Raw genomic sequence first — 230,686 nt, 5'->3', positions numbered from 1 at the left:
GGTGACGGATCAGCAGGGCAAGAGCACCTGCGGCGATGTGCGCTGTGGGATGGCCGTGGGTGATCGCGGATGCCTGTGCGGCGTGTTCGTATGCTTCTTCGGGGGTCCACGACGGCACGAGTCCGAACGGGGCGCTGCGCATCACGGTTCCGCAGCCCTTGCTCTGGTTCGTGGCATCAGGAATGACTTCGACCGAGGCGTTTTCGGGCATGGCCTGCAGGGCGGCCATGATTGTCAGCCCGGGAGCTCGTTGAGCGAACAGCCAGGGCTCCTGCAACACAGGCGAGCTATGCCGACGGGAGAGCGCTGCGGTGGCTGGGGTGGTGGTGGTTTGGGTCACGTGCCAGTCGCGGTAGGCATCCACCATGAGTGAGCGTACCGAGACATCACCGGTGCGGCGGGTGAGTGCGTCTGCGGTGAACAACGTCATTTGGGTGTCGTCACTGACCGCGCCGAGGGGCGCGCCCGGGTGGGCCAGGAATTCGCGCACACCTGCAGGGCCGACACGAGCGGTGATCGAATCCAGCGTGGAGAACTCAACCGGGTATCCCAACGCGTCGCCGACTGCGCCGCCGATGAGGCAGCCCTGAATTCGGTCAGCGAGGCTCACCTGAAGCGGTCTCGTCACTTCGTTCCCGCGAGCGGCGAGCTGCCTAGCCGCGTCGAGCAGCACGTCGACGTCACGGGCACACCCGCGAGCGAACGAGAGTGCATCCGCTACCTCCCACACTTCCGCGTGCGGGCCTTCGCCCTCACGAGCGTGGATCAGAAAGCTCATTCCGCTCTCAGAGCGCACCACAGGGCGCGGATCCGACAATGCAAACTTCCGCTCGAATGCGTCGCCCCAGTGAGTGACAGCGAGCCGCCAGAGGAATGCCTTGACCCCCATCGATTGTGAAAACGAACCAATCGCAACCTCGCGTCCGCCAATTTTCTCGCTGAGCCGGAGCCGGTAGAAGCCGAATGAGGCAGTAAGAATTCGACGATCGGCGATGGACACCGACACATCGTTGTCGACGACCGACAGGGTGCAACCGGGGAGATACGTGACGATTCGCTCGGCAGCTTCGAGGAACAGCGCCAATTCCCGGGCGACAAGGTCCCTTCCACGCTCACGACCGACGATCGGATCCAACCACTTGTCGACGTTGACCCGGCCGCTCATCTTCTTCTCAACATCGACGACAATTCCGCTGAAGAGGCGAGTAACGCTCTCGTTCCACGGGTCATCAAGACTCATCTGGAAACCTCACGCAGGGCTATCTGCCAGACGCCGTTCGTGTCTTGATATTTGCTCACGACTTCAAACGTAGTCCCGCGTTGGAAGAGCACCTCTGCTTCGGGTCGATACGCCGAGATTCGTGAGACGTCCACCCCTGACTGTGCTTCGATGGTTACCATGATCTCGCCCGTGAAATTCTTGGCGGTCAGCGGCGACGTCGAGGAGCTCATGAATGCGGGGTCTGACCAAGGCTTTCCCACTTCGAACTGCTCAAGGAGCCCCGTTCGCAGTTCCATGCCACGAAACGAAGTTCCCGGCACAGGTGGGAGTTTCGCCAAGGCGTTTGTCGTCGCAGTGATGTGTGCTTCGAGGGTGGCCCTTGAGGACCCGGTGGGGATATCTCGGAGGAACTTGTTCATCTCGTCGTAGGCGTTCGTCGTGTAGTGGTACGCACCCAGAACATCTTCTTTCGACAACGTCGGATACCGAGCGGAAACCGCCGCCGCCCATTCGTCGCGTACGTTCTCGGGAATTTCATCCTTCGCGTCCCGATACTTCGCATCAATGTCCGCCAGATCGGGCAGGAGAGGCGTGGTTGCGTCGGCACCGACAGGCGGTGCTTCCAAATCCGTATGGGCAGGCACATGCGCAGGAGTGCCGTCGCTACCGCCGCCATCGGTCCCCGCTCCCGATGAGCCGTCTTCGTTTGACCCGTCGAGAAGAGAGGAATCTGCCTCAAGCTTGTCGAGGTCGGCATCAAGGTCTGCCTCGAGCTTGTCGAAGCCAGCGTCAAGGTTGGCGTCTAGTTCGTCAAATTTGGCATCAATGTCATCTGTGATCTTGTCGAACTCGACCTCGGTGTCGTGCTTGAGCTTGTCGAAGTCGGCATCCAGTTCGTTCTTGAATTCGTCGAACTTTGCATCGAAGTCATCGGTGTGAATGTCAGTGGAAGGCCGACCGGTCGCAGCGCCGGTTCCAGTGTCGGCATGCGGGGCAGGAGTCGGGTCGTGTGGTGTCGGCGTTGCGTCGTGCCCGTTTGCTGGCGGTGCTTCCAGGTCGGGTCGAGAACTCGGTGCGGCGTCGCCGGGCGTTGGCGTTGCTTCGTGCCCGCTGGCGGACGGCGCATCAACCTCGGGGCGGGAGGCCGGTGCGGCATCGCCCGGAGTTGGCATTCCTTCGTGCCCGCTGACGGACGGCGCATCAACCTCGGGTCGGGAGCTCGGTGCGGCGTCACTGGGAGCCGGAATGCCTTCATGCCCCTGAACCATCGGCGTTTCGACGTCTGGCCTGGGGGCCGGGCCGGCATCACCGGCTGAGGGCGCAGGCCCGCTGCCTTCCGTGCGCGGAGCGTCGATGTCGACAGCGTGTGCTGGTCCGCCACTTGGGGATGACGAGCCTGCGGCAGCTCCGGCGACAGTGGGGCCGTCGACGATGTTGAGGTGTGCCGGGGCGCCCGGTGTGGCTGCGGCAGGAGCGCCGCCGATCGTGGTGGGGATGCGGTTGTTGGTGGGGTTCAAGCCGGAACGAACGGGATTTCCAGCCGCTGGTGCACTCGGCACTGGTCGGCCACCACGGCCAGAACGGGTGATAGCGCCGCCGGCGACACCCCCGGCTCCGCCCATCACCGTGCCGAGCACGATCGCTTGTGCGTCGAATTTGCCTGTGTTCATGAATGAGCCCGCGGCGCCAGAGGCTCCACCACCAGCCGCATTCGCAAGACCCTGAACTGCCAGGTTATCGGCGCGACGGCCAAACCGGCTGGCAATACCGATTGTGACTCCACCGCCGACAAGTCCGGCGGCCCCGGCGGTGAGCACGTTGGTGCCCAAGCCGTTGAACCCGGCCTCGGTGCCCGCGGCGGCGATGGTGCCTGAGGCGAGGTCGCGGCCGACCGGGTTTGCGGCAATACGCACGGCGATTGCGCCGATGCGGGCCTGCACGGCGAAGAAACGGGCAGCGATGCGCGCCGCGGTCGCCGAGACCTTGCCGATCAGAGATACGATACGGGCGGCAACGATCGCGATGCGGGCTGCGAGAGCTGCAGCGCCCACGGCTGCAGCGCCACCGAACGTGAAGAGCGACAACACGGCGCTGATGCCGATCGTCGCCGCGATCTCAACGCCGAGTTGGCCAATCATCTTCCACGTCTCAGCGTGGGCGGTCTGAACAACCGCGGCGTAATCGGTGCAGTCCTTCGACAGGTCGCGCGTCTCTGTGGAAAGCGCGCGAATATCGGAGGCCAATTCTGAGACGTGACGTTGGATGCCGGCGAGCTCGGCCGACGTGCCCGATGTCAGTGGCTGATCGGCACGGTCGATTTGTGTGGCGAGTGATGTCAAGTCGTCGGCAATAACCGACCAGGCTGAGCTTGCGTTTGAGAGCTTGCCAACGTCGGCGTTGGGGAACGCATTGCCGACAAAATCTTTGAGGAACTCCCAGATCACAGGGTCTGGAGTGGCGTTCGGATCTCCTCCGAATGCCGATGGTGGCACGCCGAAACCTGCGTTGACAGTGGGAGTGCGCACGGTGAATCCGGCTGGGGCGGCCGGGATTCCGGCAGCGGAAAGCTCGGCCTGCCGGTGCATCTGACCGGTCTGCATGACCCCGATATCGAGAGAGCGCAGCTTGCCCGCCGCGGCGCGGATCGCGCCAATGATTGTGCTGGCGTTGGCGTCGTAGCCCTGCGCCCAGCCCTCACCGCCCGGGTCGTCACCCGCCATGCTGGCAAAACCGGTCAACGATCCGAACGCACTCGTCGCGATGCGCACCGCGGAGCTTGAACACCCGTCGAGGAGGTCGGCCGCAGTCACATAGTCATACGGGTCAACACGAACAGCCACTTCTAACCTGCCCAAGCCGACGACGCGCGTGTTTGCGCCGCCTCATAGTTTGTTGCTGCCGCGGCGACCCAGGTTTGCAGATCGACTGCACCTTCGCGCATGACAGTTGCACCAGCCGACCACACCGTCACCTTGTGCATGAACTCCAGCGACGCAGCGCCGCCCCAGGCCGCGGTCGCCTGTTGCGACGCGCCCTCGGCGTGGAGCTGAAGCGTCTGGCAAAACTGTGCAAGATCGGCCAATGATCGTTCAAGATCGCGCAGGGCCGCGGTGTCATGCCGCTGGACGCTCACGATGCCGACCGCCCAGAGCCGGTGCGGATGTCGCCACCCGCAATGCTCGATGTGCGCGATTGTGCGTTGAGTTGCGACTCCACAATCTCGTAACTCGACTCAGCGGTGTGCAACCGCGTGGCGATGTCGGCCAGGGCCGCCCGTGTCATGCCGGCACTCTGCAACCAGGAGGTCCAGCCGCCGCTGAATGCCTCGGACGCCTCGCCCTCCCAGGAATTGCCGACCACGCCGTTCACCGCAGCCGTCACCTGGGAAACGTGCGCGTCAAACTCGGCCAACGCGGCCGTTATCGACGCTGCGGAATACCCGAGCGACGGCGTACTGACTCTGAACTGTGACATGGCCCCTCTTCCATCATCGTTCAATCACGCAGCACCGATGGGTGGTGCGGATGCATGCTTCAGGCACCGGTGGTGCGTTGAAACACGGCGCGACTGGCTACGCGCGGAAGGTGTTGGCGATGTTGCTCTCGGACTCTTCGTAGGCCATTGCAGCCTTGGACAGCTGGTCAGAGATACCGTTCAGTGATTCTTTGAGCTGGAGACCTGCGGCATCCCACTGCTCGTACAGCTCGTTGAAGCTCTGCGACGCCGCTCCACCCCAGTCGCCAGAGATCAGGCCGCTGACGAGTGACTTCAGGTTTGAGAGCTGCGACTCGATCGACTGTGCCCCCGAAGCAAGCTGGTTGGCGACGCCCGAGAGTGACTCAGATGTAACTGTGATTTCTGCCATGATTTTATGACCTCCGCGTAGATAAGAATCGCGCCCCCCAGCGAGGCGATCAGCCTTACTCCTATTTGTAACGCATCAGTTGGGTGCAGCGCAAAAGGGGGGTAGTTATCTACTCGTTTGTCTTCGGAAGATATTTCTCGTAGTTCTTCGGAACGTCGATGACGACAGGGATGCCACGGCGCTCCGCTTCGTTCACGAGCACCTGGGTTGCCGCCTGAAATGTGGGCTCGTACATACCCTGGCCCCAGACTCCCTTGAAACCGGTGAGCTTGTAGTTCGTGTCGATGGCGCGCGGAACCCCACCCTGTGTCGACATTCGAGAGAGTATTGCATCGGAATCGACGACGTTGACGTCAACGTACATCGTCGAGTCGGTTCCCTGGAGCTGGGCCAGCACCGAAACAGCGAGAGAGAATGCACGCGGAGTCAAGGAGTGGTCGTGAACCTTGACCGAGGTCACTTCGTGCCAGGGGAGGAGCCCGACGCGGGGAAGTGCGATGCCGGCGTCGGACACGGCGACGGCGAGTCCGTCATCGGCAGCCCATCGTCTCATCGCGCCGCGGGCGAATGACAGGGCCACTGCGACGCCACCGCCCAGAACAAGAAGAATGAACGCGTAGAGCATCCACCCGGCCTGAGCCATGACGCAGAGCACTAAGGCCACAATGCACACAGCGCCGAGTATCGCGGCGAGGCGGTAGTTGCTTCGGGCGTACTTCGTGCCGAGGCCCGGAGCGTAGCGAGCGACGTAGGCATTGTGGAGGTCTGGTGGGTTCGATTCCATAGCGGCGGCTCCTAAAGCACGTCGATTGAGACTGATCCGAGCCAGAGACGATCGCCCGGTTCGAGCGAAGCAGCAGTTCCCTCGTTGAGGGCCTGGACGAGGCCGCTACGCTCGATCGACGTGCCGTTTGCCGACCCGAGGTCGGTCACAGTCGGGGGGCTGACCCGTGCGTCGACAATGACGTGAGCACGCGAGACCTGGCGGGTGTCGTCGGGAACAACGACACCCGTGAAGCCTGTCGGTACCGAAACTCCGGTTGGTTTGCGGCCAAGAATGATGCCGCCGCTCAGCTCAACGATCTGGCCAGAGGTAAAGCGCACAGCGTGCGCGATCGGTGCGGACGGGGTCCCCGGCGCGGCGTGAGCAGTCGGAGTGGCAGGGGCCGCCGGCGCGGGTACAGCAGGCGGGACTGCACGGGCAGGCTGAGCGATCGGAGCAGCGGAAATCGGTGGCAATGGCACCGGCGCGGGAGCCGGTGCGGTGCGGTGCGGCAGGCCGGTGCTCTGCTTCGCCGGTTGGGTGATTCCCCCAAAAGGCGGCGGAACAGCCGGGGCCTTGAACGCCGGAGCCTGGACGACAAGCTGCCCGCATGCGGAGCAGAACATGCTGTTTGGCTTCACGGCGGCGTCGCAGAATGGGCATTGAGCAGTCATGCACTCTCACCCCATTCGCAGACAACTGTTTGACGAGTACCCATCGTACTTCATGCCTCAGCGGCGCAGATCTGGAACCTGAACGGGTAGGTACTCGCCTTGGATGTACAGCGCACCACCGCCGGCAGGGCGGCGCCCAACCAGATAACGCGGGATCTGACCGCCAAAGACCTGGGTGCCGAGAATCGTTGTGCCCGGTGAGAGGAGCAGGCCGTGCAGCGCCTTCTTTGCTTCGGAATACGGCCCACTGAAGATTGAGGATGCGGCGCCGGCGCCGATCGAAACACAGTAGACCGAGTGCCCCTTTGCCGCAGTGAGCGCGCGTTCCAGCGCCGAGTCACGCCAGTGCTCGGCATCATCGACGATGATCGTCAACGTTGTATCGCGGGGTTCTAATGCCGCAGCGATCGTGTCGGCCGTCGATGACGCGTTCAATACGGGCACACCGTGTGACGCTGCCACCTCAGTCAGTGCTGAGTCGCCCGTGGCGACGACAACGACAGGGGCTGATGACCAGGCGAGCTGGTGCGCAATGAGGGCGAGGGTGCTCGACTTGCCTGTGCGTGGATCGCCAACGACGACGAACCCACCCGCGGTTGGCCAGTCGAGGGTGACCCGGGAAAGCGTGTCACCACCGATGCCAACGACGGGGTGTTCTGGCATGCCGGCGACGAGCACGGGAAGCGCAAACGATTCGGAGAGCGCGAACGATGTGGGCAGAGGGTCGACGCGCACCGGTCGAGGCAACTCGGCGAGTTGCGGGAACGAGGCGAAGTGCGCTGAAACGTGCTCGACAACCCCGCGCACGATCGCGTTCTGTGCCTCGCCGCTTGTGTCAGCGCTGAGCACTGCGATCTGAGCTTCGGTGCCGTCGGAGCCGAACAGCACGCGGCCGGCCGGCATCTCGGGCGCAAGTTCGCGAATCATGATTCCCGCGGCGCGGTAATCGTTCACATCGCGCATGCGCAGCGCGTAATGGGTGTCGATGAACGCCGAAATCTTGTCGGCCGAAACACTTCGATCTGCGGTGACAACCACACGGATGCCGGCCGCGGCCCCCTCACGCAATAGTCGCATGACCTGCTCCCGAATGACCACCATCTCATCGGCGGAGAGCGACGATGACAGTCGTTCCCAGCCATCGACGACGAAAAGCGCGTAGGGGAGTGCCTCGCGCGGGTCGGCGTTGCGGCGTTGCTCGCCGATGCTGCCGACTCCAGCTTGTGAGAGCACCGCCTGGCGTCGTCGAAGCTCGGCGACGAGCGTGGAGACGAGCCGCGGCATCCGTCCCTGGTCAAGTGGGGTGACCACAGCTCCAGTGTGCGGAGCGTCGGCCAGCGCGAGCAGGGCTCCGGTTCCATAGTCAGCGATGTAGAGGTGAAGGTCGGCCGGAGTAAACCGCTGCACTGCCTGGGCGAGCATGGTGCGCAGAACCGTTGTGCGCCCTGAGAGGGCTCCACCGAAGAAGAGCAGGTGTGAGTCGTCGTGGACGCTCCAGGTGAGCGGGCGTTGCGTCTGAGCAGCAGGCACGTCTTCAAGCCCGATCAGCAGCGCTCCGTCCGGAGCGGCGTCTGCGTCGAAACGATCGAGGGTGAGCACATCAGGCAGCGGCATCAACCACGGCGAGGGGCTGCGCGGGATTCCGGCGTGCGCGGCTGCTGCAGCAATCAGGCCGACAAGCGCACGGAGATCAGTGTCGTCTTGGTCGGGGCGGTGGGTAGGGGCATTGGCTGCCGACGGGTAGCGCGGGGGCAGCCCCGTCGTGTTCCAATCGAGCGCCGCACGCGGCGGAAGCACTCGTGCGACTCGCTGATGTCCGGCGCGCAAGTTTGCCACGCGAGCGGTCTGAAACGGCATCGGCGCGGCATCGAGACCAACACGCACGAATCCGCGGCCAGGGTTGGACGAGCTGATCAGTGCGGCATCCGGCGTGCCGATGACGTCGCCGGAGTCAGCACGGTCGGTCACCCGAAGCGCGATGCGTAGGTTGAGGTTTGACTGCATTTCAGGAGTGACGACACCCGACGGACGCTGGGTGGCCAGCACCAAGTTGACGCCGAGCGAGCGGCCGACGCGCGCGATGCGCACGAGCCCGGTGATGAAATCGGGAAGCTCGGTCTTCAGCTCGGCGAACTCGTCGACGACGATCATCAAACGGGCGAGCCCGAGTCGAGCTGCGGCATCTGGATCTTTCGCCCATGCCGCGTCGACGTCTTTGGCCCCGATCTCATCACGAAGTACGCGCTCGCGGCGTTTGAGTTCGGCGTCGAGCGAGGCGAGCGCACGCTCGGTCTCGCGCGCGTCGAGGTTAGTCACGGTGCCGACGGTGTGCGGCAGACGCGCGCAATCGGCGAATGCAGCGCCACCCTTGTAGTCGATCAACACGAAGTTGAGCGCGTCGGGACGGTTGGCCAGGGCGAGCGACACGACGAACGTCTGCAAGAACTCCGATTTGCCCGAACCCGTGGTTCCCGCAACCAGCGCGTGAGGGCCGTCGCTGGCGATGTCGATCGCGAATTCGCCGTCGGAGCCGGCGCCCACCACAACATAGCTCTGCCGGGGCGCGACAGCCCACTGCTCGACGATCGGCCGCACATCGTCAAGATCAATGCCGAGCAGTTCGGTGAAGCGCACCGAGCCAGGCAGCGTTGCGTCGTCACCGACACCACTGACGTGGTCGATCGGGCAGAGGGCCCGTGCGACGGTCTCGGCGTATCGTGTGGTGACTGAATCTAGTAGCACCGTCGAGTGGTAGACGGATGCCGACTCGATGCGTCCCAACGTGGGGTCTGCGGCATCCGCTGTGACAACGGTGACGCACTCTTCAGGGAGGCGGCTGCGGTCGGAGTCGATCGCGATCACATGGATGCCGTATGCGGCGCCGCGCTCGAGAATCGCGACCATGCCGGGAAGCATGCGATAGCGCCTGGCGCCATCGATCACGATGACGAGGTGCTGGTCGTAGGTGAGCGCTCTCGTGCCTGCCGCGCGCATCCTCGACTCAAGCAGAGTTCCGGCTTCACGCAGGCGCTCGCGACGAGTGAGGTCGGTGTTGCCGATCAACGCGACAACGTTCTCACCGAACTGCGTGTGGGGCAGCCACTGGGTCCACGCCCATTCCTCACTCTGCTCCTTGTCGCAGAGCACCATGAGCTGCAGGTCGCGCGGCGAACGAAGCGTGGCGAGCGAGCACAGCATCGCCCGCACGAGGCCCTGAGCAACGTCGGCTGGGCCGGCAATTCCGGCCGGGCCCGCGACAAGGTCGATTCCAACGGGGGCCGGTGAGACTCCGGCCCGGCGCGGCTGGGAACGGTCTTTCGCGGCCCCGCCTTCGAAAGCCACTTCGAGTGGGACGTCTGCGGTACCGACCCGCAGTTGCAGGGCATCGTCATCGCCGCGGCGGCGCTCCCAGAGCCGCGAGAGCGGCCGGGTGGCAATGTCGCGAATGACGAGCGGATCGAGCTGGCGATACCACTGGTCGAGGCGCTGTTCACGCACGAGTTCAATGATGCGTGTGCGAGCGTGGTTGATCTCGTCAATCCAGTCGGCCTCGGTGCGCTGCCCTTTTCGCTTCGCCAACTTCTTGTTTGTCAAGAACGAGCCGACAACCATGATTGGCGAGGCTGCAGCCATGAGCAGCATGACCGGTCGCTGAAAGAGGACTGCCATCGTCACACCGAGAATGATCGGGATGATTGCCGACAGCCACGGCAGCGGCGACGAATCAAGCTCTTGAGGTTTGTCACCCGGCAGTGACACGATCGGAGTCACGGCGGCAGAACGGATGCGGGATGGCCGGTTGAACGCACGATTACCGGGTTCGGAGCGCGCGACATCCGCATCCGCCGGCGGGGCGACCCCGATGCGCACAATGCTGCTGCCAATCTGCACGATGTCGGCCGGGACGACCTGAACGACGCCGACAATCGGTTCGCCGTTCACCGTGAGAGCGGTCGCGGCGGAGACGTCGGCCGGGGCACCGCTGGCGGAGTCAGCGGGAGTGAACGTTGCGGTGAGCGGGATCGCGCGGCCGGTGTCCGGATCGATGCCTCCGCTCAGCACGACAGTGACGTGGCGCGCATTCAGAAACGGGTCTGCGACACAGATGTCAGCGCCGTGTGCACGACCGATTGTGAGAGGCCGGCCGATGTCAAGTGCAATCTGCTCGCCGGCGAACGGGCCTCCAACGAACTCAAGCCTTGTCTGACCGGCAGCCAACTCCCGGTTCTCAGAAGACGGAACGACAGCGCCGCTCACGATTCCGGAATCGACGAGGCGTTCGTTGCCATTCGAACCGGCAAGAATCGCTGCCGGATGAAGTTCGAGCGTGTCGGCGACCTCAGAGATCGTTGTCGACTCATCGATCTTGAGTAGCCATGACTGCGTGTCGGCGGGCGAGGCAGGATTCTGGACGGTCAGGCGCAGGCTCATCGGTACTCCTCGGTGGTACGGGAAAGCGGGGAAGGGGAAAGTCGGGATCGTGCTGGCGCGAAAGGCCGCATCAGGGGTGCGTGCCGATAGTGAGCGAGAGGCTGCTGAGGTGGGCAAGCCCGGTGCTGCCGCCTGCGCCGGTTTCGTCCTCAACCGGAACGCGAGGGGCGACGAGCAGGGGAGCAGAGGTCGACGTGGCGGCACTGCTGAGCCCGGGGAGTGGCAGGGGAACCCCCGTTGTCACAACTGTGATGCTGCCCGACGCCTGTGCACCGTTCGAGCTGACGATGTGGAAGCTGAATTGGTCGACATCAGCCCCCGGCGCTGGCGTGTAGATCGCGGTGAGGGCGTCGGTGCAGCTGACCGTGCCGAATGCTGCGTTGCCGCATCCGAGAAGCACATCGTCATCAGTGTCGTTCCAGGTGAATTCGGAGAGATCGATCGTGATCGGTTGGCTCTTGTCGCGCTCGCGCACCACATGGAGCGCACCGACCGGCGGGTGCTGTGCCGTGTCTGAGTCTGACCGTGTCGTCGTGGCGTTGACGGCGTGTGCGACGACGTGTGCGACGACGTCGACGGGCTCTGAATGCTGGCCGACATCGTCGATGAGCTGAAGTGTCACCGTTGCTGCTCCGGTGAATTCTGGCGCAGTGCGCAACACGAGGTGTGTTCCGGAGACCGCGGCGAGACCGGCGCGCTTCGGCGACAGGCTGACCACTCGCACAGTGGCCGTTCCGGCTGTACACAACGTGCAGGTGAGGCCGAGATCGACGAACGGTAGGAGAAGCAACGACCCTTGTGGCACCGGATAGCCATAGTCGATGCCGGCGAGAAGTGGCGCGTCCGGCGCAGCAAGCGTCACGCGGTAGCTTATGTCGGCGACGACAGCTCCGTTCGCCTGTGCAACGGTCAGGGTGTGTGCTCCCCAGTCGGCGTCGAAGGCGGATGCCGCAAGTTTGATCGTCGTGGGGTCGCAGGTGACATCAACACCTGGCCAGGTCGATGCAGCATTCTGCACCGCAGCGCAGTCGGCAATGGCCCAGCCGGCGGCAGGACTGATCTCTGCCTCTCCGAGGTAGGGAACCGAGATGTCGGCGCCGCTCGATGCCGGTTGTTCAGAGGACGGTGTGTCGTGTGCCGCGGCACGCACTGCAACGTCGGCTCGTGCTGGGCTCGCACCGAAGAGAAGAATCACGGCAACACAGAGGCTACCGAGAGGCGTGACCATGCCATGGGTCGATAGCTGTCGCGAAATGGCTCTCCAGTGTGAAGGGCGGCTCGGAGGCCGATGCGTGATTATGACTATGCTAATCAGAATGCTGACGCCGCACGCGCAGTGAACGCCGTGCCGTCAGTTTCACGTCGTGTACTGGTCGGATACTTTTCGTTTTCAGATCGCGTATCGATCTTTTCGTTCTCGTTCCTTTTTCGTGAGGCCACATCGCGTGACTACCAACTCTCCGAGTCTCGGCTCGGCCAGCCCCGCCGCTCTGATCATCCCGGGGACTCGGGGCGCGCATGACGCAGTCCCGCCGATAGTGCAGTCCCCCAGCATTCTGCCCGTTGAAGCGACGGCACTCGGCTACGAGATTGGGCGCACCACTCTGCCGGCGATGCAGCCGAGTGCAGTGAAGCGCACACTGGAAGCGGGAAGCGACGTGCTGCCCGAACTCGATGAGGCGCCGACCGCAAAGCGCTCGGTTCTGCTGCACCCGGCATTTTTGCTGTCGGTCGGGCTCACACTTCTTTCAATTGGTGGCCTCGTGGCGTGGCTCATCATCAATCTGAACAGCAGCGCAGCCGCCGCGTCATCGGTCACGGTCGCAGCGACTTCCGGCAACGTGAGGGTCAGCTGGAGTGGCCCCAACGTGCCGTATGAGCTATTTGTGATCGACGGACCAGCCGGCGAGGTTCTCGACGTTTCGCAGCTGGTCAGCGGCCGAGAAGCATGGATTCCGCGTTCAGCCTTGATCGTTGACGACGGCTCGTGCTTTGTTGTGAGGCCTGCCGAACGGGCCGCAGCCGCAGTCTCGCTTGAGAAGGCGACGCTCGATGCGCAAGGCGCCTCAAGTGCGTGCGTGGCGGATTAGACGACGTGTCTCGATTGATGCCGCGCGTGCTGCTTGCTGCAGCGGGCATACTGCTTCTCAGCGGCTGCACGAAGGCTGCACCGGCTGAACCGATTCCCCAGCCGACGCATCTTGATCTGTCCTCTATCGACGTGGCACAGACCGATCGCAACGGAATCGAGTTCCTCACCGGTGGCGACGCCCTGCAGGTCAGTGTGCGTGAGGTGCGCGCATCGCCGGGTGTGGTGATGCGGTTGGCGTTCACAACATATCCGAATGCCGAGAGTGGCATCCCCGGTGGCACGATGAGTGTCGACTACTCGGGGACGTCTGGTGCCTACACCGCACAGATCACCGAAGGAGAGAGCCGTATCGACGTGGTCGTCGTGAACGGAGACGCCTACCTTCGAGCCGACCCGGCGACTGCCACGGCGCGTGGCCTCGCTCCCGACGGGTTCAGTTGCCGTGCGACGAGTGACGTGATCCTCGACGAATGGCGCGCCGTGCTCGACCCGGCGCTACTCATTGAAACGCTGACCGGCGCGTCGGGGCTCTCGACGGGGCCGGCAATCGATGGTGACCCTGACACCGTCAACGTCATAATCGATGCAGGAGAAGGCCCAGCTGGTGCATTCGTTGTCTCGGCCGAGGCGCTGCCACTTCCGCTACGGATGACCGTCGGTGATCAAGCGTCAGTTGCCGACATCACATTCACGAACTGGGGTGTTGTCGTGCCAGTTGCGGTACCCGGCGGGATCACTGACGCCTGCAAATAGTGGTGGCCCCTGCGGGAAGACCGCGCGTGCTACCAGCCCGCGATGCCGACGCAGGCAGTGCCGAGACGGTGCAGGCCCGCTGTGGGGTCGGTGAATGCACGCCAGACACCGGCGGCGTCGCCCGAACGCGCAGCCGCGTCCATCTCATCGAGCGTGCGAGACGCACCTGCCGCCCACGCGATGTAATCGGCGTTTTCGATTCCGAACGAGCCTTCTGCGGCAATTTCACGCACGGGGGCAATGAGTGAGACGACAAGCGGAAGTACCTTCGCGTCGCCTTGGCTCTCAAGCGCACGCTGCATGAGTGCGACGACAGGTTCGGCAAGTCGGGTGCAGCGGTCAGTGAGTGCTTCGGACAGGAGATCCCCCTCGGTTGGTGCGTTGTGCGTGATGGTGTTGCGCGACGGTCGCCAGGGCCGGAATGAGCCCAGCTGGAGTTAGCCGAGCAGGAGCCGGCCGAGCTGGTCGGCCGAGTGCACGACAGCAGTCGCTGCCGCGGCCTCCGCCGGCGAGCCGTAGCCCCACTCGACCAGGATCGCCGGAACATTGTTCGCGGCGGCGCCCTCGGCGTCGTAGCTGCGATCGCCCACCATGACGGGAGCGCTCAGATCGGCACCGGACGCGGCGAGACGGGTCAGGGCTTCCTTCACGATGTCTGCCTTAGCGCTGCGCACCTCGTCTTCGGAGGCGCCGACGATCACGGTGAAGTACTTGGCCAGATCGAAGTGCGTGAGAATGCGCACGGCATTCGCCTCGGGCTTGCTGGTCGCCAAGGCGAGGGGGATGCCGGCGGCGTGAATGCGCTCGAGCAGGCCCGCGACCCCGGGGTAGACGGCGGTGTCAAGCGACGCTTCGCCGGCATAGTGCGCGCGGTACACGAGCAGAGCCTCGTTCGCTTCCTCGGCGGTCATCCCGGCATATTCGCGGAACGCTGCGATAAGAGGAGGTCCGACGTAGGCCATCAGCTCCGACAGCGGGGGAACCGGACGGCCCAGAAGTTTGAACGTCTGAGCGAGTGAGGCGGTGATACCCGGGGCGGAATCCGTGATGGTTCCGTCGAGGTCAAAGAGGATGGCACTCCAGGTGCGGGTCAAAGTCGGATTCACTCGCATCATCCTAGGTGGCCAGTCTGGGAAATGACGTGATGGCGCGCCTGAAACGCCTCGTCGTGCGCGGCTCGCCCGCAGACAAGGTGACCCGGGTTGTGATTGTGCCGTTGGTCGAGCGTGTCGAGACCTCGTGCGTCGATGTCGGGCGGTGGTGACCGGATCTCGACGGGCTCGATCAGCGGTGGGGGTGGCTCGATCAGCGATAGGAGTGGTCCATCCCGTTGGTCGAGCGTGTCGAGACCTCGTGCGTCGATGTCGGGTTGCGGGCTCTCGACGCTCTTAGCCTCAATCCACCGGTCGACTTTGAGCGTGAGGGATTTTCCGATTTCACGTTGAGTTGAGCTGTTTTTGGGGGCTGGGCATGGCTTCGCGTCGGCCTCGCTGCCGGTGATGTTCCACGTTGTCCTTGCGCCGTTTGGCTGGGTGGTCAGATGGATGCGGGTCCGGGTGGTCCGCAGGCTGCCGCGAATGCGGCGGTCCAGTGTTTCTCCCAGGGCCAGTCCTTCGGCAGGTGTAGAACGAGTCGGCGGGCCGAGGTTGAGATTCGGGCGGGAACGCTGATGAGTTTGCGGCGGATCGTGCCGCTGCGCGCTTTCCCGAGATCGGTGCCGGTGAGAGCACCAATGGCGCGGGCGAGATTGAAAGCGATGCAGGCCAGGATCAGCCAGGCGGCGTTTGCGGCGAACTTTCCCGAGGGCAGGTGTGCCAGCGCGGAGTCTTTCAGGTCTGCGTTGACTTGTTCGATGATCGCGTGAGCGCGATGGGTTTTGTCGGCGGTGACGGTGTCCAGGGTGCTGGTGGTGAAGAACGCGTGGAAACGGTGCGTGTCAAACAGGGTCGGCTGCGAGAGGTCTTTCTTGTTCAGTTCGGGGATGCGCCGCACGACCAGTCGTCCCTCGATGCGGTCCGCTTTCTTCTTCGAACCGAACGCGATAAATGGTACTTCGGCGACTTCCGCGGACGACACCCAGGTTCCGGTCTGTTCGTCGCGGATCGCGTCGGTGTACTCGATGCTCGTCCAGGCGCCCTCGCCGATCGTGCCGATCGTTTTCTTCACCGCCGGATCCATCCGGGCCGTGATCGAGACTTTCGCGCCTGCCCGCCCGGCGGCGGCCACGACGGTGTGGGCGTAGAACGCCGAGTCCGCCCGCAGCAGCACCGTCCCGGTGGCGCCGTTTCCGCGGAGCCGGGTCACGTTCGCGAGGAGGTCGGCGACGAATTTCCCGGCGCCGCGCACCGAGTTCGCGGCGCCCTTGCGCAGCCGTGAGCCGACGATGATCGGCGCACTGGTTTCGGTGCTGAGGATGCCCAGCAGGGCGTTCAGGCCGCGCACTCCGGAGTAGCCGTAACCGGAGCCCTGCTTCTGGTAGCCGTGGACTTCCTTGATGGTGTCGTCGATGTCGACGAGCGCGTACTCGTCAACGCCGGCCGCGATCGGGGCCGTCTCGGCCAGGCGGCGCAGCCAACGGGACGCGACAGCATCCAGCTGCCGGATGTGCCCGAACGTGAATGCGCGCAGAAACGACCCCAGGGTCGAGGGCGCGTAGGCGCCAGTGAAGAGTTTCTTCATTCCACCGTGACGAAGCAACGCCATATCGTCGATGCAGTCGGCGCCGGCGACCATCCCGGCCACCAGCGCAGTGACCTTCAACCCCGCGTTCGCGCCGAAGTACCCCGGCAAGGTGAGGTGCGTATCGGCCAGGTTGCCGAGCCCTGTTTTCACGGCCAACGCCATCGCCGGGACGAGCCCTGCCGTCGACACGAGATTCGTTTCGTCGAAGGATGCTGAAACCGCCGCGGAGGTGTGAGAAAGTTGCATCTACGAGATGCCTTCCTTTTCGGTGAAACAGAACTCTAGACAAGCTCTATTTTCGCTGATCAGTTAGGCATTCTCGGTTTAACGCGCCGCCAAACCCTCAACTCGAGCGGTGGATCGAGGCTTAGTCGATGAAGGCCATGGTGTTGACCACGTCGCGCAGTGGCGCGTCGAGTAGCCCGACCATTGTGGTGGTGGTCGGGGCTGACATGATGCGTACCGTGTAGTGGTCTGTGCTGAAGAGGTAGCCGATTCCGGCTACGGGTTCGGTGGCACCGGGTGGGGCGACGATGAATCGGGTGGCGATGCCGGTGCCGACCCCCGGGACCTGAACCGTTTCGATGTGCGGTTGCATGCTGACGGGGATGTCGCCGAGGAGCACCTGCAGCGGGTCGGCGGGCGCGTCGGGCCGGTTCTCGGCGTACCGGGCGACGACGGATTCAGACCAGTCTTCGAGGGTTGCGAAATTCTCGGTCGGGAAGACCACGGGCACTTCGGCCCAGAGCCGGTCGTCGGCTTCACATGTGATGTTCATGCTGCCTTCCAGGCGAATGTGCTGACGATGGCGTCGGTGAGGAGGAACATCTGGTCGAGGAGCGGCAGGTCGCCCTCGCCGTGCGGATGCACGGCCACTGCGGTGAATTGCAGGGCATGGGTGCGGGCGCCGGCGGGGAACGGAGTGAGGTAGGCGACGGTGCGTTGCCCGACGGTGGCGGTGCCGAGCGACACGTCGGAGCGGCTTTCCCAGCGTACGAAGCGTTCGTCGTCGTGGAGGGCGGTGGCTCCCTTGGTGCGGATCAGGTCGACGACGTGCTGGTCGAGGCTGCCGCCGGTCGGGGACGTGCGCACCGACGCGGTGATGGTCAGCGGCAGCACGAGGTCGTCGGTCCAGGCCTCGGTGTGCATGTAGATTTTCTCGGTGTTCGCGGTGCGCAGTCCGGTGAATGCGCGCCCGGTCAGGGCACGCAGTTGCGCATTGAGGTCGGGGCGGTGTTCATCACGCAGGCGGCGGGCCGCCTGGTCGAGGAGCTTCTTCTCGGATGCCGGCGTCGCGTCATGCTCGGTCCATCCGTTCGGGAGCATGATCGTGAACTCGGGAACCGCGTTCGGGTCTGCGCCGAGAAGTTCGGCGCGCAGGCTATTCATTGCTAGGGCCCCCCATCGACTCCGGGGCGAGGGTTACGTGAACGGCCGACAGAAACTTGTCGGCCGCTTTGGTGTTCGTCCAGCCGTCGAGGAGCGCTTTCGGTGCGGCATCGCGTCCACCGCAGACGAGTTCCAGTGCTGACCCTTCTGCGGATGCGGTGATGCTGGCGACGTATTCGTGTCCAAACGAAAGCCAGGTGATGCCGCTGAGGAACCCGATTTTGCGGGTGCTGGCGGCCGTCGCCACCACGGTGTATTTGCCGGTCTCGGCCGTTCGTTGCACGGCTGCGTAGAGCGCATCCGGTGAAATGGAAAAGCCTATTGTCTTGGTTCTTGGCGCGTACATTAGCTCTCTTTAGAGGTGGGGGGCTTCAGGGGCGTCGATCGAGTTGATGCGCGGTTTCAGGGGGGCGTCAGAGCAACGCCACGGCGCCAGGTTGCCGAGGCCTCGGGTGAGGGCGTCGGATTGGTCGTTCGTGCTGATCACCCCTGCTGTGGCGAGGAGCTTAAGCGCGGTTGCCAAGTCTTTTTTGATCTTGTCTTGTTCCTCTTTGGGGAGGCGGGCGATTGCGGCAGTCACAGCCGAGTGGCTTCTGAGCGTGAAGGCGAGTTCGCCTCGTTCGCGGGCGCGGCCCCGGGCAATCATCATGACCGTGGCGGCCCGGCAGACGTGGGTGATCAGGAGGAACAACAGGGCATACAGCCAGGCTCTTTCAGGCAGGTAGTCGGAAGCGCCAATATAACCGCCCCAGGCCGAGGCGGCGAAGGCGAAGAGGGTGGCGGCAACCATCAGCCTCAGGTCGTTGACGGCTGGTCGGCGGCCGCGGGCGGCCCGCACCCATTCCCAGATGCGGAAGAAGATCTGCCCGATGGTCAGGGTTGCCGCCCACTTGAGCAGCGTATTCGGGTCGTCGTTCACTTCCTCGCCGGCGAGGCGGAGGATTACGGCGATCAGGAGTGGTGCAAAGTACATCACGACGATGAACAGCCCGGCCCCGGTCCACCGTCCGTTGCGCCAGCGTGAAACCCTCACGCTGTCGAGCTCCGCCACGACGATGTCAAGCATCGCCGTGATTTGCGGATAGGAATCGTAGGCGTGTCGTTCGAGTTTCCGCCAGGAGAACTCTCCGGGAGTCGCCTCGACACTTCGGGCGTAGTCGGTCGCTGTCATTGTGGATGGCGGGTGTTCGTCGAGTGCGTTCATTTGGGTTGCCTCGAGCGTGGTTCGCGATACCAACGCCACGATGCCAGGTCGCCGGGGGGCTGGCGGAGGGCGTCGGTTTGATCGTTCGTGCTGATGACCCCTGCGGTGGCGAGGGTCTCGAGTGCGGTTGCCAGGTCGTTCTTGATTGCGTCTCTCTCTTCTTCGGGGAGGCGGCCGATTGCGGCGTTCACGGCGGATTCGGCGCTGAGGGTGAAGATCAGTTCGCCGCGGTCGTGGGCGCGTCCGCGGCGAGCCATCATGATCGTCGAGGTCAGGCAGGCGAACGTCATCAGAAGGAACAAAATGAAGTACAGCCATACGCCTACGGGGTGGTACGTGTCAACGAACATGTAAGCGGCCCAGGCGGTGGTGGCGGCGAAGAAGGTGTTGATGTACGTCAGTAGCGACTCGACAAGGGCGGCGGGTTCGCCGCCGTGGGCCGCGTGTACCCATTCCTTGATGCGGAAGATGATTTGCCAGACTGCGATGGCCCCGGCCCAGGCGAGGATCACATTCGGGGCCGCGTGCACTTGTGAGCCGACGAGGAGGATGCCGGCGGTGATCATTGGGCCGATGTAGTACAGACATAGAAATGGGAGCATCACCAGGCCACCCACAATGCCGATCAGGCGAGGAGTCTTCTTCCTGCCGTCCAGATCGGTTCCGAGGGCGTCGAGCAGCGGCGGGATCTGCGGGTAGGAATCGTAAGCGTGTCGTTCGAGTTTCCGCCAGGAGAACTCTCCGGGTGTCTTCTCGACACTTTGGGCGTAGTCGGTCGCTGTCATGCCTGTTGTAGAACCTTCCGGGGGACGTGCGAAACAGCGGAATCGAGGTAGCCGATGATCGCCGGAAGCGCCGGCAGCACCCAAATTGACGCATCCATGTTGAACGCGGCGGCGCGACGCCCATTCGGGGCGGGGACGAGGCCCAGACTGGCCGCGTAGGCGGGATCAGGCTGGCCACTTGCGTTGAGTCCGGGGGTCTGCTCATCGTCGACGTTCAGGGTGACGCTCACATCTGCTCCTCAGATCAGCGCGCACCCCGAAGCGAGATGGCGCTCTCGACGGGAGCATTCAGTACCTCCCCCGATGGTCAGAGTGCGATGCGCTTTTACCGAACCCTGTGTCTTTATCCTTGCAGTTCGGGCCCGGTTGAGGGTCAAAGGGCGCACTGCTATTTACGACCTTGATCAGGCTTTTAGGTAAAACCCCAAAAGATTCCCCCACATTGGGGGGGCGGTAGCGAGCTCGGCCGGACGGCGCGCGAAATGCCTAGAACAGCTTCGTTTGCGTGTCGTCCAGGCCGCGCATGGCGTCATAGTCGAGCAGCAGGCAGCGGATGCCACGGTCCTCGGCGAGCTTTCTGGCCTGCGGTTTGATCTCCTGGGCGGCGAAAACACCCTTGACCGGCGCAATGTGCGGGTCGCGGTTCATCAGTTCGAGGTAGCGCGTGAGCTGCTCGACGCCGTCGATGTCACCGCGGCGCTTCAGCTCGACGGCCACCGAGGCGCCGCTGGCGTCCTGCGCGAGGATGTCGACGGGCCCGATCGCCGTCATGTATTCCCGGCGCACGAGCGTGTGCCCGTCGCCGAGCAGGTGGATGTGCTCGGCGAGCAGCTTCTGCAGCTGGGCCTCGACGCCGTCCTTGATCAGGCCGGGGTCGATGCCGAGTTCATGCGCCGAATCGTGCAGCACCTCGTAGATGTTCACGGTGAGCTCGTCGGCGGTCTTCGCGTGGGTGACCTTCCAGATGGCGGTGATGCCGGCATCCGTTTGGTCATCTTCCAGCTCGACCTCGGCCAGTGTGCACGGCGGGCTCATCCAGTTGAGCGGCTTGTACGAGCCGCCGTCGGAGTGGATCAGCAGACTGCCGTCGGCCTTGAGCATGAGCACACGGGTGGCCAGAGGCAGGTGCGCGTTGAGGCGCCCTGCATAGTCGACGGAACACTGGGCTACTACGAGACGCATCCGACGAGCTTAACCGCTCAGAGTGTGCGTTCGCGCACAGCCGGGGCGGCCAGGCCGGCCAGCACCATCAGCGCCAGAATCAGGAAGAGCGCATTCAGGATGCCGAAGGCCTCCCCGAGTAGGCCGAGCACGGGCGGGCCCACCAAAAACGCGCTGTAACCGATGATCGCCACGGCGCTCACCCGGGCGGCCGCGTGCTTGGGGTCGTCGGCGGCGGCGGACATGCCCACGGGGAAGCCGAGCGAGGCGCCGATGCCCCAGAGCACCGTGCCGAGGTAGAGCATCCAGGCGGCCGGGGCGAGGATGAAGAGCAGCAACCCGCCGACACCCATGAGCGCGCAGGCGCGCAGCACGGGAACGCGGCCGAAGCGATCGATGATGGGCCCGCCGAGCACCCGCCCGGCGGTCATGGCGACGGCGAAGACACCGAAGACGATGGCGCCGTCGGTCTTGCTCATGCCGTGTCCGTCGACGGAGGCCAGGGCGATCCAGTCGTTGGCCGAGCCCTCCGCAAACGACATGCCGAGCATGACGACGCCGATCAGCAGAAGTCGCAGGTCGGACCAGACCGCGAGGCCCTCACGCAGGCGGGCGCGCCAGGCGAGAGCGGGCGCATCCGTCACATCGCCGAGTTCGCTACGCAACGGAACGAACCGCACCGCGACGATCGCCGTGGTGAGAATGAGCGCGGCCATGCCGATGAGGTGCCAGGCCACAGGAACGCCCAGGGCGGATGCGCCGGCCCCGATGAGCGCGCCGATCACGGTGCCGAAGCTGAAGCAGGCGTGCATGAACGGCATAAGGGTCTTGCCGATTTCACGTTCGACCGCCGCGCCCTCGATGTTCATCATGACGTCGAGCGAGCCCATGCCGAAGCCGACGAAGGCCAGGGCGATGAACGCGCCGGGGAACGAGGGCACCAGCGTGGACGTCACGCCCAGGCCGACCAGGCCGATGGCCGAGATGCAGACGCTGGTGAGCATGGCGCGGCGGGCGCCGAGGCGGGCGAACATCCCGGTGGCGGCGATGAGGCCGATCACACTGCCGGCCGAGAGGCCGAAGATCAAGATGCCGACCTCGGCGGTGCTCAGCTGCAGGTTGTCGCGCACGGCCGGCACGCGAGAGACCCAGCTGGCAATGCACAGCCCGCTGAGCAGGAAAATTGCGTAGATGGCATTGCGCCAGCGGAGGAGTTCGGGCGGCGTGCCGCGGGTAGAGCCAGGAGGGGCGGCCGCGCTTGAGGAGGCGGCGACGCTTTCTGTGGTGTTGGCGCGGGGCCGCGCGGGCTGGGTTCCGCCTGCGGTGGGCGGGGGCATGGCACTGCCAGAAGGGGATGACGGCTGTGGCATGGCGAAGGATCCTGAAGCATGAAAAGTATCGAATCGATTCGATCGAATCGATTCGACTAAGCTATCCGACAACTCACCCCGGCCGCAAGGACACCGATGACTCACGACGCGAATTCCCGTCCAACGCTGGCTGCCGTGGCGCGGCTCGCCGGAGTCTCGCCCTCGACGGCCTCGTTGGCATTCAGCGGCTCCGGCCCGGTGTCTGGCGCGACCCGCAAGCGGGTGCTGGCCGCGGCCGCAGAGCTCGACTATGCCGGACCGGATCCCCGGGCGCAGTCACTGCGCCGGGGCCGCTCGGGCATCGTCGGAGTGATCGTCGAAGAACGTGTGAGCGAGGCGTTTCGGGATCCGATTATGCTCGCCATGCTCGACGGCATCGCGGACGGAATCGGCCCGCTCGGCGCCGGTCTGCTTCTGCTCACCGACACCGGAGACGGGGCAGTGAGCATCGAAAGTGCTCCCGTCGACGCCGTCGTGCTCTTTGGCTGTAGCCCGCGGCTCGGGCACGCCGTCGCCGTGCTCACTCAGCGTGGCATTCCGATCGTGGTCATCGAGGGGGATGCCGGAGCGGGCGTGCTGCAAATCTTGCTCGACAACCGCGAGGCCACCCGCGCCTCGGCGGAACACTTGTTCGCGCTTGGGCACCGCACGGTGAGCATGGTGACGCTGCCGATCGACGAACGGCGCACGCGCGGCCGAGTCACCATCGAGCGCGAGCAAGGCATCCCGGCGGGAACCGCCGCGGACCGCCTGGCTGGCGCGCGCGATGTATTCCCCGAGCTGCATGCAGTAAGTGCCGCCGCCAGTTCCATCGAAGAGGGCTTGGCCGCCGGCCGCATGTTGCTGCACGACCCGGCCCGTCGTCCGAGCGCAATCATCGCCCAGAGCGACCTTCTCGCGGCCGGTGTCATCCGCGCGGCCGAAGAGCTCGGCCTGGCCGTTCCCGCCGACCTGAGCGTCGTCGGTTTCGATGGTGTGCGCGTCGACGGCTTGGCGCCCTATGACCTCACGACACTCGTGCAGCCGGCCGTGGCGAAGGGCCAGGCGGCGGGTGAAGCGGTGCTGCGGATGCTGGCCGGCGAGACCCCGGCCTCCGTTCGCTTCACGAGCGTATTCCACCGCGGGAATACGACGGCGGCGCCGCGGGCCTGACAGATCGCCGGCCCGACCTATCGCCGGCCCGACCTGCGACCGCGGGCCTGACACGTTGCCGGGGGCAGTAGTTCCGCGCGCCAGAGCCCGATTCCCACCGCTCTTCCCCACGCGCGCCGTGCATCTGCACCCCGTCACTTCGTCTCTGCACTGTCCCGCGATTCGGATATCCCGAGCGTTTGCGGCGTGTCGCACCCGGGTTCCGCGGCGTGTCGCGCCATCTTCCGAATCGCGGGACAGAAGTCGGCGGGAGGAGGCGTGCGGGAGGAGGCGGACTGGCAGGAGGAGGCGTGCGGGAGGAGACGGACTGGCAGGAGGAGGCGGGCCGACAGGAGGAGGCGTGCAGGGGAGGCGTGCAGGAGGAGGCGTGCGGGAGGAGGCGGACTGGCGGGCGGAGGCGTGCGGGCGCAGGGCGAGGAGGATCAGCGCAGCTGCGCGAACTCCTCGGCCTTACGAATCGGGCCGGCCACCAGAATGGTGTCGGTCTCCTGCAAGATCGTGTCGGCATCCGCATTCGCCCAGGCGCCGTTTTCGCGTCGCACCGAGGTGACCGTGATGCCGTAGCTTGCCCGCACGCCGGTGTCGCCGAGCCTGCGGCCAATGACCACGCTGTTCGGGCTGGTCTTGACGATTGCATAGTCCCGGTCGATCTCGATGAAGTCCATGGCCGCGCCACGCACGAGGTGGGCAACCCGCTTTCCCATTGACGTCTCGGGGTAGACGACGTGGCCGACCCCCAACTGCTCGAGAATCAGGCCGTGCTGATCGTCGAGGGCCTTGGCCCAGACCACGGGGACCTCGAACCGCAGCAGGAGCGATGCGGTCAGGATGCTGGCCTTGATGTCACTGCCGATCGCCACGACCACCCGGTCGAACTCGTGCACCGCAAGCTGGCGGAGGGCTTCCTCTTTGGTGGAGTCGGCACGCACGACCTGCGTGAGCAGTCCGTTATGGGCCTGCACGATCTCTTCACTCGAGTCGATGCCGAGCACCTCGGTGCCGTAGTCCATCAGCTCCAGCGCCAGAGCGCTGCCGAATCGGCCGAGCCCGATCACCGCGACCGAATCGGCTTCGGCGATGCGGCGGGTGGAGTCGCGGGGCGAAAACGATAATCTAACCAACGGCCGGCCTTTCCTTGGGATATTCGTAGAGGATCTTGCGCTCGGCGAGGGCGATGGCACTGCCGAGGGTGAGTGGGCCGAGACGTCCGATGAACATTAAGAGGATGAGAACGATCTGCCCGACGGGGGGAAGCCCGGCGGTGATACCGGTCGAGAGACCCACCGTGCCGAAGGCGGAGGTGGCCTCGAAAAGTAGCACATCCAGGCTGAGGTCGGTGACCAAGATGAGCACGATCGTTCCGGTCATGACGGCGCCCACCGAGAGCAGTACGACAGTGATCGCCTGGCGGTGCACGGCACGGGAGAGTCGCTTGTGAAAGATGTTCACGGCGCCATGGCCACGCAGCTCGGTGATCATGATGAACAAGAGCACGGCGAAGGTCGTGAGCTTGATGCCTCCGGCGGTGCCGGCCGGACCACCGCCGATGAACATGAGCACATCCATGCCGAGCAGTGACGCCGTGTTCATCTGGCCAATATCGATGCTGTTGAAACCCGCGGTTCGGGTCTGCACCGACTGAAAGAATCCGGCCAGGATCTTGCCTCCCGCATCCAATGGCCCCAGCGTTGCCGGGTTGTTCCACTCGATCGCGGTGATATAGACGGTTCCGGCCACCAGCAACACGGCGGTTCCGGTGAGCACGAGCTTGGTGTTCAGATTCCAGCGCAGTGGTGAGCGGATCTGCTTGCGCAACTGCATGATGACGGGAAACCCGAGGCCACCGAGAATAATCGCCAGACAGATGGGTAAGGAGATCAACGGGTCGGTGGCGAAGCCCGTGATGCTGTCGCTGAAGAGGGAGAAGCCGGCGTTGTTGAATGCGGAGATGCCGTGGAAGAGGCCCAGCCACGCCGACTCGGCCAGGCTGTGACCGTAACCCAGCCAGAACCGCAGACCGAGCAGAATCGCGACGCCGCCCTCGATCACGACGGTGATGATCAAGATGCCGCGCAGCAGGCCACGCATATCCTCGATGCCGACCGTCTTCGTCTCGACCGCGGTCGTCAATCGCGAGCTCAGGGTGAGTTTGCGCACGAGCACCAGACCGAACACCGCCGCGAAGAACATGATCCCCAGGCCGCCCACCTGGATGAGCAGGAGGATCACGAGGTGCCCGAACGGAGTGAAGGCGGTTGCCGTGTCAACGACTGTCAAGCCGGTCACGCACACGGCCGACGTTGCGGTGAACAGTGCCTCAAGGAATGTCGCTCCGGCCGGCCCGACCGTCGCGATCGGCAACATGAGCAGGAGGGTCCCGATGAGGATCGCTGAGGCGAATCCGCTCACGATCGCCTGCGCCGGCTTGAGCCGCACGCCGCGCCGGAGTGCATGACGACGGATGGGGTTGACGCGCACGGGGGTCCGTTTCGCGGTGCGCCCAGCGCCCCGAGTGCGGGGGCCGATGCCGGGAATGCTCACGCGACAACACTAAGGCCATCTGTGACCTCGGTTACCCCGTGCCTGTGACCAGCCAGGCGGATCCGCGAGCGCGCAGGCCCAGCGTCACCGCCCGCGCACCCAGATAGCCGAACGCGAAAGCTGCCATCAGCAGGGCCAGCCCGGCCGCACCGGGAGGAGCACGGAACAGCACGGCCAGCGCGAACGGCACGAATGCAGCGACGTTGACCAGGCCCGTCAGCGCCAGATAGCGCGCGTCACCGGCCCCGATCAGAACGCCGTCGAGCACGAAGACCACTCCGCCGAGGGGAACCGAGAGACCCAGAATGATCAGGGTCGGCGGGAGGAGTTGGGCGACATCCGTTGCGTTCGTGAAGAGCGTGCCGAGAACTCCGCTGACGGCGATCAGCGCCAGGCCGAGAACCGCTCCGCAGGCGATTCCCCACTCGAGGCATCGGCGCAGCACCGCACGCACGCTGACCACATCATTGGCTCCGAGCCCGCGGCCGACGAGTGCTTGAGCGGCGATGGCGAAGGCGTCGAGGGCGAAGGCGAGCGTCGCGAACAGGGTCATCGCGATTTGGAACGCGGCCAACTCGGGCGAACCCAGGCGGGTCGCCACGAAGACGGCCAGCAGCATCGCCGCGCGCAAGCTCACCGTGCGCAGGAACAGCCAGCCGCCGGATGCCGCTCCCCGCAGCATCCCGGAGCGGTGCGGGCGCAGAGGCGCACCGGTGCGCCGCGCATGCCGCACGATCACGACGATGTAGACGGCGACCATGGCCCACTGCGCGACGACCGTGCCGACGGCTGATCCGACGATGCCGAGTCCGAGTCCGTAGATGAACCACAAGTTGAGCAGAATGTTCGCGCCGAAGCCGAATCCGGCCACGTAAAGAGGAGTGCGGGTATCTTGCAGGCCCCGTAACAGGCCTGTCGCCGCGAAGACCAGCAACATTGCGGGCAAGCCGAACATCGAGATGCCGAGGTAGCTGCTGGCTGCCGCGGTGACCTCCGCACTGGCGCCGAACGCCCCGGCCAGAACCGGGGTCGCAAACCAGCCGGCGACCGCGAGCACGACGCCGAGGCCGAGCGCAAGCCAGAGGCCGTCGATGCCGACCGAGACCGCGCGGCGGCGGTCGCCGGCGCCCAACCAGCGGGCCACGGCCGGGGTCGTGCTGTAGGCCAGAAAGACCATCAGTCCGATGATCGTCTGCAGCACCGCGCTGGCCAGGCCGAGGCCGGCGAGCGGAATCTCGCCGAGATGGCCGACCATGGCCGAATCGGCCAGCAGGAAGAGGGGCTCGGCGATCAACGCGCCCAGAGCGGGAACGGCGAGCCGCAGGATCTCATGATCCAGGGGGGCGCGGCGAAGAATACTGATGCGTCGAGTCTAGTTTCGGGGCGGTGTGGTCACGGTCAGAGACCCGACGGGCTGTCACTGCTGCTGCTGCTGCGGGGGCAAAAACGCAGTCGGCCACCGCTCAGCGCGAGTATGAGAGCGCCCGCGAGTCGTTTGCGTCGACGATTTCCTTGCCCAGCGGCATCAGCGCGATGGGCACCATCTTGAAGTTCGCGATGCCGAGCGGGATGCCGATGATGGTGATGCACAACGCAATGCCGCTCACGATGTGCTCGATCGCAATCCAGATCCCGGCCACGAGCACCCAGATGACATTGCCGAGGAACGAGAAAACGCCCGCATCCGGCTTGCTGACAACGCGGCGGCCGAACGGCCAGAGTGCGTAGACGCCGATGCGGAAGGAGGCGATTCCGAACGGAATCGTCACAATCAGGATGCAGCAGATGATTCCGGCGAGCAGGTAGCTCAGAAACAGCCAGAAGCCCGAAAGCACCAGCCAAATGACATTCAGGACGGTGTTCATGATGATGCAATCCAAGCACACAGGCGGGTGAATCGGGCGGGGGTATGCCGTGAATCCCGTTGTGAGATGCGACGAAACGTGGTTGCCCGGAGGTCGGGCGCTCGGACGGGTCTGTGGCCGGACCCGTGGTCGGGCCCGCGGCCGGACCTGTGATCGCTGAGAGCGAGGGAGCGCGAACGTTGTCGGCCGATTGAGTTCGCCCACTATGGTGAACCCGGGGGGCGAAGACGGTCGTGCCTTGAGAAGGGGATGATCTTGACTACTTGTACGCACTGCGGCGCCAACGATCAAACGGGTAAGTTCTGTACCGCGTGCGGGAAGGCACGGCTTGACCCTGCCGTTGCGCCGCTTCCTCCGGCTCCGCCCGCGTCGGCTCCGCTGCCTCCGGCTCCGCCCGCGTCGGCTCCGCTGCCTCCGGCACCGCCCGCGTCGGTGTCGCTCCCTCCGGCACCTCCGGCACCTCCGGCTCCGCCGGCCTCGCCGTCGCAGCCCTTCGCACAGCAGGCGCCCGCGCAGCCCGCCTACCTCCAGCTCGGTCAGCCCGGCGGCGCTGGTGCACCCGGTGGGCCAACGGCGACGCCGATGTCGCCACAAGCGCGCAAGCGTGTGCTGCTCATCTCGGCAGTCCTGGGCGGCGCGGTCGTGCTTCTCGGCGGCGCAGCGATCGCACTGTCGGTGATCAACCAGTCGGCATTCAGCCCGGAAAAGAAGGTTGAAAACTATCTGTCCCGTGTGGTCGCCGGCGACGCGGCCGGGGCGATGGCGCTGGGCGAGATCAACGCGCCGAACTCCGCGCGGGCACTGCTGACGAACAAGGTGCTGAGCGGCGCCGAAGATCGCATCACGGGATTCACGATCACCGATGTCGCCGTAGCCGACAAGCAGGCATCCGTCGCCGTCGAGATCGATCAAAATGGCTCCAAGTATCCGATGAACTACACGCTCACCCTGACCGGGCGCAGCGCGGTCGTCTTCGACGAGTGGACTCTCGACACGGTCAATTTGCCGACGATCAGCGTCGACGTACCGTCATCGCTGGCCGAGGTGCAGGTGAACGGGGTCGATTTGGCGGCGAAGGTATTTGGCAGTAGCCGGGGAGTGGTAACGCTTCCGGTCTTCCCGGGCACCTACACAATCGGTGCCGCCGACGACCTGAAATGGGTGACGGTTAAGCCCGAAATCGTCGAGGCCAACTTCGCGAACAACATCTTTTCGTCGGCGACTCTGACGGTTGCACCCACCGATGCCCTGACTGCCACGGTTCAGGAGCATACGGATGCATGGCTCGCGAGCTGCGTCGCTGCGACGATTCTGAAACCGGCGGGCTGCCCGTTCTCCGCCTACGCGTGGTCCACGTCAGTCACGGGGATCTCATGGACACTCGACGTGAAGCCCGTGATCAAGCTCGTGAACACGAATGGCTCCGACGAATTTCGCTTCTCGAACATCGAATGGGGTGTGGCCACTGCTCGCTACACGGCCGGAGTCTTCAACCCGTCACCGGAAACGTCCACGCAAGAGTTCAGCTTCAGCGGAGTAGTCGACCTGTCCGGACCTGAGCCGACGATCACATTCGACTCCGATTCCCACTACTACGACGAGTAGCAACCACAAGAAGAACGCGTGAGCCCACCCACCGCATAGGGTGGGTTCATGACTGACGCTTCCCTCGCATCCGGTATCGACAGGGCGGAACTCGACACCGCCATCCGCCCGCACGACGACCTGTTCCGCCACGTCAACGGCAAATGGATTGAACGCAGCGACATTCCGGCTGACAAGGCCAGATGGGGCTCGTTCTATCTGCTCGCCGAGGGCGCCGAGAAGGCGGTACAAGAGATCATTCTTGAGGCGCAGTCGGCGCCGGCCGGCACCGAGGAACGCAAGTTCGGCGACCTCTACGCCAGCTTCATCGACGAGGACCGCATCGAGCAGCTCGGCGCGACGCCGCTCGCCGCCGACCTGGCGACCGTCGACGGCATCCGTTCGATTCCCGACTTTCTCAGCACGCTTGGACGTCTTGAGCGTTCCGGCGTGCCCGGTGCGTTCGGGCTCTACGTCGACAACGACCCGGGGGATCCCGAGCGCTACTTGATCTTCGTGACGCAGAGCGGGCTCGGCCTGCCCGACGAGTCCTACTACCGCGACGAGAAGTTCGCCTCGGTGCGGGACGCCTACCGCGAGTTTCTGACGACGATGTTCGGTCTGGCCGGGTTCACGGATGCCGCCGAGCACGCCGACCGGGTGTTCGATCTCGAAACGACGTTGGCCGGCTATCACTGGGACAACGTCGCCACGCGCGACAGCGAGAAAACCTACAACTTGCGCACCTGGGACCAGGTGTCGGCGCTCGCTGCCGGCGCCGACCTCGACCTCTGGCTGACCGGGCTCGACGCCCCGGCCGGTGCGTTCGCGGAGGTGGTCGTGCGGGAGCCGAGCTTCATCAGCGGGCTCGCCGAAACCCTCACCGAGCCCCGTCTCGAGGGATGGAAAGATTGGTTGCGCTGGCAGATTATCCGGGCATCCGCGGCCTATCTGTCGAGTGATTTCGTCGCGGCAAACTTCGACTTCTACGGTCGCACCCTCACCGGAACCCCGCAGATTCGCGACCGGTGGAAGCGGGGCGTCTCGCTCGTCGAGGGCGCGCTCGGTGAAGCCGTCGGCCGGATCTACGTGGAGCGTCACTTCAAGCCGTCCGCGAAGGAGAGCATGGATGTGCTCGTCGGCTACCTGGTCGAGGCCTACCGCGAGAGCATTACGAACCTCGACTGGATGACTGCCGAGACCCGGGAACGTGCCCTCGACAAGCTCGACAAGTTCACGCCCAAGATCGGCTTCCCGGTGAAGTGGCGTGACTACAGCACCCTGTCGATCGACGCCGGTGACCTGATCGCGAACGTGCGGGCGACGAGTGAGTTCGAGTTCCAGCGCGAGCTGGGCAAGATCGGCAAGCCGCTCGACCGCGACGAGTGGTTCATGACCCCGCAGACCATCAACGCGTACTACAACCCGGGTTTCAACGAGATCGTCTTCCCGGCCGCGATTCTGCAGGCTCCGTTCTTCGACGAGGGCCGGGATGCCGCGGCCAACTATGGCGCCATCGGTGCCGTGATCGGGCACGAGATTGGCCACGGCTTCGATGACCAGGGGTCAAAATACGACGGCGACGGGCGCCTCACCGACTGGTGGACCGAGGCCGACCGGGCCGCGTTCGAGGAGCGCACGAGCTCGCTGATCGCCCAGTTCGACGCCCTCGCCCCCCAGCAGGTGCCGGATCACCACGTGAACGGCGCGCTCACGATCGGCGAGAATATTGGCGACCTCGGTGGGCTCTCCATCGCGTGGAAGGCCTACCTGCTCTCGCTGAAGGGCGACGAGCCGCCGGTGATTGACGGGTTCACTGCCGCCGAACGCTTCTTCTTGTCGTGGGCCCAGGCCTGGCAGATGAAGGCGCGTGATGAGGAAGTCATCCGTCTGCTGGCGATCGACCCCCACTCGCCGAATGAATTCCGCTGCAATCAGATCGTCTCGAACATCGACGCGTACTACGAGGCGTTTGGTGTCACGCCGGATGACGCGCTCTGGCTCGACCCGGAGGCTCGCGTCACCATCTGGTAGTTCCTCTCTCTCTCTCTCTCTCTCTCTCCGCGAGAGTGCAGTTGTTGGGGTTCTGAGCCCGCTGAGAACCCAACAACTGCACTCTCGCGGGATGTGACGTGGTGCGGCATCACGAAGCTCTGCAGAGATCGGACGATTGTCAGAGCCTTGAAGTAGTCTGATCGAGGGAAATCCCGCTCCATTAATCGAAGGACTGCCGACATGGCTACGCCAGCCCAGGAATCCGACCGCCGTTCTCGGCATTCGGCCGAGCGACGGGGTAAGCACGGCGGTGCCGAAAGCCACGAGAAGTTCTCCCGCGGGTTCCACTCGCTCGGTGAACTGGCCCTGAACGGCGTGCAGGTATCTGCCCGTGCCGTCGATCTCGTGTCGGGGCGTGAACTGTTCTCGGTCGACGACCACGTCGTCATGCCGACGGCTGGCATCGGCACGGTGCTGCTGTTGATCGAGGTTGCCGCGAAGCTGCGCGACGCCGATTTTGGTATGTACACCCTGCTCGATCGCACCGCCGACGACTCGGTCGCCGGCACCGGCGTGTGGCAGCACCTGCAGGCGCCGTCGCTGCCGGTCGCCGACCTGGCCGCACTCGTCGGCGCCACCAATGACAATCTGGCCACGAACGTGCTCATTCGGGCGGTGGGACTCGATGCGGTGCGTGCCCGCGTCGACCAGCTCGGCCTGACCCGCTCGGCCCTGCTCGATCTGGTGCGCGATCAGCGCGGCCCCGATGACGCCCCCCAGTTCTCGCTCGGCTGCGCCAAAGAACTCACCTGGCTGTTCACCGCCCTGGCGCGTGGCGAGATCGTGGATGCCGACGTGAGCGAGCGCGTGCTCGGCTGGCTGTCACTCAACTCCGACCAGTCGATGGTGGCCAGTGCGTTTGGCCTGGATCCGCACGCTCACCGCTTCGCCGACCACGGTCTGCTGCTGGTGAACAAGACCGGTTCGGATTCTGGAGTGCGCAGCGAGGTCGGCATCCTGCGGGGGCCCCGGGCGGGCGTCACCTACTCGGTGTCGATGTCATTTGCCGACACCGGCATCATCGCGCGGCTGGCCGTGCTCGACGGCATGCGCCAGGTCGGCCTCGACCTTCTGGAGTACGTGCACTAGCTCGGGTGCGGCACCGGGTCTCGACCGGCGGGGTGCGGCCCAGGGTCTCGACGGGCTCGACCAACGGGGTGGTCCCGGGTCTCGACGGGCTCGACCAACGGGGTGGTCCCGGGTCTCGACGGGCTCGACCAACGGGGTGGTCCCGGGTCTCGACGGGCTCGACCAACGGGGTGGCCCCGGGTCTCGACGGGCTCGACCAACGAACGCTGGTCGAGCTTGTCGAGACCCCGTGACGGGTCTCGAGATCGGCATCGACGGGCCTGACCAGGTGCGACTGAGCGGCGAATCTAGTCGATCAGGCCGAGGGCAGCGAGGTTCTGCAGCACTTCGGCGCCCGCCGGCGGGCAACGGGAGAGGTCCGCGGAGTTGGCCCAGTGCAGCGCGCTGACCTCGGCCGACGCTTCGGGCGCGGCATCCGTTTCGGCGCCGAAGACGACCATGCGCACCAGACGCCCGTCGGGTTCGCCGTGCGCCTGCACCGCAACGGTGAAGAGCTCGGTGAGCTCGTCGGGGTCGAGGCGCAGCATGACCTCTTCGAATGCCTCACGCGCCGCGGCCTGCACGGGCGTCTCGCCCGGGTCGATCTTGCCGCCGGGCATGAAAAAGACATCGCGCCCGCGAGCCGTCACCATCAGCACCCGGCGGTCGCGCACGAGGGCGATGGCCGCCACCAGAATGTCGGGAAGTGCGGGAGAACTCATCCGTCTATTCAAGCGGATGCCGCGGCGTGATTCGTGTCCCCGGATTCGGATCCCCGAGCAACACGCCGCGCGCCCCAGCGTGACGCGCCGGGAAACCGGGGAATGTCCGAATCCGGGGACAGATACGGGCTGTCCGTCGGTCCCATTCAGGTTGGCTAAAATAGGTCATCACCCATTTCCGGGCTTTCGCCCGACCTCGACCATTGGAGCCACCGTGGCCGCACCGTCCCGCCTCGATTCCGTCATTGCCCTCGCCCGCCACCGCGGGTTCGTCTTCCAGGCGGGTGAAATCTACGGCGGATCGCGTTCCGCTTGGGACTACGGACCTCTCGGCGTCGAGCTCAAGGAGAACATCAAGAAGCAGTGGTGGCGCTTCATGGTGCAGTCCCGCGACGACGTCGTGGGCCTCGACTCGTCGGTTATCCTGCCGCGTAAGGTCTGGGAAGCATCCGGCCACGTCGAGGTTTTCAGCGACCCACTCGTCGAGTGCACCAGCTGTCACAAGCGTTTTCGCGCCGACCACCTGATCGAGGAATTCGAAGAGAAGAAGGGCCGCGCTCCCGAGAACGGCCTCGACGACCTGCCCTGCCCGAACTGCGGAAACCGTCACATTTGGACCGAGCCGCGCGCGTTCTCGGGCCTGCTCAAGACCTTCCTCGGCCCGGTCGACGACGAGGCCGGCATGCACTACCTGCGCCCCGAGACCGCGCAGGGCATCTTCGTGAACTTCGCCAACGTGCTGCAGGCCTCGCGCCAAAAGCCGCCGTTCGGCATCGGCCAGATCGGCAAGAGCTTCCGCAACGAGATCACACCGGGAAACTTCATCTTCCGCACCCGTGAGTTCGAACAGATGGAGATGGAGTTCTTCGTCGAGCCCGGCACGGATGAGACGTGGCAGGAATACTGGATGGAACAGCGCATGAGCTGGTACACCGGCCTCGGCATCAAGCCCGAGAACCTGCGCTTCTTCGAGCACCCCGCCGAGAAGCTCTCCCATTACTCCAAGCGCACCGTCGACATCGAGTACCGCTTCGGCTTCCCCGGCAGTGAGTTCGGCGAACTCGAGGGCATCGCCAACCGCACCGACTTCGACTTGAAGACGCACGCCGAGGCATCCGGCAAGGACCTCTCGTACTTCGACCAGACCAAGAACGAGCGCTGGATCCCGTATGTGATCGAGCCGGCAGCCGGTCTGACCCGCTCGCTGATGGCGTTCCTCGTCGACGCGTTCGACGAAGAAGAAGTGCCGAACGCGAAGGGTGGCGTCGACAAGCGCACCGTGCTGCGCCTCGACCCGCGCCTGGCCCCGGTCAAGGTCGCGATCCTGCCGCTGTCGCGGAACGAAGCACTCTCGCCGATGGCTCGTGAGCTCGCCGCCAGCCTGCGCGAATCGTGGAACGTCGACTTCGATGACGCCGGTGCGATCGGCCGTCGGTACCGCCGCCAGGACGAGATCGGCACCCCGTTCTGTGTGACGGTCGACTTCGACTCGCTCGAAGACCAGGCCGTGACCGTGCGCGATCGCGACACCATGAAGCAGGAGCGCGTGCCGCTGGCCGGCCTCTACGCCTTCCTGGCGGAGCGCCTGCGCGGCGCCTAACGCGCCGACCCGCGCCCACCCGCGCCGACCCGCGCCTCACGCGCCCGACCCGCGCCGAGTGTCCCCGTTCCTGCCCAGAATCTCCGCTGTAACGGGGTCACTCGGCAGAAACGGCGACTCTCGGTGTGATGTGTGCGCCCTCAGTCGTGACATCCGCTTCTCGACCAGCGAGTCGTGGTGCGGGCTATCGGCCGGTCAAAAAGTCGAACGCGGCAGGGGCGTAGACGGCCAGCACGGCTAGCGTGATCGTGACCGGGAGCATGATGGCCAAAGCGAGCAGCCAACGGCGTCGCACACTCCAGACGTGTGCCGGCTCCACCGTCTCGGCGGGCGGTGCGGTGTCGGTGGGAATCGGCGGGTCGCTGGGCCGACGAGCTGTCGGTCTCTCGTTCGTCATCTGGGAATTCCTGTCGAGTGATTCTGGCGACGTCGTCACCGGTGTATTCGAGTGTGGCCTGTGGCGAGGATCGTTGTCCAATTCAGACCCCTGCGTTCCATAAAACGGATACCGCCCCACAAACAGTGGGGCGGCATCCGTTTTCAGCGTGCGAGCGAAAGCGTGCGATTTAGACCAGCAGCGTGCGGTCGTCGAGAACCGCGCCCTTGATCTTCTCGAACTCGGCGAGCAGATCCTTGACGGTCAGCGTGCGCTTCTGGGCCTCGTCGGCGTCGAAGATGATGTGACCGTCGTGCATCATGATGAGCCGGTTGCCCACGCGCAGCGCCTGTTCCATGTTGTGCGTGACCATCAGCGTCGTCAGACGATCTTTCTCGACGATGTTCTTGGTCAGGCGCGTGACCAGCTCGGCTCGCTGGGGATCGAGCGCGGCGGTGTGCTCGTCGAGCAGCAGGATGCGCGGCTGCGTGAAGGTGGCCATGAGCAGAGAGAGCGCCTGGCGTTGGCCGCCGGAGAGCAGGCCGACCTTCGCCTTGAGGCGCTTCTCGAGACCCAGCTCAAGCGCCAGCAGTTCCTCGGCGAAGAGCGCGCGACGCTTCTTGGTCACGGCCTGGGAGAGACCCCGCGGGGCGCCGCGACGCAGTGCGATGGCCAGGTTCTGCTCGATCGTGAGGTCGGGCGACGTGCCGGCCATCGGATCCTGGAACACTCGGCCGATGTAGGTAGCGCGGCCGTAGTCGCGCAGCTTGCTGACGTTCTTGCCGGCGATCGAGATCGTTCCGGTCTCGGGAGTGAGCTTTCCGGCAATGGCGTTCAGCAGTGTTGACTTGCCTGCACCGTTGCTGCCGATCACCGTGACGAAATCGCCGGGTGCCAGGTGCAGCGAGACGTTGTTCAGGGCGATGCGTTCGTTGACCGTGCCCGGGAAGAACGTCTTGGTGATGTGTTCGATTCTCAGCATGTCGACTAACCTGCCTTCACTATGGTGCGGGAGGTGAGTTGCCGCAGGGTCGGAACCTTCTTCAGGAACCCCCAGCGCGGCAGCAAGAGCGCGGCCACGACGAGCACCGCCGAGATGAGCTTCATGTCGTTCGGGTTCAGGCCCGCGCCCAAGGCGAGGAAAATCACCACGCGGTAGATGATGGCGCCCAGAATCACCGCGGTCGTCGCAATGAAGATCGTGCGGCTGCCGAAGACGGCCTGGCCGACGATCACCGAGGCGAGACCGATCAGGATCAGGCCGATGCCCATTCCGACGTCGGCGAAGCCCTGGTACTGCGCGATGAGGCCACCGCAGAGGGCGACGAGGCCGTTCGAGATCGCGAGCGTCAGAATCGTGGTGCGATCCGTGTTGACGCCAAAGCTGCGGATCATCTGCGCGTTGTTGCCTGTGGCTTGAATCGACAGGCCCAGGTCGGTGTGCAGGAACCAGTCGATGATCAGCTTGATCACCACGGCGATGCCGGCGAAGATCAGGATGCTCGAGATCGAGCCCATCAGCCCTGCGTCACGCAGCGGGGTGAACAGGGTTTCCTCCCGCAGAAGCGGGAGATTCGATTTACCCATGATCCGCAGGTTGATCGAATACAGCGCGATCATCGTGAGGATGCCGGCCAGCAGGCCGTCGATCTTCCCCTTCGTATAGAGCAGGCCCGTGACGACCCCCGCGATCGCTCCGGCCGCTGCCCCCGCGAGGGTGGCCCAGATGGCCGGAACGCCGTCAATGATGAGTTTGGCTGCGACGGCCGCCCCGGTGGTGAAGCTTCCGTCGACCGTGAGGTCGGGAAAGTTGAGCACCTTGAACGTCAAATAGACGCCCAGGGCCATCGTCGCGTAAAGCAGGCCCAGTTCGACCGCCGCAGTCATAGTTCAATCCTTCTTCAGTGACGTAACCGAGATCGCCGGTTAGCCGACGGTCTGGTCGGCCGCATCGAGCACGGATGCCGGGATGGTGACGCCCATGCGCTCTGCCGCGCCCTTGTTGATGATCAGAGAGATCTTCTCGAGGGTCTCGACGGGCATGGTTGCCGGGTCGGCACCTTCCTTGAGAACACGGATCGCCATGAGACCGGTCTGGTAGCCCAGGTCGGAGTAGTCGATGCCGTAGGTGGCGAGAGCGCCGCTCTCGACCTGTCCGCCTTCGGCACCGAACAGCGGAATGCCCTTGGCCTCAGAAACCTGAATCAGAGCGGAGATGCCCTCGGTGACCTTGTTGTCGGTCGGGATGTAGAACGCGTCAACGTCGCCGAGCGACTCGGCAACCTGGCTGACCTCGCCGGCGACCGTGACCGTGGCTTCCTTGATGGTCAGGCCGAGTTCCTTCGCCGCGTCCTTGGCCATGGTGACCTGAACGTCCGAGTTGACTTCACCCGAGCTGTAGATGATGCCGACGGTCTTGGCATCGGGCAGTACATCCTTGATCAGCTGCAGCTGGTCCTTGACCGGGTTGAGGTCACTGGTGCCGGTGACGTTTGCGCCAGGGGCCTCCCACGAGTCAACGAGGCCGGCCTCCTTGGGTTCGGTCACTGCCGTGAACAGGATCGGGATGTCGGTGATGGTCTGGGCTGCGGCCTGCGCGGTCGGAGTGGCGATTGCGAGCACGAGGTCGACCTTGTCGGCGGCGAACTTCGCGGCGATCGTGCTGGCGGTCGCCTGGTCGCCCTGCGCGTTCTGGTCGTCGAAGGTGACGTCGGTGCCCTCGACGTAGCCGGCGTCGGCGAAAGCCTTTTTGAAGCCGTCGCGTGCGGCATCCAGCGCCGGGTGAGCCACGATCTGGGTGATACCGATCGTGATCATCTTCGAGTCCGAGCCCTTGTCGGCATCCGACGAAGCGGCGCTTGCGCAGCCGGAGAGGGCGAGGGCGCCTGCGGCGAGCAGGCCGAGCGCGGACAGAGTTTTGGTGCGGTTCATGGTGCGGATTCTCCTTTGAATGCTGTGCCAGGGTGATGCAAAACGAGCCCGACGGTGGGACCGTTCGTCTGAGCAGTCCCGCTTCCGATCGGACGCGATACTGACAAGTTTTACAGAGGCGAAGACCCTCTATTGACCAGGGCTGCCACTCGCGAGCGACGCGGCTGCGGCGAGAAAGCGATCATTCGCCTCAATTGACCCGGTCGAGACGCGAATCCCTTCGCCCGGAAACGCCCGGCCCAGGATGCCCTGCTCAATCAATGCCGCGTTCACACGATCGGTGTCGTCGCCGGTGCGCAGCCAGACGAAGTTGGCGTGCGAGTCGGCGACGGTCCAACCCTGGGCGCGCAAGCCCGCAAGCACTCGGGTGCGTTCGTCAACCAGGATGTCGACGCGCAGGTTGAGTTCGTGCTCGGCATCGAGCGAGGCCACACCGGCGCGCTGGGCAAGGTCGGAGACCCCGAACGGCACCGAGACGCGGCGCAGGTTGGCCGCGACGGATGCCGGCGCAATGGCGTAGCCCAAGCGCAGGCCGGCCAGGCCGTAGGCCTTCGAGAAGGTGTGCAGCACGGCCACGTTCGGGTACTGCTTGAAGAAGTCGAGGCCGATGGCCGAGTCGGGGTCGCGGTTGAAGTGCACGTAGGCCTCGTCGATGACGACGAGCACGTTCTCGGGCACGCGGGCCAGGAAGTCGTGCATTTCGGCGGTGGTGACCGTGGCACCGGTGGGGTTGTTCGGGTTGCAGACAAAAATCAGGCGTGTGCGGGCCGTGATGGCTGCGGCCATCGCGGGGAGGTCGTGACGGTCGCCATCCGTCAGCGGTACGGGAATCGGGGTGGCGCCGGCGACCTGGACCAGAATCGGGTAGGCCTCGAACGAACGCCAAGCGAAAATGACCTCGTCGCCTGCGCCGGCGCTGGCGTGAATGAGCTGGGAGGCAACCTCGACCGAACCGGCGCCGAACGCCAGGTTCTCGGCATCGATGTCGTAGCGGGCGGCCAGGCGTTCGGTGAGCTCGGGTGCCGACATGCTCGGGTAGAGGTGGATGGTCGATAACGCTTCGGCGATAACCGTCACGACGGACGGCAGCGGAGCGAAGGGGTTCTCGTTGCTGGACAGCTTGACGGCTCCGCTGTCGCCGGGAGCGACGCCTTGCTTGTAGGCGGGAAGTTTCGAGATCGCGTCACGCTGAAAAACCATGCTGTGTGCCCTTAGTGTGTGGTGCGCCGCACTCGGTGGGGAGTGCGCTGGGGGATGCGCCACAACACGAATGTCAGCGGCGACAGTGTTGCCGATGCTAGCGAGACTGACAGGGGCGAGCAACTTGTTACTTTATGACACCACATGCTGTACCGTTTGCAGCAGCAAAGCCCCGAGAATCCTGACAGATTGTAAGGCCAATGAGTCCTCAGCGCGTCGATGCCCTCGACTATTCCATCGTGAAGCTTTACACCGACGAGCCCGGCATCAGCGTGGTCGAGGCCGCCAAGCGGCTGGGCGTCGCGCGGCCCACCGTGCAGGCCAGGCTCAACCGTATGCATGAAACCGGGGTCATTACTCGGTTTGAGCCGACGCTTGATGCGGCAGCCCTCGGCTTTCCGGTAACGGCGATCTGTCATGTGGAGATCGATCAGGATCTCGGGCATGCCACAGCCCTGGAGTGGTTGCAGCAGATTCCCGAGATTCTGGACATGTATACGACCTCGGGTGACAGCGACATCGTGCTGCGCATCGTCGCCCGATCGAACCGCGATCTGCAGCGCGTGTTCGACACCATGATGCGCACCAAGGTCGTCAAACGCACCCGCAGCTCGATTGTGCTCACGACCCAGTTCGAGAACCGCATCCTGCCGGTCTTCGAAGTAGCGGCGGCCGACAGCGCCTCTGCGGCATCCGCCCCGGCCAAGCGCCCACTCCGGTAGGGCCCAGCGGGCGGATGCCGCGCCGAGAAGCCGCCCAGGGGATCCTGCAAGAATGGGAAGCGTGAAACTCAGCGCCTTCGCCGATGTGTGCCTGCGCACACTGATGCTGCTCGGTTCCCGCCCTGATCAACTGATCACCACCCGGGAGATTGCCGAGCAGATCGGCGTGCCCTACAACCATGTGGCCAAGGCTGTTCTCGAGTTGCGCAATCGCCAGGCCATCGAGGTGACCCGCGGTCGGTACGGCGGGTCGCAGATCAGCGCCCGGGGGCTCCAGCTCGCGGTGGGCACGTTGATGCGCGACCTCGATGTGCGCGATGACGTTGTCGACTGCGTCTCCGAGACCGGAGTCGCCTGCCCCCTAATTGCCCAGTGCACACTGCGCGGTGCGCTGCGCCGTGCTCGTGAAGCGTTCTACGCCGAGCTCGATCTGCTGCGCATCGAAGACCTCACCGGCCCGGCGTCCCGGCGCCTGCTGCCGTTTCCCGTTCTGCGCTGACACGCCGCGGAACCGTCGATTTGCACTTAACTTCTACGCGGCGTAGAACTTAGGTATTCAATCTTGCATAACAGATACAAGATATGCACCGCCTCTTCGCTAAGGAGCCACCCCATGCTGTCTGAGAAGTCCCGTCCGGTCATTGAGGCCACTCTGCCGATCATCGGTGAGCGCATCTCGCACATCACCCCGAAGTTCTATTCGCGGATGTTTGCGGCTCGACCGGAGCTTCTGGACGGACTCTTCTCCCGCGCCAATCAGAACAACGGCACGCAGCAGCAGGCCCTGGCAGGTTCCATCGCGGCCTTCGCCACTCACCTGGTCAACAACCCCGGCACGCTGCCGGAAGCCGTGCTCGCCCGCATCGCCCACAAGCACACCTCCCTCGGCATCGCTCCTGAGCAGTACCAGATTGTGTATGAGCACCTCTTCGCCGCGATCGTCGATGACCTGGGCGAGGCGGTCACCCCCGCCGTCGCCGAGGCATGGACCGAGGTTTATTGGCTGATGGCCGACGCACTGATCAAGATTGAGAAGGGCCTCTACGCCCAGCAGGCTAACGACAAAATCTGGACTGACTGGACGCTGGTCTCGAAGACCATCGCCGGAGTCGGCTCGATCACCTTCCGTTTCGCCCCCGCCGATGAGACTGCCGTCACCGTTGCCAAGCCCGGCCAGTTCGTCTCGGTGCGCGTTCCGCTTCTCGACGGCATCCGTCAGTGCCGGCAGTACACCCTGAGCGACGCGGTCACCTCGACCACCGAGCGTGTGATCACAACGAAGTTCGACGAGGGCGGCGAGGTCTCGCCCTTCATGCACCAAAACCTCAACGTGGGCGACACGGTTGAACTCTCCAACCCGTACGGCGATCTGACCATCGACACCTCGGGTGCTCCAATCGTGCTCGCCACCGCCGGCATCGGCTGCACCCCGAGCGCGTCGGCACTGGCGAACTTGGCCGCTGTCGGATCCGACCGGCAAGTGCTGGTGCTGCACGCTGAGGCGACCGAGGATGCCTGGGCGTTGAAGGAGCAGATGCGCGAATCCATCGCGGCGCTGCCCAATGCGGATTTGAAACTCTGGCTCGAAGACATCACCGCCAAGGCCGACGATACCGAGGCAACCGAAGGCTACATGTCGCTTGCCGGCCTGGACCTGCCCGCCGACGCTCGCCTCTACCTCTGCGGTCCGCTGGCATTCATGCGTGCCGTGCGCTCGCAGGCCATCGACGCCGGCATTCCGGCCACGCACATTCACTATGAGGTGTTCGGCCCCGACCTCTGGCTCGCGGCCTAAACCGCATCTGAAGGCACGACAGGCCCGGCCCCTCCGCGGGCCGGGCCTGTCGGCATTTCGCTGCCGCTCGGGCTCAGGCGTGCGGAATTCCCACGATCATGCCGCCGTCGACGACGAACTCGGCACCGGTGGAGTAGCTGCTGTCATCGCTGGCCAAAAACAGCACCATCTTCGAGACCTCTTCGGGGGCGCCGCCGCGTGCGAGCGGAATCTGGAACTGCGCAGCGTCGTAGGCCTTGGTCATCTCGGTCTCGATGAAGCCGGGGTGCACGCTGTTGACTCGGATGCCGTACTGGCCGAGATCGAGCGCGACCGACTTGGTGAGGCCCCGAACGGCGAACTTGGAGGCCACATAGGCATGCAGGCCGGCGCTGCCGCGGAGGCCTTCAACGGACGAGATGTTGATGATGGATCCGCCGGGACCCGCGGCGACGAGGGCCGGCGTGGCTGCCTGGATGCCGTTGAAGACACCGGTCAGGTTGATGTCGAGCGTCTTCTGCCAGAGTTCGAGCGGGAACGTCGTGATGGGGGCGCCATTGGCGATGCCGGCGTTGTTCACCAGAACAGTGAGGCTGCCAAAGTGCGCGACCGTGAACTCGACGGCGGCCTTCCAGTCGTCCGGCTTCGTGACATCCAAGTGGATGTACGCGGCCGCGTCGCCCAGTTCGGCGGCGAGGGCCTCACCCTCCGCGTCGAGCAGATCACCAAGCACGACGCGTGCTCCTTCGGCGACGAATGCGCGGGCGTGCGTGGCGCCCATTCCGCGGGCTCCTCCGCTGATGAGTGCGACCTTGTTGTCGAGACGTCCCATGGTTTTCTCCTGTTCAGTCGGCGAGCGAACGGGGGTTCCCGCCGCTTCGTCGTGCTTCATTCGCCGCGGGATCTTCCGCGGACGGGGGTGTGGCGACGCCTGTCCACCAGGCGGCCAGAGAATTGACGGTGACTTCGGTGAAGAGCGCGCGCGACCCCAGATCCGGCACGGTCAGCCAGGCGGCGATCGCGCCCACGATGCCATGCGCGGAGTACGCGGCATAGCCGGTCGCGAGCAGTGCGGGCGAAAGCCCCGCGGGGGAGGCGGGAAGGAACTCTGGATGGTGCCCCAGGTAGTCGGCGAGCGTGTCTTCGAAATGTTCGGTGAGAAGCGGCCACAGCGGCAGGCCTGAACTGCGACTGAGGCCCGATCGGTAGATGGCCGCGTGAGCCTCGACGTGGTCGGCGATCCAGTCGAGGGTGGTGAGCACCACGTCACGCGGAGTGACGCCGGCGCGCTCGGTTGCCACGGCAAAAGTGGCCTTGCTGGCGGCAAGCTCAGCGTGCAGCACAGCAACCAGCAAGGCGTGGGGCGATTCGGCGTGTGTGTAGAAGGTTGCTCGGTTGATCCCCGCGGCTCGAGTGACATCCGAAACCGTGATGCTCGAGATATCGCGCTCGGTGGCGAGGGTCAGAATGGCCTCGCGCAGCGCGACCTGGGTGCGTTCCCGACGGGGATCCATGCCATTCCTTTTCGGAGCGAACCCCCGGTGTGGGGTCTCCCCCCACGTTACGCCGCCACTGTCACTTTGGCAACACCTGTTGCTTAGATGGCGTTAGCGAACGGCTTCCCATTCGCTGCGCAGTAGAGCGTAGATCGCCAGATCGCCCCACTCGCCCTTCAAAATCTCGCTCTCTCTGAAATATGCCTCTTGGCGCATACCTAATCTCTGGCACAAGGCGACGGATGCCGTGTTGTGCGGATCCAGTCGCGCAAGCACGCGATGGGCGCCAATGTGCGCGAAGGCCAGTTCGAGGAGGGCGCGAGCGGCTTCTGTGGCGTAGCCCTTGCGCTGGTAGTCGGGATGGAAGACCCAACCGATCTCAATTTGCGCGAGCTCACCGCTCTCGAGAACGACGGTGAGGTCGCCGATGACAGGGCCACGCACGCCATCATTGACACCCGCGTCGTTCTGGCTTTCGTCAGTCTGACGTTCGTCGGTCTGGTGTTCGTCGCTGCGGCCGTCGCCGTCGCCGTGTTCGCCATGTAACTCGACCGCGAGAATGAGTGCGTCGCGGTCGTTTTCGAGCCGAGTGAAACCGGCGCGCGTCAGTGTGTGCTCGCGCGACTCATCGAGGTCGCGCACAGGCCAGGGGAGATAGCGCACGACCTCGGCATCCGACTGGTAGGCGAACACGTCGTCGACGTCGGCGTCGGTGAGGGGACGCAACATCAGGCGATCGGTGCGCAGGGGGTATGCGTCAAACGGAAGGGTGGTGAGTCCGGCAGGCGTCGTCACGGTGAACCTCTCCACCGTCGAGGTCGGCTTTCGGCGGTCGGGGCCAGCCTACGACGTGCGGTGGTGCCAGAACAGGCAACTCTGCGTCAGGGCGTGCGCGCCGATGGGCCCGACGCATCCGCTCGCTCGACTTTGAGGCCGAAGAGTGCCTCAAGGCCGTCGAAGTAGGCGTCGTGCTCGCCGCTGCGGGCGAGCTCGCGCGAACGCAACATGGGCGTGTGCAGCAGCACACCGACCAGGTGCCGCAGCGCGGCTTCGGTCTGTGCGCTGTGCTCGTTCCGGCTGCGCACGCGCTCGATCTCTGCCTCGAGGATGTCGAAGACGTGCGAGCGCAGGGCCACGACGGCGGGCGCCAGGCTCTGTTCGGTCGACACTGCGGTGAAGTCACGAGCCGCCTGGGAAACCAACTCGCGGGCCTCGCTCGTGGCATTCAGCGCCTCGAGTGGCGCGTGGATGCGAATGGTCTCGAGGTCAAGCAGCGCCACGCCGGCGAGCTGTGTCACATCGGGGTCGACATTGCGCGGCATGCCCAGGTCGATGATGAGCTGGTGGAAAGTGGTTTCGGCCGGCGCCGGCGACGGCGCGATCGGGCACAGCTTGAGCGGCTGCGCGTCCGCGGCTGCTGCATCTTGGCCCAGCGCGTGACGTCCGGTGCCCAGGAGCGCGGCATCCACGACGAAGTGGTCGGCAGTCGTGCAGGTGATGATCAGGTCGGCCCGGGCCGCCTCGCGAGCCAGGTCGGCTTCGACCACCGCGGCGATGCCGTGTGACTCGGCGAATTTCACGGCCCGACCCGATGGCGAGTACACCCGCACATTCTCGGCGCCACGGTCGCGCAGGGCGGCCAGGGTGGCGCCGGCGTAGCGTCCGGTGCCGAGCAAGAGCACGCGGCTGGCGGCCCAGTCGCTCACCCGACTCGATGCGAGTTCGAGCGAGAGGCGCACGAGCGAGCGACCGGCGGTTCCGAGGCCGGTCTGATTTTTCACCCCGCGAGAGGTCTGCGATGCCCGTTGAAAGAGACGTTCGAGTTCGGGGCTCGTCGTGCCGTCACTGCGGGCCTGCTCGAGCGACCGGCGCACCTGACCGGCAATCTCGCCTTCGCCGACGACGACGGACTCGAGTCCACTCGACACGGCGAACAGGTGGTGAGGCACGCCGTTGCCATGAACGAGTTGCAGGGTGTCGCGCAGTGTTTCGGCGGCGACATCGCTCGTTGCGCTCAATGCGTCGATGGCGGCATGAATGGCGGGCATCGGTGAAACGCCGAAGGGCTCGTCGAGATCGAGATAGGCCTCGAACCGGTTGCAGGTCGCGACGACAATCGCCCCGCTGAGAGCGCTGTGGCACGCCGTGATCTGCTGCGCGGCGGCGGCGGAGGCCAAGGAAAGCTTTTCGAGCACATCGAAGTGTGAGTTCTTGTGGCTCGCGGAGAGACAAATCAACACTGCCTGATTCTACGTCGCGTAGTAGCAGAACCTTAATCGACGACGAGGTCAGGGAAATTTGACACAATCGAGAGCGTGAACCTCGACGCGCAACATCCCCTGTCCAGCGGCTTGACCGCCAACTCCCGCCTGGTGCGGGCCTACCAGGGCGTCAGGCCCGACGCGACACCGGTCTGGTTTATGCGCCAGGCCGGCCGATCGCTTCCCGAATATCGCGAACTGCGCGTCGGGACCGACATGCTTGACGCCTGCCTTGACCCGGCCATGACCAGCGAAATCACGCTGCAGCCCGTGCGTCGCCACGGCGTTGACGCCGGAATCTTCTTCAGCGATATCGTCGTGCCCTTGAAGCTCGTCGGCGTCGACGTCACGATCGTGGCGGGCAAGGGCCCGGTTCTCGGCACCGCGGTGCGCACGGGAACGGATGTCGCGGCGCTGACCGCGCTCGACCCCGCGGTTCTTGACACGGCATTGGCCCCCATCGCCGACGCCGTCGCCCGCACGGTCGCCGAACTCGGCTCCACCCCGCTGATCGGGTTCGCCGGAGCCCCGTTCACTCTGGCCGCCTACCTGGTTGAGGGTGGGCCGTCGAAGGACCACATTCACGCCCGCACGCTCATGCACGCCGACCCCGAAGCTTGGGCCGCGCTGATGGCCTGGACCGCTGACGTCACCGGTCGCTTCCTGCGCGCCCAGGTGCTCGCGGGTGCCAGCGCCGCACAGCTCTTCGACTCGTGGGCCGGCGCCCTGTCGCTCGAGGACTACACGCGGTACGTCGCCCCGGCATCCGCTGCCGCGATCGCCCCGGTGCAGGATCTCGGCTACGTCGATCGATCGCGCGATGCCGCGGCCGACCCGGTCGAGGTCCGTCGACACGTGCCGATCGTGCACTTCGGCGTGGGCACCGGTGAGCTGCTGGGCGCCATGCGCGACATCGGCGCGGATGTCGTCGGTGTCGATTACCGCATTCCACTCGATGAGGCCAACCGGCGCCTCGGCGGTACGACGCCGCTGCAAGGCAACCTCGACCCGGCACTGCTGAACGCGCCCTGGCCGGTGCTCGAAGCGGAGGTGCGCACTGTGCTAGAGCGCGGCGCATCCGCCCCAGCACACGTGTTCAACCTCGGTCACGGCGTGCCGCCCGAGACCGACCCGGCCGTGCTCACCCGTGTCGTCGAACTCGTGCACGAGCTGAGCGCGCGCACCGATGCTCACACCGACCCGCAGGCACGTGCCTCGGCAGGGGAGCGCGCGTGAGCGATAGCCGCCTGAGTGGCAGCACGGCGCGCACCGATCTGCGCACCGGCCCGCGCGATGTCGTCGTGATCGGCGGCGGTGTTGCCGGCCTCGTGGCCGCCCGGGAATGCGCGCGCATCGGACTGCGTGTGACGCTTCTTGAGGCCGCGGATGCCGTCGGTGGCGCCGTTGCCTCGCACACCGTCGGTGGGCTCACGCTCGACAGCGGCGCCGAGAGTTTCGCCGTGCGTGCGGGGGCTGTCGCCGATTTCGTGGCCAGCCTCGGCCTGACCGAACAGATCGTCATGCCGAACTCGGCGGGGGCGTGGCTCTGCCTGCCCGGCGAAGGGCGCGAAGCGGGAGCCGCGGTGAGTGTGCCGTTGCCGCGCGGAGGAGTGCTCGGCATCCCGTCGTCTCCGCTCGCCGCCGACGTGCGCGCCGTGATCGGCTGGGGCGGCGCCTGGCGCGCGTACCTCGACCGATTGATGCCCGTGCTGAAGATCGGGCGCGAACACAACCTGGGCGAACTCGTGCAGAAGCGCATGGGACGCCGCGTGCTCGAGCGACTCGTCGATCCCGTTGCAGCCGGCGTCTATTCGGCGCCCGCGACCGACCTGGAGGTCGACGTCGTCGCCCCGGGGTTGAACTCGGCGCTCACCACGACGGGTTCACTCTCGGGCGCTGTGCTGGCTCTGATTGGAAACAAGCCGGCCGGTTCCGCCGGTTCTGCCGTCGGTGGGCTCCGCGGCGGCATGTCGACGATGGTCACCGCGCTCGTGGCCGAGCTCGCGCACTATGGCGTCGAATCCGTGACGGATGCCCGAGTGCAGGCTCTCGAACGCAGCGGCACCGACGAGGAACCTACGTGGACGGTTACGATCGCGCCGCCTGCCGCCCAGCCGCCTGCCGCCCAGCCGCCTACCGCCCAGCCGCCTACCGCCCAGCTCGTGGATGACGCGGACCTGCTCTCGACGCTGACCGCTCGTTTCGTGATCGTCGCCACTTCGAACAGACCGGCGCTCGACCTGGTCGCGCCGCTCAGCGACGAGCTCGCCACACTCACCGAGTTGGACTGGCCCGAGCCGACGGCCGTCGAACTCGCCACTGTCGTGATCGACGCGCCCTCACTCGACGCGCACCAGCGGGGCACCGGGGTTCTCGTTGCCGCCGCTACGCCTGGAATCAGCGCGAAGGCCCTCACCCATGTCAGTGCCAAATGGGACTGGGTGGCCGAGGCCGCCGGCCCCGGCCGACATGTTCTCCGGCTCTCGTACGGACGAGCCGGCGAGCCGGGCTCGACCGAAATCTTGAGCGACGCCGAGTTCCAAGCGCTCGCACTGCACGACGCCGCACGCATTCTGGGCGTTCCCCTCGAGAAGGCAGCCGTGGTTGGCTTCGCCCGTACCCCCTGGCACGGCGCACTGTCGCCGGCGACGATCGGCGCCCGCGAACGAGTGCACGCGGTGCGTGAGGTGCTCGCCGACGTCGAGGGACTCGAGCTGACCGGGGCCTGGCTCTCGGGGGTCGGCCTGGCCGCCGTCATTCCGGACGCGCTCGCCGCAGCTGGTCGCATCCGTCATGCGGCGCTCGGAATGCCGAGCACCGAGTGAGTGAACAATCCGGAGGTGGAATACGTTCGACGCGCCCGGGCCTGTGGTTGGCGATCGTGATCATCGCCGAGCTGGCGGGCATCGTCTGGGTGCCGCTGTCGGGCGCTCCGGCGGGGGGCAACGGCGTCATCATCGGCGTCATTTTGCTGATCTTGCTCTGGCCGATTCGTCGGGGTCACCGGTGGGCCTGGCAGGTTTTCGTGACGCTGCAGTGTGTGGTGCTCGCCTTGGTGCCGGTCTTCATTATTCTGGTTCTCGTGATCCCGGGTGGCGAGCTGTTCATTGACTGGGGAACGATCGTGACCTCGATCGTCGCACTCACTGCGATCACCGCCCCGGCTCTGCGCCCCGCACGCGCAGATCCAGTGCCCTAACACGCGCCGGTCTGGTACTGCATGTGCCAACCCGGAAGGGGGAGGGCTACTCTGGTGAAACGTGAACCTGACGGAATGGAGTCACAATGCGGGGAAAGCTTCTCTTTATCACCGGCGGGCTCGTCGGCTACGTGCTCGGCGCACGCGCCGGCCGCAAACGCTACGACCAGATTGCCTCTGCGGCGAATGAGCTGTGGAACGCCAAGCCTGTACAGCGCCGCGTGACGATCGTGCGCGACTTCACGCTTGAGGCCATCGGCGATCTGCCCGTCACACTGTTCAGCGTCGGCAAGAAGGCCGTGCAATCCGCCACGAACAAGAAGAAGGCAACGGCAAAGTCCCCGTCAGCCTCGGCCACGCAGAGCCCTTCGGTGACAGCGACGAAGTCAGACGCCACGAAGTCTGCCGCCGCGAAGTCAGACTCCGCGAAGTCAGACTCCGCGAAGTCAGACGCCGCGAAGTCAGCCTCGACGAAGTCGGCTGCGGCGAAGTCCACATCCGCCACGAAGCCTGCTGCCAGCACGTCGGCCCGCACGGCGAAGCCGGCCGCCGCCGCGGGCGATAGCCCCTCCACCTAACCGTCGTTGCATCGGGAAGGCATACCTGTGAGCACGAGTGGATTTAACCCGAAGGCCAAACGCAGCCTGTTCGTTCTGATCGGCGAACTGCCTGGCCATATCACCGACCTCATCAAGGCTGAACTGGCGGCGTTCCTCGCCGAGCTGAGCGGCAAAGCGAAGAACATGGGCCTGGGTATCGGCTTGTTCGTCGTCGCCGCAACGTTCGGATTCTTCGCACTGGGCGTGTTCATCGCCCTCGCGGTGATCGCCCTTGCGCTGGTGTTGCCGCTCTGGCTGTCGGCCCTGATTGTCGCCGTGGCTTTGCTGCTCATCGCCGCGATTCTGGTTCTGATCGGCGTCGGACGGCTGAAGGCCGCGACGGCCACAGACCCGAACGGCATGGCCGCAAGCATCCGTCACGATGTCGACGCATTCAAGGGGGTTGGCGATTATGGCCACTGATCGATCGATCAACGAAAGCACGCCGACCACGGATGTGACGCGGCGCGCAGCACACGCTGCCTCCGACCCCACGGCGAAGGCAGCGGAGCAGCCGACCCCGCCACCCAAGAAGAGCCTGGCCGAGTTACGGGCCGACGCCACGCGGGCGCGCGGCGACCTGGCCAGCACCCTCGATGCCATCGAGAAGAAGCTCAACCTTCCACACCAGATCAAGATCAGGGTTCGGCGGGTGCGCTATGGCCTGCGCACACTGGGCGAGGACAATCCGATCGCCGTGGTCGGAATCGCCGTGACCGCTGCAACGGTCGTGGGGACCGCTGTCTGGTTGGGAGTGAAGGCCGTGCAGCGTCGCTGATCCCCGGCGCTTCAGCCTGACCGCGGCGCTCGCTTTTGGTGCTGGCGGAAAAGCGAGGGAGACTGGGGGAATGACTCACCCGGCTGCCGGAGAGGCAGTAACCAGCGCCCACACTCTTCACTCCACCGATGCTCCAGACCAGGAATCACCGCACGGATTCACCCTTTTCGCTGTGCTGCGGAAAGATCCGGCGAACCCCGACGACCTCGACGGCCGTGACGTACCCCATGCCGTCAACGAGCTTGACGATGTGATTGCCCTGGTCGAGGCCGAGGGCGTCTCGGTGCGTGGCTTCTACGACGTGTCAGGCCTGCGCGCCGACGCCGATGTGATGATCTGGACTCATGCCGACGAGGCCGAGACCCTGCAGTGGGCTCACCGCGAGCTGCGTCGCACGCGCCTGCTCAAGAGCCTGCTGCCCACCTGGAACGCCATGGGCGTGCACCGTGACGCCGAGTTCAACAAAAGCCACGTGCCCGGGTTCCTCCGCGGCGTGGCCGCCAAGAACTGGATGACGGTCTACCCGTTCGTGCGCAGCTATGAGTGGTACCTGCTGCCCGAGGCCGAGCGCAGTCGCATGCTTGCCGACCACGGCCGCAAGGGTGCGGCTTTTCGCGGCGCGATCGCGAACACCGTCTCGGCCTTCGCCCTCGGCGACTACGAATGGCTCCTGCCGATCGAATCCGACGAACTCACCGAACTCGTCGATCTCATGCGCGAATTGCGCGCGACGGATGCGCGGCGTCACGTGCGCGAGGAGGTTCCGTTCTACACGGGCCGTCGCGTCACACTCGCCGAACTTGTGGAGGTGTTGCAGTAATGACCGAGTACGACGCAATTCTGTTGGCCGGCTTCGGCGGCCCAGAAGGCCAGGACGATGTGATTCCGTTCCTCCGCAATGTCACGCGTGGTCGGGGCATTCCGGAGGAGCGCCTCGAGGAAGTCGCCCACCACTACCGTCACTTCGGCGGAGTGAGCCCGATCAATAACCAGAACCGAGCGCTGAAGGCCGCCCTCGAGGCCGAGCTGTCCTTTCGCGGCATCGACCTGCCGGTGCTGTGGGGCAACCGCAACTGGGATCCCTACCTGGCCGACACCATTCGGGAAGCCCACGCGGCGGGCCACAACCGTCTGATCGCGATCGCGACGAGCGCCTACAGCTCCTACTCGAGCTGCCGCCAATACCGTGAAGATTTCGCTCAAGCCCTCGCGGACACCGGCCTCGAGGGCGAAGTGCACATCGACAAGGTGCGTCAGTTCTTCGACCACCCCGGCTTTGTGCTGCCGTTCATCGAGGGCGTCACGCAGGGGCTGGCGGATGTCACCACGAGTGTTCCCGGCATCGACCTCGCCACTGAGGCGCTGGTGTTGTTCGCCACCCACTCGATCCCGTCGGAAGACGCCGCCAAGAGCGGTCCGGCCGAGCGTGGCTTCGGGGCGGGCGGCGCCTATGAGGCACAGCACCTCGCGGTAGCAGAGGTCGTGATGGCCGCGGCGACCCCGGTTGTCGAGTCGGGCGAGACACCAACGCCCGTCGACATTCCCTGGCAGCTGGTCTACCAGTCTCGGTCCGGCCCGCCCAGCATGCCGTGGCTGGAACCTGACATCAACGATGTGATCGCCGAACTGCCAGCCCGAGGCATCCGTGCGGTGGTGATCGTGCCACTGGGCTTCGTGAGCGACCACATGGAGGTGCTCTGGGATCTCGACACCGAGGCGATGGAAACGGCCGCCGAAAACGGTGTGCACGCCGTGCGCGTGCCGACTCCCGGCACCAACCCGGCGTACGTCAGCGGCCTCGTCGACCTCGTCATGGAACGTGTCGGCGACGTGCCCGTCGAGGAGCGCCCCGCCCTGACCGAGCTCGGACCCTGGTACGACATCTGTCGGCCCGGGTGTTGTGAGAATGTGCGCCTGGGCTTCAAGCCGGCGCTGGCAGGAATGGCACCATGAGCACGGCGAAGACTCCGACAGTGATTCGTGTGGGAACGCGGGGGAGTGCCCTGGCGATCGCTCAGAGCACGGCGATTGCGAACCGCATCGGTGCCGCAGCGGGCGCGCCGATCGAAATCGTCACGATCACGACACACGGCGACACCTCGCGCGAGTCGCTGTCGAGCCTCGGCGGCACGGGCGTCTTCGCCAGCGCCCTGCGTGAATCGCTGCTGGCCGATGAGTGCGATGTTCTGGTTCACTCCCTGAAAGATCTGCCCACGGCTGCCCACCCCGGCCTCGTGATCGGTGCCACTCCGAAACGTGCCGATGCCCGCGATGTGCTCTGCGCGCGCGACGGAATGACGCTCGAGGCTCTCCCGGCGGGCTCCACAGTCGGCACGGGTTCGCCGCGTCGGGTCGCTCAGCTGCGTGCGCTGCGGCCCGACCTGCAGGTCGTCGACATCCGTGGCAACGTTGACACGCGGCTCGCCTTCGTCAGCGACGGTGAGCTCGATGCAATCGTGCTGTCCGCGGCCGGCCTCGGTCGTCTCGGCCGTCTTGACGCCGTCGCCACCGAGTTCCTCGAGTTGTCGAACTGGCCGACGGCTCCCGGCCAGGGTGCCCTGGCGGTTGAGGTGCGGGAGGGTCGTCTCGACCGAGCCCTGGCCGCTGCGCTTGCCAGTATCAATCACGTCACGACCCAGGCCACGACGGCCGCTGAACGCCTGGTTCTGGCCGGGCTCGAGGCTGGATGTTCGGCACCCGTCGGCGCCTCGGCCGTCGTCGACGATGGGCTGCTCTTTCTCACCGCTACGGTCTACAGCGCCGACGGCACCGCGCAGCTCACGAGCTCGCACGCGGCGACGCCCGAGTCCACCGCGCCGGCTGATTTGCATGAGGCCGCCCGCGATGTGGCGCAGCGTGTCGTCGCCGAGCTTCTGGCCGCGGGGGCAGGGAAGCTCGCCCGGATGGAAGGCGCAGTATGACGTACGAACGCCACGACACCGGCCAGATCGAAGTCAAGCCGCTGGCCGGCTGGACGGTCCTCGTTCCGCGCGGCGGCCCCTGGGGCGATCAGGTCTCGGCGAAGCTCCGGGCCAAGGGCGCCCAACCGATCGTTGCAGCCATGATCAACTTCGCGCAGACCGACGACGCCGAGACACTTGATGCCGCTCTGACCCGTCTGGCCGCCGGCGAATTCGATTGGATGACCGTCACCAGCGCCACCACCGTCGACGTGCTGACCTCCCACCGTGCAGTGGTGCCACCCACGACGCGCGTCGCCGCCGTGGGCGAGACCACGGCCGCCGCACTCACCGCAGCCGGTTACCAGGTCGACATCGTTCCGTCGGAGGACAACACGGCCCGCGGACTGCTGGCCGAGTGGGAGGCCGCGACCCACGGTGAGATTCCACTGCGCGTGCTCACCCTGCGCTCCGAGATCGCCAAGCCACTGCTCACCGAGGGACTGCGTCGCATCGGCCACGAGGTGGAGTCTGTCGTCGCCTACCGCACCATTGGGGTGCCGGTCAGCGAAAAAGTCGCCACCGATGTCGCGGCCGGGCTCGTGCAGGCCATCCTCGTCACCTCCGGCAGCGTGGCGCAGCAGGTGCAACAGCAGCTCGGCCCGATTCCCGAGGGTACGCTCATTGCCTGCATCGGCCCGCAGACGGCGAAGGATGCGGCGGCTGTGGGCCTCCGCGTCGACGTGATCGCCGACGAACGCACGGCGGAGAGCCTCATTGATGCCCTCGTGCGAGTTGCGCTCGGCTCCTGATCGTTTCTGTGAGCTGCGTGCAGGTGCGGGACGTAGGCTGAACGGGTGAATAACCCTCTCATTCGCCCCCGTCGACTGCGCGCCACGCCGGCCCTGCGACGACTCGCCACCGAGACCCGACTGCACCCGGGCGATTTGGTCTTGCCTCTCTTTGTGCGTGAGGGAACCGCCCAGGCGCTACCGATCGCGTCGATGCCGGGCGTGATGCAGCACAGCCTCGACAGCGCCAGACGCGCCGTCGTCGAGGCTGCCGAAGCCGGAGTATCCGGGGTGATGCTCTTCGGTGTTCCCGAAAAGCGTGACGCGATCGGATCCGGCGCCACTGATCCTGACGGCATCTTGAACGTGGCCACGCGTGTTCTCGCCGCCGAGGTGGGCGATGCGCTCGTGGTGCAGACCGACCTCTGCCTCGACGAATTCACCGATCACGGCCACTGTGGGGTGCTCGGCTCCGACGGCCGCGTCGACAACGACGCCACGGTGAAGCGGTACACCGAGATGGCTCTCGTGCAAGCGGGATCCGGGTCGCAGGTACTCGGGCTCAGCGGCATGATGGACGGTCAGGTCGCCGCGGTGCGTGAGGCCCTCGACGACGACGGCTATTCAGACACCGCAGTGCTGGCCTACTCGGCGAAATATGCCTCCGCGTTCTACGGACCGTTCCGCGACGCCGTCGAGTCGACGCTGGACGGCGACCGCCGCAGCTACCAGCTCGACCCCGCGAATCGTCGGGAGGGCGTGCGTGAGGCACTGCTCGACATTGCTGAGGGGGCGGATGTCGTCATGGTCAAGCCGGCCGGCAGCTATCTTGACGTGCTCGCCGACGTCGCAGCCCTCAGCGATATTCCAGTTTGGGCATATCAAGTCTCCGGCGAGTATTCCATGATCGAGGCCGCCGCCGCCCAGGGCTGGATCGACCGCCGTCGCGCGGTCGAAGAGTCGGTCCTGTCGATCAAACGTGCCGGAGCGGACGTCGTGCTGAGCTACTGGGCCGTCGAACTTGCCACCTGGATCAACGAGAAAGAAGCACGATGAACAGCCACAACGACGAGCTCTTTGCGCGCGCCCAGCGATCAATTCCCGGAGGGGTGAACTCGCCCGTCCGAGCGTTTCGCTCGGTCGGGGGCACCCCGCTGTTCCTCGTTTCGGCGCAGGGGCCGTACGTCACCGATGCCGACGGGCGCGAGTATGTCGACCTGGTCTGCTCGTGGGGTCCGGCGATTCTCGGCCACGCGCATCCGGATGTCGTCAGTGCCGTACAGCAGGCCGCCGCGCGGGGACTCTCTTTCGGCGCTTCGACGCCGGCCGAGACCGAGCTCGCCGAGCTCGTCACCGGCCGTGTCGGAGCCGTGCAGAAACTACGTCTCGTCTCGACCGGCACCGAGGCGACGATGACGGCCATCCGACTCGCCCGCGGTTTCACCGGGCGCGACCTGCTGATCAAGTTCGCCGGCCACTACCACGGGCACTCCGATGGGCTCCTCGCCGAGGCCGGATCGGGTCTCGCCACGCTGGCGATGCCCGGATCAGCGGGGGTGACCGCGGCCACCGCCGCCCAGACCCTCGTGCTGCCCTACAACGATCTGGACGCTGTGCGCGCGGCCTTCGCGGCGCATCCGGGCCGTATCGCCGCCGTCATCACCGAGGCCGCGGCGGCCAATATGGGCGTTGTCGCGCCCGACCCGGGCTTCAACGCCGCCCTCGCCGCCGTCGTGCACGACGAGGGTGCGCTGCTCATCCTCGATGAGGTTCTCACCGGATTCCGGGTCGGCGCGGCCGGCTATTGGGGTCTCGAGAATGCCGCCGAGGTGCACTACACCCCCGACCTTCTGACGTTCGGCAAGGTAATTGGTGGCGGGCTGCCGGTGGCCGCGCTCGGCGGCCGCGCCGACGTCATGGACTTTCTCGCTCCGGCCGGTCCGGTCTATCAAGCCGGCACGCTGTCCGGCAACCCGGTCGCCGTCGCCGCCGGAATCGCCACGTTGCGCGCGGCCGACGACACGGTCTACGAGCGCCTTGACGCCACATCCGTGATCATCTCCGAGGCCGTCACGGCTGCTCTTGCCGCGCAGGGGGTCGAACACCGCGTGCAGCGGGCCGGCAACCTGTTCAGCTTTGTCTTCGGGGCGGATGCCGCGGCGAATGCCCCGCGCGACTACGAGGCGGTCAAGCGCCAGGAGGGGTACCGGTACGCCCCGTTCTTTCACGCCATGCAGCAGGGTGGAGTGTCGCTACCGCCGTCGGTCTTCGAATCCTGGTTCGTCTCGGCTGCCCACGACGACACCGCGATCAGCCGCATCCTCGACGCGCTCCCCGCGGCGTCGCGTGCAGCCGCGGCGGCCGTTCCCGCCGGGTAGTTGGCGGGGTCCTGAGCAAACCACCGACGCAGGAGTTACCTCTTTGTGAGTTTCGGACACGGCAATTGTCGAGGTGACCGGGCAGACTAGAACCATGACCTCCCTGCGTGTGCATCCCGACCGGCTCGAGATCCATCTGTCGCGCGCCGAAAAGACGATGTCACTGCGTCGGGACGGCATCGTGGTGCAGCGTGAGAACATTCGTTCGGTCACGATCACCGACGATCCGTGGATCTGGATTCGGGGCATCCGTGCCCCCGGCCTCGAGGTTCCGCTGGTAATCGCAACCGGAACCTGGAAGTTTCATGGCGGCAAAGACTTCATCGCCATCAAGAGCAAACGGCAGGCCGTGGTAATTGACCTTGTCGGGGAAGAGTTTGCCCGCATCATCATCACCACTCAGCACGCTCCCGACTTGATCACCTCGCTCAAGTTGCAGGATGTGATGGTCGTCGATGAGGCAGACTCGTCGACGCCGGCCGCGCCCGCCGTCTCGGGCGACGCCCCCGCCGAGACCGCGGACGCGGACGAGTCCGGTGACGCGGACGAGACTGGGACCGGCGACGCGAACGCGGCCGCGTCTCGCGAGTAGTCGCCCTCAGCCGAAAATCACGAGCAGAAAGCCGATCAACGGGAACGTGCCCTGCACGAGTGCGGCACGCAGATAATGCCGACCCGTCGATACCAGCACGAGTGCCGCGAGAACCATTGATCCCGTCGCGAAGAGCACGAGCGCCGCGCCGGCATCTGATTGGCTGGTCATTATGAGCAGCAGGCCCAGGGCCGCCCCGGCCGCGAGGAACAGATTATAAAATCCCTGGTTGTAGGCCATCGGCCGGGTGGTGTCTGCGGCCGCCTGATCGGCCACGCCGAAACGTTTCCAAGTGGCGGGATGCGTCCACCAGATGCTCTCCATCAGAAAGATGTAGACGTGCAGCGCGGCGGCGAGGGCGACGAACACTCCGGCGATGATGGCCATGCCTGCAGTGTACGGTGCTGGCCCAAACCGGGGTGGGTTCAGGGGTCGATCACGCTCGCGGGTGAGGCTCAGGCCCGCACGTCGACGACAGTGCGCCCATGCAGGGTGCCGGACAGGATGCGCGCGGCCGCATCCGGAGCCTCGGCTAGCGGAATCACTCGGGTCACACGGTCGAGCAGGTCGAGGTCGAGGTCGGTCCCGAGGCGCTGCCAGGCTTGCTCGCGGAGAGCGATCGGGGCGTCGACCGAATTGATCCCGGCCAGCACGACGGACCGCAGAATGAAGGGCATCACCGTGGCCGGGAGGTCGATGCCCTGGGCCATGCCGCACGCCGTCACGATACCGCCGTATTTGGTGTGCGCGATCGCGTTCGCGAGGGTCACACTGCCCACAGAGTCGACGACTGCGGCCCAGCGCTCGGACTGCAGCGGTTTGCCGGGCTCACGCAGCTCGGCCCGGTCGATGACGTCGACGGCTCCGAGGCCACGGAGGTAATCGCCGAACTCGCCGAGACGCCCGGTGAGCGCGTGCACCCGGTAGCCGCGGGCGGCCAGCAACACGATGGCCAGTGAGCCGACACCACCGGTGGCTCCCGTGACGAGCACAGGCCCGGATTCCGGGGTCACACCGTGGCGTTCGAGCGCGAGCACCGACAGCATGGCGGTGAAGCCCGCGGTTCCGATGGCGGCGGCCCGCTTGGCGCTGAGGGTCGACGGCAGTCGCACCAACGCCTCCCCGTCGACACGGGCTCGTTCGGCCAGCCCGCCGTGCAGGCTCTCGCCCAGCTTGGCGCCGTTCTGCAGCACGAGATCGCCCGGCATCCAGCGCGGGTCGCTGCTGTGCAGCACCGTTCCGACTAGGTCGATTCCTGCGATCAGAGGCCAGGCACGCACCACGCCGGGGCGCCCACCCAGGGCAAGGCCGTCCTTGAAGTTGATGCTCGAGTAGAGCAGCTCAATCGTGACGGCCGCACTTCCCAGAAAGTCATCGTCGACGAGTTGCAGTGTGGCGGTCTGCGCGCTGGTGCCGGCGGCATCCGTCGTCTTCTGCACCACGATTGCCCGGAACTGCATCGTCTCAGTCATGCTGCCAGCCTAGGCCCGGCGCGATCTGACGCACAGAACAACGGATGCCGGCGATCGCTGGGCGTCGACGCTGAACCAGCCCGTCGACGCTGAACCAGCCCGTCGACGCTGAACCAGCCCGTCGACGCTGAACCAGCCCGTCGACGCTGAACCAGCCCGGCGATCATCAGCCGGTCGAGGCGTAGCTCGCCAGCGCGTAGCCCGTCGGTGTGCAGCCCGCCCATCCCGCGAGTGAGCAGTTGTTGTTACTTCACGGCCGCTGAGACCCCAACAACTGCACTCTCGTGAGCGTGAGGAGCGTGAGGAGCGTGAGAGGGGCGAGGGGATTGAGGGGCGGGAGGGGCGGGGGCAAGGAGGCGAGGGGATTGAGGGGCGAAGGGGCTTGAGCGGCGAAGGGGCTTGAGCGGCGAAGGGCGAACGGGCGAACGGGCGAACGGGCGAACGGGCGAACGGGCGAACGGGCTTGAGCGGCGAAGGGCGAAGGGTGAAGGGCGAAGGAGGCGTGCCGCGGCATCCGTTGCGCGCGAAAGATCGACTAGGTGACGTCCTTCTTCCAGCTCGTGATGTAGCCGCCAAGGGTGGCAATGGTCGCATAGGCGACCAGCACCAGGCCACCCTGCCGCCAATCCAGCGACACAGCGGAGGCGCTCGTAATCGTGAGAATGCTCGCACCGACCAGCGAATCGGATGCCGCGCCCGGCAGAAACTGCCCGATTCCGGCCGTTACCGTCGTGAACGACGAGGCGAGGCGCAGCAGAGGCTCGACGAATTGGGTGAACGCGAGCACGATCACGATCGTGGCGACCTGGTTCGGCACGAGTGCACCCAGGCCCACACCGATGGTCGACCACAGCGCCATCGCGAGAACGGCCCGGCCGACGAGCGCCCAGATCGCGCTGTCGCCCAGCTGCGGGTCGATGCCGAATCCGTTCATGACGAGGGCGCCGATGCCCACCGAGGCTGCCAGGGCAACGACACCGTAGCCAGCGCCGACGAGGAACAGCGTGACCGATTTCGCGCCCAGCACACCGCCGCGGCGAGGGGTGGCGAGGAACGTCGGCGTGAGTGTCTGGTGGCGGAACTCGCCCGTCGTCGCCAGCGCGCCGATCAGCACGGGGAAGACGTAACCCACCGAGGTCGCGAAGCTGTAAATCAGGGCGGGCAAGGATGCCGGGGGCGGGGCCCCGCCGCCGCCCGCAGCCGCCGAGCCGATCGCACCGCTCTGGATGCCGCCGAACAGCGCGGACAGTCCGCCGGCGAGTAGGGCGATGTAGGCGAACAGCACGAGGGCCAGGATCCACCACATACGGGTGGTCAGAATCTTGGCGAACTCGGCGTTGACCGAGCGAAAGAACACGCTCACAGTGAGTCACCCCCACCGACGAGGGCGAGGAACGAATCTTCGAGGCCCGATTTCTGACGATTCAAATGACTGAGCTCCACTCCGGCGACGAATGCGAGATGGCCGATTCGGCCCGGGTCCCGATCGGCGACCAAAAGTCCAGTGCGCCCCACGATGAAGCTGAGTCCGGCCGCAGTCAGGGCAGCTATGAGCGCCTCGCGGTCGGGAGAATCCACGACGACCTGCGGGGCAACCTCGTTGTCGAGGCTCGACAGTGGGCCGCGGTGAACCAGATGGCCCTTCGCGATGATCACGACGTCATCGACGCTCTGTTGAACCTCAGAGAGCAGATGGGAGCTGACCAGAACCGTGCGACCCTCGGCGGCCATGGCGCGCAGGAAGCCGCGGATCCACTTGATGCCCTCCGGATCGAGGCCGTTGATCGGCTCATCGAGCACGAGCACGCCGGGGTCGCCGAGCAGCGCATAGGCCAGGCCCAGACGCTGCCGCATGCCGAGCGAGTAGCCACCGACGCGACGGGTGCCGTAGTCGGCAAGACCGACAAGACCCAGCACCTCGTCGACGCGCGCCCGGGGCAGGCCGGCGGCGATCTGATAGATCCGAAGGTGGTTCCTGGCGGTGCGCCCCGGGTGAAAGCTCGCTGCCTCGAGTGCCGCTCCCACCGTGGCGAGGGGCTGCGGCAGATCGCGATAGCGGATGCCGCCGAAGGTTGCGGTGCCGCTTGTCGGCGCGACCAGACCGAGCAGAATGCGCAGCGTCGTGGTTTTTCCAGCACCGTTCGGCCCCAGAAAACCGGTGACCCGGCCGGGTTCAACGGTGAAGGAGAGATCGTTGACCGCCGTGACCTGACCGAACCGTTTGGTGATGTTTCTGAACTCGATGACAGCGCCCGTCGGCATCCGCTTCCCCTCGATCGTTGCCCCTACTGTATTGCTGCCGGGCGGTTCAACGAGGGAGGCGGGGCGGGGCCGCCGGCTTTCGGATGCTCTACGCCCACAACGCGCGCAGCACCGACAGGCTGCGCGCATGGTCGTCGATTCCGCCGCCTTCGTGGCCGTTGAACGGCCAGACCACGATGTCCTTCGCGCTGGCATAGTTGTTGAACGCGCCGAAGACTGTCGACGGAGGACAGACCGGATCCATCAGGCCCGTCGAGAACCACGCGGGAGCGCTGGCCCGTTTGGCGAAGTTCACTCCGTCGAAATAGGCCAGCACGCTGTGCACCTGTGCGACCTCGTGGCGGTGCACGGCCAGGTAGCGGCCGATCTCTTTGTACGGATCCGCGTCGGTGAGCCCGAGAGCCCGAGGAAAATCGCAGAGGAACGGCACGTACGGGATCACCGCCGACAGGTCGGGCACGAGGCCGGCGGTGGCGAGGGCCAAACCTCCGCCCTGGCTGCCACCCATCACGGCGACGCGTGACGCGTCGACGACGTCGAGCGAGCGCACGGCCTCGACCGCACGCACGGCATCCGTGATCAGGCGGCGGTAATAGTAGGTCTCACGGGAGCCGATTCCGCGTGTCATGAAGCCCGCATGCTGCGGCCCGGATCCGACCGGATCCGGCGTGGCGCCGGTGCTCCACCTCGAACCCTGCCCCCGGGTGTCCATCTGAAAGTGTGCGAATCCGGCGGAGGACCAGAGCAGGTCTTCGAGGGCGTGCCCGCGTCCGCCACCGTAGCCCACGTACTGCACGACTGCCGGCAGCGGACCGGTAGCCCCGCGGGGAACCCGCAGCCAGGCGCTCACGGTCTGGCCGTCGTAGCCGGCGAACGTGACGTCGAAAACGTCGATTGTGCTCAGTCCCGAATCGACAGGGCTGACGGTGACGGCCAGGTCGAAGCCGCGAGTTGCGGCCAGGGTATCGGCCCAGAACACGTCGAAGTCGTCGGGGTCGACCTGATCGCTCTGGTAGTTGCGCAGCTCGTGCTCGGGCAGATCAACGTTCAATTTCGGTTCCTGTCGCGTCTCAGATGCCCCGCTGGCGGCGGCCAGAACAGACTACAACCCGGGACGTTCCCGAGACGTAACATGTGATCATGCCGAACCAATTGGCGAAAACAGACCCGAAACAGCGCGCCAAGATGTGGGCTGGAAACTCTCATTTCACGGTGAGTCGTGGCCTCGACACCTTCTACTTCGTCTTCGCCGGAGCGGCGGCGGTGTGGTTGGCCATTCTGGTCTTCAGCGAGAGCTTCTCGTTCGGCTGGGGCGTGCTGTGGTTCGCCGTGCTGTTTTGGATCATGGTGGCCTACCTCGTGCTGCCGCGGCTGCATCGCATCCTGACCCGGCTCTATGTACCCGACTATTTCATCGGACGCACCCGCACGAGCGATGGGCTGCTGGGGGACCCGGTCAACCTGGCCCTCACCGGCAGCGAGGAGCAGGTGCACCAGACGCTGCTCCGCGCCGGGTGGACCCGCGCCGACCCGGTCACTCTCGCGACGAGTTGGAAGATCGTGGCCTCGACGCTGACCAAGCGCAGTTATGACGAGGCACCGGTCAGCCCGCTGTTCCTGTTTGGACGGCAGCAGGATTTCGCCTACCAGCAGGAGGTGCGCGACAACCCCGCGAAGCGGCACCATGTGCGGTTCTGGCAGTGCCCCGACGGCTGGAAACTGCCCGGCGGTCACCGTGTCGACTGGATCGCGGCCGGCACGTTCGACCGCGCGGTCGGCTTCTCCCTCTTCACCCTGCAGATCACCCATAAGATCGATGCCAACATCGACATCGAGCGCGATCACATCGTCGCGAGTCTGTGCAGGGCGGAGCCGGTGGCCAGGCTGGTGTTGATTCGTGAGTTTTCGAGCGGCTACCACGCGCGCAACGGCGGGGGAGACAGCATCCAGACCGATGGCGACCTGCCGGTCATCGATCTGCGCGCCGTGACGCTCTCGTCCGGGGCGGATGCGCCGGCCGACAGCATCCGGCCGAACGATCAGCCCGCCGTCATCGACGTCATAGACCTGCCATGAAGCGGCCGTCAGCGATCTGGATCGGGCCTCTGCTCATGCTGGCGCGCTCGGTGTCAGGGATTGCAGCCATCGTCGTCATCCTGACGGAGTGGCAGAACTTCGCGCGGACGATCTCGATCGACCTCAACGGACAGTCGGAACAGGGTGGAGTCGCGGCCGACATTGCTCTGTGGATCTTCGTCGGGGTATACGCGGCCGGCCAACTGTTCTACATTGCGCTCGCCGGGTTCGTGTTCCTCGGTCAGAGCTGGGCCCGTAATGTGGCCATGGCCGTCGCGACTCTCAGCATCCTGTTCGCGTTTGGAAACTACCTGCTGAACGGTGCCGCAATCACCTTCAAGACCACCTTGCTCGGACTGACGCTTGACATTCTGATCCTGCTGACGCTGTCGAGTGCGCCGGCGCGCGAGTTCGCTCGCGGGAGAAAACTCATCCGTGTTACCGGCATCTAAGTCCGCGAGTGAGCAGTTGTTGGGCTCTCAGGCGGGCCGAGGCAACAACAACTGCTCACTCGCGGGGGATTTCGAGCGGGTTAGCGCGACGCGGATGTTCCGGCGTGCGCCGCGCAGGCCGGAGGCGAGGCCTCCACGCAGCCGGGGCACACCACGAGTTGCTCACGGCACGACAGGTCGCGGCAGTTGAGCATGTTTTTCGTGGGGTCGCCGCAGACCGTGCACCGCCCGATCACCGGGGTGTTGCGACCGAAGTCGACCGACATCCGCTGGTCGAATACGTAGAGTGAGCCGTCCCAGAGCCCGTCATCACCGAACGCCTCGCCGTAGCGCACGATGCCGCCGTCGAGTTGGTAGACCTCGCCGAAACCACGCGCCTTCATGAGCCCGCTGAGCACCTCGCAGCGGATGCCGCCGGTGCAGTAGGTCACGACCGGTTTGTCCTTGAGATGGTCGTATTTGCCGCTGTCGAGCTCAGCGACGAAATCCCGCGTTGTAGCGACATCGGGCACGATTGCGTCGGTGAACCGGCCGATCTCGGCCTCGAATGCGTTGCGTCCGTCGAAGAAAACCACCTCGTCTCCGCGCTCGGCCACGAGGTCATGCAGTTCGGCCGGGGCCAACTTGGTGCCGCCGCCGATGACGCCCTCGGAATCCACCCGCAATTCACCGGGCGCGCCGAAGCTCACGATCTCATCGCGAACCTTCACCACGAGTCGGGGAAAATCGAGGCTCAGGCCGGCCTCGTCGAGGCCCGTTCCTTCGCTCCACTTGAAGTCGATGTTCTTGAACGCCGGGTAGTCGCGCGTCTTGCGCACGTAACGTTTGAGTGCCGGCAGGTCGCCGCCGAGCGTGCCGTTCAGGCCATGCTCCGAGATCAGGATGCGGCCGCGCAAGCCCAGAGACTCACAGAGGTCGCGCTGCCACAGGCGCACGGCGTCGGAGTCGGCAAGGGGCGTGAAGACGTAGTAGAGCAGAATCTTGGGGATGGCCACCCGATCATTTTACGGATGACGGCTGGGCGAGCGCCCGGCACGGGACCGGGACAATCCGTCACCATCACCGATCGACGCAGGATATGCCTCCACATCACCAATCCTGCCGTTGTCGAGCATCCATGATGTTTTCAGGACACGACCGAGCCGTGAACCGTAGGCTGAGGGAGAAGAAGGAGGTCGACGATGACTGATGACCCACTGGCCCGGTTCAAGACGGTGCCACTGTTCACCCTGACGAGCACCGATTTCGTTGACGGTGGCCCGCTCGCGCTACCGCAATATGAAGCAGCGATGGGCGGCCAGGACCGATCGCCGCAACTCTCATGGTCGGGTTTTCCGAACGAGACGCGCAGTTTTGCGCTCACCTGTTACGACCCGGATGCGCCCACCGGCTCGGGCTTCTGGCACTGGGCCGTGTTTAACCTGCCGGCATCGACGACGCACCTCGATGCGGATGCCGGGGCTCCCGACAGCGCGCTGATGCCCGCCGGCGCGGTGACCCTGCCGAACGAGGCCCGGCTGAGTCACTACATCGGCTCGGGCCCACCGGCCATCACCGGCGTGCACCGCTACCAATACATCGTGCACGCGCTCGACCTGCCGACACTAGACCTGGATCCCCAATCGACGCCGGGGAAGCTCGGCTTCACCCTGTTCTTCCATACCCTCGCACGGGGAGTGCTGCAGGGAACCGCGAAGCAGCCGGACTGATTCGGCCACGACTCCCAGCCAGCCCGAGGGTTCTTCTCAGTGCGGGCACGGATGCGTGTTCTAAAATTGAGACAATGTCAGAAATGCTCAGGGTCCGTCGGCCCGCCCGCACCACTTTTCGTCAGTCGTCGTCCCTGCGCGGTCTTTCTCGGGTGCCCGTCTGGGTCTGGAAGGCCCTGATGATGCGCCTGACGCCGGCCGAGGTGCACAAGTTCAACGTTGAACCGATCGACACCGTCGACTACCACTTCGACATCGACTATGTCGGGGAGGGCATGCGCGACCAGCGCCTCGACGTGCTGGTGCCACACGGTTTCGACGAGCCGCTGCCGGTCTACATCTACTTTCACGGCGGCGGCTGGACCTCGGGCGACAAGGCGCCGCTGACCAAATACTGTGCGAGCCAGGCGCGCGACGGCATGGTCGTCGTCAACGTCAACTACCGCATGGCGACCGAGTACCTTCTGAAGGACATGCTCGACGATGGCAACTCGGTGCTCGACTGGGTGAAGCGCAACATCACCGCATTCGGCGGTGACGCGAGCCGAATCGTGCTGGGCGGCGACTCAGCCGGCGGGCACATTTCCGCACTGCTCGCCGCGGCCACCTTTGATTCCGACTTGGCCGCGCACTACGACATCCATCCTCACATTGAGCGCGATCATCTGCGTGGCCTCGTGCAGCACTGCAGCATGCCCGACTTCTCGGTGATCTTCGAGCGCGGCTTCATTCTGAGTCAGAACTTCATGCGGATGCTGCTGCCCGGCCGCGGCCGCGGGCAATCCCTCAAGAAGGCGTCCCGTTTTCTCAATCCCATCGAATGGCTGGACAAGGGCTTTCCTCCCGTATTCCTCACGACCTCCGAGCGTGATTTCTTCTACGAGGCCAACCTCAACTTTGTCGAGGCGCTGCGCCGCCGAGCACTTCCCGTCGACACGCTCATTTACTCGCGGGACCGCGTGAACACCAAGCACACCTGGCAGCAAGATGCCAAACACCCGGAATCGCAGGAGGTCTATCGGCGTCTGGGCGCGTTCGTGCGGAACGTTGCCGCCGTCGCGAGTGCGACCACCACGGCGGTTGGTATCGTCCAGGCCGACGATCTGAGCGCGCGCGCGGCCGGCCCGACCCGTCTGCCGCCTCAGATCCCGATGTTGAAAGCCCCGGCGGTCCCACTCTCGGCGCTCGCCGCTGCCTGACCGGCCCAGCTCACCTTCGGCCGGCGGCCGCCGAGAAAAGGTGTCGCACTTGACGGCCTGAACTGCTTGACTACGGACGTACAGCCTTTTTCGTTACCGCCGTTCGATACCACTCGGGGCCACCGGCGGCCAGAACGCCAGGGAGCCGCCAGATGAACGAGACACCGCAGGCCGATTCACTCGCTGAGCCGACGATCTACAAGGGGCTAGCCGGCGTTCGGGTTGACTTCACCGCAATTTCCAAGGTGAATCCCGACACGAACTCGCTGCTCTACCGCGGCTATGCGGTGCAAGATCTGGCCGCCCGCTGCAGTTTTGAAGAGGTCGCCTACCTGCTCTGGTACGGGGAGCTTCCGACCGAAGATGAGCTTGCCGCATTCGAAGACCGGGAGCGATCGCTGCGCCACCTGGACCACGTTGTGAAGCGTGTGATCGACGAATTGCCGACGACGGCGCATCCGATGGATGTTTTGCGCACCGCGGTCAGCGTGATTGGCGCGCGCGACGCGGATGCTGCGGATGACTCGCCCGCCGGTAATCTCGACAAGGGCATGCGCCTCTACGCGCAGCTTCCGGCTATCGTCGCCTACGATCAGCGCCGCCGCCACGGACTCGAGCTCGTCGAGCCGCGTGACGACCTCAGCTATTCGGCGAACTTTCTGCACATGAGCTTCGGTGACGTGCCAGACCTCGCGGTGGTCGACGCGTTCGACGTGTCGATGATTCTCTACGCCGAGCACTCGTTCAACGCCTCGACCTTCACCGCGCGTGTGATCACTTCGACACTCTCCGACCTCTATTCGGCCGTCACCGGAGCGATCGGTGCGCTGAAAGGGCCGCTGCACGGCGGCGCGAACGAGGCCGTCATGCACACCTTCGATGAGATTCGCACGGCGGACCGGGTGAGCGGATGGCTCGACGATGCTCTCGCGAACAAACGCAAGATCATGGGTTTCGGGCACCGGGTCTACAAGAACGGGGACTCGCGCGTGCCGACAATGCGAGCGGCGATGGAGGCCATGCTCGCGCACTACGAGCGGCCGGATTTGCTTGAACTCTATCTGGCGCTCGAGCAGGATATGGGTGAGCGCAAGAACATCATGCCAAACCTTGACTACCCGGCGGGGCCGGCCTATCACGTGATGGGTTTTGACACCGAGACGTTCACTCCGCTCTTCGTCGCCAGCCGCATCGTTGGCTGGACGGCACACATCATGGAACAGCGCGCGGCCAACGCCTTGATCCGCCCGCTGTCGGTCTACAACGGGGCGCCGGAGCGTGTGGTTCCGCAGTAGTCCCTGCTTGCTGTGAAGCCGGCGAGAATTTCAGAACGTGACGGGCTATAAATACCGATAGATTGGCCGGATGGGTCAGCAGCCGGCGCGGTCGTCAGGGCGTCTTGCGTTGACCCGGAAACTTGACGCGCGCTCTGACTCTGAGCTGGTTGAGCTCGTTCGCAGGGGCAACGCCGAAGCCTTCGGCGTGCTCTGGCAGAGGCACGCGGGACCGGGCGCGGCGGTGGCACGCGGGTACACGGGCTCACAGGACCCTGAGGATCTCGTGGCTGAGGCGTTCACCAAGATCTTGCAGGCGATTCAGTCCGGCAGGGGACCGACGACGGCATTTCGGGCCTATCTGTTCACCACGATTCGCAACGTGTCGGCCGGGTGGGGGCGATCGTCGAAAGAGGCTTCAACCGACGAGCTCGATGAGCTGGCTGACCCGACGACGGTGGAGGACGAGTCGCTCGCGTCCCTTGACCGCAGCCTGACGGTCAGCGCGTTTCGTTCTCTGCCGACGCGGTGGCAGGAGGCTCTCTGGTACAGCGAGGTGGAAGGAATGACCGCTCAGCAGATCGCGCCGCTACTGGGCATGAAGGCCAATGCCATCTCAGCCCTCACTTTTCGGGCCCGGGAAGGCTTGCGTCAGGCCTGGATTCAGGCACACATCTCGTCTGTTCCCGAAAACTCTGAATGCCAGTGGTCGATCGATCGAGTCGGCAGTCACGCACGGGGTGCTCTGGGTTCCCGCGAGCAACGCCGCCTCGACGCTCATCTGGTGGGTTGTAGTCGATGCTCGATCATCGCCTCGGAGGCGCAGGAGGTGGGAAGCCATCTCGCCCTGGTGCTCCTGCCGCTCGTCGCCGGAGTTGCGGGGGCCGCCGCCTACACCGCCTGGACTCAGGCCTCTGGCGCATCGTCGCTGCTCGCCGCACTCTCTGTCGCCCCGCTGCCCGCGAGCGTGACGAGCTCGCTCGGCGTCACCGCAGCCGTGACCGCAACGACCCTGTCCACCGGAGCGACGCTCGCAGTCGTCGCTGTTGCGACGCTCGGGTTGATCGGTGGAGTGACTGCGGTCGTCCCCCTCTTCTTCACGACGCCGCCAGACTACTCAGTTGCTCAGCCGGTGCCGAGCCCTGCCTCGAGCAACCTGCCGATTCCCGGTTCGACGCCGACGCCGACGTCGACAGCGACAGCGACACCGACACCGACACCGTCACCGTCACCGTCACCGTCACCGTCACCGACGCCGACAGCACTGCCGGCGCCTGGGCCGACGCCTGACCCCTCACCGGCCCCCACTCCCACGCCCTCCCCAACGCCCACGCCCACCCCCACGCCCACCCCAACGCCCACCCCGTCGCCACCAGTGACGGATATTGCGCCTCCGGGGTTCACTCTCAGCCGCGATGTCAATGACCGTGTTTTTCCCTCGGCCAGCGGCACAGCCCTTCCGGGCGCCACGGTCGACCTCGTAAACGGTGCGGGGGCGGTAATCAGTCAGACGACTGCCGGCGATGCTGGCGACTGGTCGATCGATGCAGTGACTGGACTGGACTTCGGTGACCAGGTGATTGCCGCCCGACAGACCGACACTCGCGGCCGCGTCTCAACCCTGACAGCCCCAGAATCGCTCACCCTCGTTCCAGTGAGCATCTCGTCGTTCATCGAAGACGCCGTGGTCACCCATTCAGAACTTGTGACCGTCCAGGGGATCCCGAACGCGACGTTCGAGCTTTCGGTTGACGGTCACAGAGACAGCCCCACGACAGCAATGCCCCTGAATGACGTGGGCGGCACGTTCAGTCTGTTCATGCCCGACTATCTTTCATTCGGTCACCACAGCCTCGGCGTACGCTACGTCGAGCCCAGCGGCGGTGTGCCTCGGTTCGGACCGGAATCTCAGGTCACCTTCACGCTGGCGTATCCCGCACTCCCCATCTCCTCACCGGGTCCCGACAGCACGGTCGGCACCAATACGGTTCGCATCAGCGGCGTCTGGGGCTCGATCTCCGCCGGATATGGCGTGGAGGCAGCTGATTCTTCCGGCGCTGTCTACCACGGAACGATCGCGGCCGATGGTTCCTGGTTCGTCGACGCAGGCCCTCTTTCGGATGGCACCCACACCTTCGACGTATTCGCACGCACCCCCGGCGGCGTGGTTTATTCAGTCCCCACCCCACGCACCTTCACCGTCGACACCAGTGCGCTCGCCCCGACTTTCTCCCTGACACGAGATCCGGATGATCGGCTTCTTCCATCGGCGGTGGGCACGGCCGAGCCGGGGGCCACGGTTGAGCTGGTGAACGGGGCGGGTCAGACCGTTGACCAGGCGACAGCGGATGCCGCAGGCGCGTGGGCGATCGATGCGGTGACCGGTCTCGGCTTCGGTGCTCAAACGCTGGCCGCGCGACAGACCGACACGGCCGGCAACGTCTCGGCTCTCAGCGCGCCGACGTCGCTCACGCTTCGCTCGATCGGCATCACCGGAGTGGAGTACTTCGTCCGGCCGCCCGTGGACTCCGGGATTCAAGATCATGCCTTCATCACTCTCACCGGTGACCCTGGTGCGTCCTTCCAGCTGATTCTGGGTGGGGAGGATGCGGGATCGTATGTATTCGACCAGGACGGGAATTGGGCAGATTGGCCCTACTGGCCCAGTCGGGTTCCAGCGGATGGCCAGACCACCGTTGGTGTGCGTTACCGCGGTGGCACGGTCGATGCCCCCCGGTTCGGCGCCGAGAACCTGATACCGGTCACATTCGTCGATTAGGGCAGTTCGGGCCAGCTGCGGGTGGATCAGGCGCGCAGCTCGGCCAGCCGCATCCGTAATCCGGCAACCATCAGGGCGAGACCGAGCTCAAAAGATGCATCGGCGACTGACGTGCACCGGTTCGCAGCATGATCGCGTCGTGCCTGTTCGGCTGCGGCGAAGATCGGGGCGTCGGCGGCGAACGCGCCGGGACTCATGTTGTCGTCCGGGGCGAGGGCGTCGAGGGCCGAGCCGATTGCAAACGACTCGAGTGCCACCAAAATCGTGACGACCTCGTGCTCAGGCCAGCCTGCCGCGAGAAATGAGGCGCTGATGGTCTCGTAGTTCGCGACCGATTCTTCTTCTCCGTCGATGGGCCTCGTCGCGAGTAGAGCAATGCTGGCTGGAAACGCGAGCATTGCGGCGCGGTAGGAGCGCGCCCAGGGGAAAATCGCCGTGTCCCAGGAGCCGCGGGCGAATCCGGTGACGTCGTTGAGCGAGGCGAGGCGACCGCGCATCGCCTTGATCACCGCGTCTTTATTGGCGAAATAGTGGTACAGGGCGGGAGGCTTGACCGAGAGCTTTGCTGCGAGACGGGTCAAAGTGAAGCCGTCGGGCCCCGCTTCGTGCACCACTTCGAAGGCAGCGTCGACGATCTGATCCGGGTTGAGCACCGACGTCTTGGGGCGACCGGCCTTCCGCGTCTGCACCTCTGTCACTTTTTCCCTGTCGTGATCGTGTCGTGGTCGAACCAGACATACTATGGTGACACTAATTTAATTAGATTAAATAACCCGGTATCGATGAAGCGCTCACCTCAGCGTTCAGCGCCGATCGACACAGTATTTTGTGAAAGGCATCCGACTGCGCATGAGCTCCAGCTTCGCCGACACCATCCTTGTCAATGCTAACGTCGTCACCCTGGCGCCCGGCCGCCCGCGCGCCGAAGCCGTGGCTGTGCGCGACGGACGCATCATCGCTGTCGGCGACGCGGCCACACTCGCCGAGTATCGCGGCGGCGCAACGGTCGTGACCGACCTCGGCGGACGCACCGTCACACCCGGTCTGATCGATGCGCACTTGCACCCGATCCAGGGCATCGAGCTGGCCGCCGGCTGTGACTTCGGTGGGGTGACAGATCCGCGCCGCTTTTTCGAGCTGCTGCGTGCCGAGGCTGATCGTGCGCGCTCCAGCGCCGGTGACGGGTGGGTGCGCGGCTGGAACCTCGACTATGATCTCTTTCGCTCGCTGCCCATGACAGCCGAGTCGATCGACGACGCCGTGAGCGGGCTGCCGGCACTCCTCCTGCTCTTTGACGGGCACACCGCGTTGGCCAGTCGCGCTGCATTGCAGGCCGCGGGCATCACGGGTGCGCGCACGTTCACCGACACCTCCGAGATCATGGTGGATGCGAGCGGGCGCCCGACCGGTGAACTGCGCGAGGACTCGGCGTTTGACCTCGTACTCAAGGCGGCCCCTGCGCTCACCACCGCGCAGACCGTCGATCGCGTGCGCGAGATTTTCGGCCAGCTCGGCGCATCCGGGGTCACCGGCGGCTGCATCATGGACGGCAATCTTGCCTCGCTCGACCTGCTTGACGAGGTTGACTCCACGGGCGGCGGCCTGCCCCTGCGCATCGTCACGGCTCTGGCGCACAATCCGGGCTACGACGAAGATCGCACCCGGTCCTATCTGGCGCAGCGCGATCGGCACGGTGCGCGCTGGCGCGGTGGCCTGATCAAGCTGTTCAACGACGGGGTGATCGACACCGGAACCGGCTGGCTCTACGAACCAGACAGTCAGGGCGATGGCCTCGCCTCGTTCTGGCAGGACCCCACCGAGTTCGAACGCGTCGTGCGCCGGTATAGCGACGCGGGCTTCCAAATCGCCACCCACGCCATCGGCGACCGGGCCATCGGCACGACGATCGACGCCTATATTGCGGCCGGCGTGCAGCACGGCCGGGCACCACACCGCATCGAGCACCTCGAATGCCTGGCCGACCGCGACCTAGCACGGATGGCGGCGGCCGGCATTACGGCATCCGTTCAGCCCCTGCACCTGCAGTGGCGAAAGGCCGATGCCTCCGACGCCTGGGCTGCCCGGTTAGGTCCGGAGCGCGCGGCACTCGCCTGGCGCGTGCGCGACATGCTCGACGCCGGCTCGCTCGTCGCCCTCGGTTCGGACTGGCCCGTCGCGCAGCTCGACGCGCGCATCGGAATGGCCTGGGCGCGCTTGCGCCGCACGCCCGGCAATCCGGATGCCCCCGTCTTCGAGCCGGATCAGGTACTGACGGCTGCCGAGACGCTCGCCGGATTCACCGCCTGGGCCGCCGAGGCCCAGGGTGACGACGACCTGGGACGTATCGCCCCCGGTTTCGCCGCAGATTTCGCCGTGTGGGACGACAACCCGCTCACGGTGTCAGCAGATGAACTGATCGACGTGCCCGTGCACGCGACGGTGGTGAACGGCACGACCGTTTACCGCGCCGACGACGCAGTTCTCCCGTAACGCACCCCGCGCACGGCGGCCGACACCCCTGGCACCCGCGCGGTCTCTGGCTCAACTCCCGTCCCCTCAAAGGTGATCAATGAATGATTTCGGCGCGCTGTCGCTCCTCCCGGTAATTTGTGTCCTTGTTGTCGCCGTGTTCACACGGCGCACCCTCCTGGCCCTCGTCTGCGGCACCGTGGTCGGCAGCGTCCTTCTCGGCGGCTTCGGCTTCTTCGACTCGTGGGTGCACTTCGTCGGCGCCTCGATGAGCGACGAAACCCTGCAGTGGTTGGTCACCGTCGTCGTGCTCTTCGGAATTCTGATCACGCTGTTCGAACGTTCTGGTGCGGTGAATGACTTCGCGGTCTGGGCCGAGCGGTTCGTGAACAGTCGACGCAAGTCGCTCGTGCTCACCTACATCCTCGGTGTGGTCATGTTCGTCGACGACTACCTCAATGCCCTCGCGGTGGGCACCTCGATGAAGAACCTCACCGACCGGTACGGCGTACCGCGCACGTTGCTGGGAATGCTGGTGAAGTCAACGGCGGCGCCGATCTGTGTCATCGTGCCGTTCTCAACCTGGGCGATCTTCTTCTCGGGTCTGCTCGAAGCTGAAGGCGTCACGGTCAACGGTTCGGGTTTTGGCGCCTACCTGCAGGCCATCCCGTATATCTTCTTCGGCTGGATCATGCTCGTGATCGGCCTGCTCGTCGCGATCGGCGTCTTTCCGATGCTCGGCTCGGTGCGCACAGACAGTGAGCGCGCCCAGCGCACGGGGGACGTGTTCCCGGCCTCGATGACCGCCGAGGAGCGGGCCGAAGAACTCGGTCAGGATGCCGCGGCTGAGGCTGGGGGGCTACCCATCGGTGGGAGACTCGGCCCGGATGCCGACGGTGTGCTCAGGCCGGCTGCGGCATCCGGTTCTGTCGCCGTGCTCGAAGCGACGGGCGTCGCGCGGGTGCGTCGGGCGCTGCCGTACAACTTCGTGATTCCGCTCGTCACCATGGTCGCCGTCACGATTCTGACCGAGGTCGATGTGCTTAAGGGCACGACGGCCGCGCTTCTCGTCGCCATCGTGCTCTACGTCATTCAGCGCAAGATGAGCATCAAACAGGTCATGGATGCCGCATTTGCGGGCGTCTCCAGCATGCTGTTCGTGATTCTGCTCTCGGTTCTGGCCTTCATGGTGCAGAAGATCAACATCGACCTCGGACTGGCCGACTTCGTGATCAGCTCGACCGAACCCTTCATGAGCGGTGCCTGGCTGCCGGCCATCGTCTTCCTGGTCTGCGGTGTCTATGCCTACGCCACGGGCTCGTTCTGGGATCTCGCCGCCATCATCACACCCATCGTGATCCCGCTCGCGCTCGCCATGAACGTCGACCCGATCTTGGCCGCCTCGGCCATCTTCTCGGGCGCCGCACTTGGCAGCACGACCTGCCTCTACGGCGACGGCATCATCCTCACCTCAAAGGCCGTCGGCATCAAGCCGTTCAACCTGATGGGCGCGATTCTGCCGTACGCCGGAATTGCCGCGGCGCTGTCGTTCGGGCTGTACATCGTGTTTGGCTTCATCAGCTTCGGCTAGTCCGCGGCCTCGGGTGCCCGCTGGTGCACAACGGCAACCAGCGGGCGCCCCGTAGGTTCTTGACTGTGGCTTGCGTCAATAAAAACGGCAAACTCCAGGGCTCCCCTTAGCCTCGCAGGGTGCATATGTTCTTTCGGACCCTCCTCCAGACGTTCCTCTCGCGCCGTGGCCCAAAGCTCGGTCTCTATGACGTGTGCCGCACGCGGTTTACGACCCTGCCGACCGACCAGGACATCCTGCGGCACATGAACAACGGCGTGTACCTCTCGATCATGGACATCGCTCGGTTCGACATGCTTCGACGCAGCGGCGTCTGGGTGATTTTCGCCCAGAAGGGGTGGTATCCGGTCGTGGTCTCCGAGACGATCAGCTTTCGCAAGTCGTTGCAGATCTGGCAGAGGTTCACGATCGAGTCGCGGATCCTCGGCTTCGACGAGAAGGCCGTCTACGTTGAGCAGCGCTTCGTGCGACCGGATGCCGATGGTGTGCCCGAGATCTACGCGCACGGCTACATCCGGGGGCGCTTTCTGAAGCGAAGCGGCGGGGTCGTGCCGATCAATGAATTGCTTGATGCCGTGGGGGAACCGCCAGCCGGGGTGAGAGTGCCGGACTGGCTGCTGAAGTGGAGCACAGATGTGACTTTGCCACCCACTCGGGTAGCGGCGCCAAGCATCTGGCACTGACGCCAGCCACGCCGCCGGGCCTTCGCCTTGCGCGGATTCGACGAAAAAGTCTCTCAATCGGAGGGTAATTCTCGGTCTGGAACGCGTCTTCGCACCCACTTGTTAGATGCGACCGGTACTTTTGAACATATGGTTCCTCCGATTCGGCCTCCTCGCCGCGCTCTTTTCGCGCGCAACCCCGAGACCCTGGGCGATATCGAGCTCGTCGAACTCACCCGCAAAGGCCAAAGCGACGCGTTCGCCGTGCTCTGGAAGCGTCACGCGGCCCCCGGTCGCGCCGTCGCGCAGGGATGCTCCTCCGACATCGACGCCGACGACATCGTCGCGGAGGCCTTCACCAAGATTTTCAACTCCATCCAGGAGGGCAAGGGTCCAACCTCGGCCTTTCGGGCCTACCTCTTCACGACGATCCGCAACACCGCTGCGTCGTGGGGTCGGTCCTCGCGAGAGGCGTCATCCGACGTTCTCGATGAGTTGGCCGACCCGACGACTCTCGAAGATGCCTCGCTCGCTGCGCTTGACCTCGGTCTGACCGCGAACGCATTCCGCAGCCTCCCCACGCGTTGGCAGGAAGCGCTCTGGTACAGCGAAGTTGAGAGCATGAGCGCGCAGCAGATCGCTCCGCTGCTCGGCATGAAGCCCAACGCGGTGTCCGCCCTCACGTACCGCGCGAGGGAGGGCCTCCGCCAGGCGTGGATTCAGGCGCACATCTCGTCGGTTCCGGCCAATTCGGACTGCCGGTGGACGATCGACCACTTGGGCGGACACGCGCGTGGTGGTCTCGGAGTGCGTGAGAAAACCCGACTCGACGGGCACCTGCTCTCCTGCAGCCGGTGCGCGATTATCTCCACTGAGGCCCAAGAGGTGGGCTCGCGTCTGGCCCTCATCCTGCTTCCCATTGCCGCCGGCGTAGGAGGTGCCGCCGCGTATACGTTGTGGCGCCAATCAGAGGGGTCGTCATTGCTCATGGCGGCAGCCCCGGTTGGTCCGCCGCCGGCCGTCGTCACGACGGCTTTCGGCGGACGTGCGGTGGGAGTTGCCGCTACCAGTGGCGCCTGGAACGCCGTTGTCGTGGTCGGTGCGGCCGTGGTTCTGGCCGGGGGCGTCGCTCTCGGCGTGGCGGCGTTGGTGAATTCGACGACCAGCGATCCCGCCGTGGCCGAGGCGCCACCCGTTTCGTCGACGCCGACCGTTACTCCTGCACCGACTCAGACGCCGACAGCCGCTCCGACTGTGACCCCTGCGCCCACGGTAACGCCCGTTCCCACGGTGACCCCGGTTCCGAACACGCCACCGGCGACCGATTCTCCGGCCGTGTTCCCCGTGCCGACTCCGCGCCCGACGTCGCCCCCGCCGCCGATGTGCACACCTTTCAACTAGCCGTCACGGCGCCGCCGAGTCGGCCTGCGATCAGTGCGACGGGCTCGGCATCTCGAGTTCTTTGTAATATTGCGCGTGTGCCGGGTAGTAGTGCTGCCACTCGGGGAGGGGCTGGCCGGCACGCGCCGCGATCATCCGATCAAGGTAGTAATCCCAGCCCGGCCCGACGGTCGCTACTTCGTCCTTGGAGCGCAGTCGTTGCCCCAGAGTGAGTGTGGTCATGTGGTCGCCCTCCACGAGATGCACAAGTAGCCGCCAGGCATCATCGCCGGTGCCTACATCGCAGGCAAACCGATGCGGAGCAGAGCACTCGAGAATGCTCACGTACTCCCACTGCGCGTCTTCTTCGGCGGACATCAAGAATTTCACGGCGCCGGTGGACGGGGACCCCGTGTAGGTGCCGATCCACTTCTCCAACTCGGCCGGACGGGTGAGCGTGAACCAGACATCTTCGATCGGGGCGTTGAAGAGGCGGTCGACCATCAGGTAGAGCCCATCGGGGCGTTGGGAGAGACGACCGGTTGGATGAGTAGACATTGCGACCTCCACACTCAGCGAAACACGTGCTTTCTTTGAGGCTAAGCCTTCCGCCGTTCGGTTACCAGAGCGGCAGCAGCTCGCCCCTGAGAATAATCGAAACGTTCAGTAATGATTCAGAGCTTTTCCACCCGGCTCCCAGTGAGGCCTTCGTTGATCGCGTATCCGTTGATCGCGTATCCGTTGATCGAGCGTGTCGAGATCCTGCGGTCGGGTGTCGACGATCCGTTGATCGAGCGTGTCGAGATCCATGTGTTGCGTTGCGGGGTTGGCTCGCGGGGTCTCGACAGGCTCGACCAACGGGGTGCGCTTGACCAACGGGGTGTGCTTGACCGGCGGGGTGTGCCGACCCGCGGGGTTGCGTTGATCGCGTATCCGTTGATCGAGCGTGTCGAGATCCTGCGGTCGGGTGTCGACGATCCGTTGATCGAGCGTGTCGAGATCCATGTGTTGCGTTGCGGGGTTGGCTCGCGGGGTCTCGACAGGCTCGACCAACGGGGTGTGCTTGACCGGCGGGGTGTGCTTGACCGGCGGGTTGTGCTTGACCAGCGGGGTGTGCCGACCCGCGGGGTCGCGTTGATCGCGTATCCGTTGATCGAGCGTGTCGAGATCCTGCGGTCGGGTGTCGACGATCCGTTGATCGAGCGTGTCGAGATCCATGTGTTGCGTTGCGGGGTTGGCTCGCGGGGTCTCGACAGGCTCGACCAGCGGGGTGTGCTCGACCAGCGGGGTGTGCCGACCCGCGGGGTCGCGTTGATCGCGTATCCGTTGATCGAGCGTGTCGAGATCCTGCGGTCGGGTGTCGACGATCCGTTGATCGAGCGTGTCGAGATCCATGTGTTGCGTTGCGGGGTTGGCTCGCGGGGTCTCGACAGGCTCGACCAACGGGGTGTGCTTGACCGGCGGGGTGTGCTTGACCGGCGGGGTGTGCCGACCCGCGGGGTTGCGTTGATCGCGTATCCGTTGATCGAGCGTGTCGAGATCCTGCGGTCGGGTGTCGACGATCCGTTGATCGAGCGTGTCGAGATCCATGTGTTGCGTTGCGGGGTTGGCTCGCGGGGTCTCGACAGGCTCGACCAACGGGGTGTGCTTGACCGGCGGGGTGTGCTTGACCGGCGGGTTGTGCTTGACCAGCGGGGTGTGCCGACCCGCGGGGTCGCGTTGATCGCGTATCCGTTGATCGAGCGTGTCGAGATCCTGCGGTCGGGTGTCGACGATCCGTTGATCGAGCGTGTCGAGATCCATGTGTTGCGTTGCGGGGTTGGCTCGCGGGGTCTCGACAGGCTCGACCAGCGGGGTGTGCTCGACCGGCGGGGTGTGCTTGACCGGCGGGGTGTGCCGACCCGCGGGGTCGCGTTGATCGCGTATCCGTTGATCGAGCGTGTCGAGATCCTGCGGTCGGGTGTCGACGATCCGTTGATCGAGCGTGTCGAGATCCATGTGTTGCGTTGCGGGGTTGGCTCGCGGGGTCTCGACAGGCTCGACCAGCGGGGTGTGCTCGACCAGCGGGGTGTGCCGACCAGCTCGACCAACGGGGTGTGCTTGACCGGCGGGGTGTGCCGACCCGCGGGGTTGCGTTGATCGCGTATCCGTTGATCGAGCGTGTCGAGATCCTGCGGTCGGGTGTCGACGATCCGTTGATCGAGCGTGTCGAGATCCATGTGTTGCGTTGCGGGGTTGGCTCGCGGGGTCTCGACAGGCTCGACCAGCGGGGTGTGCCGACCGACGGGGTGTGCCGACCGGCGGGGTGTGCCGACCGGCGGGGTGTGCCGACCGGCGGGGTGTGCCGACCGGCGGGGTGTGCCGACCGGCGGGGTGTGCCGACCGGCGGGGTGTGCCGACCGACGGGGTGTGCCGACCGGCGGGGTGTGCCGACCGGCGGGGTGTGCCGACCGGCGGGGTGTGCCGACCGACGGGTTGGCTCGACGACTAGTTGCGCTTGAGCGTGCCGATCTCTGCGCCGTCCGCACCGAGAATGGTGAGCGTAGAGCCGTCGACGGTAGCCGATTCCGCTGCATTCAACCAGGTCTTGACCCCGTCGCACGCCATCATCGTCGAGCCGAGCGGACCGAATTTCACGGTGTTGCCGTCTTGCGTCCAGGTGCCGGTGAGGCGGTTGCAGCCATCGGTGCCGCTGAGCTGTCCACCCTCGGCTAGATCGAGCGAGGGCTCGCCCTGAACGTCTACTGTGCCCCACGATCCGGTTGCGTCGGTACCGGAGCCTCCGGGGTTAGACGCGCAGCCGCCGAGAGCGAGGGCGAGAGCGGTGATGGCCGTGAGAGTCAGAATTTTTCGCATGAGACGAATTCCCCAATCAGAGCAGCGGGCACATCGAGGGCCTCCGAGAGACCGCCCGTTCGTTGTAATCTATCGACAATTCGAAGCCAGAGGCGGAAGCGCTGGTAACGCTTTGGGCCCTATCTGCCGGTCTTCGACGTGCACCGATTCGGATGCCGTTCAGTTCGTGCGTTTCAGCAGGAAGGCGTACGCGCCCTCCACGAAATAGCTGCGTGAGTAGCCGAGCAGCAGGCCGTCTTCGGCATACTGAAGCTGGTCCAACAAAATAAACAGCGAATGGTTGCTGCTGCCCGGTCCCCAGCCGATCTTTCGGGATTCGACGGCGTGCACCTCGGCGATTCCGAGGCTCGCGTGATGCCCGAGTTTCTCTTCGAAGTAGGCGAAAATCGAGCCCTCCATGACTCGAGGGTCGAAGTCATCGGGAAAAATCGACAGCGGCAACAGGTCAAACGAATAGGCGACAACTTCGCCGTCCGCCGTGATTTTGCGACGAAGCTCCACGATCTGGGTTCCGGTCGGGAGCGACATTTTGACGGCTTCATCTTCGCTCACCGCGCGCACCTGTCGGCGCGCATATTCCATGCCGGGCTCCTTGCCGCTGGCACGGATGGAGTCGGAGATGGAGCCCAATTTCTCGAGGCCATCCTTCACCCGAGGGATGGAGCGCACATAGCTGCCGAGGCCCTGGCGAGTCACCACAAGGCCGGTGACAGCGAGTTCCTTGATCGCCGAGCGAACCGTCGCCCGCGATACGGCGAACTCGTCACCCAATTGAGCCTCTGTGGGCAGGCGTGAGCCTGGCGGGTAGTCCCCACCATCGATCCGTGATTTAACCGCATCGACAATCTCATTCGCCAAACGGGGGCGAGATCTCTTTGTTACGTAATCCACCTTGACACCTTTGTCTGCTGTCTGACAACCTACGGGAATGATGAACAAAAATGGTTCACATTTCTTCGCTATCCATTTGTAGCGCAGACGTACCGGCAGAACGATCACGCCGGTGGGCGAGCTGAAATACCGAGCAACTCACGCCCGAACAACATCGACAGGACCTGCCCAGTAGTCACACCGTGATCACCGAAAGGTGATCATCACGAAGAAAAGAGACCGAACAGTGAAGTTCACAGCAATCCCGTTGGTCGCCGTCGCGGCGTCGATGCTCCTTCTCACCGCATGCTCCCAGGCAGCGGCTCCGGCAGCGACCGAGCCGCAGGCCCCCGTCGTTTCCGAAAACGACTTCGCGCTTCCGGATGCCGCTCCGGCCGGATTCAAGAAGGGTCTGAAGATCGCCCTGGTGCGCCAGTCTGGCGTTGGCGACTACTTCGAGCAGTGGGGTGGCGGTTTCACGAAGCAGGTCACCGCGGCCGGCGGAACTGTTAATCTCTTTGACGCTCGCGGTGACAACGGCCAGCAGGTGACGCAGTTCTCGGAGGCGATCAACTCCAAGCCCGACGCGATCGTCGTCGACCACGGACTGGCCGACTCGTTGAACCCGAAGATCGACGAAGCAATCGAGGCCGGCATCCCGGTTGTCGTCTACGACGTCGCAATCTCAAACCAGGACGCCCTGTACATCTCGCAGGATGACGAGTCGCTCGCCGGCAAGATCCTCGACCAGATCAAGGTCGAAAACCCCGACGGCGGCAGCGTCGCCTATGTGAACGTTTCGGGAATCGCCCCGCTCGACACCCGTGATGGCGTCTACAAGAGCTTCCTCACCGACAACCCGACCTACAAGGAAGTCGCCCACTTCGGCAAGTACAGCGAATCGGCTGCCGCCGACACCGCGACCGAGGGTGCGGCTGCGCTGAGTTCGGCGCCGGAGACCACCATCGTCTTCGCCGCTTACGACGAGCTCGCCAAGGGTGCGCTCATCGCACTGCGCCAGAACAACATGCTCGACACGGTCAACCTCTACGGAGTCGACATCTCCACCGCCGACATCGGACTGATGACCGAGGCCGGAAGCCCCTGGAAGGCAACCGCCGCCACCGACCCCGCCAACGTCGGTGCGATCGTCGCCCGCGCCTCCATCGCCGCTGCAGCCGGCGTTGACCTGCCGTCCAAGATGGCCATCCCAGCCGCACTCATCACCCAGAAGCTGCTGCTCGACAAGAACGTCACGAACATGGACGAACTTCGCAAGGCGCTGCCGGAACTGAGCACGCCGGGCATCCTCGGGGCATCCTGGATCACCGAAATCTCCATCGGCTAACGATCCGACTGGGCGGTCGCGCACTCGTGCGCGACCGCCTCACCTCGTCACATCACTTTCTGTAACAGGACGCGAGCGTCATGGAATATGCACTGAAACTGGCGGATATCGTCAAAGACTTCGGCCCGAACCGCGTGCTGCGCGGGGTGGGCTTTGCCGTTGAAAAGGGCGAGATCTACTCGTTGATGGGGGCCAACGGTGCCGGCAAGTCGACACTGATCCGGGTCTTGTCGGGTGCCCACCGCGCGGACGGGGGGCAGATCGAACTGAACGGAGCGGTGGTCGACATTCACGACCCCTTGTCGGCTCAACGCCACGGCATCGGAACGGTTCAACAGAATCCCAACGACGGCGTTGTGCTTGACATGACCGTCGCCGAGAACCTAGCCCTCGACACCTTCGTCGACGCTCGCGAGGGACTCTTCGTCAACCGCGCGAAGACGGAGGCCCGGGCCGGTGAGATCGCCGGTCGGCTGGGGTTGGACGTGACCCCGGCGTTTTTGCGCACACCGGTGCGTGACCTGGGCGTGTCCGAACGGCAGCTGCTCGTGATCGCTCGGGCGCTCTCGCGGCGGCCGAAAATCTTGGTTCTCGACGAACCCACGTCGGCCCTGTCCGGCGAGGAAGTCTCGCGCCTGTTCGCCCTCGTACGTGACCTGGTGGGCGAGGGCATGTCGGTGTTGTTCGTGACGCACAAACTCGCCGAGATCGCCGAGTTGGCCGACCGGGTGGGCGTGCTGCGGGACGGTGAAATGCGTGGCGAATTCTCGAGGGACGCCGACGGACGTTTCGAATGGTCGGCGGTGCTCACCGAGCTCTTCGACAAGACGCCCTCGGAACTCTCGCACGAAGAACTGCCCGGCGGCGATGTCGCGCTTCGTCTCTCGGGGGCTCAGGTCTTCGCCGATTCCGACCCCTTCGACCTCGACTTGCGCACGGGTGAGGTCACTGCGCTGCTTGGCCTCTTGGGCAGCGGAAAATCAGAGTTGCTGGAATGGATCTTCGGGGCCCACACAATCGCCGGCGGCACGATCGCGCTGAATGGCACAGAACTCGCGGCCCGGCATCCGGCGGATGCGATCGCGCGCGGTGTCTATCTCGTTCCCGAATCGCGTCACGAACAGTCGATTGTGCCGGAGTGGTCGATCGACACCATCATGACGCTTCCCTTTCTCACCCGCTTCTCGCCAGTGGTCGTTATGGACCGCGCCGCGGAGCGTGAGGCAGCCCAGCAGATGATCGATCGCATTGGCATTGTGACCTCCGGCCCGACCAAAGAGATCGAGACTCTCTCGGGGGGCAACCAGCAGAAGGTCGTTATCGGGCGGTGGCTGCTGGAGGATCCGAAGTTGTTGTTACTCGATGAGCCGTTCCGTGGCGTTGACATCAACGCTCGGCATGACATCGCTGAGACGATCCGTGAGGTGACCGCTCTGGCCCCGGTACTTGTCGCCACATCGGATATCGATGAGGCGCTCGAAGTTGCCGATCGTATTCTCGTCTTCCACGCTGGTTCTGTCGTCGCCGACATGCGGCTGTCCGAGGCGACTCGCGCCCGGATCGTCGAGGCGATGAGCACCAGCACCCATGCTCGACATGCTGTCTCCTCGTCATAGCCGACGGGTGAGCATGCCCCCCCTCTCTCCACAGAAAAATCAAGAAAGCAGGACTCTGTGACCGCCACCCTGGTGCGCGCACCGCGCACATTTCACGTCTTCACAGATTTTCTCGTGCGCTACGGCGTGCTCGCGATGGCACTCATTCTGATCATCGGTTTTTCCTTCGTCATTCCAGGTTTTGCCAGTCTGACCACGGCATCCGCAATCTTGCAAGCGCAGGCCGTGGCCGCGATCGCCGCACTCGGAATGACCATGGCTGCCGTCGTGGGCGATCTGGATCTGTCTGTCGGAGCGACCGCGGGGCTGTCGGTGACGGTTGCGGCAATGGTGATGATTCGGTTCAACCTCACCGGCGTGACCGCGATCATCTTCTGCTTGCTCGCCGGGCTCGCGGTCGGCTGCTTGAATGCCTTCTTGATCGTGGTGCTCAGGATTCCCGATCTGCTCGCCACGCTCGGCGTGATGTTCACGATTCAGGGACTGAAGAAATGGTTGGTCGACGGGCAGACCCTCACGACGGGCATGACGCTGCCGAACGGCGAGAAGATGCCGGGCAAGTTCACTGCTGACTTCAGCGCGATCGATGGGTCGAAGCTGTTCGGCGTGCCGATCTCGGTCATCGTGCTCATCGTGGTTGCCCTCGTGGTCTGGATCTTCTTGGAGCGCACGCGCTTCGGTCGCGTGTTCTATGCGGTGGGCGGAAACCCGGTCGCCGCGCGACTGGCCGGCGCCCGAGTCAACCGCTACCGCTTTGCGGCCTACGCGATCTCTGGCCTGCTGGCATCCATCGCCGGAATCATCCTGGCCTCGCGGTTGCGTCAGGGTGATGTGACGGCCGGTGACTCCGTGCTGCTCGACGCCGTCGCCATGACCTTGATCGGCTTCGCTGTTCTCGGTGCTCGCAAGCCGAACGCACTGGGCACGGCTGTGGGCGCCGTCTTCATCGGGGTGCTGCTCTACGGCCTGACCCGCCTCGGGCTCAGCTACTTCACGCAGGACCTGATCAAGGGTCTCGTATTGTTGCTCTCGCTGGTGCTGTCATTCTCGTTGTCACGGAAAAGAGTTAAATAATGAGCGGATCCATGCTGACCACTGACACTGTCGCGCAGTACATTGCCGGCCGGCCGGTTCTGCGTGATCTCGTGGACGTCACGGAATTGACCGTCGACGAGGTGGGCGACGGCAATCTGAATCTGGTCTTCATCTGCCGGGATGGCGCGGGAAAGGCGATCGTTCTGAAGCAGTCGCTGCCGTACGTGCGGTTGGTTGGGCCCGAGTGGCCGATGACCGAGGATCGCGCGGCCCGGGAGGCTCACTCGCTCGCTGTGCACGGCGCACTGGCGCCGGAATGGGTGTGCGCGCTGCTCGAGTTCAACGAGGAGCAGCACGTGCTCGCACTGGAGGATTTGACCGATCATGAGGTGCTGCGCACCCGGTTGAACCACGGCGGATCCCACGCCGGAACGTGTGAGCCCATGGGCCGACTGGTCGCGCGGGTGTTGGTGGGTACGTCGTGGATCGCACTCGGCGAAGAGGCGTTCCGGTTGCAAGCCAGCGAAACGGTCAATACCGAGCTGTGTCGCATCAGCGAGGAACTCATTTTCACCGAGCCGTACCTGGGCAGCGCACGCAATAGTGTGCGCCCCCTGGCCGAAGCCCGTGTCGCGGCGCTGCAGCAGGATGCGAGCTGGGTGTCCGCGGCGATGCGCATGAAGCGCCGATTTCTGACGGTGCAGGAGGCGCTGGTGCACGGCGATCTGCACTCGGGCAGCATGTTTGTTCGCGGGGAAGTCGGCGAGCCGAACTTCTCGGTGAAAGCGTTTGACTCGGAGTTTGCGTTCTACGGACCGATCGGCTTCGACCTGGGCCTGCTCTGGGGAAACATCCTGGCCGCTGCGGTGCGTGCCAGTGTGCGGGGCGAGACGGAGCGCGCGCTGTCCCTGCTGGACGAAATCGAAGTCGTCTGGGAGGCATTTGTCGACGAGCTTCGTGCGGCCTGGCCCCTGCGCACTAAACCAGAGCAATATTCCGACGCGTTCCTCGACTCGTGGCTCGTCGACATCCTCGATGATTCGTGGGGTTTCGCCGGATGTGAGGCGGTTCGTCGGGTGATCGGCTTGGCGAAAGTCAGTGACATCGAAACCCTTGACGACGATGAATACGAGCGTGGCGTCGAGCTGATGTTCACGATCGGGCGATCCTGGTTGGTTGACCGCTCGACCCGGACCTTCGATGAGCATCGTGAGCAGTTCGCTGCGGCGCTGCAGTCGGTGACCGTCTAACCGCACCCGGGGGAGGTGCGTGCGGGCCTCTGTGCGTCGGACCGGGGCTCGGTGAGGTGCGGGACTGCCGCAGCAGCGACGGCGCTCTCCAGCGCGACCCGCACCGCGCGCACGCTCGGCCGATCGGCACTGGATCGCCGCGTCGCGGTGAAGACCGTGCGTTCCGGGCGACCGGGCAGCTCCACGAGATTCACGCTGGGCGAACCACCCGACCAGACCAGATCGGGCAGGATGCCCACCGCGTTGCCGGATTCGATCAGGCGAATATGCGCCATCAGGTCGGCCGTCTCGAAGCGCACATCCGGTTCGAAACCCGCCGAGCGACAGAGCTGCGTCGCCCACTGCCGTGCCGCGGTGTCGGCCGGTTCCATCACCCAGGGAAGGGTTTCCGCATCGGCGAGTGAGTGGATCGACCCGGCCGAGGTGAACAGCGGAACGGCTAAGCGCAACGCGTCGGTGGCCAGCGGCATCCGGTCGAGATCGGCGCGGTGTGGGCGGGTGTGGCCGGGGTACTGCTCGGCGATCACCAGGTCGAAGTCGCGGGCCGACACCTCGAAGAGCCCCACCTCCGGCTCGCGTTCGGTGATCTCCACGCGCAAGTGGGGGTAGCTGTGGCCCAGAATCGTGAGCGCGCGCGGGATCACGGCGTGGGCTGCGGACTGGAAGACGGCGACGCGCACGGTTCCCGAGACCGTGGTGAGGGATGCCGTCATCTCGGCTTCGGCACGCTCAAGACGCTCGAGCAGGTGGCCGGTGTGTTCCACAAGAATTTCGGCCTGCGGGGTGAGCTGCACCCGCCGGCCCACCTTCTGCAGCAGCACTGCGCCGGCCTCCTTCTCGAGCAGAGCGAGCTGCTGGGAGACCGCGGATGGACTGTAGGCAAGCGCCTCAGCCACTCCGGCGAGCGTGCCTCGAATCTTCAGCTCACGCAGGAGCCGCAATCGTCTCAGATCCAGCATGCTGTCCCTCGGTCTCGGTCGATGAAATCATCAGTAATTCTAATGAATATCCATCAGAAAGATTCGCTTTTACTTCACGGAGCAGGCGGGCACACTGGAACTGATTTCATACCCTGAGCCCCCTCCACGAGCAGTTTCGTCGGCCCGGCGCAGCAGACACAGCGAACGGAAGACTACCCTCGTGACCATGACCAATTCCGCAGTTCCAACCAGCCACGAGCCCGAGATGGACCTCGCGAATGAGGTCGTCGCCCTCGTCAAAAAATGGCTGGCCACGAGCACCGAGATTCCAGTCGACGTGTCGGCCGAGCGCCTGGCCGGGGTACTGAAAGACCCGAACGGACTCGATTTCACCGTGGGGTTCGTTGACGGCGTGATGCGCCCGGAAGACGTCATGGTCGCCGGGTACAACCTGCAGCGCGTGGCGAAGAAGGCGCCGGGATTCCTCCCCACCTACATGCGAGGGGCCATCGGTGCCGGCGGAGTGCTCGGCCCCGTGCTGCCGTGGGTCGTGATTCCGGCGGCACGCGCCGTGCTGCGCCAGATGGTCGGTCACCTGGTCGTCGACGCGACGCCCGCCAAGCTCGGCCCGGCGATCGCCCAACTGCGCGCATCCGGAAACCGTCTCAACATCAACCTGCTCGGCGAAGCCGTGCTGGGTGAGAAAGAGGCGCTGCGACGCCTCGAGGGCACACGCGAGCTGCTGGCTCGAGACGATGTCGACTACGTGTCAATCAAGGTGTCGGCCATCGCCAGCCAGCTTTCGATGTGGTCGTTCGACGAAGCCGTCGCGCGTGTGATCGAACGCCTGACCCCGCTGTTCCGTCTGGCCGCAGCCTCGCCGACGCCCAAGTTCATCAACCTCGACATGGAGGAGTACCGCGACCTCGACCTCACCATCGCGGTGTTCGAGGGCATCCTCGATCAGCCGGACCTGACCACCCTCGAGGCCGGAATCGTGCTGCAGGCGTACCTGCCCGACGCGCTTGGCGCGCTGCAGGGCCTGACCGCCTGGGCGAAGAAGCGCCGTGCAGCCGGGGGAGCCCCTATCAAGGTGCGCATCGTCAAGGGTGCCAACCTGGCCATGGAACACGTCGATTCCGCGGTGCACGGCTGGCCGCTCGCCACCTATTCGACCAAGCAAGACAGCGATACCAACTACAAGCGTGTGCTCAACTGGGCGATGACCCCCGAAAACACGGATGCCGTTGCCCTCGGGGTCGCCGGACACAACCTCTTCGATGTGGCCTACGCACATCTGCTCTCCGAGCGCCGCGGTGTCGCCGATCGGGTGGAGTTTGAGATGCTGCTCGGCATGGCCGCGGCCCAGGCCGAGGCCGTGAGTCGCGATGTCGGACGCCTGCTGCTCTACACGCCGGTGGTCAACCCGGCCGAATTCGACGTGGCGATCAGCTACCTGATCCGCCGCCTCGAAGAGAACGCCAGCTCAGAGAACTTCATGTCGGCCGTGTTCGAACTGACCAGCTCACCGGAGCTGTTCGAACGTGAGAAGGAACGCTTCCTGGCCTCGTTGGCCGTACTCGACGCCGACCCGCTCACCGTGCCCGGACCGAACCGCGGTCAGAACCGGGCCGAGCAGGCCGAGCAAGCGAAAACCAACCGCGTCGCGGCCAACCCCGGTGCGGGAACGGATTCGGAAGCGGATGCCGCAGCCTCCTTCACCCGATCCGCCGCCGACTCCGCCGACCCGCAGCTCACCGCCGCAGTGCTCGGCCTCACCCGCGGATCGAGCGGGATCGTGCCGCGCGGCGGGTCGGCATTCAGCAACGAACCCGACACCGACCCGTCTCTTCCCGCCAACCGCGCCTGGGGGCGGAGCATCCTGGCCCGGGTCGACGTCAGCACGCTCGGTTGCGATGTGATCGCGGCCGCCCGAGTCGAGGAGCCCGAGGCGCTGGACCGGATCATCGACACCGTCGTGGCGGCCGGCACCGCCTGGGGACAGAAGACCGGTGCCGAGCGCGCCGCCGTGCTGCACCGCGCCGGGCAGGCTCTCGCCGCGAACCGTGGTCGCTTGATCGAAGTGATGGCCTCCGAGACCGGTAAGACCATCGCTGAGTCGGACCCCGAGATCAGCGAGGCGATCGACTTCGCACACTATTACGCCGAACGGGCCAAGGACCTCGACGCCGTGCAGGGTGCCATCTTCGTGCCGTCCAAGCTCATCGTCGTCACCCCGCCGTGGAACTTCCCCGTCGCCATTCCGGCCGGGTCGGTGCTCTCGGCGCTTGCCGCGGGCGCCGGCGTCATCATCAAGCCCGCCAAACTGGCCCAGCGTTCCGGCGCGATCATGGTCGAGGCGCTCTGGGAGGCCGGAGTGCCGCGTGAGGTCCTCGCGCTCGTCGACCTGGGCAACCGCGACCTCGGCACCCAGCTGATCTCGCACCCCGCCGTCGAGCGAGTCATCCTGACCGGTGGCTACGAGACCGCGCAGTTGTTTCGTTCGTTCCGCAGCGACCTGCCCCTCCTCGCCGAGACGAGCGGGAAGAACGCCATCATCGTCACGCCAAGCGCCGACCTCGACCTCGCCGCAGCCGACGTCATCAAGAGCGCGTTCGGGCACGCGGGCCAGAAGTGCTCGGCGGCCAGCCTGGTGATTCTCGTCGGTTCAGTGGGTAGATCCGAGCGATTCACCCGACAGCTGGTGGATGCCGCAACCTCGATGCAGGTCGGCTACCCGGCCGACCCCGCCACCCAGATGGGCCCGATCATCGAGCCTGCCAACGGAAAACTGTTGCACGCCCTGACCACGCTCGGCATCGGCGAGCAGTGGTTGGTCGAGCCGAAGCAGCTCGACGACAGCGGCACGCTGTGGTCGCCCGGCATCCGCACCGGGGTGGCCCCCGGCTCATATTTTCACCTCACCGAATTCTTCGGACCCGTGCTCGGGATTATGCGTGCACGCACGCTGGAGGAGGCGATTCGCTTCCAGAATGCCGTCGACTACGGCCTCACGGCCGGTCTGCAGTCGCTCGACGCCGACGAGTTGACCGAGTGGCTTGCGACGGTTGAGGCCGGAAACCTCTATGTGAACCGTGGAATCACGGGGGCGATCGTCGAGCGCCAGCCGTTCGGTGGCTGGAAGCGTTCCTCGGTGGGAGCCGGCACGAAGGCGGGCGGACCGAACTACCTCTATGGTCTCGGCAGCTGGGTCACCGATCCCGGCAAGAACAGTTCAACCCTGCACCTGCGCGGTCTTGAGCAGCGTGTGACCCACCTGATCGAGGCGTCGCAGAGTTCGCTCGACTACGGCGACTTCGACATTCTGCGTCGCTCGGCCCTCAGTGACGCCATCGCCTGGCGTGAGGAGTTCAATACGGTGAAGGATGCCTCGGCTGTCGGCCTCGAGCGCAACCTGTTCCGTTATCTGCCGCTCCCGGTCACGGTACGGCTCGGCGAAGACGGCACTCTTGGACACCTGCTGCGCGTGATCGCGGCGGCGACGCTGTCTGGCTCACGGTTCGTCGTATCGAGTGCGATTCCGATCCCGCCGGCGGTACGTGACCTGCTCGACGCGAGCGAGATCCCGGTGACCGTCGAGAGCGATGCGGAGTGGCTGCAGCGCGCCGCGAGCGGCCAGATCACGACGAGCCGTGTGCGGCTGATCGGCGGTGACCGTTTCGCGGGGGCCGAGGCCGGCGCATCCGCTCTGCTTGCGGCTCTCGGGGGTAGCCCCGACATTGCGGTGTACTCCCACCCTGTCACCCAGGCCGGTCGGGTAGAGGTGCTGCCGTTCCTCCGCGAGCAGGCCATTTCGATCACCGCGCACCGATTCGGAAACCCGAGCACGCTGTCGGATGGTGTGATCTGATTCAGTCCGCGTGACCTGATCGAGCGGGCGCGAACTGCGCCGTCCGCAGGCCGTCGGCGGTCTGAACCCGCCGGCGGCAGGCGCTCCTGACGTCGCATTCCGTGCGCGGGCGCGCTCAGGGGATTGTGAAACGTCAGGCGCGGGCGTAGCTTCTGGTTCAGCTAGCCTCTGCATCGCAGCGGTGCTTCCGCATCTTCTGTGGCCCAGAGGTCAATTCCCCCAAGGAGGCGCCCTGATGAGCGACATTACGCCATTGCGAAACGCGGTTCGAAACGGAAGCGGTCTGAAAAGACTCGGTGGAACGTGGGGGGAATGCCTCGCGGAATTCCTCGGCACGTTTGTGATCATCGCCTTCGGTGATGGTGTCGTGGCAATGGCGGTTGCGGCATTGCCCGGGTCAGGCCGTACATCCAGCGCGACAACGATCTTCGATGCGGCCGGTGACTGGCTGCTGATCACCTGGGGTTGGGCGTTCGCCGTGATGCTCGCCATCTACATCGCCGGTGGCGTGAGTGGGGCTCACCTGAACCCCGCTGTCACCCTGGCATTTGCGCTACGACGCAAGTTCGCCTGGAAAAAGGTCGGGCCGTATATGCTCGCGCAGGTTCTGGGCGCATTCGTGGGTGCCGCACTGGTCTACCTCGTTTACTACAACGCAATCGACGCGTATAACAAGGCGGTCGGTGTCGCGCGTGATGCGGCCGGAGGCCTCACGACGTTCTCGATCTTCGCGACCTTCCCCGCCAAGTATTTCGAGGGCAACATGGTCGGCCCCCTGATCGACCAGATCGTGGGCACCGCGTTCCTGCTGATCTTCATCGTCGCGATCATCGACATGCGCAACACCGCGGTAAAGGCGAACCTCGGCCCCCTCGTGATCGGCCTCGCCATCGCCGCCATCGGCATGTCCTATGGCGCAAACGCCGGATACGCGATCAACCCGGCCCGTGACCTCGGACCGCGTCTCTTCGCGTGGGCCGCCGGTTGGGGTGATGTGGCAATGCCGGGAACCGTCACCGGGGCATTCAGTTGGTATTTCTGGGTTCCAATCGTCGGGCCCCTCATCGGTGGGATCATCGGCGTGTTGCTCTATGACTGGTTCATCGGCGACATCCTGCACGCGCGCGGAACGAAGCTGGAGCCGGTCGGTCGTACTCGCGAGGACGCTGACCTGGACTGAGCGTCAGGCTGGAAGCGCGCCCGTCTCGGTGATCGAGGCGGGCGAGCCCGTGTCGAGGCGGGATCTCGACAGGCTCGATCAGCGGTGGGGGCGCTGGTTTCGTTGGTCGAGCGTGTCGAGACCCTGGTTCCCGGGTTTCGAGGCTGGGGTCGATCGACGACCCGTTGGTCGAGCGTGTCGAGACCCTGGTTCCCGGGTTCGAGGCTGGGTCGCGGGATCTCGACGAGCTCGATCAGCGGTGGGAGCTCGATCAGCGGTGGGAGCTCGATCAGCGGTGGGAGCTCGATCGGCGGTGGGAGCTCGATCAGCGGTGGGAGCTCGATCAGCGGTGGGGTTCGCTGAGGCGTTCCGTGAGAAACTCGACCACCCGCTGGCGGGCGGCGAGCGTCGGGTGACCGGGCGTCTCGCGCATCTCGGTGGTGAGCACCGAGTGCGCGGTCTTCGGGAAACCCGCACTATTGCCCGCGGAGGAATCGAGTTCGATGACCTCAAATGCATCGCCGAGGCGTGCCGAGAGAGTGTCGAATCGACCGCGCGGCGAACTGGAATCCTCGCTGAAGCGCAGGCCGAGAACACAGAGATTGTCGCTCGTGGTGCGGGCTGCGATCCGATCCAGCTCGGCTGTGCTGAGTCCCGGGTCGATCTGTCGGGCGCGCCCGACTGGAAAGGGCACCGCCGGCTGGCTGAGAACAGGAGCCAGAACGACATCATCCACTGCGGTGGCCAGAGCGAACCCTCCGGTGAAACACATGCCGATGACGCCGACGCCGGGACCTGGCGTGCGGGAGGCCAGATCGGCCGCAACGGCCCGGAGGTAGGCGGTGATCGGGCGCCGGGCATCCAGGGCGAAGGCACGGAATTCCGCTGCGACGCAGAGTCGCCCGATCACTCGGGCGATAGCGGCACCGTTGCTGGGCCCGCCGGGGGTGCCGAACAGGGACGGCACGACAACGGTGAAACCACTGCTGACGAGATGATCGGCCAGCGCGAGAACCTCGGGGGTGATGCCCGGGATCTCAGGGATCAGGACCACGCCGGGTCCGCTCCCTTTCTCAAAGCAGTCGTAGCTGAGTCCGACGGCCGAGAATGGGGCGCGGCTCCAGCCGGCGAGATCTGATCGCGGTGGGGTGTCGGCCGCGGAGGCGTTGGTTGGATCTGCACTGTCGGTCATGGCTGTCCTGTTCGGTGTTCTGAAACCTGCGGTGGGGCCGAGGAGCCCAGTGTGACAGCGAATCGAGTGGCCTGGCGAGGGGTGGTGTTGATTGGTCGCATCCGTGCGGTGGGTATGCCCCGCTCTCGGTAGTCTCATCTCATGATCCTCCCGTCCGGCACGCAGTCCCAGCTCGCGGGGCTGCTGCCCACTCTGCTCGGCCTGACCCTGCTGATTCTCGTCGTCGTCGTGGTGTTGCGGGGCTACCGTACCCCCCGACCGTATGCGCCGGCGTGGGCACTGCTGCGTGGAATCCTCCAGCTGGCGGCGATCAGCCTCATCCTGGGCGGAATTATTTCGAGCCCACTCTGGGTGGGCGTGGGATTGGTGGTGATGTTCTGTGCGGCGGTGACAACCGCCACCCGTCGAATCGGCATGTCGTGGGGCCGCCTCGCAGGCATGGCCGCGGCGATGGGTGCCGGGGTGCTTCTTGCCCTGGTGATTGTGTTCGCGACGGGGTCGATCGAATTTTCGCCCCGTTACGTGCTGGCCTATGGCGGCATCATCATCGGCAACGCCATGTCGATCGCCACGATCGCCGGTCGCCGGTTCAATGAGGCGGTCGGGGAGCATTGGGATGAGGTCGAGGGCTGGCTGGCGCTTGGCGCGCGGCCGCGTCAAGCGACGCGAGACCTGGCCCGGCGCGCCATCCATTTCGCCATGATCCCGTCAACGGATCAGACCAAGACCACCGGGCTGGTCACGCTTCCCGGCGCGTTCGTCGGCGCGATTTTCGGTGGGGCCTCACCGCTGGAAGCGGGACGGTTTCAAGTCGTCGTGCTCGCCGGCATCCTGTGCGCCGGGTCGGTCGCGGCCGTCGCCCTGATCCACCTGCTGGCGCCCGCGCTGCAGAAACCGGCCGTGATCGCGACCTGACCGTGGCGTGCGCCGGTCTGGGTTACGCTCCAGAGCGGTGAATCAGGCGTGACAGAACGATGGCGCTTCGAGTGTGGTCGACATTGGGTGCCTGGCGGACTCGCTCGAGGGCGTCCTCGAGGCTCGGAATGTCGCGAGCCCGGATATGCACCATCGCGTCAGCGCTGCCCGTGACGGTGCCGGCGTCGACGACCTCGGGCACACTCGAGAGGATGCGCAGCAATTCGTCGGGCGCCACGGTGCCGCGGCAGAACAACTCGACGTAGGCCTCGGTGGCCATGCCGTCGACGGCCGGGTCGACCTGAATCGTGAAGCCACGGATCACACCGTCGGAGACCAGGCGGTCGACGCGGCGCTTTACCGCTGACGCCGACAGGCCGACGACCGAGCCGATGTCGCCGTATCCGGCACGCGCATTCTGGCGGAGAAGGTCAAGAATGCCGCGGTCGAGGTTGTCCATTGCCCGAGTCTACGGTAGATAATTGCGCCAAGGGGGGAAGGTGCGCAGAATATTTGCGCAATTCAGCATGAAGTGTTGAATCGTGTCGTGCCAAACTGAACTTGGCGTCTCGTCGCGTGAGATTCATATTCTGCGACGGGCTCTCGTGAGCGACCTGGTCCGCCATCCCTCGGGACTGTACCGACGGCATCCGCCGGGCAGAACCACGATGAAGGAGTTCCCATGTCAACCGCCCTCAACGAATCTGCCGCGATGGCTGTTCCGCAGCGCACGCCCGTCACCCGCACTGTGCTCATGTGCAAGCCAGAGTATTTCACGGTGGTCTACCGAATCAACCCCTACATGGACCCCTCGCTGCCGACCGATACCAGCCTCGCCGTGAAGCAGTGGGAAACGCTGTATGACACCTACGTGGGGCTCGGCTTCGACGTGCGCCTGATCGACCCGATCGACGGACTGCCCGACATGGTCTATGCCGCGAATGGCGGCTTCGTCATCGACGGCATCGCGTATGGCGCAAAGTTCACCTTCCCGCAACGTCAGCCGGAGGGTCCGGCCTACATGGACTGGTTCGGCCAGGCCGGTTTTGATGTGCGCGAGCCGGTCGAGGTCAACGAGGGCGAGGGCGATTTTCTGCTCGTCGACGGCGTGATTCTGGCCGGCACCGGCTTTCGCACCGCCTCGAACAGTCATGAAGAGATTGCGTCGATTTTCGGGCGCCAGGTGATCACTCTCACCCTGATCAACCCCAGCTTCTATCACCTCGACACCGCGCTCGCGGTGCTCGACGACACCAACATCGCCTACCTGCCGAGTGCGTTCGACGAGCCGAGCCTCATGATTCTGCGCGATCGTTTTCCGGATGCCGTGATCGCCACCGAAGCCGACGCTGCAATCCTCGGCCTCAACTCCTTCTCTGACGGTTACAACGTGGTCATCGCCTCGCGTGCGAAGGACTTCGAGCGCGAGCTGCGCGCCCGCGGCTACAACCCGATCGGAGTCGATCTGTCGGAGCTGCTGCTCGGCGGTGGCGGCGTGAAGTGCTGCACGTTGGAACTGCGCCGCTAGCACGGCGAGATCCCATCACGACGCTTTCAGTCGGCGGGGAGCGCCACGGTGCGAAATCCGCTGTTCGACATTGAGGAGTCTGCGGTGTTCGAAGAGCGGGCCGCGCTGCGGTAGCGATTGCAGTAGGAGTCGTGGCAGAGGAATGAGCCGCCGCGCAGCACTCGGCCGGTGCCGCGGGCGGGCCCCCGCGGGTTGAGAGGGTCGTGGGAGAGGTAGGCCTCGGCGCTGAACCAGTCGGAGCACCATTCCCAGACGTTGCCGACGGCTTGCCAGAGTCCGTAACCGTTGGGGCGAAAGCTGCGTGCGGGCGCTGTGGTGAGCCATCCATCGGCCAGCGTATTGTGCCGGGGAAAGTCACCCTGCCAGATGTTGCATTGCCAGCGGCCCAGGCCGCTCAGGAGCTCATTGCCCCAGGGGAAGCGTTGGCCGTGCGCCCCTCCGCGCGCGGCGCACTCCCACTCCGCCTCGGTCGGGAGTCGGCGGCTGGCCCATCGGCAGTAGGCCATGGCGTCATTCCAAGACACGTGCACGACGGGGTGGTCGTTCAGCCCGTCGAGGTCAGAGAGCCGCCCTCCCGGATGCCGCCAGTCCGCTCCACGTACGCCGTGCCACCAGGGCGTGCCTCGCACTGGTTCGAGTACATCAGTGCGCGGGGCGGCAATCGACAGATGAAATACCGCAGAGAACTCGTAGCGTTCCGCCTCGGTGCGATACCCGGTTGCGTCGACAAAGGCGGCGAAGTCGGCGTTGGTCACCGCGGTCGCGTCGATGGTGAACTCGCGAAGCGTGACGTCGTGCACGAAATGCTCACCGTCGCCCGGTTTGCCGTCGCCGAAGGGGTCGCCCATCTGGAACGTTTGGGCCGGAACGGCGCATTGCTCAATCGCATGCGTCTGCGGTCGTGATACGCCCGTGTCGACGGCAGCCGCATCGCCGGAAATCTGCGGTCGTCTCGCCACGACGGGGCCGTCGGCAGGCTCCACTGCCGCGGTCGTCTCGCTCGGTTCCGAGTGGCGAGGTGGCTGGCATGCGCATCCGTCGCCATCCTGCGGGTCTCTCGGCGGCCTGGTCGATTCGGTCATGGGGTCAACTCCGGCTTCGATGACGGGAATAGAGGGACGGATGCGCGCGCGGGCCTTCGGCGTCGGTCCAGCGCCATCACTGAATGGTACGCACGATTCGTTCGGCGGTTGGCTGATGCCCCGGTGCGGCCAGCTCGTCGGTCTGCGGAATGCGTGGCGACGATCTGACCGCACCGGGGCAGAGGTGTGGCGGCTACTTGGCGACGGGTGTGGCGGCCGGGGCCTTCTTGGCGGCGGGTGTGGTGGCCGGGGCCTTCTTGGCGGCGGGTTTGGTGGCCGGGGCCTTCTTGGCGGCGGTCGTGGTCGTCGGCGCAGCGCTGGCAGCTGTCTGCGCGGCCGGGGCCTTGGGCGTGGTGGCTTTCTTCGCGGGTGCGGCTGCCTTCGGTGCCGGTGCCGGAGCCGTGGTCGCCTGGGCGGCGACCGGCTTTCGCACCGGCGCCTTCTTTTCGGGAACCGCAGCCGCGGCATCCGTCAGCGGGCGAGCGATCGGCATCATGGTGGCGAGCTGCGTGACGTGCTTCGGGCTGAGCTCGTCGAGGGAGGCGACTTCGAGCAGCTTCATGGTGCGCTCGATTTCGGTGCGCAGAATCTCGATGGTCTTGTCGACGCCGCGGCGCCCGCCGGCCATCAGGCCGTAGAGGTAGGCGCGACCGATGAGCGTGAAGTCGGCGCCGAGCGCGACGGATGCGACGATGTCGGCGCCGTTCATGATGCCGGTGTCGATCTGCACCTCGAGATCGTTCCCGACCTCGCGAGCAACGGCGGGCAGCAGGTGGAAGGGGATCGGGGCGCGGTCGAGTTGGCGTCCACCATGGTTCGAGAGCACGATGCCGTCCACGCCGAGGTCGGCCAGAAGCTTCGCGTCTTCGACGGTCTGCACGCCCTTGACGACGAGCTTGCCCGGCCACATCGACCGGATCGTCGCCAGGTCGTCAAACGAGATCGTCGGGTCCATGGCGTCGTTGAGCAGTTCACCCACGGTGCCGCCCGTCGACGAGAGCGAGGCGAACTCGAGTTTCGGTGTCGTGAGGAAGTTGATCCACCAGGCCGGACGGGGCAGTGCATTGATCACGGTGCCCGGGGTCAGCTGCGGCGGAATCGAGAATCCGTTGCGCTTGTCGCGGTGGCGGGCCCCGGCGACCGGGGTGTCGACCGTGAAGAACAGCGTGTCGAAGCCCGCGGCGGCGGCGCGGCGGACGAGGTTGTACGAGACTTCGCGGTCCTTCATGACGTAGAGCTGGAACCAGTTACGGCCTGAGGGGTTCGCGGCTTTCACGTCTTCGATCGACGTGGTGCCGAGCGTCGAGAGCGTGAAGGGGATGCCCGCCGCGCCAGCCGCGCCGGCCCCCGCGGTCTCGCCTTCGGTCTGCATCATGCGGGTGAAGCCCGTCGGTGCGATACCGAATGGCATCGCACTCGGACCGCCCAAGACCTCACAGCTCGTGTCGACGACGGGCACGTTGCGCAGGATTGCCGGGTGAAACTCGACGTCCTGGAACGCCTGGCGGGCACGGGCCAGCGAGATTTCACCCTCGGCCGAGCCCTCCGTGTAGTCAAACGGCGCCTTCGGCGTGCGACGCTTGGCGATGGAGCGCAGGTCGGCGATGGTCAGCGCCTTCTCAAGTCGACGGTCGGTCGGGTTCATCGTCGGCGTCTTGAACTTCATCAGCTCGGCGAGCTCGAGCGGGTTGGGGAACTGGCGTTTCACCACGGGCGGGACTCCTTCAATTGGTCGGGCAACCGCCCGGTGAGATGGGTTTCGGCGTAGTAGCCGGAGATGTGGTCATGAATCCGGATGCCGGCGCTCGCGGCATCTCGGGCATCGATTGCGTCGACGATGTGGTGGTGCTCGCTGCGCAGTCGCGCCGCCGTGGCACGCCAATCGGGCAGCGCGGGAAGGCCCGCCAGAGCGTAGCTCTCGACCGAATCTCGCAGGCCCGCCATGATCGCCGTGACGACCTGATTGCCCGAGGCCTCCGCCAGTGCCACATGGAACTGGGCGTCGAGAGCGAGGAACCCGGCAGGGCTGAGCGCGGGGTCATCCATCGCGACCAGCAGCAGGCGTGCGGCGTCGAGGGCGGCCGGCGCGACGGCATCCGCCAGACCGCGCACGATCTGGGTCTCGAGAAGCAATCGCGTCTTGACGATGTCGGTCACCGCGAAGCCCTGGGCCGCGACCTGCAGACGCATCAGGGCCGACATGCCGCCCTGAGGGGTGGCGATGATGATCGCGCCGGCGCGGGGGCCCGAGCCGGTTTGGGTGCGAATGAGCCCGAACCCCTCGAGTACGCGCACGGCCTCACGCACGCTGGAACGGCCCACACCGAGTTCGATGGCCAGAGTGCGTTCGGGGGGTAGGTGGTCGCCGGGCTGCAATGCACCATCGAGCATCTCACGCTCGATGTGCCGCAGGACGAGCTCCCAGGCGCGTGGTTCGGCGGGCATGGGATCCTCTCTGGTGCGGGCGAGCATGTGTGGTCGGACCACACGATAGCACAGCGGCACGGGCGGGCGGGGGAAGCGACCGGGGCGCCTACCCGAGCAGCGTCTCGCCGACGAAACCTCCCTCTGCGCATCCGGGCGGAACGGCGAAAACGGAGGAGCCGATCGGCGTCGTCCACTCGTTGAGGAGGTCAAGCTCGTCGAGCCGCCGTTGAATGGGCACGAACTGAGCCGTGACATCGGCCTGGAACGAGGCGAAAAGCAGCCCCGAATTCGAGACTGACCCTCCGAGGGGTGTCTCGTCGTAGTTATACCCGCGCCGAAAGATGCGCTCCTTCGCATTCTCTGACCGGGCCCGAGCGAGGTGCGAGAACTCGGGGATGACCGGGAAACCGATCGGTGTGGTGGCGGTGAAGTCGGGCTCGTCATGTTCCCCGCTGCCCGTCAGCGGAGCCCCATTCGACAAGAATCGGCCGACGGACTGCTCGCGGCCGCCGCGGTCGAGACGATCCCAGGTGTCAAGGTTCATCTGGATGCGCCGCAGAACCAGACTGGTACCGCCGGCCAGCCAGCCGTCGGGGCACCAGACCAGTTCGTCGAAATCGTCGGTGCCGGGGGTGAGATTCACGGTGCCGTCGACCTGGCCGAACAGGTTGCGCATGGTCGTGCCCGATTGCTCCGTGCCCCGTGCGCGCCTGAACCCTGCTTGGGTCCAGCCGACGGATGCGAAAGTGCGGGTGTCTTTGAGCAGCATCCGAATGGCGTGGGCACGGGTCAGAGCATCATCGGAGGCGACCTGGATCAGCAGGTCGCCTTCGGCCCACGCCGGGTCGAGCCGGTCGATGCCGAAGGGCGGCAGGGGCCCGAGCCAGTCCGGAGCCACTCCGCCTGCGCGGGCGATGAATCCCGGGCCGAACCCGAATGTCACCGTCAATCGTGCCGGCGCGGTGCCGAGCTCCGGTTCGGAATCGGCCAGCGCCGGCCTGCCCTGGGTCAGGCGGGCGGCATCATCGGTGAGCAGGCGCATCAGGCGTGTGAGGGCGGCGCGGTCGACGTGATCGAGCAGAGTCAAGCTGACATAGGTGACGTGAGCCTGGGGTTCGGTCGCGATTCCCGCCTGGTGACGCCCGTAAAACGGCACCGTGTTGCCGCCGTGAAGCGACTCGGACGCAGCGCTGCCGGAATCCGACGTGGCCGCGGCGGACTCAGCGGCGGGCTCAGTCGCCACCCCGCCGGACGCGGACGGCGCGGGTGGGCGCAGTGCGAGATCGGCGGCGATGGCCGTGACGGCGCCGACACCGGCGACGGCTCCTCCGAGGAGGAGGCGTCGCCGGGACAGCCCGCCGCGACCAGGCGATGCGTCCTGGTCGTTCGCCATTACTTGGTGTGTCCCGCGTGCTCGTCCGACTCGATGTCGGAGTGCGGGGTCGTCGCGTCGTCGTAGTTTTCGTTCGCGCCCGAATAGTCCTTCGCCGGAAGAGTGACGGTGAGTGTCGAGTCGTCCGAGAAGGTGAGGGTGAACCGAACATCGTCACCCGCCGTGATCGGCTGAGTCAGGGCCATGAGCATGATGTGGTTCGCTCCTGGCTCGAGAAGCAGGCTTCCCCCGGCCGGAACGGTGAATCCGCCGTCCTTCTCTCGCATCATCATCTCGCCGGACTCGTTGTTCACTGTTTCGTGCAGCTCGGCCCTCGCCGCAGCGGCGGTTGTGACTGCGACCAGGGTGATATCGGTCGTCCCCGAGTTCTTCAGCTCACCGAACCCCGCGGTCATTCCCGTTTCGGCGGCCTTCACCCAGGCGTTGTCCAGGGTGATGAGATCGCTGGCCGTCGCCGCGGAGTGAGCGGATGCGGGGGCGGATGCGGTTGGTTCGACGGCGCCGCCGCATCCGGTCAGAACCAGTGTTGCGGCGGCGACGAGTGTGACGAGTGGCGTGGTGCGTGTGCGCATAAGAGGAATCCCTTTCGATGAATTCACGGAGATGTGGTGGTGATGGTGATGGTGCTGGTGCTGGTGCTGGTGCTGGTGCTGGTGCTGCGGAGGGTGTTGGGTGGAGTGCCGCCGGTGTCGGTCGACGTGCGGTGTCTGCCGGAGGTCAGCCGGATGAGCTTCCTGAGTCGGGGCCGGACGGCACCGACTCAGTGGTGTCCGGCTTGGGCGCTGCACGGGGTTCTGCGATGCGCTTCGGGCCGCGCGTCTTTCGTGCCAGAGCCCAGGCCGCGGCTGCGATGCTCCCGGCGACGAGCGATCCGATGATGCCGATGAGCACGGAGCGCAGAAGCCCCGACGGTCCCGACGGTGAGGTGGATGCCGGCCCCGCACTGCCCGCCGCGTTTTCCGCGGCCGCCGCGTCGCTCCCGGATGCTGCGCTATCTGCGGCATCCGTGGCGCCCGTCGTACCCGGAATGCCTGTCGTACCCGGAACGCCGGTCGTACCCGGAATGCCGGTCTCGACCGTGAACGGGATGACGCCACTGATGGGATGGCCGTCGGCCGAGACCACCCGCCAAGCGGCGGTATAGCTGCCGCTCGGCAGTGCCGGATCGACCCGCATGACGGCGCGGGAACCGGTGAGCGTCGGCTCACCCTGGTGCCAGGTGATGCCGGCTGGGTCGGTCACCCGCACGATCGCACCGATTGTCAGAATCTCGTTGGTGAAGTTCAACTCGATCTCGGCCGGGGCGGCGGTCAGTCGCTCGTTCTCAGCGGGAGAGCTGGAAGCAAGCTGTTCGTGGGCCTGCGCGGGCGTGACCTGGAGGAAAAATATCGCGCCGACCAGTGCGACAGATGCCGCAGCGGCCAACGCTAGAAACGGGGGAACACGAGCCATGTCAAACCTCATTCTCGAAGAGCAGTAAACGGTGGCCGGGTGCCACGAACGCCCGAACAGCGCAGGCCGGCTGGCCCGGCGCGGGGTGACGGAAGGGCTCGTTCCTTCGGGGCGCCGAGCGTGCGGGCATCGGACGAGAGGACGCCGAGCGTGCGGGCGTGTGCGCGCTCTGCCTGCGGGCGTGTATCGGGGGAAGGTCGCCCCCCGTTGCTACTGCGGCAGAGCGCGAGCTCGCAGACAGGGGTGACTCAGCACCGACGGACGATCAGCCGATCGAACACACCGGCACGGACGGATGATCCGTGCGCGATCCGTGGCACGCAGCACGCGATATTACGAGCACACCGCGGTGGGTGGACCTCGCCGCAAGACCGTCGAGGGGAACACTCCCAGCGGCGTCAGGGTGAGCTGCGTCCAGAGCGCCGCGGTGCTGCGGGGCCGTGAAGCGGGGCTGAGAACGGGCACGTCGAGCGCGGGAAGGAGGAGGGAGACAACGACCCGGCTGACATTCTGGAGGCTCGTGAAAACCGTTTCGCTGCGGTGCAAAAAGGCGACGGTGAGAAGTGCGGCAAGAGCGTGGGCGACCCACATCCCTCCGTCGGCGAGACCCGAGTCTGCCGCCGACAGGTCACCCGATGGGAGCGTGAACGCCAGCCCATGGGCGCCATGGCCGTGGAGTGCCTGCGGGCCGAGGTCAGGCACCGTTCCGCCCGCGGGCACGGTACCGAGCACGAAGAGGGTATGGAACAGGAACTGGCTGAGCGCGACCGAGCCGGCCAGCCGCCACAACGTCAGTTGGCGCCCACTCAACAGCACGCACAGCGGGATCGACAGGGCCAGGGGGGTGATGACACCCCAGACGCCTGGCATCTCGCCACCACCCATGATGTGCGAGAGCACGGCGACGAATGTCGCGAATGCGGCAGCGACAGTACCGCGGAGGGTACGAATCGCTCTGGAAGTGCGCACCAGATCAGTCTGGCAGACTTACCGCTCACCCGAGCGCGCCACGGGGGCGGCTTCTGTCGCGGTTCGCAGCGCTGACCAGCCTGTCGTTACGAACGCACCACCACGTTGACGGGGGCGTCGCCGGCCAGCATGAGGTCGATCTGACGGCGAAGTAGTCGTGCCATTCGTGGCATCATCGCGGTCGAGGCTCCGCCGACGTGCGGGGTGATCAGTACGTTCGGCAGGGTGAAGAGCGCATGCCCCGGCGGCAAGGGCTCGGGGTCGGTCACGTCGAGCGCGAGGCGAAGACGTCCGGATGCGGCATGCGCAAGCAGCGCGTCGGTATCGGCCACCGGCCCCCGGGCGATGTTCACCAGCAGGGCGCGGTCGCGCATCTGGGCGAGAAAGGCGTCGTCGACGAGGTGATGCGTGGATTCCGACAGCGGAACCCCGACCACGACGATGTCTGCCTGGGGCAGGAGCGTCGGCAGCTCATCGATGCCGTGAATGGGACCGCGCTCGTCGGTGCGGGCGCGAGACGCGACGCGCACGACATCCGTCTCGAACGGCAAAAGCCGGGCCTCGATCGCCTGGCCGACCCCGCCATAACCGATCAGCAGCACCGTTCGATCGGCCAGACTCGCGTGCCGGGCGGGAGCCCAACGGCCCTCGTCGGCAGCCCGCACGAAATCAGGAATTCCGCGCTGCGACGCGAGAATCAGGGCCAGGGTGAGCTCGGCGGTCGAGGTTTCGTGCACGCTCGCCGCGTTGGCGAAGACGTGCCCGGGCGGCAGGATGTCGGCCACGCCGTCGTAGCCAATCGACTGGCTCTGCACCAGACGCGTTGTCACGCCGGCGAGGGCGCCCAGCTTGCCTGTCGCTCCCATGTAGGGCGGCACGACGATGTCGAGCGCCCCAGCGGGCGGCGCACCCGTGAGGTCCCACTGCACGACGTCGACACCAGTGGGCAGTTCGCCCAGGGCGTTCAGCGCGCTGAGAAGGGCGGTTCCGGGCAGGCTCACGGTCAGTCGGGTGTCGGTCATTCTTCGAGCCTAGCGAGCGGATGCCGCGGCATCCGGTGTTCCTCTGCGCTCCGGTGCGGCCGGTGCCTAGGTACGCCGGCGCGGCGCGTAGTGCAGCGGCTGGATGCTCGCGGCGACGAGGCCACGGAGGCTCTCCAGGTCTCCCGAGACAAGGCCGGCCGCGCGCGCTTGCACGAGTACGTTGCCGAGCGCCGTCGCCTCGACCGGTCCGGCCACGACGGGAATGCCGGCGTGGTCGGCCGTGAGCTGGCAGAGCAGCGCGTTCTGCGAGCCGCCGCCGACGATGTGGATCGTGCGCACCGTCGTGCCCGACAGCTCCGACGCCGTCTGCACGGCAGACGCGAAGGCACGGGCGAGGCTCTCGATGATGCTGCGCACGAACTCGGCCGGGCTGGTCGGCACCGGCCGACCGTGTTCGACGCACCACTCAACGATGCGGGCCGGAATGTCGCCGGGCTCCATGAAGCGAGGGTCGTTGGCGTCGAAGATCGCGACGGGAACGCTCACCGCCTCGGCCGCCGCGACGAGGGGCAGCAAAGAGATGCTGGGGTCGACCCTCTGCCAGGTGCGTACCGATTCGCTGAGCAGCCAGGTGCCCATGACGTTGTGCAAGAAGCGCACGCGCCCGTCGACGCCGCCCTCGTTGGTGAAGTTGGCCGCGCGACTGGCCTCGGTGAGCACCGGCTGATCACGCTCGACGCCGACCAAGCCCCAGGTGCCGCACGAGATGAACGCGGCATCCGGGTCGGTCATCGGCACGGCCACCACAGCGGATGCCGTATCGTGCGACCCGACCGCGACGATCGGGGTCGCGGCGGCCAGGCCGGTGGCGTCGGCGACGTGCGGGAGGAGGGTGCCGATGCGCTCGCCGGGCTGCACCAGCGGGGGAAACAGCTGCCGGGGCAGGCCCAGCCTCGCGATCAGCGTGTCATTCCAGCGCGGCTCCTCGCCGCGTCGGGCCGGGAGTGAGAGCAGGCCCGTCGTCGACGCGTTCGTGCTTTCAGCCACGCGGGCCCCACTCAGCCAGAACGCGATGAGGTCGGGCACAAGCAGCGCCTGATCGGCCAGGGCAAGAAGGCCGTGGGTCTTCTCCGCCTCGAACTGGTAGAGCGTGTTGAAGGGAAGGAACTGCAGGCCGTTTTCGGCGTAAAGATCGGCGAACGCAATCCGATCGTGAACGGCTGTCACACCCGCCGTCGTGCGCGAATCACGGTAGTGAAACGGTGTGCCGAGCAGCCGGTCGCCGCGCAGCAGACCGTAATCGACCGCCCAGGAGTCGATGCCGATGCTCGCCAAGCCGGGGGAGAGCCGGGCGGCCTGGCCGAGCCCCTCGAGCACCGAACGGTAGAGCCCGAAAATATCCCAGTGCAGACCGTCCGGCATCTGCACCGGCGTGTTCGGAAAGCGATTGACAGCCTCGAGTCGCAGTTCGTTCGGGCCGACGTGGCCGAGCATGACTCGGCCGCTTGTGGCGCCGAGGTCGACGGCGGCGACGGTTCCGTTACTCATGAATGCTCCCTGCAGTGATTGTCACGACCACCCCAGCGGCGACCGTTGCGGCGAACGCGCGGCGACTCTGGGCGAAACGTGCTAGCGCAGGAACGCTGCCGCGACACCCGCGTCGACGGGAATGTGCAGCCCCGTGGTGTGCGAGAGATCGTTGGAGCAGAGGGCGAACACGGCGTTGGCCACGTTCTCGGGCAGCACCTCGCGCTTGAGCAGCGTGCGTTGTGCGTAGTACGCGCCCAACTCATCTTCCGGCACGCCATAGACCGCGGCCCGCTTGGCACCCCAGCCGCTCGAGAAGATGCCGGAGCCGCGCACGACGCCGTCGGGATTGATGCCGTTGACCTTCACGCCGTGCTCGCCGAGCTCGGCGGCCAGCAGCCGCACCTGGTGAGCCTGGTCGGCCTTCGTGGCCGAGTAAGCGATGTTGTTCGGCCCGGCGAAGACGGAGTTCTTCGACGAGATGTAGACGATGTCGCCGCCGAGCTTTTGGTCGATCAACACGCGGGCCGCGGCGCGCGACACCAAGAATGAGCCCTTGGCCATCACGTTGTGCTGCAGATCCCAGTCGGCGACAGTGGTCTCCAGAAGCGACTTCGACAGCGACAAGCCGGCGTTGTTCACGACGAGGTCGAGACCACCGAAGGCGAGCACCGCCGCATCGACGGACGCCTGCACCTGGTTCTCCTCGGTGACGTTGGCTTGCACGCCGATGGCAACATCCGTGCCGCCGATCTCTGCTGCGGCAGCCTGCGCACTCTCGAGGTTGAGGTCGGCGATGACGACGCAGGCGCCCTCGGCGGCCAACCGGGTGGCGATGGCTTTGCCGATTCCGGAGGCTGCGCCCGTGACCAGGGCGACCCGGCCGGCCAGCGGCTTGGGCTTCGGCAGGCGGGCGAGCTTTGCTTCTTCGAGTGCCCAGTACTCGATGCGGAACTTCTCCGCCTCGTCGATCGGAGCGTAGGACGACAGTCCCTCCGCGCCGCGCATCACATTGATGGCATTGAGATAGAACTCGCCGGCCACCCGCGCGGTCTGCTTGTTTGCGCCGTAGCTGAACATGCCGACTCCCGGCACGAGCACGATCAGCGGGTCGGCGCCTCGGATGGCGGGCGAGGTGGGCAGGGCGTTGCGGTCGTAGTAGGCCTGATAGTCGGCACGGTACGTCTCGTGCAGTTCCTGCAGGCGACCGAGCGACTCCTCGACCGACGCATCGGCCGGCAGATCGAGCAGCAGCGGCGTGACCTTGGTGCGCAGAAAGTGGTCGGGGCAGCTGGTGCCGAGGGCGGCCAGACGCGGGTGCTCTGCACGGGCGAGAAAATCGAGCACGGCTGCGTCGTCGGTGAAATGGCCGACCTGCGCGCGGTCGGTCGAGACCAGGCCGCGAATGGTGGGAGCAAGCGCGGCGGCCTTGGCCCGGCGCGCGGATTCTTCGAGAGCGCCGTATCCGTCGAGTTCCGCACCGAACGGCTCGGCCTTCGAATGCGCGGTGATGTAGTCCGCGGCGGTGTTGATGATCCTGAGCGAGTTCGCTTCGGCTTCGGCCGAGGAGTCGCCCCACGCCGTGATGCCATGGCCGCCCAGGATGCAGCCGATGGCGGCGGGGTTAGCTTCCTTGATCGCGGCGATATCGAGGCCCAGCTGGAAACCGGGGCGACGCCACGGAACCCAGACGACGGTGTCACCGAAGATGGTGCGCGTGAGTGCTTCCCCGTCGGCCGCCGTTGCGATCGCGATGCCCGAGTCGGGGTGCAGGTGGTCGACGTGCGCGGCATCGACGAGACCGTGCATGGCGGTATCGATCGAGGGGGCGGCGCCGCCCGTGCCGTGCAGGGTGTAATCGAGAGCGGCAACCATCTCATCTTCGCGGTCGAGGCCGGCATAGACGTTGGCGAGTGCGCGCATGCGGTCCAGCCGCAGAACGGCCAGGCCACTCTCGGAGAGGGTGCCGAGGTCGCCGCCCGAGCCCTTTACCCACATGAGCGGAACGGATTCGCCCGTTGCCGGGTCGATCGCTGTGCCCTTGGCGCTCGTGTTGCCGCCCGCGAAGTTGGTGTTCTTCGGGTCGGCACCGAGCCGGTTCGAGCGGGCGATCAGCTCGGCTGCCGCCGGGTTCAATGTTGTCTGAGTCATCTGCTTACGCTCCCCACCCTGCCTGCTGACCGCCCACGCGGTCGGCGGCGATCTTCTGCTGGTATCCGGATGCCGCGTAGGCGGCCATCGGGTCGGCCGGAAGTCCGCGCGACTCGCGCCAGGCGGCGAGATCACCACGAACATCCGTGTAGAAGGCATCCATCAGGATGGCGTTGGCGCCCAGCACATCGCCGGCATCCTGAGCCGTGCGCAGGGCGCCGGTGTCGACGAGCAGCGCTCGCGCGGTCATCTCCTGCACGTTGAGCACCGAGCGAATCTGGCCGGGGATCTTGTCCTCGACGTTGTGGCACTGGTCGAGCATGAATGCCACGGGGCTGTCGGCGCCGAAGCCGCCGCCGCGGTTGACCTCGAAGAGGATGCGGAAGAGCTGGAACGGGTCGGCCGCCCCGACGATGAGGTCGTCGTCGGCGTAGAAGCGCGAGTTGAAGTCGAACGAGCCGAGTTTGCCGAGGCGCAGCAACTGCATCACGATGAATTCGATGTTGGTGCCCGGTGCGTGGTGCCCGGTATCGAGGCAGACCATCGCCTTGTCGCCGAGTGCGCTGACCTGGGCGAATGAGGTTCCCCAGTCCGGCACATCGGTGTGGTAAAAAGCCGGCTCGAAGAACTTGTATTCCAGCACCATGCGCTGGTCGTCGCCGAGGCGAGCATAGATCTGCTGCAGCGAGTCGGCGAGCCGGTCCTGCCGGCCGCGGAGGTCCCCCTGGCCGGGGTAGTTGGTGCCGTCCGCGAGCCAGATCTTGAGATCCTGCGAGCCGGTGGCGTGCATCACATCGATGCAGTCAAAGTGGTGATCGATGGCCTGCCGACGAACGGATGCGTCGGTGTGCGTCAGGCTGCCGAACTTGTAGACGTCGTCTTGGAAGGTGTTGGAGTTGACGGTGCCGACACTGACGCCGTGGTCGGCGGCGAAGGCGCCGAGAGCTGCGTAGTCGGTGACCGTGTCCCACGGAATGTGCAGGGCGACCTTCGGCGCGAGGGCCGTGTAGCGGTTGACGGTCGCGGCATCCTGAATCTTCTCCTGGATGGTGCGCGGGGTGCCCGGGGTCGAAAAGACCTTGAACCGGGTGCCGGAGTTGCCGAATGCCCAGGAGGGCAGCTCGATGGCTTGGGCCTCGAGCTGGGTGGCGATTGAGCTGAACGTGGTGGTCATCTGGCTGGTCACTTCTCTGTGCTGGTTCTTCTGGTGGGGTGGTGAGGAGGGAATGGCAGTGGATGCCTGAAGTCCGGCCGACGGACCACCTCCGTCGGCCGGACACTTCACATCGCCGACTTAGAAGTCGAAGTCAGCGATGTTGTCCTTGTTGAACTCGTACGGGTCGCCGAGCAGCACGACGCCGTCCTTGCCGACCGTGTAGGAGCCGAGCTTGCCGGCTTCGAAGGTGTCGCCCTCGGCGCCGGTGATGTCGCCGACGATGAGTGCCTTCGCAGCGAAGGCTGCGAGGTAGCCGAGGTCTGCCGGGTTCCACAGGGCGAACGCGGTGACGGTTCCGTCGGTCACGTAGTCGCGCAGCTGGTTCGGCGTGCCGAGACCGGTGAGAGCAACCTTGCCCTTGAAGTCAGAGGTCTGCAGGTAGCGTGCAGCTGCAGCGATTCCGACGGTCGTGGGGGAGACGATTCCCTTGAGGTTCGGGTGGGTCTGCAGAAGTGCTGCAGTCTTGTCGAACGAGGTCTGGTCGTCGTCGTCGCCGTAGACGGTCTCGACGAGCGTGATGTTCGGGTGGTTCTTGGCGAGGTCGCTCTTCATGAGCTCGATCCAGGCGTTCTGGTTCGTGGCGTTGGCGCTGGCGGAGAGGATGGCAATCTCACCGGCGTCACCGATCTGCTCGGCGATCAGGTCGACCTGCACCTTGGCGATACCAGCTGAGTCAGCCTGGTTGATGAAGACGTCGCGGAACTGCGCCTCGGTGTCGGAGTCGTAGGTGACAACCTTGACGCCGGCATCGCGGGCTTCGTTCAGCGCATCGCCGATGGCCTTGGGGTCGTTGGCCGAGACCACGATGGCACCGACACCCTGCTGGGTGAGCGTGTTGATGTAGCTGACCTGGGCGTCGGGGCTGGCTTCTGCCGGGCCGACCTGAGCGAACGTTCCGCCGAACTCTGTGATGGCCGTCTCGCCGCCCTTGTCGGACGTGTCGAAGTACGGGTTTCCGAGGTTCTTCGGCAGGAAGGTGATGGCGAGGTTAGCGCTGTCGCCCGACTTGTCGTCGGAGGTCGGAGTAGCACTGGTGGAGCAGCCGGTGGCTACCAGTGCGACGGTCACCGCGAGTGCTGCGACGGCGCCCGCCCGGGCCTTACGTGTGTGAAACAACATCGTTGTTCTTCCTTTCATAGAAAGTTGAGCCGATCACGCCTCGTGATCGGCAAAAAGGTGGGAGCTACGCCTTGGCCGCGTTGATCCGACCCCGTTTTGTTCCCCCGGACGCTTGCCGCTTTTTCTGCAGCCAGGCCAGGAAGCTTGCCGACACCACCGAGAGCACGAGCAGCACTCCGGTGATGATGTTGATGACGTCGGATGTGACATTCGCCAGGCGCAAGGCGCTGGCAAGCACTCCGATCAGAAGCACGCCGGCGATCACGCCGTGCAGTGCCCCACGGCCACCGAAAATTGAGACTCCGCCGAGCAGCACCGCGGCGATGACCTGGAGTTCCAGCCCCGTCGCGTTGTCTCCGCGGGCGCTACCGAAGCGCAGCGTGTAGTAGATGCCGGCGAACGCCGAGACGACACCGGTCAACATGAACAGGATCATCTTCGTGCGGTTGACGTTGACGCCGGAGAAGGTCGCCGCATCCGGGCTCAAACCGATCGAGAAGATTCCGCGGCCGAACGGCGTGAAGTGCAACACGATCGCGAAGATGATCGCCAGCACCACGAACGGAATCATGATCGAAGGAATGCCGGTTTCGCCGATCTTCGACTTAGCGAGCGTGGTCCAGAACGCGTCGAAGTCGGTCACCGCGGTCGTGCCGAGGATGCCGACGGCGAGTCCGCGATACAGCGCGAGTGTGCCGATCGTCACTGCGAGCGAGGGGAGGCCGACGACCGTGATCAAGAGGCCGTTGATGGCGCCGCCGAGGATGCCGACGACGAGGGCGACCAGGCCGGCGGAGAGGAGGTCGAGACCGGCCTGGTGGAGTGTTCCGACCAGCACGCTGCTGAGTCCCACCATGCTCGCCACTGAGAGGTCGATCTCTCCCGTGATGATCACGAGGGTCATCGGCAGGGCGATCAGCAGAATCGGCGCGACGTCAAGCAGGAGATAGGTCATCGTGATCGGGCTGCCGAAGTTGCGCACGCTGAGTGAGGCGACGAGGATCACGATAAGCAGCAGGCCGATGACGGCGCTTTCGCGGGTGACGAGGATGCGACGCCAGGCCGGCTGGCCATAGTCGTTGTAGACGCGGGGGGAGGAGACCGGAGCCTCGACAGTTGCGGTACTAGACATTGGTGTCGTCCCTCTCTTCCAGCAGCTTGCGGGTTTGTCGAAGCGAGAGCACCCGGTCGAGAACGATGGCGCCGATGATCAGCACGCCGACGACGGCACGCTGCCAGAAATCGGGAACGCCGAGGATGGGCAGGGCGCGGTTGATGGTGAGCAGCAGGGCAGCGCCGAGGGCGGCGCCCCAGACCGTGCCACTCCCACCGAAGATGGCAACGCCACCGATGACCGCCGCACCGACGGCATCCAGTTCGAAGCCGCTGCCGGCCTGCGAATTGATGGTGCCGTAGCGTGCGGCGTACAGCACGCCGGCCAGGCCGGTCAACGCGCCACAGGCGACGAAGGCGATCAGAATGCGCTTGGTCACCCTCAGCCCATAGAGCTCGGCCGCCGCTGGTTCCGAACCGATTGCGTAGAACTCGCGTCCGCCGCGGGTGTTGCGCATGTACCAACCGGCCGCCACAAGTACAACGAGGGCGATGATGGTCAGAAGGGGGATCGACAGCACCGAACTGGTGCCGAGGGACAGGAAATCCTTGGGCATGTCCGAGGCGTTGACCCGGTCGCTGCCGGCCCAGAGCACGTTGATCCCGCGATAGGCGTAGAGCGTGCCCAGGGTGATCACGAGGGCCGGAACCTTTGCGAAGGCGACGAGCGCGCCGTTGATCAGGCCGAGCAGGCCGCCGAGCACAATGCCTGCGGCGAACACCACGATGATCGGGATTCCCGGAATGTCGATGAACAGGCGACCGGTCAGATAGGCGGTGAGGCCGAGCACCGAGCCAACTGACAGGTCGACGCTGCGGGTGATGATCACGATCGCCTGGCCGACGGCCACGAGGATCAGGATCGACGGGGTCAGCAGCAGGTCGCGCCAGCCGTCTGGACTGAACAGAAAGTTGGGGTTTTTCGCCGTCGTCACCACGATCACGAGGATCAGGGCGAGCAGGATGCTCGTTTCTCGGGCTCGCAAAAACGAGTACAGGCCGAGAGTGAGCCCGTTTTGAGGGCGGGCGGGGGCTGGTGTGGGGGTCAGCGTCGTGGTCACGAGTGGTGCTCCGTTGCGTGCGTCGCGGCGTGCATAACAGTTTCTGAGGTGGCGTCGGCCCGGCTGAGCTCGGCGGTGAGGCGGCCCTCGCGCATGACGAGCACGCGGTCGGCCATGCCGAGAATTTCGGGAAGCTCGGAGGAGATCATCAAGATGGCGAGCCCCGTGCCGGCGAGTTCGGACAGGAGACGGTGAACTTCCGACTTTGTTCCCACGTCGATGCCGCGGGTCGGTTCATCGATGATCAGCACACGCGGGTTGGTGGCGAGCCACTTCGCGAGCACGACTTTCTGCTGGTTTCCACCGCTCAGGGTGCCGACGACGGAGTCGAGTGCGTTGGTTTTGACCTCGAGGCGGCTCGCCCAGATGCGTGCCGCAGCGTTTTCGGCGCCCGCGGTCAGCAGGCCGAACTTCGTCAGCTGCTTCTGGATGGCCATGGTCGTGCTGCGGGCGACGGTCGAGTCGATCACGAGGCCTTGCTTGCGGCGATCCTCGGGGACCAGGGCCAGGCCGAGGCTCATCGCCGCAGCGGGGTTTCGTTTCGGGACGGCGGTGCCGGCGATGCGCACCGAGCCGGAGTCGTAGGAGTCGACACCGAACACGGCGCGGGCAATCTCACTGCGCCCGGCACCCACGAGTCCGGCCAGGCCGACGATCTCACCGGCGCGCACGGTGAAGGTGATGTCGTGAAAGACGCCGGCCGAGTTCAGGCCGTTCACCTCGAGCACGGGTTTGCCGATCTCAGCCACCTGCTTCGGAAAGAGGTCTGCCACGTCGCGGCCGACCATCCGCCGCACAATTTCTGAAACGGATGTCGCGTCAATGGCGTCGGTCGAGATGTACTCGCCGTCGCGCATGACGGTGATGGTGTCGCAGAGAGCGAAGACCTCGTCGAAACGGTGCGAGATGAAGACGAGGGCGCGGCCCTCGTCACGGAGGCTACGGGCGACGGCGAAGAGGCGGTCGACCTCGACCCCACTGAGTGCGGCTGTCGGCTCGTCCATGATGAGCACGCGGGCGTCAAGCGAGATTGCCTTGGCGATCTCGATGATCTGCTGGTCGGCGATGGAGAGGCCCTCGGCCGGGCGGTCGGGGTTGATGCGCACGTCGAGGCGGGCGAACAGGCCCTGCACCTCGCTGCGCATCCGTTTGCGGTCGATCTTGCCGAAGCGGTTGGTCGGTTGGCGTCCCATGAAGATGTTCTCGGTGACCGAGAGATCGGGGAACAACGTTGGCTCTTGGTAGATGACGGCGATGCCGGCCGCCTTCGACTCAGCGGTCGAGGTGAAGTCGACGCTCTCGCCACGCAGAAGGAAGTCGCCACTGTCGCGGCGGTAGAGGCCGGCGACGATCTTCACGAGAGTTGACTTGCCGGCGCCGTTTTCGCCCACCAAGGCATGGATGGAATTCATCTGCACGGTGAGATCGGCGGACTTCAGGGCGACGACGGCACCAAATGATTTGGCAACGTTTCGAAGCTCCAGGGCAGCGGGGCCAGTGGTACTGGGGCTAATCGACATTGATGAAACCTAACCTCCACAGTGAGGAGTAATTGAATCGTTTTAATAAGCGAATGTCAGAAATCTACGACGATCCCGCGACGCTGTCAAATTTTTGCTCGAACTCGTCTCGGCTCATCCCGCATTCCCCTCTCTTTCTATCGAACATGACAGCGTGTCGCCCGGTGCGCACGCCCGTGGGCCACGCGAGAGCCCCCGCGAATGCAAGTTGAAACCTTTCATTGACAGCAGGTGAATCGTTCCAATAGGGTCGGGTCACCACCACGCCTCTTGCTCATCGTCGAGATCATTCGGAGACCCGTCAGTGCTGATCGCCCCCCGTGTTGTGTTTGTGTCCCCCGATATTGTGCATCAGCGTTCGCGTCGGCTTGTGGCGATGGGGGCCCTGGTAGCCCTCGTTCTTGAACTTGGATTGATTGGAACCGCTCCGGCGTTTGCCGCTCCGGTTGCCGCCGCGGCATCCGACCTGTCGGTCAGCGCATTGAAAGTCAACGACCTGGTGAACCCGCTGGGCATGCCGCTCGACGCTCCGGAACTGAGCTGGCAACTGCAGAGTCGCGCCCGCGATGTCTCCCAGAAGGCCTACCGAGTGCGTGTCGCCTCGAGTGCGACAGTGCTCGCTGCAGAGAATGCTGACGTCTGGGATTCGAACAAGGTCAATTCGGATGTATCGACGGGCATCGCCTACGACGGGCCGGCCCTGGACTCCGCGACGCGCTACTTCTGGCAGGTCAAAACCTGGGGCATTGACGGTTCGGAGTCCGGCTGGAGCGGAACGTCATGGTTTGAAACCGGGCTGCGCAGTTCCGAGCTCCGCGCCGACTGGATCGGTGGCACGTCGCACGCGGATGCGTTGGCCGAGTGGGATGACTACACGGTCACCACAACGCTCGAGAACGTTTCGGGAGCCGTCGGGATCTTCTTCCGCCAGTCCGACGCCAACAACGGATTCATGTGGCAGCTGTCAAACTCCGGTGCCACCGACACGCTGCGCCCGCACATCAGGGTGAACGGCAACTATCAGGTGCTCGGCGATGTGCCGATCCCCGCCGGGGTTCTGCACTCAGGAGGTCTCGCCGGTGCGGGCAATGTCGTGGCCATCACCGTGGCAGGCTCGCAGATCACCACCTCGATCAACGGGGTGCAGGTCGATCGGCGCACTGATACTCGCCTTCCGTTCGGCCGCGTCGGCATCCGCACCTCCGGCCTTGAGAACGGTGTCCTCACCGCATTCAGCGTCATTCGCGCCAACGGGGACAGCCTCGTTTCCACCACCTTCCCGGCAAACGACCGAACTTTTACCGGCGGCACGCTCCTCGCTCCGGGCAGTTTCAAGGTCGGCGCGCCGGCCGGCGACCTCTTTCTCAACGGACTCGACGCCAACCCCCTCTTCCGCACCGAGTTCACCGCGGTGAAGACCGTGAAGAGTGCGCGACTCTACGCCTCTGCACTCGGCGTCTACGAGTTCAGCCTCAACGGCACGCGGGTCGGCGACGACGAACTCGCTCCCGGCTGGACCGACTACGAGAAGCGTGTGTACTACCAGTCCTACGACGTGAGCGAACTCGTCACCAGCGGCACCAATGCGATCGGAGCGATGCTCGCTCCCGGCTGGTATTCGGGAAATCTGGGCTGGTTCGGTCCGGACCAGTACGGCACCGCCCCGCGCCTGTTTGGCCAGCTCGTGATCACCTATACCGACGGCACCACCCAGTCGGTCACCACAGGCTCTGACTGGGCGACGACTGCGGGACCGGTGCTCTCCGCCGATCTCCTGAATGGCGAGACGTACGACGCCACCCGTTTTCAGACCGGCTGGGACACCGTCGGTTTCGACGACTCGGCCTGGGGCGCCGTCGCCAACGACGGCGATCTGGCCACAGCCAAGCTTCTGCCTCAGGCCGATCCGCCCGTGCGCGTCACCGAGACGCTGCACGCTCAGAAGCTGACCGAGCCGACGCCGGGCAGCTATGTCTTCGACTTTGGTCAGAACATGGTCGGCAAGGTCGAATTCACCCTTGATCTTCGTGCCGGTCAGACAATACGCATGCGGCACGCGGAGGTGTTGCACTCCGACGGCACACTCTCGATGGAGAACTTGCGCTCAGCGAAGGCCACCGACTACTTCACCGCCTCGGTTGACGGACCGGTTACCTTCTCGCCCAGCTTCACGTTCCATGGCTTCCGCCATGTCGAACTCACCGGCCTCACCGTGGCTCCGACCACGGATGCCGTGCGCGGCCTGGTCATGCGCACCGACAACGAGCTCATCAGCACGTTCACGACATCCGACCCCCTGATCAACCAGCTGCAGAGCAACATCGTCTGGGGCCAAAAGGGCAACTTCCTGTCAATCCCGACCGACACTCCGGCCCGCGACGAGCGTCTGGGCTGGACCGGTGACATCAACGTCTTCGCCGGTACCGCGGCGTTCAATATGGATTCAGAGACCTTTCTGCGCAAGTGGATGGCTGACATGCGCGACGCCCAGCACGCTAACGGCGCTTATCCGGAGGTCGCCCCGCAGTTCTGCCAAGACGCCGCCGTGCACTCGTCGTGCGGCGCAGGCTCGACCGGCTGGGCTGACGCCGGAATCACGGTGCCATGGACCCTCTGGAACAGTTACGGCGACACCCGCACAATCCGCGAAAACTACGACTCGATGCAGGCCTACATCGCCTACCTCGAGGGCATCAGCCCCGGCTTCATCCGTCCGAACGCCGGCAGCTGGGGCGACTGGCTGAACATGGGCGACAACGTCCCAGGCAACGTGCTCGCCACCGCGTTCTACGCGCACAGCGTTGAGATGATGGCGCAGATGGCTGCGGCGATCGGCGAAGACGCGGATGCTGCCCGCTATCGCACCCTGTTCGACAACATCAAGACCGCGTTTGCGACGAAGTTCGTCAGCGCAGACGGCACCGTCTCCGGCGGGAGCCAAACCGGCTATTCGATCGCCATCATGTTCGACCTGGTTCCCGAGGCGCTACGCACCGCAGCAGGAGCCAAACTGGCCGGCGCTGTCGCCGCGCGCGGTGGCCACCTCGCCACCGGCTTTCTTGGCACGCCATTTCTGCTTCCCGCTCTGAGCGCAACCGGGCAGTCCTCCGTCGCCTATCAGCTGTTGCAGAACCGTACCTTCCCGTCGTGGGGCTTCCAGATCGACCGCGGCGCGACGACCATGTGGGAACGCTGGGACTCCATCACAGAAGACGGTAGCTACGGCGACATCGGCATGAACTCGTTCAACCACTACGCGTATGGAGCCGTCGGCAACTGGATGTACACGACGATCGGCGGCCTGGCCGCCACGTCTCCCGGCTACCAGACCTTCACGGTCGCGCCGCAGCAGGGGGGCGGACTCGGCTTTGCGAAGACGAGCCTCGACTCCGTCTACGGGCCGATCGTTTCGAACTGGGATGCCCGCGGAGAAAACTTCGCCCTCGACGTCACCGTTCCGGCAAACACCACAGCCACCGTGAAGATTCCCGCGCAGGCTCTCGCCAGCGTGCTGGAGAACGGTGCTCCGGCCCCGGGGGCCGACGGCGTGCACACCGCGGAATTCGCCGACGGCGTCGCCTCGATCGAGGTCGGTTCAGGCAGCTACAGTTTCGTCGTCGACGAGACGGTGAGCGGACTCTCGGCCCTTGAGCAGGCAAGTGCCGACTTCGGCGCAGAGATCGCAGGGCTGGCGGATGCCGGAAAACTGACTCGCCCACAGGAGACCTGGCTCGCTGCGCAGGCGGTGCAGTTGCAGAGTGCCGCAGCGCAGGCGTCGCGTGCCTACCTCGCCGGTGACACTGTGGCTGCGGCAACGGCCACACACGGCGGGCTTGCCGCACTCGCGTCGATTGCCGACTATCTGACGGCCGGGCGTGGTGAGAAAACGATCGACACCGACACCGCTGTCGTGCTCCAGACCAGCACGACCAGCCTCGTCGGCGCATTCTCGATGCTCTCAGCACGCCTTCTCGGAATCGATGCGTCGGTGTCGAGTGATGCCGACGGTGCGGTCGCCGGCCAGAAGATCGGTGCAGAGGTTCTGCTCACCAACTCCGGTCAGAACGCAGTCACCGCCATCAGTGCCGCCCTGACGAAACCGGACGGGTGGGACTGGCAGATACTCTCGACCCAGCCGGTCAGCACCCTCGGCCCGAGCGGATCGGAGAGCCTCACCTTCGACGCCACAGTTCCGCTCGATGCGGGCCCGGTTGCGATCACCATCGCCGGAAGCGTGAGCTACAGTTTTGCCGGTTCCACCGCGACAGTCCCGGTCTCGCGCGACGCCCGGCTCGGCACCGCCGTGCGCTTCGGAACGATCATCGTTGACCCGACGGTTGCGGCGCCGGAACAGAAGGTGAGCGTGCGTGCCACCGTCGTCAACGGCGGGGACACTCCGATCACCGGGACGGTACGCGCAGATGCGCCGGCGGGCTGGCTACCCGCACGGGGCGAGCTCGAAGTAGAAATCGCTGCCGGGGCATCCCGTGACTTCGTCGTGAACCTGACAGCACCGCTGTCGGTCAGTACGTCGAGTGTGAGCGTGCCGCTTCGCTTCGCCAATGGGGGGATCAGCTACGCCACCGCGACCGCGACACTCGGCACAAGCCTGCCCGACTTCGCCCCGACCCCGTTCGATCACATCGATCTCGGCAACCCGGTCTCGGAGACGGCCCACGCGCTTCGCGCCTCGACGAAGTCAGGCACAAACACCGAAGCCGGTTTGACGCGGCGTTACACCGACCGGACAGATCCGGCCGGCTTCTTCGAGTTCACCGCCGACGTCGAACCGGGTTCACCGTTTACGCTGCGCGCCACCGAGACCTACGACCAGGCACAGACCAAGGAATACGACATCCTCGTCAATGGTGTCGTGGTGAAGCGTCGGCTCAACAGGAGCACCGGCGCGGGGGCGGTGACCTTCGACCTGCGCGTCAATGACCCGGCCTTGTCGGCAAGCGGAACGGTGACAGTGCGGTTCCAAAACGTGGCAGGGCCGAACTACGACCCGTCGATCGCCGATGTCTGGACCGAGTCCGCGTATGACCACGTCGATCTCGGCAATGACGCGTCCGAGAAGGCTCACTCCCTCGTTGCCTCCGCGCAGTCGGGCACGAACGTCGAGGCCGGGCTCACTCGCCGCTACGCCAATCGTGCTGACCCGGCCGGTTTCTTCGAGTTCGCTGTCGCTGTCGCCCCGGGCGAGCCGTTCCTCGTGCGTTCGATCGAGACGTATGACCGGGGTCAGACCAAGGAGTATTCGGTGTTCGCCAATGGAGTCCTGGTGCACAGTCGGGTGAACGTGCACACCGGCGGGCTCGGTACCGAGTCGTACCAGTTCCTCGTGGATGATCCGGCGATTTCTGCCACCGGACAGGTCATCCTTCGCTTTGCGAACGATGAGTCAGGGCGCAACTATGACCCGTCCATCGCCGACGTGTGGGTGACTGCTCCCGGCGCGGATGTCACGGCGCCAGTTGTCACCGCCGACGTGGTGGCTCTAGCCGGTGTCGGTTCGAACGGCTGGTTGCGCGGACCGGCGCGAGTGACGCTCACCGGGCATGACGACCGGGCTGGCGCTCTTGCCATCGAGCAGCGCATCGGCGACGGTCCCTGGGCGAGCTACGGCGAGCCGATCCTGGTCGAGCAATCAGGTCGAAGTGAGATCGCCTTCCGAGGAACGGATGCGGCGGGCCTCATCGGTGAGACGCAGACGGTTCGCGTGTTGATCGACTCCGATGCGCCCGTCACCACGGCGACAGTCTCGCCGGAGGGCGGGGCCGGGACGACAACCGAGCCGGTGAGTGTCGCGCTGGCCGCACGCGATCAGACCTCGGGCATTGCCCGTACGCAGTACCGTCTCGACGGCGGACGCTGGGCGGATGTCGCCGGCTCTGCCGTGACCGTGGCCACCGAGGGCGAGCACACGCTGACCTTCAGATCCACAGACATCGCGGGCAACCGTGAGGCCGAGCAGACAATCCCGATCACGATCGCCCTCCCCGAGTTCGTCGACACGGTGAAGCCGACGGTCGCGGTGCAGATTTCGAATGCGGGAAACACCGGCTGGTACCGGGCCGGTGCCACGGCCGTCGTGATCGCCGAGGATGCAGACAGCGGCGTCGCCTCGATCGAGTACAGCCTGAACGGCGGAGCCTGGCTGGCCTTCGCCGATGGAATCCCCCTGCCCGACGGTTCGTACACACTGCGGTACCGGGCCACGGATGCCGCGGGCAATCAGAGTGAGGTCGGCTCGCGTCAGGTCAGGGTCGACGGCGGGGTTCCCCAGCTGTGGGGAACCATCGCCGCGGACGGCAGAGTGACCGTTGTCGCCTCGGACACCCTCTCGGGAGTCGACCAGATCGACTATTCGTCCGATGGCGGAAAGAGCTGGAGAAACGGTCTCTCCGCAGTGATTGAGACAGTATCGGCAGCATCGACGGTGCAGGTGCGCGCAACCGACCGTGCAGGAAACACCGCACCGATCCTCTCTCTCACACGCGATCTGGCTCGCAACAGGCTGAACGTCGCCCCGGGAGATCAGCTGCTCGTCGAATCCAGCGGATTCAACGCCGGACAGAACGTGCGGGTCGAGCTTCACTCCGACCCGATCCTGCTCGCCACCGCAACCGCGGATGCGCGCGGAGTGATCAGCGCGCGCGGCACGGTTCCGAACGGAGTCACCGCGGGCAGCCACGAGATCGTTCTCGTTCCCACCATCCAGGCCGATCCGGGCAACGGCACCAGCCCCGGTGGCGGCACCGTGACGGTTCCACTCGACGTGCTCGCCGAAACCGGTGCGAACCCCGTCCCGCTGGCGCTTCTCGCGCTCGTGCTGCTGGCCGCGGGCGCCAGTGCTGCATTCTTCATCCGTCGCCGTCGTTCAGGCGCCTCAGACACCTCCAGCTCCCATGCAACGCACAGTTAGGACCACGATGGCAGAGCAGTTCGCTCAATCCATTTCTTCCGAAGGCGACGGCCGTCGGTCCGGTCTCCCCACCCTCAGTCGCCCCAACATCCGGGGCCTCGCCGCCGGGGCGACGGTCTTCGCGCTGCTGGTCGGCGGATTCGTCGGCGGCAGCGTGCCTGCTTTCGCCACTGACAACGCCCCGGCAACGATGACGGTGTCTGGGCTGCGGGCTAACGGCCTCATCAACCCGCTCGGAACCACCGGAGAAGATCCGGTGTTCAGTTGGAAGAACAACTCGACCGGTCGAGGCGTTACGCAGGCGGCCTACGAGCTCCGTGTGGCGCAGAGCGAGAGTGCGCTGGGAACAAACGACGTCTGGTCGTCGGGCAAGGTCGACTCGGCCGAGCAGCTGAACGTTGTCTATGCCGGTCCCGACCTCGCGTCTCAGACCCGCTATGTCTGGCAGGTGCGCACCTGGAATAACGAAGGCACCCCCTCCGACTGGAGTGAAGCGGCGTCGTTTGAGACGGCAATCCTGAACACCAGCGAGTGGACGGCTGACTGGATCAGCGGCGCTGGCGAGGCCGCGCAGCTGGCTCGTTGGAAGGACTACACCGCGTCGGTTGACTTCACGATGGACAGCTTGGTCATGGGCCTCTATGCCCGGGCGGCCGATCTGAACAACGCCTACATGTGGCAGCTGAGCGTCGCAGACGGCACGCCGCGCTTCCGCCCCCACAAGAAGATCAACGGCGGATTCTCCCTGCTGGAGAACAAAGACCTCTCGTCGTTCATCAGCCTGGGTGCGCTCAAGACGGGAACGCATAACTTCTCGGTGACCTTCGCCGGAGCGACGATCATTTCAACCCTCGACGGTGTTGAGATCGATCGTCGCACTGACAGTTCCCTCACGCAGGGCTATATCGGTTTTCGCCAGTCGACGGCGGCCGAAGGCCCGGAGAACGCTACCATTCACAAGGTCACGGTGACCGCGCCAGACGGTGTGCTCCTGGACACCGACTTCAGCGACGGACTGAACCCGTTCACGGGCGGCACTGTCACGGAACGGGGTCTGGAGCTGAAGTCTCCCACTGAGGCGATTCTGAAGACAGTCAACCCGGAACCGCTGCTGCGCAAGGAATTTTCTGTCGGCAAGACCGTGACCAACGCGCGCATCTACGCATCCGCCCGCGGCGTCTACGAGTTGAGCCTGAACGGCGAGCGGGTCGGCGACGAGCTGATGGCGCCGGGCTGGACCGACTACAACAAGCGAATCAAGTTCCAGACCTACGACGTCACTGACATGGTGAACTCTGGCGAAGACAACGTCTTGGGGGCCATGCTCGCCGACGGCTGGTACTCCGGTCACATCGCGAGCTTCGGCCAGAACAAGTACGGCAACAGCACCTCACTGATCGCCCAGCTGCGCCTCGACTATTCCGACGGCTCACACGAGTGGATCGGAACCGACAAAAGCTGGAAGGCCGAGGCCGGGCCGCTGGTCGAGTCCGACATGATCATGGGCGAGACCTATGACGCAGGCCTCGCGCGTGACGGCTGGAACGATGCGGGTTTCGACGCGTCTACTTGGACTCCCGCGGTGGTGACCGGCACATCGGCAACGAACCTGCTCGAACCGCAGACCGACCATCCGGTGCGGGTGACGGAAGAGCGCACGCCGATCAGCGTCACTGAGTCTGCGCCGAACACCTGGATCTACGACATGGGTCAGAACATGGTCGGTGTCGCCGAGCTGAAGCTCGACGGTGTTGCTGACTCGACCGCCACCATCCGCTATGGCGAAATGCTGAACCCGGACGGCACTCTCTACACCGCCAATTTGCGCAGTGCGAAGGCAACTGACCACTACACGTTCGCGACAACGGGCATCGAAACGTACACTCCCACGTTCACCTTCCACGGGTTCCGCTACCTGGAGATCACCGGCGTCTCGACCCCGCCGACCGTCGACCAGGTCACCGGTCACGTCTGGGGCAGCGATCTACCCGTGACGGGCTCGCTGACCTCGTCGAGCGACATGCTGAACCAGCTGCAGAGCAATATTTCTTGGGGTCAGCGTGGTAATTTTCTGTCGATCCCGACCGATACGCCTGCGCGTGACGAGCGTCTCGGTTGGACCGGTGACATCAACGTGTTCGCCCCGACTGCGAATTACAACCAAGACACCTTGACGTTCCTCAGCAAGTGGCTGGGCGATCTGCGCGACAGTCAGGACGCCAACGGCGACCTTCCCGGAGTCTCGCCAACTCCCGGTTGCTGCGGTGGCGGCACCGGCTGGTCCGACGCCGGAGTCACCGTTCCCTATTCGCTCTGGAGCACCTTCGGCGACACCCAGGTCATCACCGAGAACTACGACATGATGACGAAATTTCTGGCATCGGTCGAGAGATCAGCGGGCGCCGGCCTCATCCGTGAATCAGGTGGCTATGGCGACTGGCTGCACCTCGACGACGCAACCAGCCCCCGACTGCTCGGCACGGCGTACTACTCGTATGTCGCGAAACAGCTGAGCGAGATGGCTGCGGCAATCGGCAAGACGGCGGATGCCGAGCGCTACGCCGACCTGTCCACGCGGGTTCGCGACGTGTTCGTCTCCACCTTCGTGGCGGCCGACGGAACGGTGCAGGGAAATAGCCAGACCGGCTATGCCATCGCCATCGGCATGGGCATGATCCCCGCCGATCGACTGCAGGCAGTGGGCGACAAGTACGTCGCGAAGCTCGCCTCGAGGGACTATCACCTGTCAACCGGATTCTTGGGCACGCCATGGTTGCTTCCCGCACTGACCCTGACCGGACATCAGGACGTCGCCTATCGCCTCCTGAACAACGACACCTACCCGTCATGGGGCTATGAGGTCGCCTCCGGTGCCACCACGATGTGGGAACGCTGGGATTCGCTGAAGCCAGACGGTACCTTCGGCGACGTGGGAATGAACTCCTTCAACCACTACGCATACGGCGCCGTCGGCGACTGGATGTACGAGAACATCGGTGGCATCACCTCAACCAGTGCGGGCTACAAGACGTTCGAGATCGCCCCATCGATCGGGGGAGGGCTCACGCACAGCGCGGGAACATTTGCGTCGGTCTACGGCGACATCTCATCGGCGTGGAAGACGACCGACACCGGAATGACGCTGGATGTCTCGGTTCCAGTGAACACGACTGCGACCGTGCGTATCCCCGCGCTCAACCGCAAGTCTGTGTTCGAAGCGGGGTCAGCGGTGGCGGATGCCGCAGGCGTGAGGGTCATCTCCGAAAACGGCGGTCAGGTTGTTCTGGCGGTCGGTTCCGGAAACTATTCGTTCTCGAGTGACCCGGCGAACAGCGGGCTGATCGTCGACGTGGTGGGCTCTGCCGATGCCCTTCCCGGTAACCCGGTGAACGGCATCGTTCGTGTCACCAACACCGGTTCCTCAGCGATCACGGGACTCACGGCCGACCTCACGGTTTCCGGAAACCTCAAGATCAATCCCACCCCGATCTCCCAGCCCACCCTCGCTGAGGGGGCGAGCGTCGAACTGCCGTTCACCATCGCAGTGCCGGTGTCCACGCCCGCCGGTCCGATCACCGTGACCGCGGATGTCAGCGCACTCGTCGGCGAGGAATCTCGCCAGTTCCAGATTGTGAAGACAGTCACCACGGTTCTGCCGGCGATCGCGTTCAATGCGATCACGACGGTTTCGAGCACCGGAGACCCCAGCGAGGTTGCGACGGTGACGTCCACGGTGTCGAACGCTGCGGCGTCCGCTGTCACCGGTCACTTCGTGGTTGACGTGCCTGCCGGCTGGTCGACTCCCGCGCCGTCGCGCACGGTGACTGTCAAGCCGGGCGGATCGGCAACCGCCGATGTGGTGGTGGCCATTCCGCTCGCGGTGACCTCTGGCGATCACACGCTGCCGGTTCGATTCGTGCACGATACGAACCTGCTGGCGACGTCGAGCACCTCGGTCAACGTGACGTTGGCAACTCCACCCGTCGCATTCACCGACCATGTCGACTTCGGTGACGGAGCGTCGGAGACCGCACACGCGGTGACGTCCTCCGGAAACGGTGGAACGACGCTCGAAGCGGGGCTGAGTCGTCGCTACTCGGGCATTGGCACCGTCGGTTCGTGGTTCTCCGCTGCTCTGACGGTCGAGAAGGGCAAGCCATTCCTGATCCGTGGAATCGAGACCTATGACATGGCGCAGCTGAAGTCCTACGACGTTCTCGTCAACGGCGAGCTGGTCGATGAACGTCTCTACCAGCGCACCGCAAGTGGAATGGGACTCGTGAGCTTCCAGATGCTGGTTGACGCGAAGCATGCGACAGCCGACACCGTGACAATTCGGTTCCGATTCAATGGCAAAGGCTCTCACGACCCGTCGCTGGCAGATGTCTGGACGATGCCGGTACCGTCAGACACCATCGCGCCATCCGTTGATCTCGACGTGTCGAACCTCGGTGAGACCGGCTGGCACCTCAATGGTGCCGCTGCAACGTTGACCGCCCGTGATGCCCGCAGTGGCGTCGACTCGGTCGAATACCGTTTGACCACGACGGCGGGCTGGTCGATCTACACCGCACCGGTTGCCCTCGCTGATGGAACTCATGAGTTCAGCTACCGCGCAACTGATATGGCCGGAAACACGAGCACCGTGCGCACGGAGGTTATCAAGGTCGACGGAACCGCGCCGACGGGATGGGGATGGCTTGGTGAAACCGGGCGAATCGTCACGCTGGGGCAAGACGGTGGATCGGGCGTTGACCGCGTGGAGTACTCCCACGACGGCACTACCTGGGTTCGTTCACTGTCGGCCCTGATCGGTCTGAGTGCGACGAACGAGTCTGTTCAGGTGCGCACGGTTGATAAGGCCGGAAACCTCGGCGTGGTCACCACGCTGAAGCCGAGCACAGCGCCGCAGAAGCTGACGATCAAGCCCGGGCAGACCACGGTGGTCGAGGCCAGCGGGTTCAAGCCAGGCCAGAAGGTCACGATTGAGTTGCACTCCACGCCGTTCGTGCTCGGCACGGTCGTCGCCGATTCCCTCGGTGTCGTCTCGGTGTCGACGATGATCCCGGCTGACTTCGAGCAGGGGGCACATGACCTCGTCTTCGTGGTGGCACCGGTTGACCCAGGAACCGGCCCCGGGACTGATTCGGGCGCTGACCCGGGCACGGACCCCAGCACACCCGGCGTCAGTATTCCGGCGGAGGTTCTGGCCTCCACCGGCACCGAACTGAACCCCTGGCTATTCGTGACCGTGCTGCTCCTCGCGGCGGGAAGCACCCTGGTCTTCATCCGTCGGCGACACTCGCGAGTGGCTTCGACGAGCGAGCTGTCGCCGAACACTGATGCCTAGCCCGAGGGCTTGACCCGCGCGACTCCCGGACTGACATTTTTCGGTCGGCCGGGAGTCGCACCCCCCTCTTCACGTCACTATCTCTACCTTCTCGAACAACGCCCCCGCCTTGCACCCTCACCTCCGATTGGAAACCACGTGTCAGACCCCTCCTCTTCGCGTAGATCGTGGCGATCACGACTGAACTCTGTCGTCGCCCTGACCCTCGGAGTCGGCCTCGTCGTCAGCGGCGCCGCGCTCGGCACCCTGCCGGCGGCTGCCGCCGATCCATCGACGGGCATCAGCCTCGGCGACCTCAGGGTCGAGAATCGCGTGGAACCACTCGGCATCGACAGCGCGAAGCCCCGGTTCTCGTGGGTGACGTCATCGACCAAACGCGATGTGCAGCAGGAGTCCTATCGAGTGCGTGTGGCGAGCACTCCCGCCGAGCTCGCCACCGGCGCTGTGTGGGACAGCGGTTCCGTTGCCTCGGCCGAGTCGGCCGGCATCGAATATGGCGGGGCTCTCCTCGACGCTGCGACAACGTACTACTGGTCAGTTGATGTGCAGACCACCGCGGGCGCGGCATCCGGGTCCTCGACGTTCGCAACGGGCCTGCTCACGGGCGCCGATTGGGGAAGCAGCGCCTGGATCGGGCGCGACAGAGTGCAGCAAAGCGCAGAGGGTCTGGCGATGAGCCTCGACGGCGCCTCCTGGATTCACCCGCCTTATGCCAGCGGAAACACTCCTCCCGGGTACTTCCATCAGAGCTTCACGCTTCCGACGAACAAAACTATTGAGCGAGCCGAACTGGTCATGGCCGGAGACCGCGGCTTCACCGCCAACCTGAATGGAAAGCAGATCGCCACGGGGGCATCTGCCGATGACGCTTGGAAGAAGGCGACACGGGTTCAGGTCTTCCCGAACCCCGGCGCAAACCTTCTGGCCGTCTACCTGACCAACACCGCGAAGGCGTACGGCGCCGTCGTCGGCAAGCTCACGGTGCGTTTCACCGATGGCACGACGCAGGATGTCGTCACCGACGCAACCTGGTTGAGCAACAAGACGGCCACCACCGGCTGGCAGTCCAACGGCTACGACACCACCGGCTGGGTTCCGGCCTCCGCCCGCGCCACCTACGGGGGCGGCCCCTGGGGCCCCCAGGTCACGGTGCCGCCCGCAGCAGCACCCGACACGCGACTGAGCTTTGACACCGCATCCTGGATCATCCCGCCGATCGGAACACCGAGCAGTTCAAACCCCATTCCGTCGGCCGTCATGCGCAAATCACTCACCGTCTCGGGCACGAAGGAAATCGCCTGGGCGCAGCTTGCGGCCACCGGTGACCAGATCTTCTCGGCCTATTGGAACGGCACAAAGGTCGCGTTCAACAGTGGGCTGAACAACGAGTGGCAGACCGCCCGCGTCGCGAACGTCACGGCCGTCGCCGGCGAAAACGTGCTCGGCCTCGTGCTGAAGACACCGGGCAACAGCCAGAACGGTGGAGTGCTCGCCACCGTGCGCGTCGGATACACCGACGGCACGAGCGAGCAGATCATCACCAACAGCGGCTTCAAGTCCTTGGTTACGGCGGAGGATCAGGCTCCGGCCGGATGGAACACCGCCGGATTCGATGATTCCAGCCCCGCCTGGAAGAACGCGCAGTCAAACCTGCTTTACCGCAACGGAATTTACGGCGCGCAGGTCACCATTCCCACCCTGTCGGTGGGTGCCGACGTGCTCACCTTCGCGAACTCCGACTGGATTTGGACCCCCGAGCCCGGTGCCCCGGTCGCCCCCGGTGAAGACCGCGCGTTCCGCAAGACACTCACCTCGCCCGCCGGCAAGCTGGCGAAGAAGGCCGAGATCCTCATCACCGCCGATGACTCCTACCGGCTCTTTGTCAACGGGCGTCAGATCGCCCGTACCGAGGGGGCCAACAACGAATGGCAGACCTCCAAGCGCTACGTCGTCGACCTGGACGGCGCGACGAACGTCATCGCCGTGCGCACGACCAACGGTGCCGGTTCCGCCGCCGGGCTGCTGATGGTGGGTCGGGTCAGTTATGACGACCTTTCGAGCGCGGTGTTCACGACCGATGCGAGTTGGAAGGCATCCAAAACCATCGCCGACGGCTTCGAAAAGCCTGGCTTCAACGATTCCGCCTGGGCGGCGGCGGCCGTGCAGGCACGCTACGGCTCGGGTCCGTGGGGCAGCGGCGTGCGTTTGCCCACACCAACCCCTGCTGCTGCTCCGTTGATGCGCAAGGAGTTCACCGTCACGTCGCCGATCACGGCCGCCAAGATCTATGTGGCGGCCGGCGGCTACGCCAACGTAAGCCTCAACGGAACGCCGATCAACGACGAACTTCTCTCACCCGGCTTCACCGACTATGACGATCACGCGCAGTACACCGTGACCGATCTCACCAGTCAGCTCAAGCAGGGCGGCAACGCACTCGGCATCGAGCTCGGCCGCGGATTCTATGGTCTGACCAATGGAAATGTCTGGAACTGGCAGAAGGCTCCCTGGCACGATGAGCCGGTCGCCAAGGCGGTGCTTCGCATCGAGTACGCCGACGGAACGACACAGGATGTCGTCACCGATGGAAGCTGGACGTTGCACGATGGGCCGACGGTGCTCGACGACCTGTACGGCGGCGAAACGTACGACGCATCCCGCGAACAGCCCGGCTTCGACACCGTCGGTTTCGCCGACTCGGCCTGGGACAAGGCAGTGGTCGTCGCCGGCCCGAAGGGGGTACTGGTCAACCAGAGCCAGCAGCCCATCCGGATCACCGAAGAGCTGCCCGCCAGCTCGGTCACCGAGGTGATCCCCGGTACCTACGTCGTGAAGTTCCCGCGCATGCTCGCCGGAAACGTCAAGATCACCGCGACCGGTGACGCGGGAACGACGATTCGGTTCCAGTACGCCGAAAAGCTCCGCACCAACGGTCGACTGAACGCCGACAACAACGGTGGCTTCCAAAACGGGTTCCAGACCGACCGGTTCATCCTGGCCGGCACGGGCGCGGCTGAAACCTGGGCTGCCCAGTTCTCGTACAAGGGCTTCCAATACATCGAGGTGAGCGGCTGGCCGGAGGGAAGCACGCCGACCGCGGCAAACTTCACCGCGCAGGCACTGCACACCGACACCGAGGAGACCGGATCGTTCGAGAGCGCGAACAGCACGATGAACGCCACACACCGTGCCGTGGTCGACACTCTGTTGAACAACCTTCACGGCATCCCCACCGACACCCCCATGTTCGAGAAGAACGGCTGGACCGGTGACGCCGCGGTCGGGGCTGAGATGTTCCTGATGAACCTCGACTCACAGAACCTGTTCGCGAAGTGGATCGGTGACATCAATGACAGCCGCGACCCGGTGACCGGGGCGCCCTATGTGATCGCACCGAGCTCGGCGAACTGGGGCGACTGGGGCAAGAACCCGTCGTGGCACGCCGCCTATATTCAGGTGCCGTGGGCGCTCTACCAGTACGGCGGGGACATCCGTGTCTTGCAGCAGTACTACGACGGAATGAAGCAATACACCGACGCCGAGTTCACGCGCTCGCCGGGCGGCATCGCCGATGCCCGACTGGGTGACTGGGTGAGCCCCGAGGCCAGCCCGGCCGGTGGCAACGCACCAGAAGACGTGCACGTCAGCGCGACGGCGTTCCTCTACACGATGTTGACCACCATGGAGAAGACCGCGACACTGCTCGGCAAGCCGGCTGACGCTGCACACTTCGCCGGTCAAGCCGCAACGGTGAAGGATGCCTTCAACGCGACCTTCCTCGACACGGCGAGCGGCTCCTACCGCGGAAGCGGTGACCGGGGCTATCGCCAGACCCACAACGTGCTCGCCCTTGCCTTCGGGATGACCCCCGACGAGGCGACGGCGACGCGGGTCGCCGCAAGCCTGGCCGCCGATGTGGTGGCCAAGGGCGACAAGCTGAACACCGGAACCCTGGGCACCAAGTACCTGTTGCCGATGCTCACCAAATACGGCTACGCGGACCTCGCCTACCGGGTTGCCGTGCAGAAGGAATACCCGAGCTGGGGGTACATGATCGAAAACGGTGCCACCTCGATGTGGGAGCACTGGTCGCTCGAATCGCGTTCACTCGGTCACTACTTTCTCGGCACCGTTGACGACTGGTTCTACCATGACGTCGCCGGCATCCGGAGCTCGGAGACGACCGGATATCGGGACATCAGTATCGCGCCGCAGGTCACCGACCAGCTCGAGTGGGCGAAGGCGACAACCAAGACGCCGTTCGGCCCCGTGAGCGTCGACTGGGCGAAGTCCGCAGGCTCTCTCAGCCTGAAGACACACGTTCCCGTGGGTTCAACCGCAACCGTGACGTTGCCGGCCGTCAACACCTGGGCGGTCACCGAAGGGGGCCTGGCCCTGTCTGAGGTTGCCGGGGTGCGCGCCGTCGCCCAGGTTGGCGACACGGTGCGTGTCACGATCGGCTCGGGGGACTACGCATTCACCGTCAACGCAGATGCCGGTGCCGTAGGCGCCGTGCTGCAAAGCCTTGACGCGCTGACCGCGCAGATCGACGGGCAGCACAGCGCAGGAGAGTTGAACAACGCTCAGGCGTCGACGCTCGCCGGCCTGGTCGACGCGTCACGTGCACACGCTCTGGATGCACTGACCCAGCTCTCGGGGAACGACGCCACCGCGGTCGCTCGCTCGCTCGCTCAGGCGATCGGTGCGCTCGACGCGGTTGACACCTGGATCGCGACAGAATCGCTCAACGATGCACCGCGCACGGCGCTCGAGGAGGCGGCAGAGTCCACTCGCGTGGTCGCGGGGGCAACCGTGTCAACGCTCCTCGGCGTGAGCGCCTCCGCGGCGTTGGAGAGCCCGGCCTCCAAGCCGGGGGAGACGGGAGCCGTGACGGCATCCGTCGCCAACGGCGGAAACAGCGCCATCGCAACGGTCACCGCACGCATCGACGGTGTCGAAGCGGACTGGGCTGCCTCCGAGACCCCGGTTCCGCTCGCCGGCACCCTGGCCGGCGGGGCCACAGAGTCTGCGGCGCTTCGCTTTACGGTTCCGCTCGATCAGGTTCCGGGAGAAGTGCCGGCGACCATCGCCTTCGGCTACCTGTTCGACGGGCAGACCATCGAGCTCCGACGCTCACTGGCGCTCGTGGTTGACTCGGCGCTCACCCTCACGAATGCCGTCTTCGATCCGTCGAGCGTGGCACCCGGGCAGTCGAGCCAGCTCACCGTGACGGTGAGCAACACCGGCTCGCAGGCCGCGGTCGGCCACCTCGAGGTTGCGGTGCCGGCCGGCTGGACGACGCCGTTGCCCACAGGCGATGTGCTGATTCCGGCCGGAGAGGATGTCGCTCTGACGGTGCCCGTGTTCGTGCCGAATGGTGCCGATCGGGCAGCGCTTACGGCATCCGTCACTGCACGCTTCGTCTATGACGGTGTCACGTTCGCGCAGACGACGGCCGCACTGACCGTGGTGCTCGCTCCCGTCACGACGCCGCCGGTCGGCTACGACCACGTTGATCTGGGCAACAAGCCAGACGAAGATGCGCATGGGCTGACGGCCTCGCCGTCGTCGGGAATCAACACCGAGGCGGGGCTCACTCGCCGCTACGCCGGGCACCTCACCGACAACTCGTTCTTCGAGTTCAACGCGACGGTCGTGGCGGGCAAGCCATTCCTGATTCGGGCGATTGAGACCTATGACAAACCGCAGACCAAGAAGTACAAGGTCTTCGTGGATGGCACTGAGGTCATCGAACGCCTGTTCAGCCACACCGGCGGATTGGGCACTGAAACCTACGAGTTCGTCGTCGATGCGGCCCGGGCTACCTCCGGCACCGTGCGGATCAGGTTCCAGAACCTGACCGACCACGGGTTCTACGACCCGTCGATCGCCGACGTCTGGACGCTGCCGGTGGCTGCCGACACGGTTGCCCCGCAGGTGACCGCGACGACGGACCCGTCGGCTCCGAACCGGGCGACTGGGTGGTACACGCAGGCGCCGGTTGGCGTCACCCTGCAGGCACAGGATGACCGTCCCGGTGCTCCCGTGATCGAATACGCACTCGGGTCGGGGGCGATGACGAACTACTCGGCTGCGCTCTCACTCGGCGCTGACGGCGAACACGCCCTGTCTTACCGGGCGACGGATGGTGCGGGCAATGCCAGCGGCATCCAGCACCTGGCTGTGAAGATCGACACCGTCGCGCCGGTGACAACGGCTACGCCTGGTGCGGAGTTTGTGGGGCAATCGGCCTTCACGAGTGGAACGATTCGCTTCAGCGCAGCCGATGCCACCTCGGGTGTTGCCCACACGCGTTACCGTGTGAATGGCGGCGAGTGGACGACGGGTGACGCCGTCACGATCACCACCGCTGGTGCGTTCACCGTCGAGTACGCCTCGGTCGATGTCGCGGGCAACACTGAGGCGGCGCAGTCGATCACCGGCACGATCATCATTCCTGATCTGACGGCGCCGACCGTTGACGTCGCGCTCTCGGGTGCGGGGAACAACGGGTGGCATGTCGCGGGTGCGGCGGCCACTCTGACCGCGACCGACGACCAGAGCGGTGTCGACTCGATTGAGTACAGCCTGAACGATGGCGCCTGGACGACCTACACCGCTCCGGTCACACTGCCGGAGGGAACGACCGTGTTCGCCTACCGGGCCACCGATAACGAGGGCAACGTCAGTGCGCCCCGCTCAACGACCGTCACGGTCGATGCGACGGAGCCCACCGTCTGGGGCTGGATCTCGACAACCGGGCGAGTGAGCGCGGTGGGCGCGGATGCGGGCTCGGGTGTTGACCATCTCGAGTATGCAGTCGACGGAAGCACCTGGGTGAGCGGTTTGACTCAGTTGATTGCGGAGACGGCCACGCCGAGCACCCTGCAGGTGCGCGCGGTCGACCGTGCGGGCAATGTGGGTGAGGCGTTGCAGCTGTCCCGCACCGACGCCCCGACGACACTCGACATCACTGCGGGATCACGTGTGCTCGTCGAGTCGAGTGGGTTCACTCCGGGAGCGACTGTTCGAGTCGAACTGCACTCGACTCCGACCGTTCTCGGAACGGTCATCGCGGATGCACGTGGCGTGATCAGCGCACTGGGAACGGTTCCGGCCGACTTCCCGGGTGGACAGCACAGCCTGGTGCTGGTCGTTGTCACCACCGGCACGGACCCGGGCACCAACCCGGGTACGAACCCCGGAACGGACCCCGACACGACAGTGACGATCCCCACCGACGTCATCGCGTCGACCGGTGTCGACATGCTGCCGTTCACGCTGATCTCGGGACTTCTGCTGCTCGCGGGAGTGGGACTCGTGCTCATCCGCCGTCGTCGGGCGCGCGAGAGGTAGGGCGCTCGACTCGCACTGTGGACCACCACCGGGCAGGATCCCTGCGGATCCCGCCCGGTGGTGGGCGTCCGGGCCCCTCACCCGATGCCGCGGCGCGTCATTCGACGACAGCAAACCCGGGAACTCAACCCCGCAGAAGTACCCCATTCACAAAACGACGAGTCGTTCACTCCATCACTGACGATAGGAATGCAATGCCCGACACACTTCGCTCCATCTCGAGGCAGTTATCCGCCACAACACTTGCGCTGGCACTCGTGGGCGGGCTTTTCGCGCTCGGCAGCGCAGCCGCCCCCGCGGCTTCTGCTGCCTCCGCTGCTGCCTCAGCTGCCGCCTCCGCAGCCTCTGCCTCCGCAGCCTCTGCCTCCGCCGTGGCGACGGTCCAGTCCAGCGCAGCGGCCGGGATCGCCGCGGCGCCCGATGCCTGGCTGACCTCCTGGGCCCAATCGCAGGACCGGGTCGCGGGCCTCACCTTCACCAATCAGACCCTTCGCATGATTACTCATTTGAGTCAGGGCGGTGACGAGCTTCGAGTACGCCTGCAAAATCAGTACGGAACCGGTCCCATCACGGTCAACGCATCCGCGGTTGCGATTTCATCGACGGGCGCTGCGACGGTCGACGGAACCACCCGCACGCTGGCGTTCGCCGGACAGCCCAGCGTGACGATTCCGAAAGGCGGAGAGGTCTGGAGCGACGCCGTTGCCCTTGTGACGAAGGCGCAGGATGACATTGCGGTGAGCATGTTCGTTCAGGTCCCGACCGTTCCAAGCCTGCACAGCTACCCGTTCCGCACCAACTACACCTCACCGGCTGGATCCGGCAACAAGGTCACGGACACCTCCGCCGCGGCGTTCACCGAGTCGTTGACCTGGACCTACCTGGTCAGCGCTGTCGACGTGCACAACAGTGAACTGAACGGCACCATCGTCGCCTACGGCAGTTCGGTCGTCGACGGCGAAGGCAGCCAGAATTGCGGGCCGGGCTGCACCGCAACCGGCACGAACCGGCGGTGGGCGGATGATCTGGCACGCCGGATCAACAGCGAACTTCCCAGCGACGCGCAGATCGCGCTCGCCAATGCCGGAATCGGCGGCACGACCGCCTCGCCGGCTTGCGGGGGTGGCGGCAACAACGGCGTCGACCGTTTGAATCGCGACGTTCTCGCACTCCACGGCGTGACCGGGGTGATCTACTACTACGGAACGAACGACCTGCCGGCCAACTGCTCAGCGACAACCATTATCGACAGCTACACGAACGTCTTCCAACGTCTGAGGGCCGCCGGTATCAAGATCTACGTCACGCCGATCACCCCGCGTCCGTCGTACACCCAACCGCAGAACGCCGTGCGAAGCGCCGTCAACAGTTTCGTCACGGCCGGCGGTAACTGCAGCGGAACCTGCGACGCGATTCTCGACTTCGACGCGGTGCTCAAGGACCCCGTGAATTCGAACACCATTTACGCTCCGTTCGACACGGGCGATGGAACCCACGCAAATGTGGCGGGTCAACAGGCGATCGCGAACAGCATCCCGCTGCCCCTCCTCGCCGCATCCGGTCTGCCGGATGGTTCCCCGCTGCCGGTGCTGAAGACCTTCTCGACGTACGACTTCGAGCGCGGCTACCAGGGCTGGCGGGCGGGCTCGAATGTCGGCGCGGTGAACTGGGTCAGCACGTTCGCCAACGGACCGAAAGCGCCCTTTGCCGGGCAGCGCGTCATGGATGCCCGGTCGCTCAACGTTCCCGCGAACGTGATGAGAACGGTGTTCGTCGCGCCACCGGTGCCGCTGGATGCCAGCGCTCAGACGGAGCTGGTGGCCCACATCGATTCGCACGGGGCATTCCCCGGCGCAACCGGCTACGAGGCCGTCGTCACTCTGACCGGTGCGGGTGGGGATGTTCGCACCCAGACGTTCCCGATGACCCCAGATAGCTGGAACACCATCACACTCGATGTATCCGAATGGGCTGCGCGCAGTGCGGTGAGTCGCATTGAAATCGGATTCCGTGTGCTCGGTGCGACGGGAAACTGGTCGCCACACTTCCAGATTGACGACGTCATCTGGAACGCTTTCCCGGAGATCACGTCGGGTGCTCCGAGTGCCGCGATGGTGGGTTCGGCGTATTCGTTCACGGTGGTTGCGTCGGGTAACCCGGCGCCGACGTTCTCGGTCAGTGAGGGATCGCTGCCGGCTGGGTTGAGTCTGGATGCGCAGACGGGTGTGGTGTCGGGTGTGCCGACGCTGGCGGGTTCTGCGACGTTCACGATCAGTGCCAGTAATGGTGTCGGGGCGCCGGCGACTGCCGCGTACACGATGGTCGTGGCGGCGGCTTCTGTTGCGCCGGAGATCACGTCGGGTGCTCCGAGTGCCGCGACGGTGGGTTCGGCGTATTCGTTCACGGTGGTTGCGTCGGGTAACCCGGTGCCGACGTTCTCGGTCAGTGAGGGATCGCTGCCGGCTGGGTTGAGTCTGGATGCGCAGACGGGTGTGGTGTCGGGTGTGCCGACGCTGGCGGGTTCTGCGACGTTCACGATCAGTGCCAGTAATGGTGTCGGGGCACCGGCGACTGCCGCGTACACGATCGCGGTTGCCGCAAAGCCGACTCCGACCCCGACCCCGACCCCGACTCCGACCCCGACTCCGACCCCGACTCCGACGCCGACGCCGACCGTGACGCCGACCGCGACGCCGACGTCCTCGGCCGCCCCGGGTGCGCCGACAGACGGCAGGCAGCCACCTCTGGCCAGCACGGGCTCCGAGCTCCTGCCGCTCAGCCTGCTGGCAGCGGGTCTGGCACTGTGCGGAGTCATCGTGCTGCGTCTTCGTCGCAGACAGCTGAACCGGGAGTAGTCAGACCAGCTGAGCCCGCCCGCCACGGTGAAGCAGTGGCGGGCGGGCTCGGGTGTGTACCCCGAGCGGGTGGTTCCCTGTGCCGCTCTGTCGGGATTCCCCTTGGCAGGGTCAGGGTGGCGGAACGAATTGACACGTTTTATTGCGTAAAATCAAACCGATTCCATTCACTGACCCGGCCACCGAATCGGCCACAACCGAAAGGGTGCGCCATGGCCGTAAACGTTCGGGATGTGGCTGCGCTTGCCGCAGTATCCGTCGGAACCGTCTCCAACGTGATGAACCACCCTGACAAAGTGTCAGCGGTCACCGTGGCGCGGGTGCAGGATGCCATCAAATCGCTCGGCTTCGTGCGCAATGACGCCGCGCGCCAACTACGCGCCGGCCACAGCACGAGCCTGGGACTCGTCGTGCTCGACGCCGGCAACCCCTTTTTCGCCGAACTGGCCAAGGGTGCCGAGAACCGGGCGATGGAAGAGGGGTTCACGGTTCTTGTCGGCAACAGCGATGAGAAGCCCGAGCGCGAAGCGCTCTATCTTGACCTGTTCGAGGAACAGCGTGTTCATGGCGTGTTGATCGCTCCGTTCGGTGACGCGATGCCGCGTCTGGAGCAGCTCAAGGCACGTGGAACTCCGGCGGTCGTGGTCGACCGCGCAGTGGATCACCCCGGATTCTCCTCGGTGTCGGTCGATGATGAGGCCGGCGGCTACCTCGCGGCTCAGCACCTGCTGTCGACCGGGCGCCGGCGTCTGGCCTTCGTCGGCGGGCCGATGCCATTGCGCCAGGTTACCGACCGCCTTGGCGGTGCTCAACGCGGCGTCGCCGAAGTAGAGGGCGCCTCGATCGAGGTCGTCGAAACCGATTCACTGACGGTGCGCGCCGGGAGGGAAGCCGGCGAAGAGATTTCACGCCGCTCGGCGGTTGATCGGCCCGATGCCATTTTCGCGGCCAACGACTTGCTGGCCATGGGCCTGTTGCAGGCGTTGATGAAGAACAGTACCGCCGCGGTTCCCCGCGACATCGCCCTGATCGGCTACGACGACATCGCCTTCGCCGAAGCCGCGGTCGTCCCGCTGTCGTCGATTCGCCAGCCGAGCGAGTTGATCGGCTACACCGCCGTGCAACTGCTGCTGCGCGAAGCTGAAAGTGGCCCCGATTACGTGCACGAACACGTGCGCTTTCAGCCGGAACTGATCGTGCGCGAGTCGACCGGTGGCCGCATTTTCTGACGGTGTGAACTCGTCCTTCAGAACGGGCGCGGAGTAGGCTCGATCCATGAGTACGACGGAGCAATCCCAGGCGGAACGCGACAGTCACAGCTTCTTCGGCCAGCCGCGATCCCTCGCGAACGTCTTCGGCGTCGAACTCTGGGAGCGCTTTTCGTTCTACGGCATGCAGGGCATCCTGCTGATCTATCTCTACTATTCCGCTACGCAGGGCGGGCTGGGCATCCCCAAGGTCACAGCGGCCGGAGTGGTCGGGGCCTATGGCGGGGCGGTTTACCTGTCAACGATTCTCGGTGCGTGGGTGGCTGATCGCCTGATCGGCTCCGAACGCACTCTGTTCTTCAGCGCCATCGTGATCATGCTCGGTCACATTTCTCTGGCTCTGATCCCGGATGTCACCGGCGTCGTCGTGGGCCTCCTCCTCATCGCAGTCGGCAGCGGGGGGCTCAAAGCCAACGCCACATCCGTCGTCGGATCCCTCTATCGACCCGAAGATCCCCGTCGCGACGCCGGATTCTCCATCTTTTACCTCGGCATCAATCTGGGCGCCTTCTTCGGCCCGATCCTCACCGGGCTGCTGCAGTCCACGCTCGGTTTCCACTATGGATTTGGGCTCGCCGCGGTCGGGATGGGCATCGGGCTTCTGCAGTACTCGTTTGGTCGCAAGCGCCTGCCCGAGTCGTCCCGTCGGGCGCCGGATCCGTTGCCAGCATCCCGTCGCCTGCCCTACGCGTTGATCGGTCTGGCCGGCGTCGTCATCATTGTGGTGTTCGTCCTGATCGGTGTGATTCGGGCCGAAAACCTGGCTCTCGTGGTGATCGTCCTCGTGGTCATCGCCACGATCTCCTACTTCACCGTGATGCTCTCCAGCAAGCTGGTGACTCGGATCGAACGCAAGCGCATTTTCGCGTTCATCCCGCTCTTCATCGCGAGTGCGGCATTCTGGTCGCTCTATCAGCAGCAGTTCACCGTCGTGACGATTTACTCCGACGAACGTCTCGACCGCAACCTGTTCGGCTGGACCATGCCGGTCTCGTGGGTGCAGTCCATCAACCCGATCTTCATCATCATTCTCTCGGGGGTCTTTGCCGCCATCTGGACCAAATGGGGCGCGCGGCAGCCGTCAACTCCCATCAAGTTCGCGGCCGGCACGGCGATCATGGGTGTCGCTTTTCTGCTCTTCCTGCCGTTTGTGGGCGGCGGCGCGAACTCAACCCCCCTCCTGGCACTGGTCGGAATCCTCTTCGTCTTCACGATCGCTGAGCTTCTGCTCTCGCCGGTCGGCCTGTCGGTGACGACAAAGCTTGCCCCGGCGGCATTCACCACGCAGATGGTGGCCCTGTTCTTTCTCTCGGTCTCGCTCGGCACTGCCGTCTCTGGAATTCTGGCCGAGTGGTACACCACCGCTCCCGAAGGACTTTACTTCGGGGTGCTCGGTGGCATCGCGATCGTGATTGGCCTCGCCCTGGCCATCGGAGCACGCCCGATCGTCAAGCTCATGAGTGGGGTGCGCTGAGCCGACGTCCGCGCCGCGAGTTTCGGCGCGATGCGCACGTTTCGGTGCATTGCGCATGGTTGACCGTGCGCGTAGCGCCGTACCCTGCGCGTTGCGCACGCGTTCTGCCATGATGCGCACGGCACACCGCGCGCGAACGTCTCTCCACAGCATGAGCCGCCGCCAGTTTCTGCACGGATTCGTGACGGCGAGCCGAAGCCCGGTCAGCGAGGTCACAGCCTGAAGTATGAGTGAAATTATTGATTCGATCGGCATTCGTTTCGGAGGGCTGATCCCGTCGGCCGAATTGCAAATGGCCGGGCTGAGCTCGCATGTGGTCGCGAAGCTCGTTGCCCGGGGCACATTGGTCCGAATCCGCCGGGGAGTCTACGCCGACGGAGCGCTCTGGCGTACTGTGCAGGCCGAACAGCGCTACCGGATGCTCGTGCTGGCGACCGCGCATCTTGCGCAGACATCCCAGGTGTATTCGCACCTGTCCGCTGCGGCGCTGCACGGGCTTCCCTTAATCGGCGCCTGGCCGAACTCAGTGCACACCTCCCAGCCCGGGGACTCGACGGGAAACACGGCACGGTTCACCACGCGTCACCGCTGCGCGGGCGTTCTCGACACCGTGGAAATCGCAGGGCGCACAGTGACGACGGTGCAACGAACACTGGTCGATGTGGCGGCGAGCCAGAGTTTCTTGGTGGCAGTGACAATGATCGATCACGTGCTGCACCAGGAATTGATGCGGGTGGAGAAGGCGAGCCGCTCACGAATCGTGGTGCCGCCGGCGCTTACGACGGATGACCTTCTCAGCGAATTGGAGCGGGTGCACCCCTACGCAGGAATGCGGCGGGCCGAACAGGCGATCACGTTCAGCAGCGGACTCGCGGAAACGCCCGGTGAGTCACTGAGTCGAGTGCGTATCTATGAGCTGGGATTCGAGGTGCCCGAGCTGCAAGTGAACTTTGTCGGGACCGACGGACGCAGCTATTGGGTCGACTTTTTATGGCGGCGAATCCGCAAGATTGGTGAATTCGACGGTCTGCACAAGTACCTGCGCGGGGCCATACTCGGCGACCGAGATCCGGGCGAGGTCGTGATTGCCGAGAAACGCCGCGAGCGCGCTCTGCGCCGACATTGGCACAGCTTCACGCGCTGGGAATGGGACACCGCAATCTCGCCGCGTCGATTCTACGACTTTCTCAGCGAGCATGAGGTGCCGCGAGTGTAGCCTCGTCGGGCCCTGCGCCCGTGCGTACCGACGCGCGATGCGCACCTTCTGGCGCCCGGCGCATGTTCTACCCTGCGCCAAGTGCGATAACCTGCGCCGCCCGGACGTGTCCGCGATCGTGCGTCGTCGCATCCGCGCGCGTGCTACCCGCACTGCCCGGCTCGCGAAGCGCATCGTGCGGCGCAGGGCGCACGTTCTACCGTGCGCCTTGCGCCACAACCTGCGCGGCGACCCGCACACGGCGCCTCCGCGGACGGTATTAGCGCGTGGTCGTCGCCTCGACGACGGCAATCGACTCCGTCGCTGTCTCGCGGGTCTCGCGCTCGATGGCGTCGGCATCCGTTTTCAGGCGCTCGGGTCCTTCGACGGCGGTCTCTCCGATAGTGGCCACCGCGCCGGTCGGCAGGATGAATTCTTTGGTTGCGACGATGCTGAGAGTGCCGGTGAGGGCGCGGCCGTCGCCTAGGTGCCGCAGCTCGAGACGCACGCCGACCCGAGGCCGATAGCGCAGGCGCAGGCCACGGTACTTGATCATCCAGATCAGGATGGCCGCGGCGGCCAGGACGCCCGAGGCCGCGGCGACGCCGACCGCCCAGCGGGGTCCGAATTCGTCGGCGACCCAGCCGACTAGCGGCGCGCCGAGCGGAGTTCCGCCGGCGAAGATCGCCATGTACAGCGCCATCACGCGGCCGCGCATGCTTGGCTCGGTCGTGGTCTGCACGTAGGCGTTCGCGGTGGTCATCAGGGTGAGCGACGAGAAGCCCACGAGTATGAGCGCCGCGGCGAAGAGGCCGTAGCTCGGCATGAACGCGGCGATTCCACAGGTGATTCCGAAGGCGGCGGAGCCAATCAGAATGAGTCGGAGGCGCGCGTGCGGTCGCTGCGCCGAGAGCAGCGCGCCAGCGACCGAGCCGATCGCCATGATCGAGCTGAGCAGGCCGAACTCACTGGCGCCCAGCCCGAAGACAACGGTCGTCATCGTCGAGGTGAAGATGGCGAAATTGAAGCCGAACGTGCCCACGAGGAACACCACGATCAGCACGACGATAATGTCGGGCCGGCCTCTTACATAGCGGAAGCCCGCAAGAAGCTGTCCGCGTGCGCGGGGGGCCAAGTGTTGAACGCGGAGCAGTGACTTCCGCAGCAGGAACATGGCCAGTACGGTGAAGGCGAAGGTCACCGCGTTGATCAGGAAGACCCAGCCGGCACCGACCGCTGCGGTGAGCACGCCGGCGACGGCGGGGCCGATCAGCCGGGCGCCATTGAAGGATGCCGAGTTGAGAGCGACGGCGTTCGACATATTGTCGTCGTTCACCAGTTCGCCAACGAAGGCCTGCCGGGCGGGTGCATCGATCGCCGAGACCACGCCGAGGGCGAAGGCGAAGAGGTAGACGTGCCAGAGTTCCACGACTCCGAGCACGGTGATCAGGCCGAGCCCGAGCGCGAGAGCACCCATCGAGGTCTGCGTCAGGATGAGCAGTTTGCGTCGGTCGAACCGGTCGGCAATCAGGCCCGACCAGGGCAAGAGCAGAAGTTGCGGGCCGAACTGCAGGGCCATCACGATACCGACCGCCGCGGCATTGTGATTGGTCAGCTGAGTCAGCACGATCCAGTCCTGCGCGGTGCGTTGCATCCAGGTGCCGATGTTCGACACCAGGGCACCGGCGAACCAAATGCGGTAATTGACGCCGCTCAGCGAGCGGAACATTGCACTCAACTGTCGACGATCTCCCTCATGATGAGGGTCGCCGCAGCGAGCGTCTGCCGCTGCTCGGGGCTGAGTTTCAACACGCGCTGGGCGATCCACGCATCTCGGCGTTCGCGCGTCTGTTCGACGACCGCGCTGCCCTGCTCGCTCGGGGTGAGGCGCACCTTGCGTCCGTCAACCGCCGATCCTTCGCGCCGGGCCAGCCCGGCCGTCACGAGCGCATTGACCGTGCGATTCATTGAAGGAGGAGTGACCCGCTCGTGCTCGCTCAACTCGCCGAGGGTGAGCGGCCCATGAACGTCGAGCGTGCAGAGGGCCGAAAACTGTCCCGGCGTGAGTTCATCCTCACCGCGCTGTTGGCGCAGGCGGCGGGCGAGGCGGCCGTTGGCCAGGCGAAAGTCGTGACTGAGCTCGGCCACCCGGTCGAGCGAAGGGGTCGGGCTCGCCGCGGAGGGAGCGCTTTCGACGGCCGACGCGGCGGGGGCGGCGCGGGCGACGGATGTCCGTGTCAAGAAATCACTCATGGTTAGTTAGCATAACAAATTAGCTTTGCTAAGCAATTCCGGTACTCGCATCGTGCCCCGTGACATCCCGGCTCGAGGAATGAGCCGGGTGCAGAATAGCCCCATGCCTACCTTCACGGATGCCCACGGGATCGCGATCACCTATTACGTCTGGCCCGTCGCCGAACCGCGGGCGGTCGTGCAGCTCACGCACGGCGTGGGCGAGCACGCCCAGCGTTATCGGGAACTGGCAACAGCCTTGAATGCGGCCGGATATTCGGTCTACGCCGACGATCATCGCGGTCATGGCCAGACCGGTGTCACCCAGCATGGCGGCGATCTGAGCAAGCTCGGTCGGCTCGGCCCCGGCGGGCTGCGCGCCGCGGTTGCCGCCGTGCACCAGTTCAGTGGCATCATCCGTGCCGAGAATTCAGGCCTGCCACTCGTGCTCTTCGGACACAGCTGGGGCTCGTTCATGGTGCAGATGATCATCAACGAGCACGCGGCCGAGTATGACGCCGTCGTGCTGAGCGGCACCGCCTATCGCTGGCCCGGGTACCTCGACAGCGGGGACCTCAACCGCAAACACAAACACCTCGGCATGACTGGCGCCGAATGGCTCAGTCGTGATCCGGCCGTGGCGGCGGCCTTCGTCGCCGACCCCCTCACCACGCTGACGCCGCTGGCGAAGCTCTTCGGCCTGCGCGACGGTGTGCGTCTCTTCGGCCGGCCCGCGCGCGATCTCCCGGAGGAACTGCCGCTTCTGATCCAGGTCGGCGGCGACGACACGGTCGGCGGTGAGCGCAGTGCACTCCGGCTGGCGAAGGCGTACTCCGAACGCTCGGGGCTGCGCGATCTGACACTGATCGTCTACCCGGGGGCCCGGCACGAGATCTATAACGAAACGAATCGCGCCGAGGTCACCGCCGACCTCGTGAGCTGGCTCGACGAGCACCTGCCCGTGCGCTCGTCGAGCGACCCGGGTGCGTCGAGCGACCCGGGTGCGTCGAGCGACCCGGGTGCGGCCAGCGTCTAACAGCCGGCCGCGGCATCCGTCGAGTTACCCCGTTGCGGTCGAGTTCACCGGGCACGCGGGCGTAACTCGACCGCATCGGGCAGAGTCAGCGAATTCTGCACCGAGCGGATGCCGCCGGATGCCGCCCGTCTCGGTACGCAGGCGCGGGCGAGGCATAGGCTGACGGTATGCATGGTGAATACAAGGTTCCGGGCGGCAAGCTCGTCGTGGTCGATCTCGAGGTCGTCGACGCGACAATCACGGGCTTTCGGCTGGCCGGCGACTTCTTTCTGGAACCAGACGAAGCACTCGAACGCATCAACGCGGCCGTGAACGGACTCTCCGCCGACAGCGACGCCGCAACCATTGCGGCCGCGGTGCGCGACGGGCTGCCCGAGAACGCGGTCTTGCTGGGTTTCTCGCCCGAGTCGGTGGCCGTGGCCATCCGTCGTGCGCTGTCGAAGGCGACGAGCTGGGGCGACTACGAGTGGGAGATCGTGCACACGCCGGCGGTGTCGCCGCGCATGCACCTGGCCCTCGACGAGGTGCTCGCCGCCGAGGTGGGCGAGGGCCGGCGCAAGCCCACCCTGCGCATCTGGGAATGGGATGAATCGGCGGTCGTGATTGGCAGCTTCCAGTCGCTGAAGAACGAGGTCGATCCTGAGGGGGCGGCGAAGTACGGATTCGACGTGGTGCGTCGTATCTCGGGCGGCGGCGCCATGATGATGGAGAAGGGCGCCGTCATCACCTACTCGCTGTACGTGCCAGCCGAGTTGGTGCAGGGTATGAGCTTCGCCGATTCCTACGCCTTTCTTGACTCGTGGGTGCTTGAGGCGTTGAAATCACTGGGCATCGATGCCAGCTATCAGCCGCTCAATGACATCACGAGCCCGACGGGCAAAATCGGCGGCGCGGCGCAGAAGCGTCTGGGCAGTGGCGCCGTGTTGCACCATGTCACCATGAGCTACGACATGGACGGCGACGTCATGGCGCAGGTGTTGCGCATCGGGCGCGAGAAGCTGAGTGACAAGGGAATCGCGAGTGCGGCCAAGCGGGTCGACCCGCTGCGCCGCCAGACCGGACTCAGTCGTGCCGAGATCATCGATCGCATGAAGCAGACATTTGCGAAGCTCTACCGCACGGTTCCCGGCGATATTACCGCGGCGGAATATGAGCGTGCCGAGCACCTGGTGACCGAGAAGTTCGCTACGGAGGAGTGGCTGACACGGGTTCCGTAACTCGCCCACAGACCCCTCATGCAACTCCCAGGTTCGCGAGGAGGATAATTGCCGCGGGACTACTTCACGGTCCCGCAAAATTCGACAGGGAGCTCCGTTGAACGGAAATGCCACGACGAGGTACCAGAACGTCGCCCTACTGTCGGTTGCGAGCACAATTGCGCCGCGAATCACGACATCTGCGGAGATCGATCTCCGTTTGGCGCCCGCCCTCAAGCGGCTGCGCCTGCCGAAGGGTCTTCTGCAGCGGGTCGCCGGTGTGCACGAGCGCCGCAACTGGGATGAGAACCAGAAGTTTGACGACGCGGCGGTGTCCGCCGGCCAACGCGCCCTCCACGCCGCGGGGATCGAGCCCGGCCAGGTGGGGTTGCTGATCAACACCTCGGTGACGCGTAAGCACCTCGAGCCGTCGGTTGCCGTGCGCATCCACCATGGCCTCGGCCTGCCCTCGTCGGCGAATAACTTCGACATCGCCAACGCCTGTCTCGGTTTCGTCAACGGCATGACGCTTGCGGGGCAGCTCATCGACGCCGGACAGATCGACTACGCGGTCGTCATCGATGGCGAAGACGCCGACACCATTCAGACCAACACGATCGAGCGCCTCCTCACGGTCGAGATCGGCCGCAAGGACTTTATGAGCGAGTTCGCGAGCCTGACTCTCGGCTCCGGTGCCGCCGCCGCCGTGCTCGGGCGAGCGGATGCGCATCCGTCAGGTCACCGGATGCTGGGCGGTGTCAGCCGCGCCGCCACCCAGTTCAACGACCTCTGTGTCGGCAGTGTCGACGGCATGTTCACTGATGCCAAGGCGCTGCTCGCCGGCGGGATGGAGCTCGTCGTGTCGGCCTGGACCGAAGCGAAACGCGACTGGAACTGGTCCGGCATGCACCGCTACATCCTGCACCAGGTCTCGGATGTGCACACCAATGCGATTGTGAAGGCCACCGGGATCGACCGGTCGCGGGTGCCGCTCACCTACCCGAAATTCGGAAACGTCGGTCCGGCATCGATTCCCATCACGCTCGCCGCGGAAGCCGACACCCTTCGGGCGGGTGATCGGGTGCTCCTGATGGGTGTCGGATCCGGGCTCAATACGGCGATGCTGGAAATCGCCTGGTGATCTCCCCGCTGCCGCGCTCCGCGTTCACACCCGCGCCCGCTTCGCTGCCGCCCACCGCCCTTCCCGGCCTCGACCCGGCCTTCTCGCGCTTGGTCGACGTGCCCGAGCGCGATTCGAAGGGGCAGACGACCGGTCTCACCCGGCGCTGGCACGTGCTCGACAACGCGGCCGAGCTTGACCGGCTCGGTGTCGAGCCGGTCGGCACCGTGCTCTGCGTGCATGGCAATCCCACCTGGTCGTATCTGTGGCGCCGCTTGGTCTCGGCTGCGTCAACGGATGCCGCCACTGAGCCGGGTGAGGCCTGGCGCGTGATCGCGGTCGATCAGTTGGAGATGGGTTTCTCCGAGCGCACCGGCCGGCCGCGCGCGCTCGAGCAGCGCGTGCGCGATCTCGCCGATTTCACCGCCGCCATCGGGCTCGATGGACCCGTCGTCACCCTCGGGCACGATTGGGGTGGCGTCGTATCGATGGGCTGGGCGGTCGATCACCCGGAGTTGCTCGCCGGCGTGATGCTGCTCAACACAGCCATCCACCAGCCGGAGGGCACCCCGATTCCTGCCCCGTTGCGGCTGGCCTTGCGCCAGGGTGTGCTGGGCGTTGCAACCGTGAGTACGCCGGCATTCCTGGAGACGACGCTTGCTCTGGCGCATCCGTCGCTGCCTGCCGAGGTCAAGCGCGGTTATCGGGCTCCATATCGCACTGCGGCTCGTCGAGGCGGAATCGGGGGATTCGTTGCCGACATCCCCGTCGACGCCGGGCACGAGAGTTTCGCGGAACTCGACCGGATCGCCACGGGCCTGCGCCACATCGCCGTTCCCGCGCTGTTGCTCTGGGGCCCGCGCGACCCTATTTTCAGCGACCGCTACCTCGATGACCTCATCGAACGGATGCCGCACGCCGACGTGCACCGCTTCGAAGGTGCCGGGCATCTCCTCGCCGAAGATGTGGACTACGCGTCCGCAGTGCGGGCCTGGCTGGGCGATCGCCGTCCGGCAGGTGGGCACTCGGCTGTCGAGTCTGTCCTGTCCGCGTCCGCGCACCCGTTGGTCGAGCCTGTCGAGACCCAGCATCCGGCTGTCGAGTCTGTCCTGTCCGCGTCCGCGCACCCGTTGGTCGAGCCTGTCGAGACCCAGCATCCGGCTGTCGAGTCTGTCCTGTCCGCGTCCGCGCACCCGTTGGTCGAGCCTGTCGAGACCCAGTTTCGCCCGCTCTGGCACTACCTCGACGAGCTGAATCACAGCACCGAGACGGCCTTGATCGAGATGGTGCCCACCGCGGGTGCTGCCCCGCGGGTGGTCAGCTGGCGGCTCCTCTCCACGCGGGTGCGAGAGATCGCGGCCGGACTCACCCGCATCGGCGTGAAGAAGGGCGACAGGGTTTCCCTGCTCGTTCAGCCGGGCGCCGACCTCACAGCGGTGCTCTACGCCTGCGTGCGGATCGGCGCGATCGTCGTCGTTGCCGACGCCGGCCTTGGCCTGACCGGCCTGACCCGGGCCGTGCGTGGCGCCCGTCCCGACCATGTGATCGGGGCCCTCCCCGGACTCGTCGCGGCTCGCGCTCTCGGCTGGCCGGGGCAGAAGATTTCCACCGTTCGCCTTCCCTCGGCCGTCGCCCGGGCACTCGGCATCTCGTATGTGCTCGCGGATCTTGCCGCACTCGGCCGTAAGACAAGCAAGAACCCCGACGGCGAAGCGATGCTGCCGGCGCCGCCGTTGCCGGACGAGACCGCTGCGATCCTGTTCACCTCAGGCTCGACCGGCCCGGCGAAGGGAGTCGTGTACACCCACGCGCAGCTGTCGGCCGTGCGGGATGCGCTCGCCGCCCAGTACGGCGTCGGCGTCGGAACGGGACTGGTCGCGGGCTTCGCGCCGTTCGCGCTGCTTGGTCCGGCCCTCGGCGCCCGCTCGGTCACCCCCGACATGAACGTGACGAGCCCCAAGACGCTCACCGCTTCAGCCGTCGCCGCTGCGGTGGCCGCAGTGGATGCGACGGTCGTCTTTCTCTCGCCGGCCGCGATCACGAATGTTGTGGCCACGGCCGACGCACTCACCGCATCCGATCGGCGCGCGCTCGAGGGAGTGCGCACCTTCCTCTCGGCCGGCGCTCCGGTGTCAGAACGGCTCCTCAGCGCGGCGGCGCGGCTGATGCCGGGTGCGAGTGCGCACACGCCCTACGGCATGACCGAGGGCCTGCTTCTGACGGATATCTCGCTCGACGGGATCCGCTCGGCGTCGGGGCGAACGGCCGACGCCTCCGGCACTGCTGCAGAGCTGCGCACCAGCCACAGCACCAGCGACAGCACTGGCGTGAGTGCCGGCACGACCGCAGGCGACGGCCCGGGCGGCGTCTGCGTCGGCGTGCCGGCTGCCACAACCCGTGTGCGGATCAGCGCGCTCGATGAGCACGGCGCGGCGACCGGGGAGCCCGGCGAGCTACCGGGAGTGACCGGCGAGATCGTCATCTCCGCCCCACACATCAGGGACCACTACGATCGGCTGTGGCTGACCAATCGGGCATCCGTTCGGGGAACCTCGAGTGACGGCCGCTGGCATCGCACCGGCGACGTTGGACACCTTGACTCCACTGGGCGGCTCTGGGTGGAGGGGCGTCTGCCGCATGTCATCACGACGGCCGACGGCGTTCTGACCCCGGTCGGCCCCGAACAGCGCATCGAATCCCTGCCGGGGGTCGCGCGTGCCGCCGCCGTCGGGGTGGGTCCGGCCGGAGTGCAGCAACTGGTCGCAATCGTCGAAACCGAACCTTCCGCGCGCCGCGTCGGCCTCGCCTCACCCGGGTTGGCCGCCGCCGTTCGAGGCAGCGCGGGCACGCCCGTCGCGGCGGTGCTGGTGGTGCCGAGGCTGCCCACCGATATTCGTCACAACTCGAAAATCGATCGGTCCCGCCTCGCGCGGTGGGCCGACGGAATCCTCTCCGGCAAACGGATGACCCGGCCATGAAGGTCCTCGTCACCGGGGCCAGCGGCCTGCTCGGTCGGGCGGTCGCTGCGGCAACGCTGGCCGCCGGACACGAGGTGCGGACGTTCCAGCGCCGGCCATCCGGTGTGCCCGGAGCCAGTGATGTGCTGGGTTCGGTGACCGACTCGGGGGCCCTGGAACGTGCCGTCGAGGGGATGGACGCCGTCATCCACCTCGCGGCGAAGGTCTCGCTGGCTGGGGACCCGGCCGAATTCGACACCGTGAACGTCGGCGGAACGCGCGCGCTGATCGCCGCGCTGACGCAGGGGGCGCCGGCAGTGACGAGCACAGCGGCGAGCACAGCATCGCGCGAAGCGGTGAGCACCGGGCCCGGCACAGCGTCGACGGATGCCGCCGCCCGCCGCCTCGTCTACGTGTCCTCGCCGTCGGTGGCGCACTCCGGAGCGTCCATCAGCGGGGAGCCCGCGATGCCCGCCGACCCGGCTCGGGCTCGGGGCGACTACGCACGCACGAAAGCGCACGCCGAACTGCTCGCGCTGGCTGCTGATTCGCCCCGCCTGCAGGTTGTGGCCGTGCGACCGCACCTGGTCTGGGGTCCGGGGGACACCCAATTGGTCGCCCGAGTGGTCGAACGTGCACGGTCCGGCCGGCTTCCGCTGCTCGGCCACGGTGCCGCGCTGATCGACACGACCTACATCGACAACGCGGCATCCGGGATCGTGGCGGCCCTCGAACGGGCAGACGACGTGCACGGGCGGGCCTACGTGATCACCAATGGCGAGCCGCGCCCGGTGGCTGAGCTGCTGGCGGGAATCTGTGCGGCAGCCGGCGTGCGCGCCCCGGGCTGGCGGGTGTCGGCCGGGTTGGCGCGGACCGCCGGATCCGTGATCGAAGCCGCCTGGCGCATCCGTGCCGGTTCCGACGAACCGCCCATGACGAGATTTTTGGCCGAGCAGTTGTCGACGGCGCACTGGTTCGATCAGCGTCAAACCCGCGCCGACCTGCACTGGGTGCCCGCCGTCTCTCTCGATGAGGGATTCCGTCGGCTCGCCGCTTCGTACGCGCGCTGACCTGACTTCAGAGCCGGGCCCGACTTCTCAGCCGGACCCGCCCGGCCGCCCGGGCGGTGCCACCCGGCGGTCGGATCCTGCAGAGCGGATGCCGTTTTCCGTTTCCCGCGCCCGACCCCCGGCCGACTTGTTACCCTTGAGGCATGGACTGGTGGATTCCGATCGGTGGTGCGGGCGTGCTCCTGCTCGGCTCCCTCGCGAACCGGTTCGGTTGGATCGACCTCTCGAACAAGAACAAGCGACCGGGTGGCGGCGGAAGCGTGCTCTCGATCGGTGACGAAGTCTTCGCACCGAGTCGACACGAGGCCGCGATTGAACTCGACCGGCAAACGGCGCTTCCGGCTCCGGCCCCGCTCGCGGGCGACGGGCCCGGGGAACGCGGTATTTACGACGGCCGCATCCGGATCAAACTCGAGCCCTAACGAGTGCCTCACGGCGGCAGTGCGGGACTGCCGCACAATCGATAGGCCGCCAACGGTGCGATAGGCCGCCAACGGTGCCGGGTTAGGTGCCGCGGGTGAGCAGATCCTGGTAGTCGGCATGCGTCGTGAGCCAGCTGCTCAGGTACGGGCACTGTGAGACAACCGGCAGGTCGGAGTGCTCGCGCACGTCGTCGAGGGCGCAGCGAACCAGCGTGCTGGCCAACCCTGCGCCGCGAAACTGCGGATCGACTTCGGTGTGCACGAAGGTGATCGCGCGCGCGCTGGAGCTGTAGCGAGCGAGCCCGACCGCCTCGCCGTTTCGCCAGATCGTGTAGCGGGACTGCTCCGGTTCGTGCCGCACGTCGACGGTTGTCGACGGAGCGTTCGGTTCAGGGTCCATCACAACAGCCTACGGCTGCTGGCAGAATGGGGAGCATGCCAATCGCGTGGTCACAGACCTCTCCGTCCACTGTCTTCCACGCCGACAACCTCACCGTGTTGCCGTCGCTACCCGATGAGTCATTCACGTTGATCTACCTCGATCCGCCATTCAACACGGGGCGCAAGCAGAAACGTCAGTCGACGACATCTGTTCGCTCATCGGCCGAGGGTGCCATGAGCGCCGTGGGCGCGATCACCGGGTTCAAGGGGCAGCGTTACGAGCGCATCAAGGGCGACCTGCTCGGCTACGACGACCAGTTCGAAGACTATTGGGCATTTCTCGAGCCCCGCCTGATCGAGGCATGGCGTCTGCTGGCCGACGACGGCACCCTATATTTGCACCTCGACTACCGCGAGGCTCACTATGCCAAGGTGCTGCTCGACGCCCTGTTTGGCCGGGACTGCTTTCTCAACGAGCTGATCTGGGCCTACGACTACGGCGCGAAGTCGAAGAATCGCTGGCCCACCAAGCACGACACGATCCTGGTCTACGTGAAGAACCCGGCGACCTACTACTTCGACTCCAGCACTGTCGACCGCGAGCCATACATGGCGCCCGGCCTGGTCACCCCCGAGAAGGTCGCGTTGGGCAAGTTGCCGACGGACGTCTGGTGGCACACGATCGTCTCCCCGACGGGCAAGGAGAAAACGGGTTACCCCACGCAGAAGCCGGTCGGCATTCTGCGGCGCATCATCCAGGCGTCGAGCCGTGAGGGAGATTGGGTGCTTGATTTCTTTGCCGGCAGCGGCACCACGGGGGCCGTTGCCGCATCGCTCGGTCGCAGGTTCGTGCTCGTCGACCAGAACCCCGAATCGCTGACGGTGATGCGTGCCCGGTTTGCCGAACTTCCCGAGGTGGACTTCGTCGACGCTCCCTGAGCGCCTCGGATTCTTCGTACACCTCGGATTCTTCGTACACCTCGGCCCGCCGGCTTCTCGGCCAGCCCCGGCCAGCCCCGGCCAGCCCCGGCCAGCCTCCCGCGCGGCCATTTCGCATAACTCCTGCAATTTGCGCGGTCAACTGGCGCACGTCGCTGCAGTCCGGATGCTGTCCAGCCACTGCCGACTGAACTGCAGGAGTTATGCGGCGCGAGCCTCAGTGACACTGCCTGGCCGAGCCGGCAGGGGCCGAAACAATCGGCCGGCCAGCGTCTTCTGAAAGACTGGGACCATGAGATTCCGCATCTTCACCGAACCACAGCAGGGCGCAAGCTACGACGACCAGCTGGCCATCGCCCAGGCCACCGAGAAGCTCGGCTTCGACGCTTTCTTCCGCTCCGACCACTATCTGGCGATGGGCGGCGCGGGGTATCCCGGCCCGACGGATGCCTGGACGACGCTGGCTGGCCTCGCCCGCGAAACCGAGAGCATCCGTCTCGGCACCCTGGTCTCGTCAGTCACCTACCGCCCGCCCGGAATCCTGGCGATTCAGGTCGCCCAAGTCGACCAGATGTCGGGGGGACGCGTGGAACTGGGGCTCGGCACCGGTTGGTTCGCAGAGGAACATGCCGCGTACGGCATCCCTTTTCCGGCCAAGCGTTTCGGCATGCTCGAGGAACAGCTCGAGATCGTGACCGGCCTCTGGGAAACCCCGCTGGGCGAGCGCTACAGCTTTGCCGGCGAGCACTATTCGCTGACCGATTCCCCGGCACTGCCGAAGCCCGTGCAGGAGCGCATTCCGGTCATCGTCGGTGGCCTCGGTGCCACGCGGACGCCCGCCATGGCCGCACGTTTCGCGACCGAGTTCAACCTGCCGTTCCCCGACTTCGCGGATGTCTCCGATAAGTTCGCCGGCGTGCGCGCGGCCTGCGAGACCCTCGGCCGAGACCCGCAGGACCTCGTCTACTCGGCGGCGTTCGTCGCGGCGACCGGTGCCAACGATGCCGAGGTCGCTCGCCGAGCGGCGGCGATCGGCCGCGAGCCCGCCGAACTGCGCGCACACGGACTGGCCGGCACGGCGGCCGAGGTCGTCGATCGGTTGGGTGCGCTTCAGGCCGACGGCGTCGACTGCGTTTACCTGCAGATGCTCGACCTGCACGACCTTGAGCACCTCGACTTCTTCGCCCGTGAGGTCGTGCCGCAGCTTCGCTGACTCGACGTTACGCGGGCGACGGACTCGGCGGCTGGTCGGGGCGTGGGGAATCGGGGCGTGCGGAGTCGGGGCGCACCGTGTCGGGCCACACGACCTCGGTCGAGCCGGTGCCCGGTTCGATCAGGGCACCCATGCGGTCGGCGGCCTGCTGAAGCTGCAGCGCCGCCTCACGCTCCGCGGTCGCTGCCTGTTCGTTGGCTGTCTCCTGCAACGCCGACGTCTTGCGCAGCGGCGGCGTCTTCATGAAGAAGCTCAGAATGAATGCGATCAGCACCACGAAGAAGCTCACCCAGAACACCGTCACCGATGCGTCGTTAAAGCCTTCAAGGAAGGGGGCGGCAAGTCGGGGGTCAGAGGTGTTGAGGAACGACGTGTTGCCGTCGAGCGAAGCCCCCAGCCCGCCGGGGTTCTGAAGAAGCTTCAGGATCTCGGCGTTGGCGGGGTTGGCGATCACTGAGGGGTCGGCTGCGGCGGCCTTCAGGCTGGCGACGGTCGCCGAGTTGCTGAAGACGGCGGCGAGGGCAATCGGAATGCGGGTGAACAACACCGAGAACAGCACGGCAGTGCCGAGGGTTCCACCGATTTGCCGGAAGAACGTCGCGGACGATGTGGCAACTCCAATGTCACGTGCTCCCACGGAGTTCTGGCTGGCGATGGTGAGGGTTTGCATCAGCTGGCCGAGCCCGAGGCCGACGAGCAGCATCCCGACCATCATGAACGTCACCGGCTTCGTGGCCGTCGCGAAGGTGAACCAGAAGAAGCCGGTCGCCATCAGAGCGGTGCCGAGGATGGGAAAGATTCGGTAGCGTCCAGTGCGGGCGATGATTTGGCCGCTGGTGATCGAGGCGATCATCAGCCCCAGGATGAGCGGAAGCATGAGCAGGCCGCTCTCGGTGGGGGTGGCCCCGAGAACCAGTTGCAGATAAAGAGGGATGGTCATGAGCGCCCCGAACATGCCAAAGCCTACGAGCACTCCGAGGATCGTGGCCATCGTAAAGGTCTGTGAGCGGAACAGTTTGAGCGGGATCAGAGCGTCATCGCCCATCAGTCGCTGCGAGATGATGAATGCGGCGATGCCGACCACCCCGACGATGTAACAGGACCAGGCCGCGAGCGAATCCCAGCCCCAAATGCGGCCCTGCTCAGCGACGAGAAGCAACGGTACGGCCGCCACGATGACAGTGGAAGCGCCCCACCAGTCAATGCGGGCGGGCCGCTTGAACCGGGGGATGTGCAGAAAACGCACGACGATGGCGAGTGCGATCAGGCCGATCGGGATGTTGATCAGAAAGACCCAACGCCAGCCCGTGATGCCGAGGATGACGGGAGTGCCGGCGAGCAGCCCGCCGAGGAGCGGGCCGATCACGCTCGAAACCCCGAACACCGCCAGAAAGTAGCCCTGATATTTCGCGCGTTCCCGCGGGGCCAGAATGTCGCCCATGATGGTCAGCGGCAGCGCCATCAGACCGCCGGCACCAAGGCCCTGCACGGCGCGGGAGAGGGCGAGGCCATACATCGACGTGGCCAAACCCGACAGCAGCGAACCGAGCAAGAAGATCGAGATGGCGATCAAAAACATCGGGCGCCGCCCGAAGATGTCGCTGAGCTTGCCGTAGATGGGCGTGCTGATCGTCGAGACGATCAGATAGGCGGTGGTCACCCAGGCCTGCAGGGACAGGCCGTCGAGATCATCGGCGATGGTGCGCATCGACGTGCCCACAACGGTTTGGTCGAGGGCCGAGAGGAACATTCCCGCCATCAGACCGAATATCACAAAGAGAATTTGCCGGTGGCTCATGAGCGGCGCGGGTGCCGAGGCGGCTTGCATAGTGAGTAAAACTACTCCGCGAACTTTCGTTCTACAAGCATTCCGTGCGAGCGTTTAGACGCTGGGATCGGCACCGGCGCGGCTACACTCGGAGGGTGTCGGAACAGCAACAGCCCAGCGGGAATCAACGGTCCGTGCGACGACGACGAACGGCTGTGGTGGCGGCATCCGTTACGGTGCTTGCGGTGGCGTCGTTGGCCGCCGGCGTGCTGACCGGTGCCGCCTCGCGTGGCGAACCGTCCGCAGCGGCGATTCCGACGCCGGCCCCGACGCCCACCGAAACGGTGCGGCCGAGTCCGACACAATCAGCTCCTCCCGTTGCGGTTCCGACCTTCGACCGGGGCGCCCTGTCGATCGATGACCCGGCGAGTATCTGGGTCGTGGTGAACAAGCTGCGCCCGCTGAACCCCGCTGACTTCACCCCACCCGACCTGGTCGACGTGCCCGTGCCGCACACCTGGGCTCCTCGACTGCGCCTCGCCGCGTCGGATGCGGTCGTCGCGCTCTTCGCCGCCGCTGAAACCGAGGCCGGCCTCACGCTCGCATCGAACAGTGCCTATCGCAGCTACGACTCCCAGGTGAGTGTCTACGATGACGATGTCGCCTCCAACGGCCAGGCGTATGCCGACACCAGCACCGCACGCCCGGGGACGAGCGAACACCAGACCGGGCTCGCCATCGACATCGGCGCCGATTCGGGGCGTTGCTCGCTCAACGTCTGCTTCGCTGACACCGCGGAAGGGCAATGGCTGGCCGCGAACGCCTGGCGTTTCGGCTTTCTGCTGCGCTATCCGGCCGACAAAGAAGCGGTCACCGGGTACGCCTTCGAACCGTGGCACTACCGCTACGTGGGCGTCGAGCTCTCGACGGAGATGCACAGCACGGGCGTGACCACCCTCGAAGAGTTCTTCGGGCTGCCGGCTGCGCCCACCTATGGCTGACCCGCGCACGACAGACGCCGGCACGACTGACGCACGGATCGCGGGCCGGGCTTCTGCTGCCGCGCCGCGCCGTCGGCTCTCCCGGCGTAGCGGCTGGATGCCCCTGGCGCTGCTCATCGTCAACCAACTGTTGGCCGGGGTGGGCGTCGCATCCGGAATCGCCGTCGGGGGACTGCTGGCCGAACAGCTCTCGGGCACGGTCACGATGGCCGGCCTGGCCCAGACTTCTAGTGTTCTCGGCGCCGGTCTCGTCGCCATTCCGCTCGCGCGCTTGGCCACCCGGGTCGGGCGACACTGGGCTCTGGCTACCGGATACGCGTTGGCGCTCGTCGGGACGTTGCTCGTTTTCGTGGCATCCGCAACGGGCTCCATTGCAATTCTGCTGATCGGCCTGGCCGCATTCGGAGCAGCCAGCGCAGCCGGTCTGCAGGCTCGCTTCGCCGCAACGGAGGTGGCCTCGAAGGGGTTCGAGGCACGGTCAATGTCGGTCGTGCTCTGGGCAACGACGCTCGGCTCGGTCGCCGGACCCAACCTCTCCCAGTTGGGCAGCGACCTCGGTCGCAGCCTCGGTATCGAGCCACTCGCGGGTCCCTACCTGTTTTCGGGCGTCGCTTTCGCTCTCTCGACCCTGCTCGCCGCAGCGTTCCTCCGCACGCCGCCGGCCGGCCAACTCGCGGGCGAAGCCGCGCCCGCTGCGCCGCTGGGTCTGCGTGCGGCCGTGCGCATCGCGCTGCGCCAGCCCCAGGCTGTCTTCGCCATCGTCGCCATCGTCTGCTCGCACACCATCATGGTCGGCGTCATGGTGATGACGCCCGTGCATATGAACCATCAGGGAATGTCCCTCGGCCTGGTCGGCCTGGTGATCAGCGTGCACATTGTTGGCATGTACGGAGCAAGCCCGCTGATGGGCTGGCTCGCCGACCGTGTCGGCCCGGCCCGGGTGATTTTCATCGGCGTGGCCATCCTGGGCCTGGCCGCCGTCATCGGCGCACTGCTGGCCCCCGACGACATGATCGGTCTCTCCCTCGCGCTCGGCCTGCTCGGACTCGGCTGGTCGGCCGGCATGATCGGCGGGTCAGCCCTGCTCACCCGTACCGTCGAACAGCGCATCCGCGTGCCATTGCAAGGGGCGACGGATGCCGCAATGAACCTGGCCGCAGCCATGGCCGCCGCCGCATCCGGCTTGCTTCTCGCCTGGGGAGGCTTCGCCGCCGTGAACGTCGTGGCCATGCTCGTGCTGATCCCCATGATCGTCTTCGGGCTGCGCGCCCGAGCCCACCTCGCCCGCGGCTAGCGCTCTGCGACGCGGTGCGGACGCGCATTCGTCGTCCGCCGGCCGGGCCGCGGAAGCACCGGACCGGATGCGTTCGCATGGGTTTTGGATGCTTCCCACAGAACCCACTCATCTGAAGGTGATGATCTGTCATGTCCCCTTTTGTCGATGAGAAACGAATTTGTGCGCCCCGCCTTTACGAGAGTTACCCGCATCCTGTCCGCCTCTGTCACCCCGCGCCGCGGCAAGCACCGCGCGCGAACCCCACTGAAAAAGAGCCACTTCGCCCTGGGTGGTGGAATTCTTGCCACCTGCACGGTTGTCGCAATCACGGCCGGGGTGTTCTCCGGAAACGGAGCCCTCGAGGCTGATGCGGCGATTCCAGCCCCGGCTGCAACCGTCTCTGTGGTTCGTCCCGCGCCGATCGTGCGCGGCGCCCTCGTCACCGCCCACGGCGAATCGGCTGGTCCCGTCACCGGTGGCACCGTCGTCACCGTGAACGGAAAGGATCTCAGCCGGGTGGCCAGCGTGAAGTTCGGCGACACCCCCGGCACGGTCACGGCAGCCACCGCCGACACCGTGACGATCACGACCCCGCCCGCGAAGGACCTTGCAACCGGAACCGTCGAGGTCGAGCTGTTCGACCTGGACGGCCGGCAGGTGAAGGTCGACGCCGCGGCGCAGCCCGGGGCCGCAGCCGATTCGTCTGCAGCCGCCGTGGGCACGCCGACAGCGATTGCTCCGAGCGAGATCGCTTCGCCGGAGATCGCTGTGCCGGATGCCGCTGTGCCGGATGCCGTCGCCACGCCCACGCCCGCCGCTGCGCCGGCCGAAAACGCCGGCCCAGGTAAGCCCGCCGCATCCGTTCCGGCTGACAAGCCCGTGGTCCCACTCACCTTCAGCTACACGCCAGACCCCAAAATCGAGGCCGAAGCCGCAGCTGCGGCGGCCGCCGCGGAACAGGCCGCAGCGCAGGCTGCCGCCGAGGCCGCGCGCCAGGCCGCAATCGCCACCCAACTCGACTATGTGCTGGCCCACTGGAGTGACTACAACTCGGAAGAATTCGGCGTGATCAGTGGCAATGACTGTGCGAACTTTGCCAGTCAGTCGCTGCTTGCGCGCGGCTGGGCTATGGACGGCGAATGGTCCTACGGCAACGGATACAGTGCGGCGTGGGCCAGTTCCACGGCACTTGCCGACTACTTCGGCCGCCACCCTGAGCGGGCCACGGCGCTCGGCGCCGACCAGTGGGACCAGGTGAAGGTCGGCGATATCGTGCAGTTCGACTGGGACAACTCAGGCGACCGCGACCACACCGGAATCGTCTCCCGCGTCGACCAGACGGCATCCGGTGTGCAGATCTACTATGCCGGTCACACCAACGACACCGACTTCAAGTCAGTCAATGAGTCCGCCGCGAACACTGGAGCGTCGGTGTACTTCTGGAGTATCGCGTAGTTTAGATCTGACACCCATTCGGGGGAACCTAGACCGGTCGTTGCAGGCAACGGCCGTTCTCTCAGAGGAAACGAGTTGCTGTGGCGTTCACGATGCGTACCCGCGCGATTCTGGCGGTCGTCGTGGTGGCCGGCTTTCTCGGTGGCGGGGCCCTGCTGGCATCCGACGCCGTGCACGGTGGTGGAGCGACCGCCGAGCAACAGCAGCAGAAGGCGCAGGAACAGCGGGCGCAGGCCGTGAACCCGGCAGTGCACCTGCAACTCGAGTACGTGCTGAAGTACTGGCAGAACTACAACCTGACCGAGTACGGGGAGGTTCCCGACAACGACTGCGTCGACTTTGCCAGCCAGTCGCTGATCGCACGTGGCTGGACGATGGATTCCGAGTGGTGGTCTGAGGGAACCGGCGAAGATTTTGACTTCTCGTCGGCCTGGGTCAGCTCGACCGCGTTCCGGGACTACCTCGCCGATTCCGGTCGGGCGACCGTGCTGAGCGACAGCCAGCGCGACCAGGTGAAGCTCGGCGACATCGTGCAGTTCGACTGGGACAACTTGGGCGACCGCGACCACACCGGTATCGTCACGCGCATTGAGGGTTCGGGCGACGACCTCGAGATCTTCTACGCCGGTCACACCGACGACACTGACTACCGCTCGGTCGATTGGGCTATCACGGTCAACCACCCGGGTGCGAGTGTCTACTACTGGAGCATCCCGGAGTAGAGGTCGGGTCGCCTAACCGGTCGGTCCACACCGTTGCTCGTGCGCCCCGTTGGTCGAGCGACCCGTTGGTCGAGCGACCCGTTGGTCGAACGCCCCGTTGGTCGAGCGACCCGTTGGTCGAGCGACCCGTTGGTCGAGCTTGTCGAGACCCTGTCACCGTGTTCGGGTTTGGTTGTCTGGATCTCGACGCGCTCGATCAGCGGTTCACACGCTCGAGGCACCTGTTGGTCGATCCACCCCGTTTCTCGAGCGACCCGTTGGTCGAGCTTGTCGAGACCCTGTCACCGTGTTCGGGTTTGGTTTTCTGGATCTCGACACGCTCGATCAGCGGTTTACACGCTCGAGGCACCCGTTGCTCGTGCGCCCCGTTGCTCGAACGACCCGTTGGTCGAGCTCGTCGAGATGAACCGTCCCTGATTTCCTGCCGCTTTCTTTCTGGTGAAAGGATTCGGTTATGCCCAAGAAACACCCAACAGAGGTTCGCGAGCGAGCGGTTCGTATGACCCTTGATCGTTTGAAGGATTACCCGTCGATGTGGGCTGCGTGCCGAGACCTGGCACCGAAGCTGAACATCGGCGCGGAGACGTTGCGGAAGTGGGTCACCCAGGCGCAGGCCGACGCCGGCGAACGGACCGGCCCCACGAGCGAGGAGCTTGAGGAGATTAAACGTCTCAAGCGGGAGAACCGGGATCTGAGGGAAACGAACGACATCCTCAAAGCGGCGGCGTCTTTCTTCGCGAGGGAGCTCGACCCTCGCAACCGTCCATAGTTGCTTTCATCCTGGGGATGAAGGCGAACGGCCATGGAGTCGAGTTGACGTGTGGCGTCCTGCGCGAGCAGGGCGTCGCCGTTACTTCACGGTCGTATCGTGCGTGGAAGACCCGCGCTGCCGCCGCACGAACCCGGAATGATGCCGCCCTCATCGACATCTTCAAGACGCTGCGGGTGAGGGATGCGAAGGGCCGGCAGCAGCCCGAGGTTCTCTACGGGCGGCGGAAGATGACGGCGTGGCTGGCCCGCAGCGGGTTCTCGGACGTGTCCAAGCACACCGTCGACCGGTTGATGCGTCTGGAGGGCATGAACGGCCTCGTCCGCGGGCGCAAGCCCCGCACATCGACGTCGTCTGGGAAGGACTCGGCTCGGGCTCCTGACCTCCTCAAACGCAACTTCACTGCGCCCCGCCCGAACCATAGCTGGGTGACGGACTTCACCTACGTGCCGACGTGGGGCGGTTTCGTTTATATTGCCTTCGCGATCGACCTGTTTTCGCGGGCGATCGTTGGCTGGCAAGCCTCGACGGTGAAGGACACCCCATTCGTCGAGGAGTGTTTGAAGATGGCGCTCTGGCGCCGCGACCACGCCGGTCACGCGGTGAAACCGGGAATGATTCATCACTCCGACGCCGGGTCGCAATACACGTCGATTCGGTTCACCGAGACCGTCGTCCTCGAAGGTCTCGTGGCCTCGATCGGGAGCGTCGGCGACGCCTACGACAACGCGGCCGCCGAGACCGTCATGGGGCTCTACAAGAACGAGGCCATCGCAAAGAACTCACCGTTCATGACGGGCCCGTTGAAGACCCTCGCCGATGTTGAAGCAGTCACCTTCGACTGGCTCGATTGGTACAACAATCGGCGCCTGCACAGCTCGCTTGGGAACATGCCGCCCGAGGAATACGAGCGCAACTACTACGCTGAAACAAACGGCCCGTTAAACGACGAAGCCGCCAACAAAACGGCGGCATGAAATCCGGGACGGTTCAAGACCCTGTCACAGTGTTCGGGTTTGGTTTTCTGGATCTCGACACGCTCGATCAGCGGTTTACACGCTCGAGGCACCCGTTGGTCGAGCGACCCGTTGGTCGAGCGACCCGTTGGTCGAGCTTGTCGAGACCCTGTCACCGTGTTCGGGTTTGGTTTTCTGGATCTCGACACGCTCGATCAGCGGTTTACACGCTCGAGGCACCCGTTGGTCGAGCGACCCGTTGGTCGAACGACCCGTTGGTCGAGCTTGTCGAGACCCTGTCACCGTGTTCGGGTTTGGTTTTCTGGATCTCGACACGCTCGATCAGCGGTTTACACGCTCGATCAGCGGTTTACACGCTCGAGGCACCCGTTGGTCGATCCACCCCGTTGCTCGTGCGCCCCGTTGCTCGAACGACCCGTTGGTCGAGCTCGTCGAGACCCTGTCACCGTGTTCGGGTTTGGTTTTCTGGATCTCGACACGCTCGATCAGCGGTTTACACGCTCGTGCGCCCAGTTGATCGAGGCACCCGTTGGTCGAGCTTGTCGAGACCCTGTCACCGTGTTCGGGTTTGGTTTTCTGGATCTCGACACGCTCGATCAGCGGTTTACACGCTCGATCAGCGGTTTACACGCTCGATCAGCGGTTTACACGCTCGATCAGCGGTTTACACGCTCGATCGGCGGTGCTCGACAGGCTCGACCCGCGAGTCAGGCGATCGCGGCGTCGACGATCGCCTTCGCCTCGGCCTGCACCTGTGCGAGGTGCTCGGCGCCGAGGAACGACTCGGCATAGATCTTGTAGACGTCTTCGGTGCCGCTCGGACGCGCCGCGAACCAGGCGTTTTCGGTGACGACCTTGACCCCGCCGATCGCCGCATCGTTGCCGGGGGCGTGGCTGAGCGTGGCCAGAATCGGCTCACCGGCCAATTCACTGGCTGTGATCGCGGCGCCGTCGAGGCGGCTGAGTGCGGCCTTCTGCGCGGGCGTCGCCGCCGCATCCACTCGGGCATACGCGGGCGCACCGAACTGCTCGGTGAGTTCGGCATAGCGCTGGCTCGGCGTCTTTCCGGTGACCGCCAGAATCTCGGCGGCCAGCAGTGCAAGCAGAATTCCGTCTTTATCGGTCGTCCAGACGGTGCCGTCGAAGCGCACGAAGCTGGCCCCGGCGCTCTCTTCGCCACCGAACGCCACCGAGCCGTCGATCAGGCCCGGAACAAACCATTTGAAGCCCACCGGTACCTCCCACAGCTCGCGCCCGAGCGCACCCACCACACGGTCGATCATGGACGACGAGACGAGGGTCTTGCCTATACGGGCATCCGAGCGCCATTCGGGACGGTGGGTCGAGAGGTAGTCGATGGCGACGGCAAGAAAATGGTTGGGATTCATCAGCCCCGCATCCGGTGTGACGATGCCGTGCCGGTCGGCATCGGCGTCATTGCCGGTGAGAATGTCGTAGTCGTTCTGGTGGTCCAGAACGGATGCCATCGCGTGCGGGCTCGACGGATCCATGCGGATCTTGCCGTCCCAGTCGAGCGTCATGAACCGCCAGGTGGGGTCGACTTTCGGGTTGACCACGGTGAGGTTCAACTCATATGTGTCGCGGATCGCGCCCCAATAGCCCACGCTCGCGCCTCCCAGCGGGTCGGCCCCGATGCGGATGCCGCTGGCCTTGATCGCCTGCATGTCAATGATGTGTGCGAGATCTTCAACGTAGGCGCCCCGAAAGTCGTAGGCCTCGACCGCGCTCGGCTCGCTGCGCTGCACGTCGCGCAGGCCGTTCGCAATATGCTCGTTCGCTCGTTCGGCGATCCAGCTGGTGGCATCGCTGTCGGCCGGCCCGCCGTGCGGGGGGTTGTATTTGAAGCCGCCGTCAGAGGGCGGATTGTGGCTGGGGGTGACCACGATGCCGTCGGCCTGGTCGCCGTGGCCGCCGCGGTTGTAGGCGAGAATCGCGTGCGACAGCGCCGGTGTCGGCACGTAGTCATCGAATTCATCGACCAGCACGCGCACGTCGTTGGCGACGAGCACCTCCAGTGCGGTCGTGTAGGCCGGGGCGCTGAGCGCGTGGGTGTCGGCACCGATGAAGAGCGGGCCGGTGATGCCTTGACTGTCGCGGTATTCGACGATGGCCTGGGTGGTGGCGGCGATGTGGGCTTCGTTGAATGACACGGTCAGCGAACTGCCGCGGTGACCCGACGTGCCGAAGGCCACGCGCTGGGCGGGCACCGCGACATCCGGCTTCAGTGCGTAATAGGCGGCGACGAGCGCCGTGACGTCGATGAGATCGGATTCCTGGGCCGGCGTTCCCGCACGTTCATTCATGCCCCCAGTCTGGCACTGCAACTAGGCTGTGAGCCATGCCTCTGACGCCACTAGACACCGACAGCTACAGCTTCCTCGGGCCGGCCGGCACGTTTACCGAGGCGGCGCTGGCCCAGGTGCCCGATGCGGCGGGCAAACGCTGGCGTGCGGTGAACAACGTGGGCGAGGCTCTGGCCGACGTGGTCTCAGGCCGCAGCGTGGCCGCGATGATCGCGATCGAGAACTCGGTCGATGGCGGGGTGAGCGCCACCCAGGATGCCCTGGCGAGCGTACCGAACCTGCGCATCGTGGGCGAATACCTGGTTCCGGTCAACTTCGTGCTCGTCGCCCGACCCGGAACGACCCTGGCCGAGGTGAACACCGTGAACGCGCATCCGGTCGCCTATGCGCAGTGCCGTGCCTGGCTTGAAAAAGCGGTGCCCGGTCACGGGTATATTCCGGCGTCGAGCAATGTGGCTGCCGCCGCGGCCCTGCTTGAGAACTCCCAAGCGGATGCGGCGATCGCGCCCCCCGGAATCGACACGCACCACCCCGTCGTGGTGCTCGCGACGAACATCGGCGACAACCCCAACGCCGTGACCCGCTTCGTACTCGTCAGCCGCACGGTTACCCTGCCTGAGCCGACCGGAGCAGACAAGACGACGCTCATCATCGAACTGCCCGATGACCGCTCGGGAGCGCTGCTCGAGATGCTCGAGCAGTTCGCCACTCGAGGCGTGAACCTCAGCCTGATTCAGTCCCGACCAATCGGTGACGCGCTCGGGCGCTACCGGTTCGTCATCGACGCCGACGGCCACATTCTCGACGAACGGATGGCCGACGCGCTGCTCGGCCTACGTCGGTTCAGCCCCAACGTGACATTCCTCGGTTCCTATCCTCGCGCCGACAAACAGGCGATCGAATTCACCTCCCGCTTTGATGACGAGATCTTCATCGAGGCGCGTGATTGGCTGCGCGGCCTGATCGACGGGGAGCCGGCGGCATGAGCACGCGTGGGGAAAAGACGGTCGCGGGGATCCGCCCGCCTTCGACCCACGGCATAACCCGATCTATCAGCGCGGTTACGTGCACGATGCGAGTGCGCCGAGTGCGCCGATCGCCGGGCGCGCGCGTCGTTCTTCGGGGCCGGATGCAGCTGCCTCAGCATCCGCTCCGACATCAGCATCAGCATCAGCATCAGCTCCGACATCAGCATCAGCTCCGTCGTCTGCCTCTGCGCCGTCGTCTGCCTCTGCACCCACACGTGCATCGGTGCCGACCCGCGCTTCTGCGCCCGCCCCGTCCGACGAGGTGCGGCCCGACGAGGTGCGGTTCGACGAGGTGCGGCCCGGGGACGCGCGGTTCGGCGACACCGCCGGGCACGACACCGTCGGGCACGACACCGCCGGGTACGACGGCGACATGGACCGTGTGGTCGGGCCTCGGGCGAACCCGTATCTGACTGCACTGTGGCTGATCGGCACCCTCCTGGTTGTGGCCGGCGGAGGCCTGTACTGGCAATCGGTCTCTGATGACGGGCAGAGCTATTCCTCGAGCGACCCAGGTATGCCGCTGAGCTTGATCCTGATGCGGCTCTCGTGGATGGTCGCGCCCGCACTCTTCTCGACGGGCCTTCTCGTGCTGGTCGCTCTTGTCTTCGAACGGGCGATCAGCTGGCAACGTGCCCGCCGCTAGTCGCGGGTCAGGCCTTTAGAGCGCGGGCGGCTGCCACCAGCATGAAGCCGTGAGGTCGCGCAGATGACCCTTCGGGTGACCTCGGAAGGGTCATCTGCGCGACTTCACGGCAGGCGGCGTGTAGCGAAGGGGAGGGTGGAGGGGATGGGGGCGGGGGAGTGCGGCGGGCGTGCTTCATGGCACGGTGCGCACGGCGGAATCCGCGCGCTTCAGGCCGCCGAAACCCGCACGATCAGGGCCTGCGGATCGGCCCGCAGAAACAGTGCCCGCGCCAACCCGAACTCGTCACCGTCAATTTCAAAGGGCTGCGGGCCCTCGACAGTGATGCGGATGTCGGCTGACTGCAGCGTCGTCATCGTGCGTTCGTTGGTCTCTTCGGTGACCTCAATCAGTTTGCGTCCGGTCTTCGTTCGGCGCAGCACGCCATTCTCCCAACCGACCCGCCGCCAGATCTTCAGCCAGCCGAGTACGCCCTTCGGCTTCAACACGGCGATGTCAAGAATTCCATCGTCGACCTGCGCCTTCGGGAGAAATTGCAGGTTGCCGGGCAGCAGTCCGCAATTGGCGATCAAAATGGTGCTGATGTGCGCCGAGCGATCGGGCCGCCCGGCCAGGCTGTAGCGGATACGAAACGGCACGGCTTTCGGAAACACCCGCATGCCGGCGTCGATGTAGGCCAACCAGCCGACCTGCTTCTTGAGATCGGGGTTCGTGGCCGCGATCATTTCGGCGTCGACGCCGAGGCCGGCCATCACCAAAAACACATGATCGTCGGTGTCACCGTTGGCACCCGTCACGCTGACAACGCCGAGGTCGATCGCCCGATCCTCGCCACCAAAAGCGATCGCCGTCGACTCGTCGATGCTGCTCAGGGGAAGTTGCAGGTTACGGGCGAGCAGATTTCCGGTGCCCGATGGCACTATCGCCAACGGAATCTCCGAGTCGCGCAGTGCCTCGGCAACGGCGCGCACGGTGCCATCACCACCGGCCACGATCACCATCGCGACACCCTGCCGCACCGCGCGGCGGGTGGCCTGCTGGCCGGCATCCGTCACGCTTGTCGCAAACCAGAGCGTCTCTCCCCAGCCGGACTTCGAGGCGGCCTTGCTGACGCTGGCCCGGAGCTTCTTCAGATCGACTTTGATCGGGTTATAAACCACAGCAGCATATTGGGAGGGGGAGGAAGTACGGCGATCCGTCACCTGCACAGGCTATCGGGTTGCCCAGCCCGGCGCTTGTAGACTGGCGAGCGTGATTGATCCGGTGCTGTTGCGAGAAAACCCTGACCTCATCAAGCGTTCGCAGGAGGCCCGAGGGGCCTCTGTGGAGGCTGTCGACCTGGCGCTCGCCGCCGACGCCGAACGGCGGACCACGATTTCGGCGTTCGAGGCGCTGCGGGCCGAACAGAATGTCTTCGGCAAGCAGGTTGCTGCCGCGCCGAAAGACGAGAAGAAGGCACTCGTCGCCCAGGCACAAGAACTCGCTGCCCGGGTGAAGGCCGCCAGCGCCGTCGCGACCGAAGCCGAGGCCGCGTTCCACGCCATCGTGCGCACGATCGCCAACCCCATCATCGACGGCGTTCCGGCCGGTGGCGAGGAGAACTTCATCACCCTGCGCACCCACGGCGACACCCCCATCTTCGACTTCGAACCGCGCGACCACCTCGAGCTCGGCGAACTGCTCGGCGCGATCGATATGAGCCGCGGCGCCAAGGTGTCGGGTTCGCGCTTCTACTTCTTGAAGGGCATCGGTGCCCGCCTCGAGATCGCCCTGATGAACATGGCGCTGGATCGGGCACTCGCGGCGGGATTCACGCCGTTGATCACGCCCACCCTGGTGCGACCCGAGATCATGGACGGCACCGGCTTCCTCGGCGAGCACGCCGACGAGATCTACTACCTGCCCGCCGACGACCTCTACCTCACCGGCACGAGCGAGGTGGCCCTGGCCGGCTACCACTCGGATGAGATCCTCGACCTCGAGGCCGAGCCGCTGCGCTACGCCGGCTGGTCCACCTGCTACCGTCGTGAGGCCGGATCGGGCGGAAAAGACACCCGCGGCATCATCCGGGTGCACCAGTTCAACAAGCTCGAGATGTTCGCCTACGTGCTGCCGGAAAACGCCGAGGCCGAGCACGACCGCCTCGTCGCGTTGCAGGAAGACATGCTCAAATCGCTCGGACTGAGCTACCGCGTGATCGACGTCGCCGCCGGAGACCTTGGCTCGAGCGCGGCCCGCAAGTTTGACATCGAGGCCTGGGTTCCCACGCAGGGCGCGTACCGCGAGCTGACCAGCACGAGTAACTGCACCACCTACCAGGCACGCCGTCTCGACATCCGTTACCGCACCGAATCGGGCAAGACCACCCCGGTCGCCACCCTCAACGGCACGCTGGCCACCACCCGCTGGATCGTCGCGATGCTCGAAACGCATCAGCAAGCGGATGGCTCGGTGCGCATTCCCGAGGCGCTTCGCCCGTTCCTCGGTGGCATCGACGTGATCGAGCCGATCCAGTGACCGATTCGCGCGGCGCTGCCCGGGGAACCCTCGCGGCCGAGGGAACGGATGCGCGCTGGCTCGTCGCCCTCGACATTGATGGAACGACCATGCAGGAAGACGGCACGATCAGTGCCACCGTGATTTCTGAGATTCAGCGACTGACCCTCGAGGGTCATGAGGTGATGTTGGCGACCGGCCGCAGCTCGGCCGCAACTCTTCCCGTGCTGGCGCGGCTCGGCATCACCCCGAGCTTCTTGGTCTGCTCGAACGGTGCCATCACGTTGATGCGTGACGAGCGCGAACCGAGCGGGTACCGGCGTGGACGCATCGAATCGTTCGATCCGTCCGGCGTTCTCACCACCATGCGCTCGCACATTGGGAATGCCCGCTTCGCCGTCGAAGACGAGCAGGGCCACTACCGCTTCACCGAGATATTCCCCGACGACACCATCGGCGACGACAGCGAGCAGGTCCCGTTCGAAGACTTGCTGGTGCACCTGGCGACCCGCGTCGTGGTGATCTCGCCCGACCACGAGATGGAGGAATTCCTCGCCGTGGTCGATCGCATGGGCCTTCACCGGGTCAGCTATGCAATTGGGTGGACCGCGTGGCTCGACATTGCGCCCGACGGCGTGAACAAGGCAACGGCCATGGAGCGCGTGCGCGAAGACCTCGACATCCCCCGCCACCGGGTCATGGCCGTGGGTGACGGACGCAACGACATCGACATGCTGCTCTGGGCCAGTGAGCAGGGGCGTGGCGTGGCCATGGGGCAGGCGCCGGATGAGGTTCTCGAGGCCGCCAACGAGACGACGGCTCCCGTGCACGGCGACGGGCTCGCCCAGGTCTTGGCCACGCTGTAGTCGCACGGGTGCGCGGGTGCGGGTGCGCCGATGCGCGGGCGTGCGCGGCGTCGCACCGGCGCAGAAACCGTCGGAGGTGCCCAGGTGTAGGGTCGGCGCATGATCGGTCGATCGACGCACGGCGACGGTGCTGAGCCCGCCTCTGAGCCTGACGCTAACGCTGACGCTGGTACGGCCGCTGGCGCCGACTCGGCCGCTGGCGTCGGGCCGGTCCCGTTCGCCCGGCATGGCCGACAGCGGTCGACGGGTCCGGCGAGAACGCTCGTCACTGGGCTGGGGCTGGGACTGGCGGTGCTGCTCGTGAGCTCGCTCGCCGTCGTGGGAATCGCCGTCAGCGACGTCGCGACCTCACTCAAGCCGGGCATCGTGTTGCCGGGCGACACGGTGAGTGCGGGCGGCCCGGCCCCCCAGATCGGGGCGATCGACGGCGGCGTGAACCTCCTGCTCGTCGGCAGCGATAGCGGTGAGGGGGATCCCGCCTACGGGCCGCGCGGCGAACATCTGGGCGACGTCACGGCGCTGCTCCACATCTCGAACGACCACACCCGGGCGAGCATCGTCAGCTTTCCGCGCGATTTGTTCGTGACCATTCCGGCCTGTGCGGCATCCCCGACCGAAAGCGCCCCGGGCACCGACGGCGGGTTCACCGACAAGCTCAACACCGCGCTGGCTGACGGCGGCCTGGGGTGCACGGTCGCCACCATCACGAAGCTCACCGGCCAGAACATCCCCTTCGCCGCCGAGATCGAGTTCAACGGCGTCATTGCGATGTCCGACGCCGTCGGCGGCGTGCCGGTGTGTGTGGCCGAGCCCATTCAGGATGCCTACACCGGCACGTTCCTGTCGGCCGGCGAGCACGTGCTGTCGGGCGGGGACGCCCTGCAGTTTCTGCGCACCCGCCACGGGCTCTCCACCGGCAGTGACCTGGCCAGAATCGGCAATCAACAGGCCTTCCTCGCCTCGTTGGTGCGCACCATCACCTCGAATGGTGTGCTGAACAACCCGCTCACCCTCTACAGCCTGGCCAAGGCTGCGTCGAGCAATATGAGGCTGTCGACGAGCCTGCAGCATGTCGACACCCTGGTCTCGATCGCCCTGGCCCTGCGGGGTATGGACCTGGCCCAGATTTCGTTCCTGCAGTATCCCGTCGACGAGGTCGACGGCGGGCTGGTGGCGCGCACCGCCGATGCGATGGTGCTGTTCACCGCGCTTGCGGCCGACGCGCCGGTGCAGGTGGGCGGGCAGCTCGGCCCAGCCAGCGAGGCGGCGCCGGGGGCCCCGTCGGCCCCGCCGGTGGCATCCGTCGCTCCGGTGCCCAGCGCGGGGCCGGCTGCGACAGGGGCGCCATCCTCGGTGCCGACCGCGTTGCCGGGGCCCGTCGCGGTCACGTTGCCGCCGAGCATTACGGGCCAAACCGCGGCGGAGCAGACCTGCGCTGTGGGGCGCACGCTGGTCAATCAATAGCCCCTCATCAGGTGTTCAGTGTCTTACCAGGAAGCACTGTCAGTCTGAGATCGATCCCATCGGCTAGAATCGAGCCTTGTTCGTTCGCGAACTGGAGGGCTGTCCGAGCGGCCGATGGAGCCAGTCTTGAAAACTGGTGGGCAGAAATGTCTCGTGGGTTCGAATCCCACGCCCTCCGCACAATGACGCGTCAGGGCCGACATACGACGAAGGGACCCGAGTGAGCGACCAACTGCGCCCACGCACGAATAGGGCACAGCATCTCTCGACGATCGCCCGGCACGGCCGGCTCAAAAGGTCGAATGCGTTTGCCACAATCGCCAAGTTTCTCGCTGGCACGCTGGCCGTTTTGCTGGTCAGCGGCGCCTCGGTCGCGGCGATCGCGGGAATGAACGTGGTCGCCAGCGCGAAGCCCGGCGTGCACCTGGCCAATGAGAAGGCGCTGGGGGAGATCCCGCAGATCGGTGCCATCGATGGCGGCGTCAACATGCTGATCATCGGCAGCGACAGTCGAGCAGGCCAAGATCCGTCGTTCGGTGGCGAGGACGAGACCGGCGACCTCAACGACGTGACGATGCTGTTGCACATCTCGCAGGATCACAGCAACGCCTCGGTGATCAGCTTTCCGCGCGACATGTTTGTGCCGATCCCCGAATGCCCGCTGCCCGACGGCGACACCTCGTCGGCGATGAGCCGCCAGAAGATCAACACCACGCTGAGCTACGGCGGCATGGCCTGCACCGTGCTTACCGTTGAGGCGCTCACCGGACTCAGCATCCCGTTTGCCGCGGAGGTGCAGTTCAGTGGCGTGATGGCCATGTCGACCGCAGTCGGCGGTGTTCCGGTCTGTGTCGCCGAGCGCATCGAGGACGAGTACACCGGAACCTTCCTTGACCCGGGCGTGCACTCGCTCCAGGGCGTCGATGCGCTGCAGTTCCTGCGCACCCGGCACGGCGTCGGCGACGGGAGCGACCTCACCCGCATCAACAACCAGCAGGTGTTCATGTCGTCGCTCGTGCGTCAGATCAAGAGCGCCAACACGCTCTCCGATCCGCTCAAGGTCTATTCGCTGGCGAAGGCGGCCACGTCCAACATGCAGCTCTCCGAGAGCCTCAACAACGTGTCGACGTTGGCCTCGATCGCGATGGCGTTGAAAGACATCAATCTTGACGAGATCACCTTTGTTCAGGTGCCGACCGGTTCCACCGAGGGTGGCGTGCTGCCGGTTCAGCCGGCCTTCGACGACATGTTCGCGGCCATCGCCGCCGACCAGCCGATTGCTCTCGCCGGGACCCTCGGTCGCGGTGCGACGCTCGACCCGAATGCTCCGGTAGCCGAAACGCCGGCCGCTCAGGCGCCGGCCGAGGGCGCGGCCGATCCCGCTGCCCCGGTCGCACCCCAGAAGACGGTGATTTCTGATCGGGCCACTGGCCAGACGGCAGGCGAATTCACCTGTTCGGTCGGTCGCACGCTCGACAATCAGTAGGCGGGCCGCGGCATCCGTTCGCCATGTGGTCGAAAGGATGCCGCGGACTCGGTTATGATTATGGTCGTGTGTTCGCTTCGGTGAGCATTCAGGAACCGTCGCATAGTTCGGCCTAGTGCACCACCCTGCTAAGGTGGAGTACCCTCACGGGTACCGTGGGTTCAAATCCCACCGGTTCCGCAGAGAAACCCCGCTCAGGCGGGGTTTTTTGTTTCCCGATTTGAGCCGAAACTTCGCTGAGTCAAGCCCTTGCGGTCGAGTTTTCCCGGCATGCAAGACGAACTCGACCGCACGAGGCGAACTCGGCGGATGCCGCGGCACACTTCTCGCGTGGGAGTCGCCGTTCTTCCACAGAATCCCCGTCAGTACGCTCTGCCCTGCGCCACACCGCTGTGCTGCTGGCTCAGCGAGATCCGACCGTGATCGTGTTAATCAGAGATGACGAGCTCGTCCCGAACCGGCTCGGATGGGGTGAAAAAGAGTAGTGACGACAGGGCAATTCACTCCGAGGATCGACCCGACGGAATGGGAAGCGATTGTCCGAGGGTGGGTTCGTCATCCCGGCGGCGCACACCGGATGTCCCACAATGTGGACACTCCTCGTGCCCAGTGCTGGCGCGTCTAGATCAGCGGTCAGCCGGAGTTGCCGGGTGGCAGGGTAGTGTTCAAGGGGGTCACCTTTGGTCGGGTTCGCGGCGAAAGTGTGTATTTCTCTCGCCGGCTGTGGCAGGAGGCCTAGATGATTTCGGGGGATTGATCGTATGGCGAAGCTCAAGAAGAAGAATGCTGTAGTCATCGCGGTGGCGGCACTGGTGTTGATTCCGGCTGTTGCCGCATTCGCGTATTGGACGGTCGGCGGTTCAGGCACCGGAACGGCAACAACGGGTACGAGCGAGAACATCACGGTGCATCAGACCAGCGTGGTGACGGGGATGTACCCCGGTGGTACTGAGCAGACGTTGAGCGGTAACTTCACAAATTCCGACGCAGGCCCTGTCTACGTGGGAACTGTGACGGCGAGCATCGCTTCGGTGGACAAGGCACTCAACGCCGCAGTGGGCACCTGTGATGCGTCGGATTACACTCTTGCGAATGCGGTCATGACGGTTGGTGGAGAAGTTCCAGTGGGTACGGCCGTGGGTGCGTGGGGCGGTGCCACGATTAAGTTCAACGACAAGACATCAATCCAGGATGCCTGCAAGGGCGCCACGGTCAATCTGTCTTACAGGATCGGCGCGATCGGCTAAGTGAGCCCACTCTGACAGCAGATTCGGTAAGACCGGGGCAGCGGCCCCGTTATGTGGGAGGGGGTGAACCGCGGTGATGCGAGTGCAACGGGCTATTGGAGCCGCATTTCTGGTCACCGGTGCCCTCACGCTGAGTGCTGCTCCGGGGTATGCCGCGACATCCGTCGTCGAGCCTGCGTTTGTGGTCGAAAGTGAGATACGCGAATTCGTTGACGGTGCGGGCAAGAAGAGTCGGTGTTCGGCGTCCGCGGCAACACTGGTCCCGGGAGTGACGCGCTGCTTATTGTTCCGAGTCCATAACACCTCGACCCAGCCGATCACGGTTCGCACGATCACGATGAGTTTGGACTCGACGTTCCCGCAGCCACCGTCAGGATGCTCGGCCGAGAACCTGTCGCTGCCCACGTTTACCGGGTTATTGCCGGTGACGGCCGGTGGTTGGGCCGAGAGCCCGGGCCTGCCGATCCGATTGGAGAACACTGCAACAAATCAGGACAACTGTAAGCAGACGGTGCTGCATTTCGTGTTCGATGGCACCGCCTCCGGCAGCGAATCGCAGCAGGGTGACGGATTGGCCGCGACGGGAGCCGCCAAACTGACCGGCGCCCTGTTGATCGGTATCGTCATGGTGGGTCTCGGGATGATGGTGAGCGGTACGAACCGTCGCCGGACGGGGTTGAAATCGTGAGACGGCGCACCGCACTCGTGCTGCTGATTGTCTGCGTAGCGGCCGTCGGCGGGATCGCAGCGCCCGCCGTCGCCTTCTTTTCCAGCAGCGGCACGGGGACCGGAACCGGCGCGACGGCAACGCTGCTCCCGTTGGCAATTCAGTCAGCCACGACGGGCTCGCCCTCGTCTGCACTATTCCCCGGCGGGACCGGTGATCTCGTCCTGACAGTGGCCAACCCCAATCCGGGTCCAGTGACCATTGTCGGTATTGCGCAGGGCGGCCCGGTGAATGTCACCGGTGGAACGGGGTGCAGCTCCGACTCGGGCTGGCCGGCCCCGGTGGGTAATTCCGGCGTGAGCGTGCCCGTCGTGACGGGCCTGAATATTTCGGTGGCTGGCGAGGCAACCCAGGTCGTGCACGTGCCCGGTGCCGCGTCGATGAGCACGACGTCTGCTGCCGGGTGTCAGGGCGCGAGCTTCCAGATCCCGATAACCGTTCAGGTCGTGCAATGAGCGCTGTGAGCGGAGCAGTGAAAAACCGCCGGCGCGGTCGGCGGGCTCGCCTGGTGACGGTCGCCGGAATCAGTCTTGCCCTCTCCGGGGTGCTTCTGATCCCCGCAGGCAGCGCTTTCGCATTCTGGACGGCGAGCTCGACCGGAAACTCTGCACACGCTGCAGCAGGGACCCTTGCAGCGCCGGTGCTTTCTTCAGACACGTTGGCTCCCACGATGGCTGAATTGTCCTGGACGCAGCCGTTCACACCGACGGGTTATCTGCTGACCCAGACACCAGGGGTTTTGGCTGGCTGCGCGGCAAACCCGGCCCCGGCAGCGACCTCCTGTGCGCCATCCGGTTTGACCCCGAACACCACCTACACCTGGGGGCTCTCCGCATCTCTGCACAACTGGGCCGCAATGGCGACGACTACCGCGACGACCAGCAGACAATTCACCACCACCACCCTTGGCTCCATCACGCCGACAACCGGCAGTGTGGGGGACAGTTTCACGGCGAAAGCCACGGTCACCGGAAACTCCGGCTACGGCGCCCCGGCCGGAAACGCCACGTTCAGGCTTTACGCCAACGCTGACTGTTCCGGTCCCGCCAACTTCACCACCCCAGACCAGGCGATCACCGGCGGTTCGGCCAACGGTTCACTGAAACCAACCGTTGGCACCTATCACTGGCAGGCCGCTTACACGCCCAGCGACGCCTACAACACCGCCAGTACGAGCGCGTGCAGCACAACCGCGATTACCGTACACGCAGCAGGCGGTCCGCCACCGGTCCCACCCGCCATTACGGTCAGCACATCCCCGGTGGGGGTCGTGGCGTCACCGGATGGGAAACACGTTTACGTGGCCGACTTCAGTGTGGGTACCGTGTCCGTGATTGATACGGCCACGAATGCTGTGTCGGCGCTTAACGTCGGCGGCAACCCGTACGAGCTGGCACTGTCGCCGGATGGGAAGCTCCTTTACGTCACCAGACCCTACGTCAATGCGGTGATCGTGGTTAATGTCGCCACGAATACAATTGTGAAGTCCATTACGGTCGGGACCGGTGTCGGGGACCAATACCCGTACGGGTTGTCGATGACGCCGGATGGAAAACACGTTTACGTCGCAAACAGCCGCTCGGCGTCGGTCTCAGTGATAGACACGGTGACGAACACGGTGACGGCGACGATCTCGGTGGGAGTGACGCCGGACGCGGTTGCGGTGTCGCCGGACGGCGCACACGTCTATGTCACCAATGCGAGTTCTAATACGGTGTCGGTGATTGCTACGGCTTCGAATACTGTGTCGGCGACCATCGCAGTTGCGGCGACGCCGGACGCGGTGGCGGTATCACCAGACGGGAAGCGCGTCTACGTCACCACTGGTGCTGCTAATACGTTGACGGTGATTAATGCGGTCACAAATTCTGTGATTGCGAACATTCCGGTTGGGAGCAACCCCGACGCGGTGGCATTGTCGCCAGATGGGACGCGAGTCTACGTCGCCAACTCCAATTCAAATACGGTGTCGGTGATTGATTCGGCCACAAATACGGTTGTGATGACGATACCGGTCGGCCTCAGGCCAGTCGGGGTCGCGGTGTCGCCCGATGGAACCCGTGTCTACGTCGCCAATGAGAGTTCGTACACGGTGTCGGTGATTGCTGTGCCGGTAATGACCGCCGGTGTTGCACCCGTGGCAACCGTGGGTGTTACATATTCGTTCACTATTCCGGCGGCGAATGTGACGTCATTCGCGGTCACTACCGGTGCGCTGCCAGCTGGATTGAGCCTGGATGCTGCTACCGGGGTGATCTCTGGAACCCCGACGACAGCCGGTCCGGTCACGTTCACGATCACCGGGACCGGGGAGTACGGCCGAGCAGCTTTGCCCTACACGATCATCACGGCCGCAACGTAGCCTCGACACGGCGGAAGGCAATTTCAGGCCCGGTGGCCCACCGGTCCGCAGCGAGCGCCGTCACAGCCACCCCGCGCACTGAACCAGGAATGAACATGAGTTACCGTCACGCACGTGTTGTTGTTGTTATGGAGCGTGCTGCGGTCGCGCAGCGCCGTTCGACTGCTCGAACGGGTCACTGATCGTGGATGTGCGGTGGCTGCAGGCTCCAGAACACGAGGTAGCGGCCGCGATGGCGACTCTGCGACGCGATTCACGGCCGACCTGGGTGCCGACGAAGCGGCAGGTGCTTGTGCACGTGAACCAATGCGTGATGCTGTGGTACCTCTGCATCATCCTCATGACCTTCGGCATCAAAGTCGACTCCTACCAGGACGGTCAGGTCACTGCGTCTGACGTTGGCGGGCTTCTCGTCGCTCTGGCCGTTTTCGTTGTTTGGCTCTGTGGTGCGTATCTGCTGCGCCAATGGGCGGCCAAGCCGCGATCTCCTGGAGCGCGCTTGAATGACTGGCGGCAGACTCTGACCGCCCTCGCCAACGGATTCGAATCGCACCCCAGCCCGGCCGCGACGTTCACCTCGATCATGACCGCCGGGACCAGCGGCATCCGCGAGTACCCTCGATTTGTCGCGCCCGGTGTCGAGTTCGGCACCCTCAGTTCTCACTCTCGCCGCTCGGGTGAGTGGCACTATGTTGCCGTCACGCTGCCGGCGCCTTTACCGCACCTCATTTTGGATGCCACGTCCACCGGTCGTCTCAGCAGCAACCTGCCGGTGGGGCTCGTCCGAGATCAGAAGTTGTCGTTAGAGGGGAATTTCGATCAGTCGTTCCAGGTGTATTCGCCGCTCGATTACCGCATGGAGGCACTGTATGTGCTCACTCCCGACCTGATGGCGGCGCTCATTGATGATGCCGCTGGCTACAACGTCGAGATCATCGATCACACTCTGGTCTTCTTCACGCCCCGACCGGCGGACTTCTCCACGTCGGAACCGTGGAATTCCGTTCACGCACTTCTCACGAACGTGGCGCCACGTATCATCGCAAAAGCCCGTCGGTACCTCGACGAACGCGTACCGGGCCAGGAGATTCCCCGAGTTCTCGCCAAGCTCACCGCCGAGCGCGAGCGCCCCGAGATCACGTGGATCGCGCCACCACCGCTCATCGGGCCAGAAGGCCGACTCACTATCCGCGACCGCAGGACAGGCGTGTGGTCAGCTGTGTTCGGCATCGGCTGGTTCGTCGGACTCACCTTTCTCTACGCCGTACCGGGACTCTTCGCTTTTGCAGGCTTTATGTCCATCATCGACGGCCGGTAGGCGCAGCGAACTGGGGCACCCTCCGGAGCGGTCGGGGGAGCGGATGCCGCGGCGCAGGCCCGCGAGGTCATCACTCGGGATCGAGATCACTCGCATCATCGAGTCCACGCGTGAACGCGTGTGTGCCGCCTGGCTCGAGCCGGCGCAGTTCGCCGAATGGTTTGGCTCGTGTGTCTCGGAGGTGCCCGCCGCGGGCTTGGGCCGTTGCGTGTCGTGAGTCGTTTATCGGCCGTTGCTTAGTGGCCGTTGCCAGCCTGATCAGCCATGACGAGTCCACCAGAATTCAAGTTGGATGTTGTCGGGATCACGGAACACCAGTGCGGCGCCATTGGCGGTGTCTTCGGCCGGGGAATGCACGACATTCAAACGTGTGAGCAACTCGTCCCAGGCATCCAGATCTGCGCGCTCGGAGACGCTGAATCCGATGTGGTCCAGCCCCACGTTCCGGTCATCAAATCGGGTAACCGGCACGACCGTGTGCTGGTTGAGCCCGATGACCAGCCCGGTCGCCTCGTGCGCCAACACGATCATCACGCGGTTATCAAAATCGACGCGTCGTACGCGCTTCAGGCCCAGCACCTCGCAATACCAGGTTGCGCTGGCCTCGGCGTCGGAGACCGACAGGTCGATGTGGGATGGGGTGCCAAATACGGGCATGGGTTCCTCCACTTTCACTTCAACGCTATCGGGGCATAGAAGTCGAGTCCACACTACTGACGTCGTAGCCGATTGCGGGCCATCGGTGAAGGGCCGTTCCGCCGCTCAGTCGGGGCCGACAGATAGGATCGCCACAACGGTCTTCTGTGTTCCTCGAGAAAGGCGCCACCAATGTCGGAAAACCCTCCCAGCACTGCGGCAGCGGATGCCGTGCAGCCCGGAATTACCATCACCCGCATCCTCTCGGCCCCGTGCGAGCGTGTCTTTGCAGCCTGGATCGAACCGGCACAGTTTGCCGAATGGTTTGGATCGCGCGCCGCGGAGATCCCCGTCGAAACGATATCGATGGACGTGCGCCCCGGCGGCACCTGGAGCGCCACCATGTTCGCCGGGCCCGATCGTCGCGAAATTCCCTGGACGGGCACTTATCGCGAGGTCGATCCGCCCAAGCGCCTGGTCTTCACCCTGACGGACCAGACCGACGAGGAAGCGGTCGAGGTCGTAACCGTCTCGTTCGACGATCTCGATGGAATGACCGAGATGACCTTCACCCAGGGCGGAAATACCTTGACCGAGGAGCAGTACGACGGCGCCCGTCAGGGCTGGTTGGGCTTCTTCGACACGTTGGCCGAGGTCGTCGTCCGCGACTGACCGCCGCGGACTTGGGCTGTCGGACTTGTCCGGGTGGTCGTTGCGGGTTGCATTGGGTATTTGCCGGGGGTGCCCGTCGGCGACTCGTCGGCGACCCGACCGCATCCGTTCCATGGCCGTCCAATAGCCGTTCCATATCCGTTCCAGAGCCGTTCTAAAAAATGGGTTTGGCGGATGAGGTCAAAACTCCGGCAGGAACGACTCCCAGGCCCGGCGGCGCTCTCCCCGGGGATCGGACTCGACCCGGTCGATCTCGTCGATGATCAAGGTCAGCCGGTTCGTCTCGGTGTAGGCGGGCCAGCCCGCCTCGACGGTGCCGTCGACGACGAAGCGAATCCAGGCGTGGCGCATCCGTTCGCCGGCTTGCAGGAATGACTCACGGCCGCCGAGCGAGGTGAGCGTGCGACCGGCCGCGGTGTCTGAGCGGTCGAAGAGGGCCAGCATTTCGATGCCGTGCGTCGCGTCGTAGCCGAGGATGCGCATGAGCCGCGGAGCCAGATCGAAGCGGTAGGCATGCACCGGCGCATACCGCGAATGAAAGTCGCCGGCCTTGAGCGTGGGAAACCAGAACGCCGAGTCGCCGGCGAAATCGGCGGCCGGCCGGGAATGCGGCAACCCGGGGTAGGCGTCGCGCATCGCCGCGCGTGCGGTCGTGGGCGCCCGCTCGAACAGCGCACGGATGCGCGAGGGCGACGACGGCAAAATCTCCACGCGTCCGCGAAAAGCCGAACCCTCGCGCTCGTTCGTGCCGAGGATCAGCGGCACGCGGTGCGCCCGCCCGGCGGCGAAGGCGAGCAGGGGCCGTTCGGGTAAAAAATCACCGTCGACGACCGGGGCCAGACAGAACGTTCCCGGGTACTCGTCGGGCACACTGGTCTGCAGTTTGAGCGCGGCGGCAGTGAGGCGCGACACACCTGCGGTGGTGAGAAGCTCGGCGGGGGAGCTGCCGCGAGCAGTAGCATCGGTGTCGGATGCCCCGCTGTGGGACCTGCGCGGAACCACGCTCCGCATTCGTGCAGCCGAGGCGACCAGCACCCCGCCCCGAGCCACGTCGCTGCGTGGTTCGCGACCCGCAGCGTGCACCGCACCGTCCGCATCCTCCGCTCCCTCCGCACCATCCGTGCGCAGCAGCTCGACGAACTCTTCGGCCCAGCTCGCGGTGAGAGCCGGGAGGTAGACGGCATTGGCGGGCGCCGACTGGGCGATCGCCCGGGCGAACAGGCCTTTCGCGGCCGGCGTGGCCATCAGGGTGGTCACGGCGTTGCCGCCCGCAGACTCCCCGAACACCGTCACGTTGTGTGGATCGCCCCCAAACGCACGGATGTTGCGCTGCACCCACTCCAGTGCGGCCACCTGATCGCGCAGCCCGAGGTTGCTCTCGATCGGACGCTCCGGCGTTGAATATCGGCTGAAGTCGAGGTAGCCGAGCGCGCCGAGACGATAGTTGAAGCTGACATAGACCACGCGTCCGGTGATGACGAAGCCCGTTCCCTGACCCGAGTAGTCGTGGGACGAACCCGTGCTGTAGCCGCCGCCATGAATGTAGACCATGACGGGCAGACCCAGCCGTTTTCGGGCGGGCACGGCCGCAGTCATCACGTTGAGGGTGAGGCAGTCTTCACCGGACGGTACGCGCGGGTTGGCACCCTTGAATTGGCCGCGGTAGGGCTGCGGGGCAACGTTCCCATAGCGGGACGCATCGCGCACGCCCTCCCACGGCAGCACCGGCTGCGGGGCGCGAAACCGTAGCACTCCGGTGGGTGGAGCGGCGTAGGGAATGCCACGCCAGGCCAAAATCTGGCCCTCGTGCACCCCGCGCGCAATGCCGCCGCTCACCCGCACGTCGAGGCGGTGCCGCCCGGGTGCGTTCGCCGAAACCGCCACGACCTCGGGGATTGCCATCAGCGCGCTCCCGGGGTGCTCTCGGGTCGTGAGGCGAGGGTGAAGACGTCCATCAGGCAAGTCAAGCACTGGCGCAGGCGGCTCGCTAGATGTTCGAGCGGATGGGACGGCGCACGTCACCGCCGTCCCGATCCGCGGGAGTCGCGTCCCGCCCGAGACGCACGATTTGTGTCGAACTCTTCTGTCCCGTGCCCGACCGGAGTTAACTGGCCGCGTGAACCCCCTGCAGCGGCGAGTGCTGTCCGTCGCCATCCTCTCGTCGTTCGTCGCATTCCTCGACGGATCCATCATCAACGTCGCCCTGCCGGCCATCGGCCGTGAGCTGGGTGGCGGGTTGCCGCTGCAACAGTGGGTCGTCGACGGGTACCTGCTCTCGCTCGGCGCCCTGATCCTTGTGGCGGGCTCCCTCTCGGACACGCTCGGTCGGGTGCGGGTGCTTCGCGCGGGCCTGATCTGGTTCGGAATCATGTCGCTCGCCTGTGCGTTCTCACCCACCGGCGTCATCTTGGTGATCGCCCGTATTCTGCAGGGCGTCGCCGCGGCCCTGCTCGTGCCGAGTTCGCTGGCGCTGATCACCTCCAATTTTCAGGGGGTGGCGCAGGGCAAGGCGATCGGCCTGTGGACCGGGCTGACCGGCATCGCGGGCATCGCCGGGCCGCTGCTCGGCGGCATCCTGGTCGACACCTTGAGTTGGCGGTATGTGTTTGCGATCAACGTGTTGCCGATCGCGGTCACCCTGGTGCTTCTGATGCGCGTCACGGAGCCGGCCCGCACGCTGCCCGCCGCGCGCATCGACGTGCTCGGCGCGGTTCTCGCCGCGCTCGGCCTCGGGGGGCCGGTCTTCGCGCTGATCGAACAGGGCCGATATGGCGGGGGGAGCCCGGTGGTGTTCCTGCCGCTGGTGCTGGGACTGATCGCATTCGCCACGTTCCTCTGGTGGGAGAGTCGCACCCCGCACCCCATGATGCCGCTCAGCCTGTTTCGGGTGCGCAACTTCTGGGCGGGCAACCTGGCGACCGTCGGCATCTACGCCGCCCTCAGCCTGGGCTTCTTCATGGTTTCGATCTACCTGCAGGAGGTCGGCAAGTTCTCGGCGACCGCCGCTGGCCTGGCCGGCATCCCGTCGACGATCATGATGCTGCTGTTCGCGACACTTTTCGGCACGCTCGCCGGTAAATACGGGGCGCGTCTGTTCATGACCGTGGGTCCGATCGTGGCCGGCTGCGGCTTTCTCTGGCTGCTCACCGCCCAACCGCCGATCGACTTCTGGCTGCATGTCGTGCCGGGCACCGTCTTGCTGGGCCTGGGCCTGGCGATCACCGTCGCCCCTCTGACGGCGGCCGTGCTCGGTGCGATCCACCCCGAGCAGGCTGGCATCGGCTCGGCCATCAATAACGCCGTCGCCCGGGTTGCCGGGCTCATCGCGATCGCTCTCGTCGGCACGGTGACGGGCGACCTGCTCGACGTGGCCGGATTCCAGCGGGTGATGGTTCTGGCCGCCGCGCTCATGTTTGCCGGCGCGCTCGTTTCGTGGCTGGGCATCCGCGCGGCGTCACCGGTGACGGATACCGGAGGTGCTCTGCCCGCCGTTGGCGAGCCGGGCTGACGGGTCAGACACGCCAGGGCTCGGGGATGTCACCGCTGCCCGGCCGCCGCGTCTCGGCCGAATGGGTCCCCACGCGCGGCCACCAACGGGCCTGGTGAGGACGTAAATATGCGGGGAGAACGGCGCTGAAAAGCACGGAAATACTGCGGCATGGCAGGCCCGTCGCCCGGGCATGACACGAAGGGCCCCGGATAGCTGATATAGTTTTCAAGTTGCCTCCGAGCGTTCAACGTGAAGAAGTAATACTGCGCCCGTAGCTCAACGGATAGAGCATCTGACTACGGATCAGAAGGTTGGGGGTTCGAATCCCTCCGGGCGCACAGTAGCAAAGGCCTCGTCTTCGGACGGGGCCTTTCCTGTTTCCAGCCATTCAAGGTCAACGCCCGCAGCCTCGGCCCATGCGCGGATGTAGAGCGTGCGCGGCGCACGGTGCCCGTGCTCGTAGTTGACCACCGTCGTGCGTGAGAAACCCGCACGTTCGGCGAACTCGCCCTGATCGAGGCCCGTGATCTCACGAGCCTTACGCAGCCTGTCGGCCAGCGTGAAAGTCGGCACTATCGCCGTCATCATCATTGTCATGTGGCAATGATGACACATGTGTTCGATTGGCAACAAGTGCCCGCGTGTCGAATGACAACAGTGTAATTCACCCCTAGTGTGGCCATATGACCACAGAGCAACTACTGACCACCACGCAGGTGGCTGCAGCCCGCGGAGTGTCACGTCAGGCCATCCTCGCAGCTGTCAAGCGCGGCACGCTCACTCCCGCATTCACCCTCGGCAACGGGTACTACCTGTTCGAGCCCGAGGTATCGCGTTGAACCTCGAACCGCAGCTGATCCGTAAGCCGCTGCGCTTCGAGCGCAACTTCGTCCAGCTCCCGAACACCTGGGTGCGCGACGAGCGACTGTCGTTCCGTGCACGCGGCCTTCTCGGCATGCTCATGTCGCACGACATCGGGTTCAAGGTCACGCTCAAGGACATCGCCTCGACCTCGCCCAAAGAGGGCATAGACGCGGTGCGCGCAGCAACGAACGAGCTCGAGCTCGTGGGCTACCTCAAGCGGGTCGGGTTGCAGGGCAAGGGCGGCAAATTCGAGGGCACATCGTGGGAGATTACCGACCCGTTCGACACCGGGAATCTGGCACTGTTCACCGCATTGGATTATCCAACAACGGTTACCGAAACGCCTGTGGATAACTCGGCCACCGCATTGGATTATCCAACGCGCACCGCATTGGATAATCCAACGCCTATAAGAACACAAGTTAAGAACACTAAAAGACTAAGACTTAACGACTCAGCCACCGTTGCGCACGAGGCCAACATGGACGCCTCCGGCGGCTCCCTCCGGGGCGCTGACGCGTCTGCCGAATGGCTCGGATGCGGTACCGGCCTGCGCGCTCACGAGCCGACACCTGACGGCCACTACTGCGCCTTCTGCGGACGGCCCTCACCCACCTACGCGGCTAGCGCATGAGCGCGCCCAACTCCAAGACCAAAGCTGCCGAATGGAGCAACGACATGGCACCGAAACACGCGTACGTCACGACCCCGAAGACCCGCCCCGAATGGTCAACAGTCTCGATGCACACCGCACTGCACGACCTCGCGAAGCGCATGTTCGACACTGCCGACAACCTCAGCGTGCACCGCTCAGACCGAGCGCTGCTCAAGTTCGCCGCAGCACAGACCATCTCGGCCGCGTCGCTCGTGACATGCGGTCACTGGGACATCGACACCGCCCGAGCATGGCTCGACGCCGGTGACGCTGCAGTCGCCCGGGTGTCCGCATGAAGCCCCGCGCGATCGTCATCGCCGCCACCCTCCCCGAGGGGCGCAAGTGGGTGGAGCGAGGCCGCGCCCAGCACATTCTCGACATCGAGGTCGTCGCGATCATCACGCCACGAGCTCGACACCGTGCACGCGGCATACTCGCCGACCTGATCGTCTCCACCGAAGGCGCACACGCCCTCGACCACAACACGTTCGCGCAACTGCTCGCCGAGGCCGAACCGTGCCTCGCCACCTCGACATGGAGGAACTCATGACCAACCCAGCCGAAGCGTTGCCGATCTGGTTCGTGCTACCCGTTGCTGCCGTGTTCGGTGCCGGATACCTGGTCGACGTGGCTCGTGAGAAGCGGCACGCTCGACGTGATGGAGACCGCCGAGGTGCTCGTCATGGTGTGCTCACGCAGCGCAGCGAGCACCGCGGCCTTGACTACCGCGTACGCGATCCACAGGCCGACACCCCCCGACACGATCGAGACAACGAGCATGAGCCACAGCGTGCCAGTAGTTACCATCCCCGCAGCCTATCGGCGGTGACCCGATGAGCCAGCACCACCGGCGCACGAAGCACACGACCGCGTCGCCCAAGATCAGGGCAGCGATCGAGGCGAGGCTGCCTCTGCCCTGCATCGAGGGGTGCGGTCGCCTCGTCGAGCGCGGTCAGGCGTGGCACGTCGCCCACATCCAGGCCGCGTCGCAGGGTGGACGCACGACCCTCGCGAACTGTGGCCCTGCTCACGCCCGATGCAACCTCACGGGCGGCGGCAAGATGGGCGCGGCCGTCACCAACAGCGCACGTCGAGCCGCGAAGGGCCGACGCGCATGGTGATGACCGCGCCCGCGAGCGTTCCGACGCAGTTCGACGAGCCTTTTGAGAGTTCTCCCGTACCTCCGCCTGGGGGCAGCAAGGATTTCTCTCTCTATTTGTGGGAAACCACGCGGGACCGGGGGATTCGCCCAGACTTCGCCGGGAGGTACTCGGATGATCCCGAGCTTCGCCGGGAGTTCCTCGCGGGTGCACGGCTGTACGGGATGGAGCTTGTCGACCTCGACGATGCCGACGAGCTCGCACGGCTCAAGGCGATGACGCCGCGCCGGTGGCCGTTGCAACCGCAGCAGCTTCGCATCGCCGACACGCTCAACGCGAAGTACGACAGCTACGTGATCGAGATCCCGCGCCGAGCCTCGAAGACGACAACGATCTTCATGTGGCTGCTCGGTCGGATGAAGAGCCGGCCCGGCTACCAGGCAACGTTCTCAGCGCAGAACGGTGTAGCCGGCTCCCGTCGTCTGCGTGAGTGGGGCGGCACACTCGACCGGGTGAACCCTGCCGAGGACCTCGACTTGCCGCCGTGGATGCGAGGCCGGCCGAAGCAGCAGACCAAGGCGCACAAGCGTGCCGTCGCCCTGTTCGGTGAGGACCTGCTGCCGCCGGCCGATGACGAGCCGACCGGGCGCGGGTTCCGCATCATGCGCGGCGAGGTCGGTAAGGGCATCTACTTCGACAACGGGTCGCAGCTGCTCGTGCTCAAGCCCGAGGCCGACGCGTACCGAGGCGAGGCGGCCGACGTGTCGTGGATCGACGAGGCGCAGGAGATCGACCCCGTCGCGGGCGAGGACCTGCTCGCGGGCATCGTGCCGCTGCAAGACACCAAGGAAGACTCCGCGATCGTCATCTCAGGCACGGCGGGGGAGGCCCGTGTCGGCGTGCTCTGGGAGTACCTCGAGAAGCTGCGCGAGGGCAGCCCGTACGTCGGCGGCCTCGACTACTGCGCGCCCGAAGACACACCCTGGGAAGTCATCGAGGACGAAGAGCGCGCAATGGCGTTGATCGCGCAGCACCACCCCGGCATCGGCACGCTCACGACGATGGAGAAGATGCGCAAGAACTGGCACGAGCTCGCGCTGCCGAAGTGGGCGCGGGAGTACCTGAGCCTGTGGCCCGAGACGTTCGGCACGCGTGCGATCGACCCGGCACTCTGGGCCGAGGCAACAGCCGGCCGACACGTGCCCATTCCCGCACGCGTCGCGTTCGGCATGGCTATCAAGCCCGGCGGCGGAACCGCAGCGATCGCGGCCGCGTGGCGCAACCAGCGCGGCAAAGCGTACATCGAGATCATCGAGCACCGCTCCGGCACCGACTGGATACCGAAGCGGGCGCAGGAGCTCACGAAGAAGTACCGCGGTTCGACGATCGCTTACGACGACATTGGCGAAGGCAAGGCCACCGCAACCGAGATGCAGATGCTCACCCCGAAGCCGAGGATGCGCGTCCAGACGTACCGGGAGATCGCTGCCGGATGCGTGCAAGTACTCCGTGAGCTCGGCCGCCACAACCTCGTGCACTTCGACGACGCGGGCCTGAACTCGGCTGTCGACAACGCGGCCAAGCGCGAGGTGCGCGGCGACCAAGGCGTATGGCTCTGGACTCCGAAACGCTCCGGCGAAGACAACGTGCTGCCCGACATCACCTGCCTCGACGCGGGCACCCGGGCGCTGCGCAACTGGGACCAGTATTTCGCCGTTAAGTCCGGCAGTAGCAAACCGATCATGGCCGACTAGGGGACCTCGCACCAATGGCAATCAAGCTCGACAAATCACACACCTCCGTCGTCGTCTACTGCGAGGACTGCGGCCACTGGCGCGCCTTCGCTTGGACGGTGGAGGAGGCCCACGAGGCCGCGTGTCGGCACGAAAGAAACGTGCACCCTGAGTCCACGCAGGCGTCGAAAGCAGCGAGTGTATTCCGGGCCCGACACGCCGTCGAGACCACGAATGTCGAACACGGCATCGAAGCTCTTCGACATGGGAATTCTTGATCGTCTAGGCCTCGGCCGCAGCAAGCACGACTTGCTGACGAGCGCGCAGTCACTGGGCGTCACGTCCCCGTACTCGCCCCGCATCGACATCCCGGCCGCGATCATCACCGACCTGTTCAGTGATGACGCGGCCGCCAAGCTCCCGCTCAGCCGTGAGATCGCGATCAGCGTGCCGGCCGTCTCCAAGGCCCGCAACCTGCTCGTCTCAACAATCGCCAAGTTCCCGCTGCGCGCCCTCGACACCAAGGGACTGATTCAGAACCAGCCGCCGTTCCTGTACCGCACAAACTCGGCCGTCACCCCGTATGAGCGGATGGCGTGGACGGTTGACGACATGGTCTTCTACGGCGTCTCGCTCTGGCTGGCTAAGCGCGGTGCCAAGGACAGCAGCGGACGCGGAGCGATCCTCGACGCGGAATGGTGCCCGAGGCACCTCTGGTCGATCGTCGGCGGCCAAGTCATCGTCGATGGAGAACCGATGCCCGAGGATGCGGTGATCCTGTTCAACTCGCCATTCGAAGGCCTGTTGCAGGTAGGCCAACGCACCGTCACCGGAGCCGTCGACCAGGAGGCCGCATGGGTCGGCCGGGCCAAGAACCCCGTTCCACTCATCGACCTGCACCGTATCGACGACCAGCTCACCGATGAAGAAGTCACCGAATTCGTCGCGGCATGGGCCAAAGCCCGCACATCAGAGAACGGCGCGATCGGCTCGACCCCGCCCTCGATCGAGATCAAGACGTACGGCGAAGTGAAAGCCGACCTGATGACCGAGGGCCGCAACGCGATCCGCACCGATGTCGGGTCATTCCTGAACGTGCGTGCATCGATGCTCGACGGCACGAGCGGCATCGACTCGCTGACCTACACCACGAAGGACGGCGAGAAGAACTCGTTCTACGAATTCGACCTGCCGTTCTGGACCGACCCGATCGAGGCGCGCCTGTCGATGGACGACATCGTCACGAGCGGCCAGCGGGTGCGGTTCGACAAGTACGAGGCGTACAACCTGCCGACACCAACCGGCCCAATCCAGGAGGACTAGAAAATGACCAAAGTACAGATGATGGCCGGGACGCTCGCGGCCAATCTTCAAGACCGCACGCTGAACGGGCTGCTGCTCAAGTACGGCGAGGTCGGACGTACCAACCTGGGGCGGATCAAGGTCAAGCGCGGCGCGTTCGCAATGCCGGCCGATATCAAGTCATTTCTAAACCTCAACCTGGGCCACGACGCGATGAAGCCGGTTGCACGTGCTCTGTTCGCGCAGGACACCGATGAAGGAATCTTCGGCACCTGGCGGGTGGAAGACACCCCCGAGGGTAATGCCCTGCTCGCCCAGTACGACGCGAACGACCCGGCCGCACCGCGCAAGCTCTCGATCGAGGTCGACGGCATCGTGATTAAAGACGGCGAGGCCATCAAGGGCGTCATCCACGGCGGCGCGATCGTGCCCGCCGGCGCCTTCCCCTCGTCGACGCTGATGGCCGCCGATGTCGGCGAGCTCAACGTAGTGGAAGACCCCGCCGTCGAGCAAGACCCCGCAGCTTCAAGTGAGCCAGTCGTGACCGAAGAGAAGTTCACCGACGAGTACACCGACGAGAACGGCGTCACCCGATCCCGCACCACAACCCGCACGACCACCGTCGACGGTGACACCACCACGATCACGGAAACCACCGTGATCGAAGAACCCGCAGCAACCCAGGAAGAGGACCCCACCGTGACACTGCCAAACACGCTCAACGCCGCAAAGGCCGGCACCATCATCACCAAGCCGAAGCACGACCTCGGCGCGATCTACGCGGCCGTCGCGTCGCTCAAGAGCGTTGCACCGTCGGCAGCAGCGCACACGCTGCTCGCCGCGCTCAGCGACATCACGATCAGTGGAGCCGGTGCGCTTCCCGCCGCCGGTGTCCTTCAGAACAACTGGCTCGGCCAGGTCTGGCAGGGCAAGACCTACGAGCGCCGCTACATCAACCTCGGCAAGCTCGGCACCGAGATCAACGCGGCCGGCAAGAAGGGCTTCAAAATCTTCCGAGGCACCGAGGCCGACCCCAAGACAACCCTCGGCAACACCTGGAACGGCAACAAATCCGCCGTCACATCCGGCACCGGTTACACCAAGACGATCGAGTCGACGCTGCGCCGGTTCGCATTCGCGGCCGACATCGCCCGCGAATTCTACGACCTGCCCGGCGGCACAGAAGTCGTCGAGGCGTTCATCCGTCTGATCGTCGAGGACTACGCCACCTGGTCCGACCAGAAGGCCCTGGCCGACATCGTCACCACGGCCGGTGCACCGATCGCGCCGAGCGCCTACCCGGCGCAGTACAACGCGTCGATCGGCCAGGTCATCCAGGGCATCCTCACGGTCAAACGCGCCAACGACATCCCGTCGTACGCGATCGTCAACGAGACCGCGATGGACCAGCTGCTCTACACACCGAAGGACCTGATCCCCGAGTTCATCAGCCTCGACTTCAACACCGACGGCGAGGGCACCGCCGACGGCAAGGTCAGCGTCGTATCCGCACCCGACGCGTTCTTCACCGGCATCAAGGCCAACAAGCCGGCCGCGATCGTCGGCGCACAGAACGCGATCGAGTTCGACGAAGTCAGCAGCACGCCGATCCAGATCGACGCGCTCGAACTCGCCAAGGGTGGCGTCGACCGTGCCCTGCACGGCTACCTGCAGACGCTCATCGTCCGCCCCGAGGCCGTCGTCCTCGTCGGCGAAGCCGCAGCGTAACCACCACCCACCCACTCACGAAAGGCAGGTTCGACATGGGCTACTACGTCGGGGATGTTCCCGCGCAGGATCTCGTGATCGAGCCTGCCCGCAATGAGGAACCCATCGATCTCACCCCGTTCAACGAGATCGACGCGCAACTGTTCGACCCTGCCGGGGTGCCCGTGGTTACGCCCGGGTTCCTCGGCAGCATCAGCGGCGAGACCATCGTCATCGAGTGGCCCGGGTCCAGCCCGTTCGACGTAGCCGGCATCTACGCGCTACGCCTGACCGCAACCCACACGACCACCAACGTGCGCGAGCGTATCCCCGCCGTGCGCCTCGTCGTCGATGTCGAGGACGGGTGGCACACCCTCGACACCGCCCGCGACGACTGGCGGGACGCACCCGGCTACGACGCCTGGCTGTACGAGCTTCTGTGGTCGGCACGACAGCAGGTGTGCGCGTACGCGCCCGCCCTCGCTACGGGGCAGCGGCCGCCGCTGAGCTACCTCCGCGCGCAGATCATGCAGGCCCGCAACCTGTGGAACGCGGGGAAGGTCGACCCGGCCTCCGGCGGCATGGGCGACGACACCTTCGTTCTGCGCCCGTTCCCGCTGGACTGGATGATCAAACAGGTGCTGCGCCCGCAGAACCCCCGGCCGGTGATCGCCTGATGACCGCCCCGCGCAAGGACCTCGCCGCGCTGCTGAAGCCGCTGCTGCCGCGCACATGGAAGATCGTCGAGCACCAGACGACAACGGACGTGCTGACCGTGACGAAAGTGACGCTCAAGCAGCTGCGCATCGTCCGCACGCCGGCCGCCCCGCAAGGCGCGCACGACATCGAGTTCATCGTCACGATCACGTCGGCACTGACTGATCCTGCTCGAGCGGAGGACGAGCTCGACGACCAGGTAAACATGCTGATCCACGCACTCGACCGGGCCGGAATTCCGTGGTCGAGTGCCGCGAAAGTACTCGACGGCGACAGCCTCGCGTACGACATCACCCTCACTCTCACTTCCACCCCCGACCCAATCAAGGAGTAATCATGCCCGCTATCGCCGTGAAGCCTCGCGTCTTCAAGAACTACCTGCTCAAGATCGGAGCCGACTCCTACGAGGCGCACGTGTCGTCGGTCGCTCTCACCCCGTCGTCGTCGATCCAGACGTGGAAGGGCGGAACGCCGGCCGCCGTATTCACCGACGCCACCACCCCAACATGGGTGGCCGACCTCGCCTACGCGCAGGATTGGGAGACCCCCAACTCGCTTAGCATCTACCTTCTCAACAACGAGGGTGCGACCAAGGAGGTCGAGTTCTCGCCGCTGGGCTCCGGCCCGAAGTTCACCGTGACAGTGATCATCACGCCCGGTGCGATCGGCGGGGCGATCGACGAGTTCGGCACCGCCACCGTGTCGCTGGGCGTGCAGGGCAAGCCGGTATACACCGCCGGCGCAGTCACCCCGTAACCCGGCCATGAGCTCCCGAATCAGTGTCTTCAACTCGAAGGAGTTGCAGGGCGTCATCCTGCTGATGAAGGGGCTGGACCGGGAGCTGGCGAAGCAGATACGCCAGGTCACGAAGGCGATGATCGAGCCGGAGTGGAAGGAAGCGATCGCCTCGCGGGCATCCACTCCGCTCGAACAGCGGGTGCTCGCAGCGACCGCCCGCGTCGCCGTGTCCGACCAGAACGTGACGCTCAAGTCGGCGCACATCGGCAAGTCGTTGTCCGGCGGGCTCAAGCCCTCGGAGATCGTCGGCGGTGCCGAGTTCGGTGCCGACCAATCGAAGAAGACCACCTATACAGCTACGAGCTCCAAGGGCAAGAAGTTCAAGGTAACCCGCCGGACACAGTCGCAGCTTCGGCCCCGCAATAAAGCCGGCTATGTAGTCATGCCCGCCGTAGCGAACATCATCCCCCGGCTCGCGTCGCTTTGGGTTCAGACCACGGTGCGCACGTTCTATGAACTGATTGAGAAGAGATAGGCATGGCCAAGGGCATCAGCATCGGCATTGCGTCCGATACCCGCGAGTTCACCTCCGGAGTCAAGAAGGGTGTCATCGAGCCGCTAGAAGGCGCATCGGATGCCCTCGACGACGTAGCCAAGGACGGCGACAAAGCGGGAAAGAAGCTCGAAAAAGCATTTGAGAAAGCCAGCGAAGAGACCTCCGATTTCAAGAAGGAACAGTCCGAGCTTGGCAAGGCAATGGCCGCTGGTTCGGAGAAGGGCGGCGGTGCACTCAAACGAAATACGAAAGATGCCACGTCGGCCGCCTCCCGCGACCTGGAGACGCTCGGCGACGAAGCAAAGGCGAACCTGTCAGAGACGCTGTCGTCGTTCGACGGCTCGGCTCAGGGATTCGCGGACGGCATCCAGGGCACGCTCGGCGGGATCGTCTCGGACATGGGTCCGATGGGAATGGCGCTCGGAGCGGCCGGTGCGCTCGGAATCGGTCTAATCATGGCCGCGATGGGTGACGCGGCGACAGCCACCGAGGAGGTCAAGGAGCGCACGCGTGACCTTGCATCCGAGTACATCACCACCGGTGATCTCGGTGTGGCCTCGATGGACTTCCTCATCGGGAAGTTGCAAGACCTTGCCACCGAGTCGGACGGCATCAACCTTGCCAAGCTGGCCAAGACCGCGAAGGATTCCGGGTCGAGCTTCAAAGACCTTGCCCAGGCATACTCCGGAAATGCCAAGGGACTAAAAGACCTGTGGCGAGAAGGCGATCGATACCGCAAGCAGCTCGAGGACGAGGCCGACGCGCAGGATACGACGACGAATGCCGGGGGGAAACGTTACTCGCAGCTCATGAAGCAGGCCGATGCGCAGCGCACCTATATGGGCTACCTCGGCCAGTCGATCAGCGTCGCGAAAGAAGCGGCCGAGGCCGAAGAGAACTATGCGAAGGCCGGCGGCCGCGAGCTTGAATTGAAAGCTGCCGCCGTCGAGAACTATCAGTCGGCGATCGATGACGCGGTCGGAGCTTACGGCGACTTCGTCAACGAAGAGACTAAAGCGCTTGAGCCGCAGCGCTACATCGACGGCATCAACGCACGCATTGCCGCCACCTCGTCGTTCAACACGAATGTTCAGAAGATGGCTACCGACTTCGGCCTGTCGACGGAAGAGGTGCAGGCGCTCGTCGATCAGGGCGTGGACTTCGCGCCGATGCTGCAAAGCATCATCGATTCCGGCCTCGGCCAGCAGTACGTCGACACGATCCGTAACGCGGTCGGTGGTGGTCAGGACATCCTCGACGGCGCAGACCTCACCGCGACGCTCACCGTGACTCCCGAGACTGCGAAGGCCGAGGAGAAGCTGACCGAGCAGGAGAAGAAGACACGCAGCACGAAGGTCGAAGCGAAAGCGGACACGACGGCCGCCGACAAGCAGCTCGACCAGGTCGCCGCGAAGCCGCGCACGACGACGATCACCGCGAAGCTCGACACGACCGCCGCCGATAGGCAGCTCGACAAGTTCGTCGAGGAACGCCAGGTGCGAATCGTGGCCACGATCGTCGACACCAACGGAAGGAAGATCACCTAATGGCCACCACGCTCACCCGGGTACCTCGCCGGAAGGTCACGCTCCGCACGAACCTCTGCCCCGATCCATCGGTGGAGGGTGATGCATTCGGGTGGGGTCATAGTGTCGCCGGTGGTGCCGCGCCGCTCGCCGGTAAGACTGCCTCCGCTTCGGCGTACGTCGGCGCATCCGTGTACCGGGTCACTTTGACTGCCGCACCAACGGCCTCACCCGTCACGATCTATTCAGCGTTCACACCTAAGCCGGGTCGCACGATCAGCGTCAGCGCACGGGTTCGGGTTGGCTCCGCGCTGGCCCTTCCCGCCTCTGTGCGTCTAGACATCGAGTTTCGTGATTCGGGGGACGCGCTGCTGAGTACGGCGGCGGGCATGGCAACCCCGATTACGTCGGCTACGTGGGAACTCCGTGCGAGCGAGGGTGCCGTTGTGCCAGTCGGCGCGGTGACTGCACGCGCCGTCGTGGCGTTCAGCACCCCGTCGCAGTGGTACAAGTCAGGCGTCTCGCTTGATGTTGATGCTGTGATGGTCGAGGAGTCGCCGACAGCCGGAACGTATTTTGACGGAGACGCTGGCGAGCTGTACACGTGGAAGGGTTCCCCTCACGCCAGCGAAAGCATCTTCTCCAAGTACGCCGACGCCGACATCACGGCACCGATCTTCGCGACCGGGTACACCGCGGCCCGGGGGGCACGCACGATCGTGCACGACCGGTTGAACGCGTCGTCGCCCGCCGTCACGCTCCTACCGCTAACCCTCCGCAAGGGTGCGCTGGAGCTGCTCTACCCGGATGCGGCATCCGCTCACGCGGCCGTCACATTGTTCGCTCAGCTCGCCGCGTTCGACTTCCTCGACACGAGTCAGCCGCTCGCAGGAATGCGCTTGGTCGTCGCCGACGGTGACCTGGAGATCGAGCTGGAGGACGAGACGCGGCGGCTCTGGCTTGTACGTGTTCCGTTCCGGGAGGTGACCTCGTGACCCGCGTCGAAGAGTTCACACACGCGGTCAAGTTCGAGGGAGCCTCGCTTGCCGTGTTGGAGTTCACGCCATCGCTTGATATGGATCGGGTGCCGTACCTCACATACACGGTCGTGATTGAGCACCCCGGCGCGACCCTCTACGCCGCCCTTGACCCGCGCCGCGCACCGGCCCCGTTCTTCGTCTTCAAGACGCGCCAAACAATCACCGATACCGCCACGGGGACCGTGCTCACCGACTCATTCCCGCGTGCGGGTAGTGAGAGCACCCTGAATGGGAAAGCCTGGATCACCGACGTCGAAGAGAACATTCTGTCGGGCCGGGTCACGATCACCGCCTCATCCGGCGAGGTGCTCCTGGAGTCCAAGCGTCGCCTTGCGACCGCAGCCCTCGACACCGGTGCCACGACCGTCTTTGCGCTGGCACAGTATGCCGTTGCCGACACCGGGCAGGTTCTGGCCGTCACTGATGCGATTGTGTCCTCGACCGCGCTGCCGGCGGGCGAGCGTCGGCAATGGCGTCCCGGAGACACCGCAGCGCAACTGTGCGAGGCGGAACTAGCCGCGATCGATTGCCGACTCTACGGCGACGAATACGGGTCGTTCATCACGAGCAAACGGTCCTCGTCCCCGGGGCCCGGGATCATCGGTAGTAAGACATTCTCCGACGGCGAAAACGGTCAGCTCTTCTCCGCCCGGGAGACACGCTCCCGGCGCGGCGATTGGGCGGACGGTGTGCTGGTCAAGTTCACCTACACCAACGCCGCCGGCGCACAAGTGACCGAGCTGCAACGATCCGGCTCGGGGTCACATACCCGCGGCATCGTCACGACCGAGCCGCGCCCGGCCCCGGCTGCGAACCTCGCCGACAAGCAAGTCGCCCGGGCGAAGCAGCGCGGCCGCACCCTTACTCTCACCGCCCAGATCGACCTGTACTGCTATCCCGGCTACGCCCTCAAACTCAGCATCGACGGGGTCACACGCCCGCAGACGTACACGATCCGCACCGTCGAGTGGAGCTTTCACACCGGCGTTATGACCGTCACCGCGACAACCGAAGGATGACCATGACGAACACCATCGACCAGGCCCTCGACTACGCCCGAGCCCACCCGACCCGGGACGGGAAGTCATGGGCGGGCTGGTGCGAGTCGCTGATCTGGCGTGCCGGTGGCTTCACCCGGTCGTTCGCCTCGGCGCAGCTTGCCGGGGACGCGTCCGGGTGGCTCAACCCCGATTGGACGACGGCCCCACGCGGCGCTCTGCACTACTGGTCGGGCGTCGGCGGCGACGGCCATGTCGCGTTCGACCTCGGCGGCGGCACGCTGCTCATGGCGTCGTCAAGAGTGTCGAGTCTCGGCACTGCGCTCGGCCTGATCCATTTCCTTGACTACAAGCTGCCCGAGTACCGGGGCTGGTCGCTCCGACACGGCACCGAAACCCTCGCCAGATCCGCGACCGCGGGCGCTGGCACGACCCCATTGGAGGACGATATGACACCCGTACAAGAGAAGATGCTGGCCGAGGTTCACTGGATGCTCAGCGAACGCGTCCGGCCTCAACTGAACGCGCTGCACGACGGCACCGGCGGGGCCGTACACAAGAAGCTTGACGTGGTCGTGTGGGCGCTCACCGACCCGAAGGCCGGCCTACGCAAGATGCTCGGCGACCTCATCACGAAGCTCATCCCGTCGTGGAATGGCCACCCCGTCATGCCCACCGCGCCGAAGCCGGGCCCGCCGGCCTCATGAGCGAGCGCCTCGACGGGGTCCTCGCGATGATCCTCGCCGTCGTCGCCGCCGTCGGCGCGTGGCTCAGCGGCCGCAGCAAGCGCATCCGTGAGCTTGAAGCACGCGTCGAGGAATTAGAGGCCACCAACCGCGCCCAATGGCTCTACATCCAAGACCTGATCAATCACATCTACCGGGGCAAACCGGCCCCGCCACCACCACCACCGGAAGGACTGCTCACATGAAACCCAAGATGCCCAGCCAGAAGGCCCGCGCGTACCTGTACCGGGTGCTGATCGCAGCGGGAGCCGTCGTCGCGTTCTACGGCTTCATGAGCGCGAACGAGGTCGCCATGTGGGCGGGGCTCGGCGCGGTCGTGCTGAACGTGATGCCGACCGCGAACACGTCGACCATGTCAGGAGGCGGCAGCGAGGACAGCGCGCCGTAGGGCGGCGTTGGGCACCTTCACGTAGATGCGTGTCGTCGCGGGTGAAGCGTGCCCCAGTAGCTCCTGCACAACGAACAGGTCACTCTCGACGTACGTGCGCGAGGCGAAGCTGTGCCGCAGCGTGTGGATCGTCCACGGCTCCGGCAGAGCTTTCGTGGCGAGCTTGCCGACCCATCGTGCCGAGAGGTGTCCGGCCTCGTCGCCGGGGAACGCCCACCCAATCGGTAGCGTGCGCAGGTCGAGGGCTAGGCGGTTCGTCAGAGGCACGTAGCGTTCTTTGCCGCCCTTGCCGTGCACGAGCAGGGACCAGCCGTCGAGGTCTTCAAACACGTCGTGGGTATGGATTACCGCGATCTCACCACGGCGCAGGCCCGCGTCGTGCGCGAGCCGCAGGATTAAGCTCACGCGGTCGTCAGCGAACGCGAGTGCGGCCTTGTAGAGCCGATCCGGGATCGGGCGGGCCTTGCCCTGCTGAGCCTTCACTCGGGGCAGAGCAAGCGAGATATTTTCGTCGACCCTGCCCACCGCCACCGCCCACCCGTAGAAGCTCCGAAACGACGACCGTCGGCCTCGCCGGGTCTCGGGCATCCAGACTTGTTTCGACGCGTACTGCACGAGCTGGTCAGCGGTGACCGCCCACGGCCCGGCGGCGTCGACGCGCCGGGCGAGGTGTTGTAGGTGCTGCCGGCGTGAGCCGAGCGTGGTGCTCGGCGACCCTCCGGCGCGCTGCACGTCGAGATAGTCATCAATGGCTTTCGCCCAATCATCAGAGAACATCTGATAACCGTATGGTTTTGCCTGAACCCCCCGAGGCATGGGCGCTAGTCCCCAATCTCGTGGTTGGGGGTCTCGGAACGGGTGGCGCTATGCCTAGCTGTAGCCGCCGCCTCCCAAGCTGCGCTCTCCGCAGCGAGATCGTCGCCGTATGTGTCTGTGAACTCGGGCTCGTCACCGCGTTCGCTCCACCGCACGCAGCACGTCTCGCAGTACCACCCCTCGTCGAAGTGGAGATCTTCGTCACAGCGGGTGCACGATGGCGGTGGGAAATAGAGATCATCGGTGGGCAGCTCGCCGAACCCCTTCGCTTCGCGTCGGCGCTTCGAGCAGTGACACAGCCCGAACACTCCGACAGTGATGCCGTCCAGTTCAACGCTTCGCCATTCGCAATGCTCGTCGTGCTCGCCGCGCGCAGCGGCCTCCTCGTGGCGATCTACGGTTGAACGCCACCAGCCAGTCATCATGCTCATAGGTGCGCCCCCGTCCAAGCGGACGCCGGTGCTTTGCGCATGGCGTCGAGCAGTCCTTCGAGCAGATGCCCGATGCAGTCGGTGCAGACCATCGGGCCGTGGTCGAGGTCGTGCTGCGTGCTGGTCGAGAACGGCTCCCAGTGTGCCCGCCGGGCCTCGGTGCGGTCGCCCTCGAAGGTAGCAGCGCAGAGCTTGCACTCGATCCTCGGGCCGCATCCGTCGGCGCAGCGGAACAGCTGGCCGCGCTCACCGAATCCGGCCGGCACCATGCGCTCGGGCTCAGCGTGGCACTCGGTGCAGGCGTAGCCGTCGAGCACTCGCTCGTTCATGCGCGTACCCCCTGAATGGCCGCGTTGACCAGGGCAAACGCGAGCAAGAACGGGGCAACGAGCGGCGCCGGGCTCGCCCTGTTCGGAGGGTGGACTACGGAACAGAAGGTTGGGGGTTCGAATCCCTCCGGGCGCACAGATAAACCCCGTCTCGATAGAGACGGGGTTTTTTGTTGTGTCCGCACGGTGTCCGGCCCGCCCACTTCGTCCGCTGCGGTCGAATTGTGCAGGTGCGCGAGCGGAACTCGACCGCATTGGCGAGAGTCGACGGATGCGCTGACACTGTTGGTGTGGGGTGCACTGGTCGAACGAGGCTTGATTCGTTCAGCGCTGCTGAGTGAGCGGCGCCAGCTGGATTTGCTGCGCCAACGAGTAGGCAACCGGAAGGTCGCTCTCGCTCGCAACGAAGACGCGGCCGATGACGAGGGCGGAAGTGTGCGGCACGGCGATCCGTGTCAGGCCGTTCGGAACGGTGCCCGTCCAGCCGGGCCCGGTGAGAAGATAATCGCCGGCCTCGGTTCCCGTCGTCCGTGTGCCAACGTAGGCAAAATTGGCGCCATCCGACGGATCGGTGAACTGCACGTTGTAGTAGCGGCCGGCCATGTTGGGCACGTGCAGCACGTGGGGCCCGCCCCTCACGTCGAGCCAGCCGCCCAGGTAGAGCAAGTCGTCGGCTCCGGTGGCCATCAGGCTCCCATACGATCCGGTCGGGGAAGAGGTGTGGGGCACGGCGTACAGGGTGTTCACGGGGATCGGGCCGGCACCGAAGCCACGCTTGACGATCGCCCTCTTATAGCCGCCGACCGTCAGACGCGGCCAGAGCAGGATGAACGCCGGTACGCCGATCGCCCACACGATGACTGCGGCGATGGCGAGTACGACGACGTCGCTCCATCCGCGAGAGATCCGCTGGTAGACGACAAAGGCAAAAATGATCAGGATGACAGCTGTAACGCGAGGGCCGTTCCTCAGAATGAGACGGTTCATCTCAGCTCCTTGACGACGGGCGGCACCTGATACGTGCCGTCGAGAATCGACCCACCGGGCAGGTACACGCGGAGCATCAGCTTGAAGTCTGCGGCCGGAGTGGGCAGCCAGTTGCGCTCGCGCCCGGCCGGGGCCTGATGCTGAAGGTAGATATCGACCGAGCCGTCGACATTTTTTGCGAGATTCGAACGGTCGCCCACACTCGAGCGGTGAGCGGAATTGTTCACCATGTACCCGGCGACATCGGTCGGAGTGAGCGACCAGAAGGCGTCATTCGGCGGAAGCTGCCCGGCTGCAAAGCGCAGGACGTAGCCATATCGGCCGGCCAGCTTCTGCCCGGAGGCATCCGTCGTCGTCGTCCAATACGCGGCCTCCTCAAAAACGTTGACCAGCGGCAGCGCTTTGGCGCAGGCGGCGCGCACGAGGAGTCCGTTGTCAGCTTGGCCGCAGGCACGGATGGCGCTCCACCCGTTGACGGTCGTTGTGATTCTTCGGCCCACGGCGTTCAGGATGAGGATCGCGGTCAGGAACGACAGAGTGGCGCCCATGATGATCCCTTGCACAACACCGGATCCGGCTAGCCATGCGAGAACAGTAGCCATATCCGCACAATAACACCGCTGTCAGCGTGGGTGTCAGTCCAGTGTGACGATGGCCCGCCCCGTCGTTCCGCCGCTCAGCATCGACGCGAACGCATCCGGAATTCTGTCCAGGCCGGCGTAGAGCGTGTGCACACTCTGCACCACTCCCTCGCGCAGCCAGGCACCGACTTCGGCCTCGAAGGCCGGGCGGCCCTCCTCGTGCGCCGTGACGGTGAACCCGCGCATGGTCAGTTCCTGATAGATCAGGTTGCGGTAGTTAGCAGGGCCGGCTGGCTGCCCGATGGCCCCGCAAATCACCACGCGCCCGTGCGGGTTCAAGACCTCGAGGGCGGCCTCGAGTTGTTCCCCGCCGACGTTGTCGTAGAACAGGTCGATTCCGCCGGGCGCCGCGTGGCGCAACTGGTCGACGACCGCTCCGTCGTGGCGGTTGATGGCGCGGTCGGCACCGAGCACGTCTGTCAACAGCGCGACCTTCTGTGCGGAACCCGCGATGCCGATGACGGTCGCGCCGCGGGCCTTGGCGAATTGAACCGCGCAACTGCCGACACCGCCGGCCGCCCCGGAGATTGCGACAACGTCACTGGAGCGCACCTCGCCGAACTGGGTCAAGCCCGTGTAGGCGGTGAACCCGACGTGCCCGAGGATCGTCAGGTACGAGGTGAGCTCGTCGTCGGATTTCGGACGGGGTATCGCGCGCAGGTCGGCGGAGTCGAGCACCGACTCGATTCGCCACGGGCTCTTTCCCACCGCCAGATCTCCCGGTCGAAAGGCGGGGTCGGTCGAGTCGATGACCTCGACGATGGCATCGCTGGCGGGAACATCGCCCACGCCGATTCCGGGACCGTACGCCGTTGCCGAGCCGCCGATCCGCCCGGCAAGACCGGCATTGACTCCCAGGCGCCGCACTCGCACCCGCACTTGTCCTGATTCTGCCCGGCCCATGTCGGCGTCGAACACGCCAAAGTTCTCGGCCGTGATACTGCCGTGGGGCAGCGACGTCAATCGCACTTCTCGAGTCGTCATGCTGTGACACTACGGTCAGGGCGGGGGCTCGGCAACGGGGCGTTTCCGAGCCGATCGGCGCTCAGCTAGCTGTGCGCGAGCCCCTCAAACGCGTCGCGCGGGAACGCCGTCGTCGTGTCGCCCAGGGCGAGGGCGCGGTAGGTGAGAGTCGCCGCCTCCTCAAGGTTCAGCGCGCGCCGCAGTGCCATCTCGACATTCGCCCCCAGCGTCGAACAGCCGTGGTTGCCCTGAATCACGCAATCGTGCTCGCGTGCCTGCTCGGCAGCCGTGCGCGCCAGCTCGTCGGAACCGTTCGGGTAGTAAGGGGTTCGACCGACCGACCGCACGTAATAGGCGTGGTCCAGCGTGATCAGGCGAATCTCGGCGCCGAGCGCATCCAGCAACACGGCCATCTGCGGGTGCACGTGCACGATCGCATTCGCATCGGGACGGGCTTGGTAGCTGTAGGCGTGCAGCTTCCACTCCGACGACGGATGCGCGCTGCCGGAGATCACCTGGCCGTCAGGGCCGAGCACCGAGAAGTCGTCCGGGACCAGACTGTTGAGCCAGGCCCCGGAGCGCGTCACGATAAAACTGTCGGAGCCGGGAACGCGGGCCGAGAGGTTGCCGCCGCTGGCGAGGGCGAGGCCGCGTTCGACGACGGTACGGCCCGCGGCGATCAGCTGATCGACAAGGTCTGTGTGATGGAATTGCATGGTGGCCTCTCGAGGTGGCGGCACTCAAAACTATTTGACGAACTGCGACGGTGGGCCATACTCTAGCAAAATCAACACGTCGTCGAACGTCACTTGTCCTACAACTGTCACTGACGTCCGCGCACGGCCACGGCCGAGGCTGAGACCGAAGTTCACACCGATGGTGTTGGTCGCGTGGTGCGCGTGTTCTGCGGGGGAGCATTCCCCGCACTACAGAAGGAGCCACCATGACCGAGACGCGCGAATCCATTGACCTGATTGTTCGAGCCGACACGATTCTCACCGTCGATGAGGCGGGCACCGTGATCACGGCCGGTGCGATCGCCATCAACGACGGCGTGATCGTGGGCATCGGCGACGAGCCGCAGATCTCGGCCCGCTACACCGCCACGGAGGTGCTCGACGGCGCGGGGTGCAGTGCGCTGCCGGGATGGGTGAACACCCACGCGCACCTCGCCATGAACCTGTTCCGGGGTGCGACAGACGACGTCACGCTCGAGACCTTCCTTGACCGTCTGATCGGCGCAGAGCGTCGCGTTCTGAGTGCAGAGACCGTTGCGATCGGCGCCCGCGCGGCAATGGCCGAGAGCCTGCTGGGCGGCACCACGACGGCCCTCGACATGTACTGGTACCCGCAGACCTCGCGTGCCGTCGCCCGCGAGCTGGGCTTTCGCCTGATCAACGGCCCGACGCTGATGGGCGACGTCGACCCCGAGGGCAACGACTTCGACGCCATGCTCGTGCAGGCCGAACGAATCCTGACCGAGAACCGTGCGGATGCGCCCAACGACAACCTCTGGCTCATGCCGCACTCCGCGTACACGTTGGGCAGCGAACAGCTGCGTCGCGTGAGCGAACTCGCGGCCCGGTTCGGTGCCCGCATCCACACGCACTGCGCCGAGAGCAGCGGCGAGATCGCCCTCGTCGCCGCACAGCACGACGCCCGCCCACTCGCCGTCCTCGATGAGGCTGGACTGGTCACCGACACAACGGTTCTCGCCCACGCGGTGCACCTCACCGACGACGAGATCGCCACGATCGCCCGCATCGGCGCCACCGTCGCGCACGCGCCCATTTCGAACCTCAAGATCGCCTGCGGCATTGCGCGCGTGCCCGACCTGCTCGCCGCGGGAGCGAGCGTCGCGCTCGGCACCGACGGCGCGGCATCCACGGGCAGCCTCGACATGATGCAGACGGTGCGCATGGCCGCGCTTCTGCACAAGGGCGTCTCGCAGGACCCGACACTGATCAACGCCGAGCGTGCCGTGCGTCTCGGCACCGCCGACGGTGCGCGCAGCCTCGGGCTGACGGATGTCGGCACCCTCGCCGTCGGCATGCGCGCCGACATCCAGGTGGTGCACACCGACACCCTCGCGAGTGCGCCGACCCCCGACCCGTGGTCGCGCATCGTCTATGGCGCATCGGCGTCTGACGTGCGACACACGGTGAGCGACGGCCGTGTCGTGGTGCGCGATCGTGCACTGCTGACGGCGGATGAGCCCACAATCCTGCGAGAGCTCGCGGCCGCCTCGCTGCTCGCACACTCGGCCGCGCACGAGGGCTGACCGTGACGAGCGACGACCAGCGCGGTGGTTACCGCGGATTGCCGCGGCTTGCCGGCTACGTCTTTCTGCCACTGGGCTTCCTGGCGCGGTTTCCTCTGGCCATGTTCACGGTCGGTGTCACGCTGCTTGTCGCCTGGGCTCGGGATTCCTATGGCGAGGGCGGAATCGCCTCGGGCGCGCTGGGCCTCGGTTCGGCCATCGGAGCGCCGCTGGTCGGCGCCCTGGCCGATCGTTACGGGCAACGTGTGGTGGTGCAGGTGGTTGGAGTGTTCAACGGCCTTGTCATGCTCGGTCTCGTCGGACTGGTGAAGATCGACAGTCACCTGGGCTTCATTCTGCTGTTGTCGTTCCTGATCGGATTCAGCGCACCGCAGGTCGGGCCGTTGGCGCGGGCACGATGGATCGCCCTGGTGCAGGCACAGCATGGTGCTCCGGGGGCCGACCGCACGCTCGCCGCCGCGATGGGCTGGGAGTCGATGGCGGATGAACTGACCTTCGTTTTCGGACCCGTCGCGGTGGGTGCCGCCGCACTCGTGTGGGGCGAGTACTCCCCACTGATTGTGGCCGCCGTCGTGACCTTCATCTTCGTGAGCTGGTTTGCGAACCACCGAACCGTCGAGGCGGTGAAACCGAACGGTATCGCGCGCGCCCTGCGCACCCCGATGAAGAAGCTTTTCAACCCCCGGGTCTCGGTGCCCGTGTTCGGCATGTTGAGCGTGGGTATGGTGTTCGGTGCGATGCTGACCGCCGTGACGGCCTTTGCCGGGGAGCGAGGCAACGTCGCCGACGCTGGTTTCCTCTACGGTGCGATGGGAATCGGCTCGGCATTGACGGCATTGGCCACCGCCGCGCTGCCCTCCCGGTTCTGGCTGCCGTGGCGCTGGGTCGCCGGTGCCGCAATCGTGCTCATGGGCTCACTCTTCCTGCCGATGGTGCACTCGGTTCCGGCGCTGCTCATCACGATGTTCTGCATCGGCCTCGGCGTCGGGCCGGCTCTGGTGAGCATCTTCGCCGTCGCGTCGTACACCGCCCCGACCGATCGTGTGACGGTTGTGATGACACTGATGTCGAGCGGACTCGTGGCCGGCACCGCAGTGAGCGCGCCGATCGCCGGGGCGCTCGCCGACGCATCCGGATATTCGCACGCATTCTGGGTCGTGACCGGTGCGGCGACGCTGATTCTTTTCAGCGGACTCTGGACTTCGAAGATCGTGCCACGCCCGCGCTGACAGGGCGGGTCACATCGTGATCTGGCAGGTTGCTTTGGTTTGTTGACGGGCTCGAGGGCAAATACTAGGCTGGCCCCAGTTGTATGACATCTGTCAACCGAAAGGAAACACATGGTTCGCACCATCGACTGGATTGATGGAGCTATTGAGCTCATCGACCAGACCCGACTGCCCGGCGCACTCGAGAAGCGACGGATCACCACGCTGGACGATTTGATCGTCGACATCCAGCGTCTGGCCGTGCGCGGCGCGCCGGCCCTCGGTGTAGCCGGTGCCCTCGGTGTGGCAATGATTGCCCAGCAGGCGTCGAGCCTCGACGAGGTGCATGCGAACGCTGCGCTGCTGCGCGAAGCGCGTCCGACCGCCGTCAACCTGTCCTGGGGCGTCGACCGTGTGATGAAGCGCATTGACGAGGGGCCGGCGGCCGTTCTGACCGAGGCGCTCGCCATTCGCGATGAAGACGTCGCCGCATCCATCTCGATGGGCCTCTACGGGGCCGACCTGGTGCGCTCGCTCGTCACGCGCGAGAAGGCCCGCATCATGACCATTTGCAACACCGGTGGCCTGGCCGCGGTCGAGCGCGGAACGGCGCTCGGCGTCATCCAGACGATCTTCGAACAGGGCTGGCTTGAAGAAGCATTCCCGGTCGAAACTCGCCCGCTGCTGCAGGGCGCTCGTCTGACGGCCTGGGAGCTCACCCAGATGGGTGCACCGTTCCGTCTCCTCGTCGATTCGGCCGGCCCATTCTTGCTCTCGCGCGGAATCGCGGATGCCGTTTTCATCGGCGCCGATCGCATTGCCGCCAACGGCGACACGGCCAACAAGGTGGGCTCGTTCTCGCTCGCGCTCGCCGCACAGCGTGCCGGCGTGCCGTTCATTGTTGTCGCTCCGGAGTCCACGGTCGACGTCAACACCGAGACCGGTGAGGACATCGAGATCGAAGACCGCGGTTCAGAGGAAGTGACCAACTTCGCCGGTCTGCGCACCGCTCCCGAGGGCACGCGCACCGTCAATCCGGCGTTCGACGTGACGCCGCACGATCTGATCACGGCAATTGTGACCGATCGTCGCATCGTTCGGCCGGCTCTTGGCCAGACCATGCGTAATGTCGACCTCGGTCCAACGCGTACTGTTTAACCAAACGAAGGGGCAACAACATCCATGAAGACGCATAAATTCGTAGGGATCTCCGCAGCCATCGCGGCAGGAGCACTCCTGCTGACCGGTTGTTCCGCAGGCGGAGCTGCCACGGGTGACAACGTAAGCAACGGAAAGACGGAGAAGTCTTTCATCTACGTCACCTTCGAGCCGATCGGCATCAACAAGTTCCTCGAGTCCGGCAAGGTCGGCATCGAGGAAGCAGCCAAGAAGTTCGGCGGCACCTCCAAGGTCTTCGAAGGCCAGAACAACGCCGAGACCGCACGGGCGAACCTTGAGGCTGCCGTGGGTGAAGCCCCCGACGTCATCACGATGATGGGCTTCAACTACGAAGACCTGTCGAAGGAATTCGCCGAAGCCAACGCCGACCAGGAATTCCTGCTCATCGACGCCTGCCCGGCAGACGCACCGGCGAACCTGCACTGTGCCGTTTTCCGTGAGTACGAGCCGTCCTACCTGCTCGGCATCGAGGCCGGCGCGCTGACCAAGACCAACAAGATTGGTTCGGTCGCCTCGGTCGACATCCCCTTCCTGCACCGTTACACCGACTCCTTCGCGCTCGGCGCGAAGAGCGTCAACCCGGCAATCGAAGACTCGCAGCTGTTCATCGGTGGAACGAACCCGTTCGCCGACCCGGCCAAGGGCAAGGAGCAGGCGCTCGCCATGGCCGCCACCGGCCGTGACCAGATCTTCGCTGTGGGAGCAGGCTCGAACGGCGGAATCTTTGAAGCCGCTGACGCACAGAGCTTCACCAGCTACGGCGTCGACGTGAACCAGTGCCCCGACGCTCCCGGCGTCGTCGGCGACGGCTCGCTCAAGTACGCGAACGTTGTGCTTGTCTCCGAGATCGGCAAGATCCTCGACGGAACGGCCGAAGGCGTGAGCTCGTACGGACTGGCCGAGGGTGGAATGGACATCGTCAGCCTGTCGAAGGATGCCGAAACCAGCCAGTGCACCGTCATGGAGCACCCGGACGTCGTCGCTCAGCTCGCTGCTGCCAAGCAGAAGATCATCGATGGCGAGATCACCATTCCCGACCCCCTGCAGGGCTAGGGTCCACTCGTCGCCTAAAGCGGCAGTTGCTCTCGGATCGGCACGCACTGCGTGCCGATCCGAGAGCTTTGACTTCGTTGCACGGCAACGGGAATTTCTTGAGGAGTAGTCGTGACGCTCGAAATTGACATGCAGGGCATTACCAAGCGGTTCCCCGGTGTGCTCGCCGACGACAACGTCTCTTTTTCGGTTGAAACCGGTGAGATCCATGCCCTGATGGGCGAGAACGGTGCCGGCAAGTCGATTCTGATGTCGATTCTGGCTGGGCTGTACCAGCCTGATGAAGGCGAAATCTACGTGCGTGGCGACAAGGTGAACTTCGCCTCTCCGCAAGATGCCATCCAGGCCGGTATTGGCATGGTTTTCCAATCATTCAAACTTTTTCCCTCGCTGACCATCGCCGAGAACGTGATCTTCGGGCAGGAGCCCACCCGTTCTGGTTTGATCGATCAGCGTGAGGCCAAGGCGCAGGTCGCCGCGATCTCCGAGCGCTACGGTTTGGCCGTCGATCCGTCCGCACGCGTGGACTCGGTTCCGGTCGGCGTGCTGCAGCGGGTCGAAATCATCAAGGCTCTGTACCGCGATGCGAAGGTGCTCATCCTCGATGAGCCGACCGCGGTGCTCACTCCGCAAGAGACCGACCGGCTTTTCGACGTGCTGCGCGCCCTCAAAGCCGATGGCCGCACGATCATTTTCATCACGCACAAGATGCGCGAAGTCATGGAGCTCTCCGACCGGGTCACTGTTCTGCGCGATGGCCGTGTCGTCGCCCGTCTGGTGACGGCCGAGAGCTCTGCCGCAGAGATCACTCGGCATATGGTCGGGCGTGATGTCGACCTGTCGACCGCCCCGGCCGCGAACCCGCCTGGAGAGGCGATTTTGACGGTGCGCGGCGTGACAGTACCCGGAAACGGCAACCGTCTCGCCGTCGACAACGTCGACCTCACGGTGCACAAGGGCGAAATCGTCGGCATCGCCGGTGTCGCCGGTAACGGGCAATCCGAACTTGCTGAGGCCATCGTGGGGATGCGCCGCACCACGGGCGGTACCGTCACGGTCGGAAGCGACGACGTCTCGAGCGGCGGGGTGCGAGCGCGCCGCGATGCCGGCATCTCATACATTCCCGAGGACCGCCATGGCGTCGGAACGGCACCCACAGCGGATGCCGCGCTCAATCTCTCGATGGGGCACCACCGCACAGCTCCACTGCTCAAACACGGGCTGTTGAGTCGGTCGCGCATGGTCGAGCAGGCCCAACGTTTGATCAAACGCTTCGGCATCAAGATCGCCTCGCCGAGCACGGCAGTCGGAACGCTCTCCGGTGGAAACCTGCAGAAGATCGTGGTGGCGCGTGAACTCGACTACGAGTCGCCCGTTCTGATCTCCGAGCAGCCCACGCGCGGCGTGGACGTCGGCGCGATCGAATCAATTCACCGTGAGATCACCGAGTACCGGGATCGTGGGGGAGCGGTTCTGCTGATTTCTGCCGAACTCTCCGAAATTCTGAGCCTGTCAGGAAGGATCCTTGTGATGTTCGAAGGGCGAATCGTCGCGGAGCTCGACGCTGCCACCGCGACCGAATCCGAACTCGGCCTGCTCATGGCCGGTGGCCGGGCTGCGGAGGACGCAGTATGAACGAGTCGTTCGCGCAGCGCTCGCTGGACTGGCTGAGAGGCCCGATCCCGACGTCGATCATTCTTGCTTTCGCGATCGGCGGGGTGTTCATCCTGATGGCTGGCGCCGACCCCATCGCGGGATTCCAGTCGATGTTCGACGGTTCGCTCGGAACCGGCATCGGCTTCGCAAACACGATGCAGCGGGCCATCCCCCTGATCGGAATGGCGATCGCGATCGCGGTGGCCTTCCGCGCCGGCGTGATCAACCTGGGCGCCGAAGGTCAGATGGTGCTGGGCGGTCTGTTCGGCGGAATTGTCGCGCTGAACATGCCGGGCCCGCCGGTTCTCGTCATCCTTGTCGCCTGCCTCGTCGGTGTCGTTGTCGGCGCATTCTGGGGCGTCCTTGCGGCGGCGATGCAGATGTGGCCGGGCGTTCCCCTACTGATCACGACGCTTCTGCTCAACTACCCGGCGCGCTACTTCGCCTCCTGGCTTGTGCGGTTCCCGCTGAAAGACCCCGAGACGTCCCAGGTGGCCTCGCACCCGTTCGATCCGGCCGTGCAGATCCCGCTGTTTGCGCCCCCGAAATCTGATCTTGGCCAGCTCCTCTTGCACACGCTGGGCAAAGACAACGTCATCACGGTGCTCGCGCGTACGGTCAACCTGAGTCTGATTGTCGTCGCCGTCATCGTCGTCATCGTGATCTTCATGAACACTCGCACCAAGTTCGGTTTTGAGTCGGGCGCCAATGGGCTCAACCCGGACTTCGCCCGCTACTCCGGAGTGCGCACCGGCTGGATGACAACGCGCACCATGATGCTGAGCGGGGGTATCTCGGGTCTGATCGGCGTGATGCTCGTGATCGGTGCGCCCTCCACACGCATCGTCGACGGGGCTCTGATCGGCACGAACTACGCCTGGACTGGGCTCCTCGTCGCACTGCTGGCCTCCTTCAGCCCGATCGGTGTCGTCGTGGCGGGGCTGTTCTTCGCCGCGATCATCGCCGGTGGCACCGCAGTGGGCCGCGACCTGGCGCTGTCGCCCCAGATCTCCGGTGTCATCCAGGGCATCGTGATCGTGCTGATCGCCTTCCGCGTCGCCCTCCCGCGCCGGAAGAAACGAACGCTCGTCGAACCAGTCGCCGATCAAGAACAACTCGAGGAAGAAGTGGGAAGAGTCTGATGGACTGGTCAAGCCTCATTGACGCCGCACTGATCGAGTCCGTCGTTCGCGCCATGATTCCGATCCTGCTCGCTGCCCTCGCCGGACTGATCTGCGAGCGCGCCGGAATCTTCAACATCGCCCTCGAGGGCCTGATGCTGGTCGGCGCCTTCGGTGCCGTTGCCGGTTCGTTCTTCGCCGGCAACGCCCTGGTCGGCGTGATCGTCGCCATCCTGGTTTCGATGGCGTTCTCGATGATCTTGTCGTTCGGCACCATCACTCGCAAAGCCGACCCGATCGTGTTGGGTGTGGCGATGAACATCCTGGCGGTGGGTGTCACGAGCTTCCTGATGGTGGCGTTCTTCCACGTGCAGGGCGTGTTCCAGAGCCCCGACATCAAGGGCCTGCCCACCTACCCCATCCCGTTCCTGTCTGAGATTCCGTGGATCGGCCCCGCGGTGTTCAACCTCACCCTGCTTGGCTACCTCGCGCTTATCCTGGTGCCCGTCATCAGCGTTGTGCTGTTCCGTTCGCCGCTCGGGATGCGCCTGCGTGGCGTGGGGGAGCGACCGCTGGCCGCGAAGACCCTCGGCATCAGCCCCACGCGGTACCAGTACGGTGCCGTTCTTGTGGCGGGTGCCCTCACCGGTCTGGCCGGCGCCCAGCTGGCCCTTGGCAACGTGGTGCAGTTCGCCGAGAACATGTCGGCCGGTCGTGGCTGGATCGCAGTCGTCGCCGTGATGCTCGCCCGGGCCAACCCGTGGGCCACGCTCGGAGCGTGTGTGCTGTTCGGCTTTGCCGAAGCGATTGGTTTCCGCCTGCAGGGCAACGGCTTCCCGGCCCAGATCACCGATGCGGCGCCGTACGTCGTGACGCTGATCGCGCTTCTGTTTGCCAGCCGGTCCTTCCGCAAGAGAGGCCAGGCTCTCGCCTCATGACGCACGAGAATATGGCGGGCACCGCGCACACCACTGTGCCGGTGCTCCCGCCGGATGCCGCGCTGATCGCCACGACGCTCGGCCTCAAGCCGCTGCCGCACGAGGGCGGGCTTTACAAGGAGTCCTACAAGGACGCATTCTCGTCGGCGATCTATTACATGCTCGTCGCACCGGACTTTTCGGCCCTGCACAAACTTGATTCGGTCGAGGTGTACCACTGGTACGCCGGAGATCCCGTTCAACTCTTTCTGCTGCACGCCGATGGCACAGTCGAGGAGCCCGTGCTCGGCCCGGATGTGGCGGCCGGCCAGGTTCCGCAGTTCCCGGTGCCCGGCGGCGTCTGGCAGGGATCATCGAGTGCCGGAGTGTGGAGCTTCGTCGGCACCACGATGTCGCCGGGCTACACCCAGGAGGAGTTCGTGCTGGCCGACCGTGACGAGTTCGTCGCGGCTTACCCGCACGCCGCCGAGCGCATCACCGCCCTCACCCGGGTCTAGTCGCTGCGCGGTGTGCCGCTCGCGGCCACTGTGACGCGTAGGGCGAGCCACACCGGCCAACCCGCGCTGATCGTGCAACCCGCGCTGATCGGCCAACCCTCGCTGATCGTGCAACCCGCGCTGATCGAGCGTGTCGAGATCTCGTGCGTCGGTCTTTGAACGTTGGGCGCGTTCTGGGCGTTGTCCGGCGGGGGTCTCGACAGGCTCGACCAACGGTGCGGGCTCGACCGCCGGTGCGGGGCGTACAACCCCGCTGATCGAGCGTGTCGAGATCTCGTGCGTCGGTCTTTGAACGTTGGGTGCGTTCTGGGGGTTGGCTGGCGGGGGTCTCGACGGGCTCGACCGACGGTGCGGGGCGTATAACCCCGCTGATCGAGCGTGTCGAGATCTCGTGCGTCGGTCTTTGAACGTTGGGTGCGTTCTGGGCGTTGGTTGGCGGGGGTCTCGACGGGCTCGACCAACGGTGCGGGCTCGACCGACGGTGCGGGCTCGACGGACGGTGTGGGCTCGACCAACGGTGCGGGCTCGACCGCCGGTGCGGGCTCGACCGCCGGTGCGGGCTCGACCGCCGGTGCGGGCTCGACCGACGGGGTGGGGCGTATAACCCCGCTGATCGAGCGTGTCGAGATCTCGTGCGTCGGTTTTTGAACGTTGGGTGCGTTCTGGGGGTTGGCTGGCGGGGGTCTCGACAGGCTCGACCGCCGGTGCAGGCTCGACCAACGGTGCGGGCTCGACCGCCGGGGTGGGGCGTATAACCCCGCTGATCGAGCGTGTCGAGATCTCGTGCGTCGGTCTTTGAACGTTGGGTGCGTTCTGGGGGTTGGTTGGCGGGGGTCTCGACAGGCTCGACCAACGGGGTGGGCTCGACCAACGGTGCGGGCTCGACCGCCGGTGCGCGCTCGACCGACGGTGCAGGCTCGACCGACGGGGTGGGGCGTATAACCCCGCTGATCGAGCGTGTCGAGATCTCGTGCGTCGGTCTTTGAACGTTGGGTGCGTTCTGGGGGTTGGTTGGCGGGGGTCTCGACGGGCTCGACCAACGGTGCGGGCTCGACCGCCGGTGCGGGGCGTACAACCCCGCTGATCGAGCGTGTCGAGATCTCGTGCGTCGGTCTTTGAACGTTGGGTACGTTCTGGGGGTTGGCTGGCGGGGGTCTCGACGGGCTCGACCGACGGTGCAGGCTCGACCGACGGTGTGGGCTCGACGGACGGTGTGGGCTCGACGGACGGTGTGGGCTCGACCGCCGGTGCGGGCTCGACCGACGGGGTGGGGCGTATAACCCCGCTGATCGAGCGTGTCGAGATCTCGTGCGTCGGTCTTTGAACGTTGGGTGCGTTCTGGGGGTTGGCTGGCGGGGGTCTCGACAGGCTCGACCGACGGTGCAGGCTCGACCAACGGTGCGGGCTCGACCAACGGTGCGGGCTCGACCAACGGTGCGGGCTCGACCGACGGGGTGGGCTCGACCGCCGGTGCGGGCTCGACCGACGGTGCGGGGCGTACAACCCCGCTGATCGAGCGTGTCGAGATCTCGTGCGTCGGTCTTTGAACGTTGGGTGCGTTCTGGGGGTTGGCTGGCGGGGGTCTCGACAGGCTCGACCGACGGTGCGGGCTCGACCGACGGGGTGGGCTCGACCGACGGTGTGGGCTCGACCGACGGTGTGGGCTCGACCGCCGGTGCGGGGCGTATAACCCCGCTGATCGAGCGTGTCGAGATCTCGTGCGTCGGTCTTTGAACGTTGGGTGCGTTCTGGGGGTTGTCCGGCGGGGGTCTCGACGGGCTCGACCAACGGGGTGGGCTCGACCGCCGGTGCGGGCTCGACCAACGGGGTGGGCTCGACCAACGGGGTGGGCTCGACCAACGGTGCGGGCTCGACCAACGGGGTGGACTCGACCGCCGGTGAGGGCTCGACCGCCGGTGCGCTGGGTCTCGACGGGCCCGACCAGCGGAAGGGACGAGTTCGCGCGCGGCGCGCTAGATCACGCGCTCGTTACCACCGTCCACCGGCAGGTTGGCGCCGGTCGTCGCCCGGAAGTTGTCCGAGCACAGTTCGGCGACAGCACGTCCCACGTCGAGACTCGTGATCTCGAGGCTGAGCAGGTTGCGGCGCTTGTACTCGTCCTCGGTCACACCGTACTTGCGGGCGCGCTCGGCGAGCAGCTCGGGGGTCCAGAGGCCCGTGTCGAAGACAGCATCCGGATGCACGAGGTTCACACGGATGCCGTCCGGCGCCCACTCGAGGGCGGCAACGCGTGCGACCTGGGCCGCGGCCGCCTTGCTCGCCGAGTAGGACGACGCACCGGGGCCGGGGGCCGCGATGTTCTTCGTGGCGATCAGCACCACACGGCCGCCCTTCGGGGCCAGCTTGAGGTACGGGTGCACGAGGCTGAACAGGCGTGCGACCGCCGTGGTGTTCACGCTGAGGCTCCGCAGCCAGCCCGCGTCATCCATGTCGGCGAGCAGGGCACTCTTCGTGAAGATGCCGGCCGCGGGAACGACGATGTCGATGCCGCCGAACCGGCGCACGCCCTGCTCGATGGCGCTGCGCAGCTGCTCCAGATCGGCGACATCCGCCTGAACCCCGAGCCAACCCGGTGCGCTGAAGGTGTCGGTGACACCCTCGCTGAGGTCGAGGCCGATGACGGCAGCGCCCTGATCGAGCAGCACCTGCGCACAGGCGCGGCCGATTCCGGACGCCGCACCGGTGACGAGGGCGATCTCGCCCTGGAAGCGCTTGGTCGATGCGCCGCGGCGCAGCTTGGCCTGCTCCAACTCCCAGTACTCGACGTCGAAGATGTCACCGGATGGCAGCGCCTGGTAGCCGCTCTGGCGCTCGGCTGCGTCGACGATGTCCATGGTGTGCAGGTAGATGTCTTCCGCGATCGATGTCTCGGCGGCGGAACCGCCGACGGTGACGAGGCCCCACTCGGGGTCGAGCACCACGCGAGGAACCGCGTCGAGCTGGGTGAGGGCGGCGTCGCGTCGCGGTGAGCACTCCACGAAGTAGGAGGTGTACGCGCTGGCGTAACCGGCCAGGTCACGTCCGATCAACGGCAGACGTTTGGTGCGGATGACGTGGTCGGGTGTCGCCGGACCGTGCGTGGCGCGCACGGAGACGGTGGGCGACGCGGCGAACTCGCGTGCCCGGGCCGATCCGCTTTCACGCACGATCAGCGGTCGGCCGGCAATACGGCTGGCGTCGGCCCGGAAACGTGCGCGCTCGAGGGGGTCGCCGGCGGCATCCGTGTACTGCGTCGCGGCGTCGGGCGCCTCGTGGGCGACGAACCCGGCGCGCTCCTCGGCCATCTGAATGAATTCGATGTGACGCGAGTACGCCTCTTCGCCGGTCTCACCGAGCGTGAAGAGGCCGTGGTTCATCAAAACCATGCCCTCGGTCTCGGGGGTCGAGAGCTTCGGCCAGAGTTCGGCGACGAGGCGCGCCAGGTCGAAACCGGGCATGACGTAGGGGATGACGATTAGGCGGTCGCCATAGATCTGCTCGATCGACTCACGGCCGTCGGGCTGGTTCATTACGGCGACCAGGGCGTCGGCGTGCGAGTGCAGCACGACGCGGGCCGGCAGCATGGCGTGCAGCAGGGATTCGACCGACGGATCGGGCGCGCTCGAGTCGAGGCTGGACTGGCGCAACTCGTTCATCATCTGAGTGTCGGTGAGTTTCTCGACGGCGAGCAGCTGGGCCAGACGGGCCCGCCGCAGCGGCGCGAAGCCGGCGCGCTCGATCGAGACGAGATCCCATCCGCTGCCCTTGACATAGAGCACGTCGACGGTCTCGCCCGTGACGTCGGTTGCCTGGGACTTGATCGACGTGTTTCCACCGCCGTGCAGTACAAGGCCGGGATCGGAGCCGAGCAGGCGTGAGACGTGAACGATCTCGTCGAGCGCATCGGTCGTGGGAGCGGTCGTACTGTTCCAGCGGTTCTGCATGTTATTCCTCATACTGATCGGGCGAGGCCAGGGGAATTCCCCTGGCCTCAGTCGGATGCGCCGGGGCGCTGTTAGGAGATGAGAGCTTCGAGGCCCGCGAGAATCGCAGCGTTCACCGCGGTGTCGACGACGTCGCGGAATGGCTGGTATTCGGCCATCGACTCGTCCTCGTTGGCTAGGGGGTTGCCGTCAATCGCGACGACGGCGCCGGCCTGGACGCCGTTGATGGCCGCAACGGTCAGAAGAGTCGCGACCTCCATTTCGACGGCGACGACGCCGACGGTCTGCCACATGCGCTGATCGTTCTCGAGCACGGGGGAGGGGTAGAAGTTGTCGGCGGTGAGCACGATGCCGGTGTGCACGTCGACGCCGGACTTCGCGGCTGCAGCGCGCAGTGCGACGGTGACATCCAGGTCGGCGACGGCGGGAAAGCCGAGCGGAACCATGCGCTGCGAGAGCCCATCGGCACGCACTGCGCCGGTTGCCACGACGATGGAGCCGTCGAGCACGTCAGGCTGCAGACCGCCGGCGGTGCCCACTCGAACGATCCGCGTGACGCCCGCGCGGCAGAGCTCTTCGAACGCGACTCCGGCGCCGGCCGAGCCGACTCCGTGCGAGCACACATTCACGGGCGTGCCGCGGTAAGTACCGGTGTAAGTCACGTATTCGCGGTTCGCACCGATGCGACGCGGGTTCTCCAACAGCGCAGCGATGCGCTCGACGCGGGCCGGGTCACCGGCCACCAACGTCAGGGGCGCCAGATCGGACACCTTCACCTGCAGAATCGGCAGGGTTTCCTCGGGGCTGAGGCGAACGGGCATAGTACGGGTCCTTCCGGAGTGGGTAAACGCGTGCGCGGGATGCGAACGGTGGTTCAGGCGAGAGGGAAACTGCTACCAGGCTGGCACGGCTGACATGCCTCCGTCGACAACGAGATCCTGGCCACTGATCCAGGCCGCGAGGGGTGAAGCCAGAAACACGCAGGCGTTGCCGATGTCTTCGGGGGTTCCGGTGCGGCGAAGTGGGGCGGTGCGCACCCACGAGCCGTAGCCTTCGGGCCACTGATCGGCGAGGCCGCCGCCGTCGATCAAGCCGGGTGAGACGGAGTTGACGCGAATGCCCGAGGGGCCGAATTCGAGCGCTGCGGCGCGCGCGTGCATCTTGATGGCAGCCTTCGACACCGAGTAGTGCGCGTGGTTCGGCGCGGGCAGGCTGGCCTCGACCGACGCGATATGAGTGATCGAGCCCGAGCCCTGCACACTCATGACCTCGGCGGCGGCCTGGCTCATCGCGAACGTGCCCGACAGGTTAACGGTGACAACGGCTTCCCACTCCGCCACCGTCATGCCCGCCAGCGGCTGCACGGGTTGAATGCCGGCGTTGTTGACCAGTGCGTCGAGGTGGCCAAAGGCGGCGACGGCCTTCTGCACCACCGCACGACACTGATCCAGGTCACGGATGTCGGCACGCGCGCTGAGCGCGTAGCCTCCAGCGGCGACGATTTCGTCCACCACCCGGGCGGCGGCCTTTGCGCCGGAGAAGTGGTGGATGACGACCGAGGCGCCGGCGGCGGCGAAACGCCGAGCGATTCCACCACCGATGCTGCCGCTGCCGCCCGTCACGATAACTGTTGTTCCGGAGAGGTCAGGGAGTTGGGCATCCGTTGCGTGAACCATGGCAGGATCCTCCTCGAGTTATATGACAACCTACATCTGACAAGCGGCCAGAGTCAATTGTGTTCTATGCTTCCTTCAGAACCTGCCGTGCCTGTCGGCGATCCACAAGAAGGGGTGAATGTGGTCATTCAGAGCGAAATCGGCCGGACCCCGGCACCGGCATCCGCTGACGGCGCGACGCCGAACTCGACCGGACGACTCCTGCGCACCACGAACCTGCGGGTTCAGCTGGCCGAGGGTCTGCGCGAGCGGCTGCGCAACGGCGAATGGGCCGAGGGCTCCCAACTTCCCACCGAAGCGGCGTTGACGGCCGAGTACGGCGTCTCCCGCAGCACGGTCCGCGCGGCGCTGCAGCAGCTGGAAGCCCAAGGGTTGACGATCACCCGGCATGGCACGGGCACCTTCGTCTCGCCGTACGGCCACGCCATCACCGCCGGGTTGCAGGAACTGCAATCAATGAGCGACACCATCCGCTCACACGGCATGGAACCCACGATGCGCTACCACGCGGTGCGTTTTCGTGGGGCGGATGCCGCTGAAGCGGCGGCGCTCGGCATCCCGGAAGGCACGCGCGTGCTCGCCACCGAGCGCACCGTCATTGCCGACGACATCATCGTGGCCTACTCCTATGAGGTCATTCCGGGGGCGTTGCTTCCGACCGACCTGACGACGGACGCAGTCCCCGACTCACTGTTTGGTCTCCTCGAGCAGGCCGGTGCCATTCCGCACACCGCGGTCACCGAGCTGCACGCCGCGTGCGGGCCCGAGATCGGGTGGGGCGAACGGGACCCCGAGATGGTCTACGTCTACCTGCATCAGATTCACCACGACTCCAGTGCGCGGCCGATCATGCTCTCGCGTACCTATTTTCATGAGGGACGCTTTCAGTTCTCGATCCTGCGCGTACGCTGACGCGGCCTGCGCTGCCCTCGTGCTCGCTCAAGCTGCCCTCGTGCTCGCTCAAGCGCCTGCTGGAGCGCTCACTGAACCCGGAAGTAATCCCATGAACCTCGACGCGCCCGACGCCATCCGACACATCATCGTCGACACCGACACCGGAATCGATGATGCACTGGCCCTGCTCTACCTGGCGGGTCACCCCCACGCCGAGATCTCGGCCATCACGAGTGTGTTCGGCAACACCTCCGTCGACTCGGCGTTGACGAACATCGCCCGCGTGCTCAGCGTTGCCGAGCTCGAGGATACGCTCGTCGCGCGAGGAGCCGCCGGACCCATCGTGGGAACGTCGCGGCTCGCCTCGCACGTGCATGGCGAAGACGGGTTGGGAGATCTCTGGTCCACGCCCCTCCGCCCGAAGAATATGTCGCCGCTCAGCTCGGCAGAGTTGATTGTGCAGATGGCCCGCGCGCGACCGGGCTATTACGACCTGTTGCCACTCGGCCCGTTCAGCAACGTGGCGCTCGCGCTTGAGATCGAACCCGATCTGCTGACGCTGTTCCGCTCGGTCGTTGTCATGGGGGGATCCGGAGCGTACCCGGCGCCCGGCACCATGCTCATGGTCGATGCCAATGTGCACAGTGATGGGGTGGCGGCCGAGCGGATGTTCGCTGCGCCGCGCCGCGCACTGGTGATGGTCGGCGTCGATGTGACGGCTCGAGCCATCGTCGATGAGCAGGGGGTCTTGGCGTTGCGCCGGTCCGGAACGCCCTGGGGAACGTTCTCGGCCGATGTGCTCGACGCTTACATGGACTTCACTCAGTACACCTGGGGGCGTCGTATCTCTGCCGCACACGATGGACTCGCCGCTGCCCTACTGATGCACCCCGAGTGGATCACCCGTTCGGCGGACGGGCCGGTCAACGTGACCCGCGACGGCTTCGCGACGCGTGCGTTCCTGATGCGTACCTCGGACGGTATGCCCGTCTGTTGGCCGGCCCGGCCGGCACCAGACACGCACGTGGTGCTCGACGTCGACTACTCAGCGTTTCTGGCCGACTTCCTGCGCATCCTCTCGCGTACTCCGTAACCGCCGCCCACGTTCGGTCGGCGGAGGGAGCGCCTGTGGGTTGGGTTTGCTCAGGTCGTCATGCCACGGTGGAGTCAGCAAAGAGAAGGAGTGCGACATGCGGTTGTTGTTGATCAGGCACGGGCAGACCCCGGCCAACGTGCGGGGCGAGCTCGACACTCTGGTTCCCGGGCCGGGGCTGACCACGCTTGGGCTGGAGCAGGCCGCGGCGATTCCGGCGGCGCTCGCTGCCGAGAATATCGGTGCGCTCTATGCCTCGGTGCAGACGCGCGCCCAACTCACGGCAGCGCCGCTCGCGGCCGCCACCGGTCTGAGCGTTCAGGTGCGTGACGGCCTACGCGAGATCAGTGCCGGTGACCTCGAGCTGCACACCGATCGGGCGTCGATCACGATCTATCACGAGGTGTCTTTCGCCTGGGCCGCCGGCGACATCGAACGACGGATGCCGGGCGGCGAGAGCGGCGCCGAGGTGTTCGCCCGCTTCGATGCCGTCATCGCCGAGGCCGCGGGGAGCGGCCACGGCACCGTTGCCTGCGTCGCTCACGGCCAGGTGATTCGGGCCTGGACGGCCAGCCGCTCACGCAATGTCGACGCGGCGACGGCATCCGCTCATGTCATGCACAACACGGGTGTGATGACGCTGGACGGATCGCCCGAGACGGGCTGGACGGTGCTCTCCTGGAGTGGCACGGCGATCGGCGGCAGGTCGGTCGACGAGGGTGCGGCGACCGGACCCGGCGGTCTCTCCGGCTAGGCACCGCGAGTCGCCGACGCTGAACGTCGTCGTTTGTACCGAGAGTCGCCGGTGCGGCGTGGTCGGTCGCCAGAGGCGGCGGTTCTCGTTGAAGCTGCGCCACCCCCAGCTGCGTCCGTAGCGCAGCTCAGCCCTGCACGGGCACCGGCGTTTCGCCCGCAGTCGGACCCCGGCGTCGACGCAGAATCAGACGCTCGCCGAGGCTCCAACTCACTGTCACGAGCAGGTAGAGCCCGGCCGCCAGCGGAACGGAGGCGGCGATCACGGCAGTCATGAACGGCAGATAGCCGAGCATGCGCGCCAGGCCGGCCAGATCAGCACGCCAGGCGCGGATCCGGATACCGGCGCGCCTGGCGTGCTGCGTCGAGCGAACTACGCGGGGCCGACCGAGACCGGCGTGCCGTTCAGCGTCAGATACACCGTCGCCCCGGGAGCCGGGTTCTCACGCGCGCCGTGCTGCACGCTGATCAACGTATCGTCGGCCAACCGCACGTGGGTGCGCCGCAACGAACCGAGAAAGCTTGACGAAATGACGGTAGCCGGGATGCCTGAGCTGGCCAGGTCGATGTCTTCAGGCCGCAACCAAACGCGCACCGGGCCCTCGGCCGTGGCGGGGTGAAGCAACGGAAGGCGCTGCCCGAGCAGCGACACCCCACCGGCCGACACGACCCCGGGAAGGCGGTTGCTCAGCCCGACGAACTCGGCCACGAACGGCGTAGCCGGGCTGCGATAGAGCTCTTCCGGGGTTCCGATCTGCTCGATGTTCCCGGCCTGCATGACAGCGACGCGGTCGGCTACGGCCAGCGCCTCCTCCTGGTCGTGGGTCACGAACAGTGTGGTGATGCCGAGCTCAGTCTGGATGCGCCGAATCTCGTCCCGCAGCTGCACGCGCACCTTCGCGTCGAGCGCCGAGAGCGGCTCGTCGAGAAGCAGCACACGCGGCTCGGTAACGAGCGCGCGGGCGAGGGCCACGCGCTGCTGCTGGCCACCGCTCAGCTCATGTGCATACCGGCCCAGGTGGCTGTCGAGCCCGACCATGGTCAGGGCGTCACCCGCCCGTTTGAGGCGTTCAGCCGCGCCCACCTTGCGCATCCGCAGCCCGAATTCCACGTTCTGAATGGCCGTCAGGTGCGGAAAGAGTGAGTAGGACTGAAAGACCATGCCCATGTCGCGCTTGTTCGTCGGTTGATCGGTGACGTCTTCGCCGTTGATCGCGATGGTGCCCGAATCGATGCTCTCGAGCCCGGCAACCGCCCGCAACGCAGTGGTCTTTCCACAGCCGCTCGGGCCGAGGAGGGCCACGAACTCACCCGGTTGCACCGAGAGGCTGAGGTCGTTGAGGGCGGAAACGCCGGCGTAGGTCTTGGTGATATTCGTCAGATCGACGGCCACTCCCGAGGCGGAACTCACGATTTCTTACCGTTCTTTCTGTAGCTGGACTTGCGCGTTGCTCCGATTCGGCCGATGACGAGAAGAAGCACAAACGCGAAGAGGAGTGCGAGCAGCGCGATGGCCACCGCCACGTACGGGTCTGTCTGTGAGAGCAGCAGAATCGCTGTCTGCAGGTTTGTTCGGCTGAGGAGCGAGGCAATCGTGAACTCGCCGAGCACAACGGCCACCGAGATGAATGAGGCCGCCAGGATGCCGCGGCGGAGGTTCGGAACCAGCACCCGCCAGAACACAGAGCCCCAACTGGCGCCGAGCGAACGGGCGGCCTCACTCAGCGTGTTCACATCGACCGCGCCAATGTTCGACTGGATGGTGCGATAGGCGAAGGGCAGCACGGTGATGCCGTAGGCGAAGGCCAGAGTCCAGATCGAACTGCCGAAGACTGAGGCGATAACGGAGTAGACCGGGGCCAGGCCGACCACCAGCACGATCGCCGGCACGGTGATCGGGATGATGCAGATGAACTCCAGTACTCGTCGAAGCGCGGGGAACTTCAACTGAACCAGGATCATCGTGGGCAGCAGCACGAACAACACGATTGCCACCGTCACAACGGCAAGCATCAACGAGTTGCCGAGGCCGACGTAGAGGATTTGGTATTGCGACGCGTTCGCCGGGTTGAAAAGCGCGATCCAGTGGTCAAAGGTATAGCCACCCTGGAGGCCCCGGCGCAGGGTGAACTCGATCATGGCCACAATCGGGATGGCGAAGACTGCTCCGACGATGCCGAGGATCAGACGCCGCGTCAGGGCGCTCGGGGCGGCCCCGATGCGGTTACCGGGCGCGCTCATTTTTGCCACCTCGTCGTACGGGCCTGCAGGAAGGAATAAGCCGTCATCACGACGATCATCACAATGATCATGCCCAAAGCGAGTGCACCGGCCATGTTCGCACGGCCGAGAATCGTCTCACTCACCAGGGCGGCCCGAATCTGCAGGGGCACAATCTGCGAACCCTGGCTGATCAGTGCTGCAGCCGTCGCATAGGCAGAGAAGGCGTTGGCGAAGAGCAGCAGCAGGCTGCCGAAGAATGCGGGCGCCAGTACGGGCGCGGCGATGCGCGTCCAGTAGGTGAAACGACTCCCTCCGAGTGTGGCGTTGGCCTCGGCCCACTGTGGTTTCAGCCCCTCGAGTGCGGGCAGGAAAACGATCACCATCAGCGGCACCTGAAAGTAGATGTAGGGCAGGATGAGGCCGGGAACCGTGTAGAGCCAGACACCGTTGGCATAAATGTTGAGGTTGAAGGCGGTCTGCAGCCAGAGCGTGATGAGGCCCTGAGTTCCGATCGCGGCGATGAATGCGAAGGCGAGCATGATGCCGCCGAACTGCGCGAGAACACTCGAGACCGACTCGATGAACTGGCGCAGCCGCCCCTCGGGCCGGGTGCCGATCAGCGCGTAACAGACGATGGCTCCGATGACCGCGCCGACGGTGGCGGTCAAGGCCGAAAGCCAAAATGAGGAGACGAATGTCTTCAGGATGACCGGATCAAACAGGGCAGCAATATTGCTGAGCGTGAATGCGCCGTTGTTGTCGAAGAATCCCGTTGAGACCGCGATGATCGTCGGCAGCGCCAGAAAGGCCAGAACGTAGAACGCGAACGGGGTGAGGCCGAGAAAGGCCCAGCCACGCTTTGTGCGGCGGAGAGGCGCAGGGCCGACGGGAGAGTGACGCCGAGGAGGGACCTCGGCGTCACCACTCACATTGGCTGGCGCAGAAGCGACAGTCATAGCTTGATGCTACTGGCCGATGGCCGCAGCCCAGTTCTTCGACAGCAGCGTGTTGGCGGCATCCGTCTGTTCCACCGTGGGAGTGACGCGGTCCTTCGGCAGCTCACCGACCGAATCGAGCACCGTCTTGTCAACAGTTCCGCTCTCAACCATGGCATCGATCGTCACCGGGTAGGCGCCGGCCGCGAGGAACAGGTTCTGAGCCTCGGGGCTGAAGACGAACTCCTGCCACAGGCGGGCCGCAGCGGGGTGCGGTGCGTCCACGTTGATGGCCTGGTTGTAGAAGCTGATGTAGGCCGTGCCCGGAAGGGTGGTCACCTTCCAGCCCGGGACAACCGCCGACTGAGCGAGGTTGTTGTAGCTCCAGTCGAAGACAACGCCGGTCTCACCCGAGGCGATGGTCGCCGGGGTGGGGTCGACCGTGAGGAAGTTGCCCGCCGCGTTCAGCTTGCTGAAGAAATCAATGCCGGGCTGGAAGTCGTCGAGGGTTCCGCCGTTTTGCACGGTGGCGAGCCCGATCGCAGCGAAGGCCGCACCGGCCTGGGTGGGGTCACCGTTGATGGCGACAGCTCCCTTGTAGTCGGGCTTCAGCAGGTCGTCGAGGCTGGTCGGCTTTGGGTACTTTGCCGAGTTGTAGCCGATCGACATGCTGCCGGTGTAGTCGTTGACCCACAGGCCGGTCGACTCCTTGTTGCCGTCAGGGATGTCGGCCCAGTTCGCGACCTTGTACGGCGCGAACTGAGCGGTGCTGGCCAGCGCTACAGCCGTGCCGAGGTCGAAGACGTCGGGGGCGGTGTCTTGACCCTTGTTGTCTTTGGCGGCCTTGATCTCGTCGGCACTCGACCCATTGGGGTTGGCGGAGTTCACGGTGAGGCCATACTTCGTCTTGAACGCGGCGATGATCTTGCCGTAGTTCGCCCAGTCGTCAGGCAGGGCGATGACGTTGAGTGTGCCTTCGGCCTTGGCTGCGGCCACCAACTGGTCGAGGCCGCCGAAGTCCGCGGCGCTTGTCGCGGTTTTCGCGTCGACAGCCGATCCGCTTGACGAGGGCGTGCTGGTTCCCCCCGACGAACATCCGGTCAGAGTGAGGGCCGCAATTGCAGCGAATGCCACGACGGCGGTCGCCGTACGAGTCTTGAACATATGTTCCTCCGTGGGCCAGTTTCAGGCCGCCCGAGCTGTAAGCGGGCAGTTGGATGCCGGGTCGCTGGCCTCCCGCTCGTCATGCTAGCGCAGCACCGAGGTGGAATGGAGGTTACGATTCGGTTAACGATCGGGCGTCTAGTCACCCCTTGATTCGTGCTCTATGGTGGGATGTCGCGTCGGTAGCGACTCGGTCGAGTCTGCTGTAGAACAAGTGTTCTCGACGCAGAGTCAAGGGGTTCCATGCTGCAACTTGAGTTCGTTTCGGATTCGACACTGACCCAGATCTTTCTGCTTCTGCTGGCGTTCGTACTCTGCGCAATCGTCGGGGTCGAGCGGCAACGCAAGCTCAAGAGCGCCGGGCTGCGTACCCACACGCTGGTCGGTTTGGGTGCTGCGGTGTTCACCCTCGTGTCGGCCTACGGCTTCAGTAACGTGATCGGCCCCGAGGTGGTGCTCGACCCGTCAAGAATCGCGGCGCAGATCGTGTCGGGTATCGGCTTTCTCGGCGCCGGCGTGATCTTCGTGCGTCAAAATGCCGTGAATGGCCTCACCACGGCTGCCACGATCTGGATGTCTGCGGCGATCGGGATGGCGTGCGGGGCCGGGATGCCGGTGATCGCGGTGATCGCGACGATCCTGCACCTGGCCGCCGTCGCATTCCTGCCCATTCTCGGACGACGAATTCCGCTGATCGACAAGGATCAGGTCTTCGTTGTGTCGTACAAAGAGAACCGGGGCGTGCTGCGCGACATCCTGCATCGGGCGACCGAGCTCGGCTACGAGGCGTCCCTCACCAAGACCCGTCGAATCAACATCGATGGCAAGGTGCCTCGAGTTGAAGCCGACATGAGATTTCGCCATGGTCGGGGCCCGCTGGAAGACCTCGTTGAGGGTCTCGCCGAGATTCGCGGGGTGATCTCGGTGCAGGTGACGAAGGACGAAAACGACTGACCGTTTTCGGCGTCAGCGCTAGTGTTTGCCGCCCAGTTCGAGCAAACCAACACCACTGATTACGAGCGCGAGGCCCACGATCTGCACCCAGCTGAGCGACTCCTTGAAGAGCAGCCAGCTGACGATCACGATCGCGACGACGCCGACGGCGGACCAGATCGCGTAGGCGATACCGAGTGGAACGCCGCGCGAGAGTGACTGGCTGAGTGCTGTGAACGACGCAACGTAGCCGACGACAACGATCGCGTAGGCCCACCATTTGGCATTCTCACCCGCCGTGAACTTCAGGAAGGTCGTCGCGATCACCTCAGCGACGATGGCCAGAGCGAGGAACAGGTAGCCCCACATGTGATCGTCCTCACTCATTCTCTAAATGTCTGACATCAGGCCATTGACATTTTTGGATGCCGCAGGCCAGAATTCAGACACTATCGTCACCTGAGCCCTCTCCCATCAGATCATCCATCAGATAGGCAGTGAAAACTTCATGACTGACAAAACGACAACGACGTCGGGTACACAATCGGCCGCACAATCAATCGCAGATGCGGATGCAGCTGAGCTCGCCAAACTCGGCTACAAGCAAGAACTCCACCGCGGAATGTCGGGCTTCTCGAACTTCGCGGTTTCCTTCTCAATCATCTCGATCCTCGCCGGCTGCATCACCTCCTACTCGATCGCGCTGCGCTCGGGCGGGCCTTCGGCGATCAGCCTCGGTTGGCCCATTGTGGGAATCTTCGTGCTCTGCGTGGCCCTGGCGATGGCCGAAGTGTGTTCTCGCTACCCCACGGCTGGCGGTCTCTACTTCTGGGCCGGCCGCCTGGCCAAGAAGAATAAGCGCGAATGGGCCTGGTTCGTGGGCTGGTTCAACTTCCTCGGCGAAGTTGCCGTCACGGCGGCCATCGACTTCGGTGCCGCCACGACGATGATGGCCTTCGCCTCGCTGACCTTCGGGGTGGAACCCAACCCGATGAACACCTTCGGTCTGTTCATTGTGATCATCGTTCTTCACGGTCTGCTGAACGCCTTCGGCGTCAACCTGGTCAGCCTGCTGTCCAACGTCTCGGCCTGGTGGCACATTGTCGGCGTCGCAATCATCGTCGCCGTGCTCTGGATCCTGCCGACCAGTCACCAGTCCTTCACCTGGACCATGACCACCTGGCACAACGAGACCGGATTCACCTTCGGCCCCTACGTGTTCCTGATGGGTCTCCTCATGGCTCAGTACACCTACACGGGGTACGACGCGTCAGCCCACGTGGCCGAAGAGACCAAGAACGCCGCCATTGCGGCCCCGCGCGGCATTGTGATGAGCGTGTTGATCTCGATCATCGGTGGCTGGATTCTGTTGTTCTCGATCACCGCCGCCATTCAGGACGGGTCGCCTGAGGGCTTGAACAAGCTGCTGGCCACCGAGACCGGGCTGCCGCCCGCTCAGATCTTCCTCGACGCACTGAACAACCCCGACGTGGCGAAGTTCTTGCTCTTTATCGTCTGTGGCGCCCAGTTCTTCTGCGGCATGGCCTCCGTCACCGCGAACTCCCGCATGAGCTACGCGTTCTCGCGAGACAACGCCATCCCCGGTTCGCGACTGTGGGCCAAGGTGAACAAGCGCACCGGTACCCCGACGAACTCCATCTGGCTGTGTGTCGGCGCGGCAATCGTGCTGGCCTCCCCGGCCATGTTCAACACCACCGCGTACTTGGCCGTGACCAGCGTCGCCGTCATCGGGCTCTACATCGCCTATGTGGCACCGGTCTTCCTGCGCCGGTTGAGCAAGGACTTCACCCCCGGCCCGTTCAGCCTCGGCAAGTGGAGCCCGGTCATCGGCTGGGTCGCCGTGGTCTGGGTGGTCTTCATCTGCATTCTGTTCGTCCTTCCGCCGGTTCTGCCGATCACAATCGACTCGTTCAACTACGCGCCGATCGCGGTGGCGGTTGTGGCGATCTTCGCGACGATCCTCTGGTTCACGTCGGGCAAGAAGCACTTCATGACCCAGGAAGAGGCCGAACACCTCACCATCGACGCGAGCAAGCTGCTCGACTAGTCACTGCCATGTCCCTCCCCGCAGTCGTCGCCTCGCCACTCATCGATGCAATCCTCCGTCCTGTTCGCGGACATATGGCTTTCGAGTCCTGTGTCGAACAGCTCGGTTCGGCGATTCAGCTCGGCATCTTCGAACCCGGTTCGAAGTTGCCACCCGAGCGGATCCTCGCCGAGAAGCTCGAGGTGTCGCGGGCGACGCTGCGGGAGGCCATCAGCGCCCTGCGCTCCGCCGGCCTCGTGTCAACGACACGAGGCCGCGGAGGCGGCACGGTCGTGGGGCTGGTCGAAAACGCCCGACTGCCTGACCAGGCTCGCAACGCCGACCGGCAGGAGGAGATCGCGGACGTACTGATCTTCCGTCGGGTGATCGAGCCGGGCGCCTGCTACAGCGCGGCATCCAGTGCCCTGACGGACGCCGCGCGTTCGCGTCTCACCGACAGCCTCGCCGACACTGAGAAGGCGACGGCGCCGGCCGACTACCGACAGGCCGACGCCCGCCTGCACCTCACGATCGCCGCGCTGTGCGGCTCGGGCGAACTGACGAAAAGCAGCAGCCTGATCCAAAACAAGGTCCACCAGTTTCTTGCGGAAATTCCTTTTCTGCAGATGAATATCACGAATTCGAATCAACAACACCGGAAGATTGTGCGCGCCATCCTCGACGGGGAAGCCGACACCGCTCGTTTCGTCATGGAAGAGCATTGTGACGGCACGGCCGCACTTCTGAAGGGACTACTGAAATGAGCGGTTGGAAAGCAATGACGCAGAACTCGCACCCCCGAAACGACCGCATGCTGACGGTCGACACGTTGAAGGCAGAAATCGACAGCGGTGATATCGACACCGTCGTGCTCGCGTTCACCGATATGCAGGGTCGTCTGCAGGGCAAGTTGCTCCATGCCGCCTTCTTTCTGGAGTCGACGCTCGACCACGGCACTGAAGGCTGCAACTATCTGCTTGCGGTCGACGTTGAGATGAACACGGTCGACGGATACGACAGCACCTCCTGGGAAAAGGGCTATGGCGACATGCAGTTCGTGATGGACCTCGACACCATCCGCCGGCTGCCGCATCGCCCGGGAACCGCGATGATCCAATGCGACCTCACTCTGATCGACGGCGGCCCGGTGCCGATGTCGCCGCGCACAATGCTGCGTCAGCAGGTCGATAAGGCTGCCGCGCACGGCTGGACGGCTTTCTCGGGCACCGAGCTCGAGTTCATGATCTACGAGGACACATTCGAAGAGGCGTGGAACAAACGCTACGTCGACCTCGTTCCGGCCAACCAGTACAACGTCGATTACTCGGTGCTCGGCTCGTTGCGCGTCGAACCGGTGCTGCGCACCATCCGCAACATGATGTACCAGGCCGGCATGACCGTGGAGTCGGCGAAGGGCGAATGCAATTTTGGGCAGCACGAGATCGCGTTCAAATATGACCAGGTGATCACCACCGCCGACAACCACACTGTCTACAAGACCATGGCCAAAGACATCGCCGCGCTGCAGGGCAAGTCGATGACGTTCATGGCCAAGCCGAACGCGCGCGACGGCAGCTCCTGCCACATCCACATGTCACTGCGTGGGCCGAACGGCGAACTGGTCTTCTGGGACGCCGAGAAGGGCGAGCGCACCGCACTCTATAACCACTTCATCGCGGGAGTTTTGCACACCATGCGCGAGTTCACCCTCTTCTATGCGCCCAACATCAATTCGTACAAGCGGTTCGTGAATGGTTCGTTTGCGCCGACCGCCGTCGCCTGGGGGCTCGACAACCGCACCTGTTCCGTGCGTCTGGTCGGGCACGGCCAGAGCGCCCGCATGGAGAACCGGCTTCCCGGCGGGGACGTGAACCCCTACCTGGCCCTGACCGCCATGCTGGCCGGTGGGCTGTACGGCATCGAACATGAGCTCGAACTTGAGCCGGCCACCACGGGCAGCGCCTACGCATCCGGTGCGCCAACTGTGCCGACGACGTTGCACGAGGCCCGAGAGCTGTTCGCGAACTCGGCGATCGCCAGGGAGATCTTCGGCGAAGATGTTGTGAAGCACTATGTGAACTACGCCGACGTCGAAATTGCGGCGTTCGACTCTGCCATCACCGACTGGGAACTCCGCCGCGGGTTCGAAAGGCTCTAACACCAATGAACTTCCCCTCCTCCGTCTTTTCGGCCGGCGGTAGCTTCGACGTGATCAACCCGGCCACCGCGGAACTGCTGACCCGAGTCGATCAGGCCGATCTACACGAAACGGATGCCGCCATCGAGCGCGCACACCGTGCGTTCGCCGGCTGGAAAGCCGTCGCCCCCGGCGAACGGGCCCGTCTGCTGCGTGCCTTTGCCGCCACCGTCGATGCCCACCTCGATGAACTCGCCTGGCTCGAAGTTGCCAACTCCGGCCACACCATCGGGAACGCCCGCTGGGAAGCCGGCAACGTGCGCGATGTGCTCAACTATTACTCGGCCGCGCCTGAACGCCACTTCGGTCGCCAGATTCCGGTCGCCGGGGGAGTGGACATTACCTTCCACGAACCGCTCGGCGTCGTCGGCATCATCGTGCCGTGGAACTTTCCGATGCCCATCGCGGGCTGGGGATTCGCCCCGGCGCTGGCCGCGGGCAACACCGTGGTCTTGAAGCCGGCCGAAATCACCCCGTTGACCGCGCTGCGCCTGGCCGAACTCGCCCTCGAAGCCGGACTGCCCGAGCATGTGTTCACGGTGATTCCGGGCAAGGGATCCGTCGTCGGCGATCGGTTTGTCACGCATCCGCTCGTGCGCAAGGTGGCCTTCACCGGTTCGACCTCGGTCGGCAAGGGAATCATGCGGGGCTGCGCGGATCAGGTCAAACGGCTCACGCTCGAATTGGGCGGCAAGAGCGCCAACATCATCTTCGACGACGCCGATCTCGAGAAGGCGGCCGCCAGCGCACCCGGGGGAGCCTTCGACAACGCCGGCCAGGACTGCTGCGCACGGTCCCGCATCCTGGTGCAGGAAAACGTGTACGAGCGTTTTCTCGAACTGTTTGAGCCGGCGGTCACCTCCTTCGTCGTCGCCGATCCCCGATCCGAGAACGCCCAGATGGGCCCCATGGTCTCGGCCAAACAGCGCGACGCCGTCGCCGCCTCCATCGCCGCCGCCGACGTGGCCTACACGGGGGCGACGGTGACGGGCAGCGCCGGGTTCTGGCTGCCGCCAACGGTCGTGTTACCCACGAGCGCCGACGATCCGGTCTGGCGTCAGGAACTGTTCGGCCCGGTCGTGGCCGTCATGCCGTTTCGTGACGAGGCGGATGCCATCGCGAAGGCCAACGACACCGAATATGGCCTGTCCGGCTCGATCTTCACGAGCGACGTCGGCCGCGCGCTGCGCGTCGCCCGGGGGGTCGAAAGCGGCAACCTGTCGATCAACTCGCATTCCTCGGTGCGCTACTGGACCCCGTTCGGCGGCTTCAAGCAGTCGGGCCTCGGCCGCGAGCTCGGACCCGACGCCCCCGACTCCTTCTCCGAGGTGAAGAACGTGTTCATCTCGACCGAGCCCTGATCGAGGCAACCCCCACCGCGGCATCCGTCGCCCTCGCGCATTTTTAGCCCACCACAGTGAATAGAACAACAGAACGGACAACCACGTCATGAGCGGAAAACTCGAAGGCAAAGTCGGCGTCATCACCGGAGGCTGCTCCGGAATCGGATTGGCCACGGCCCGAAAATTCGCTGCAGAAGGCGCCAAGGTCGTCATCGGCGACCTCGATGAGGTCAACGGCCCCCGGATCGCCGCCGAACTGGGCGGCTCCTTCATCAAGACGAATGTGACGGACGAGGCCGAGGTCGAGGCGCTTTTCGCCCATGCCAAGGCCACATTCGGCAGCGTCGACGTCGCCTTCAACAATGCGGGGATCTCGCCGCCCGATGATGACTCCATTCTGAAGACGGGCATCGATGCCTGGCGGAGGGTGCAGGAAGTCAACCTGACCAGTGTCTACCTGTGCTGCAAGGCTGCGCTGCCGTACATGCTCGAGCAGGGCAAGGGCTCGATCATCAACACCGCCTCGTTCGTGGCGATTATGGGCGCGGCGACCTCGCAGATCTCGTACACCGCTTCCAAGGGCGGCGTACTGGCGATGACCCGCGAGCTTGGCGTGCAGTTTGCGCAAAAGGGCATCCGGGTGAACTCGCTCTGCCCCGGGCCGGTCAACACTCCACTGCTGCAAGAGCTCTTCGCCACGGACCCCGAGCGTGCCGCGCGGCGCCTGATTCACGTACCGATGGGCCGCTTCGCCGAGCCCGAAGAGATCGCCAATGCCGTCTCGTTCCTGGCCAGTGACGAGTCAAGCTTCATCACAGCCACCGACTTCTTGGTCGACGGTGGCCTGTCGAACGCGTACGTGACGCCGTTGGATGCCGACTTTGACTAACCGGCCCGTGATCGGAATCAGCACTTATCGGCAGCCCGCCGATTGGGGAACGTGGACGCGGGTGTCGGCCGATCTGCTTCCGTCGTCGTACGCCGATTCGGTGCGCGACGCCGGTGGCGTTCCGGTGCTGATTCCGCCCACCGGGTCCCTCGCCGAGGCGCGCGCAGTGATGGCGCGCCTCGATGGCCTCATCGTGGCCGGGGGTGCAGATCTGAACCCGGGCCTCTACGCGCAGCAAGCCGACCCGACCGTGACGACCTGGTACGACGACCGTGACGCCAGCGAAATGTGGTTGCTCGATGCGGCCGATGAGCAGCAGAAGCCGGTGCTCGGCATCTGTCGGGGCATGCAGCTGATGGCTGTTCGCGCTGGGGGCACGCTAGTGCAACATCTGCCGGATGTCGTCGGTCACGACCGTCATTCGGGGGGCGACAACGCCTACAGCTCGTCGGAGGTCACGGTGGAACCCGGGCTTCGGATCTCTGCACTGGTCGCGTCGCACCTCGCCGTGCCGTGTCATCACCACCAGGCTGTCGCGGCCCATCCGGGATTCGTTGTGACGGCACAGAGTGCCGACGGGGTCATCGAAGCGATGGAGTCGACCGGCGAGCGGTTCGAATTAGCCGTGCAGTGGCATCCGGAAACCGACGCTGACAAGGCGCTCTTCGCCGGGCTCATCGCGGCCGCCACACCGGCGTAGCTCGCGGTCCCAACGCGACCACACCGCTCGGCGGACGACTCAGCTCTCGTCGTTGCGCAGCCGGTCGCAGAGCACCGTGAGTTGCGTGAGCTCGTCTTCGCTGAGGGTCTCACCGACCCGCTTGGTGATCGACCTCATGTGTGAGACGGCCATGCGGCGGAACAGCACGAAGCCGGCATCCGTCAGTTCAACGATCGCTCCACGGCCGTCGTCGGGGTCGGTGAGCTTGGTGAGGAGGCCGCGCGTGACGAGGCGGTCGATCAGACGGCTCACGCTCGGTTGGGTCAGCAAGACGTGACGGTTGAGATCACGCAGCCGGATGCGGCGGTCGGGTGCCCGCGAGACGGTGAAGAGCACGTCGTACTCGTTCAGTGAGATCTCGTGTGAGGGAAAATCGGCGGCCAGACTGCGCATCACCGCGACCTGCGCGCGAAACAGGGATTCCCAGGCGGCCACGGCAACGGCTCGGTCGGTCACGATCGATCCTTCATGAACCCAGACTAGAAGAAGTGGGGCGACGAGTCGAACGAGGTTCCAGCCGGGTTTCGGAGCACTCTCAGAAAACTCATAGAAAAATAACGATCAGGTAACTAGCGCTCCGTTATCGGTTCGTTATATATTCGTAGTGCGTCAACCGTTTGCTGTGGCGGAAGACGCGAAATGTGATTGCAGGACACTCTTGGTGCAAGGGAAGAGGGTCGGTCGTTAGCCTCTACGACCGGCCCTCAATCACGTTAAGGCGCCAGTCATTCATTAGAGAGTGCGCCCGCCGCCAGCCTTCCGCTGTCCGCCGACTTCGCCTCTTCCGGTCGACTTCCCCTCGCGTGCCGGGCGAATTCGACCGGATTGGGCGAAATCGGCGAGGGTGGCGGCGTGTGGCCGTCGTGCTAAAAGAAGTCCGGGCTCGGAGTTGACGCCTGGCGAATCGACACGTCGGCGTGGCGGTCGAAGCGGTAGCCGACGCCCCGCACGGTGCGCACGATGTCCTCATAGCGACCCAGCTTCGAGCGCAGACGGCGCACGTGCACATCGATCGTGCGCTCGTTCGGCGCTTCTTCTTCGCTGCTGGCGTCCCAGAGCGACGAGATGAGCTCGGCACGTTCGATCGTGCGCCCCTCCCGCAGCACCAG

204 protein-coding genes, 3 tRNA genes and 3 pseudogenes (2 of these 210 running past the window's edge) are annotated in these 230,686 nt (G+C 65.3%); 120 read left to right on the top strand and 90 right to left on the bottom strand.

Annotated elements, in window-relative coordinates:
• The 9 genes from HNR05_RS13645 to HNR05_RS13605 form a co-directional block, all read right to left on the bottom strand.
• Nucleotides 1-1,240, bottom strand: partial view of an ADP-ribosylglycohydrolase family protein gene (locus tag HNR05_RS13645; RefSeq protein ID WP_218868899.1) — the 5' portion only. Its footprint begins 413 nt before the window's first position; only the first 1,240 of its 1,653 coding nucleotides appear in the window; its start codon is at nt 1,238-1,240; its stop codon lies beyond the left edge, outside the window.
• A complete protein-coding gene (locus tag HNR05_RS17995) occupies nt 1,237-4,062 on the bottom strand; it encodes an ADP-ribosyltransferase (RefSeq protein WP_179579643.1) in 2,826 nt (941 codons plus the stop codon). The genes HNR05_RS13645 and HNR05_RS17995 overlap by 4 nt, the downstream gene beginning before the upstream one ends.
• A gap of 2 nt (nt 4,063-4,064) precedes the next feature.
• Nucleotides 4,065-4,355, bottom strand: coding sequence for a hypothetical protein (locus tag HNR05_RS13635; RefSeq protein WP_179579642.1), 291 nt, complete (start codon nt 4,353-4,355; stop codon nt 4,065-4,067).
• Nucleotides 4,352-4,696 carry a WXG100 family type VII secretion target gene (locus tag HNR05_RS13630; protein ID WP_179579641.1) on the bottom strand — a complete coding sequence of 115 codons (345 nt, stop codon included), beginning with the start codon at nt 4,694-4,696 and terminating at the stop codon, nt 4,352-4,354. The genes HNR05_RS13635 and HNR05_RS13630 overlap by 4 nt, the downstream gene beginning before the upstream one ends.
• A gap of 97 nt (nt 4,697-4,793) precedes the next feature.
• Nucleotides 4,794-5,087 (bottom strand): WXG100 family type VII secretion target, encoded by a 294-nt coding sequence (locus HNR05_RS13625; protein ID WP_179579640.1) that lies wholly within the window; start codon nt 5,085-5,087, stop codon nt 4,794-4,796.
• Nucleotides 5,088-5,196: 109 nt separating this feature from the next.
• A complete protein-coding gene (locus HNR05_RS13620) occupies nt 5,197-5,871 on the bottom strand; it encodes a hypothetical protein (RefSeq protein WP_179579639.1) in 675 nt (224 codons plus the stop codon).
• Nucleotides 5,872-5,882: 11 nt separating this feature from the next.
• Entirely contained in the window at nt 5,883-6,476 is a 594-nt protein-coding gene (locus HNR05_RS13615; protein ID WP_179579638.1) for an FHA domain-containing protein, read from the bottom strand.
• A gap of 105 nt (nt 6,477-6,581) precedes the next feature.
• Nucleotides 6,582-10,955 carry an FtsK/SpoIIIE domain-containing protein gene (locus HNR05_RS13610; RefSeq protein WP_179579637.1) on the bottom strand — a complete coding sequence of 1,458 codons (4,374 nt, stop codon included), beginning with the start codon at nt 10,953-10,955 and terminating at the stop codon, nt 6,582-6,584.
• Between the two features lie 70 nt (nt 10,956-11,025).
• Entirely contained in the window at nt 11,026-12,183 is a 1,158-nt protein-coding gene (locus tag HNR05_RS13605) for a hypothetical protein (protein ID WP_179579636.1), read from the bottom strand.
• Nucleotides 12,184-12,400: 217 nt separating this feature from the next.
• On the opposite strand from HNR05_RS13605, the gene HNR05_RS13600 reads away from it, so the two are divergent.
• Nucleotides 12,401-13,045 (top strand): hypothetical protein, encoded by a 645-nt coding sequence (locus HNR05_RS13600; RefSeq protein ID WP_179579635.1) that lies wholly within the window; start codon nt 12,401-12,403, stop codon nt 13,043-13,045.
• A gap of 5 nt (nt 13,046-13,050) precedes the next feature.
• Entirely contained in the window at nt 13,051-13,800 is a 750-nt protein-coding gene (locus HNR05_RS13595; protein WP_179579634.1) for a hypothetical protein, read from the top strand.
• 29 nt (nt 13,801-13,829) lie between these two features.
• Here HNR05_RS13595 and HNR05_RS13590 read toward each other — a convergent pair whose 3' ends face one another.
• Both HNR05_RS13590 and HNR05_RS13585 read right to left on the bottom strand, forming a co-directional pair.
• Nucleotides 13,830-14,102: a hypothetical protein gene (locus tag HNR05_RS13590; protein WP_179579633.1), complete on the bottom strand. Its 273-nt coding sequence runs from the start codon at nt 14,100-14,102 to the stop codon at nt 13,830-13,832.
• A 135-nt stretch (nt 14,103-14,237) separates the two neighbouring features.
• Nucleotides 14,238-14,912, bottom strand: coding sequence for an HAD hydrolase-like protein (locus HNR05_RS13585; protein WP_425485108.1), 675 nt, complete (start codon nt 14,910-14,912; stop codon nt 14,238-14,240).
• An 8-nt stretch (nt 14,913-14,920) separates the two neighbouring features.
• Here HNR05_RS13585 and HNR05_RS13580 point away from each other — a divergent pair, with 8 nt between their 5' ends.
• Nucleotides 14,921-15,064, top strand: coding sequence for a hypothetical protein (locus HNR05_RS13580; protein WP_179579631.1), 144 nt, complete (start codon nt 14,921-14,923; stop codon nt 15,062-15,064).
• Between the two features lie 272 nt (nt 15,065-15,336).
• On the opposite strand, the gene HNR05_RS13575 is transcribed toward HNR05_RS13580, so the two are convergent.
• The 9 genes from HNR05_RS13575 to HNR05_RS13535 all read right to left on the bottom strand — a co-directional run bounded on the left by HNR05_RS13575 (nt 15,337) and on the right by HNR05_RS13535 (nt 22,358).
• Entirely contained in the window at nt 15,337-16,728 is a 1,392-nt protein-coding gene (locus HNR05_RS13575) for an IS1380 family transposase (protein ID WP_179579630.1), read from the bottom strand.
• 121 nt (nt 16,729-16,849) lie between these two features.
• Nucleotides 16,850-17,260, bottom strand: coding sequence for a hypothetical protein (locus HNR05_RS13570; RefSeq protein ID WP_179579629.1), 411 nt, complete (start codon nt 17,258-17,260; stop codon nt 16,850-16,852).
• On the bottom strand, nt 17,257-17,871 hold the full coding sequence (locus HNR05_RS13565) for a hypothetical protein (protein ID WP_179579628.1): 615 nt from the start codon (nt 17,869-17,871) through the stop codon (nt 17,257-17,259). Before HNR05_RS13565 ends, HNR05_RS13570 begins: the two co-directional genes overlap by 4 nt.
• Nucleotides 17,864-18,217, bottom strand: a complete 354-nt coding sequence (locus tag HNR05_RS13560) for a hypothetical protein (RefSeq protein WP_179579627.1) — start codon at nt 18,215-18,217, stop codon at nt 17,864-17,866. The genes HNR05_RS13565 and HNR05_RS13560 overlap by 8 nt, the downstream gene beginning before the upstream one ends.
• Before the next feature lie 9 nt (nt 18,218-18,226).
• Complete coding sequence (locus tag HNR05_RS13555; RefSeq protein WP_179579626.1) at nt 18,227-19,075, bottom strand: hypothetical protein; 849 nt, start codon at nt 19,073-19,075, stop codon at nt 18,227-18,229.
• Nucleotides 19,072-19,860 carry a hypothetical protein gene (locus tag HNR05_RS13550; RefSeq protein ID WP_179579625.1) on the bottom strand — a complete coding sequence of 263 codons (789 nt, stop codon included), beginning with the start codon at nt 19,858-19,860 and terminating at the stop codon, nt 19,072-19,074. The genes HNR05_RS13555 and HNR05_RS13550 overlap by 4 nt, the downstream gene beginning before the upstream one ends.
• Nucleotides 19,857-20,090, bottom strand: a complete 234-nt coding sequence (locus HNR05_RS13545; RefSeq protein ID WP_179579624.1) for a hypothetical protein — start codon at nt 20,088-20,090, stop codon at nt 19,857-19,859. Before HNR05_RS13545 ends, HNR05_RS13550 begins: the two co-directional genes overlap by 4 nt.
• Nucleotides 20,091-20,346: 256 nt before the next feature.
• Nucleotides 20,347-21,042 (bottom strand): endonuclease NucS, encoded by a 696-nt coding sequence (gene nucS / locus HNR05_RS13540; protein ID WP_179579623.1) that lies wholly within the window; start codon nt 21,040-21,042, stop codon nt 20,347-20,349.
• 17 nt (nt 21,043-21,059) lie between these two features.
• Nucleotides 21,060-22,358, bottom strand: coding sequence for an MFS transporter (locus HNR05_RS13535; protein ID WP_179579622.1), 1,299 nt, complete (start codon nt 22,356-22,358; stop codon nt 21,060-21,062).
• 129 nt (nt 22,359-22,487) lie between these two features.
• Here HNR05_RS13535 and HNR05_RS13530 point away from each other — a divergent pair, with 129 nt between their 5' ends.
• On the top strand, nt 22,488-23,543 hold the full coding sequence (locus HNR05_RS13530; RefSeq protein WP_179579621.1) for a LacI family DNA-binding transcriptional regulator: 1,056 nt from the start codon (nt 22,488-22,490) through the stop codon (nt 23,541-23,543).
• Nucleotides 23,544-23,965: 422 nt separating this feature from the next.
• Here the strand turns inward: HNR05_RS13530 and HNR05_RS13525 are convergent, their stop codons facing one another.
• The 4 genes from HNR05_RS13525 to HNR05_RS13510 form a co-directional block, all read right to left on the bottom strand.
• A complete protein-coding gene (locus HNR05_RS13525) occupies nt 23,966-24,664 on the bottom strand; it encodes a potassium channel family protein (RefSeq protein WP_179579620.1) in 699 nt (232 codons plus the stop codon).
• On the bottom strand, nt 24,657-26,021 hold the full coding sequence (locus tag HNR05_RS13520; protein WP_425485107.1) for a TrkH family potassium uptake protein: 1,365 nt from the start codon (nt 26,019-26,021) through the stop codon (nt 24,657-24,659). Before HNR05_RS13520 ends, HNR05_RS13525 begins: the two co-directional genes overlap by 8 nt.
• A 94-nt stretch (nt 26,022-26,115) precedes the next feature.
• Nucleotides 26,116-27,447 carry an MATE family efflux transporter gene (locus HNR05_RS13515; RefSeq protein WP_179580984.1) on the bottom strand — a complete coding sequence of 444 codons (1,332 nt, stop codon included), beginning with the start codon at nt 27,445-27,447 and terminating at the stop codon, nt 26,116-26,118.
• Nucleotides 27,448-27,547: 100 nt separating this feature from the next.
• Nucleotides 27,548-27,949, bottom strand: coding sequence for a YccF domain-containing protein (locus HNR05_RS13510; RefSeq protein WP_179579619.1), 402 nt, complete (start codon nt 27,947-27,949; stop codon nt 27,548-27,550).
• 255 nt (nt 27,950-28,204) lie between these two features.
• On the opposite strand from HNR05_RS13510, the gene HNR05_RS13505 reads away from it, so the two are divergent.
• From HNR05_RS13505 to HNR05_RS13495, 3 genes are all read left to right on the top strand, one after another.
• Nucleotides 28,205-29,554 carry a zinc ribbon domain-containing protein gene (locus tag HNR05_RS13505; RefSeq protein ID WP_179579618.1) on the top strand — a complete coding sequence of 450 codons (1,350 nt, stop codon included), beginning with the start codon at nt 28,205-28,207 and terminating at the stop codon, nt 29,552-29,554.
• Nucleotides 29,555-29,602: 48 nt separating this feature from the next.
• Nucleotides 29,603-31,567, top strand: coding sequence for a M13 family metallopeptidase (locus HNR05_RS13500; RefSeq protein ID WP_179579617.1), 1,965 nt, complete (start codon nt 29,603-29,605; stop codon nt 31,565-31,567).
• A gap of 201 nt (nt 31,568-31,768) precedes the next feature.
• Nucleotides 31,769-32,677 carry a serine hydrolase gene (locus HNR05_RS13495; RefSeq protein ID WP_179579616.1) on the top strand — a complete coding sequence of 303 codons (909 nt, stop codon included), beginning with the start codon at nt 31,769-31,771 and terminating at the stop codon, nt 32,675-32,677.
• Nucleotides 32,678-32,964: 287 nt separating this feature from the next.
• Here HNR05_RS13495 and HNR05_RS13490 read toward each other — a convergent pair whose 3' ends face one another.
• Nucleotides 32,965-33,378: an NUDIX hydrolase gene (locus tag HNR05_RS13490; protein WP_179579615.1), complete on the bottom strand. Its 414-nt coding sequence runs from the start codon at nt 33,376-33,378 to the stop codon at nt 32,965-32,967.
• 214 nt (nt 33,379-33,592) lie between these two features.
• Here HNR05_RS13490 and HNR05_RS13485 point away from each other — a divergent pair, with 214 nt between their 5' ends.
• Nucleotides 33,593-34,978, top strand: coding sequence for a glycine--tRNA ligase (locus HNR05_RS13485; protein ID WP_179579614.1), 1,386 nt, complete (start codon nt 33,593-33,595; stop codon nt 34,976-34,978).
• Between the two features lie 184 nt (nt 34,979-35,162).
• Here HNR05_RS13485 and HNR05_RS13480 read toward each other — a convergent pair whose 3' ends face one another.
• From HNR05_RS13480 to hisC, 5 genes are all read right to left on the bottom strand, one after another.
• Entirely contained in the window at nt 35,163-35,375 is a 213-nt protein-coding gene (locus HNR05_RS13480) for a hypothetical protein (RefSeq protein ID WP_179579613.1), read from the bottom strand.
• A gap of 169 nt (nt 35,376-35,544) precedes the next feature.
• Entirely contained in the window at nt 35,545-36,336 is a 792-nt protein-coding gene (locus HNR05_RS13475; RefSeq protein WP_179579612.1) for an ABC transporter ATP-binding protein, read from the bottom strand.
• Nucleotides 36,337-36,341: 5 nt separating this feature from the next.
• On the bottom strand, nt 36,342-37,241 hold the full coding sequence (locus HNR05_RS13470) for an ABC transporter permease (protein WP_179579611.1): 900 nt from the start codon (nt 37,239-37,241) through the stop codon (nt 36,342-36,344).
• A 39-nt stretch (nt 37,242-37,280) separates the two neighbouring features.
• Nucleotides 37,281-38,285 (bottom strand): ABC transporter substrate-binding protein, encoded by a 1,005-nt coding sequence (locus tag HNR05_RS13465; RefSeq protein ID WP_179579610.1) that lies wholly within the window; start codon nt 38,283-38,285, stop codon nt 37,281-37,283.
• 129 nt (nt 38,286-38,414) lie between these two features.
• Nucleotides 38,415-39,485 (bottom strand): histidinol-phosphate transaminase, encoded by a 1,071-nt coding sequence (hisC, locus tag HNR05_RS13460; RefSeq protein ID WP_179579609.1) that lies wholly within the window; start codon nt 39,483-39,485, stop codon nt 38,415-38,417.
• 200 nt (nt 39,486-39,685) lie between these two features.
• Here hisC and HNR05_RS13455 point away from each other — a divergent pair, with 200 nt between their 5' ends.
• The 3 genes from HNR05_RS13455 (at nt 39,686) to HNR05_RS13445 (ending at nt 42,002) form a co-directional block, all read left to right on the top strand.
• Nucleotides 39,686-40,207 (top strand): Lrp/AsnC family transcriptional regulator, encoded by a 522-nt coding sequence (locus tag HNR05_RS13455; RefSeq protein WP_179579608.1) that lies wholly within the window; start codon nt 39,686-39,688, stop codon nt 40,205-40,207.
• A 52-nt stretch (nt 40,208-40,259) separates the two neighbouring features.
• Entirely contained in the window at nt 40,260-40,706 is a 447-nt protein-coding gene (locus tag HNR05_RS13450) for an RrF2 family transcriptional regulator (protein ID WP_218868897.1), read from the top strand.
• A 114-nt stretch (nt 40,707-40,820) separates the two neighbouring features.
• Entirely contained in the window at nt 40,821-42,002 is a 1,182-nt protein-coding gene (locus tag HNR05_RS13445) for a globin domain-containing protein (protein ID WP_179579606.1), read from the top strand.
• Between the two features lie 73 nt (nt 42,003-42,075).
• Here HNR05_RS13445 and HNR05_RS13440 read toward each other — a convergent pair whose 3' ends face one another.
• The 4 genes from HNR05_RS13440 to HNR05_RS13425 form a co-directional block, all read right to left on the bottom strand.
• Nucleotides 42,076-42,813, bottom strand: coding sequence for a glucose 1-dehydrogenase (locus HNR05_RS13440; protein ID WP_179579605.1), 738 nt, complete (start codon nt 42,811-42,813; stop codon nt 42,076-42,078).
• Nucleotides 42,814-42,826: 13 nt separating this feature from the next.
• Nucleotides 42,827-43,495: a TetR/AcrR family transcriptional regulator gene (locus HNR05_RS13435; RefSeq protein WP_179579604.1), complete on the bottom strand. Its 669-nt coding sequence runs from the start codon at nt 43,493-43,495 to the stop codon at nt 42,827-42,829.
• A 93-nt stretch (nt 43,496-43,588) separates the two neighbouring features.
• Entirely contained in the window at nt 43,589-44,272 is a 684-nt protein-coding gene (locus HNR05_RS13430) for a GNAT family N-acetyltransferase (RefSeq protein WP_343062596.1), read from the bottom strand.
• 86 nt (nt 44,273-44,358) lie between these two features.
• A complete protein-coding gene (locus tag HNR05_RS13425) occupies nt 44,359-45,717 on the bottom strand; it encodes a glutamyl-tRNA reductase (protein ID WP_179579603.1) in 1,359 nt (452 codons plus the stop codon).
• 75 nt (nt 45,718-45,792) lie between these two features.
• On the opposite strand from HNR05_RS13425, the gene hemE reads away from it, so the two are divergent.
• The 13 genes from hemE to HNR05_RS13360 all read left to right on the top strand — a co-directional run bounded on the left by hemE (nt 45,793) and on the right by HNR05_RS13360 (nt 56,975).
• Nucleotides 45,793-46,974 (top strand): uroporphyrinogen decarboxylase, encoded by a 1,182-nt coding sequence (hemE, locus tag HNR05_RS13420; protein WP_179579602.1) that lies wholly within the window; start codon nt 45,793-45,795, stop codon nt 46,972-46,974.
• A complete protein-coding gene (locus HNR05_RS13415) occupies nt 46,971-48,563 on the top strand; it encodes a protoporphyrinogen/coproporphyrinogen oxidase (RefSeq protein ID WP_343062595.1) in 1,593 nt (530 codons plus the stop codon). The genes hemE and HNR05_RS13415 overlap by 4 nt, the downstream gene beginning before the upstream one ends.
• On the top strand, nt 48,560-48,937 hold the full coding sequence (locus tag HNR05_RS13410) for a hypothetical protein (protein ID WP_179579601.1): 378 nt from the start codon (nt 48,560-48,562) through the stop codon (nt 48,935-48,937). Before HNR05_RS13415 ends, HNR05_RS13410 begins: the two co-directional genes overlap by 4 nt.
• 86 nt (nt 48,938-49,023) lie before the next feature.
• Nucleotides 49,024-49,515, top strand: a complete 492-nt coding sequence (locus HNR05_RS17635; protein ID WP_246318410.1) for a hypothetical protein — start codon at nt 49,024-49,026, stop codon at nt 49,513-49,515.
• A gap of 27 nt (nt 49,516-49,542) precedes the next feature.
• Nucleotides 49,543-49,959 carry a phage holin family protein gene (locus tag HNR05_RS13400; RefSeq protein WP_179579599.1) on the top strand — a complete coding sequence of 139 codons (417 nt, stop codon included), beginning with the start codon at nt 49,543-49,545 and terminating at the stop codon, nt 49,957-49,959.
• Nucleotides 49,949-50,314 carry a hypothetical protein gene (locus HNR05_RS13395; RefSeq protein ID WP_246318408.1) on the top strand — a complete coding sequence of 122 codons (366 nt, stop codon included), beginning with the start codon at nt 49,949-49,951 and terminating at the stop codon, nt 50,312-50,314. Before HNR05_RS13400 ends, HNR05_RS13395 begins: the two co-directional genes overlap by 11 nt.
• 70 nt (nt 50,315-50,384) lie before the next feature.
• Complete coding sequence (hemQ, locus tag HNR05_RS13390) at nt 50,385-51,134, top strand: hydrogen peroxide-dependent heme synthase (RefSeq protein WP_179579598.1); 750 nt, start codon at nt 50,385-50,387, stop codon at nt 51,132-51,134.
• Entirely contained in the window at nt 51,134-52,267 is a 1,134-nt protein-coding gene (locus HNR05_RS13385) for a ferrochelatase (protein ID WP_179579597.1), read from the top strand. Before hemQ ends, HNR05_RS13385 begins: the two co-directional genes overlap by 1 nt.
• On the top strand, nt 52,264-53,235 hold the full coding sequence (gene hemC, locus HNR05_RS13380) for a hydroxymethylbilane synthase (protein ID WP_179579596.1): 972 nt from the start codon (nt 52,264-52,266) through the stop codon (nt 53,233-53,235). Before HNR05_RS13385 ends, hemC begins: the two co-directional genes overlap by 4 nt.
• Nucleotides 53,232-54,026, top strand: coding sequence for a uroporphyrinogen-III synthase (locus tag HNR05_RS13375; protein WP_179579595.1), 795 nt, complete (start codon nt 53,232-53,234; stop codon nt 54,024-54,026). The genes hemC and HNR05_RS13375 overlap by 4 nt, the downstream gene beginning before the upstream one ends.
• Nucleotides 54,027-54,071: 45 nt before the next feature.
• Nucleotides 54,072-55,061 carry a porphobilinogen synthase gene (hemB, locus tag HNR05_RS13370; RefSeq protein WP_179579594.1) on the top strand — a complete coding sequence of 330 codons (990 nt, stop codon included), beginning with the start codon at nt 54,072-54,074 and terminating at the stop codon, nt 55,059-55,061.
• A complete protein-coding gene (gene hemL, locus HNR05_RS13365) occupies nt 55,058-56,383 on the top strand; it encodes a glutamate-1-semialdehyde 2,1-aminomutase (RefSeq protein WP_179579593.1) in 1,326 nt (441 codons plus the stop codon). Before hemB ends, hemL begins: the two co-directional genes overlap by 4 nt.
• Before the next feature lie 94 nt (nt 56,384-56,477).
• Nucleotides 56,478-56,975 (top strand): hypothetical protein, encoded by a 498-nt coding sequence (locus tag HNR05_RS13360; RefSeq protein WP_179579592.1) that lies wholly within the window; start codon nt 56,478-56,480, stop codon nt 56,973-56,975.
• 6 nt (nt 56,976-56,981) lie between these two features.
• Here the strand turns inward: HNR05_RS13360 and HNR05_RS13355 are convergent, their stop codons facing one another.
• The 5 genes from HNR05_RS13355 to HNR05_RS13335 all read right to left on the bottom strand — a co-directional run bounded on the left by HNR05_RS13355 (nt 56,982) and on the right by HNR05_RS13335 (nt 61,760).
• Nucleotides 56,982-57,362 carry a DUF1304 domain-containing protein gene (locus HNR05_RS13355; RefSeq protein ID WP_179579591.1) on the bottom strand — a complete coding sequence of 127 codons (381 nt, stop codon included), beginning with the start codon at nt 57,360-57,362 and terminating at the stop codon, nt 56,982-56,984.
• A 68-nt stretch (nt 57,363-57,430) separates the two neighbouring features.
• Nucleotides 57,431-58,447 (bottom strand): MDR family oxidoreductase, encoded by a 1,017-nt coding sequence (locus tag HNR05_RS13350; RefSeq protein WP_246318407.1) that lies wholly within the window; start codon nt 58,445-58,447, stop codon nt 57,431-57,433.
• Nucleotides 58,448-58,982: 535 nt separating this feature from the next.
• A complete protein-coding gene (locus HNR05_RS13345) occupies nt 58,983-59,810 on the bottom strand; it encodes an ABC transporter permease (RefSeq protein ID WP_343062593.1) in 828 nt (275 codons plus the stop codon).
• On the bottom strand, nt 59,807-60,709 hold the full coding sequence (locus tag HNR05_RS13340) for an ABC transporter ATP-binding protein (RefSeq protein ID WP_179579590.1): 903 nt from the start codon (nt 60,707-60,709) through the stop codon (nt 59,807-59,809). The genes HNR05_RS13345 and HNR05_RS13340 overlap by 4 nt, the downstream gene beginning before the upstream one ends.
• 88 nt (nt 60,710-60,797) lie before the next feature.
• Nucleotides 60,798-61,760: an acetylxylan esterase gene (locus tag HNR05_RS13335; RefSeq protein ID WP_179579589.1), complete on the bottom strand. Its 963-nt coding sequence runs from the start codon at nt 61,758-61,760 to the stop codon at nt 60,798-60,800.
• An 89-nt stretch (nt 61,761-61,849) separates the two neighbouring features.
• On the opposite strand from HNR05_RS13335, the gene HNR05_RS13330 reads away from it, so the two are divergent.
• Both HNR05_RS13330 and HNR05_RS13325 read left to right on the top strand, forming a co-directional pair.
• On the top strand, nt 61,850-62,785 hold the full coding sequence (locus HNR05_RS13330; protein WP_246318406.1) for an LssY C-terminal domain-containing protein: 936 nt from the start codon (nt 61,850-61,852) through the stop codon (nt 62,783-62,785).
• Nucleotides 62,782-63,237, top strand: a complete 456-nt coding sequence (locus tag HNR05_RS13325) for a hypothetical protein (RefSeq protein ID WP_179579588.1) — start codon at nt 62,782-62,784, stop codon at nt 63,235-63,237. The genes HNR05_RS13330 and HNR05_RS13325 overlap by 4 nt, the downstream gene beginning before the upstream one ends.
• 80 nt (nt 63,238-63,317) lie before the next feature.
• Here HNR05_RS13325 and trhO read toward each other — a convergent pair whose 3' ends face one another.
• Entirely contained in the window at nt 63,318-64,232 is a 915-nt protein-coding gene (gene trhO, locus HNR05_RS13320; RefSeq protein ID WP_179579587.1) for an oxygen-dependent tRNA uridine(34) hydroxylase TrhO, read from the bottom strand.
• Nucleotides 64,233-64,418: 186 nt separating this feature from the next.
• Between trhO and HNR05_RS13315 the strand changes: the two genes are divergently transcribed.
• The 4 genes from HNR05_RS13315 to HNR05_RS13300 all read left to right on the top strand — a co-directional run bounded on the left by HNR05_RS13315 (nt 64,419) and on the right by HNR05_RS13300 (nt 70,198).
• Nucleotides 64,419-64,946, top strand: a complete 528-nt coding sequence (locus tag HNR05_RS13315) for a YbhB/YbcL family Raf kinase inhibitor-like protein (protein WP_179579586.1) — start codon at nt 64,419-64,421, stop codon at nt 64,944-64,946.
• 74 nt (nt 64,947-65,020) lie between these two features.
• Entirely contained in the window at nt 65,021-66,145 is a 1,125-nt protein-coding gene (locus HNR05_RS13310; RefSeq protein WP_246318405.1) for an alpha/beta hydrolase, read from the top strand.
• Nucleotides 66,146-66,297: 152 nt separating this feature from the next.
• Nucleotides 66,298-67,440 (top strand): bifunctional 2-methylcitrate synthase/citrate synthase, encoded by a 1,143-nt coding sequence (locus HNR05_RS13305; RefSeq protein WP_179579585.1) that lies wholly within the window; start codon nt 66,298-66,300, stop codon nt 67,438-67,440.
• Nucleotides 67,441-67,510: 70 nt separating this feature from the next.
• The gene (locus HNR05_RS13300; RefSeq protein WP_179579584.1) at nt 67,511-70,198 is read left to right on the top strand and encodes a sigma-70 family RNA polymerase sigma factor; all 2,688 of its coding nucleotides are present in this window, start codon (nt 67,511-67,513) and stop codon (nt 70,196-70,198) included.
• 26 nt (nt 70,199-70,224) lie between these two features.
• Here HNR05_RS13300 and HNR05_RS13295 read toward each other — a convergent pair whose 3' ends face one another.
• Complete coding sequence (locus HNR05_RS13295; RefSeq protein ID WP_179579583.1) at nt 70,225-70,896, bottom strand: TetR/AcrR family transcriptional regulator C-terminal domain-containing protein; 672 nt, start codon at nt 70,894-70,896, stop codon at nt 70,225-70,227.
• A gap of 151 nt (nt 70,897-71,047) precedes the next feature.
• Between HNR05_RS13295 and HNR05_RS13290 the strand changes: the two genes are divergently transcribed.
• The 4 genes from HNR05_RS13290 to HNR05_RS13275 all read left to right on the top strand — a co-directional run bounded on the left by HNR05_RS13290 (nt 71,048) and on the right by HNR05_RS13275 (nt 76,321).
• Complete coding sequence (locus HNR05_RS13290) at nt 71,048-72,688, top strand: amidohydrolase (RefSeq protein ID WP_179579582.1); 1,641 nt, start codon at nt 71,048-71,050, stop codon at nt 72,686-72,688.
• 79 nt (nt 72,689-72,767) lie between these two features.
• A complete protein-coding gene (locus HNR05_RS13285) occupies nt 72,768-74,258 on the top strand; it encodes a Na+/H+ antiporter NhaC family protein (protein WP_179579581.1) in 1,491 nt (496 codons plus the stop codon).
• Between the two features lie 125 nt (nt 74,259-74,383).
• Nucleotides 74,384-74,941 (top strand): acyl-CoA thioesterase, encoded by a 558-nt coding sequence (locus HNR05_RS13280; RefSeq protein WP_179580972.1) that lies wholly within the window; start codon nt 74,384-74,386, stop codon nt 74,939-74,941.
• Nucleotides 74,942-75,070: 129 nt separating this feature from the next.
• Entirely contained in the window at nt 75,071-76,321 is a 1,251-nt protein-coding gene (locus tag HNR05_RS13275; protein ID WP_179579580.1) for a sigma-70 family RNA polymerase sigma factor, read from the top strand.
• Between the two features lie 30 nt (nt 76,322-76,351).
• Here the strand turns inward: HNR05_RS13275 and HNR05_RS13270 are convergent, their stop codons facing one another.
• From HNR05_RS13270 to HNR05_RS13255, 4 genes are all read right to left on the bottom strand, one after another.
• Nucleotides 76,352-76,858 (bottom strand): SRPBCC domain-containing protein, encoded by a 507-nt coding sequence (locus tag HNR05_RS13270; RefSeq protein ID WP_179579579.1) that lies wholly within the window; start codon nt 76,856-76,858, stop codon nt 76,352-76,354.
• 105 nt (nt 76,859-76,963) lie between these two features.
• Nucleotides 76,964-78,298, bottom strand: coding sequence for a hypothetical protein (locus HNR05_RS13265; RefSeq protein ID WP_179579578.1), 1,335 nt, complete (start codon nt 78,296-78,298; stop codon nt 76,964-76,966).
• Between the two features lie 489 nt (nt 78,299-78,787).
• Nucleotides 78,788-79,156 (bottom strand): META domain-containing protein, encoded by a 369-nt coding sequence (locus HNR05_RS13260; protein ID WP_179579577.1) that lies wholly within the window; start codon nt 79,154-79,156, stop codon nt 78,788-78,790.
• Between the two features lie 159 nt (nt 79,157-79,315).
• Nucleotides 79,316-80,047: a GntR family transcriptional regulator gene (locus HNR05_RS13255; protein ID WP_218868896.1), complete on the bottom strand. Its 732-nt coding sequence runs from the start codon at nt 80,045-80,047 to the stop codon at nt 79,316-79,318.
• A 226-nt stretch (nt 80,048-80,273) separates the two neighbouring features.
• On the opposite strand from HNR05_RS13255, the gene HNR05_RS13250 reads away from it, so the two are divergent.
• From HNR05_RS13250 to mtnK, 4 genes are all read left to right on the top strand, one after another.
• On the top strand, nt 80,274-81,374 hold the full coding sequence (locus HNR05_RS13250; protein WP_179579576.1) for a substrate-binding domain-containing protein: 1,101 nt from the start codon (nt 80,274-80,276) through the stop codon (nt 81,372-81,374).
• An 80-nt stretch (nt 81,375-81,454) separates the two neighbouring features.
• The gene (locus HNR05_RS13245; protein WP_179579575.1) at nt 81,455-82,990 is read left to right on the top strand and encodes a sugar ABC transporter ATP-binding protein; all 1,536 of its coding nucleotides are present in this window, start codon (nt 81,455-81,457) and stop codon (nt 82,988-82,990) included.
• Nucleotides 82,991-83,047: 57 nt separating this feature from the next.
• Nucleotides 83,048-84,064 carry an ABC transporter permease subunit gene (locus tag HNR05_RS13240; protein WP_218868895.1) on the top strand — a complete coding sequence of 339 codons (1,017 nt, stop codon included), beginning with the start codon at nt 83,048-83,050 and terminating at the stop codon, nt 84,062-84,064.
• Nucleotides 84,064-85,275 (top strand): S-methyl-5-thioribose kinase, encoded by a 1,212-nt coding sequence (gene mtnK, locus HNR05_RS13235; protein WP_179579574.1) that lies wholly within the window; start codon nt 84,064-84,066, stop codon nt 85,273-85,275. The genes HNR05_RS13240 and mtnK overlap by 1 nt, the downstream gene beginning before the upstream one ends.
• Here mtnK and HNR05_RS13230 read toward each other — a convergent pair.
• Nucleotides 85,272-86,234: a LysR substrate-binding domain-containing protein gene (locus tag HNR05_RS13230; RefSeq protein ID WP_179579573.1), complete on the bottom strand. Its 963-nt coding sequence runs from the start codon at nt 86,232-86,234 to the stop codon at nt 85,272-85,274. The genes mtnK and HNR05_RS13230 overlap by 4 nt on opposite strands.
• Before the next feature lie 187 nt (nt 86,235-86,421).
• Between HNR05_RS13230 and HNR05_RS13225 the strand changes: the two genes are divergently transcribed.
• Nucleotides 86,422-90,066 carry a proline dehydrogenase family protein gene (locus HNR05_RS13225; protein ID WP_179579572.1) on the top strand — a complete coding sequence of 1,215 codons (3,645 nt, stop codon included), beginning with the start codon at nt 86,422-86,424 and terminating at the stop codon, nt 90,064-90,066.
• 235 nt (nt 90,067-90,301) lie between these two features.
• Nucleotides 90,302-91,246, top strand: a complete 945-nt coding sequence (locus tag HNR05_RS13220) for an MIP/aquaporin family protein (protein ID WP_179579571.1) — start codon at nt 90,302-90,304, stop codon at nt 91,244-91,246.
• A 322-nt stretch (nt 91,247-91,568) separates the two neighbouring features.
• Here the strand turns inward: HNR05_RS13220 and HNR05_RS13215 are convergent, their stop codons facing one another.
• Nucleotides 91,569-92,417 carry a dienelactone hydrolase family protein gene (locus tag HNR05_RS13215; protein ID WP_179579570.1) on the bottom strand — a complete coding sequence of 283 codons (849 nt, stop codon included), beginning with the start codon at nt 92,415-92,417 and terminating at the stop codon, nt 91,569-91,571.
• A 141-nt stretch (nt 92,418-92,558) separates the two neighbouring features.
• Here HNR05_RS13215 and HNR05_RS13210 point away from each other — a divergent pair, with 141 nt between their 5' ends.
• Nucleotides 92,559-93,332 carry an ABC transporter permease gene (locus HNR05_RS13210; RefSeq protein ID WP_179579569.1) on the top strand — a complete coding sequence of 258 codons (774 nt, stop codon included), beginning with the start codon at nt 92,559-92,561 and terminating at the stop codon, nt 93,330-93,332.
• A gap of 22 nt (nt 93,333-93,354) precedes the next feature.
• Here the strand turns inward: HNR05_RS13210 and HNR05_RS13205 are convergent, their stop codons facing one another.
• Nucleotides 93,355-93,792 (bottom strand): Lrp/AsnC family transcriptional regulator, encoded by a 438-nt coding sequence (locus HNR05_RS13205; protein WP_179579568.1) that lies wholly within the window; start codon nt 93,790-93,792, stop codon nt 93,355-93,357.
• Nucleotides 93,793-94,014: 222 nt separating this feature from the next.
• Between HNR05_RS13205 and ddaH the strand changes: the two genes are divergently transcribed.
• Nucleotides 94,015-94,860, top strand: coding sequence for a dimethylargininase (ddaH, locus tag HNR05_RS13200; protein ID WP_179579567.1), 846 nt, complete (start codon nt 94,015-94,017; stop codon nt 94,858-94,860).
• Nucleotides 94,861-94,886: 26 nt separating this feature from the next.
• Here the strand turns inward: ddaH and HNR05_RS13195 are convergent, their stop codons facing one another.
• The 15 genes and pseudogenes from HNR05_RS13195 to HNR05_RS13125 all read right to left on the bottom strand — a co-directional run bounded on the left by HNR05_RS13195 (nt 94,887) and on the right by HNR05_RS13125 (nt 112,873).
• Complete coding sequence (locus HNR05_RS13195; protein ID WP_179579566.1) at nt 94,887-95,942, bottom strand: formylglycine-generating enzyme family protein; 1,056 nt, start codon at nt 95,940-95,942, stop codon at nt 94,887-94,889.
• A 478-nt stretch (nt 95,943-96,420) separates the two neighbouring features.
• Nucleotides 96,421-97,653: pseudogene (locus HNR05_RS13190) on the bottom strand (alpha-hydroxy acid oxidase); the annotation flags it as partial.
• Complete coding sequence (locus tag HNR05_RS13185) at nt 97,647-98,387, bottom strand: FadR/GntR family transcriptional regulator (RefSeq protein ID WP_179579564.1); 741 nt, start codon at nt 98,385-98,387, stop codon at nt 97,647-97,649. The gene HNR05_RS13185 and the pseudogene HNR05_RS13190, both read right to left, overlap by 7 nt.
• Nucleotides 98,388-98,475: 88 nt before the next feature.
• Nucleotides 98,476-99,762: a Dyp-type peroxidase gene (locus HNR05_RS13180; RefSeq protein WP_179579563.1), complete on the bottom strand. Its 1,287-nt coding sequence runs from the start codon at nt 99,760-99,762 to the stop codon at nt 98,476-98,478.
• On the bottom strand, nt 99,762-100,334 hold the full coding sequence (locus HNR05_RS13175; protein WP_179579562.1) for a copper chaperone PCu(A)C: 573 nt from the start codon (nt 100,332-100,334) through the stop codon (nt 99,762-99,764). Before HNR05_RS13175 ends, HNR05_RS13180 begins: the two co-directional genes overlap by 1 nt.
• Before the next feature lie 145 nt (nt 100,335-100,479).
• Nucleotides 100,480-101,214, bottom strand: coding sequence for a copper resistance CopC family protein (locus tag HNR05_RS13170; RefSeq protein ID WP_179579561.1), 735 nt, complete (start codon nt 101,212-101,214; stop codon nt 100,480-100,482).
• Between the two features lie 333 nt (nt 101,215-101,547).
• The gene (locus HNR05_RS13165) at nt 101,548-102,183 is read right to left on the bottom strand and encodes a hypothetical protein (protein ID WP_179579560.1); all 636 of its coding nucleotides are present in this window, start codon (nt 102,181-102,183) and stop codon (nt 101,548-101,550) included.
• An 86-nt stretch (nt 102,184-102,269) separates the two neighbouring features.
• On the bottom strand, nt 102,270-103,205 hold the full coding sequence (locus HNR05_RS13160) for a 2-hydroxyacid dehydrogenase (RefSeq protein WP_179579559.1): 936 nt from the start codon (nt 103,203-103,205) through the stop codon (nt 102,270-102,272).
• Between the two features lie 66 nt (nt 103,206-103,271).
• On the bottom strand, nt 103,272-104,714 hold the full coding sequence (locus tag HNR05_RS13155) for a rhamnulokinase (protein ID WP_179579558.1): 1,443 nt from the start codon (nt 104,712-104,714) through the stop codon (nt 103,272-103,274).
• Nucleotides 104,715-104,795: 81 nt separating this feature from the next.
• Nucleotides 104,796-106,844, bottom strand: coding sequence for a bifunctional aldolase/short-chain dehydrogenase (locus HNR05_RS13150; protein WP_179579557.1), 2,049 nt, complete (start codon nt 106,842-106,844; stop codon nt 104,796-104,798).
• 4 nt (nt 106,845-106,848) lie between these two features.
• Nucleotides 106,849-108,018, bottom strand: coding sequence for an L-rhamnose isomerase (gene rhaI / locus HNR05_RS13145; RefSeq protein WP_179579556.1), 1,170 nt, complete (start codon nt 108,016-108,018; stop codon nt 106,849-106,851).
• Between the two features lie 120 nt (nt 108,019-108,138).
• Nucleotides 108,139-109,179: a rhamnose ABC transporter substrate-binding protein gene (gene rhaS / locus HNR05_RS13140; protein ID WP_179579555.1), complete on the bottom strand. Its 1,041-nt coding sequence runs from the start codon at nt 109,177-109,179 to the stop codon at nt 108,139-108,141.
• Between the two features lie 64 nt (nt 109,180-109,243).
• Nucleotides 109,244-110,311 (bottom strand): ABC transporter permease, encoded by a 1,068-nt coding sequence (locus HNR05_RS13135; RefSeq protein ID WP_179579554.1) that lies wholly within the window; start codon nt 110,309-110,311, stop codon nt 109,244-109,246.
• Nucleotides 110,304-111,353 (bottom strand): ABC transporter permease, encoded by a 1,050-nt coding sequence (locus tag HNR05_RS13130; RefSeq protein ID WP_425485083.1) that lies wholly within the window; start codon nt 111,351-111,353, stop codon nt 110,304-110,306. Before HNR05_RS13130 ends, HNR05_RS13135 begins: the two co-directional genes overlap by 8 nt.
• Nucleotides 111,350-112,873 (bottom strand): sugar ABC transporter ATP-binding protein, encoded by a 1,524-nt coding sequence (locus HNR05_RS13125; RefSeq protein ID WP_179579553.1) that lies wholly within the window; start codon nt 112,871-112,873, stop codon nt 111,350-111,352. The genes HNR05_RS13130 and HNR05_RS13125 overlap by 4 nt, the downstream gene beginning before the upstream one ends.
• 376 nt (nt 112,874-113,249) lie before the next feature.
• Here HNR05_RS13125 and HNR05_RS18085 point away from each other — a divergent pair.
• The 9 genes and pseudogenes from HNR05_RS18085 to HNR05_RS13090 form a co-directional block, all read left to right on the top strand.
• A pseudogene (locus HNR05_RS18085) lies at nt 113,250-117,104 on the top strand (family 78 glycoside hydrolase catalytic domain); the annotation flags it as partial.
• Nucleotides 117,105-118,733: 1,629 nt separating this feature from the next.
• Nucleotides 118,734-118,808: pseudogene (locus tag HNR05_RS18080) on the top strand (hypothetical protein); the annotation flags it as partial.
• An 84-nt stretch (nt 118,809-118,892) separates the two neighbouring features.
• Entirely contained in the window at nt 118,893-119,801 is a 909-nt protein-coding gene (locus HNR05_RS18075) for an OmpL47-type beta-barrel domain-containing protein (protein ID WP_425485106.1), read from the top strand.
• Nucleotides 119,802-119,808: 7 nt separating this feature from the next.
• Complete coding sequence (locus tag HNR05_RS13115) at nt 119,809-125,151, top strand: family 78 glycoside hydrolase catalytic domain (RefSeq protein WP_179579551.1); 5,343 nt, start codon at nt 119,809-119,811, stop codon at nt 125,149-125,151.
• A 138-nt stretch (nt 125,152-125,289) separates the two neighbouring features.
• Nucleotides 125,290-132,507 carry a family 78 glycoside hydrolase catalytic domain gene (locus tag HNR05_RS13110; protein ID WP_179579550.1) on the top strand — a complete coding sequence of 2,406 codons (7,218 nt, stop codon included), beginning with the start codon at nt 125,290-125,292 and terminating at the stop codon, nt 132,505-132,507.
• A 194-nt stretch (nt 132,508-132,701) separates the two neighbouring features.
• Nucleotides 132,702-135,362, top strand: a complete 2,661-nt coding sequence (locus HNR05_RS13105) for a putative Ig domain-containing protein (protein WP_179579549.1) — start codon at nt 132,702-132,704, stop codon at nt 135,360-135,362.
• Between the two features lie 212 nt (nt 135,363-135,574).
• Entirely contained in the window at nt 135,575-136,591 is a 1,017-nt protein-coding gene (locus HNR05_RS13100) for a LacI family DNA-binding transcriptional regulator (RefSeq protein ID WP_179579548.1), read from the top strand.
• A 46-nt stretch (nt 136,592-136,637) separates the two neighbouring features.
• Nucleotides 136,638-138,104 (top strand): peptide MFS transporter, encoded by a 1,467-nt coding sequence (locus HNR05_RS13095; protein ID WP_179579547.1) that lies wholly within the window; start codon nt 136,638-136,640, stop codon nt 138,102-138,104.
• Nucleotides 138,105-138,330: 226 nt separating this feature from the next.
• Complete coding sequence (locus tag HNR05_RS13090; protein ID WP_179579546.1) at nt 138,331-139,320, top strand: hypothetical protein; 990 nt, start codon at nt 138,331-138,333, stop codon at nt 139,318-139,320.
• A gap of 259 nt (nt 139,321-139,579) precedes the next feature.
• Here HNR05_RS13090 and HNR05_RS13085 read toward each other — a convergent pair whose 3' ends face one another.
• Nucleotides 139,580-141,037, bottom strand: a complete 1,458-nt coding sequence (locus HNR05_RS13085; protein WP_218868894.1) for an MFS transporter — start codon at nt 141,035-141,037, stop codon at nt 139,580-139,582.
• Nucleotides 141,034-141,552, bottom strand: coding sequence for a MarR family winged helix-turn-helix transcriptional regulator (locus HNR05_RS13080; protein ID WP_179579545.1), 519 nt, complete (start codon nt 141,550-141,552; stop codon nt 141,034-141,036). Before HNR05_RS13080 ends, HNR05_RS13085 begins: the two co-directional genes overlap by 4 nt.
• 103 nt (nt 141,553-141,655) lie before the next feature.
• Here HNR05_RS13080 and HNR05_RS13075 point away from each other — a divergent pair, with 103 nt between their 5' ends.
• The 6 genes from HNR05_RS13075 to HNR05_RS13050 all read left to right on the top strand — a co-directional run bounded on the left by HNR05_RS13075 (nt 141,656) and on the right by HNR05_RS13050 (nt 149,332).
• Nucleotides 141,656-142,567 (top strand): alpha/beta fold hydrolase, encoded by a 912-nt coding sequence (locus HNR05_RS13075; protein ID WP_179579544.1) that lies wholly within the window; start codon nt 141,656-141,658, stop codon nt 142,565-142,567.
• Between the two features lie 167 nt (nt 142,568-142,734).
• The gene (gene lplAB, locus HNR05_RS13070) at nt 142,735-143,784 is read left to right on the top strand and encodes a lipoate-protein ligase LplAB (RefSeq protein ID WP_179579543.1); all 1,050 of its coding nucleotides are present in this window, start codon (nt 142,735-142,737) and stop codon (nt 143,782-143,784) included.
• A 97-nt stretch (nt 143,785-143,881) separates the two neighbouring features.
• The gene (locus tag HNR05_RS13065; protein ID WP_179579542.1) at nt 143,882-144,904 is read left to right on the top strand and encodes a 3-oxoacyl-ACP synthase III; all 1,023 of its coding nucleotides are present in this window, start codon (nt 143,882-143,884) and stop codon (nt 144,902-144,904) included.
• Nucleotides 144,904-147,861 (top strand): alpha/beta fold hydrolase, encoded by a 2,958-nt coding sequence (locus tag HNR05_RS13060; RefSeq protein ID WP_343062691.1) that lies wholly within the window; start codon nt 144,904-144,906, stop codon nt 147,859-147,861. Before HNR05_RS13065 ends, HNR05_RS13060 begins: the two co-directional genes overlap by 1 nt.
• Nucleotides 147,858-148,910, top strand: a complete 1,053-nt coding sequence (locus HNR05_RS13055; protein ID WP_179579541.1) for an NAD-dependent epimerase/dehydratase family protein — start codon at nt 147,858-147,860, stop codon at nt 148,908-148,910. The genes HNR05_RS13060 and HNR05_RS13055 overlap by 4 nt, the downstream gene beginning before the upstream one ends.
• 143 nt (nt 148,911-149,053) lie before the next feature.
• The gene (locus HNR05_RS13050; RefSeq protein ID WP_179579540.1) at nt 149,054-149,332 is read left to right on the top strand and encodes a hypothetical protein; all 279 of its coding nucleotides are present in this window, start codon (nt 149,054-149,056) and stop codon (nt 149,330-149,332) included.
• 82 nt (nt 149,333-149,414) lie between these two features.
• Here HNR05_RS13050 and HNR05_RS13045 read toward each other — a convergent pair whose 3' ends face one another.
• A complete protein-coding gene (locus tag HNR05_RS13045; protein ID WP_179579539.1) occupies nt 149,415-149,732 on the bottom strand; it encodes a GNAT family N-acetyltransferase in 318 nt (105 codons plus the stop codon).
• 35 nt (nt 149,733-149,767) lie between these two features.
• Between HNR05_RS13045 and HNR05_RS13040 the strand changes: the two genes are divergently transcribed.
• Both HNR05_RS13040 and HNR05_RS13035 read left to right on the top strand, forming a co-directional pair.
• Nucleotides 149,768-150,652, top strand: coding sequence for a DNA-methyltransferase (locus HNR05_RS13040; RefSeq protein WP_179579538.1), 885 nt, complete (start codon nt 149,768-149,770; stop codon nt 150,650-150,652).
• Nucleotides 150,653-150,944: 292 nt separating this feature from the next.
• Nucleotides 150,945-151,865, top strand: coding sequence for an LLM class F420-dependent oxidoreductase (locus HNR05_RS13035; protein WP_179579537.1), 921 nt, complete (start codon nt 150,945-150,947; stop codon nt 151,863-151,865).
• A 7-nt stretch (nt 151,866-151,872) separates the two neighbouring features.
• On the opposite strand, the gene HNR05_RS13030 is transcribed toward HNR05_RS13035, so the two are convergent.
• On the bottom strand, nt 151,873-153,663 hold the full coding sequence (locus HNR05_RS13030) for an MDR family MFS transporter (protein WP_179580964.1): 1,791 nt from the start codon (nt 153,661-153,663) through the stop codon (nt 151,873-151,875).
• Nucleotides 153,664-153,827: 164 nt separating this feature from the next.
• Here HNR05_RS13030 and HNR05_RS13025 point away from each other — a divergent pair, with 164 nt between their 5' ends.
• The 5 genes from HNR05_RS13025 to HNR05_RS13005 all read left to right on the top strand — a co-directional run bounded on the left by HNR05_RS13025 (nt 153,828) and on the right by HNR05_RS13005 (nt 159,833).
• Nucleotides 153,828-154,634 (top strand): D-alanyl-D-alanine carboxypeptidase family protein, encoded by an 807-nt coding sequence (locus tag HNR05_RS13025; RefSeq protein ID WP_179579536.1) that lies wholly within the window; start codon nt 153,828-153,830, stop codon nt 154,632-154,634.
• A complete protein-coding gene (locus HNR05_RS13020; RefSeq protein WP_246318404.1) occupies nt 154,627-155,928 on the top strand; it encodes an MFS transporter in 1,302 nt (433 codons plus the stop codon). Before HNR05_RS13025 ends, HNR05_RS13020 begins: the two co-directional genes overlap by 8 nt.
• 147 nt (nt 155,929-156,075) lie before the next feature.
• The gene (locus tag HNR05_RS13015; protein WP_179579535.1) at nt 156,076-157,365 is read left to right on the top strand and encodes an amidase domain-containing protein; all 1,290 of its coding nucleotides are present in this window, start codon (nt 156,076-156,078) and stop codon (nt 157,363-157,365) included.
• 80 nt (nt 157,366-157,445) lie between these two features.
• Complete coding sequence (locus HNR05_RS13010; protein ID WP_179579534.1) at nt 157,446-158,087, top strand: amidase domain-containing protein; 642 nt, start codon at nt 157,446-157,448, stop codon at nt 158,085-158,087.
• Between the two features lie 454 nt (nt 158,088-158,541).
• A protein-coding gene (locus HNR05_RS13005; RefSeq protein ID WP_179577428.1) for an IS3 family transposase occupies nt 158,542-159,833 on the top strand; the annotation gives its coding sequence in 2 pieces (ribosomal slippage) (nt 158,542-158,812 and nt 158,812-159,833; 1,293 coding nt in all).
• A 707-nt stretch (nt 159,834-160,540) separates the two neighbouring features.
• Here the strand turns inward: HNR05_RS13005 and pgm are convergent.
• A complete protein-coding gene (gene pgm, locus HNR05_RS13000; protein WP_179579533.1) occupies nt 160,541-162,157 on the bottom strand; it encodes a phosphoglucomutase (alpha-D-glucose-1,6-bisphosphate-dependent) in 1,617 nt (538 codons plus the stop codon).
• Between the two features lie 35 nt (nt 162,158-162,192).
• Here pgm and pheA point away from each other — a divergent pair, with 35 nt between their 5' ends.
• Nucleotides 162,193-163,143, top strand: a complete 951-nt coding sequence (pheA, locus tag HNR05_RS12995) for a prephenate dehydratase (RefSeq protein WP_179579532.1) — start codon at nt 162,193-162,195, stop codon at nt 163,141-163,143.
• 265 nt (nt 163,144-163,408) lie between these two features.
• Nucleotides 163,409-163,831, top strand: a complete 423-nt coding sequence (locus HNR05_RS12985) for a hypothetical protein (RefSeq protein WP_179579530.1) — start codon at nt 163,409-163,411, stop codon at nt 163,829-163,831.
• A gap of 209 nt (nt 163,832-164,040) precedes the next feature.
• Here HNR05_RS12985 and HNR05_RS12980 read toward each other — a convergent pair whose 3' ends face one another.
• A complete protein-coding gene (locus HNR05_RS12980) occupies nt 164,041-164,991 on the bottom strand; it encodes a diacylglycerol kinase family protein (protein WP_218868893.1) in 951 nt (316 codons plus the stop codon).
• A 91-nt stretch (nt 164,992-165,082) separates the two neighbouring features.
• Between HNR05_RS12980 and serS the strand changes: the two genes are divergently transcribed.
• The 11 genes from serS (at nt 165,083) to HNR05_RS12925 (ending at nt 175,797) form a co-directional block, all read left to right on the top strand.
• On the top strand, nt 165,083-166,348 hold the full coding sequence (gene serS, locus HNR05_RS12975; protein WP_179579528.1) for a serine--tRNA ligase: 1,266 nt from the start codon (nt 165,083-165,085) through the stop codon (nt 166,346-166,348).
• Entirely contained in the window at nt 166,345-167,193 is an 849-nt protein-coding gene (locus HNR05_RS12970) for an HAD family hydrolase (protein ID WP_343062591.1), read from the top strand. Before serS ends, HNR05_RS12970 begins: the two co-directional genes overlap by 4 nt.
• A 99-nt stretch (nt 167,194-167,292) precedes the next feature.
• Nucleotides 167,293-168,657, top strand: coding sequence for an LCP family protein (locus tag HNR05_RS12965; RefSeq protein ID WP_179579527.1), 1,365 nt, complete (start codon nt 167,293-167,295; stop codon nt 168,655-168,657).
• A gap of 93 nt (nt 168,658-168,750) precedes the next feature.
• Nucleotides 168,751-168,835 (top strand) — tRNA-Ser (locus HNR05_RS12960).
• A 42-nt stretch (nt 168,836-168,877) separates the two neighbouring features.
• Nucleotides 168,878-170,143: an LCP family protein gene (locus tag HNR05_RS12955; protein WP_343062590.1), complete on the top strand. Its 1,266-nt coding sequence runs from the start codon at nt 168,878-168,880 to the stop codon at nt 170,141-170,143.
• Between the two features lie 91 nt (nt 170,144-170,234).
• Nucleotides 170,235-170,323 (top strand) — tRNA-Ser (locus tag HNR05_RS12950).
• A 581-nt stretch (nt 170,324-170,904) separates the two neighbouring features.
• Entirely contained in the window at nt 170,905-171,390 is a 486-nt protein-coding gene (locus HNR05_RS12945; protein WP_179579526.1) for a hypothetical protein, read from the top strand.
• A gap of 76 nt (nt 171,391-171,466) precedes the next feature.
• The gene (locus HNR05_RS12940) at nt 171,467-172,078 is read left to right on the top strand and encodes a hypothetical protein (protein WP_218868892.1); all 612 of its coding nucleotides are present in this window, start codon (nt 171,467-171,469) and stop codon (nt 172,076-172,078) included.
• Nucleotides 172,075-172,572, top strand: coding sequence for a hypothetical protein (locus HNR05_RS12935; RefSeq protein ID WP_179579524.1), 498 nt, complete (start codon nt 172,075-172,077; stop codon nt 172,570-172,572). The genes HNR05_RS12940 and HNR05_RS12935 overlap by 4 nt, the downstream gene beginning before the upstream one ends.
• Entirely contained in the window at nt 172,569-174,479 is a 1,911-nt protein-coding gene (locus tag HNR05_RS12930) for a YVTN family beta-propeller repeat protein (protein WP_179579523.1), read from the top strand. The genes HNR05_RS12935 and HNR05_RS12930 overlap by 4 nt, the downstream gene beginning before the upstream one ends.
• 232 nt (nt 174,480-174,711) lie before the next feature.
• Nucleotides 174,712-175,797 carry a hypothetical protein gene (locus tag HNR05_RS12925; RefSeq protein WP_179579522.1) on the top strand — a complete coding sequence of 362 codons (1,086 nt, stop codon included), beginning with the start codon at nt 174,712-174,714 and terminating at the stop codon, nt 175,795-175,797.
• Nucleotides 175,798-176,055: 258 nt separating this feature from the next.
• Here HNR05_RS12925 and HNR05_RS12920 read toward each other — a convergent pair whose 3' ends face one another.
• Nucleotides 176,056-176,472: a VOC family protein gene (locus HNR05_RS12920; protein WP_179579521.1), complete on the bottom strand. Its 417-nt coding sequence runs from the start codon at nt 176,470-176,472 to the stop codon at nt 176,056-176,058.
• Nucleotides 176,473-176,625: 153 nt separating this feature from the next.
• On the opposite strand from HNR05_RS12920, the gene HNR05_RS12915 reads away from it, so the two are divergent.
• Entirely contained in the window at nt 176,626-177,105 is a 480-nt protein-coding gene (locus HNR05_RS12915) for an SRPBCC family protein (protein ID WP_179579520.1), read from the top strand.
• 180 nt (nt 177,106-177,285) lie between these two features.
• Here HNR05_RS12915 and HNR05_RS12910 read toward each other — a convergent pair whose 3' ends face one another.
• The gene (locus HNR05_RS12910) at nt 177,286-179,007 is read right to left on the bottom strand and encodes a carboxylesterase/lipase family protein (RefSeq protein ID WP_179579519.1); all 1,722 of its coding nucleotides are present in this window, start codon (nt 179,005-179,007) and stop codon (nt 177,286-177,288) included.
• Between the two features lie 214 nt (nt 179,008-179,221).
• On the opposite strand from HNR05_RS12910, the gene HNR05_RS12905 reads away from it, so the two are divergent.
• Both HNR05_RS12905 and HNR05_RS12900 read left to right on the top strand, forming a co-directional pair.
• Nucleotides 179,222-180,613, top strand: a complete 1,392-nt coding sequence (locus HNR05_RS12905; protein ID WP_179579518.1) for an MFS transporter — start codon at nt 179,222-179,224, stop codon at nt 180,611-180,613.
• 247 nt (nt 180,614-180,860) lie between these two features.
• A tRNA-Arg gene (locus HNR05_RS12900) sits at nt 180,861-180,933 on the top strand.
• Here the strand turns inward: HNR05_RS12900 and HNR05_RS12895 are convergent.
• Complete coding sequence (locus HNR05_RS12895) at nt 180,899-181,192, bottom strand: helix-turn-helix domain-containing protein (protein WP_179579517.1); 294 nt, start codon at nt 181,190-181,192, stop codon at nt 180,899-180,901. The genes HNR05_RS12900 and HNR05_RS12895 overlap by 35 nt on opposite strands.
• Before the next feature lie 86 nt (nt 181,193-181,278).
• Here HNR05_RS12895 and HNR05_RS12890 point away from each other — a divergent pair, with 86 nt between their 5' ends.
• Genes HNR05_RS12890 through HNR05_RS12875 form a run of 4 tightly spaced genes read left to right on the top strand, consistent with a single transcriptional unit; the run spans nt 181,279 to nt 182,664 of the window.
• On the top strand, nt 181,279-181,434 hold the full coding sequence (locus HNR05_RS12890; protein WP_179579516.1) for a hypothetical protein: 156 nt from the start codon (nt 181,279-181,281) through the stop codon (nt 181,432-181,434).
• The gene (locus HNR05_RS12885) at nt 181,431-182,093 is read left to right on the top strand and encodes a hypothetical protein (protein WP_179579515.1); all 663 of its coding nucleotides are present in this window, start codon (nt 181,431-181,433) and stop codon (nt 182,091-182,093) included. Before HNR05_RS12890 ends, HNR05_RS12885 begins: the two co-directional genes overlap by 4 nt.
• Nucleotides 182,094-182,137: 44 nt before the next feature.
• The gene (locus tag HNR05_RS12880; RefSeq protein WP_179579514.1) at nt 182,138-182,410 is read left to right on the top strand and encodes a hypothetical protein; all 273 of its coding nucleotides are present in this window, start codon (nt 182,138-182,140) and stop codon (nt 182,408-182,410) included.
• Entirely contained in the window at nt 182,407-182,664 is a 258-nt protein-coding gene (locus HNR05_RS12875; RefSeq protein WP_179579513.1) for a hypothetical protein, read from the top strand. The genes HNR05_RS12880 and HNR05_RS12875 overlap by 4 nt, the downstream gene beginning before the upstream one ends.
• 35 nt (nt 182,665-182,699) lie before the next feature.
• On the opposite strand, the gene HNR05_RS12870 is transcribed toward HNR05_RS12875, so the two are convergent.
• Nucleotides 182,700-182,921 (bottom strand): hypothetical protein, encoded by a 222-nt coding sequence (locus HNR05_RS12870; protein ID WP_179579512.1) that lies wholly within the window; start codon nt 182,919-182,921, stop codon nt 182,700-182,702.
• A 26-nt stretch (nt 182,922-182,947) separates the two neighbouring features.
• On the opposite strand from HNR05_RS12870, the gene HNR05_RS12865 reads away from it, so the two are divergent.
• From HNR05_RS12865 to HNR05_RS12800, 14 genes are all read left to right on the top strand, one after another.
• Entirely contained in the window at nt 182,948-183,235 is a 288-nt protein-coding gene (locus HNR05_RS12865; protein WP_179579511.1) for an HNH endonuclease, read from the top strand.
• Nucleotides 183,229-184,968 (top strand): hypothetical protein, encoded by a 1,740-nt coding sequence (locus HNR05_RS12860; protein WP_218868891.1) that lies wholly within the window; start codon nt 183,229-183,231, stop codon nt 184,966-184,968. Before HNR05_RS12865 ends, HNR05_RS12860 begins: the two co-directional genes overlap by 7 nt.
• A 213-nt stretch (nt 184,969-185,181) precedes the next feature.
• Entirely contained in the window at nt 185,182-186,270 is a 1,089-nt protein-coding gene (locus tag HNR05_RS12855; protein ID WP_179579509.1) for a phage portal protein, read from the top strand.
• A 3-nt stretch (nt 186,271-186,273) separates the two neighbouring features.
• Nucleotides 186,274-187,977: a hypothetical protein gene (locus tag HNR05_RS12850; RefSeq protein WP_179579508.1), complete on the top strand. Its 1,704-nt coding sequence runs from the start codon at nt 186,274-186,276 to the stop codon at nt 187,975-187,977.
• A 35-nt stretch (nt 187,978-188,012) separates the two neighbouring features.
• Nucleotides 188,013-188,633, top strand: a complete 621-nt coding sequence (locus HNR05_RS12845; protein ID WP_179579507.1) for a hypothetical protein — start codon at nt 188,013-188,015, stop codon at nt 188,631-188,633.
• Entirely contained in the window at nt 188,633-189,007 is a 375-nt protein-coding gene (locus HNR05_RS12840) for a hypothetical protein (protein WP_179579506.1), read from the top strand. The genes HNR05_RS12845 and HNR05_RS12840 overlap by 1 nt, the downstream gene beginning before the upstream one ends.
• A 2-nt stretch (nt 189,008-189,009) precedes the next feature.
• Nucleotides 189,010-189,429: a hypothetical protein gene (locus HNR05_RS12835; protein ID WP_179579505.1), complete on the top strand. Its 420-nt coding sequence runs from the start codon at nt 189,010-189,012 to the stop codon at nt 189,427-189,429.
• 7 nt (nt 189,430-189,436) lie between these two features.
• Nucleotides 189,437-189,946: a hypothetical protein gene (locus tag HNR05_RS12830; protein ID WP_179579504.1), complete on the top strand. Its 510-nt coding sequence runs from the start codon at nt 189,437-189,439 to the stop codon at nt 189,944-189,946.
• Nucleotides 189,947-189,948: 2 nt separating this feature from the next.
• The gene (locus HNR05_RS12825) at nt 189,949-191,514 is read left to right on the top strand and encodes a hypothetical protein (RefSeq protein ID WP_179579503.1); all 1,566 of its coding nucleotides are present in this window, start codon (nt 189,949-189,951) and stop codon (nt 191,512-191,514) included.
• Nucleotides 191,514-192,488, top strand: coding sequence for a hypothetical protein (locus tag HNR05_RS12820; protein ID WP_179579502.1), 975 nt, complete (start codon nt 191,514-191,516; stop codon nt 192,486-192,488). Before HNR05_RS12825 ends, HNR05_RS12820 begins: the two co-directional genes overlap by 1 nt.
• A complete protein-coding gene (locus HNR05_RS12815) occupies nt 192,485-193,552 on the top strand; it encodes a hypothetical protein (RefSeq protein WP_179579501.1) in 1,068 nt (355 codons plus the stop codon). The genes HNR05_RS12820 and HNR05_RS12815 overlap by 4 nt, the downstream gene beginning before the upstream one ends.
• A gap of 2 nt (nt 193,553-193,554) precedes the next feature.
• Nucleotides 193,555-194,238 carry a hypothetical protein gene (locus HNR05_RS12810; protein ID WP_179579500.1) on the top strand — a complete coding sequence of 228 codons (684 nt, stop codon included), beginning with the start codon at nt 193,555-193,557 and terminating at the stop codon, nt 194,236-194,238.
• Nucleotides 194,235-194,462 carry a hypothetical protein gene (locus HNR05_RS12805; RefSeq protein WP_179579499.1) on the top strand — a complete coding sequence of 76 codons (228 nt, stop codon included), beginning with the start codon at nt 194,235-194,237 and terminating at the stop codon, nt 194,460-194,462. Before HNR05_RS12810 ends, HNR05_RS12805 begins: the two co-directional genes overlap by 4 nt.
• Complete coding sequence (locus HNR05_RS12800) at nt 194,459-194,665, top strand: phage holin (protein ID WP_179579498.1); 207 nt, start codon at nt 194,459-194,461, stop codon at nt 194,663-194,665. The genes HNR05_RS12805 and HNR05_RS12800 overlap by 4 nt, the downstream gene beginning before the upstream one ends.
• On the opposite strand, the gene HNR05_RS12795 is transcribed toward HNR05_RS12800, so the two are convergent.
• The 6 genes from HNR05_RS12795 to HNR05_RS12770 form a co-directional block, all read right to left on the bottom strand.
• Nucleotides 194,633-195,442, bottom strand: a complete 810-nt coding sequence (locus HNR05_RS12795) for a tyrosine-type recombinase/integrase (RefSeq protein ID WP_179579497.1) — start codon at nt 195,440-195,442, stop codon at nt 194,633-194,635. The two genes, HNR05_RS12800 and HNR05_RS12795, sit on opposite strands and share 33 nt — an antisense overlap.
• Nucleotides 195,443-195,908: 466 nt before the next feature.
• Complete coding sequence (locus tag HNR05_RS12790) at nt 195,909-196,241, bottom strand: hypothetical protein (RefSeq protein WP_179579496.1); 333 nt, start codon at nt 196,239-196,241, stop codon at nt 195,909-195,911.
• 324 nt (nt 196,242-196,565) lie between these two features.
• Nucleotides 196,566-197,228: a DUF1254 domain-containing protein gene (locus tag HNR05_RS12785; protein WP_179579495.1), complete on the bottom strand. Its 663-nt coding sequence runs from the start codon at nt 197,226-197,228 to the stop codon at nt 196,566-196,568.
• Nucleotides 197,225-197,830, bottom strand: coding sequence for a DUF1214 domain-containing protein (locus HNR05_RS12780; RefSeq protein WP_179579494.1), 606 nt, complete (start codon nt 197,828-197,830; stop codon nt 197,225-197,227). The genes HNR05_RS12785 and HNR05_RS12780 overlap by 4 nt, the downstream gene beginning before the upstream one ends.
• A gap of 33 nt (nt 197,831-197,863) precedes the next feature.
• Nucleotides 197,864-198,853 carry an MDR family NADP-dependent oxidoreductase gene (locus HNR05_RS12775; RefSeq protein WP_179579493.1) on the bottom strand — a complete coding sequence of 330 codons (990 nt, stop codon included), beginning with the start codon at nt 198,851-198,853 and terminating at the stop codon, nt 197,864-197,866.
• A 65-nt stretch (nt 198,854-198,918) separates the two neighbouring features.
• The gene (locus HNR05_RS12770; protein ID WP_179579492.1) at nt 198,919-199,548 is read right to left on the bottom strand and encodes a class II aldolase/adducin family protein; all 630 of its coding nucleotides are present in this window, start codon (nt 199,546-199,548) and stop codon (nt 198,919-198,921) included.
• Between the two features lie 227 nt (nt 199,549-199,775).
• On the opposite strand from HNR05_RS12770, the gene HNR05_RS12765 reads away from it, so the two are divergent.
• From HNR05_RS12765 to HNR05_RS12715, 12 genes are all read left to right on the top strand, one after another.
• Nucleotides 199,776-201,113, top strand: a complete 1,338-nt coding sequence (locus HNR05_RS12765) for an amidohydrolase family protein (RefSeq protein ID WP_179579491.1) — start codon at nt 199,776-199,778, stop codon at nt 201,111-201,113.
• Between the two features lie 2 nt (nt 201,114-201,115).
• Nucleotides 201,116-202,342 (top strand): MFS transporter, encoded by a 1,227-nt coding sequence (locus HNR05_RS12760; RefSeq protein WP_179579490.1) that lies wholly within the window; start codon nt 201,116-201,118, stop codon nt 202,340-202,342.
• 111 nt (nt 202,343-202,453) lie between these two features.
• Nucleotides 202,454-203,479, top strand: coding sequence for an S-methyl-5-thioribose-1-phosphate isomerase (gene mtnA, locus HNR05_RS12755; RefSeq protein ID WP_179579489.1), 1,026 nt, complete (start codon nt 202,454-202,456; stop codon nt 203,477-203,479).
• A 24-nt stretch (nt 203,480-203,503) separates the two neighbouring features.
• Nucleotides 203,504-204,553 carry a BMP family ABC transporter substrate-binding protein gene (locus HNR05_RS12750; RefSeq protein WP_179579488.1) on the top strand — a complete coding sequence of 350 codons (1,050 nt, stop codon included), beginning with the start codon at nt 203,504-203,506 and terminating at the stop codon, nt 204,551-204,553.
• 111 nt (nt 204,554-204,664) lie between these two features.
• Nucleotides 204,665-206,188 carry an ABC transporter ATP-binding protein gene (locus HNR05_RS12745; protein WP_343062588.1) on the top strand — a complete coding sequence of 508 codons (1,524 nt, stop codon included), beginning with the start codon at nt 204,665-204,667 and terminating at the stop codon, nt 206,186-206,188.
• Nucleotides 206,185-207,351 (top strand): ABC transporter permease, encoded by a 1,167-nt coding sequence (locus tag HNR05_RS12740; RefSeq protein WP_179579486.1) that lies wholly within the window; start codon nt 206,185-206,187, stop codon nt 207,349-207,351. Before HNR05_RS12745 ends, HNR05_RS12740 begins: the two co-directional genes overlap by 4 nt.
• A complete protein-coding gene (locus HNR05_RS12735; RefSeq protein ID WP_179579484.1) occupies nt 207,351-208,268 on the top strand; it encodes an ABC transporter permease in 918 nt (305 codons plus the stop codon). The genes HNR05_RS12740 and HNR05_RS12735 overlap by 1 nt, the downstream gene beginning before the upstream one ends.
• Nucleotides 208,265-208,765 carry a cupin domain-containing protein gene (locus tag HNR05_RS12730; protein WP_179579482.1) on the top strand — a complete coding sequence of 167 codons (501 nt, stop codon included), beginning with the start codon at nt 208,265-208,267 and terminating at the stop codon, nt 208,763-208,765. The genes HNR05_RS12735 and HNR05_RS12730 overlap by 4 nt, the downstream gene beginning before the upstream one ends.
• Nucleotides 208,766-209,179: 414 nt before the next feature.
• Complete coding sequence (locus HNR05_RS12725) at nt 209,180-209,413, top strand: hypothetical protein (RefSeq protein ID WP_179579480.1); 234 nt, start codon at nt 209,180-209,182, stop codon at nt 209,411-209,413.
• Nucleotides 209,414-209,571: 158 nt separating this feature from the next.
• Nucleotides 209,572-209,751: a hypothetical protein gene (locus HNR05_RS17390; protein WP_218868890.1), complete on the top strand. Its 180-nt coding sequence runs from the start codon at nt 209,572-209,574 to the stop codon at nt 209,749-209,751.
• A gap of 345 nt (nt 209,752-210,096) precedes the next feature.
• Complete coding sequence (locus tag HNR05_RS12720) at nt 210,097-210,312, top strand: hypothetical protein (protein ID WP_179579478.1); 216 nt, start codon at nt 210,097-210,099, stop codon at nt 210,310-210,312.
• Nucleotides 210,313-210,319: 7 nt separating this feature from the next.
• A complete protein-coding gene (locus tag HNR05_RS12715) occupies nt 210,320-210,499 on the top strand; it encodes a hypothetical protein (RefSeq protein ID WP_179579476.1) in 180 nt (59 codons plus the stop codon).
• A gap of 239 nt (nt 210,500-210,738) precedes the next feature.
• Here HNR05_RS12715 and HNR05_RS12710 read toward each other — a convergent pair whose 3' ends face one another.
• The 3 genes from HNR05_RS12710 to HNR05_RS12700 all read right to left on the bottom strand — a co-directional run bounded on the left by HNR05_RS12710 (nt 210,739) and on the right by HNR05_RS12700 (nt 214,385).
• A complete protein-coding gene (locus HNR05_RS12710) occupies nt 210,739-212,709 on the bottom strand; it encodes a bifunctional aldolase/short-chain dehydrogenase (RefSeq protein ID WP_179579474.1) in 1,971 nt (656 codons plus the stop codon).
• Nucleotides 212,710-212,780: 71 nt separating this feature from the next.
• Entirely contained in the window at nt 212,781-213,530 is a 750-nt protein-coding gene (locus tag HNR05_RS12705) for a nucleoside phosphorylase (protein ID WP_179579472.1), read from the bottom strand.
• Nucleotides 213,531-213,602: 72 nt separating this feature from the next.
• Nucleotides 213,603-214,385, bottom strand: coding sequence for an SDR family NAD(P)-dependent oxidoreductase (locus tag HNR05_RS12700; RefSeq protein ID WP_179579470.1), 783 nt, complete (start codon nt 214,383-214,385; stop codon nt 213,603-213,605).
• Between the two features lie 66 nt (nt 214,386-214,451).
• On the opposite strand from HNR05_RS12700, the gene HNR05_RS12695 reads away from it, so the two are divergent.
• The 3 genes from HNR05_RS12695 (at nt 214,452) to HNR05_RS12685 (ending at nt 217,126) form a co-directional block, all read left to right on the top strand.
• The gene (locus HNR05_RS12695) at nt 214,452-215,297 is read left to right on the top strand and encodes a GntR family transcriptional regulator (protein ID WP_179579468.1); all 846 of its coding nucleotides are present in this window, start codon (nt 214,452-214,454) and stop codon (nt 215,295-215,297) included.
• A 91-nt stretch (nt 215,298-215,388) separates the two neighbouring features.
• A complete protein-coding gene (locus HNR05_RS12690; RefSeq protein WP_179579466.1) occupies nt 215,389-216,372 on the top strand; it encodes a nucleoside hydrolase in 984 nt (327 codons plus the stop codon).
• Between the two features lie 97 nt (nt 216,373-216,469).
• Complete coding sequence (locus HNR05_RS12685; RefSeq protein ID WP_179579465.1) at nt 216,470-217,126, top strand: histidine phosphatase family protein; 657 nt, start codon at nt 216,470-216,472, stop codon at nt 217,124-217,126.
• 127 nt (nt 217,127-217,253) lie between these two features.
• Here HNR05_RS12685 and HNR05_RS12680 read toward each other — a convergent pair whose 3' ends face one another.
• The 5 genes from HNR05_RS12680 to HNR05_RS12660 all read right to left on the bottom strand — a co-directional run bounded on the left by HNR05_RS12680 (nt 217,254) and on the right by HNR05_RS12660 (nt 221,447).
• Nucleotides 217,254-217,400, bottom strand: a complete 147-nt coding sequence (locus HNR05_RS12680) for a hypothetical protein (protein ID WP_179577142.1) — start codon at nt 217,398-217,400, stop codon at nt 217,254-217,256.
• 98 nt (nt 217,401-217,498) lie between these two features.
• Nucleotides 217,499-218,539 carry an ABC transporter ATP-binding protein gene (locus HNR05_RS12675; RefSeq protein ID WP_179580956.1) on the bottom strand — a complete coding sequence of 347 codons (1,041 nt, stop codon included), beginning with the start codon at nt 218,537-218,539 and terminating at the stop codon, nt 217,499-217,501.
• Nucleotides 218,533-219,366 carry an ABC transporter permease gene (locus tag HNR05_RS12670; RefSeq protein ID WP_179579463.1) on the bottom strand — a complete coding sequence of 278 codons (834 nt, stop codon included), beginning with the start codon at nt 219,364-219,366 and terminating at the stop codon, nt 218,533-218,535. The genes HNR05_RS12675 and HNR05_RS12670 overlap by 7 nt, the downstream gene beginning before the upstream one ends.
• Nucleotides 219,363-220,304: an ABC transporter permease gene (locus HNR05_RS12665; protein WP_179579461.1), complete on the bottom strand. Its 942-nt coding sequence runs from the start codon at nt 220,302-220,304 to the stop codon at nt 219,363-219,365. The genes HNR05_RS12670 and HNR05_RS12665 overlap by 4 nt, the downstream gene beginning before the upstream one ends.
• Before the next feature lie 9 nt (nt 220,305-220,313).
• Nucleotides 220,314-221,447 carry an ABC transporter substrate-binding protein gene (locus tag HNR05_RS12660; RefSeq protein ID WP_179579460.1) on the bottom strand — a complete coding sequence of 378 codons (1,134 nt, stop codon included), beginning with the start codon at nt 221,445-221,447 and terminating at the stop codon, nt 220,314-220,316.
• A 243-nt stretch (nt 221,448-221,690) separates the two neighbouring features.
• Between HNR05_RS12660 and HNR05_RS12655 the strand changes: the two genes are divergently transcribed.
• Nucleotides 221,691-222,401: an MgtC/SapB family protein gene (locus tag HNR05_RS12655; RefSeq protein WP_179579458.1), complete on the top strand. Its 711-nt coding sequence runs from the start codon at nt 221,691-221,693 to the stop codon at nt 222,399-222,401.
• An 18-nt stretch (nt 222,402-222,419) separates the two neighbouring features.
• Here the strand turns inward: HNR05_RS12655 and HNR05_RS12650 are convergent, their stop codons facing one another.
• Nucleotides 222,420-222,767: a DMT family transporter gene (locus HNR05_RS12650; protein ID WP_246318403.1), complete on the bottom strand. Its 348-nt coding sequence runs from the start codon at nt 222,765-222,767 to the stop codon at nt 222,420-222,422.
• A gap of 121 nt (nt 222,768-222,888) precedes the next feature.
• Between HNR05_RS12650 and HNR05_RS12645 the strand changes: the two genes are divergently transcribed.
• The 6 genes from HNR05_RS12645 to HNR05_RS12620 all read left to right on the top strand — a co-directional run bounded on the left by HNR05_RS12645 (nt 222,889) and on the right by HNR05_RS12620 (nt 229,556).
• Nucleotides 222,889-224,448 (top strand): amino acid permease, encoded by a 1,560-nt coding sequence (locus HNR05_RS12645; RefSeq protein ID WP_179579456.1) that lies wholly within the window; start codon nt 222,889-222,891, stop codon nt 224,446-224,448.
• Between the two features lie 8 nt (nt 224,449-224,456).
• Complete coding sequence (locus tag HNR05_RS12640; RefSeq protein ID WP_179579454.1) at nt 224,457-225,191, top strand: FadR/GntR family transcriptional regulator; 735 nt, start codon at nt 224,457-224,459, stop codon at nt 225,189-225,191.
• The gene (locus tag HNR05_RS12635; RefSeq protein WP_281369820.1) at nt 225,188-226,585 is read left to right on the top strand and encodes a glutamine synthetase family protein; all 1,398 of its coding nucleotides are present in this window, start codon (nt 225,188-225,190) and stop codon (nt 226,583-226,585) included. The genes HNR05_RS12640 and HNR05_RS12635 overlap by 4 nt, the downstream gene beginning before the upstream one ends.
• Before the next feature lie 5 nt (nt 226,586-226,590).
• A complete protein-coding gene (locus HNR05_RS12630; protein WP_179579452.1) occupies nt 226,591-227,985 on the top strand; it encodes an aldehyde dehydrogenase family protein in 1,395 nt (464 codons plus the stop codon).
• Between the two features lie 88 nt (nt 227,986-228,073).
• Nucleotides 228,074-228,856, top strand: a complete 783-nt coding sequence (locus tag HNR05_RS12625; protein ID WP_179579450.1) for a 3-oxoacyl-ACP reductase — start codon at nt 228,074-228,076, stop codon at nt 228,854-228,856.
• A 7-nt stretch (nt 228,857-228,863) separates the two neighbouring features.
• Nucleotides 228,864-229,556 carry a gamma-glutamyl-gamma-aminobutyrate hydrolase family protein gene (locus HNR05_RS12620; RefSeq protein ID WP_218868889.1) on the top strand — a complete coding sequence of 231 codons (693 nt, stop codon included), beginning with the start codon at nt 228,864-228,866 and terminating at the stop codon, nt 229,554-229,556.
• Nucleotides 229,557-229,595: 39 nt separating this feature from the next.
• On the opposite strand, the gene HNR05_RS12615 is transcribed toward HNR05_RS12620, so the two are convergent.
• Complete coding sequence (locus HNR05_RS12615) at nt 229,596-230,033, bottom strand: MarR family winged helix-turn-helix transcriptional regulator (RefSeq protein WP_343062586.1); 438 nt, start codon at nt 230,031-230,033, stop codon at nt 229,596-229,598.
• A 410-nt stretch (nt 230,034-230,443) separates the two neighbouring features.
• Nucleotides 230,444-230,686 carry the final stretch of a winged helix-turn-helix domain-containing protein gene (locus HNR05_RS12610; RefSeq protein WP_179579446.1) on the bottom strand. 471 nt of this gene lie beyond the right edge of the window, so the window shows 243 of its 714 coding nt (coding positions 472-714); its start codon lies off the right edge, out of view; the stop codon is at nt 230,444-230,446.

The organism is Leifsonia psychrotolerans, from assembly GCF_013410665.1.
Classification (GTDB): domain Bacteria; phylum Actinomycetota; class Actinomycetes; order Actinomycetales; family Microbacteriaceae; genus Cryobacterium; species Cryobacterium psychrotolerans_A.
This window is presented reverse-complemented; position numbering and strand designations above follow the sequence as displayed.

Excerpts from the sequence above, each read along its gene's own strand:
- HNR05_RS13285 (WP_179579581.1), top strand. The coding sequence starts at position 72,768 with ATGAATGATTTCGGCGCGCTGTCGCTCCTCCCGGTAATTTGTGTCCTT.
- hemC (WP_179579596.1), top strand. The coding sequence starts at position 52,264 with ATGAGCACGGCGAAGACTCCGACAGTGATTCGTGTGGGAACGCGGGGG.
- HNR05_RS13035 (WP_179579537.1), top strand. The coding sequence starts at position 150,945 with ATGAGATTCCGCATCTTCACCGAACCACAGCAGGGCGCAAGCTACGAC.
- HNR05_RS13555 (WP_179579626.1), bottom strand. The coding sequence starts at position 19,075 with ATGAACGCACTCGACGAACACCCGCCATCCACAATGACAGCGACCGAC.
- HNR05_RS12710 (WP_179579474.1), bottom strand. The coding sequence starts at position 212,709 with ATGCAGAACCGCTGGAACAGTACGACCGCTCCCACGACCGATGCGCTC.
- HNR05_RS12820 (WP_179579502.1), top strand. The coding sequence starts at position 191,514 with ATGGCCACCACGCTCACCCGGGTACCTCGCCGGAAGGTCACGCTCCGC.
- HNR05_RS12930 (WP_179579523.1), top strand. The coding sequence starts at position 172,569 with ATGAGCGCTGTGAGCGGAGCAGTGAAAAACCGCCGGCGCGGTCGGCGG.
- HNR05_RS13535 (WP_179579622.1), bottom strand. The coding sequence starts at position 22,358 with ATGCCCCCGCCCACCGCAGGCGGAACCCAGCCCGCGCGGCCCCGCGCC.
- HNR05_RS12765 (WP_179579491.1), top strand. The coding sequence starts at position 199,776 with ATGACCGAGACGCGCGAATCCATTGACCTGATTGTTCGAGCCGACACG.
- HNR05_RS13015 (WP_179579535.1), top strand. The coding sequence starts at position 156,076 with ATGAGAAACGAATTTGTGCGCCCCGCCTTTACGAGAGTTACCCGCATC.
- HNR05_RS13350 (WP_246318407.1), bottom strand. The coding sequence starts at position 58,447 with ATGACTGAGACGATGCAGTTCCGGGCAATCGTGGTGCAGAAGACGACG.
- HNR05_RS12875 (WP_179579513.1), top strand. The coding sequence starts at position 182,407 with ATGAAGCCCCGCGCGATCGTCATCGCCGCCACCCTCCCCGAGGGGCGC.
- HNR05_RS13330 (WP_246318406.1), top strand. The coding sequence starts at position 61,850 with ATGCCGAACCAATTGGCGAAAACAGACCCGAAACAGCGCGCCAAGATG.
- HNR05_RS13585 (WP_425485108.1), bottom strand. The coding sequence starts at position 14,912 with ATGCGAGTGAATCCGACTTTGACCCGCACCTGGAGTGCCATCCTCTTT.
- mtnA (WP_179579489.1), top strand. The coding sequence starts at position 202,454 with ATGGTTCGCACCATCGACTGGATTGATGGAGCTATTGAGCTCATCGAC.
- HNR05_RS12690 (WP_179579466.1), top strand. The coding sequence starts at position 215,389 with ATGAACCTCGACGCGCCCGACGCCATCCGACACATCATCGTCGACACC.
- HNR05_RS12650 (WP_246318403.1), bottom strand. The coding sequence starts at position 222,767 with ATGAGTGAGGACGATCACATGTGGGGCTACCTGTTCCTCGCTCTGGCC.
- HNR05_RS13480 (WP_179579613.1), bottom strand. The coding sequence starts at position 35,375 with ATGACGAACGAGAGACCGACAGCTCGTCGGCCCAGCGACCCGCCGATT.
- HNR05_RS13490 (WP_179579615.1), bottom strand. The coding sequence starts at position 33,378 with ATGAGTTCTCCCGCACTTCCCGACATTCTGGTGGCGGCCATCGCCCTC.
- HNR05_RS13075 (WP_179579544.1), top strand. The coding sequence starts at position 141,656 with ATGCCTACCTTCACGGATGCCCACGGGATCGCGATCACCTATTACGTC.
- HNR05_RS13395 (WP_246318408.1), top strand. The coding sequence starts at position 49,949 with ATGGCCACTGATCGATCGATCAACGAAAGCACGCCGACCACGGATGTG.
- HNR05_RS13570 (WP_179579629.1), bottom strand. The coding sequence starts at position 17,260 with ATGAACATCACATGTGAAGCCGACGACCGGCTCTGGGCCGAAGTGCCC.
- HNR05_RS13030 (WP_179580964.1), bottom strand. The coding sequence starts at position 153,663 with ATGAGCCACCGGCAAATTCTCTTTGTGATATTCGGTCTGATGGCGGGA.
- HNR05_RS13475 (WP_179579612.1), bottom strand. The coding sequence starts at position 36,336 with ATGCTGAGAATCGAACACATCACCAAGACGTTCTTCCCGGGCACGGTC.
- HNR05_RS12910 (WP_179579519.1), bottom strand. The coding sequence starts at position 179,007 with ATGGCAATCCCCGAGGTCGTGGCGGTTTCGGCGAACGCACCCGGGCGG.
- HNR05_RS12775 (WP_179579493.1), bottom strand. The coding sequence starts at position 198,853 with ATGACGACTCGAGAAGTGCGATTGACGTCGCTGCCCCACGGCAGTATC.
- HNR05_RS12740 (WP_179579486.1), top strand. The coding sequence starts at position 206,185 with ATGAACGAGTCGTTCGCGCAGCGCTCGCTGGACTGGCTGAGAGGCCCG.
- HNR05_RS12695 (WP_179579468.1), top strand. The coding sequence starts at position 214,452 with ATGCTTCCTTCAGAACCTGCCGTGCCTGTCGGCGATCCACAAGAAGGG.
- HNR05_RS12685 (WP_179579465.1), top strand. The coding sequence starts at position 216,470 with ATGCGGTTGTTGTTGATCAGGCACGGGCAGACCCCGGCCAACGTGCGG.
- HNR05_RS13225 (WP_179579572.1), top strand. The coding sequence starts at position 86,422 with ATGACCAATTCCGCAGTTCCAACCAGCCACGAGCCCGAGATGGACCTC.
- HNR05_RS13615 (WP_179579638.1), bottom strand. The coding sequence starts at position 6,476 with ATGTTCTGCTCCGCATGCGGGCAGCTTGTCGTCCAGGCTCCGGCGTTC.
- HNR05_RS13300 (WP_179579584.1), top strand. The coding sequence starts at position 67,511 with ATGGGTCAGCAGCCGGCGCGGTCGTCAGGGCGTCTTGCGTTGACCCGG.
- HNR05_RS13590 (WP_179579633.1), bottom strand. The coding sequence starts at position 14,102 with ATGCAGCGTGCGCTTGAGAGCCAAGGCGACGCGAAGGTACTTCCGCTT.
- HNR05_RS13385 (WP_179579597.1), top strand. The coding sequence starts at position 51,134 with ATGACCGAGTACGACGCAATTCTGTTGGCCGGCTTCGGCGGCCCAGAA.
- lplAB (WP_179579543.1), top strand. The coding sequence starts at position 142,735 with ATGCATGGTGAATACAAGGTTCCGGGCGGCAAGCTCGTCGTGGTCGAT.
- HNR05_RS13220 (WP_179579571.1), top strand. The coding sequence starts at position 90,302 with ATGAGCGACATTACGCCATTGCGAAACGCGGTTCGAAACGGAAGCGGT.
- HNR05_RS12640 (WP_179579454.1), top strand. The coding sequence starts at position 224,457 with ATGTCCCTCCCCGCAGTCGTCGCCTCGCCACTCATCGATGCAATCCTC.
- HNR05_RS13080 (WP_179579545.1), bottom strand. The coding sequence starts at position 141,552 with ATGAGTGATTTCTTGACACGGACATCCGTCGCCCGCGCCGCCCCCGCC.
- HNR05_RS12845 (WP_179579507.1), top strand. The coding sequence starts at position 188,013 with ATGGGCTACTACGTCGGGGATGTTCCCGCGCAGGATCTCGTGATCGAG.
- HNR05_RS12750 (WP_179579488.1), top strand. The coding sequence starts at position 203,504 with ATGAAGACGCATAAATTCGTAGGGATCTCCGCAGCCATCGCGGCAGGA.
- HNR05_RS12825 (WP_179579503.1), top strand. The coding sequence starts at position 189,949 with ATGGCCAAGGGCATCAGCATCGGCATTGCGTCCGATACCCGCGAGTTC.
- HNR05_RS12680 (WP_179577142.1), bottom strand. The coding sequence starts at position 217,400 with ATGACTGCCGTGATCGCCGCCTCCGTTCCGCTGGCGGCCGGGCTCTAC.
- HNR05_RS13550 (WP_179579625.1), bottom strand. The coding sequence starts at position 19,860 with ATGACAGCGACCGACTACGCCCAAAGTGTCGAGAAGACACCCGGAGAG.
- HNR05_RS13210 (WP_179579569.1), top strand. The coding sequence starts at position 92,559 with ATGATCCTCCCGTCCGGCACGCAGTCCCAGCTCGCGGGGCTGCTGCCC.
- HNR05_RS12940 (WP_218868892.1), top strand. The coding sequence starts at position 171,467 with ATGCGAGTGCAACGGGCTATTGGAGCCGCATTTCTGGTCACCGGTGCC.
- HNR05_RS12660 (WP_179579460.1), bottom strand. The coding sequence starts at position 221,447 with ATGTTCAAGACTCGTACGGCGACCGCCGTCGTGGCATTCGCTGCAATT.
- HNR05_RS13275 (WP_179579580.1), top strand. The coding sequence starts at position 75,071 with ATGGTTCCTCCGATTCGGCCTCCTCGCCGCGCTCTTTTCGCGCGCAAC.
- pgm (WP_179579533.1), bottom strand. The coding sequence starts at position 162,157 with ATGAATGAACGTGCGGGAACGCCGGCCCAGGAATCCGATCTCATCGAC.
- HNR05_RS13310 (WP_246318405.1), top strand. The coding sequence starts at position 65,021 with ATGTCAGAAATGCTCAGGGTCCGTCGGCCCGCCCGCACCACTTTTCGT.
- HNR05_RS12925 (WP_179579522.1), top strand. The coding sequence starts at position 174,712 with ATGGCGACTCTGCGACGCGATTCACGGCCGACCTGGGTGCCGACGAAG.
- HNR05_RS13100 (WP_179579548.1), top strand. The coding sequence starts at position 135,575 with ATGGCCGTAAACGTTCGGGATGTGGCTGCGCTTGCCGCAGTATCCGTC.
- HNR05_RS13315 (WP_179579586.1), top strand. The coding sequence starts at position 64,419 with ATGACTGATGACCCACTGGCCCGGTTCAAGACGGTGCCACTGTTCACC.
- mtnK (WP_179579574.1), top strand. The coding sequence starts at position 84,064 with ATGAGCGGATCCATGCTGACCACTGACACTGTCGCGCAGTACATTGCC.
- HNR05_RS13625 (WP_179579640.1), bottom strand. The coding sequence starts at position 5,087 with ATGGCAGAAATCACAGTTACATCTGAGTCACTCTCGGGCGTCGCCAAC.
- HNR05_RS13355 (WP_179579591.1), bottom strand. The coding sequence starts at position 57,362 with ATGGCCATCATCGCCGGAGTGTTCGTCGCCCTCGCCGCCGCGCTGCAC.
- HNR05_RS13040 (WP_179579538.1), top strand. The coding sequence starts at position 149,768 with ATGCCAATCGCGTGGTCACAGACCTCTCCGTCCACTGTCTTCCACGCC.
- HNR05_RS12870 (WP_179579512.1), bottom strand. The coding sequence starts at position 182,921 with ATGGTAACTACTGGCACGCTGTGGCTCATGCTCGTTGTCTCGATCGTG.
- HNR05_RS12890 (WP_179579516.1), top strand. The coding sequence starts at position 181,279 with ATGACCACAGAGCAACTACTGACCACCACGCAGGTGGCTGCAGCCCGC.
- HNR05_RS13265 (WP_179579578.1), bottom strand. The coding sequence starts at position 78,298 with ATGGATCTCGACACGCTCGATCAACGGATCGTCGACACCCGACCGCAG.
- HNR05_RS13610 (WP_179579637.1), bottom strand. The coding sequence starts at position 10,955 with ATGAGCCTGCGCCTGACCGTCCAGAATCCTGCCTCGCCCGCCGACACG.
- HNR05_RS13195 (WP_179579566.1), bottom strand. The coding sequence starts at position 95,942 with ATGACCGAATCGACCAGGCCGCCGAGAGACCCGCAGGATGGCGACGGA.
- HNR05_RS12645 (WP_179579456.1), top strand. The coding sequence starts at position 222,889 with ATGACTGACAAAACGACAACGACGTCGGGTACACAATCGGCCGCACAA.
- HNR05_RS12635 (WP_281369820.1), top strand. The coding sequence starts at position 225,188 with ATGAGCGGTTGGAAAGCAATGACGCAGAACTCGCACCCCCGAAACGAC.
- HNR05_RS13435 (WP_179579604.1), bottom strand. The coding sequence starts at position 43,495 with ATGGATCCCCGTCGGGAACGCACCCAGGTCGCGCTGCGCGAGGCCATT.
- HNR05_RS12625 (WP_179579450.1), top strand. The coding sequence starts at position 228,074 with ATGAGCGGAAAACTCGAAGGCAAAGTCGGCGTCATCACCGGAGGCTGC.
- HNR05_RS13115 (WP_179579551.1), top strand. The coding sequence starts at position 119,809 with ATGGCAGAGCAGTTCGCTCAATCCATTTCTTCCGAAGGCGACGGCCGT.
- HNR05_RS13160 (WP_179579559.1), bottom strand. The coding sequence starts at position 103,205 with ATGACCGACACCCGACTGACCGTGAGCCTGCCCGGAACCGCCCTTCTC.
- HNR05_RS12630 (WP_179579452.1), top strand. The coding sequence starts at position 226,591 with ATGAACTTCCCCTCCTCCGTCTTTTCGGCCGGCGGTAGCTTCGACGTG.
- HNR05_RS13205 (WP_179579568.1), bottom strand. The coding sequence starts at position 93,792 with ATGGACAACCTCGACCGCGGCATTCTTGACCTTCTCCGCCAGAATGCG.
- HNR05_RS17635 (WP_246318410.1), top strand. The coding sequence starts at position 49,024 with ATGCGGGGAAAGCTTCTCTTTATCACCGGCGGGCTCGTCGGCTACGTG.
- HNR05_RS12700 (WP_179579470.1), bottom strand. The coding sequence starts at position 214,385 with ATGGTTCACGCAACGGATGCCCAACTCCCTGACCTCTCCGGAACAACA.
- HNR05_RS12735 (WP_179579484.1), top strand. The coding sequence starts at position 207,351 with ATGGACTGGTCAAGCCTCATTGACGCCGCACTGATCGAGTCCGTCGTT.
- HNR05_RS12830 (WP_179579504.1), top strand. The coding sequence starts at position 189,437 with ATGAGCTCCCGAATCAGTGTCTTCAACTCGAAGGAGTTGCAGGGCGTC.
- HNR05_RS12655 (WP_179579458.1), top strand. The coding sequence starts at position 221,691 with ATGCTGCAACTTGAGTTCGTTTCGGATTCGACACTGACCCAGATCTTT.
- HNR05_RS12835 (WP_179579505.1), top strand. The coding sequence starts at position 189,010 with ATGCCCGCTATCGCCGTGAAGCCTCGCGTCTTCAAGAACTACCTGCTC.
- HNR05_RS13565 (WP_179579628.1), bottom strand. The coding sequence starts at position 17,871 with ATGAATAGCCTGCGCGCCGAACTTCTCGGCGCAGACCCGAACGCGGTT.
- HNR05_RS12860 (WP_218868891.1), top strand. The coding sequence starts at position 183,229 with ATGGTGATGACCGCGCCCGCGAGCGTTCCGACGCAGTTCGACGAGCCT.
- HNR05_RS13135 (WP_179579554.1), bottom strand. The coding sequence starts at position 110,311 with ATGTCTAGTACCGCAACTGTCGAGGCTCCGGTCTCCTCCCCCCGCGTC.
- HNR05_RS13325 (WP_179579588.1), top strand. The coding sequence starts at position 62,782 with ATGAAGCGGCCGTCAGCGATCTGGATCGGGCCTCTGCTCATGCTGGCG.
- HNR05_RS13150 (WP_179579557.1), bottom strand. The coding sequence starts at position 106,844 with ATGACTCAGACAACATTGAACCCGGCGGCAGCCGAGCTGATCGCCCGC.
- HNR05_RS12915 (WP_179579520.1), top strand. The coding sequence starts at position 176,626 with ATGTCGGAAAACCCTCCCAGCACTGCGGCAGCGGATGCCGTGCAGCCC.
- HNR05_RS12790 (WP_179579496.1), bottom strand. The coding sequence starts at position 196,241 with ATGAACGAGCGAGTGCTCGACGGCTACGCCTGCACCGAGTGCCACGCT.
- HNR05_RS13575 (WP_179579630.1), bottom strand. The coding sequence starts at position 16,728 with ATGCAACTTTCTCACACCTCCGCGGCGGTTTCAGCATCCTTCGACGAA.
- HNR05_RS13155 (WP_179579558.1), bottom strand. The coding sequence starts at position 104,714 with ATGAGTAACGGAACCGTCGCCGCCGTCGACCTCGGCGCCACAAGCGGC.
- HNR05_RS13375 (WP_179579595.1), top strand. The coding sequence starts at position 53,232 with ATGACGTACGAACGCCACGACACCGGCCAGATCGAAGTCAAGCCGCTG.
- HNR05_RS12840 (WP_179579506.1), top strand. The coding sequence starts at position 188,633 with ATGACCGCCCCGCGCAAGGACCTCGCCGCGCTGCTGAAGCCGCTGCTG.
- hemL (WP_179579593.1), top strand. The coding sequence starts at position 55,058 with ATGAACAGCCACAACGACGAGCTCTTTGCGCGCGCCCAGCGATCAATT.
- HNR05_RS12795 (WP_179579497.1), bottom strand. The coding sequence starts at position 195,442 with ATGTTCTCTGATGATTGGGCGAAAGCCATTGATGACTATCTCGACGTG.
- HNR05_RS13560 (WP_179579627.1), bottom strand. The coding sequence starts at position 18,217 with ATGTACGCGCCAAGAACCAAGACAATAGGCTTTTCCATTTCACCGGAT.
- HNR05_RS13020 (WP_246318404.1), top strand. The coding sequence starts at position 154,627 with ATGGCTGACCCGCGCACGACAGACGCCGGCACGACTGACGCACGGATC.
- HNR05_RS13125 (WP_179579553.1), bottom strand. The coding sequence starts at position 112,873 with ATGTCGATTAGCCCCAGTACCACTGGCCCCGCTGCCCTGGAGCTTCGA.
- rhaS (WP_179579555.1), bottom strand. The coding sequence starts at position 109,179 with ATGTTGTTTCACACACGTAAGGCCCGGGCGGGCGCCGTCGCAGCACTC.
- HNR05_RS13630 (WP_179579641.1), bottom strand. The coding sequence starts at position 4,696 with ATGTCACAGTTCAGAGTCAGTACGCCGTCGCTCGGGTATTCCGCAGCG.
- HNR05_RS13280 (WP_179580972.1), top strand. The coding sequence starts at position 74,384 with ATGTTCTTTCGGACCCTCCTCCAGACGTTCCTCTCGCGCCGTGGCCCA.
- nucS (WP_179579623.1), bottom strand. The coding sequence starts at position 21,042 with ATGCGTCTCGTAGTAGCCCAGTGTTCCGTCGACTATGCAGGGCGCCTC.
- hisC (WP_179579609.1), bottom strand. The coding sequence starts at position 39,485 with ATGGTTTTTCAGCGTGACGCGATCTCGAAACTTCCCGCCTACAAGCAA.
- HNR05_RS13245 (WP_179579575.1), top strand. The coding sequence starts at position 81,455 with ATGGAATATGCACTGAAACTGGCGGATATCGTCAAAGACTTCGGCCCG.
- HNR05_RS12850 (WP_179579508.1), top strand. The coding sequence starts at position 186,274 with ATGACCAAAGTACAGATGATGGCCGGGACGCTCGCGGCCAATCTTCAA.
- HNR05_RS13050 (WP_179579540.1), top strand. The coding sequence starts at position 149,054 with ATGGACTGGTGGATTCCGATCGGTGGTGCGGGCGTGCTCCTGCTCGGC.
- HNR05_RS12785 (WP_179579495.1), bottom strand. The coding sequence starts at position 197,228 with ATGAACCGTCTCATTCTGAGGAACGGCCCTCGCGTTACAGCTGTCATC.
- HNR05_RS13095 (WP_179579547.1), top strand. The coding sequence starts at position 136,638 with ATGAGTACGACGGAGCAATCCCAGGCGGAACGCGACAGTCACAGCTTC.
- HNR05_RS13510 (WP_179579619.1), bottom strand. The coding sequence starts at position 27,949 with ATGAACACCGTCCTGAATGTCATTTGGCTGGTGCTTTCGGGCTTCTGG.
- HNR05_RS13605 (WP_179579636.1), bottom strand. The coding sequence starts at position 12,183 with ATGGTCACGCCTCTCGGTAGCCTCTGTGTTGCCGTGATTCTTCTCTTC.
- HNR05_RS13465 (WP_179579610.1), bottom strand. The coding sequence starts at position 38,285 with ATGAACCGCACCAAAACTCTGTCCGCGCTCGGCCTGCTCGCCGCAGGC.
- HNR05_RS13105 (WP_179579549.1), top strand. The coding sequence starts at position 132,702 with ATGCCCGACACACTTCGCTCCATCTCGAGGCAGTTATCCGCCACAACA.
- HNR05_RS13445 (WP_179579606.1), top strand. The coding sequence starts at position 40,821 with ATGCTGTCTGAGAAGTCCCGTCCGGTCATTGAGGCCACTCTGCCGATC.
- HNR05_RS12780 (WP_179579494.1), bottom strand. The coding sequence starts at position 197,830 with ATGGCTACTGTTCTCGCATGGCTAGCCGGATCCGGTGTTGTGCAAGGG.
- HNR05_RS13500 (WP_179579617.1), top strand. The coding sequence starts at position 29,603 with ATGACTGACGCTTCCCTCGCATCCGGTATCGACAGGGCGGAACTCGAC.
- hemQ (WP_179579598.1), top strand. The coding sequence starts at position 50,385 with ATGACTCACCCGGCTGCCGGAGAGGCAGTAACCAGCGCCCACACTCTT.
- HNR05_RS13305 (WP_179579585.1), top strand. The coding sequence starts at position 66,298 with ATGAACGAGACACCGCAGGCCGATTCACTCGCTGAGCCGACGATCTAC.
- HNR05_RS13055 (WP_179579541.1), top strand. The coding sequence starts at position 147,858 with ATGAAGGTCCTCGTCACCGGGGCCAGCGGCCTGCTCGGTCGGGCGGTC.
- HNR05_RS13360 (WP_179579592.1), top strand. The coding sequence starts at position 56,478 with ATGACCTCCCTGCGTGTGCATCCCGACCGGCTCGAGATCCATCTGTCG.
- ddaH (WP_179579567.1), top strand. The coding sequence starts at position 94,015 with ATGTCAACCGCCCTCAACGAATCTGCCGCGATGGCTGTTCCGCAGCGC.
- HNR05_RS13290 (WP_179579582.1), top strand. The coding sequence starts at position 71,048 with ATGAGCTCCAGCTTCGCCGACACCATCCTTGTCAATGCTAACGTCGTC.
- pheA (WP_179579532.1), top strand. The coding sequence starts at position 162,193 with ATGCCTCTGACGCCACTAGACACCGACAGCTACAGCTTCCTCGGGCCG.
- HNR05_RS12895 (WP_179579517.1), bottom strand. The coding sequence starts at position 181,192 with ATGACAATGATGATGACGGCGATAGTGCCGACTTTCACGCTGGCCGAC.
- rhaI (WP_179579556.1), bottom strand. The coding sequence starts at position 108,018 with ATGACCACCACGTTCAGCTCAATCGCCACCCAGCTCGAGGCCCAAGCC.
- HNR05_RS12665 (WP_179579461.1), bottom strand. The coding sequence starts at position 220,304 with ATGACTGTCGCTTCTGCGCCAGCCAATGTGAGTGGTGACGCCGAGGTC.
- HNR05_RS12705 (WP_179579472.1), bottom strand. The coding sequence starts at position 213,530 with ATGCCCGTTCGCCTCAGCCCCGAGGAAACCCTGCCGATTCTGCAGGTG.
- HNR05_RS13455 (WP_179579608.1), top strand. The coding sequence starts at position 39,686 with ATGAGTCCTCAGCGCGTCGATGCCCTCGACTATTCCATCGTGAAGCTT.
- HNR05_RS12770 (WP_179579492.1), bottom strand. The coding sequence starts at position 199,548 with ATGCAATTCCATCACACAGACCTTGTCGATCAGCTGATCGCCGCGGGC.
- HNR05_RS12945 (WP_179579526.1), top strand. The coding sequence starts at position 170,905 with ATGGCGAAGCTCAAGAAGAAGAATGCTGTAGTCATCGCGGTGGCGGCA.
- HNR05_RS12965 (WP_179579527.1), top strand. The coding sequence starts at position 167,293 with ATGATCGGTCGATCGACGCACGGCGACGGTGCTGAGCCCGCCTCTGAG.
- HNR05_RS13230 (WP_179579573.1), bottom strand. The coding sequence starts at position 86,234 with ATGCTGGATCTGAGACGATTGCGGCTCCTGCGTGAGCTGAAGATTCGA.
- HNR05_RS13340 (WP_179579590.1), bottom strand. The coding sequence starts at position 60,709 with ATGCCGACGGGCGCTGTCATCGAGTTCAGAAACATCACCAAACGGTTC.
- HNR05_RS12810 (WP_179579500.1), top strand. The coding sequence starts at position 193,555 with ATGACGAACACCATCGACCAGGCCCTCGACTACGCCCGAGCCCACCCG.
- HNR05_RS13495 (WP_179579616.1), top strand. The coding sequence starts at position 31,769 with ATGGCTACGCCAGCCCAGGAATCCGACCGCCGTTCTCGGCATTCGGCC.
- HNR05_RS12730 (WP_179579482.1), top strand. The coding sequence starts at position 208,265 with ATGACGCACGAGAATATGGCGGGCACCGCGCACACCACTGTGCCGGTG.
- HNR05_RS13215 (WP_179579570.1), bottom strand. The coding sequence starts at position 92,417 with ATGACCGACAGTGCAGATCCAACCAACGCCTCCGCGGCCGACACCCCA.
- HNR05_RS13530 (WP_179579621.1), top strand. The coding sequence starts at position 22,488 with ATGACTCACGACGCGAATTCCCGTCCAACGCTGGCTGCCGTGGCGCGG.
- HNR05_RS13440 (WP_179579605.1), bottom strand. The coding sequence starts at position 42,813 with ATGGGACGTCTCGACAACAAGGTCGCACTCATCAGCGGAGGAGCCCGC.
- HNR05_RS13175 (WP_179579562.1), bottom strand. The coding sequence starts at position 100,334 with ATGCGCACACGCACCACGCCACTCGTCACACTCGTCGCCGCCGCAACA.
- HNR05_RS13620 (WP_179579639.1), bottom strand. The coding sequence starts at position 5,871 with ATGGAATCGAACCCACCAGACCTCCACAATGCCTACGTCGCTCGCTAC.
- HNR05_RS12805 (WP_179579499.1), top strand. The coding sequence starts at position 194,235 with ATGAGCGAGCGCCTCGACGGGGTCCTCGCGATGATCCTCGCCGTCGTC.
- HNR05_RS12880 (WP_179579514.1), top strand. The coding sequence starts at position 182,138 with ATGGCACCGAAACACGCGTACGTCACGACCCCGAAGACCCGCCCCGAA.
- HNR05_RS13450 (WP_218868897.1), top strand. The coding sequence starts at position 40,260 with ATGGGAAGCGTGAAACTCAGCGCCTTCGCCGATGTGTGCCTGCGCACA.
- HNR05_RS12865 (WP_179579511.1), top strand. The coding sequence starts at position 182,948 with ATGAGCCAGCACCACCGGCGCACGAAGCACACGACCGCGTCGCCCAAG.
- HNR05_RS13045 (WP_179579539.1), bottom strand. The coding sequence starts at position 149,732 with ATGGACCCTGAACCGAACGCTCCGTCGACAACCGTCGACGTGCGGCAC.
- HNR05_RS13090 (WP_179579546.1), top strand. The coding sequence starts at position 138,331 with ATGAGTGAAATTATTGATTCGATCGGCATTCGTTTCGGAGGGCTGATC.
- HNR05_RS13170 (WP_179579561.1), bottom strand. The coding sequence starts at position 101,214 with ATGGCTCGTGTTCCCCCGTTTCTAGCGTTGGCCGCTGCGGCATCTGTC.
- HNR05_RS12670 (WP_179579463.1), bottom strand. The coding sequence starts at position 219,366 with ATGAGCGCGCCCGGTAACCGCATCGGGGCCGCCCCGAGCGCCCTGACG.
- HNR05_RS12800 (WP_179579498.1), top strand. The coding sequence starts at position 194,459 with ATGAAACCCAAGATGCCCAGCCAGAAGGCCCGCGCGTACCTGTACCGG.
- HNR05_RS13470 (WP_179579611.1), bottom strand. The coding sequence starts at position 37,241 with ATGACTGCGGCGGTCGAACTGGGCCTGCTTTACGCGACGATGGCCCTG.
- HNR05_RS13270 (WP_179579579.1), bottom strand. The coding sequence starts at position 76,858 with ATGTCTACTCATCCAACCGGTCGTCTCTCCCAACGCCCCGATGGGCTC.
- HNR05_RS13180 (WP_179579563.1), bottom strand. The coding sequence starts at position 99,762 with ATGGCGAACGACCAGGACGCATCGCCTGGTCGCGGCGGGCTGTCCCGG.
- HNR05_RS12855 (WP_179579509.1), top strand. The coding sequence starts at position 185,182 with ATGTCGAACACGGCATCGAAGCTCTTCGACATGGGAATTCTTGATCGT.
- HNR05_RS13260 (WP_179579577.1), bottom strand. The coding sequence starts at position 79,156 with ATGCGAAAAATTCTGACTCTCACGGCCATCACCGCTCTCGCCCTCGCT.
- HNR05_RS13185 (WP_179579564.1), bottom strand. The coding sequence starts at position 98,387 with ATGCCCGCCGAACCACGCGCCTGGGAGCTCGTCCTGCGGCACATCGAG.